This is a genomic window from Mangrovimonas sp. YM274, assembly GCF_030908385.1.
In the GTDB taxonomy this organism is placed as follows: Bacteria; Bacteroidota; Bacteroidia; order Flavobacteriales; family Flavobacteriaceae; genus Mangrovimonas_A.
The window spans coordinates 115,343-346,028 of record NZ_CP133091.1; the positions used below are offsets into that span (position 1 = coordinate 115,343).

At 38.9% G+C, this 230,686-nt stretch carries 202 protein-coding genes and 2 tRNA genes (2 of these 204 cut by a window edge); 60 read left to right on the forward strand and 144 right to left on the reverse strand.

Features of this window, described 5'->3' with window-relative positions; translation table 11 throughout:
* From RBH95_RS00540 to RBH95_RS00570, 7 genes are all read right to left on the reverse strand, one after another.
* On the reverse strand, window positions 1-2,158 hold the 5' portion of the coding sequence (locus RBH95_RS00540) for a penicillin-binding protein 1A (protein WP_307900791.1). It extends 176 nt beyond the left edge of the window; the window shows 2,158 of its 2,334 coding nt (coding positions 1-2,158); its start codon is at window positions 2,156-2,158; its stop codon lies off the left edge, out of view.
* Between the two features lie 2 nt (window positions 2,159-2,160).
* Window positions 2,161-2,661 (reverse strand): gliding motility lipoprotein GldH, encoded by a 501-nt coding sequence (locus RBH95_RS00545; protein WP_307900792.1) that lies wholly within the window; start codon window positions 2,659-2,661, stop codon window positions 2,161-2,163.
* Entirely contained in the window at window positions 2,648-3,820 is a 1,173-nt protein-coding gene (locus RBH95_RS00550) for a regulatory iron-sulfur-containing complex subunit RicT (protein WP_307900793.1), read from the reverse strand. Before RBH95_RS00550 ends, RBH95_RS00545 begins: the two co-directional genes overlap by 14 nt.
* 122 nt (window positions 3,821-3,942) lie before the next feature.
* Entirely contained in the window at window positions 3,943-4,944 is a 1,002-nt protein-coding gene (locus tag RBH95_RS00555) for a radical SAM protein (protein ID WP_307900794.1), read from the reverse strand.
* 29 nt (window positions 4,945-4,973) lie between these two features.
* Window positions 4,974-5,204 (reverse strand): ferredoxin, encoded by a 231-nt coding sequence (locus RBH95_RS00560; protein WP_307900795.1) that lies wholly within the window; start codon window positions 5,202-5,204, stop codon window positions 4,974-4,976.
* The gene (locus tag RBH95_RS00565) at window positions 5,204-6,448 is read right to left on the reverse strand and encodes a peptidase U32 family protein (protein WP_307900796.1); all 1,245 of its coding nucleotides are present in this window, start codon (window positions 6,446-6,448) and stop codon (window positions 5,204-5,206) included. The genes RBH95_RS00560 and RBH95_RS00565 overlap by 1 nt, the downstream gene beginning before the upstream one ends.
* Window positions 6,449-6,454: 6 nt before the next feature.
* Complete coding sequence (locus tag RBH95_RS00570; protein ID WP_307900797.1) at window positions 6,455-7,528, reverse strand: rhodanese-related sulfurtransferase; 1,074 nt, start codon at window positions 7,526-7,528, stop codon at window positions 6,455-6,457.
* Between the two features lie 392 nt (window positions 7,529-7,920).
* Here RBH95_RS00570 and recA point away from each other — a divergent pair, with 392 nt between their 5' ends.
* The 4 genes from recA (at window position 7,921) to RBH95_RS00590 (ending at window position 11,568) form a co-directional block, all read left to right on the forward strand.
* Entirely contained in the window at window positions 7,921-8,931 is a 1,011-nt protein-coding gene (gene recA, locus RBH95_RS00575; RefSeq protein WP_307900798.1) for a recombinase RecA, read from the forward strand.
* Window positions 8,932-9,045: 114 nt separating this feature from the next.
* Complete coding sequence (locus tag RBH95_RS00580; RefSeq protein ID WP_307900799.1) at window positions 9,046-9,459, forward strand: hypothetical protein; 414 nt, start codon at window positions 9,046-9,048, stop codon at window positions 9,457-9,459.
* Between the two features lie 31 nt (window positions 9,460-9,490).
* Entirely contained in the window at window positions 9,491-10,033 is a 543-nt protein-coding gene (locus RBH95_RS00585; protein ID WP_307900800.1) for an RNA polymerase sigma factor, read from the forward strand.
* Window positions 10,033-11,568, forward strand: coding sequence for a hypothetical protein (locus tag RBH95_RS00590; protein WP_307900801.1), 1,536 nt, complete (start codon window positions 10,033-10,035; stop codon window positions 11,566-11,568). Before RBH95_RS00585 ends, RBH95_RS00590 begins: the two co-directional genes overlap by 1 nt.
* Window positions 11,569-11,645: 77 nt before the next feature.
* Here RBH95_RS00590 and RBH95_RS00595 read toward each other — a convergent pair whose 3' ends face one another.
* Complete coding sequence (locus RBH95_RS00595; RefSeq protein ID WP_307900802.1) at window positions 11,646-12,386, reverse strand: 1-acyl-sn-glycerol-3-phosphate acyltransferase; 741 nt, start codon at window positions 12,384-12,386, stop codon at window positions 11,646-11,648.
* 112 nt (window positions 12,387-12,498) lie between these two features.
* On the opposite strand from RBH95_RS00595, the gene trpS reads away from it, so the two are divergent.
* Together trpS and RBH95_RS00605 are read left to right on the forward strand one after the other, a co-directional pair.
* Complete coding sequence (gene trpS, locus RBH95_RS00600) at window positions 12,499-13,467, forward strand: tryptophan--tRNA ligase (protein WP_307900803.1); 969 nt, start codon at window positions 12,499-12,501, stop codon at window positions 13,465-13,467.
* A gap of 7 nt (window positions 13,468-13,474) precedes the next feature.
* Complete coding sequence (locus RBH95_RS00605; protein ID WP_307900804.1) at window positions 13,475-13,642, forward strand: hypothetical protein; 168 nt, start codon at window positions 13,475-13,477, stop codon at window positions 13,640-13,642.
* Window positions 13,643-13,743: 101 nt separating this feature from the next.
* Here the strand turns inward: RBH95_RS00605 and dprA are convergent, their stop codons facing one another.
* Window positions 13,744-14,844: a DNA-processing protein DprA gene (dprA, locus tag RBH95_RS00610; protein ID WP_307900805.1), complete on the reverse strand. Its 1,101-nt coding sequence runs from the start codon at window positions 14,842-14,844 to the stop codon at window positions 13,744-13,746.
* 105 nt (window positions 14,845-14,949) lie between these two features.
* Here dprA and RBH95_RS00615 point away from each other — a divergent pair, with 105 nt between their 5' ends.
* Together RBH95_RS00615 and RBH95_RS00620 are read left to right on the forward strand one after the other, a co-directional pair.
* Entirely contained in the window at window positions 14,950-15,888 is a 939-nt protein-coding gene (locus RBH95_RS00615) for an SPOR domain-containing protein (RefSeq protein ID WP_307900806.1), read from the forward strand.
* Between the two features lie 149 nt (window positions 15,889-16,037).
* Window positions 16,038-16,550 (forward strand): acyl-CoA thioesterase, encoded by a 513-nt coding sequence (locus RBH95_RS00620; protein ID WP_307900807.1) that lies wholly within the window; start codon window positions 16,038-16,040, stop codon window positions 16,548-16,550.
* Between the two features lie 44 nt (window positions 16,551-16,594).
* Here the strand turns inward: RBH95_RS00620 and RBH95_RS00625 are convergent, their stop codons facing one another.
* The 23 genes from RBH95_RS00625 to RBH95_RS00735 all read right to left on the reverse strand — a co-directional run bounded on the left by RBH95_RS00625 (window position 16,595) and on the right by RBH95_RS00735 (window position 37,007).
* Window positions 16,595-17,821, reverse strand: coding sequence for a murein hydrolase activator EnvC (locus RBH95_RS00625; RefSeq protein ID WP_307900808.1), 1,227 nt, complete (start codon window positions 17,819-17,821; stop codon window positions 16,595-16,597).
* The gene (locus RBH95_RS00630) at window positions 17,808-18,593 is read right to left on the reverse strand and encodes a DUF4292 domain-containing protein (RefSeq protein WP_307900809.1); all 786 of its coding nucleotides are present in this window, start codon (window positions 18,591-18,593) and stop codon (window positions 17,808-17,810) included. The genes RBH95_RS00625 and RBH95_RS00630 overlap by 14 nt, the downstream gene beginning before the upstream one ends.
* 20 nt (window positions 18,594-18,613) lie before the next feature.
* Window positions 18,614-19,981, reverse strand: coding sequence for a lipopolysaccharide assembly protein LapB (locus tag RBH95_RS00635; RefSeq protein WP_307900810.1), 1,368 nt, complete (start codon window positions 19,979-19,981; stop codon window positions 18,614-18,616).
* A gap of 37 nt (window positions 19,982-20,018) precedes the next feature.
* Window positions 20,019-21,038, reverse strand: coding sequence for a sugar phosphate nucleotidyltransferase (locus tag RBH95_RS00640; RefSeq protein ID WP_307900811.1), 1,020 nt, complete (start codon window positions 21,036-21,038; stop codon window positions 20,019-20,021).
* Window positions 21,039-21,077: 39 nt separating this feature from the next.
* Window positions 21,078-21,512 carry a dUTP diphosphatase gene (dut, locus tag RBH95_RS00645; RefSeq protein ID WP_307900812.1) on the reverse strand — a complete coding sequence of 145 codons (435 nt, stop codon included), beginning with the start codon at window positions 21,510-21,512 and terminating at the stop codon, window positions 21,078-21,080.
* Window positions 21,513-21,559: 47 nt separating this feature from the next.
* A complete protein-coding gene (locus RBH95_RS00650) occupies window positions 21,560-23,020 on the reverse strand; it encodes a polysaccharide biosynthesis C-terminal domain-containing protein (protein WP_307900813.1) in 1,461 nt (486 codons plus the stop codon).
* Window positions 23,021-23,145: 125 nt separating this feature from the next.
* On the reverse strand, window positions 23,146-23,604 hold the full coding sequence (locus RBH95_RS00655) for a hypothetical protein (protein WP_307900814.1): 459 nt from the start codon (window positions 23,602-23,604) through the stop codon (window positions 23,146-23,148).
* A gap of 78 nt (window positions 23,605-23,682) precedes the next feature.
* Window positions 23,683-24,546, reverse strand: coding sequence for an ATP synthase F1 subunit gamma (gene atpG, locus RBH95_RS00660; protein WP_307900815.1), 864 nt, complete (start codon window positions 24,544-24,546; stop codon window positions 23,683-23,685).
* Window positions 24,547-24,614: 68 nt separating this feature from the next.
* The gene (atpA, locus tag RBH95_RS00665; protein WP_307900816.1) at window positions 24,615-26,195 is read right to left on the reverse strand and encodes a F0F1 ATP synthase subunit alpha; all 1,581 of its coding nucleotides are present in this window, start codon (window positions 26,193-26,195) and stop codon (window positions 24,615-24,617) included.
* A 32-nt stretch (window positions 26,196-26,227) separates the two neighbouring features.
* A complete protein-coding gene (atpH, locus tag RBH95_RS00670; protein ID WP_053976479.1) occupies window positions 26,228-26,767 on the reverse strand; it encodes an ATP synthase F1 subunit delta in 540 nt (179 codons plus the stop codon).
* A gap of 7 nt (window positions 26,768-26,774) precedes the next feature.
* The gene (locus RBH95_RS00675) at window positions 26,775-27,275 is read right to left on the reverse strand and encodes a F0F1 ATP synthase subunit B (RefSeq protein WP_053976480.1); all 501 of its coding nucleotides are present in this window, start codon (window positions 27,273-27,275) and stop codon (window positions 26,775-26,777) included.
* Between the two features lie 79 nt (window positions 27,276-27,354).
* Window positions 27,355-27,546: an ATP synthase F0 subunit C gene (atpE, locus tag RBH95_RS00680; protein WP_053976481.1), complete on the reverse strand. Its 192-nt coding sequence runs from the start codon at window positions 27,544-27,546 to the stop codon at window positions 27,355-27,357.
* 33 nt (window positions 27,547-27,579) lie between these two features.
* The gene (gene atpB, locus RBH95_RS00685) at window positions 27,580-28,653 is read right to left on the reverse strand and encodes a F0F1 ATP synthase subunit A (protein WP_307900817.1); all 1,074 of its coding nucleotides are present in this window, start codon (window positions 28,651-28,653) and stop codon (window positions 27,580-27,582) included.
* A gap of 114 nt (window positions 28,654-28,767) precedes the next feature.
* Window positions 28,768-29,157, reverse strand: a complete 390-nt coding sequence (locus tag RBH95_RS00690) for a DUF6168 family protein (RefSeq protein WP_307900818.1) — start codon at window positions 29,155-29,157, stop codon at window positions 28,768-28,770.
* Window positions 29,150-29,386, reverse strand: a complete 237-nt coding sequence (locus RBH95_RS00695; protein ID WP_307900819.1) for an AtpZ/AtpI family protein — start codon at window positions 29,384-29,386, stop codon at window positions 29,150-29,152. The genes RBH95_RS00690 and RBH95_RS00695 overlap by 8 nt, the downstream gene beginning before the upstream one ends.
* Complete coding sequence (locus tag RBH95_RS00700) at window positions 29,340-29,723, reverse strand: polymer-forming cytoskeletal protein (protein ID WP_307900820.1); 384 nt, start codon at window positions 29,721-29,723, stop codon at window positions 29,340-29,342. Before RBH95_RS00700 ends, RBH95_RS00695 begins: the two co-directional genes overlap by 47 nt.
* A 39-nt stretch (window positions 29,724-29,762) precedes the next feature.
* Window positions 29,763-32,222 (reverse strand): hypothetical protein, encoded by a 2,460-nt coding sequence (locus tag RBH95_RS00705; protein ID WP_307900821.1) that lies wholly within the window; start codon window positions 32,220-32,222, stop codon window positions 29,763-29,765.
* A gap of 245 nt (window positions 32,223-32,467) precedes the next feature.
* Window positions 32,468-33,175, reverse strand: a complete 708-nt coding sequence (locus tag RBH95_RS00710) for an ABC transporter ATP-binding protein (RefSeq protein WP_307900822.1) — start codon at window positions 33,173-33,175, stop codon at window positions 32,468-32,470.
* 11 nt (window positions 33,176-33,186) lie between these two features.
* Window positions 33,187-34,665 carry a DUF5687 family protein gene (locus tag RBH95_RS00715; RefSeq protein ID WP_307900823.1) on the reverse strand — a complete coding sequence of 493 codons (1,479 nt, stop codon included), beginning with the start codon at window positions 34,663-34,665 and terminating at the stop codon, window positions 33,187-33,189.
* 47 nt (window positions 34,666-34,712) lie between these two features.
* Window positions 34,713-35,420: a hypothetical protein gene (locus RBH95_RS00720; RefSeq protein WP_307900824.1), complete on the reverse strand. Its 708-nt coding sequence runs from the start codon at window positions 35,418-35,420 to the stop codon at window positions 34,713-34,715.
* The gene (locus tag RBH95_RS00725; protein ID WP_307900825.1) at window positions 35,417-36,049 is read right to left on the reverse strand and encodes a hypothetical protein; all 633 of its coding nucleotides are present in this window, start codon (window positions 36,047-36,049) and stop codon (window positions 35,417-35,419) included. The genes RBH95_RS00720 and RBH95_RS00725 overlap by 4 nt, the downstream gene beginning before the upstream one ends.
* Complete coding sequence (locus RBH95_RS00730; RefSeq protein ID WP_307900826.1) at window positions 36,046-36,669, reverse strand: hypothetical protein; 624 nt, start codon at window positions 36,667-36,669, stop codon at window positions 36,046-36,048. Before RBH95_RS00730 ends, RBH95_RS00725 begins: the two co-directional genes overlap by 4 nt.
* Window positions 36,669-37,007, reverse strand: coding sequence for a PadR family transcriptional regulator (locus tag RBH95_RS00735; protein ID WP_307900827.1), 339 nt, complete (start codon window positions 37,005-37,007; stop codon window positions 36,669-36,671). Before RBH95_RS00735 ends, RBH95_RS00730 begins: the two co-directional genes overlap by 1 nt.
* 115 nt (window positions 37,008-37,122) lie before the next feature.
* On the opposite strand from RBH95_RS00735, the gene RBH95_RS00740 reads away from it, so the two are divergent.
* Window positions 37,123-38,178 carry a ferredoxin--NADP reductase gene (locus RBH95_RS00740; RefSeq protein WP_307900828.1) on the forward strand — a complete coding sequence of 352 codons (1,056 nt, stop codon included), beginning with the start codon at window positions 37,123-37,125 and terminating at the stop codon, window positions 38,176-38,178.
* A 16-nt stretch (window positions 38,179-38,194) separates the two neighbouring features.
* Here RBH95_RS00740 and RBH95_RS00745 read toward each other — a convergent pair whose 3' ends face one another.
* From RBH95_RS00745 to RBH95_RS00765, 5 genes are all read right to left on the reverse strand, one after another.
* Window positions 38,195-39,220 carry a glycosyltransferase family 9 protein gene (locus tag RBH95_RS00745; protein ID WP_307900829.1) on the reverse strand — a complete coding sequence of 342 codons (1,026 nt, stop codon included), beginning with the start codon at window positions 39,218-39,220 and terminating at the stop codon, window positions 38,195-38,197.
* A gap of 30 nt (window positions 39,221-39,250) precedes the next feature.
* Entirely contained in the window at window positions 39,251-39,859 is a 609-nt protein-coding gene (locus RBH95_RS00750) for a DUF4254 domain-containing protein (protein ID WP_307900830.1), read from the reverse strand.
* Between the two features lie 159 nt (window positions 39,860-40,018).
* Complete coding sequence (locus tag RBH95_RS00755) at window positions 40,019-41,215, reverse strand: PepSY domain-containing protein (RefSeq protein WP_307900831.1); 1,197 nt, start codon at window positions 41,213-41,215, stop codon at window positions 40,019-40,021.
* A 62-nt stretch (window positions 41,216-41,277) separates the two neighbouring features.
* Window positions 41,278-42,504 (reverse strand): DUF4374 domain-containing protein, encoded by a 1,227-nt coding sequence (locus tag RBH95_RS00760; protein WP_307900832.1) that lies wholly within the window; start codon window positions 42,502-42,504, stop codon window positions 41,278-41,280.
* Window positions 42,505-42,534: 30 nt separating this feature from the next.
* A complete protein-coding gene (locus RBH95_RS00765; RefSeq protein WP_307900833.1) occupies window positions 42,535-44,919 on the reverse strand; it encodes a TonB-dependent receptor in 2,385 nt (794 codons plus the stop codon).
* Window positions 44,920-45,150: 231 nt separating this feature from the next.
* Between RBH95_RS00765 and upp the strand changes: the two genes are divergently transcribed.
* The gene (gene upp, locus RBH95_RS00770) at window positions 45,151-45,810 is read left to right on the forward strand and encodes a uracil phosphoribosyltransferase (protein WP_307900834.1); all 660 of its coding nucleotides are present in this window, start codon (window positions 45,151-45,153) and stop codon (window positions 45,808-45,810) included.
* Here the strand turns inward: upp and RBH95_RS00775 are convergent.
* On the reverse strand, window positions 45,799-46,725 hold the full coding sequence (locus tag RBH95_RS00775; RefSeq protein WP_307900835.1) for a DUF6427 family protein: 927 nt from the start codon (window positions 46,723-46,725) through the stop codon (window positions 45,799-45,801). The genes upp and RBH95_RS00775 overlap by 12 nt on opposite strands.
* Window positions 46,726-46,883: 158 nt before the next feature.
* On the opposite strand from RBH95_RS00775, the gene RBH95_RS00780 reads away from it, so the two are divergent.
* Window positions 46,884-47,111, forward strand: coding sequence for a hypothetical protein (locus RBH95_RS00780; protein ID WP_053989935.1), 228 nt, complete (start codon window positions 46,884-46,886; stop codon window positions 47,109-47,111).
* Here the strand turns inward: RBH95_RS00780 and purD are convergent.
* Window positions 47,106-48,377, reverse strand: coding sequence for a phosphoribosylamine--glycine ligase (gene purD / locus RBH95_RS00785; protein WP_307900836.1), 1,272 nt, complete (start codon window positions 48,375-48,377; stop codon window positions 47,106-47,108). The genes RBH95_RS00780 and purD overlap by 6 nt on opposite strands.
* A gap of 140 nt (window positions 48,378-48,517) precedes the next feature.
* On the opposite strand from purD, the gene RBH95_RS00790 reads away from it, so the two are divergent.
* From RBH95_RS00790 to RBH95_RS00800, 3 genes are read left to right on the forward strand one after another with little or no spacing between them, the layout of a single operon-like run.
* Window positions 48,518-49,780, forward strand: coding sequence for a phenylacetate--CoA ligase family protein (locus RBH95_RS00790; RefSeq protein ID WP_307900837.1), 1,263 nt, complete (start codon window positions 48,518-48,520; stop codon window positions 49,778-49,780).
* Window positions 49,777-50,871: a non-hydrolyzing UDP-N-acetylglucosamine 2-epimerase gene (gene wecB, locus RBH95_RS00795; RefSeq protein WP_307900838.1), complete on the forward strand. Its 1,095-nt coding sequence runs from the start codon at window positions 49,777-49,779 to the stop codon at window positions 50,869-50,871. Before RBH95_RS00790 ends, wecB begins: the two co-directional genes overlap by 4 nt.
* The gene (locus RBH95_RS00800) at window positions 50,868-52,034 is read left to right on the forward strand and encodes a glycosyltransferase family 4 protein (RefSeq protein ID WP_307900839.1); all 1,167 of its coding nucleotides are present in this window, start codon (window positions 50,868-50,870) and stop codon (window positions 52,032-52,034) included. The genes wecB and RBH95_RS00800 overlap by 4 nt, the downstream gene beginning before the upstream one ends.
* Here RBH95_RS00800 and RBH95_RS00805 read toward each other — a convergent pair.
* The 21 genes from RBH95_RS00805 to RBH95_RS00905 all read right to left on the reverse strand — a co-directional run bounded on the left by RBH95_RS00805 (window position 52,031) and on the right by RBH95_RS00905 (window position 74,596).
* Window positions 52,031-53,389, reverse strand: coding sequence for an undecaprenyl-phosphate glucose phosphotransferase (locus RBH95_RS00805; RefSeq protein WP_307900840.1), 1,359 nt, complete (start codon window positions 53,387-53,389; stop codon window positions 52,031-52,033). The two genes, RBH95_RS00800 and RBH95_RS00805, sit on opposite strands and share 4 nt — an antisense overlap.
* 232 nt (window positions 53,390-53,621) lie before the next feature.
* Window positions 53,622-54,836 (reverse strand): WcaI family glycosyltransferase, encoded by a 1,215-nt coding sequence (locus RBH95_RS00810; RefSeq protein ID WP_307900841.1) that lies wholly within the window; start codon window positions 54,834-54,836, stop codon window positions 53,622-53,624.
* A 17-nt stretch (window positions 54,837-54,853) separates the two neighbouring features.
* On the reverse strand, window positions 54,854-55,948 hold the full coding sequence (locus RBH95_RS00815) for a glycosyltransferase family 4 protein (RefSeq protein WP_307900842.1): 1,095 nt from the start codon (window positions 55,946-55,948) through the stop codon (window positions 54,854-54,856).
* Between the two features lie 10 nt (window positions 55,949-55,958).
* Complete coding sequence (locus RBH95_RS00820) at window positions 55,959-57,035, reverse strand: glycosyltransferase family 4 protein (RefSeq protein ID WP_307900843.1); 1,077 nt, start codon at window positions 57,033-57,035, stop codon at window positions 55,959-55,961.
* Complete coding sequence (locus RBH95_RS00825; RefSeq protein ID WP_307900844.1) at window positions 57,035-58,249, reverse strand: O-antigen ligase; 1,215 nt, start codon at window positions 58,247-58,249, stop codon at window positions 57,035-57,037. Before RBH95_RS00825 ends, RBH95_RS00820 begins: the two co-directional genes overlap by 1 nt.
* Window positions 58,246-59,553, reverse strand: coding sequence for an O-antigen polymerase (locus tag RBH95_RS00830; RefSeq protein WP_307900845.1), 1,308 nt, complete (start codon window positions 59,551-59,553; stop codon window positions 58,246-58,248). Before RBH95_RS00830 ends, RBH95_RS00825 begins: the two co-directional genes overlap by 4 nt.
* 3 nt (window positions 59,554-59,556) lie before the next feature.
* On the reverse strand, window positions 59,557-60,837 hold the full coding sequence (locus RBH95_RS00835; protein ID WP_307900846.1) for an oligosaccharide flippase family protein: 1,281 nt from the start codon (window positions 60,835-60,837) through the stop codon (window positions 59,557-59,559).
* Between the two features lie 198 nt (window positions 60,838-61,035).
* Window positions 61,036-61,692, reverse strand: a complete 657-nt coding sequence (locus RBH95_RS00840) for a hypothetical protein (RefSeq protein WP_307900847.1) — start codon at window positions 61,690-61,692, stop codon at window positions 61,036-61,038.
* Between the two features lie 381 nt (window positions 61,693-62,073).
* Window positions 62,074-63,330 (reverse strand): sulfate adenylyltransferase subunit CysN, encoded by a 1,257-nt coding sequence (gene cysN, locus RBH95_RS00845; protein ID WP_307900848.1) that lies wholly within the window; start codon window positions 63,328-63,330, stop codon window positions 62,074-62,076.
* 57 nt (window positions 63,331-63,387) lie between these two features.
* Window positions 63,388-64,293: a sulfate adenylyltransferase subunit CysD gene (gene cysD, locus RBH95_RS00850; protein ID WP_307900849.1), complete on the reverse strand. Its 906-nt coding sequence runs from the start codon at window positions 64,291-64,293 to the stop codon at window positions 63,388-63,390.
* Window positions 64,286-64,888, reverse strand: a complete 603-nt coding sequence (gene cysC, locus RBH95_RS00855) for an adenylyl-sulfate kinase (protein ID WP_307900850.1) — start codon at window positions 64,886-64,888, stop codon at window positions 64,286-64,288. Before cysC ends, cysD begins: the two co-directional genes overlap by 8 nt.
* Before the next feature lie 3 nt (window positions 64,889-64,891).
* Window positions 64,892-65,320 carry a DUF2061 domain-containing protein gene (locus RBH95_RS00860; protein WP_307900851.1) on the reverse strand — a complete coding sequence of 143 codons (429 nt, stop codon included), beginning with the start codon at window positions 65,318-65,320 and terminating at the stop codon, window positions 64,892-64,894.
* Window positions 65,321-66,115, reverse strand: a complete 795-nt coding sequence (gene cysQ, locus RBH95_RS00865; RefSeq protein ID WP_307900852.1) for a 3'(2'),5'-bisphosphate nucleotidase CysQ — start codon at window positions 66,113-66,115, stop codon at window positions 65,321-65,323.
* Window positions 66,115-66,969 carry a dTDP-4-dehydrorhamnose reductase gene (gene rfbD / locus RBH95_RS00870; protein ID WP_307900853.1) on the reverse strand — a complete coding sequence of 285 codons (855 nt, stop codon included), beginning with the start codon at window positions 66,967-66,969 and terminating at the stop codon, window positions 66,115-66,117. The genes cysQ and rfbD overlap by 1 nt, the downstream gene beginning before the upstream one ends.
* Entirely contained in the window at window positions 66,966-67,511 is a 546-nt protein-coding gene (gene rfbC / locus RBH95_RS00875) for a dTDP-4-dehydrorhamnose 3,5-epimerase (RefSeq protein ID WP_307900854.1), read from the reverse strand. The genes rfbD and rfbC overlap by 4 nt, the downstream gene beginning before the upstream one ends.
* Complete coding sequence (rfbA, locus tag RBH95_RS00880) at window positions 67,511-68,377, reverse strand: glucose-1-phosphate thymidylyltransferase RfbA (RefSeq protein ID WP_307900855.1); 867 nt, start codon at window positions 68,375-68,377, stop codon at window positions 67,511-67,513. The genes rfbC and rfbA overlap by 1 nt, the downstream gene beginning before the upstream one ends.
* A gap of 2 nt (window positions 68,378-68,379) precedes the next feature.
* Complete coding sequence (rfbB, locus tag RBH95_RS00885; RefSeq protein ID WP_307900856.1) at window positions 68,380-69,423, reverse strand: dTDP-glucose 4,6-dehydratase; 1,044 nt, start codon at window positions 69,421-69,423, stop codon at window positions 68,380-68,382.
* Between the two features lie 5 nt (window positions 69,424-69,428).
* On the reverse strand, window positions 69,429-70,499 hold the full coding sequence (locus RBH95_RS00890) for a hypothetical protein (protein ID WP_307900857.1): 1,071 nt from the start codon (window positions 70,497-70,499) through the stop codon (window positions 69,429-69,431).
* Between the two features lie 12 nt (window positions 70,500-70,511).
* The gene (locus RBH95_RS00895) at window positions 70,512-72,203 is read right to left on the reverse strand and encodes a hypothetical protein (RefSeq protein WP_307900858.1); all 1,692 of its coding nucleotides are present in this window, start codon (window positions 72,201-72,203) and stop codon (window positions 70,512-70,514) included.
* A 24-nt stretch (window positions 72,204-72,227) separates the two neighbouring features.
* Complete coding sequence (locus RBH95_RS00900) at window positions 72,228-73,730, reverse strand: GH3 auxin-responsive promoter family protein (RefSeq protein WP_307900859.1); 1,503 nt, start codon at window positions 73,728-73,730, stop codon at window positions 72,228-72,230.
* On the reverse strand, window positions 73,730-74,596 hold the full coding sequence (locus tag RBH95_RS00905) for a M23 family metallopeptidase (RefSeq protein WP_307900860.1): 867 nt from the start codon (window positions 74,594-74,596) through the stop codon (window positions 73,730-73,732). Before RBH95_RS00905 ends, RBH95_RS00900 begins: the two co-directional genes overlap by 1 nt.
* Before the next feature lie 115 nt (window positions 74,597-74,711).
* Here RBH95_RS00905 and RBH95_RS00910 point away from each other — a divergent pair, with 115 nt between their 5' ends.
* Window positions 74,712-74,885 carry a twin-arginine translocase TatA/TatE family subunit gene (locus RBH95_RS00910; protein ID WP_307900861.1) on the forward strand — a complete coding sequence of 58 codons (174 nt, stop codon included), beginning with the start codon at window positions 74,712-74,714 and terminating at the stop codon, window positions 74,883-74,885.
* 91 nt (window positions 74,886-74,976) lie between these two features.
* Here RBH95_RS00910 and RBH95_RS00915 read toward each other — a convergent pair whose 3' ends face one another.
* The 3 genes from RBH95_RS00915 to pgk form a co-directional block, all read right to left on the reverse strand.
* Window positions 74,977-75,954, reverse strand: a complete 978-nt coding sequence (locus RBH95_RS00915; RefSeq protein ID WP_307900862.1) for a DUF4837 family protein — start codon at window positions 75,952-75,954, stop codon at window positions 74,977-74,979.
* 18 nt (window positions 75,955-75,972) lie between these two features.
* The gene (locus RBH95_RS00920) at window positions 75,973-77,556 is read right to left on the reverse strand and encodes a lytic transglycosylase domain-containing protein (RefSeq protein WP_307900863.1); all 1,584 of its coding nucleotides are present in this window, start codon (window positions 77,554-77,556) and stop codon (window positions 75,973-75,975) included.
* Window positions 77,557-77,681: 125 nt separating this feature from the next.
* Window positions 77,682-78,869 carry a phosphoglycerate kinase gene (pgk, locus tag RBH95_RS00925; RefSeq protein ID WP_307900864.1) on the reverse strand — a complete coding sequence of 396 codons (1,188 nt, stop codon included), beginning with the start codon at window positions 78,867-78,869 and terminating at the stop codon, window positions 77,682-77,684.
* Window positions 78,870-79,026: 157 nt separating this feature from the next.
* On the opposite strand from pgk, the gene RBH95_RS00930 reads away from it, so the two are divergent.
* Entirely contained in the window at window positions 79,027-80,175 is a 1,149-nt protein-coding gene (locus tag RBH95_RS00930; protein ID WP_307900865.1) for an ATP-binding protein, read from the forward strand.
* Window positions 80,176-80,198: 23 nt separating this feature from the next.
* On the opposite strand, the gene RBH95_RS00935 is transcribed toward RBH95_RS00930, so the two are convergent.
* The 7 genes from RBH95_RS00935 to RBH95_RS00965 all read right to left on the reverse strand — a co-directional run bounded on the left by RBH95_RS00935 (window position 80,199) and on the right by RBH95_RS00965 (window position 90,917).
* Complete coding sequence (locus RBH95_RS00935; RefSeq protein ID WP_307900866.1) at window positions 80,199-81,044, reverse strand: DUF4249 domain-containing protein; 846 nt, start codon at window positions 81,042-81,044, stop codon at window positions 80,199-80,201.
* Window positions 81,045-81,048: 4 nt separating this feature from the next.
* Window positions 81,049-83,424, reverse strand: a complete 2,376-nt coding sequence (locus RBH95_RS00940; protein ID WP_307900867.1) for a TonB-dependent receptor — start codon at window positions 83,422-83,424, stop codon at window positions 81,049-81,051.
* A 97-nt stretch (window positions 83,425-83,521) separates the two neighbouring features.
* Entirely contained in the window at window positions 83,522-84,043 is a 522-nt protein-coding gene (locus RBH95_RS00945; RefSeq protein WP_307900868.1) for an OmpH family outer membrane protein, read from the reverse strand.
* A 218-nt stretch (window positions 84,044-84,261) separates the two neighbouring features.
* Entirely contained in the window at window positions 84,262-85,113 is an 852-nt protein-coding gene (locus RBH95_RS00950) for a bifunctional 2-polyprenyl-6-hydroxyphenol methylase/3-demethylubiquinol 3-O-methyltransferase UbiG (RefSeq protein ID WP_307900869.1), read from the reverse strand.
* A 68-nt stretch (window positions 85,114-85,181) separates the two neighbouring features.
* On the reverse strand, window positions 85,182-87,062 hold the full coding sequence (mnmG, locus tag RBH95_RS00955; protein WP_307900870.1) for a tRNA uridine-5-carboxymethylaminomethyl(34) synthesis enzyme MnmG: 1,881 nt from the start codon (window positions 87,060-87,062) through the stop codon (window positions 85,182-85,184).
* An 80-nt stretch (window positions 87,063-87,142) separates the two neighbouring features.
* A complete protein-coding gene (gene ybeY / locus RBH95_RS00960; protein WP_307900871.1) occupies window positions 87,143-87,553 on the reverse strand; it encodes an rRNA maturation RNase YbeY in 411 nt (136 codons plus the stop codon).
* Window positions 87,546-90,917: a DUF4175 family protein gene (locus tag RBH95_RS00965; protein WP_307900872.1), complete on the reverse strand. Its 3,372-nt coding sequence runs from the start codon at window positions 90,915-90,917 to the stop codon at window positions 87,546-87,548. Before RBH95_RS00965 ends, ybeY begins: the two co-directional genes overlap by 8 nt.
* Window positions 90,918-91,106: 189 nt before the next feature.
* On the opposite strand from RBH95_RS00965, the gene gltX reads away from it, so the two are divergent.
* Window positions 91,107-92,618, forward strand: coding sequence for a glutamate--tRNA ligase (gene gltX, locus RBH95_RS00970; protein ID WP_307900873.1), 1,512 nt, complete (start codon window positions 91,107-91,109; stop codon window positions 92,616-92,618).
* A 61-nt stretch (window positions 92,619-92,679) separates the two neighbouring features.
* On the opposite strand, the gene RBH95_RS00975 is transcribed toward gltX, so the two are convergent.
* Window positions 92,680-93,366, reverse strand: a complete 687-nt coding sequence (locus RBH95_RS00975) for a hypothetical protein (protein WP_307900874.1) — start codon at window positions 93,364-93,366, stop codon at window positions 92,680-92,682.
* Window positions 93,367-93,513: 147 nt separating this feature from the next.
* Between RBH95_RS00975 and RBH95_RS00980 the strand changes: the two genes are divergently transcribed.
* The gene (locus tag RBH95_RS00980) at window positions 93,514-94,443 is read left to right on the forward strand and encodes an SPFH domain-containing protein (protein ID WP_307900875.1); all 930 of its coding nucleotides are present in this window, start codon (window positions 93,514-93,516) and stop codon (window positions 94,441-94,443) included.
* Window positions 94,444-94,494: 51 nt separating this feature from the next.
* Here the strand turns inward: RBH95_RS00980 and RBH95_RS00985 are convergent, their stop codons facing one another.
* The 4 genes from RBH95_RS00985 to RBH95_RS01000 all read right to left on the reverse strand — a co-directional run bounded on the left by RBH95_RS00985 (window position 94,495) and on the right by RBH95_RS01000 (window position 98,597).
* Window positions 94,495-94,698 carry a hypothetical protein gene (locus RBH95_RS00985; protein ID WP_307900876.1) on the reverse strand — a complete coding sequence of 68 codons (204 nt, stop codon included), beginning with the start codon at window positions 94,696-94,698 and terminating at the stop codon, window positions 94,495-94,497.
* Window positions 94,699-94,748: 50 nt separating this feature from the next.
* A complete protein-coding gene (locus tag RBH95_RS00990; protein ID WP_307900877.1) occupies window positions 94,749-95,903 on the reverse strand; it encodes a GNAT family N-acetyltransferase in 1,155 nt (384 codons plus the stop codon).
* A gap of 60 nt (window positions 95,904-95,963) precedes the next feature.
* Window positions 95,964-96,446 carry a DUF1761 domain-containing protein gene (locus tag RBH95_RS00995; protein WP_307900878.1) on the reverse strand — a complete coding sequence of 161 codons (483 nt, stop codon included), beginning with the start codon at window positions 96,444-96,446 and terminating at the stop codon, window positions 95,964-95,966.
* A gap of 144 nt (window positions 96,447-96,590) precedes the next feature.
* Window positions 96,591-98,597: a glutamine--tRNA ligase/YqeY domain fusion protein gene (locus RBH95_RS01000; RefSeq protein WP_307900879.1), complete on the reverse strand. Its 2,007-nt coding sequence runs from the start codon at window positions 98,595-98,597 to the stop codon at window positions 96,591-96,593.
* Between the two features lie 226 nt (window positions 98,598-98,823).
* Between RBH95_RS01000 and folB the strand changes: the two genes are divergently transcribed.
* Window positions 98,824-99,192, forward strand: a complete 369-nt coding sequence (folB, locus tag RBH95_RS01005; RefSeq protein ID WP_307900880.1) for a dihydroneopterin aldolase — start codon at window positions 98,824-98,826, stop codon at window positions 99,190-99,192.
* 46 nt (window positions 99,193-99,238) lie between these two features.
* Window positions 99,239-99,309: transfer RNA gene (locus RBH95_RS01010), tRNA-Cys, on the forward strand.
* Window positions 99,310-99,356: 47 nt separating this feature from the next.
* Here the strand turns inward: RBH95_RS01010 and RBH95_RS01015 are convergent.
* The 3 genes from RBH95_RS01015 to rnr all read right to left on the reverse strand — a co-directional run bounded on the left by RBH95_RS01015 (window position 99,357) and on the right by rnr (window position 102,635).
* Entirely contained in the window at window positions 99,357-100,031 is a 675-nt protein-coding gene (locus RBH95_RS01015; RefSeq protein ID WP_307900881.1) for a LysE family translocator, read from the reverse strand.
* 93 nt (window positions 100,032-100,124) lie between these two features.
* Window positions 100,125-100,427 (reverse strand): heavy metal-binding domain-containing protein, encoded by a 303-nt coding sequence (locus RBH95_RS01020; protein WP_307900882.1) that lies wholly within the window; start codon window positions 100,425-100,427, stop codon window positions 100,125-100,127.
* Between the two features lie 15 nt (window positions 100,428-100,442).
* Window positions 100,443-102,635 (reverse strand): ribonuclease R, encoded by a 2,193-nt coding sequence (gene rnr, locus RBH95_RS01025; RefSeq protein ID WP_307900883.1) that lies wholly within the window; start codon window positions 102,633-102,635, stop codon window positions 100,443-100,445.
* A gap of 648 nt (window positions 102,636-103,283) precedes the next feature.
* Between rnr and rpiB the strand changes: the two genes are divergently transcribed.
* The 3 genes from rpiB to RBH95_RS01040 are packed head-to-tail and all read left to right on the forward strand — an operon-like array spanning window position 103,284 to window position 105,082.
* Entirely contained in the window at window positions 103,284-103,718 is a 435-nt protein-coding gene (gene rpiB / locus RBH95_RS01030) for a ribose 5-phosphate isomerase B (RefSeq protein WP_307900884.1), read from the forward strand.
* Window positions 103,719-104,630, forward strand: a complete 912-nt coding sequence (locus RBH95_RS01035; RefSeq protein ID WP_307900885.1) for a cation diffusion facilitator family transporter — start codon at window positions 103,719-103,721, stop codon at window positions 104,628-104,630.
* Window positions 104,630-105,082: a GNAT family N-acetyltransferase gene (locus tag RBH95_RS01040; RefSeq protein WP_307900886.1), complete on the forward strand. Its 453-nt coding sequence runs from the start codon at window positions 104,630-104,632 to the stop codon at window positions 105,080-105,082. The genes RBH95_RS01035 and RBH95_RS01040 overlap by 1 nt, the downstream gene beginning before the upstream one ends.
* Window positions 105,083-105,087: 5 nt before the next feature.
* Here the strand turns inward: RBH95_RS01040 and RBH95_RS01045 are convergent, their stop codons facing one another.
* The 9 genes from RBH95_RS01045 to RBH95_RS01085 form a co-directional block, all read right to left on the reverse strand.
* Entirely contained in the window at window positions 105,088-105,927 is an 840-nt protein-coding gene (locus RBH95_RS01045) for an OmpA family protein (protein WP_307900887.1), read from the reverse strand.
* Window positions 105,928-105,997: 70 nt separating this feature from the next.
* A complete protein-coding gene (locus tag RBH95_RS01050; RefSeq protein WP_307900888.1) occupies window positions 105,998-107,632 on the reverse strand; it encodes a S41 family peptidase in 1,635 nt (544 codons plus the stop codon).
* 11 nt (window positions 107,633-107,643) lie between these two features.
* Window positions 107,644-108,021 carry a ribonuclease P protein component gene (rnpA, locus tag RBH95_RS01055; RefSeq protein ID WP_053976556.1) on the reverse strand — a complete coding sequence of 126 codons (378 nt, stop codon included), beginning with the start codon at window positions 108,019-108,021 and terminating at the stop codon, window positions 107,644-107,646.
* Window position 108,022: 1 nt separating this feature from the next.
* Entirely contained in the window at window positions 108,023-108,628 is a 606-nt protein-coding gene (gene pncA, locus RBH95_RS01060; RefSeq protein ID WP_307900889.1) for a bifunctional nicotinamidase/pyrazinamidase, read from the reverse strand.
* A 3-nt stretch (window positions 108,629-108,631) separates the two neighbouring features.
* Window positions 108,632-110,038 carry a nicotinate phosphoribosyltransferase gene (locus RBH95_RS01065; RefSeq protein WP_307900890.1) on the reverse strand — a complete coding sequence of 469 codons (1,407 nt, stop codon included), beginning with the start codon at window positions 110,036-110,038 and terminating at the stop codon, window positions 108,632-108,634.
* 127 nt (window positions 110,039-110,165) lie between these two features.
* Window positions 110,166-111,764 carry a S8 family peptidase gene (locus tag RBH95_RS01070; RefSeq protein ID WP_307900891.1) on the reverse strand — a complete coding sequence of 533 codons (1,599 nt, stop codon included), beginning with the start codon at window positions 111,762-111,764 and terminating at the stop codon, window positions 110,166-110,168.
* A 3-nt stretch (window positions 111,765-111,767) separates the two neighbouring features.
* Window positions 111,768-112,625, reverse strand: coding sequence for an MBL fold metallo-hydrolase (locus tag RBH95_RS01075; RefSeq protein WP_307900892.1), 858 nt, complete (start codon window positions 112,623-112,625; stop codon window positions 111,768-111,770).
* A gap of 81 nt (window positions 112,626-112,706) precedes the next feature.
* Window positions 112,707-114,896 carry a SulP family inorganic anion transporter gene (locus tag RBH95_RS01080; RefSeq protein ID WP_307900893.1) on the reverse strand — a complete coding sequence of 730 codons (2,190 nt, stop codon included), beginning with the start codon at window positions 114,894-114,896 and terminating at the stop codon, window positions 112,707-112,709.
* Window positions 114,893-115,741: a universal stress protein gene (locus RBH95_RS01085; protein WP_307900894.1), complete on the reverse strand. Its 849-nt coding sequence runs from the start codon at window positions 115,739-115,741 to the stop codon at window positions 114,893-114,895. Before RBH95_RS01085 ends, RBH95_RS01080 begins: the two co-directional genes overlap by 4 nt.
* 113 nt (window positions 115,742-115,854) lie before the next feature.
* On the opposite strand from RBH95_RS01085, the gene RBH95_RS01090 reads away from it, so the two are divergent.
* Window positions 115,855-117,696: a sodium:proton antiporter gene (locus RBH95_RS01090; protein WP_307900895.1), complete on the forward strand. Its 1,842-nt coding sequence runs from the start codon at window positions 115,855-115,857 to the stop codon at window positions 117,694-117,696.
* Window positions 117,697-118,415: 719 nt separating this feature from the next.
* Window positions 118,416-118,775 carry a hypothetical protein gene (locus RBH95_RS01095; protein ID WP_307900896.1) on the forward strand — a complete coding sequence of 120 codons (360 nt, stop codon included), beginning with the start codon at window positions 118,416-118,418 and terminating at the stop codon, window positions 118,773-118,775.
* 186 nt (window positions 118,776-118,961) lie between these two features.
* Here the strand turns inward: RBH95_RS01095 and RBH95_RS01100 are convergent, their stop codons facing one another.
* Together RBH95_RS01100 and lepA are read right to left on the reverse strand one after the other, a co-directional pair.
* On the reverse strand, window positions 118,962-119,150 hold the full coding sequence (locus RBH95_RS01100) for a hypothetical protein (RefSeq protein WP_307900897.1): 189 nt from the start codon (window positions 119,148-119,150) through the stop codon (window positions 118,962-118,964).
* Window positions 119,151-119,325: 175 nt separating this feature from the next.
* A complete protein-coding gene (gene lepA / locus RBH95_RS01105) occupies window positions 119,326-121,122 on the reverse strand; it encodes a translation elongation factor 4 (RefSeq protein WP_307900898.1) in 1,797 nt (598 codons plus the stop codon).
* A 157-nt stretch (window positions 121,123-121,279) separates the two neighbouring features.
* Between lepA and RBH95_RS01110 the strand changes: the two genes are divergently transcribed.
* Window positions 121,280-123,697, forward strand: coding sequence for a TonB-dependent receptor domain-containing protein (locus tag RBH95_RS01110; protein ID WP_307900899.1), 2,418 nt, complete (start codon window positions 121,280-121,282; stop codon window positions 123,695-123,697).
* A 97-nt stretch (window positions 123,698-123,794) separates the two neighbouring features.
* The gene (gene dusB, locus RBH95_RS01115; protein WP_307900900.1) at window positions 123,795-124,787 is read left to right on the forward strand and encodes a tRNA dihydrouridine synthase DusB; all 993 of its coding nucleotides are present in this window, start codon (window positions 123,795-123,797) and stop codon (window positions 124,785-124,787) included.
* Here the strand turns inward: dusB and RBH95_RS01120 are convergent.
* The gene (locus RBH95_RS01120) at window positions 124,768-125,979 is read right to left on the reverse strand and encodes an ABC transporter permease (RefSeq protein ID WP_307900901.1); all 1,212 of its coding nucleotides are present in this window, start codon (window positions 125,977-125,979) and stop codon (window positions 124,768-124,770) included. The genes dusB and RBH95_RS01120 overlap by 20 nt on opposite strands.
* 81 nt (window positions 125,980-126,060) lie before the next feature.
* Window positions 126,061-126,456, reverse strand: a complete 396-nt coding sequence (rbfA, locus tag RBH95_RS01125; RefSeq protein ID WP_307900902.1) for a 30S ribosome-binding factor RbfA — start codon at window positions 126,454-126,456, stop codon at window positions 126,061-126,063.
* Window positions 126,457-126,568: 112 nt separating this feature from the next.
* On the opposite strand from rbfA, the gene mce reads away from it, so the two are divergent.
* From mce to RBH95_RS01145, 4 genes are all read left to right on the forward strand, one after another.
* Entirely contained in the window at window positions 126,569-126,970 is a 402-nt protein-coding gene (gene mce, locus RBH95_RS01130; RefSeq protein WP_307900903.1) for a methylmalonyl-CoA epimerase, read from the forward strand.
* 56 nt (window positions 126,971-127,026) lie between these two features.
* Window positions 127,027-127,100: transfer RNA gene (locus tag RBH95_RS01135), tRNA-Ile, on the forward strand.
* 438 nt (window positions 127,101-127,538) lie between these two features.
* Window positions 127,539-127,949, forward strand: coding sequence for a hypothetical protein (locus tag RBH95_RS01140; protein ID WP_307900904.1), 411 nt, complete (start codon window positions 127,539-127,541; stop codon window positions 127,947-127,949).
* On the forward strand, window positions 127,933-130,614 hold the full coding sequence (locus RBH95_RS01145) for a M4 family metallopeptidase (RefSeq protein WP_307900905.1): 2,682 nt from the start codon (window positions 127,933-127,935) through the stop codon (window positions 130,612-130,614). Before RBH95_RS01140 ends, RBH95_RS01145 begins: the two co-directional genes overlap by 17 nt.
* A 98-nt stretch (window positions 130,615-130,712) precedes the next feature.
* Here the strand turns inward: RBH95_RS01145 and RBH95_RS01150 are convergent, their stop codons facing one another.
* Complete coding sequence (locus tag RBH95_RS01150; RefSeq protein WP_307900906.1) at window positions 130,713-131,765, reverse strand: DUF3500 domain-containing protein; 1,053 nt, start codon at window positions 131,763-131,765, stop codon at window positions 130,713-130,715.
* Between the two features lie 10 nt (window positions 131,766-131,775).
* Complete coding sequence (locus tag RBH95_RS01155) at window positions 131,776-132,645, reverse strand: amidohydrolase family protein (protein ID WP_307900907.1); 870 nt, start codon at window positions 132,643-132,645, stop codon at window positions 131,776-131,778.
* 237 nt (window positions 132,646-132,882) lie between these two features.
* Between RBH95_RS01155 and RBH95_RS01160 the strand changes: the two genes are divergently transcribed.
* Window positions 132,883-133,254 carry a putative signal transducing protein gene (locus RBH95_RS01160; protein ID WP_307900908.1) on the forward strand — a complete coding sequence of 124 codons (372 nt, stop codon included), beginning with the start codon at window positions 132,883-132,885 and terminating at the stop codon, window positions 133,252-133,254.
* A 172-nt stretch (window positions 133,255-133,426) separates the two neighbouring features.
* Entirely contained in the window at window positions 133,427-134,206 is a 780-nt protein-coding gene (locus tag RBH95_RS01165; RefSeq protein WP_307900909.1) for a hypothetical protein, read from the forward strand.
* A gap of 34 nt (window positions 134,207-134,240) precedes the next feature.
* Here RBH95_RS01165 and RBH95_RS01170 read toward each other — a convergent pair whose 3' ends face one another.
* Together RBH95_RS01170 and RBH95_RS01175 are read right to left on the reverse strand one after the other, a co-directional pair.
* Window positions 134,241-134,957, reverse strand: coding sequence for a LytTR family DNA-binding domain-containing protein (locus RBH95_RS01170; protein WP_307900910.1), 717 nt, complete (start codon window positions 134,955-134,957; stop codon window positions 134,241-134,243).
* Window positions 134,958-134,960: 3 nt separating this feature from the next.
* Window positions 134,961-136,025 carry a sensor histidine kinase gene (locus RBH95_RS01175; RefSeq protein WP_307900911.1) on the reverse strand — a complete coding sequence of 355 codons (1,065 nt, stop codon included), beginning with the start codon at window positions 136,023-136,025 and terminating at the stop codon, window positions 134,961-134,963.
* 181 nt (window positions 136,026-136,206) lie between these two features.
* Between RBH95_RS01175 and RBH95_RS01180 the strand changes: the two genes are divergently transcribed.
* The 3 genes from RBH95_RS01180 (at window position 136,207) to RBH95_RS01190 (ending at window position 138,851) form a co-directional block, all read left to right on the forward strand.
* Complete coding sequence (locus RBH95_RS01180) at window positions 136,207-136,632, forward strand: MotA/TolQ/ExbB proton channel family protein (RefSeq protein WP_307900912.1); 426 nt, start codon at window positions 136,207-136,209, stop codon at window positions 136,630-136,632.
* 45 nt (window positions 136,633-136,677) lie between these two features.
* Window positions 136,678-138,144, forward strand: coding sequence for a hypothetical protein (locus RBH95_RS01185; protein ID WP_307900913.1), 1,467 nt, complete (start codon window positions 136,678-136,680; stop codon window positions 138,142-138,144).
* A 119-nt stretch (window positions 138,145-138,263) separates the two neighbouring features.
* Complete coding sequence (locus tag RBH95_RS01190) at window positions 138,264-138,851, forward strand: FecR family protein (protein ID WP_307900914.1); 588 nt, start codon at window positions 138,264-138,266, stop codon at window positions 138,849-138,851.
* 86 nt (window positions 138,852-138,937) lie between these two features.
* Here RBH95_RS01190 and RBH95_RS01195 read toward each other — a convergent pair whose 3' ends face one another.
* Window positions 138,938-140,986 (reverse strand): M13 family metallopeptidase, encoded by a 2,049-nt coding sequence (locus RBH95_RS01195; RefSeq protein WP_307900915.1) that lies wholly within the window; start codon window positions 140,984-140,986, stop codon window positions 138,938-138,940.
* A gap of 134 nt (window positions 140,987-141,120) precedes the next feature.
* Window positions 141,121-141,582 carry an Lrp/AsnC family transcriptional regulator gene (locus RBH95_RS01200; protein WP_307900916.1) on the reverse strand — a complete coding sequence of 154 codons (462 nt, stop codon included), beginning with the start codon at window positions 141,580-141,582 and terminating at the stop codon, window positions 141,121-141,123.
* Between the two features lie 149 nt (window positions 141,583-141,731).
* On the opposite strand from RBH95_RS01200, the gene RBH95_RS01205 reads away from it, so the two are divergent.
* The 3 genes from RBH95_RS01205 (at window position 141,732) to RBH95_RS01215 (ending at window position 145,311) form a co-directional block, all read left to right on the forward strand.
* Complete coding sequence (locus RBH95_RS01205; protein WP_307900917.1) at window positions 141,732-142,835, forward strand: histidine decarboxylase; 1,104 nt, start codon at window positions 141,732-141,734, stop codon at window positions 142,833-142,835.
* Between the two features lie 171 nt (window positions 142,836-143,006).
* Complete coding sequence (locus RBH95_RS01210; protein WP_307900918.1) at window positions 143,007-143,972, forward strand: DUF4421 family protein; 966 nt, start codon at window positions 143,007-143,009, stop codon at window positions 143,970-143,972.
* 175 nt (window positions 143,973-144,147) lie between these two features.
* Entirely contained in the window at window positions 144,148-145,311 is a 1,164-nt protein-coding gene (locus RBH95_RS01215) for an adenylyltransferase/cytidyltransferase family protein (RefSeq protein ID WP_307900919.1), read from the forward strand.
* 103 nt (window positions 145,312-145,414) lie between these two features.
* Here the strand turns inward: RBH95_RS01215 and RBH95_RS01220 are convergent, their stop codons facing one another.
* The 7 genes from RBH95_RS01220 to RBH95_RS01250 all read right to left on the reverse strand — a co-directional run bounded on the left by RBH95_RS01220 (window position 145,415) and on the right by RBH95_RS01250 (window position 150,752).
* The gene (locus RBH95_RS01220) at window positions 145,415-145,993 is read right to left on the reverse strand and encodes a hypothetical protein (RefSeq protein ID WP_307900920.1); all 579 of its coding nucleotides are present in this window, start codon (window positions 145,991-145,993) and stop codon (window positions 145,415-145,417) included.
* A gap of 52 nt (window positions 145,994-146,045) precedes the next feature.
* Window positions 146,046-146,399 carry a lipocalin family protein gene (locus RBH95_RS01225; protein ID WP_307900921.1) on the reverse strand — a complete coding sequence of 118 codons (354 nt, stop codon included), beginning with the start codon at window positions 146,397-146,399 and terminating at the stop codon, window positions 146,046-146,048.
* A 96-nt stretch (window positions 146,400-146,495) separates the two neighbouring features.
* Window positions 146,496-146,936 carry a lipocalin family protein gene (locus tag RBH95_RS01230; protein WP_307900922.1) on the reverse strand — a complete coding sequence of 147 codons (441 nt, stop codon included), beginning with the start codon at window positions 146,934-146,936 and terminating at the stop codon, window positions 146,496-146,498.
* 218 nt (window positions 146,937-147,154) lie between these two features.
* The gene (locus RBH95_RS01235; RefSeq protein ID WP_307900923.1) at window positions 147,155-147,985 is read right to left on the reverse strand and encodes a TraB/GumN family protein; all 831 of its coding nucleotides are present in this window, start codon (window positions 147,983-147,985) and stop codon (window positions 147,155-147,157) included.
* Window positions 147,986-148,238: 253 nt separating this feature from the next.
* Window positions 148,239-148,925, reverse strand: a complete 687-nt coding sequence (locus RBH95_RS01240; RefSeq protein ID WP_307900924.1) for a hypothetical protein — start codon at window positions 148,923-148,925, stop codon at window positions 148,239-148,241.
* Between the two features lie 217 nt (window positions 148,926-149,142).
* Window positions 149,143-150,411 (reverse strand): L-fucose:H+ symporter permease, encoded by a 1,269-nt coding sequence (gene fucP / locus RBH95_RS01245; protein WP_307900925.1) that lies wholly within the window; start codon window positions 150,409-150,411, stop codon window positions 149,143-149,145.
* Between the two features lie 5 nt (window positions 150,412-150,416).
* A complete protein-coding gene (locus tag RBH95_RS01250) occupies window positions 150,417-150,752 on the reverse strand; it encodes an L-rhamnose mutarotase (protein WP_307900926.1) in 336 nt (111 codons plus the stop codon).
* A gap of 251 nt (window positions 150,753-151,003) precedes the next feature.
* Between RBH95_RS01250 and RBH95_RS01255 the strand changes: the two genes are divergently transcribed.
* The 6 genes from RBH95_RS01255 to RBH95_RS01280 all read left to right on the forward strand — a co-directional run bounded on the left by RBH95_RS01255 (window position 151,004) and on the right by RBH95_RS01280 (window position 167,063).
* Window positions 151,004-152,581, forward strand: a complete 1,578-nt coding sequence (locus tag RBH95_RS01255) for an AraC family transcriptional regulator (protein ID WP_307900927.1) — start codon at window positions 151,004-151,006, stop codon at window positions 152,579-152,581.
* Window positions 152,582-152,584: 3 nt separating this feature from the next.
* Window positions 152,585-153,733 (forward strand): tetratricopeptide repeat protein, encoded by a 1,149-nt coding sequence (locus RBH95_RS01260; protein WP_307900928.1) that lies wholly within the window; start codon window positions 152,585-152,587, stop codon window positions 153,731-153,733.
* Window positions 153,734-153,897: 164 nt separating this feature from the next.
* Entirely contained in the window at window positions 153,898-160,680 is a 6,783-nt protein-coding gene (locus RBH95_RS01265; protein WP_307900929.1) for a choice-of-anchor J domain-containing protein, read from the forward strand.
* A 72-nt stretch (window positions 160,681-160,752) separates the two neighbouring features.
* Complete coding sequence (locus tag RBH95_RS01270) at window positions 160,753-161,685, forward strand: type IX secretion system membrane protein PorP/SprF (protein WP_307900930.1); 933 nt, start codon at window positions 160,753-160,755, stop codon at window positions 161,683-161,685.
* 19 nt (window positions 161,686-161,704) lie between these two features.
* A complete protein-coding gene (locus tag RBH95_RS01275) occupies window positions 161,705-163,573 on the forward strand; it encodes an OmpA family protein (RefSeq protein WP_307900931.1) in 1,869 nt (622 codons plus the stop codon).
* A 139-nt stretch (window positions 163,574-163,712) separates the two neighbouring features.
* The gene (locus RBH95_RS01280; RefSeq protein WP_307900932.1) at window positions 163,713-167,063 is read left to right on the forward strand and encodes a T9SS type B sorting domain-containing protein; all 3,351 of its coding nucleotides are present in this window, start codon (window positions 163,713-163,715) and stop codon (window positions 167,061-167,063) included.
* Window positions 167,064-167,201: 138 nt separating this feature from the next.
* Here RBH95_RS01280 and RBH95_RS01285 read toward each other — a convergent pair whose 3' ends face one another.
* Window positions 167,202-168,089: a LysR substrate-binding domain-containing protein gene (locus RBH95_RS01285; protein WP_307900933.1), complete on the reverse strand. Its 888-nt coding sequence runs from the start codon at window positions 168,087-168,089 to the stop codon at window positions 167,202-167,204.
* 81 nt (window positions 168,090-168,170) lie between these two features.
* Between RBH95_RS01285 and hutH the strand changes: the two genes are divergently transcribed.
* The 3 genes from hutH to RBH95_RS01300 all read left to right on the forward strand — a co-directional run bounded on the left by hutH (window position 168,171) and on the right by RBH95_RS01300 (window position 172,628).
* A complete protein-coding gene (gene hutH, locus RBH95_RS01290) occupies window positions 168,171-169,661 on the forward strand; it encodes a histidine ammonia-lyase (protein WP_307902271.1) in 1,491 nt (496 codons plus the stop codon).
* A gap of 106 nt (window positions 169,662-169,767) precedes the next feature.
* Window positions 169,768-171,765, forward strand: a complete 1,998-nt coding sequence (locus tag RBH95_RS01295; RefSeq protein ID WP_307900934.1) for a urocanate hydratase — start codon at window positions 169,768-169,770, stop codon at window positions 171,763-171,765.
* Window positions 171,766-172,067: 302 nt separating this feature from the next.
* Window positions 172,068-172,628 (forward strand): imm11 family protein, encoded by a 561-nt coding sequence (locus RBH95_RS01300; RefSeq protein ID WP_307900935.1) that lies wholly within the window; start codon window positions 172,068-172,070, stop codon window positions 172,626-172,628.
* Window positions 172,629-172,729: 101 nt separating this feature from the next.
* Here the strand turns inward: RBH95_RS01300 and RBH95_RS01305 are convergent, their stop codons facing one another.
* The 13 genes from RBH95_RS01305 to RBH95_RS01365 all read right to left on the reverse strand — a co-directional run bounded on the left by RBH95_RS01305 (window position 172,730) and on the right by RBH95_RS01365 (window position 183,994).
* Window positions 172,730-173,629, reverse strand: coding sequence for a hypothetical protein (locus RBH95_RS01305; protein ID WP_307900936.1), 900 nt, complete (start codon window positions 173,627-173,629; stop codon window positions 172,730-172,732).
* 60 nt (window positions 173,630-173,689) lie between these two features.
* Window positions 173,690-174,331, reverse strand: a complete 642-nt coding sequence (locus RBH95_RS01310) for a YiiX/YebB-like N1pC/P60 family cysteine hydrolase (RefSeq protein ID WP_307900937.1) — start codon at window positions 174,329-174,331, stop codon at window positions 173,690-173,692.
* A gap of 1 nt (window position 174,332) precedes the next feature.
* Window positions 174,333-174,752, reverse strand: a complete 420-nt coding sequence (locus RBH95_RS01315) for a hypothetical protein (RefSeq protein WP_307900938.1) — start codon at window positions 174,750-174,752, stop codon at window positions 174,333-174,335.
* 59 nt (window positions 174,753-174,811) lie between these two features.
* A complete protein-coding gene (locus RBH95_RS01320; RefSeq protein ID WP_307900939.1) occupies window positions 174,812-176,407 on the reverse strand; it encodes a glycoside hydrolase 43 family protein in 1,596 nt (531 codons plus the stop codon).
* A gap of 23 nt (window positions 176,408-176,430) precedes the next feature.
* The gene (gene mutT / locus RBH95_RS01325) at window positions 176,431-176,835 is read right to left on the reverse strand and encodes an 8-oxo-dGTP diphosphatase MutT (protein ID WP_307900940.1); all 405 of its coding nucleotides are present in this window, start codon (window positions 176,833-176,835) and stop codon (window positions 176,431-176,433) included.
* A gap of 14 nt (window positions 176,836-176,849) precedes the next feature.
* Window positions 176,850-177,635 (reverse strand): FkbM family methyltransferase, encoded by a 786-nt coding sequence (locus RBH95_RS01330; protein WP_307900941.1) that lies wholly within the window; start codon window positions 177,633-177,635, stop codon window positions 176,850-176,852.
* Between the two features lie 142 nt (window positions 177,636-177,777).
* A complete protein-coding gene (locus RBH95_RS01335) occupies window positions 177,778-178,395 on the reverse strand; it encodes a rhodanese-like domain-containing protein (RefSeq protein WP_307900942.1) in 618 nt (205 codons plus the stop codon).
* A gap of 28 nt (window positions 178,396-178,423) precedes the next feature.
* Window positions 178,424-179,086 carry a rhodanese-like domain-containing protein gene (locus RBH95_RS01340; RefSeq protein ID WP_307900943.1) on the reverse strand — a complete coding sequence of 221 codons (663 nt, stop codon included), beginning with the start codon at window positions 179,084-179,086 and terminating at the stop codon, window positions 178,424-178,426.
* A gap of 15 nt (window positions 179,087-179,101) precedes the next feature.
* Window positions 179,102-179,692, reverse strand: a complete 591-nt coding sequence (locus RBH95_RS01345) for a YeeE/YedE thiosulfate transporter family protein (RefSeq protein ID WP_307900944.1) — start codon at window positions 179,690-179,692, stop codon at window positions 179,102-179,104.
* An 18-nt stretch (window positions 179,693-179,710) separates the two neighbouring features.
* Entirely contained in the window at window positions 179,711-180,241 is a 531-nt protein-coding gene (locus tag RBH95_RS01350; RefSeq protein WP_307900945.1) for a YeeE/YedE thiosulfate transporter family protein, read from the reverse strand.
* A 10-nt stretch (window positions 180,242-180,251) separates the two neighbouring features.
* Window positions 180,252-181,208, reverse strand: a complete 957-nt coding sequence (nrfD, locus tag RBH95_RS01355; RefSeq protein ID WP_307900946.1) for an NrfD/PsrC family molybdoenzyme membrane anchor subunit — start codon at window positions 181,206-181,208, stop codon at window positions 180,252-180,254.
* Between the two features lie 12 nt (window positions 181,209-181,220).
* Complete coding sequence (locus RBH95_RS01360; RefSeq protein WP_307900947.1) at window positions 181,221-181,754, reverse strand: 4Fe-4S dicluster domain-containing protein; 534 nt, start codon at window positions 181,752-181,754, stop codon at window positions 181,221-181,223.
* Complete coding sequence (locus tag RBH95_RS01365; protein ID WP_307900948.1) at window positions 181,751-183,994, reverse strand: molybdopterin-dependent oxidoreductase; 2,244 nt, start codon at window positions 183,992-183,994, stop codon at window positions 181,751-181,753. Before RBH95_RS01365 ends, RBH95_RS01360 begins: the two co-directional genes overlap by 4 nt.
* A 165-nt stretch (window positions 183,995-184,159) precedes the next feature.
* On the opposite strand from RBH95_RS01365, the gene RBH95_RS01370 reads away from it, so the two are divergent.
* Complete coding sequence (locus RBH95_RS01370) at window positions 184,160-186,049, forward strand: hypothetical protein (RefSeq protein WP_307900949.1); 1,890 nt, start codon at window positions 184,160-184,162, stop codon at window positions 186,047-186,049.
* Window positions 186,050-186,284: 235 nt separating this feature from the next.
* Here RBH95_RS01370 and RBH95_RS01375 read toward each other — a convergent pair whose 3' ends face one another.
* From RBH95_RS01375 to RBH95_RS01500, 26 genes are all read right to left on the reverse strand, one after another.
* The gene (locus RBH95_RS01375; RefSeq protein WP_307900950.1) at window positions 186,285-188,075 is read right to left on the reverse strand and encodes a cation:proton antiporter; all 1,791 of its coding nucleotides are present in this window, start codon (window positions 188,073-188,075) and stop codon (window positions 186,285-186,287) included.
* Window positions 188,076-188,193: 118 nt separating this feature from the next.
* Window positions 188,194-189,261, reverse strand: coding sequence for a ribosome small subunit-dependent GTPase A (gene rsgA / locus RBH95_RS01380; protein ID WP_307900951.1), 1,068 nt, complete (start codon window positions 189,259-189,261; stop codon window positions 188,194-188,196).
* Between the two features lie 60 nt (window positions 189,262-189,321).
* Window positions 189,322-190,674, reverse strand: a complete 1,353-nt coding sequence (locus tag RBH95_RS01385; RefSeq protein WP_307900952.1) for a carboxypeptidase-like regulatory domain-containing protein — start codon at window positions 190,672-190,674, stop codon at window positions 189,322-189,324.
* Between the two features lie 146 nt (window positions 190,675-190,820).
* Window positions 190,821-192,413 carry a glycosyltransferase family 39 protein gene (locus RBH95_RS01390; protein ID WP_307900953.1) on the reverse strand — a complete coding sequence of 531 codons (1,593 nt, stop codon included), beginning with the start codon at window positions 192,411-192,413 and terminating at the stop codon, window positions 190,821-190,823.
* Between the two features lie 143 nt (window positions 192,414-192,556).
* A complete protein-coding gene (locus RBH95_RS01395) occupies window positions 192,557-193,150 on the reverse strand; it encodes a CHAP domain-containing protein (RefSeq protein ID WP_307900954.1) in 594 nt (197 codons plus the stop codon).
* Between the two features lie 228 nt (window positions 193,151-193,378).
* Window positions 193,379-194,443, reverse strand: a complete 1,065-nt coding sequence (locus RBH95_RS01400; RefSeq protein ID WP_307900955.1) for a HEPN domain-containing protein — start codon at window positions 194,441-194,443, stop codon at window positions 193,379-193,381.
* A gap of 231 nt (window positions 194,444-194,674) precedes the next feature.
* On the reverse strand, window positions 194,675-195,313 hold the full coding sequence (locus RBH95_RS01405) for a DUF6266 family protein (protein ID WP_307900956.1): 639 nt from the start codon (window positions 195,311-195,313) through the stop codon (window positions 194,675-194,677).
* A gap of 418 nt (window positions 195,314-195,731) precedes the next feature.
* A complete protein-coding gene (locus RBH95_RS01410; protein ID WP_307900957.1) occupies window positions 195,732-196,172 on the reverse strand; it encodes a lipocalin family protein in 441 nt (146 codons plus the stop codon).
* A 66-nt stretch (window positions 196,173-196,238) separates the two neighbouring features.
* Entirely contained in the window at window positions 196,239-197,009 is a 771-nt protein-coding gene (locus RBH95_RS01415) for a hypothetical protein (RefSeq protein ID WP_307900958.1), read from the reverse strand.
* Between the two features lie 749 nt (window positions 197,010-197,758).
* Window positions 197,759-198,751: a HupE/UreJ family protein gene (locus RBH95_RS01420; RefSeq protein WP_307900959.1), complete on the reverse strand. Its 993-nt coding sequence runs from the start codon at window positions 198,749-198,751 to the stop codon at window positions 197,759-197,761.
* Window positions 198,748-199,620, reverse strand: coding sequence for a peptidyl-prolyl cis-trans isomerase (locus RBH95_RS01425; RefSeq protein WP_307900960.1), 873 nt, complete (start codon window positions 199,618-199,620; stop codon window positions 198,748-198,750). The genes RBH95_RS01420 and RBH95_RS01425 overlap by 4 nt, the downstream gene beginning before the upstream one ends.
* Window positions 199,621-199,624: 4 nt before the next feature.
* On the reverse strand, window positions 199,625-201,520 hold the full coding sequence (locus RBH95_RS01430) for a DUF3604 domain-containing protein (protein ID WP_307900961.1): 1,896 nt from the start codon (window positions 201,518-201,520) through the stop codon (window positions 199,625-199,627).
* Window positions 201,521-201,563: 43 nt separating this feature from the next.
* Window positions 201,564-203,456: a DUF3604 domain-containing protein gene (locus RBH95_RS01435; protein WP_307900962.1), complete on the reverse strand. Its 1,893-nt coding sequence runs from the start codon at window positions 203,454-203,456 to the stop codon at window positions 201,564-201,566.
* 384 nt (window positions 203,457-203,840) lie between these two features.
* Window positions 203,841-205,397, reverse strand: coding sequence for an arylsulfatase (locus tag RBH95_RS01440; protein WP_307900963.1), 1,557 nt, complete (start codon window positions 205,395-205,397; stop codon window positions 203,841-203,843).
* Window positions 205,398-205,564: 167 nt separating this feature from the next.
* Window positions 205,565-206,461 (reverse strand): hypothetical protein, encoded by an 897-nt coding sequence (locus RBH95_RS01445; RefSeq protein WP_307900964.1) that lies wholly within the window; start codon window positions 206,459-206,461, stop codon window positions 205,565-205,567.
* Window positions 206,462-206,475: 14 nt separating this feature from the next.
* Window positions 206,476-207,075 (reverse strand): diheme cytochrome c-553, encoded by a 600-nt coding sequence (locus RBH95_RS01450; protein WP_307900965.1) that lies wholly within the window; start codon window positions 207,073-207,075, stop codon window positions 206,476-206,478.
* 130 nt (window positions 207,076-207,205) lie between these two features.
* Window positions 207,206-208,963: an amidohydrolase gene (locus tag RBH95_RS01455; RefSeq protein WP_307900966.1), complete on the reverse strand. Its 1,758-nt coding sequence runs from the start codon at window positions 208,961-208,963 to the stop codon at window positions 207,206-207,208.
* A gap of 141 nt (window positions 208,964-209,104) precedes the next feature.
* Window positions 209,105-209,863 carry a hypothetical protein gene (locus tag RBH95_RS01460; RefSeq protein ID WP_307900967.1) on the reverse strand — a complete coding sequence of 253 codons (759 nt, stop codon included), beginning with the start codon at window positions 209,861-209,863 and terminating at the stop codon, window positions 209,105-209,107.
* A 169-nt stretch (window positions 209,864-210,032) separates the two neighbouring features.
* Window positions 210,033-210,590 (reverse strand): hypothetical protein, encoded by a 558-nt coding sequence (locus RBH95_RS01465; protein WP_307900968.1) that lies wholly within the window; start codon window positions 210,588-210,590, stop codon window positions 210,033-210,035.
* Between the two features lie 301 nt (window positions 210,591-210,891).
* Window positions 210,892-211,614, reverse strand: coding sequence for a hypothetical protein (locus RBH95_RS01470; RefSeq protein ID WP_307900969.1), 723 nt, complete (start codon window positions 211,612-211,614; stop codon window positions 210,892-210,894).
* Between the two features lie 2 nt (window positions 211,615-211,616).
* Window positions 211,617-212,390, reverse strand: coding sequence for a DUF6090 family protein (locus RBH95_RS01475; RefSeq protein ID WP_307900970.1), 774 nt, complete (start codon window positions 212,388-212,390; stop codon window positions 211,617-211,619).
* A 151-nt stretch (window positions 212,391-212,541) separates the two neighbouring features.
* Window positions 212,542-212,841 (reverse strand): DUF1905 domain-containing protein, encoded by a 300-nt coding sequence (locus RBH95_RS01480; protein ID WP_307900971.1) that lies wholly within the window; start codon window positions 212,839-212,841, stop codon window positions 212,542-212,544.
* A gap of 64 nt (window positions 212,842-212,905) precedes the next feature.
* Window positions 212,906-213,469, reverse strand: a complete 564-nt coding sequence (locus RBH95_RS01485; protein WP_307900972.1) for a hypothetical protein — start codon at window positions 213,467-213,469, stop codon at window positions 212,906-212,908.
* A 200-nt stretch (window positions 213,470-213,669) separates the two neighbouring features.
* Complete coding sequence (locus tag RBH95_RS01490; protein WP_307900973.1) at window positions 213,670-215,340, reverse strand: sulfatase; 1,671 nt, start codon at window positions 215,338-215,340, stop codon at window positions 213,670-213,672.
* Window positions 215,341-215,495: 155 nt separating this feature from the next.
* Window positions 215,496-216,065 (reverse strand): hypothetical protein, encoded by a 570-nt coding sequence (locus RBH95_RS01495; RefSeq protein WP_307900974.1) that lies wholly within the window; start codon window positions 216,063-216,065, stop codon window positions 215,496-215,498.
* Window positions 216,066-216,376: 311 nt separating this feature from the next.
* On the reverse strand, window positions 216,377-218,677 hold the full coding sequence (locus RBH95_RS01500) for an FdhF/YdeP family oxidoreductase (protein WP_307900975.1): 2,301 nt from the start codon (window positions 218,675-218,677) through the stop codon (window positions 216,377-216,379).
* A 241-nt stretch (window positions 218,678-218,918) separates the two neighbouring features.
* On the opposite strand from RBH95_RS01500, the gene kduI reads away from it, so the two are divergent.
* From kduI to RBH95_RS01555, 11 genes are all read left to right on the forward strand, one after another.
* A complete protein-coding gene (gene kduI / locus RBH95_RS01505) occupies window positions 218,919-219,755 on the forward strand; it encodes a 5-dehydro-4-deoxy-D-glucuronate isomerase (RefSeq protein WP_307900976.1) in 837 nt (278 codons plus the stop codon).
* Between the two features lie 5 nt (window positions 219,756-219,760).
* Entirely contained in the window at window positions 219,761-220,546 is a 786-nt protein-coding gene (locus RBH95_RS01510) for a gluconate 5-dehydrogenase (protein ID WP_053976679.1), read from the forward strand.
* 18 nt (window positions 220,547-220,564) lie between these two features.
* Window positions 220,565-221,959, forward strand: a complete 1,395-nt coding sequence (uxaC, locus tag RBH95_RS01515; RefSeq protein ID WP_307900977.1) for a glucuronate isomerase — start codon at window positions 220,565-220,567, stop codon at window positions 221,957-221,959.
* Between the two features lie 27 nt (window positions 221,960-221,986).
* Window positions 221,987-223,033, forward strand: a complete 1,047-nt coding sequence (locus tag RBH95_RS01520) for a sugar kinase (RefSeq protein ID WP_307900978.1) — start codon at window positions 221,987-221,989, stop codon at window positions 223,031-223,033.
* Window positions 223,034-223,118: 85 nt separating this feature from the next.
* Window positions 223,119-223,790 carry a bifunctional 4-hydroxy-2-oxoglutarate aldolase/2-dehydro-3-deoxy-phosphogluconate aldolase gene (locus RBH95_RS01525; protein ID WP_307900979.1) on the forward strand — a complete coding sequence of 224 codons (672 nt, stop codon included), beginning with the start codon at window positions 223,119-223,121 and terminating at the stop codon, window positions 223,788-223,790.
* 1 nt (window position 223,791) lies between these two features.
* The gene (locus RBH95_RS01530; RefSeq protein WP_053976683.1) at window positions 223,792-224,769 is read left to right on the forward strand and encodes a TRAP transporter substrate-binding protein; all 978 of its coding nucleotides are present in this window, start codon (window positions 223,792-223,794) and stop codon (window positions 224,767-224,769) included.
* Between the two features lies 1 nt (window position 224,770).
* The gene (locus tag RBH95_RS01535; RefSeq protein WP_307900980.1) at window positions 224,771-225,232 is read left to right on the forward strand and encodes a TRAP transporter small permease; all 462 of its coding nucleotides are present in this window, start codon (window positions 224,771-224,773) and stop codon (window positions 225,230-225,232) included.
* The gene (locus RBH95_RS01540) at window positions 225,232-226,527 is read left to right on the forward strand and encodes a TRAP transporter large permease (protein ID WP_307900981.1); all 1,296 of its coding nucleotides are present in this window, start codon (window positions 225,232-225,234) and stop codon (window positions 226,525-226,527) included. The genes RBH95_RS01535 and RBH95_RS01540 overlap by 1 nt, the downstream gene beginning before the upstream one ends.
* A gap of 32 nt (window positions 226,528-226,559) precedes the next feature.
* Window positions 226,560-228,005 carry a tagaturonate reductase gene (locus RBH95_RS01545; protein WP_307900982.1) on the forward strand — a complete coding sequence of 482 codons (1,446 nt, stop codon included), beginning with the start codon at window positions 226,560-226,562 and terminating at the stop codon, window positions 228,003-228,005.
* A gap of 5 nt (window positions 228,006-228,010) precedes the next feature.
* Entirely contained in the window at window positions 228,011-229,627 is a 1,617-nt protein-coding gene (locus RBH95_RS01550) for a UxaA family hydrolase (RefSeq protein ID WP_307900983.1), read from the forward strand.
* 24 nt (window positions 229,628-229,651) lie between these two features.
* Window positions 229,652-230,686, forward strand: the 5' portion of a protein-coding gene (locus RBH95_RS01555) for an Ig-like domain-containing protein (RefSeq protein WP_307900984.1). The gene runs 435 nt beyond the window's last position; 1,035 of the gene's 1,470 nt are visible here — the first part of the coding sequence; its start codon is at window positions 229,652-229,654; its stop codon lies beyond the right edge, outside the window.

Sequence of the window (230,686 nt, forward strand, 5' to 3'; positions counted from 1 at the left end):
GTAAGGCCATAGCAGCACCCTGTCCATAAGTAATGGTTTTGAAATGCGTTGCTCTATCTTCGGCACCAACCCAAACACCTGTTACCAAGTTAGGAACCATCCCCATAAACCATCCATCACTTTGGTTTTGGGTTGTCCCAGTTTTTCCCGCAATAGGATTGGTAAACTCGTATGGATATCCCGTAATAATTTCACGGTAAGCCGCACTGTATTTGTCGGCTCCTTTAGTTCTCAAACGCGTTCCAGAACCACCCTGGGTAACCCCTTCCAATAAATTTACGGTTACATAGGCCACTTCTTCGCTCAGTACATCTCTAGACTCTGGCGTAAATTGATATAATACAGTGCCATTTTTATCTTCAATACGTGTCACCATAACAGGTTGATTATACACACCTTTGTTCGCAAAGGTTGAATAGGCCGCTACCATTTCATAAACACTTAAATCTGGCGTCCCCAAAGCAATGGCAGGAACTGGCAAAATATCTTCCTCAACTCCTAAGTTTTTAGCCATGTCAATCACAGGCTGTGGCCCAATTTTATCCATCAATCTTGCCGTAACAGTATTCGTAGATGTTGCCAACGCATGTTTTAATGTCATGAAATCTCCATATTTACCATCAGAGTTTTTTGCCGTCCATGGTTCTGGATTTCCAAATTTATTAGCCTCAATGGTTATTGGTGAGTTTGGCAAGGTATCGCAAGGCGACAAATGCAATTGGTCAATAGCAGTGGCATATACAAACGGTTTAAACGTAGACCCCACTTGACGTTTCCCTTGTTTTACGTGATCGTATTGAAAATGTCGGTAATTGATACCTCCTACCCAAGCCTTAACATGACCTGTTTGTGGATCCATTGACATCATCCCTGTATGCAAGAATGATTTATAATACCGTATAGAATCAATAGGTTTCATGATCGTGTCTATTTCGCCACCCCATGAGAAAATTTTCATTTCCCTTGGCACATCAAAAGATGCTATGATTTCATCATTGGACTTTTTAAGATCATACTTCATATGCCTCCAACGCTCACTTTGTCTCATGGAACGTTTCATCAAAGCATCAATTTCGGAATGGTTCAATTCTAGGAACGGAGCTGTTGGGTTGCGATCCGGTGTGTTTTGATGATCAAACTCAGCCTGCAAACGAGGCATGTGTTTTTGCACCGCATCCTCGGCATATTGCTGCATTCTAGAATCTATGGTTGTAAATATTTTAAGTCCATCATTATAAAGACTATATTTTTCATCATCTGCCTTAGGATTCTCAGCAATCCAATCTTTCATAAATTGTTTAAGATACTCCCTAAAATAGGTCGCAATTCCTTCTCTATGGGATTCAGGAGTATAATTAAGGCTGAGATCGGTCTTCTTCAAGGAATCGCTAGTGGTTTCATTCAAATAACCATACTTTACCATCTGATTTAGAACCACATTCCTGCGATTGGTAACCCCCTCTGGGTTTCTTCTTGGATTATAAAGCGATGAATTTTTAAACATTCCCACCAACATGGCAGACTCCTTAACATCCAATTCTAAGGGTTCTTTCCCAAAATAAATACGGGAAGCACTGCGGATACCATCGGCATTGTTACCAAAGTCATAGATATTGAAATACATGGCAATGATTTCTTCCTTGGTATATTGACGCTCCAAACGAATGGCAATCACCCATTCCTTAATTTTTTGAATTATTCTTTCATGGATATTTCTAGAACCTTCACCATGAAACAATTGCTTTGCCAATTGTTGAGAAATAGTACTTGCTCCGCCACCGCTTCCGAGTTTAGCAATAGCACGCAGGGTACCTCTTGCATCAATCCCAGAGTGTTCTCTAAATCTTGCGTCTTCTGTTGCTAAAAGGGCCTCTACCAAATATGGCGGCAATTCACTGTAATCAACAGGAGTTCTGTTGTCATTATAATAGAATTTACCTAGAGTTTTCCCATCTGATGAAATAATTTCGGTTGCCAAATTGTTCTTTGGATTTTCCAATTCGGTATGATCTGGCATCTCTCCCAGCACCCCGTAAGAGGCCAATAAGAACAATAGGACTGCAAAGATTAAACCTCCAGTAAAGACAATCCAAAACAAACGAATGTATTTGGAAAAATCAGGTGTTGCCTGTTTATTCTTTGTTCCCTTTTTTGCCATAATTATTTTGTGTTTGCTTGTTCAATTCTAAAACCGATATCAGTAATCCCTTCCAACTCTTCTACGCCGTCCACATGACCATTTTCTCTCATAGCCTGTTGGATCTTAATGGTATATTCACCCGATTCATTGAATACAAAAGGATTCTCGTACCCTTTGTACCACAATTTATTTTCCTTAATATCGGAAAATCCGGTTCCTAAAAATTCTCCATTAGGCTTGGCCATTGTATACTCCAAAGTATCCTTGGCTGTTTTGCCATTAGGATATTCCATTTCCACAATCAAAAACAAATTACTGTATTTGTAGGCACTGGTATTTCGAAGGTTTACAAACAAATTGTAATTTTTCAAGGAATCTGGCGGAGTTACCTTAAAAGCAATAACCGAATCCTTATGCCATTTGTTAGGAACGGTTTGGTATTCATCGAAAACTTGATTGGTGTCGCATGACAAATACAGCACCCCCAATAAAAGAACTAACCAATACTTATTTTTTGGCATTATTTTGAGACTTATTATTTCTTCTAGGTTTCCTCTTATTATTTTTACGTTTTCTTTTACGTTTTGGACTATCAAATCTTGTTAAACTATCTTGTCCTACAACGTTTTCAAACTCAACTTTAGTGTCTTCCGCTAGTTCTGCTGCGTATTCTTCAAGACTGGCAACCTTTTGTTTTTTCTTATTTTTTTCAATGATTTCATTGGCTTGGGCTACGGTAAGTTTATGCCAATTCATCCATTCGCCTTCATATGCATACCACATAACTCCTTTGAAAATGTCGGTTTTTTGACAAACGGCAACTCCTTTTTCGGTATACAATTTAATCTCCGTTTTTGGAAACTCCTTCAAAGCGTCCAAATAGGCATCCAATTCATAATTAAGGCAACACTTCAACTTTCCACATTGTCCAGCAAGCTTAAGAGGATTAAGCGACAACTGTTGATATCTAGCCGCAGAAGTACTTACAGATCTAAAATCCGTCAACCAAGTGGAACAACACAATTCTCGACCACAGGACCCAATACCTCCAAGCCTAGCCGCTTCCTGACGGAATCCAACCTGCTTCATTTCAATTCTGGTACGGAACTCTTTGGCGAAGACCTTAATCAACTCTCTAAAATCAACACGTTCTTCTGCAGTATAGTAAAAGGTAGCTTTGCTAGCGTCCCCTTGATATTCTATATCTGAAATCTTCATTTTCAATTTCAAGTCGATGGCAAATTGTCTTGCTTTGACCTTCATTGGCTCTTCCTTGTCCCTAGCTTTAGACCAAACATCGATATCTCTTTGATTAGCCTTTCTGTAAATTTTCAGAACCTCATCATGCTTATTGATATCAATTTTTTTACGCTTCATTTGAATCCTAACCAATTCGCCTGTAAGCGTTACCATGCCAATATCATGACCAGATTGCGCCTGAGTAGCGACTATGTCGCCAATATTTAATGATAGATTCTCTGTATTTCGATAGTATTGTTTTCTTCCGTTTTTAAAACGTACCTCAACCCCGTTAAAAGGCTCCTGTCCTTGGGGTAACGACATATTGGACAACCAATCAAAAACCGTTAGCTTGTTACAGCTATCGGTTCCGCAAGTACCATTGTTCTTGCATCCTTTTGGTTGACCATCCTTACCAGTTGAGCAACTGTTACAACCCATAAATTTTATATATAATTTGCTAACCTATGTGAGCAAATGGAGATTAATAATTTGTTTTCTAAAATGTAAAGATAAGATTATTCTAATGACATAAAAACATCCCAGTTTTTATTGGGAGTTAATTAAAATTCAATTTCGTAATTAAGCTTATTAGACAGTGATTTCAGTGTTTTCTTAGACCTAAAAACATTAGTTAACAAGGTTGAACTCCAGCCTATTTCTTTAGAAAACTCATTAAAACTAGTTTCACGCCAATTAAAACCTTCTTTCCAAAATTGTTTAGGAGAAACATAGCAAAACGTATAGTCAAAGATAAAACTTGCTTGGTTTTCACCTTTCAACACAGATAATTCCTCAGGTGCCAACACTGTAATCCCATAAGCTTTGCATGTATCCTTAATTCCTTTGACAACTTTTGGGTAATCATCCTCTAAAGCAGAGATGTCAAAATCGTTATACTCTGTATTTCCAATTTTTTGAATGGGCCGTATTTGAAGGATATCAAAACTCTTGGGATCGAAGTGTTCAAAAAAATCCCGCAACTCATAAAAATTATCCTTGTTGAAGGTATAATTGATACGCACCTTAAAATCATACATCGCTTTGAGTTCTGCAAACGCCTTAAAGGCATCATGAAACTTTTCATAACTGGCTTTTTTCATAAAGCCTTCATAAGTTTCCTTGGTAACGCCATGCAAGGAAATTGTAAACTCATGCAACCCCGCCTTCAACAACTCCTCTATTTTTTCTTTTGTCAACAAGTTAGCGTTGGTGGTCAAGGAAATATAAGGAACATTATACTTCTTTCCTAAAGACACCAGATCCGGTAAATTTTTATACAACGTAGGCTCGGTACCACAACCAATTTGTAACTTTAAGGCTCGTCCAAAAATAGCATCTGCCACAGCTTTCAACTCCTTTGGTTCAAATTGCCCTTTAAGTGTTTTCACATAATCAGCATCTGTAAAATAACACATCTTGCAGCGTAAATTACAGGCTAACACCGGATCAAGATTTACCGCCAAATAACGTTTATTGAATTTATGTAATAGGTAAAGCCCCAAAAACTTTATCCTATAATTCTTTACCCTTCGGTTCAGCTGTAATAGTCTATAAACGTTCATGTATTGCAATATAGCAATGCAAAAAACACTTAAACACTTTTTACAGAAATTATTTTAACCGGGCAGGCTTTTGCCGCTTGGTCGCAAGGATCTAAAATAGCCTCATCCGGAGATTTCAAGGTAAAAAAACCTTTTTTCTCCTGACTTCGCAGAAGCACAGATTTCCCATCCTTTTTGGACATTTGAAACTGCTCAGGAGCTAACTCCACACAATAATTACAACCGATACATTTATTCCTCTGAAGGGTTACAACAACCATTAGGCCTCAACTTTATTTTCAACAATCTTATAAAGTTTATCCGAAGGACGCACTCTAAAAGGTATTGGGATGGTAACCGAATCTCCCTTTATTCCCTTTTCTAACTGCTCATCGTTCACCAACATAGTGTCCACCGTCATTTCTTTGGCGCCTGTTGTAGGCCCGGTAATTAAAATGGTATCCCCCAAGGACAAATCATAAGCTTCAATCTTAAACTCACCAATGCTGGCTTTAGGAAAATAATGCACACCTTTACCGATATACACCTTTTTCTGAGTCGCGTGCGATCCCGATCCTTTACTCCATTCTCCCAATTTCTGCCCTAAATAGTAACCACTCCAAAAGCCTCGATTGTATACTTTTTCCAATTCCTGCATCCAACCAATAACCTTTTCTTTTGAATAAGTTCCGTTTTCAATGCTATCAATCGCCTCGCGGTAACATTTAATGACATTGGCCACGTATTCCGGCGCGCGTCCGCGACCTTCTATTTTCAACACGGTAATCCCGGCGTCAATCACTTCCTCAAGAAAATCAATAGTACACAAGTCTTTTGGAGACATGATGTACTCATTGTCCAATTCCATTTCAAAACCAGTCTCTTGATCGACCACCGTATATTTCTTTCTACAGTTTTGCTTACAAGCTCCTCTGTTTGCCGAAGAATTATGCGAATGCAAACTCATATAACACTTCCCAGAAACCGCCATACACAATGCTCCGTGACCAAAAATTTCAATCTCCACCAATTTCCCTGAAGGGCCTTTGATTTGTTCCTTTTCAATTTGTTCTGAAATCTTCTTCACCTGACGCAAACTCAACTCCCTACTCATTACCATGGTATCAGCAAACATGGCATAAAATTTCACCGTTTCAATATTGGTAATGTTAATTTGCGTGGAAATATGCACTTCCATCCCCAACTCACGAGCAACCATTATCACGGCTTGATCCATAGCAATCACGGCCGTAATGTTCGCTTCTTTAGCACATTTCACCAAGGTTTTTACGATAGATAAATCGTGATCGTAAATAATGGTATTTAAAGTCAAATAAGTTCTTACTCCTTTTTCCTGACATCTTCTAGAAATTTCCGGAAGGTCATCCAAAGTAAAATTGATAGAGGCTCTGGCCCGCATGTTAAGCTGCTCAACACCAAAATAAACAGAATCCGCACCATTATCTAGGGCTGCTTGCAGCGATTCGAAGTTTCCTGCAGGCGCCATTAATTCAATCTTTTGCATAATCAATTAGGCTTTTTCTTGTTTAAAATGCTCGAAAATATTTCTTAGATCCTTTTTATAAGGCAAGTGGTCTGCACGTCCTTTTTTGAAGATATCATTACTGTTTCCCTGTCCCTTACGCAATGCTTTTTGCTCTTCGTATGGCAATCTGTTAATCTCCATACACGTGGTAGAACAACAGTTTTCCATCTCTTCCTGACATTTCGGACATTGAATGAATAACAAATGACATGCATCATTAGCACAGTTGGTATGCACATCAAAAGGCTCGCCACATTGGTGACATTGTGCAATGACATCGTCACTAATACGTTCGGCACGACGTTCATCGAACACGAAATTCTGACCTAAAAACTTATTTTCTAAATTTTGCTCTTTCACCTGACGAGTGTATTCTATAATACCGCCTTCAAGCTGGTATACATTTTTAAACCCTTTGTGTTTAAAGTAAGCACTCGCCTTTTCACAACGAATACCACCCGTACAATACATCACCAGATTTTTATCTTCTTTATGATCTTTTAAATCGTCTTCAATAATATCTAACGATTCTCTAAAGGTATCCACATCTGGGGTAACTGCATTTTTAAAATGGCCAATTTCACTTTCGTAATGGTTACGCATATCTACCAACACAGTATTTTCGTCTTCAATGAAGCGATTGAAATCTTTTGCCTTTAAGTGAATTCCTTTGTTGGTTACGTCGAAGGTGTCGTCGTTCAATCCGTCGGCAACAATTTTATCGCGCACTTTCACTTTAAGTTTCAGGAATGATTTGTTGTCTTGCTCCACAGCAACATTCAAACGGATGTCTTTTAAAAAATCAATGGTATCCAAATGTGTCTTGAACTCATTGAAACGATCGGCTGGCAATGACAATTGGCCATTAATCCCTTCATGAGCCACATAAATTCGTCCTAAGACGTCTAATTTGTCCCAAACAATGAATAACTGATCTCTAAATTCTTGAGGATTTTGAATTTTCGCGTATTGGTAAAAAGAAAGCGTCAATCGATTTTTCCCTGCCTGATCGATTAATTCTGCTCGCTCCTTAGCACTTAATTTATTGTACAGTTGCATGCTATACTAATGTTTTAAGGTTAAAGATTATATTTTAATGCCGCAAAGGTACTATTTTTAAATTATTGCACCATAACAAACAAAAAAGCACTTTAGAGAGACTAAAGTGCTTTTTAAGGACTAACTCGATATTATACTTTTTTCATTTACTATTTAAATTAAAAAATACATACCGAAGTTAGCCTCCATCGGCTTTACAGCTGCTATTAAAAGTAATGGCAACCGAAACGCCCAATGCCTTGTTGACAATTGTTTTCTTAAAGAATTTCATAGCAAGATTTCCCTTAATTATTAAGTAGATGTAGAATGCTTAAAAAGGTTGCGTGATAAGATTGAAAAAAATCAAAAGTTATCGTATTTTAGCCTGAATTTAATTTTAGAAAAACTGAATAATGAGTACTGAAAAAGAAGCGAAATTAAAGGCCTTGAAGCTCACCTTGGACAAATTGGACAAGGCTTACGGTAAAGGAACGGTGATGAAGATGAGCGACCAGGCAATCTCTGATGTTGAAGCCATTTCCTCAGGATCTCTTGGTTTGGACATTGCACTTGGCGTTGGCGGATATCCAAGAGGAAGAATCATTGAAATTTACGGTCCAGAATCTTCAGGTAAAACCACTCTTACCTTACATGCCATAGCAGAGGCGCAAAAATCTGGTGGGATTGCCGCCTTTATAGATGCCGAGCATGCCTTTGATAGATTTTATGCAGAAAAACTAGGGGTAGACCTAGAAAACCTTATTATATCACAACCAGACAATGGAGAACAAGCTTTGGAAATTGCCGACAACCTTGTGCGTTCTGGAGCTATAGACATTATTGTAGTGGATTCTGTGGCGGCCTTGACTCCAAAAAGTGAAATTGAAGGCGAAATGGGAGATTCCAAAATGGGTCTTCATGCACGTTTGATGTCCCAAGCGCTTAGAAAATTAACAGGTTCCATCAGCAAAACTAACTGTACCATGATCTTCATTAACCAATTACGTGAAAAGATTGGTGTCATGTTTGGAAACCCTGAAACGACTACTGGTGGTAACGCTCTTAAATTCTATGCTTCGGTACGTTTGGATATTAGACGCTCTACTCAAATTAAGGAAAGTGACGGTAATGTTGCCGGAAGTAAAACTAGAGTAAAGGTTGTTAAAAACAAGGTAGCACCACCATTTAAAACAGCTGAGTTCGACATCATGTATGGAGAAGGAATCTCCAAAGTTGGTGAGGTTTTAGACATTGCCGTAGAACATGAAATTGTTAAGAAAAGTGGTTCTTGGTTTAGCTACGAAGACACCAAACTAGGCCAAGGGCGAGACGCCGTAAAAGCCTTGATAAAAGACAACCCAGAGCTCATGGACGAGCTGGAAGGAAAGGTTAGGCAAGTTGCAAAGGAAGCTGCGTTATCATAATCTTAAATTAAAATCCCGTTTAAACGGGATTTTTTTTGTTTTTAACGCAACCTTTTAAGGCTTTTGGCATCTTACCTTAAAAGGTATAATTCTTTAAACCCAATAATGTTGAAAATGAAAAAGATATTAGTCTTATGCACGTTCCTACTTACTGTTCTGTCCTGTAGTCTTGATGACGACGGTTCACCTTCCTTCTACTATGAAATACTACCGGTTGAAAGCGTTGATATGCCTGAGGAGTTTGTTTTAGGCGAAACCTATCCCATTTACCTAAGTTATTTAAAGCCATCGAGCTGCTATGTCTACAACAATCTCTATTATGACAGCGAATTAAACCAAAGAACCATTGCCATTGTAGATAAAGTTTATGTAAATGATTGCATTGAGTATGACGAAGAAGAAATAGAGGAAGTATCCTTTAACTTTAAAGTTGTAAGCAACGGAACCTATATATTCAGATTTTGGCAAGGTGAAGATGAAAACGGAAATGATTTGTACTATATTGTTGAAGTGCCTGTAGTAGAATAAACATCGAAACCTAACCAAATACCGTGATAATGTGAGTTTAGAGCAACTCATAGAAAGTTGTAAAAAAAATAATGCTAAAGCACAAAGCCAGTTATATAAACTCTACTCGAGTAAACTATTCTCGCTGTGCTTAAAGTATTCGCGAAATTATGCCGAAGCAGAAGACAACCTGCAAGACGCATTCGTTACCATTTTCGGTAAGATCTCACAATATCAAGGCAAGGGCTCCTTGGAAGGCTGGATGAAACGCATCGCAATTAATACTGCCTTACAGCGGTATCGGAGCGCAGGCGTGTTTAATATTGTTAATGAAGAGCAAATAGAGGATGTCTCCCTAGAAATTGACGAAGATGACATCACCCTTGATTTTCTCCTCAAAATCATCCAAGAGTTGCCAGATCGTTACAGACTGGTTTTTAACCTCTATGTATTGGATGATTATTCGCATAAGGAAATTGCGAAAATGTTGGACATATCCACCGGGACCTCAAAATCCAATCTTGCCAGAGCACGATTGATATTAAAAGAAAAAATTGAAATGCATAAAACGGGATCCAACTCCCAATCTTTATAATGAGCGATAAAAAACATATTGACAGGCTATTCCAAGAGCAATTCAAAGACTTTGAAGCCACTCCCAAAGAAGACGTCTGGAACAACATAGAACAGCGCTTGCATGGCAACAAACGCAAACGTAAAGTCGTGGGCATTTGGTGGCAATTAGCTGGTGTGGCAGCACTTTTAGCATTATTGCTGACTGCCGGGAAGTTTATATTTAGCCCGCCCAATAGCATTCAGGAGAACACAATACCCCTTGTTGAAGAGCAAACCAACAGTGAAACGAACGACAGCGCTTTACAACAAACAACAACCGATTCTACCATCAACTCCAATAATAGTATCAACCATACTGTAACGGAAAACAATCGAAAGAAAGATGCTATGACCCCTTCGGAAAATGGACCATTGCAACAAGGCAAAACTTCCATAAGCGTTAATCAAGCCACAACGGTTGCGATTTCTTCTGAAAAGAACTCATCACAAACAAAAAACAATAGCCTTAGAAAAGCGCCACAACAACAAAAAAATGCTCTTTACATAAATAGTAATGAGGGCTTAACCAACAACTCTCCAAATCTACCTGAACCTAGCCCTTACACTACTACTCCTTCAGAAAAGAATACAAAAACCATAGACACACTGAAAGATGAAAAGACTAGAGTGGCAGGAATTACACCTTCTGAGTCTAGTGATATACTAGATAAAAATCAGGGTGATTTAAATAAGACTTTAGACACTCCAGAAGAAATAGCACAAGTAAACGAAAAAGAAGAGAACACAATAGAAGAGGCCATTGCTGAGGCCAATGAACAAACCAATGAAAAGGAAAAAGAGGAGAAACTAAACAGGTGGAACATTTCTCCAAATGTGGCGCCTGTTTATTTCAACACATTGGGTAAAGGCTCACCTATTGACGAACAGTTTGTCAACAATTCCAAAAGTGGCGAAATCAACACCAGCTATGGCGTTAGTGGTAGTTACGCCTTTAACGACAAAATCAAGGTACGCGTTGGCGTTAATAAAGTGGACCTTGGATATAGCACTAAAAATGTTATCGCTTACAACAGCACCAACAACAATAATGCGCAACTCCAAAACTTAAGAATGAGCAATAGCGCTTCCAACAACGCTGTTATGAGCACCCAAAACCTTAATAGTAGTTCTCCTGAGGTTATGAATGTAAAAACCTTTGGCGCCTTAGAGCAGCAATTCGGTTTTATTGAAGTGCCTGTCGAGTTGGAATATGCTTTGGTGAACAAAAAATTAGGACTTAACCTAATAGGTGGATTTAGTACGCTATTTACAAACCACAACGATGTATACGCTACTGGTGACGGCTATAGAATTCATATTGGAGAAGCCACCAACATTAACGACATGAGCTATAGCGCTAATCTTGGTTTAGGAATGAATTACAATGTATCACGAAAAATAAAAGTGAATCTTGAACCTATGTTTAAGTACCAGCTCAACACCTTCAATAACACCTCTGGCGATTTTCAGCCATACTTTATTGGCGTGTATACTGGGTTGAGTTATAAATTTTAGTTTTTTAGTTGGTTAGATGAATTATTGCTTAAATCCGCAGTAATTGCTGAAAGCTGCCCTCTGCCAAAGGGCAGCTTTCATGTGTTATGGAATTCGGTTAATTGTTTCAAAATAACATCACGTGCCTGCCCATTTAACATTTTTGTATCGGCAATGGTCAACCCCTCAGTTGGGATAAACTTATGCACTTGCGCTCTCATCTTTCCTGGACTGCCACTAAAAAAAGTATAGGAAAATCGTTTTTTGTTATCGGCAAAAGTTAAGGGCACTACAGGAATTTGATGGTTAATGGCCAATCGGAAGGCTCCATCTTTAAACTCATCCAACACAATGGACTCATCAGGTACGCCTCCTTCAGGGAAAATACAAATGCTCAACCCCTGCTTCAACCGTTTTTGAGCTCTTAAAAACACCGCTTTTCTGCTCTTTTCAGAACTGCGGTCTACCAAAATACACGTGCGCTTATAGAAAAATCCAAACAATGGGATTTTTGCCAATTCCTGTTTCCCAACAAAAACAAACGGATTCTTAACACTTAACAACATTAACATAATATCCGTCATCGATGTATGGTTGGCTACAAACATATAACTATCGCATCTTTCGGGTACAGCTTCACGTTCAATTTTCACCCTAAAACCCATCCCAATTAAAATGAACCTAGCCCATATTCGCGCCAATCTAAAGAAAAAAGGATACCAACTTTCCTTAAGAATGGAAAGGATTAAAAATGGAAATAAAATTATAATAGGAACCGCAACCAAAATGTAAAACCAAATGCGGTATAACAGCCAAAATATATATTTGAATATCTTCATTGCGACCAAAACTAGTCAAATTTATTGAGCTATTGTAGTAAAAAAAGTACCTTTGTTCTTCCAAAAAAGAAAAGTCTAATTTTAATTAATTTCCATTTCAGGGAAACTACACATGGCAAGAATACTTACAGGAATACAGAGTACAGGAACCCCGCATTTAGGGAACATTTTGGGCGCCATTTTACCGGCCATAGAAATGTCTAAAAACGAAGCAAACGATTCGTTTTTGTTTATCGCCAACCTTCACACCTTAACGCAAATTAAAGATGCTGAAGAGTTACGATACAATACCTATTCTGTAGCTGCCACTTGGCTAGCCTTTGGCTTGGACATTGAAAAAACAGTGTTTTATAGACAAAGTGATATCCCGCAAACCACTGAATTGTCATGGTACCTAAGCTGCTTTTTCCCATACCAACGTCTTACTTTAGCGCATAGTTTTAAGGACAAGGCAGACCGTTTGGAAGATGTCAATGCAGGTTTATTCACCTATCCAATGTTAATGGCCGCGGACATTTTATTGTATGATGCCGAAATTATTCCGGTAGGAAAGGACCAATTACAACATATTGAAATGACTAGAGATGTGGCCTCCCGCTTTCACACTAAAATGGGAGAGGTTTTCGTATTACCCGAAGGAAAAATTCAAGAAAACACAATGCTCATCCCAGGTACAGATGGGGAGAAAATGAGCAAGTCCCGAAACAACTTTATCAATATTTTTGAAACGGATAAAAAGCTTCGTAAACAGATTATGGGCATCAAAACCGATAGCACCCCTTTGGAAGAACCAAAAGACTGGTCAACCTGCAATTGTTTCGCCATTTATAGTTTGTTGGCAAATGATACTCAAATAGAAACCATGAAAGCCAACTACGAAAATGGCAATTATGGCTACGGACATGCCAAACAAGCTCTGTTTGAACTCATCGTTGAAAGATTTGCCGAACCAAGAGAAAGATACCAGTACTATATGAACAACCTAGATGAACTCGACAAAGCATTAGCGCTTGGTGCGGAAAAGGCCAAAGCAGTAGCCAATGATGTTTTAAAACGTGTAAGAGAAAAAGTTGGGTACTAAATAAATCATGAAAAAAAGATTCCTGGGCCCTTTAGCCAGTATTTTAGCGATGCTATTGCTTATAACCTCTAGAGTTATGTCGGGAAAACCATTTGATTGGCTAACCTATGCGGCCATTTTTGTGATAATTGGAACCATTGTTGTTATTGTAATAGAATTCAAAAAAGGAAAATAATTCCGTAAACTATAATTTACACAGATCGGAAGCCTCCCCTTACAAGGAGGCTTTATCTTTTACATTAATTCATAACACCTTAAATATCCAAGATTGCTTGCTTAAACTACCTCAAACAATTTTCCAGGAAGCGGCCTTACCACACCTTTCAATTCCATATTTAATAGGATTCCGGCTATTTTGAAAATTGGAAGTTGACATGCCAAAGCTATACTATCCAACAACTGTTTATCATGCTCCTTTAAATAATTATACACCTTTTTTTCCTCACCATCCAATTCTACAAATAATTGTTTTTGAACAGCAGACGGTTTTTGATCCATAGACCAATTTAAGATATAAGGAACATCCATGGGCGTAGAAAGTAAATGTGCCTTTTGCTGTTTAACCAAATTATTGCAGCCCACGCTCTGTAGATCTGCTGGGCGACCAGGGACAGCAAAGACTTCCCTGTTATAAGAATTAGCAATATCAGCAGTTACCAAACTACCACCCTTTTCAGCCGACTCGATGACAATAGTTGCCTCACTTAGCCCTGCAATAATTCTGTTGCGCTTTAAAAAATTAGTTCTATCAAAAGCATCGGTGCTCCAAAAATCTGTGAAGAATCCACCGTTAGCTTCAACACTTGCCATATATCGCTTATGACTTTTGGGATATATTTGATTGAACCCGTGAGCCAAGCAACCTATGGTTTGAAGATTATGATCCATGGCAGCCTTTTGAGCAGTGATGTCTGTGCCATAGGCAAAACCGGAGACAATCACGGGATTAAACACGGCAAGGTCTTCAACCAAGCGCTCGCAAAAGGCAATACCACTATTTGTAATCTTTCGTGCCCCTACAATACTAATGATATGTCGACCTTTAAGATCGATATTTCCAACCTGGAACAATAGCACAGGACCATCAATACAATGTTTCAATTTATCCGGATAATCTTCATCCTTAAAATACAAACATCGAATCCCATTATCCTTGATAAATTGCAATTCTGCTTCAGCGGCCTTTAGATAGCTAGGGTTTCTAAAATCCTCTATGCTAAGTTTTCCAATACCATCAATCATGAGTAATCTTTGAGGCTTCTCATTAAGCACCATTTGGGCAGTTCCGCAGTGCTGAATCAATTTTTTCGCCTTCATATCCCCTATTTTAGGAATGTGCTGCAAGGCCAAAGTATAGAGCAATTGGTCGTCTGTCATCCTATAATTTGCTGATTGTAAACTTAAAGAACGGCATTTTTAGGCTGTTAATAAATAGTTAAGGTCATTTTTTATTCGTTTTAAAAAATTTATAACTTTGTTTTTATGCATATAGAAACCTACATAAGCGATTTACTTTACAGGTATGATTGTGTTATCATCCCTGAATTTGGAGCCTTTTTAACAAACCGTGTTTCTGCCAAGATCAATGCAGACACCAATGCGTTTTACCCTCCCAAAAAAGTACTGTCCTTCAACGAGCAATTGCAAAGCAACGATGGTTTGCTTGCCAATTACATCTCGGAGGTTGAAAAAATCCCTTATGAGGTTGCTGCCCAAAAATTAAGCAAGCACGTAAAATCCATCAAGTCGTATTTGGTACAAGGCGAAACTTTATCCTTCCATAACATTGGAGATTTGGTGTTAAACTCTGAAGGCAAAATTGTATTTGATCCTTCATTCCACGTGAACTATTTAACAGATGCCTTTGGTTTGTCGCAATTCAATTCTACTAGTATTACTAGAGAAGCGTACAAAGAAGAGGTGGAAGCCATAGAAAAGGTTGTTCCTATTGCTGTAACACCTGAGACACGTAAGGCCAGACCATATTTGCGTTATGCAGCCATAGCTCTTATTGCCTTGACCGCTGGAAGTTTTGCTATATCCAACTACTACATGAAGGATGTAGAAAACCACAATCAACTGGCTTTGGAAAAAGCCAACGAAGAATTAGATCTTAAAGTTCAAGAGGCTACGTTTGTTATAGATAACCCTCTACCTTCGGTAACCTTAAATGTCGCAAAGCAATCTGGAAATTACCATATCGTAGCTGGTGCTTTTAGAGTTGAGGCGAACTCCGACAAAAAAGTTGAGCAACTGCAAGACCTAGGCTACAATGCTCGTAAAATTGGCGTTAACAAGTATGGCCTTCACGAAGTGGTATATGCTAGCTTCAACAGCCGCTTAGAAGCCCTACAGATGTTGCAAAAAATAAAAAGCGAACACAGTAAGGACGCTTGGCTATTAGTAAAACAACTAGATTAGTTTCCTAAACATTACTCCTTTTTTATTTAGTAAACAACTCTTTTAATTAAAAAAGAGATTGCTGGCATACCCTGTATTTTGATAATTTATTTAAATATTGGGTGATTGCCCAAAATCGCTTTACCTTTGCACCACTGTAAACAAAACTCATGGAAGCAAAAACACCAAGCTCGACAAAAACCGTAATGACAGACCTCGTATTACCGAGCGAAACCAATCCTTTAAACAATCTCTTTGGAGGTGAATTATTGGCTAGAATGGACCGTGCTGCAAGTATTTCTGCAAGACGTCATTCCAGAAGAATTGTAGTTACAGCTTCTGTAAACCATGTAGCTTTTAATAGAGCCATTCCTCTAGGAAGTGTTGTAACAGTTGAAGCTAATGTATCCAGAGCCTTTAAAAGCTCCATGGAGGTATTTATAGACGTTTGGATTGAAGACCGCGAATCTGGTGAGCGCACTAAGGCCAATGAAGCGATTTACACCTTTGTGGCTGTAGACGAAACTGGAAGACCCGTAAAAGTACCTCAAGTAACCCCAGAATCTGATCTTGAAAAAGAACGCTATGCCGCCGCTCTTCGCCGAAAGCAACTTAGCCTGGTGCTAGCAGGAAAAATGAAACCAAAGGAAGCTACAGAACTGAAAGCCCTTTTTGAGGAATAATTACCTGAAGCTACTTTTTCAATTCTTAAAAGAATTAAATAAGCCTACAGTTTATTGATCCAATGTGCTGGGTTTTCTAATTTGGCATCTTTATACACTCTAAAATACAGCAGTGTTTCGCCCGTAGAATTATTTGTAAACACTTCGCCTAAATCTTGTTTTGCGGTCACCTTATCTCCTTTATTCACATATATTTTGGAAAGGTTTCTATAAACTGTCATATAATTACCATGCCTAACAATTATTACAGGGTTAGCATTTGGAATTGCGATGATTTGGGATACCTCTCCATCAAAAACAGCCCTCACTTTTGCACCCTTTTCGGTAGCAATTCTAACACCTTTACTATTAACGGTCACCGTTTTATCAATAGCTGACGGCTGCTTACCAAAGCGCATTTTAACAATACCACGTACTACAGGCCATGGAAGCTTACCTTTGTTAGCTTCAAAAGTGGCCGCCAAAGCTTTCGCTTCTGGAGTCAATGCAAATGCAGATGAGTTCTTTGATTTCCCCGCCTTTTTATTAGAAGCAGCAATGGCCTCCTTAATCAAACGGTCGATCTCTTTGTCTATTCTGTCAGACTCCTTTTGCTTCTGCTTTAATTGCGCATTGTACTTAGTCATATTGCTTCGTATGGACGCCATTAACACTTCATGTTCCTTTAATTCTGCCTCTAATTCCCTTTTGGCTATTCTATTCTCCTCTACCAACTTTTGCTTGTCCTCTTTCTGCTTTAGCAATTCGGTATTTAATTTTTGAAGTTTTGCCGTTTTAGCCTTTATTTCTTCTCCTTGCTGCTTTTGGTAATCGCTGTATTGCTTTATGTACTGTAAGCGCTTATATGCCTGTTTAAAATTGGTAGACGACATTAAAAACATGACACGGCTTAATTGCGATTTATTTTTATAGGACTTTACAATCATGGCAGCATATTGCTCCTTCAGCTCTTTCAGCTGGTCTCGTAAATCGGAAATTTGCTTTTGATTATTATTAATATCTCGCGTCAATAAATTGGCTTGGTCATTTGTAACTTTAATCAAATTTTTACGCACGCTTACCTTGTAGTTTAAATCCTCTACTAAAGTAATTACATTCTTTTCCTTCTTTTTATTGGCAAACAGTAAGCTATTAAGCTGTTCCATTTCCTTTTTAAGCTGCAGACGCCTTGCCTCCAATTGCTTTTGTTTATCACTTTGGGCCTGGGCAAATACACTGCCCATAAATACACAAATGATAAAAATTATGTAAGTTGCCTTAGTTTGCCTCATTAACAACAATCTCTTTAAATCCGGTAGGTATTTTAAATGGGAATCGGAGGTCTTCGTTAAAAGAAACCGATTTATACTCCAAGTCTATAGTTACTTCTTCATTTTCTTCCACTGCATTGATATGCACCTTTTCAGGAACTATTTGCTTACCAACCTCCTGATAGCTTTTATAATCAATTTGCAACATTCTTCTGCTTAATGGTTGATACAATTGTTGGGAGTCCATTTTGAAATGACTAGGATTAAGAAGATAGAACAATTCAAAAATGGCACTCTGCTCTTCAGGTTGTAACACATATGAATTTTCATGAGTTGACGCCACATATTTATTGGTTTTCAGACCAAAAATAGGTTCTGCCAATAAAAGGTTCTGTACTTTTTGAAAATCGAGTTCTATACCCAACAAATCGCTCAACAACCGATAATCTCCCTCAAAATACTGATTATTGATTTTATCATAATACTTCACTTCATCAGGTGTTATCATAGCTCTGGCAAGGCCCAAAGTAGCATTGATCCAGATAACTTTATCCTTCTCCATGCGTAAATTAACACCATAGGATTGAGTGGTTGTCCCTTCCATATAGTCAATTTTAACCTTAGACTGGAAGGTCTTGAACTTTAATTCCTGCTTGGAATTTTCCTTTATTAGTTGTTTCGCCGTAACCTCTTTGTTGAGTTCACCCGTACCACTCACCTTTAAGGCCGACTTACAGCCTACCGCAAGACTAATTAACGCAGTTAACACAAGAGGTTTTATAACTTTTATCATAGTTTCAATTTATTGGACTTTTAATTTTGTCCATTTTTTAGGGCATCAGCTTTTTTGGCGAAAGATTGTGCCTTTTCTGAATTTCCCTGTTGGCCATATGCAACACTCAATTGCCTGTAAAAATCAGACTCCATTTTTGGGTCTTCAATTATATAATCCAACCCTGTTTCCAACATCTCTATGGCCTGTTTGGAATACTTCAAATTGTTATTGGCAACTCCATTGATAAGATAAAAAATGGGTTGAGCCGGATACAACTCCAAAGCCTCGTTACTTTTTATAATAGCCTTTTCATTTTGGTTTAAATCCAATTGCAACAACAACACATCTTTGATAAGATTATAATCGTTAGGCGCTTCCTTTAACGCTTCTTCATAATATGTCAAAGCCTTGGTTTTATCGCCTGTTTTAAGATAATACTGCCCCAACTCCTTAAGAGTCTTGATACTTTTATCATTGTCAATTAAAGTGACCACCTCCAACAATTCCCCTTCATACTCAGGGTGTTTCCCAACAAAACCAACAAAATCATTCAGCACTTTTGCTTTGGCATCAGCATTTATCGCAGAACTGGTCAATACAATTTTCATGGAATTCACAGCTTTGTCCACATCATTTTCTTCCAAATAAAACTTATAAAGGGCCAAGTGTACCAACTGCGAATTTGGATTGACCTCCAACAATTTTTTAGCTGTTTTAAAGGCTTTTTCCTTGTCACCGCTCTCACTGTAATGATACACCAATTTTAGGTAGTTGTTTTCGTTTTCAGGATTGAGCTCCAAACGTTCTTCTAGGTTTTCGATGCGCTCCTCGTCATCTCCCGTAATGTTATAAATTTCATTACGCATATAATCCCTATCGGCGCTAACTCCATACTTTTCATCCAATTCATCCAGCAATTGCAGCGCATTTTTATACTTTTTGGCCTTTATGTAGAGCCCCACAAGATCATCACTATACGTGGGGTGGTATTTCACCAATTGCTTCACCGTTTTTATGGCTTTGTCTACTTCATTCTGCTGAATGTAGACATCGTACAATTCATCCAAATACCATTCATTGTCGGGTTCTTTGGAAATGGCCTCTTTGAGCGCATCCTCGGCAGCTCCAAAGTTTTTGAGTTTGTTGTAGTTTTTTCCAAGTTCAAAATACAACACAGCATCAGAATCGTCTATCTTAATGCATTGTTGCAAGGCTTCCACCGAGCGTTGGTAATTTTCAATGCCTTTTTGCTTCAGCGCTTCAAAAAAGTACTCTTGGTAGGCATCCTCAACATTTCCCAAATCGTCATCAGGACGCTTGTTAAAATCTACTTGGGCATACGTCTTTTGAGAAATGCATAGCGCCATTCCAAAAACAAATAAGCAACCGTAGATTTTAATTTTCATAACAAATACTGTTTACAATTTGGATATACTTTCATGACTATTCCAATACAGAATAATCACCAATGCTAATCGCCTTGAAATTACCATCGTATACCACATGGTTTCCTATCATGGCTTGGTCTAAGGTAGCATTTTTAATGATTGATGCATTCTGAATTAAACTATTTTTAACGCTTACATTATCCAGTACACAATCATTTCCAATAGAAACGTAAGGACCAACAGTTGTATTGTTAAGCACCACATTTTCCCCTATAAAACAAGGTTCGATTATGGTTGAATTTTTATTGATAACAGAATTGGATATCAGTTGTTCCTCCCCATCATTAGCCAAGAATCCCAACATTTTACCATTGGTCTCCACAGTTACGGCCTTATTTCCACAATCCATCCACTCATCTACCGTTCCTGTTTTAAACACCTTGCCTTCGGCCATCATACGCTTTATACCATCATTGATTTGGTATTCGCCACCATTCATGATGTTTTCATCCAACACTTCCTGCAGCTTCTGTTTCAACACGGCCACATCCTTAAAGTAATAAATGCCAATTACGGCTTGATCGCTTACAAAAGTTTTCGGCTTTTCAACCAACTCTATAATTTCCTCCTTCTCATTTAGGTTTACTACTCCATAGGCTTCTGGGTTCTCCACCTTTTTCGTCCAAATTACGGCATCGGCTTCTGGATCTAGATTGAAATTGGCGCGAATCAAAGTATCGGCATAGGCAATTACGGCCGGCCCCGAAAGTGAAGGTTCTGCACTCATAATGGCATGGCCAGTACCCAAAGGCTGGTCTTGTCTATAAATGGATGCTTTAGCCCCCAAGCTTTCTGCCAATTTAGTCAAGCTTTCAACAACATCATCCCCAAAAAACGCAGGGTCTCCCAATACAAAGGCAATCTCTTCAATTGGTTCTCCCAATACTTTGGCAATGTCCTTTACTAAACGGTGAACAATAGGCTGTCCCGCCACAGGAATTAAAGGTTTTGGAACGGTTAATGTATGAGGTCTTAATCGGGAGCCACGTCCCGCCATTGGTACGATAATTTTCATATGCATTGTCCGCGGAAGCGGAGATCTTTTTGTTAATTTTTATTTGGTTCCGGTACTTCCAAAACCACCTTCGCCACGAGCTGTTTCAGAAAGCGTTTCTACTGGAATCAATTCGGCACGTTCATGTTTTGCAATCACCATCTGAGCGATACGCTCACCATTTTCTATGGTAAACTCTTCATTGGAAAGATTCACCAAAATCACTCCCACTTCACCTCTATAATCGGCATCTACGGTTCCCGGTGCATTCAATACAGTAATTCCTTTTTTGGCCGCCAAACCACTTCTTGGTCTTACTTGGGCTTCATAACCAATCGGTAATTCTATAAACAAACCGGTTCCAACAATGGTACGTTCCAAAGGCTTTAAGGTTCGAGGTTCTGATAAATTGGCTCGCAAATCCATTCCTGCCGAGGCTATGGTTTCGTAGTTTGGCAAGTCATGGCTGGATTTATTGATGATTTTAATAGTCATAATTACAATATATACGTTGGGATGCCTCCACTAGCTCAGCATCTCATTTATTTTTTAAGAAATTGTTTGATTTGATTTTTTTCGGATATAACCACAATGCCCAAAAATACAATTAACAGCGCAATTCCAACAAAATAATTCCCTCTAAATCGGTAGAAAGACACAAATGCAAAAAGAATAGACACCGACATATACAGACCAATTTTTTTGAGATTGTACGGAATTGGATAGTACTTTCTTCCGAAGGCATAGGACAAAATCATCATTACGGCATAAGCGGATAAGGTCGCAATTGCAGAGCCTTTATAACTCATACTTGGGATTAGAGCAAAGTTAAGCACTAAGGTAATTACGGCCCCTATAATGGACACATAAGCACCGAATTTGGTCCTGTCGGTTATTTTGTACCAAACCGATAGGTTATGGTAAATCCCCAAACAGAAATTGGCCAACAAAATAATGGGTACAATCCACATGGCTTCCCAATAATCTTCACTTCTAATGACAATAACTTTCAATACATCGGCAAAGACCACAACTCCCAACAGAATTATTGATCCCAAGGCAACAAAAAACTCCAAAATTAAAGCGTAGTTTTTCTGTGGATTTTCGGTTTTGGCATGACTGAAAAAGAAGGGTTCAATTCCCAATCTATATGCAGTTGCAAAAAGGGTCATGAACAAGGCCAATTTATAACAGGCCGAATACATCCCAATATCGGTTTCGGCAACGTTACTTGGCAACAGTTTGTCCAATAAAATACGGTCGAAGGTTTCGTTGATGGAAAATGCAATTCCGGCAACAAGTACAGGGAAGGCATATTTCAGCATTTGCTTTAGCAAACCTTTGTTGAAATTGAACTTTACACGAAAGTAAAATGGCAGCATAAAAAACAAGGTCACACCGCTAGCGATTAAATTGGCAGTAAATATATAGTTGATTTCAAAGTTAGGCTTGTAAATGCCCTCAAATATGGAATCTTGTACAGCCAGCTCTTTCAAACCTAAGAGGAAAAACACATTCAACCCCAAATTAATGGCTACATTCAAAATTTTAATTATCGCGTAGCGCATAGGTTTTTGGTTGGCCCTTAGCCATGCAAATGGAATAATAACCAATGCATCCAAAAGCAAAATCCAAATCACCAAATTGATGTAGGTAACATCGATATCTATTAAAGTGGCTATCTGGTTTTGAAACAGCATAGCCAGAGCAAAAAACATAAAAGAAGATATCACCAAAGTAATGCTAGAGGTTCCGGTTACCGTTTCCCGGTCTTCGTCCTTGTTGAAAAACCTGAAAAAAGCGGTTTCCATACCATAGGCCAAAATAACATTGAAGAGTACAAAATAGGAAAAGATGATGTTTACTTTACCGTACTCTGCCACCGAGGATAATACCCCCTCACTTGTATATAAAGGAACTAATATGAAGCTTAACATTCTAGGCAAAACCGTCGCAATGCCATAAACAAATGTTTGTTTAAAAAGTGATTTAAGTCCGCTCAAGGGTTAGATTTTGTTCGGCTAAATATACAGTTTTCATGGTGGATATACAACGGACTAAAATTCCTATACTTCCTGAAAAAAAGGGATTCTTAAACCAACGCATTTCAAATACAAAACTGTACTTTCTACTTAATAATAAGCTCAAAAATGGAATCCTGTTTCACCTTTACAGCCCCCTCATGGAACTTCCCTTCATATGTACTATAGAATTTTAGGGAATTATCGTAAATCGAATCTTGATATTCCACAGGGAAATATAGATAATAATTGGTATCGGCAATTTCAGAATCCTTCATGGACATCCCCGCATATGGTTTTGTTGTACTGAAATAATAATGCTGCTTTACCGAATTGATAGTATCGAGTCTAACCATTTTCCCCTTAAAATAGATGCTATCCAGATGATCATATTGCTTACGAAATCGCAGCTTCATATGATACTCATTTCCCACAATATTATATCTGCCAGAAAAGAGTTTCAAGGATTCATTTTGAACAGGTTTATCAAGTTTAGAAGCTTGTCTAGAGCCAGAACAAGCCACAACAAACAAAGACAAAATGAGGAGATAGGTTGGTAGTTTCATAAAGTAAATATAGCGCAAAAAACAAAAGCCCCACGAACGTGGGGCTTTTAATACTATTTATATATAAAACTAATTTCCTTAGTTGTTCAAAGCTTCTGCTCCACCAACAATTTCCAAAATCTCGTTGGTAATCGCTGCTTGACGCGCTTTGTTATAAGTCAATTTCAATTGGTCTCTTAACTCAGTAGCGTTATCGGTAGCTTTGTGCATTGCAGTCATACGTGCACCGTGCTCACTGGCAAATGAATCTCTGATACCTTTATAAAGTTGCGTCTTTAAAGACTTAGGAATCAATTGCTCAACGATTTCAAGTTTTGAAGGCTCAAAAATATAATCCAAGTTAGCAGTTGCTTCAGTAGTTTCAATAGGTACAATTGGCAAAAATTGCTCTGTAGTCACTATTTGTGTTGCTGCATTTTTAAAACTATTGTAAACAATTTCAATCTTGTCGTATTCCCCAGCTACAAACTTATCCATTAATGTTTGTGCAATCTGCGCTACGTTTTCAAAAGTTAAATCATCAAAAATATCACTTTCATTGGCAATTACTTTATTGGTCTTTTTAAAGGCATCGTTAGCCTTTTTACCAATGGCCAAATAAGACACATCTTTTCCCGCATATTTCTCTGCTGTCAAAGTATTTACTGCCTTAATAATATTTGAATTGAATGCACCACACAAACCTCTATTGGAGGTAATCGCAACGATAAGAACTTTGTTTACCTCACGTTGTTCTGAAAATTTACTTCCTGAATCTGCATCCAAAGTTGCGCTTAAGCTTTGTAAAAGCTCGGTTAACTTGTCTGCATAAGGGCGCATAGCCGTAATTGCATCCTGAGCCTTTTTTAACTTGGCAGCAGATACCATTTTCATGGCACTGGTAATCTGCATCGTTGAAGACACCGATGATATTCTGTTACGTATTTCTTTTAAGTTTGCCATTCTATGCTAGAATAAAGTATGAGTATTGAGTAGTGAAGTCAACATCACTACTCAATACTAAAATCTAATTATGCTCTAAATTTTGCTGAAAGATCTTTAGCTACAGTAGTCAATACATCTGTAACTTCGTCTGTCAATTTACCTGCTTTCAAAGTAGCCAATACATCGCTATGCTTAGCTCTTAAGAACTCTAGGTAATCTCTTTCAAATACCTTAACTTGGTCTACAGGTACGTCTTTCAACAAGTTTTTAGATCCTGCATAGATGATCGCAACTTGATCTTCTACAGTAAATGGATCGTTTTGTGCTTGCTTCAAGATTTCTACGTTACGCTTACCTTTTTCAATTACATTTAAAGTAACAGCATCAAGGTCTGATCCAAACTTGGCGAAAGCTTCCAATTCACGGAACTGAGCTTGATCCAATTTTAGAGTACCGGATACTTTCTTCATAGACTTGATCTGAGCGTTACCACCAACACGAGATACAGAGATACCTACGTTAATTGCTGGACGTACCCCAGAGTTGAATAAATCACCATCCAAGAAGATCTGTCCGTCTGTAATAGAAATTACGTTTGTAGGAATATAAGCAGAAACGTCTCCCGCTTGAGTTTCGATAATTGGAAGGGCAGTTAAAGATCCTCCTCCTTTTACTACAGATTTCAAGCTCTCTGGAAGGTCGTTCATTTCTTTGGCAATGGCATCGTTGTTGATGATTTTTGCAGAACGCTCCAATAAACGGGAGTGTAAGTAGAATACGTCCCCTGGATACGCCTCACGTCCTGGTGGACGACGTAACAACAATGACACCTCACGGTAAGCTACCGCTTGCTTAGACAAGTCATCAAACACAATTAATGCAGGACGACCAGTGTCTCTAAAGTACTCACCAATAGCAGCACCTGCCATAGGAGCGTAAACTTGCATTGGAGCAGGATCTGATGCGTTAGCAGCTACGATAGTAGTATACGCCAAAGCTCCTTTTTCTTCCAATGTTTTAGCAATATTAGCAACAGTAGACGCCTTTTGCCCTACCGCTACGTAGATACAGTAAACTGGGTTTCCTGCATCGTAAAATTCTTTTTGATTCAAGATGGCATCAATACAAACGGTAGTTTTACCCGTTTGACGGTCACCAATTACCAACTCACGTTGTCCTCTTCCTACTGGAATCATGGCATCGATAGACTTGATACCAGTTTGCAACGGCTCGGTTACAGGCTCACGGTAAATAACTCCAGGAGCTTTACGCTCTAATGGCATTTGGTAAGTCTCCCCAGAGATAGCACCTTTACCATCGATTGGGTTACCCAATGTATCTACAACACGACCAACAATACCTTCACCTACATTGATAGATGCGATACGTCCTGTACGCTTTACAGTAGAACCTTCTTTAATTTCTTTAGAAGGGCCTAACAATACAATACCTACGTTATCTTCTTCAAGGTTCAGTACGATACCTTCCAATCCGCCTTCAAATTCTACCAACTCTCCGTATTGAGCGTTTGAAAGACCGTAAGCACGTACAATACCATCACCCACAGTTAATACTGTTCCTACTTCGTCTAACGAAGCTCCCGCTTCGAAACCTGATAGTTGCTGTTTTAAGATTGCTGATACTTCAGCTGGATTTACTTCTGCCATCTTTATTTATTTGTAAATAGATATAGTATATCTTAATTTAATGTAAATTCTCTTTTTAGTTTGTTCAAGTTATTGGCAATGCTAGCGTTGTACTGCATGTCTCCAACTCGTAAAATGAAACCACCAATGATATCTTCATCGATGATATTTTGAACCTCAACCTCTGTCCCTCCGGTAAGCTCTTTTACTTTAGCCAACACTTGGGCCTTTAAGGCATCGGTTAAAGGAACCGCGGTAGTTACCTTGGCAACTTGAATTCCTTTTAACACATCAAACAAATGTGTGTACTTATTTGCAACAACCTCTAAAAGGGCAATCCTTTTATTAGTTATCAACGTCTCTATTAAATTTGTTGTAATTGCATTGGTGTTTTTGAACACTTCAGACAATACAGCTCTTTTTACAGATGATCTTACCACAGGGCTAAGAAGCATTTCACTTAAGTCCTTGCTTCCCGCAATAGTAGTAGCAATCAATTTCATGTCGTTGTTTACGGCATCGGCATTGTTGTTATCTGATGCTAAACTTAAAGCTGCCTTGGCGTAACGTACTGCTGCTCTTTCTCCTGCCATTGTAATCTTAGTTTAATGTTGCTTCACCCAACATAGACTCTACCAATTGCAATTGGTTGTCGTTGCTGGATAATTCCTTACGCACCACCTTTTCTGCGATTTCAATAGACAAACCAGCTACTTGGTTTTTCAACTCTTCCATAGCGGCTTTCTTTTCGCTTTCAATAGCAGCCTGAGCTTGCTCGATAATTTTTGTTGCTTGCGCCTGAGCCTCGTCTTTGGCATCATTAATCATCTTCGTTTTCATGTCGCGAGCATCTTTCAACATAGCTTCACGCTCAGCACGAGCTTCGTTAAGGATACGCTCATTGTCTGCCTTAAGGTTTTCCATTTCCTTACGGGCATTGTCTGCAGCAAATAAGGCGTCTTTAATTCCAGTTTCACGCTTTTCAACCGCATCCAAAATTGGTTTCCAAGCAAACTTCTTTAATAAAAACACTAATCCAACAAACAATAACAATTGCCAGAAAAACAGACCTACTGAAAATTCACTAATTAACTTCTCCATTTATATTTATGTTATAATCTAATTCTTTAAATAATTAAACAACAGCTGCAACCAACCGTTACAGCTGTTAGTTTTGTTGTTATGCCGCGAAAAGGGCAGCAAATCCAATACCTTCAATAAGGGCAGCAGCAATAAGCATAGCTGTTTGGATTTTTCCAGAAGCTTCTGGTTGACGAGCGATAGCGTCCATAGCTTGTCCACCGATTCTACCGATACCTAAAGCAGCACCGATAACGATCAATCCAGCTCCTACAATGTTTGGAATAGTCATAGTATATATATTAAATAATTAAACATTCAAATTTTAGTGGTCATGGTGCTCTTCTACAGCAGAACCGAAATACAATGCAGATAACATTGTAAAGATGTACGCTTGTAATGCTGCTACCAACAACTCCAACAACGACAACACAAATGCCAAACCAAATGACAAGGTGCTACCAACCCAATTTTTGAAGATGAACATCAACCCGATGATACTCATCAATACAATGTGACCAGCAGTAATGTTGGCATACAAACGAATCAACAATGAAAACGGCTTGATGAAAGTTCCCAACAATTCAATTGGCGCTAAAATGATTTTCATTGGCACAGGCACTCCTGGCATCCAGAAAATGTGTTTCCAGTAATTTTTGTTTCCTGAAAAAGTTGTAATTAAATAGGTAAGTAATGCCAAAGCAAAAGTTACCGCAATGTTGTTGGTTACATTCACCCCAAGTGGCGTTAACCCTAACAAGTTGATAATCCAGATAAAGAAGAAGATGGTCAACAAGTAACTCATATAACGCTTGTAATGCTTTTTCCCAATGTTAGGAATTGCAATTTCATCTCTTACATATATAATGATAGGCTCTAAGAAACGACCTATTCCCTTTGTCATTTGACCATTTTTGTAAGTCTTTGCCATTCTGCTGAAGATGAAAAACATCAACAACCCAACAAGAAATACAGTAAACACGTTTTTAGTGATAGAAAAATCCAACGGTTTTACATTACTAACATGATGATGCTCTTCATGAATAGTTCCCTCCGCATCTGTTTTATAAATTTTACCGTGGTATAATTTGTAATACTCACCTCCTACTTCGGCAACAGATTCACCATGGTGCAACTTTGAAGATGAAAACACCTTTAAACCGTTATCAAATAAAATTACAGGAAGTGGAAACCCAATATATTTGTGCTCTCCAGCGTCATTGGTATAGGAGAACAAACTAAAATCATGAGAGTCCAACAAGTGGTGATCAATATACTCCTTGATCTCCGTTTTTAAATCTTTTCCCTCCTCATGATGTCCTTCTTCTTTAGCAAAAGAAAATGCAGTTACAAAAAAGAACAGTAAACAAATTGTTTTTAACGAAATTACGTTTTGCATATCACTTAATTAATAGTGGCCTAAAAATTGGTGCAAAGGTATGCTTTTCATTCAAAAGCAAAAAACAAAATTTCACAATATTTTTGAATTAATTTGAAGAAGTAAAAAAAGGGGTTAATCCAAATTTTTAAGAAGCTTTAACACACCAAAAGCTTCTGTAACCAAACAAGTTACATAAGGCACGAAAAAAGTGACAAATTCCACTCTGGTAATTTGTCCGTCCACGGAATATTTTGGATAGAAGACAATAAAAAACACGGCAAACTTCAATAAACTTCCCGCCATGAACAAAAACCCCATTTGGTCTTTAAGTTTTTTCCTAAAAAAATAGAGTCCATATAAAATGGTTAGAGCCAAAAGAACATTCACCACATAAGCCAAAACAATATAATTGGCAAAGACCTCATAATCCAGTTGCCGTAATAACATGGTATGTATAAAAAAAACAATTGCCGAAGCAATTGTTATTTGTATTGTAGATTTTACCAGAATATCCTTATTCATTTAATTTATTGATTTGCTTTAGCACGACATATAAAGAAATCCCTACCCCCAACAGTGTTCCAACTATTAAAAACAGTTTTCCTCCGTCGGTGTATTTTGTATCCAGCCATTTGCCCAACATGACAAACAGATAGATAGTAATTCCCATCTGAAAAGCAACCCCGCTTAAAGCTGCAAGGTTCTTAAGCTGATTTTTGGGCTTCTCTGGTATTTTTTTGTTGTCCTCCATTTTTTGAACCTTTCATTGCGCAAGTCGCATTAAACGTAGCACCAGGTTCCACAGCCAACTTACCAACTTCCGCTTCACCTTCCACAACTGCAGAGGATTTTAAAGACAAGGTATCAGTAAGTACGAGCTTTCCTGAAAAACTTCCTTCTATATCGGCGTTGGCACTTTTTAAAGTACCATTAACAACACCTGTTCTACCGATAACAATTTTTCCTGGGGTTTTGATATTACCCTCAACAGTTCCTTCAATTCTGAAATCTCCTTCACCAACAACATCACCTGTGATGGTAGTTCCTTTAGCGATGGTGTTTTGCTGCGATATTCCTTCTACTGCCATTCTTCCTTTTTTTTGTTCCGAAAACATAGGTTAAATTTTTTATTGGGATTGTAAATATTCGTTCACATTTTTATGCATTTGCACAATTCCATAATTAGGGGATGAAATGGCAAAGTGCTCACGCTTTAATTTGTATTTCTTACCTTCCAAAATTTCCGCTAACCCTAGAGCTCCGTCTGCACTCTTTAATCCATGGATTACTACAAATTTGGTCTCAAGATCATACATATCTATAGACACCTTTAAATTTAGGTAATCTACTTTAACTATAGCCTCCTCCAGTTTCTTGGCAAATTCTTCAATTTGCTCTTCATCCTTACTTTCAAATGGATAGACCAAATTAAAGTTTTTTGCCGACTCGTTAGACACAAATTGCTTGTTGGCTAACACAGGGATTACTTTATCCATCAACTCTTGCGCACGCTTACCTTCATCGGTGTTTGGATAATTAAGCGCTGTGTAATTAACACCTTCTTTATAGGCCTCAAAACCATATAGCCTACCACGTGCAGATGCCTTTAAAATCTCAAACTTAGGCACAATGGCATCGCCTTCCAACTCCCGAATGTATTCGTCACAAAGGGCAATGGTCTCCAAATAATTTTCTGCTTCAAATTCCTTGTAAGTCTTCTTATAAAGATTCTCCGGACTATTTTCATCGCTCGCCAATTCCGATTTTGGATTCAACAATATTTCAGCATAACGTGAATCTGGATGGTTGGCCACAATATCATTTTTCATAGCCTCTGCCTGAGCCGCCATTTCCAAATCCAAATAGATTTTATACAAATTATATTTGGAAGGCAAAATCAAACGTTCCTCCGGATTACTTTGCAATAAATTTTCCAATTTGTTTTTGGCTAACTCATTCTCACTGAACTTCTCTCTATAAATAACCCCCAATTGGTAATAAGCAAAATTACGTTCCTTTATCAAGCTATCAATTACCCTTTTATCTGAAGGCACCTTCTCTAGATAAAATTCAGGATCGTAAAGCTCACTCTCGGTAGTCCCTTCTGCTAAAGCCTCTCCACTAACAGCTCCAACCTTTGCCGCCTTATTAGATGACAACCTCCAATTATCCTGCAACATTCTGTCTCCCCAAATTTTTGAAAACTCATTTCTACCATAGGATACCGTAGTTGGATTGTAAAAATAAAAGGTTTGTTTTTGTCCGTTGGCATTACCTCCTGGAGGCAACAAAGAACTTCTTGAAACGGAATTATTGGCATTGTTTGCAGTGGCCAGCCCCGCATTAACTCGATTAGCTATCTCCTCCTGTTTTGCACGCTCCTCTTCAGCTTTTTTCAACTCTTCTATATAGGCACTAAATACAGCCAAGCGCTCTGCTTCGCTCATGTTCACCAATCTAAGGATACTGTCGTTGGTTTGGGCAATATCCTCATAAAGAATGACATCATCCAAGTTATCACGTTTACGCTTGATTATTCGGTACGGCCTAGTTCTTGGCTCCAAATTGATCAAGGTACTGTCATAATAGGCACCAGCGTATTTGTATTGGGCCATATCAAAATTCATATCCCCCAAAACAGTATAATCGAAAGCTCTTAATTGTTTATCCGGCGTATTGGTTCGTAAGGATTTATTGTAATTGGCAATCGCCAAACTATCTTCGCCCTTCCCGCGATGGTACTCACCTATTCGATAATATATTTTGTCCAAAAACGGACGGTTTTCACGATTCTTTTCCAAGTCGGCCAGATACTCTTCAAATTCAACTACCTTCAAAGAATCTGTCACATTTGAATTCTTGATTTTCTCTAGATGAGCGTTGATATAATAAGGCCGTGGAATTTTACGGTGCATATCGATAATTTTATCGAAAGCCATATTGGCGCTGTCTACTTCACCAAGTGAATTATAAAGCTGACCAATGATATAGTTATAACGCGCCTGTTCTGTATTCTTTTTGGTAACCGCAGCTGCAATTTGCAATTGTGTAATGGCACTGTCAGGTGATTTTGTATTGATGTATGCCTGTGCTAAACTCGACGTAGCATCAGCCAAATCCTGATCTTCCAGTTCAGCCTGTTCTAAAAGACGCTTCAGATTTTTAATAGCCAACTCATTATTCTCTAATCTAATGTTGGTCTTCTCTCTCCAAACTTTGGCTGTATTGATTTTGTCACTAGCGGCATGTTTGTAGAGAATATAGTTGAAGGCTTCCAATGCAGGAATAAAACGTTGGTCGTAATAACGTGCCTGACCAAGCAACAGGTAAGCTTCATCAATTTGAGGGTTGTATTCTTTCCCCCGAATGTTCATCCCGTGTTTTTGGATGGCCTTGATGGCTTTTTCTTCTGCTCGTTCAAAACTTGGATTTTTGGAATCCCCAGGCATGATCACCTCTTCAAACACTTCCATGCGTTCTACAGGAAGAAGGTTCCAATAATCGTCGGTATAGGCATCGTTGATAGCATCACGTCCTTGTTCCAGAGCAATATTTCCATTGTATAGAATATTGTATTTGGTACCCATTGCATGAAAGTTTCGGTTCATGAACTTATCCTTCTTACGGGAACATGAGGTTGCAATTACCGAAACACCTAGTAACGCTATTATGATTTTAGAAGTTGTTTTCAACCTTGCCGACATTTGCTTCATAACATAACAGGAATCTAGCCTGTATATTATGTGTTGGCTGTAAAAATAAGCATCTTTTTGAATTATTGAAGTCTCTTTAGATGAAATCTGACCTCAACTACTGAAAGTCCAAACTTTCCCTACAAGGTGGCCGAACCTGCAAAATATCCTTCCAATTCCTTAAGGGTTGCAGTGTTGGTGGCCATGTCCTTGATCACTTCTCCTTTTTCCAGCACCACAATACGTTCGCACACATCGGTAACATGCATAAGGTCATGACTGGAAATAAGCACCGTGACATCTCTGGTTTCGGCAAGATCTTTTATAATTCCTTTTAACCGAATTTGCGTAGTAGGATCCAAATTAGCAAAGGGCTCATCCAAAATTACCACTTTAGGGTTACCAATTAAGGCAGCCACAATCCCCACCTTCTTTTGATTTCCTTTACTTAAATCCCTGAGGTACTTCTTCTGATTTAAAATTTCGTCATGGAAAAAATCCTCAAACTGCTTGACAAAAGTATCCACATCGGCTTTGTTTTGTCCTCGCAAATCTCCCACAAAATAGAAATACTCCTCTGGTGTTAAATACCCAATCAAGAAACTTTCATCAATAAAGGCAGACGTGAAAGGCTTCCAATCTTCGCTTTGACTCACCCTAATATTGCTATTCTTAATATAACCCGTGGTTGGCTGTATTAAATCCAACAACAGACTAAAATAGGTGGTTTTACCAGCCCCATTATTTCCCACCAAACCAAAACTCTGGCCTTTGGAAATATTCAGACTATCAATATTCAATACGGTTTTGTCGCCGTAACGTTTTGTAAGTTGCGATGTTTGAATCATAATCCTTTATATTAACTGTCTTGACTAAAGGCGTCAATCATTTTATATTTCGACTCTAAATATTTTTCTGTAATCAGGCTCATTAATTTCTGGTGAAACACAATCCCCGTTAACCCCAATACTATTAACACGGCGCAGGCTATTTGAAAATTAGCCACAGCATAGAACAAGCCAAAAATTGCCAAGGGCAACAGCATAAGCGGAATACCAATAATCCACTGTACCGCTCCCGTTCCCTGATAATTAAAAGCCGCCCGCTGGTTTAAATCAATTTTCTTCCGGTTGAAAGAGCCCCCAAACAAAATAACATGTGTGTTGATTCCAATATTATACACAGCCGCTGCAAAATGCGCCAACAGAATCTTCCACCCAAAATATACGTATGGAATACTCAATACAAACAGCACAATTACGCTGGCTGTCATCAACACATACTTAGACCTCAAATATTGTTCATATTTAATATTTTGAGCCATGAGCATTTTGTAATAACCGCTATCCCATGCCGGGATGAACTGCCCAAAATTGATAAGAAAGATTCCGGTAACAAAAATTCCGATAAAGGCATAAAACCAAGGCATATTGGCGTAGGTTGGATTGGGATAGAAAAACAAACCGTATAATAAACCAATTACCAAAATGAATACCGACGAGCGTGGACGTTTATTTCTCCAAATCAATTTTAAATCCATTTGAATGAAGGGCGCGGTATCTCCAAAATGTCTGGTCCAAGCCATTGTTGAAGCCTCCACCTGCTGCACTTTGGTTTTTAAAGAATGATCTAAATACAACTGCTCCTTTAACAACCTGAAATTATAAGCATATACCAAAGCCAAAATCAACAACGGCACTACCAACCAAAGGGGATTAGAGCTCACCGCCCTTAAAAAGGAAGCTACAACTTCGTCTATAGAAACAATGTTGAAATAATTAAGCGCAAACAAGCCCCCTACCAGCACCAATATTGGGAGATAGGACAATTCCGTTTTTGAGGAAAGACTTTCTATGATGAAGTTTAAAAAATTTACGATCAGGGTCAAAAGCAATAAAGCAAAACCCCAAACAATTACCGCCCCCAAGCCATGCCCACTTCTAACCAACATAAACCCAAAAGGCACCACAATAAACAAATGCAGAAAATTGAAAAACGACAGCGCCGATTTCCCCAACACATAATTGACTACTTGACGCCGCTTAACAGGCAACAACAATAAAGGCTTAACAGCCATTACTGGCAACTTTTGAAAAAAGAACCGAATAAACAGATCCATTAAAAACCAATAAAACACAACATTGTTCACAACAACAAATGGATCCTGATCTGGAAACATTTGTTTTAAGCCAGGGTATAATGCCAAGCCTGTGACTAAAAGACCAAAAATCATCCACAATGCCAAAAGCAGCATGAATATTTTAAGCACCATTCCTTTTCCAAAACTCGCCGATCTGAAAAAAGCTTTAATTTCTAGGGAGACAAACTGTTTTAGCATCTTTTGTTTGGGTTAGCATTTCATTAGTAACCAATATATCTAAAATGTTACACTAGAGTATATTCCGGGTACATTTTTTTCATGTTTTCTTCCAAATTCTTAGGAATATAAAACGCTACCAAATAGGTTACCAAACCATAAAACACCAAAAACGAAGAGACAATCCAAAGCACCCATGGATTATCAACATTTAATTCACTGTGATTATTAAAATTAATCAAAAACTGTAAGGGTATTTGAAACATAATTCCTCCGGTTCCTAGACCAGTAATAATATCCTCCAACAAGTACTGTTTTCCACTTATTTTGGAACGCTTTTTAACCTGTAACCTAAATCGGCACATCTGAACTGCAGGCAATAAAAACATTAAACAAACCAAGCCAAAAACAATAATATTGCTAAAGGCAGAAAACCTTAACAGCATTTGGAGCATCAGCACCAAAGCAATCGTCATGATGATTTTGGGCAACCTAAAATACTGCTTAAAAAGCTGCCATACTTCTTTCCAATAATATTTCATTAGTGCCTTGGTCCGCTGTTCTACCACATCCTGAAAACCGAAGACTCCAAACTTCTTAAACTCTATGTGCAAAGCATCTTCAAATGTTCTTTGGGGATGTTCTTCCCACTGCGCCTCAATGCCATTGGCCAAATGATCTACCAACTCCGTTTGTATGTCGTAGTGCACCACAAAATGTTGCCGCGTAAATGCATAAAGCTCTTGGATTCTATCTTCTGTAATGATTGGTTTCATGAAATTGTTTCGTATTTCTTTTTATAAAACTGATAATTCTGGAAGCCCAATTGAAGCAACAAGAAAGGAACCGCAACTCCCAGGGAAATCTTAAATATTGCCATATCACCTTCACAAGCTAAACACCTAGAAAAAGAAAGAAAAAATGGATTTGCAATTTGATAGTAAATTACGATATATAAACCAATTCTTTCCAAATAAGAATAGCGACGTTTATAAACCTTATAATCTATCAAATACAATAATGGCAAAGACACTGTCAAGAAAATGGGAAAATGTCTTAGATAATTTGAACCACTGAACACCCACATTATTTTAACTAAAAAGTAACTCCCCAAAACAACCAACACCCCTTGCCAAGAACAAATGTTTTTCGCAAGTTGCTTCAACAATTTTTTATCACCACTTCGATAATATCGTTTACTCTCCTTTAGCAAACTCATTTTATTTTCGGCCATATACCATTTAAAAGCGTTGTAAAAATCAATCCCATCTTCAGACATTCTCACCTCTATTTCTGAAGCCACATGGTCCACCATTTCCATCCGGATGTCGGCAAAACGCACATCAGAATTCTTTAAATAGGTGTCTATAAATTGTATTTCTTCTATTGATAAGGCCGGTTTCATGAAATTGCCTGGTATTTGTTTTTGTAAAACTGGAAGTTCTGAAACCCTAATTGAAGTAATAAAACTGGAATCAAAACACTTAGCACAACGAATATATAAGAATAACCTCCCAAAGGCCCGTCAACAAAATGATTGAGCGCAATACCAATATATTGAGGGAAAATTATTAGGTAAAAACCTATGCGTTCCAACGAAGAGAATCGAAGACGCGTCTTTCTAGTTAAACCAAAATAGGCTGTCATAGCCAATATGCATATCGACACGGGAAACATTAGAACATACTTGGAACTCATAAATTCAAAAAGAATCCCTACCAGTCCCAAAACCAAAATTACAAGCAACAAACCTTGACCGGAATAAAGGTTCCTCAATAATTGTTTCAACAGCTTTTTCTCCGATTCCATCAAATAGTTTCGGTTCTGTTTTAACAAGCTAGCTTTATTTTCGGCCATATACCATTTAAACGTATCGTAAAAATCATTTCCCTTTTCAGCCATTCTCGACTCCACTTCAGAAGCGACATGGTCCACCATTTCCATACGAATATCTGCAAAGCGCACATCGGAGTTTTTAAGATAGGTATCTATAAACTGAATCTCTTCTTTAGATAGCACTTCCATTACTCCAAACTAAATTTAGGATTCACCAAAGCCTGCATGGTTTTGATGTAGTTTTCCAATTCCGATAATTTATTAGCTGTTTCCTTGGTGCCCGACTCCGTAAGCTTATAGTATTTCCGCATGCGGTTGTCCACTTTTGTCACCTCCACATCCAGCAAACCATCGGCTTCCAACTTATGAAGCGACGGATACAAAGCTCCTTCGGTAATTTTAAGTTCGCCATTGGTCAACTCTTTTACCTTCTGAGTGATTTCGTAACCATACATCTTATCATTTTCACTCAATAGCTTTAAAATGATAGTTGTCAAACTGCCTTTATATAATTTTGAATTGCTCATAACGTTTCAAATATATACATAAAATTCTTATGCATAAGTTTTATAGGTATATATTTTTTGTTGAATTACATTTTAAAGTGTAGCGGCTTCACTATTTTTGTAAAAAATAAATTTCATGTCTCAATTTCATAAACTCACTATAAAAGAGGTGCAGCGCGTCACAGACGCTTCTGTAGCCATCAGTTTTATTGTTCCTGAAGAACTAAAAGCCGAATACACCTTTCAAGCGGGGCAATACATCACCCTAAAAACCACCATTGACGGAAATGAAATACGACGAGACTATTCCATCTGTTCGTCTCCAAAAAGTGGCGAACTTAAAGTAGCCGTTAAAGAAGTTGAAGACGGTACGTTTTCTTCTTACGCCAATAAAGAATTAAAGGCTGGGGATGTTTTGGACGTTGCCCCTCCAAAGGGACGTTTTGTATTTGAACCAAATGACAAAAAGACCAAAAACATTGCCATGTTCGCCGCAGGAAGCGGGATTACACCAATAATGAGCATTGTAAAATGTGCTTTGGAAGAAGAAATACACAGTGAAATTATCTTGGTTTACGGTAACAAGACTACCCAAGACACCATGTTCCTTGAGGAATTATTAGCACTCCAGCATGAATACAGCAAGCGCTTGTCTGTTCAGTTTGTATTCAGTCAAGCCGATGAGGACGATGCTATTTTTGGACGTATTGAAAAGAGCACCGTAAACTACGTGATGAAAAACAAATACAAACACGTAGAAGTAGATGCTTACTATTTATGTGGGCCAGAAGGCATGATCCACACCGTAAAAGATGTACTTACAAGTCATGATATTGAGGCTGATAGAATCCACTTTGAGCTTTTCAAAGCTGCAAAACCAGCAGAAATCATTGACACCGGAGTTGCCAGTGGCAGAACACAAATTACCATTACGGTAGACGAGGAAGAAACCACTTTTGAGATGTCTCAAAAACAAACCATTTTGGAAGCTGCTTTAGATGAAGATGTCGACGCCCCTTATTCCTGCCAAGGAGGGATTTGCAGTAGCTGTTTGGCCCGTATCACCGAAGGGGAAGCCACTATGCGCCAAAATAATATTTTAACAGATAATGAGGTTGCTGAAGGCTTGATATTGACATGCCAGGCACAACCAACCTCTCCTACCATAAAAGTCGATTACGACGATATTTAAAAAATAAAAGCGGTTACTAAGTAACCGCTTTTATTTTATGTATCACTTCTTGAGGCGCAATACTTCCTGCCGCCTCTTCATAATCTTCTGGATATTTGTTCCCATAAACAGATGTTGGGATTAAAGGAAATTTCGATCGGTCTGCCAACAACAAATAGTCTTCAGGTTGGTTGAAGGGTGCAAAACCAGCATAAGGATGCGTCACTCCCCAAATGCTAATTGTTTTCACTCCCAACATAGCCGCCATATGCCCATTCCCAGAATCCATAGAAACCATTGCATCCAAATTGGAAACCACATCCAATTCTTCTTCCAACGTAAACTTTCCAGCAATACTTACCACATTTTCATGAGCATCTTCGATACGTTGCAACTGCTCTATTTCAGAAGCTCCACCTCCAAATAGTATCACCTTATAATCTTTTGACAAGGATTGAATCACCTCTTCCATCAAGTCCAATGGATACATTTTTCCTTTATGTGCCGCGAAAGGCGCAATACCAATCCATTTTTGGGTGTCTGTACCCAAGAGTTCCAAAACTTTGGAATTTAAAGGTGTTCTTGACGGAAATTGTGCACTGGAAAGCTCTAAAGGAAATCCCATGTTTCTAAACACATCAGCATAGCGTTCATGGGTGGTTTTTAATTGCTGAAATATATCCCCGTTTACCAAAGCTTTCTTTTCAGCTCGTCCTTTATCCAATTGCTTGGTTGGTGTTCCCAAAAGGAAAAATTTTAGAATTTTGGAACGGAGGACATTGTGCAAATCGGCCACAGCATCTATGTCCAATTGCTTTAATTCCCTAGACAATCTATACAGCCCAAAAATTCCCTTGTGCCTGCCTTTAACATCCACAGGAAACACCTCAACATGTTCAATATCCCTAAAAAAAGAGGCAAAAAAACCTCGTGTAAGTACGGTAAGTTTTACATCGGGATATTGCTGTACAAAGGCTCTTATCACAGGAACCGTCATCGCCACATCTCCCATGGCTGAAAGACGGATGACCAAAATATGTTTGGGTGCTTTTTTAGACTTCATCTATGCTTACAAACGAAATGTAATGAGTTCCTATTTTTGCGAACGCAACACAGGGTTTAACTCATCGTCGTTGTACATCTTCATTTGCTTGTAAACTTTCATGTACTTATCGCCTTTGGAAATATCTTCCAATAAGGTATCGATAGCGGTAGAAAGATCAACACGTTGCTCCAATAAAATGTCCAATTTCTTTTGGCAAGCCTCTCTATGTGCTTCGGTAGCATCTGTTCTGGTGGCCTCCTCGTTCATATGATAGATCTTAAGGGCCAAAATAGACAAACGGTCAACTCCCCAAGCTGGGCTTTCGGTATTAATAGTCGCATCTGCTTTAGGCGTCACATCCTTGTATTGCTCCAAAAAATAGCTATCGATGTATTCTACCATATCCGTTCTGTCTTGGTTGGAAGCATCAATTTGACGCTTCAATGTCAAAGCTGCCACCGGATCAATTTGTGGATCACGAATAATGTCCTCGTAATGCCACTGAACAGTATCAATCCAACATTTTCTGTACAACAAATGTTCAATCAAGTTAGTTTCCTGATCATAAGGATTACTAAACGGTTGATCAACTGTATTTATAACGTGATATTTTTCAATTACTTCCTGAAAAATTTTATTGGCTTTGCTTGTAAACATGATCTTAAATTTAGGGCACAAAGTTACGCAATTTTAAGAGAATTCGATTTGAAACCACCTGCAGAAATTCCTACACAAAGATATCCCTTTGCTTTCAACAAGCATTCGTCAAAGTACTATAGCAAACCTAATTTAAAAAAGAAGGCCCTTGGTTTAATTTCAAGAGCCTTTATAAATACTATTTTTTTTTGATGTTTTCTTCTTTTTATGCCACCAGACCAAAAATCCGGTCACTGGTAAACTGGCGCAAATAAAACTGATGAGGAATGCAAATACCTTTCCGGCCAATCCGAAAACAGAACCAATATGGATGTCGTAATTCATCATGAATAACTGATCTGCAAAAGACGCTTCCGAGAATTTACTTCCTTCTTGTTCTAAAGGTTCTAAAGTATATCTGTCGTAAAAATATTCGTTATGGTCGTACCAAGATCCTTCTTGGTGATAGACAGTAATTTCTATAGGGTCATCTTCATCTTCCAAAATTGGCGTCATGTACATCCCCTTTACCTGCTCATCAATTTCAAGGGTTTTATACCAAGCCTTATCCAAAGGTGAGAGACTATCGTTCCAAGCCAAGGTTTTATTTTCTAAATTGGAATGCGGATGGTGATGTCCCATTTCTTTTATGTCCCCGCCAGAAGCAATAAAATACACCGCTTTATCAAACCATTGAAAGCTCCAAACCAACCCTGTAATTCCCAAAATCAATGCAAATAACAATGCATAAAAGCCTAAAACATTATGTAAATCGTAATTAAGGCGTTTAAATTTAGCCTTCCATTTTATCTTAAAACTTTTATCACGATTACTTTTCTTCCAGTTTTTAGGCCACCACATCACCAATCCGGTTATAAGTAGCAATAAAAACACAAGGGTAGACACTCCAACGATGGGCCTTCCAACCTCGTAGGGCAACCAAAGTGCTCTATGCCCATCTATTATAAAACGAAAGAAGTCAAATTGGCCACTTCCTATAGGCTGTTGTTTCTTTAAAAATTCTCCTGTATACGGATTCATAAAAACAACTGAAAAAGTACGCTTTCCGTTTTCCATTCCTCCAAACCCAACAGCTGCTGCGCCATCTACATTAGCATAAGTTAATCCAGTGGGTTTAGCATTAGGCATATAAACGGCTGCAGTATCCAGCAATTGACTAGGGGCTACATAGGGTTTGTTTTGAACCTCCACAAAGCGCCAAGGCTCCAAGCTGTCTTTAATCTCCTGCTGAAAGGCATAAAAACATCCCGTAATACTCACAATAAACACCACAATACCAGAAATTAATCCCAACCATAGGTGAAGCCAGTTATTTAATTGTCTTAATTTACTTGGGTTTTTACGCTTTTTACTCATTAGCCTCTAAAAAAAGAAACCGGCTTTGCACATTTGGTACAAAAGCCGGTATATTTTGAAATTTAAAATTTGAAGAATCCTGCTACGAAATTAGCCTGAATTTGAGCACCTTTGGTAGATGTATAGTTGGTTGTATCCATTCTGTACACATGGATGCTACCTTCTTCAGGAATACATAAATACACATAACCATCGCTGTACAACGCCGCTAAACGACGACCATCGCCATTATGTACCGGCACACCATCTATATAATTTACCGTGAAGTTATTTAAATCAGCAACAGCCGAACGTAACGGACTATCAGACCAAGTACCTTGCTCACTTCTAGCTGCTGTATTTACTTCTACAAAAGCCCTTCCGTTACCAATATATCTTAAATGCGAAATATTTGATCCACCTGTAGCCGCGTCAACATCGAAGAAATACGCCTGGTCGAATTCAGTTTCTCCAGCGTTAATTTTTAAAATTCCAGAAGGCTTCGTTGATTGACTATACCCATTTGCAGGGTTAGAGTGAGAAATAGCATAAATATTTCCAGCTTCGTCCACTTCTAGACCAGACTTAATGTTAAATCCACCAATTGGCCCAACACGGTCGTCTGTAATTACTTTAATGAATTCCAATTCCGGATAAGAATATACTGCAACCTGTGCTTGTTCGGTATAATCTGTTACCCAAGTTGTTGGGTTACTCATATAGTAGCTCAAAAATACGTGGCTACCCACTACGCGTAATCCTGAATATGCAGGGACAGCATCTGTTGCCGAATGTAAATCGCTGGATGGCAATTCTACCGTTTCGGTAATACTCACAGTGTTCGCATCAAACAAACGGAAGGTAACCACACCTCCAACTGTAGAAGGTAGAGACACCGAAATCAACGTCTCATCATCTGCCTTCACCAAATCCAAGATGCTTTCATTTAAAGACACATTCCCTTCTGTAGAAAGCGTTTGATCTGCATTTTGGGTAATTGCTGATACATCGGTATCATCTAATCCACCAATACTGTAAATGGTATTATCTACTTTAGTAAAATCGTAATATCCTGGTTGCTCTATACCTTGCCCTGTAGCCGAAAGTGTGCCTTCCATAACATTTTCAAAAGGCACCGTGTAATAGGTAAACCCACCTTCACTTCCTTGTATGGCTAATGATAAGGCGAATGGTTTTTCGGCTACCGAACTACCTGAATCGTTACTATCATCGTCCGAGCTACAAGACATCATAGACACTGCTGCCATAAGTCCTAAACTCCATGCTGAAATTTTTCTTGATATTTTCATAGTATAACGTATTTAATTATTGTTCTGTGTTTATAAAGCGTATCTGAATTTAAAATAGAATGCCCGCCCCGGTTTTTGTAATTTATATTGGTCAAACAGCATTTGATCAGTGATATTCTTACATTCCAAGGAGACATTGTATTTGCCATCTTTGAGGCTATAGCTAACGGCCAAGTCGTGTGAAGACTGCTCAGGAATAATTTTCTTGGAATCCTCCGATCCATATTCCGCCCAACTTAAAAAGTATTCGTTGATGTAGTTGAAAAAATAATTGACACTTAAATGCGATTGCTTTACTACAACATCCTTAAAATCGACCCCAGCATTTACATTACCAAACAAATAAGGCGTGTTAGGAATACGGAAGCCTTTCTGGAAATTGGTCTGCTGGCCGGCATAATCGTTATAGACAAAATCTGCCTGATCCGTGATATCTTGATAGGTAATATTTCCCCCAAATCGCAACCAATCTTTAAATTTATAATTGAGCGTTCCGGCATAACCAAGGGTTCTCACCTCCGCTAAATTTGCAAAACTGGTTTGTGGATTCGCTACTGTAACTCTCTGATAAATTAAATCGGAAGCATTTCTATAAATAAAACTACCTTCCAACTGCACATTATGGTTTTCTGCAGGTTCAAAATCCCACTTCGCATTAAAATTAAAATTGTCACTTTGCTCAGGCCCCAACTCTGGATTAGCCGTTACAAACAGGTTGTCCCCAAATATTTCTTCTGGAGCAGGCATTCTGTAAGTGTGCTCATAAGAAGCTTTTAACTGAAGGTTCTCCAATAAAAAATAGGTTGTTGCCAAACCATATCCAAAAGCACTTTTCGAATTTTTATAAGAATCTATTCTTACGTTAGGGGTTCCAAAATCATATTGTTTACTGGTTTCAACATTTAAAAAATACCCTTTTCCAAACAGCGTGGCATTCCATTTTTTGTTTGGACTAAAAGTGTAAGAAACCCCCAGGTTATTTTTATAATAAGACTTTGGAAACTGATTTTCAGGTTTATCGGGATTTAATACATCATCTATTTCACGATGAAAATACTGGAGAGCATGGTTAAAAGCTACCGTATGAGATTCGCTTATTTGATACCCTAGATTTAACTGGGTATTGAATTCGTTATCGGTTAAAGTCTCATCGTTTCTATCTCCCTGCTCACCTTCCGTGGTTCCTGTATAAACAGGAGTGCCCAACCAATTGTAACGCACTCCAGTTAAGGTATCTAAATTATGGGTTCGGGTAGCATTATAGGCCGCATAAAAGCTAGCGTCCAAAGGCTCTGCAAACAATCCGGACTTTCTATATTTTAAAGTAGAAATTACCGATTCACTATTTTGCTCTATACCTCCGTAAACGGTTTCCATCGTTGCGCCCGTTTGCACATCATTCTCATCTTTGGCAGCCGTAATTCCAATTAACAACTGATCGGCATAACTCTTGTCTACAACTCCAACTTCCACTTTTGCGGCTCCCGATTTATAAGTATCATGAAAACGCTTTACCCAGCGCTCATCTTCTATATTCCCGTTTACATCGGTTATATCTGCTAAAACCTCATAATCATTATCGGAATAATTAAAATTGAAATTTCCACGTACCGTAAATCCGGTTTCACTATTGGTATAGGCTCCGTTTACATCGGCGCGGTGGGTATTGAAGGAACCAAAAGTATAGGCAGCATCCAAGAAATTACTATTCTGTTTGGTGATAATATTTACGGCACCACCCAAAGCATCTGTTCCCAAATACACTGGAACAACGCCATTGTACACTTCTATCCTTTCAATAGAAGTCACAGGAATGGTATTTAAACCTAAGGACGATCCATAATTATCCATAGGAATACCATCGATAAAAAATTTAATTTGATTTCCCGAAAAACCGAACAAAGAAAATTGAGAGTCCGATCCTAAACCACCTTCCTCGCGGATATTCACCCCTTCTACTCGACCTAGGATACTTTGCACATCAGTTGAAAGGTTATAATATGTTTTAGCTGAAATTGCCTTAACGCTATAAGGCTCTTGTTTTACTTTTTGAACTTTAGATAAGCCCTTAACTGTAACCTCATCGATTTGCGTCACATCTTCCGTTAATACAATCACCTTTGTCAACTCTTCACCTGACTGTAACTCTACAACTACGGTTTGTGTTGAAAACCCAACATAACTAAATTGAACTTTGTGTGTCCCCGCAGGGATATTGGGTAACTTATAAAATCCGTCCGCATCTGTATAAGTACCAATCCCGGTCTGCAATACAACCACACTTACCCCTACAAGAGGCTCTCCGTCATCAGCAGTCACTTGACCAGATAAATTTGCTGTTTGCGAAATTTGAGCCCAAGCAGTTGTTGTCAACAACATACAAACAATCGACATGACATACAGCAGATGTTTCATATCAAAAACACTTATTCTTATTTAGATTAATTTTAAATGAGGTGCAAATTAAGGCAATTTTATACACTTAATTAACCTAAATCTGTTAAAAATATCTGCATCTCAAATCCCCTAGAAAATTCTACAAGCAGAATATTTCGTAAAAACGCTTATTTTTACATTACAACGGAACATTTTGAAGTCACAGTAACCAACTGATTATAAAAAAGAAACAGCTTATAAAGACACCTTATGCAAATCCACGATTTTTCAAAAGAGAATTCCATTTTGAATAGTTTTATTGCCGAAATGAGGAATGTAGACATTCAAAAGGACCAAATGCGGTTTAGACGCAATATTGAACGTACTGGGGAAATTTTGGGATATGAATTGAGTAAGGTTCTGCACTATGAATCAAAAACCATTACAACCCCATTAGGTAATTCAAAAAACAACCTTTTGAGTAACGACATTGTTTTATGCTCTGTCCTTCGCGCTGGCGTTCCTTTGCACAATGGCCTTTTAAACTATTTCGACCAGGCAGAGAACGCTTTTATTTCTGCCTATAGGCACCACAAGGACAACCCTGAAAGCTTTGAAATTGTTGTGGAATACTTGGCCTGCCCAGACCTAAATAATAAAACCTTAATTTTGGCCGACCCCATGTTGGCAACAGGACAATCCATGGTAGCCACTTATGAAGCCCTAAAACCTTTTGGAACTCCTAAAGAAGTACATTTGGTAAGTGTTATTGGCGCCAAAGAAGGGGTCCACTATGTCTCTGAACATTTTTCTGAAAACACACATTTATGGATCGCTGCTATTGATTACCAATTAAACAGTCATGGCTATATTGTACCTGGATTAGGCGATGCTGGGGACTTAGCTTTTGGACAAAAATTACAGAATTAAACCTACTACAGGGGTCAATATTAAAACCCACACAAATACTTCCTTGAACCATTTTTCGGTTATTACATCCATATAATTGGAAAGGATAATGGACAAGGGTGCAAACAAGAAAATAAATTCAGCTCCTGTTTTCTTTGGTGCAATTACCAGAATTGTCAAAGCAATAATCGTAGCAATAAAAACCAAAATATAAGCCGATTTATAGCTTTTGGCTTTGGTAACAATATTCTTAAGATAATACACCGACCCCCAAACAAAACAAGACAACATCATGGTAGCAGCCACAATAATATGCTTCGAATTCAAACTTGAAAAATCAAAACTTATAGACATATCCATGTCTGCTACATAGCTAAGCAAATCAATGTTGAACAGTACCAAAACACTTGTGGTTATCATAGCTACTGTGATAACAGCGACCAAAGGTATGATCCAATCCCTTAAATCTGCAATGGAATACAGAAACAAAGCTGCAAAAATCAAAATGTAAAAAAGAGAAGACCAGAAATACACCAATGTAGCCAAGCTAATCCAAAAGGCGCCATCAAACAATTTCTTTTTAACATCCTTTTTGGAACGCAGACTTATAATTCGTCTCATGGCCAAAAGAATAAACAAATTTGCCAAAAGGATTTTTGAATTCAAAAAAGTTTCTGGCAACATCATGAAAAACAGGGTAAAAAACAAGATTTTAAAACTGTTCTTCTTAGTCAAATCATTTTTGCCCGATAAAAAATCGAATATAAAAATGGAGAACAAACACACTCCAAAAAGAAGCACTTGCTTGAGGACATCCCATACTCCAAAAGGCTCGTGAACCATGAACAGTTTTGTTATCACAAAAGCAATACACAAGGCTGTACTTACCACCACAAAATGTATGGGTTTTGCTTTGCTAAAAAAACTGGATACCATCAATAATCTTCGTGTTTCCTTTTCAGTTAAATGAGTATTAAATTGACCTTTCCAACATTCTTTTCTTATTTTTTAAAATTAAAATGAAAAAAATGTAATTTTGTCCCGTAAATATATTGATAATCTTTTAAGCTCTCACGAGTTTTAAACTATACCACATGAAAGACTTTTTTTACGCAATTCAGGATTTATTCGTCAATGTACTTTTCAAGCCATTAGATGCTTTAAGAGCATTAGAATTGGATAACTGGTTCGCAGCCAACGCATTTTCCTGGATTTTTATCCTTATTGGTTTTGTTGCTTTTGGTTACTGGATGAAACAATTGAAATCCTTTAACGACAACAACGAAGAAGATAAGAGCATCAGCTCTCACTCCTTCCTATAGGTCAAAACCAATATCTTTACGATAGTTCATCTTATCAAAATGTAGTTTATCTATATTTTGATAAGATTTTTTTAGTGCCTCACTGTACGTATTTCCATAGCTGGTAATAGCCATCACACGCCCTCCTGTAGTCACTACTTTTCCATCTTTATAGTCAGCTCCTGCATGAAACGCAATAGAACCTTCTATTTGATCTAAACCTGTAATTTCCTTTCCTTTTTCATAGCCTTCTGGATAACCACCGGACACCAACATTACGGTTGTCGCCGCACGTTCATCAATCTCAATAGTAATCTCATTCAAGGTTTGGTTGGCTATGGCATTGAAAATTTCAACAATATCATTTTTAAGTCTCGGCAACACCACTTCGGTTTCAGGATCTCCCATTCGCACATTGTACTCAATCACTTTAGGATCATCCCCAACCTTTATCAAACCAATAAAGATAAATCCTTTATAAGGCAAGTTATCTTTTTGAAGACCTTCTACTGTAGGCTTAACAATTCGTTCTTCTATCTTGGTTAGGAATTCTTCGGTAGCAAACGGCACTGGCGACACGGCTCCCATACCTCCGGTATTAAGTCCGGTATCCCCTTCTCCAATACGCTTATAATCTTTTGCTGTTGGAAGAATTTTGTAATTCTTTCCATCGGTCAAAACAAAACAGCTCAATTCTATACCATCCAAAAATTCCTCAATCACCACCTTAGCACTGGCATTTCCAAATTTGGCATCTACCAACATACTTTTCAATTCGGCTTTGGCTTCTTCAAGGTCATTTAAAATCAATACACCTTTTCCGGCTGCCAATCCATCAGCTTTCAATACATAAGGAGCTTGCAAGGATTCCAAGAATTTGAAACCTTCCTCAACAGTACTAGCATCAAAACTTTGGTAAGCCGCCGTTGGAATGTTGTGACGCATCATAAATTCCTTGGCAAATTCCTTGCTTCCTTCCAATTCTGCTGCCGCTTTTTCAGGACCAATTACAGGCACATTTTTAAGCTGTTCATCATTCAAAAAGAAATCATGGACACCTTGTACCAAAGGGTCTTCTGGACCAACAACTACCATTTCGATTCCTTTAGAAACCACCAATTCCTTAATGGCCGGAAAATCGGTTACACCAATGTTTACGTTTTCTGCAATATCGGCAGTTCCAGAGTTACCTGGCGCTACATAAAGTTTTGTACATAAAGGGCTTTGGGCTGTTTTCCAGGCAAAGGTATGTTCTCTCCCGCCTGAACCGAGAATTAAAATAGTCATGATCTTTGTTGTTTGCCGCAAAAATAATTGCTTTTGCGCTTAAAAAATAATTATTTTACAAAAACATCTAAGGCGCCTTTCGTTTGAATTTATTTGACCTTTCCCTGCAACTTAACGGATTTCCCATTCACCGGGCTCGTATGACCCTAAAGGAAATTCAGCAATATAGTGAAAGTGAATTTGAAGCCTATTTAGACCATAGAAAGCAAGCCATTTTTGAATATCATATTAAGCACAATACATTTTATCGCTCATTTGCCAAAAGAGCTTCTGGCAATTATTGGAACACAGTGCCAATTATGACCAAAAGAGATCTACAGCAACCCTTGGAAGACCGCTTATCAAGAGGCTTTACCACAAAAGATGTTTATGTGAACAAAACCTCAGGATCTTCAGGTGATCCCTTCATTTTTGCCAAGGACAAATTTTGTCATGCCCTAACTTGGGCGGTAATTCAAAATAGGTTTGGATGGCATGGATTGGATTTCAACTCATCGAAACAGGCTAGGTTTTATGGCATTCCATTGAACAAGAAAAATTATTACAAAGAACGCTTTAAGGATTATCTAGGAAACCGCTACCGATTTTCGGTTTTCGATATGAGTGACCAAGCTTTGGAAACTTGTCTTAGTAAATTTCAGCAAAGTAAATTTGAATACATCAATGGCTACACCAGTCCTATTGTGCAATTTGCCAAGTTCCTAGAACGAAAAAACATCAATTTGAAATCAGTTTGTCCAACCTTAAAAGCTTGTGTAGTCACTTCGGAGATGCTATTTGATTCAGACAAGAACTTGTTGGAAACGCAATTTGGTGTTCCAGTGGTCAACGAATATGGTGCTTCGGAATTGGATTTAATTGCCTTTCAAAATCCAAAAGGAGACTGGCAAGTGAATAGCGAAACCCTTTTTGTAGAAATTTTGGATGAAAACAACCAAAATGTACCTTTGGGTGAAGAAGGACGTATCGTCATCACCTCTCTTTACAACAAAGCGCACCCATTCATAAGATATGATATTGGGGATATTGGCGCACTTTCTCCTAATTCCACCATTCAGAAACCCATTTTAAAACAGTTAACAGGAAGGACTAATGATTTTGCCATTCTCCCTAGCGGCAAAGTAGCCGCAGGTTTGACCTTTTACTATATCACGAAAAGTATTATCGAGGACGATGGCAATGTCAAGGAATTTATTATCGAACAAACATGTCCAGATACTTTCAAAATAATTTATGTAAGTCAAGACCCATTGTCTACTGAAAAAACGAAAATTATCACAACAGAAATGGAACGTTATTTGGAAAAAGGACTCCATATCCAATTTGAAAGAAAGGAACGCTTGGTACGTTCCAAAAGCGGCAAACTCAAACAATTTACATCACAAGTAAAGCAACATTCATGACTATTACAATAGTGGCGGGAGCCCGCCCTAATTTTATGAAAATAGCCCCCATTATTGAGGCTATAAAAAAAAGCAACCAATCAGGAAAAAACATCCATTACCGCTTGGTTCATACGGGACAACACTACGACAAAAATTTGAGTGACACGTTTTTTGAATCCCTCAACATACCTTTTCCCGACAGCAATTTGGAAGTAAAAAGTGGTACCCAAGCTGAACAAACCGCCGCCATTATGATAGGTTTTGAAAAGGAACTTCAGCAACACCCTTGCGATTTGGTCTTGGTAGTGGGAGACGTTACCTCGACCATGGCCTGTACCATTGTCGCCAAAAAAGCACATATTAAAGTGGCCCATGTAGAAGCAGGGATACGTTCCGGAGACATTACCATGCCAGAGGAAATCAATCGTATTGTCACCGATAGTTTGACCGATTACTTTTTTACTACTTCAAACCACGCCAATAATAACTTAAAACAATTAGGAGTTACAAAGGACAAGATTTTTTTTGTGGGGAATGTGATGATTGATACCCTTCTCAAAAATGACGTTAGATTTCAAAAGCCAGAGTTATGGGATCAATTACATCTAGAAGCTAAAAAGTATTTGGTTTTAACTCTTCACAGACCGAGCAATGTTGATGAACAGGAACAACTCAGCAGCATGCTATCCCTTATTACAAATTTGGGAAAAGATTACCCTATCATTTTTCCAGTACATCCACGAACAAAACAGGTTTTGGAAGCCATGCACATTGACGCTCCCAACCTTCACTTTGTGGAACCCTTGGGATATTTGGAATTTAATTTTTTGGTGAAACATGCTTTGGCCGTTTTAACCGACTCAGGGGGCATTACAGAAGAAACCACCGTAATGAATGTCCCTTGCATCACCTTGCGAGAAAATACCGAACGTCCAGAAACCTGTGAACTTGGCACCAACGTTTTAGCGGGAAAAGATCCTGAAAAAATTGAAACTGCTTTCCAAACTCTTCTTTCTGGCAAGTGGAAAGATACAACCATTCCAAAATTATGGGATGGCAAAACCGCCGAACGCATCATCGAGCACCTCATCAATATTTACCAGCTTTGAGCAAAGACATTTTAATTATTACTAACTATTTTCCTCCAGAAACCGGAGCCGCTTCCAACAGAATTTTTCATTTGGCAGAAGGACTTCAAAAAAGAGGATTTCATATATCTGTTTTAACCCCGCTACCCAACTACCCCAAAGGGAAGATCTTTGAAGGCTATAAAGGGCATTTTAAGCACACTTCAAAGGAAAACGGAATAACAGTCCACAGACTATGGATTTACGCCAGCAATTCTAAGAATAAACTGTTGCGCTTGTTTGCCATGCTTTCCTATAGCTTTAGTTTGATATGGTTTTTCATTTGGAACAAGATTCCCAAAAAAGTCATTGTGCAATCCCCGCCGCTATTGGTAGCCTTCACTTCCATATTTTTTCTTCGTAACAAAAAAAGGGAATTGATTTTAAACGTAAGCGATTTGTGGCCCATTGCAGGCTTGAAACTTGGCGCCTTTAAAAAGAACTGGAGCTACAGAGTATTGGAATGGATTGAACGATTCAACTACAGAAATGCAAATTTAGTATTAGGACAAAGCAATGAAATTTTAACGCACATCACCTCAATATATCCGAATAAAAAAACATTTCTCTATCGAAACTACCCGGATTTTAATCCTCCTAAAATACAGAACAGTTCCCAAGAAAGTCCAAAGATAAAAATGGTCTATGCTGGTTTATTGGGAATTGCCCAAGGTATTCTTAAACTATGTAACAACTTAGATTATACCAATATTGAGTTTCATATCTACGGAGCTGGCGCTGAACAAAAAGCTATTGAAACTTTTATAAAAAACAACCCAAAATTACCTATTACATTCCATGGAGAAATTGAGCGAAATCTTTTGCATCAAGAACTTTTGAAATACGATATCACCATCATTCCGCTTCTCAATAGAATTTATGGGTCAGTACCCTCAAAAATCTTCGAATATGCGCGATTGGGACTCCCAATGCTATATTTTGGAGGTGGTGAAGGGGAAGACATAATTAGCCAACACAACCTGGGCTGGATTGCTCCAGCAGCAGACTATGATTCTTTGAACAATATGCTTTTAACAATGAAAAGAGAGAAACTCTCTACTAGTTATAGAAATAGAATTCAACAGGAAGCCTTAAATACTTTTGATTTTAATACTCAGTTATACAAACTAGGTGAATTACTTTAATAGGCCTTTTCCTCTCCCTGAATAGCGTTTAAGAAGGTTCTAAAGATGATTTTCAAATCCAAGAAAATAGACCAGTTTTCAATATAAAAGATATCGTATTTAACACGACCTATGATATCCTTGTCTGTTTCCACTTCACCCCTATATCCACTGATTTGGGCAAGTCCTGTAATCCCAGGCTTAACAAAATGACGCACCATGAATTTGTCAATTCTTTTAGCGTACATATTTGTATGGCTAACCATATGAGGCCTTGGTCCAACGACAGACATATCACCAAACAACACATTGAAAAACTGTGGCAATTCATCAATGCTCGTTTTACGGATAAATTTCCCCACTTTAGTCACCCTTTGATCCCCTTTAGTTGCTTGGTACAAATGAGCATCTGGATTTGGCATCATAGACCTAAACTTATAACAATCGAATTCCCTATAATTAAATCCATTTCTAGACTGCTTAAAGAATACAGGTCCCTTCGACTCTAATTTAATTAAAATAGCAATCAATGGTGTTAACCAAGAAAGAATAAATACAATTACTAAACTAGAGAACAGAATATCAAACCCACGTTTAATAAACATGTTTATAGACTCTTCCAAAGGTATATTCCTTAAAGACAAAATAGGAATGTAGTCATAATATTCATACTTCAATTTTTTGGAATATATTTCCTTATTGTCTGGTAAAAATTTGAGTATTTTAAGATTGTTATCAGCAAAGTCGACTACTTCATTAATTTGACTATTGCTCAACTCTGAAATGGAACAATATATTTCATCAATCCCCTCATCCAAAACATATTGAAAGCTCTCCTCTAATGCCTTTGAATTTTTCTCCTTAAAAGAAAATGTTCTCTTATGCTTATAACCGTATTCAGGATTCTTATTAAAGAAATTCTCAAGAGCCAAAGTTTTTTTATTGGCTCCAAAAATGACTGTATTTCTGAAATTTCCTCCAAAGGATGTCCGGTACTTTTGAAGAAGATAATAAACCGTAAATTTCAATACTGATATTAACAAAAATACAACCAAAACATATAAAATAATGGTTTTTGGATGCAGATTAAATTCAAAATTATAACCCGAAAAAGCAAACATCACCAAAGCAAACAACACCAATTGTTTGATGATCATAGACAAAATCGTCACTTCCCGAGTATAGCGATATACTTCATAAAAATTAGAAGCGACGGAAAGTAGAATCCAAGATAAAGAAATCACAAATACAAAAAAATAAGGGTCTATATGCCTAAAAAAGAAAAATAGAGCCAAACCATTTATAATAGTTAAGTCTATTACATATGATATCGGCCTGAGATAAGCTGAATATCTCCCTTGTTTAATGGTGTTCACACAGTAAATTTAGGTTATACGTTTTGCATATAACTAGCAGTATTGCAAAAATATTATGCAATTTTACGAAAAAATAAGGGATAGCTAGAAAAAATGTCTAAATTAAAAAGATTCTTTGACACTATCACGAAAAATGTTTGCCTTATAAAAAACCAAGGGGTTAGCCTATTAAAGCTGCCTCCTTTTTTTGATAATTAAAACTGGTTTAATTTAGGGAAGGCTACAGCTATAGTTAAAATTCATTTAGCTTCTTGATAAACATATCTAACACTTTATTCTTAGAATATTTCTCCAAAACATATTTCTTCGCCCCCATCCCTAAATTTGAACAAAGTACTTTATCTTCTTTAAGTATCTTTATTTGATCTATTATTTCGTTAACGGAATTCCCACTAAAATAAAAACCTCCTTCTGAGTCCTTAAAAACTTTAGCTACTTCGCTTGCCATATTCCCTGTTACAATAGACGGTTTCTCGCTTGCCATCATACCTAATATTTTTGAAGGCATTACCGTATCAATAACATTTGCTTTTTGAAATAAAACATGCAAATCTGCACTTTTAAGTAATTGAGGCAATTCTTTATACGGAACTAAATTAAAATGTTTCACAAAATTATAATGTTTAACTCCCTCTAGCAATTTAGCTTTCTCGGCACCTTCACCAACCACTATTACTTCAATATTTTCGACCTTCTTTAATTCTACTAAAATTCTTAAAAATAAATCCCAATCTTGCTTTGCTCCAATATTTCCTGAATATAAAATTTTAAAACAATCTGATTTTAAATATTTATGTGTTCCTATATTATTGTGACTAAACATCTCTACATCAATCCAATTAGTCAAATAATATACACTAGTATCGGTTTTTTCTTTCAACCTATTAATCATACCATAACTAATTGTTGAAACAACATCAGCTTTATCTAACACGAATCTTTCAATTCTTTGTAAAATCTTAATTACTTTTCTTCTATTGTCATCTAACAAACCTGAATCTATTGCTGCATCAAACTCAAAATCCTGTACATGAACGAGATGCCTACAATTATATCGCTTCTTTAAAAACCAACCTAACAAACCAGAGGTTGTAAATGGAATAATTGAAATCACGATATCTGGTTTACTAATTCTAAATAAATTAATAAAATTTCCAAAGGTAAAGCTTAACAAATGCATTATTCTTTTTACAAAAGTTGGATCTTTAGGCACATATTGTTTACTCCTATAAACTTTAACCCCGTTTATGGTTTCCCTTACTAAATAATTTTTTAATTTATAATCATCTCTTATCTCCCATTGAGGATAATAAGGAAAACCTGTAATAACCGACACTTCAAACCCGTTCGCTCCAAGGTACTCTGCCTTTTGAGTGGTATATAAACCTATTGCACTATCTTCTGGATAATAATTTATACCTATTATTAATACTTTTTTTTCTCTCACCTATTATTTGTCCAAATTTACTTATTGAAGATATCCATAAGTTTCCTTAGGAAAACTTCTTCTCTTCCAACTGATTTAATAAAATTGTAATTTTTAATTACCATCTCTCTTATTGCTTCCTCATCAGAAAAACAGTTTAATACCTTATTATAAATATCATCAGAAGATTTTTTATCAATATAAACCAAACTCGTTTCTTTATAAATATCATCAAGGGAACTATGTTTCGTTGTGAAAACAACATTTCCACTAGCCATATTTTCTAAAATAGATATTGGCAATCCTTCTGTTAAATATGAAGGGAAAACAAAGACATTACCCCATTTTAAGAGTTCTCTTTTCCGGTCTCCTTTAACCACTCCCAAATATTCTACATTTAATAACTTTATTTCTTTTTCAATTTGTTCTTTAATAGTATCATCAATATTACCAGCCAATTTAGCCTCAAAAGGAATCTTATTCTTTAGCATCAAATTAAATGTTTCTAACAAATAAAATATACCCTTTTGTGTCATTAAATTGCTTAAATAAACAATCTTAATTTTATCATATTTTTTAATTTTAACTTCATTTTCGGTCAATATAAACTTATCTTCGACAAAATTGAATAAAACTTCTATTTTATCTTTTGGTAAAAAATAAGATAAATTTCTAACCAAAGACTTGGATAAAACCACCCCTCTATCTGCTTTAGAAATAACAAAAGTCAATATAGACTTCTTAACTTTGTTACTTTTTAAATAAGTGTTAACTAAGGTATCACTATGTATATGTAAAACTACCTTTTTTCTTAAACACCAACCTGCTAAGATAAATGATGCATATTTAATTATTCCTAAAAAAGTATGTCCTGGTGTAATATAAATAATGTCAACATTCCAAACCTTATAGGTTAAAAAATAAAACTTCAAAAAGTAAAAAATCTTTTTAATTGAAAGAGTACCAACGTTCTCATCAAACTTATCAAATGAGGTATTTATATACTTTACATTGAATTGATTTTTATCTAGCCCTTCTAAAATTAAATCATTACAAATTGAGACTCCGGTTATAGGCTTGTCTAATGGACCTACTATTAAAACATTTACTTTAGTTTTATTTCTGATTATCATTAAATGAATATTATATTTTCTTTGGATTCAAACTTACAAAGGCTTCAGCCATGACTTCGATTGAATAATTTTCTTTACAAAAATCTAAGATTTGTTCTCTTTGTTTCAACCAATAACCTCTATTATTATAAAAATCCAATATCTTATCTGCTAATGAATCGACATTATCAGTTTCAAAATATACAGAATTATTACCCTCTTTAACAGCCTCTATTTCAGGCGAATGTTTTTCAAACTTAGAAACAATCATTGGAACCCCAAAACCAAAGCTTTGAGTAACAGACAAACCAATATATCCGGGCGAAACACTTAGTAAACTAGTATCATATAGAGATTTTAATTTTTCGTACGATCCTATATGTCCTTTAACTAAAACTCTTCCTTCCAAATTATTATCATTAATATAATTTAACAAGTTTTGCTTCTCTTCTCCTTCGCCTACAATTATAAGCTTTGCTTCTGTTGGTAAAAAACCTAATACTTTATTAAATGCCTTAACCAAAAAAAGCGGCTTTTTAGATTCGGTTAAGCGCCCAACATAAATGATATTTTGTATTAAATCGTTATCACTATTATTAACCATCTCTTTTTTATAAAACACAGCATTCGGAGCGCAAGTTATATTTTTATGAGGCATTTTTATCTGAAGTTCCCTTTTTTGACTAACGGTATAAACCAAAATTTGAGATCCCAATTGCCGCATGCCTCCTCTTATTACATCGGTCAAACTCCTTTCTCCATTTTTAGGCCAAGCATGCCCCCACAATACCGTTTTCTTTCCTAGAAGGATTCGTAGAATTAAAATTATCCAATTAGAAATTATTCTAGGATTTAACTCTAATACTACTACTCGTGCCTTTAGAATATCCCTCCACATCCCTGTTTGGAAAAGCCCCTTTCTCTTAAACAAATAAATATTCTTTACTCTATTTAAAAAATTAATCGAATTATCTGTTTTAACGGTAGATTCAAAATAATCGGCGCCTCCGTACAACGTAAAATCTTCACCGTATTTTTCGTTTAAAAATGTGAATAATTTTTTCCTGTAATCTGGGATACATGTTTGTAAAATAATTAGATCTTTCATCAGGAAATTTTATATGTTTTATTGTTCCTAAAAAAATGAATAAAAAAAACAAACAGTATTAACCCTGATTGTCTGACTAAAATATTCTCTGTCAAAAAATTAAGACAATAAAATAGAATTATCACCTTAAACAATTCATCATTAGAATTATGTGCGTATCGATAATTTGCAGCCAGGAACCCTATAAAAACAACCAAACCTAAAAAACCAAGTTTAATACAAAAATCCAAATATTGATTATGGCTATTATATTGGTTATTTAATAAAAGTTGACTTTTATAACTGTAACATTCATTCAACGCATCTTGAGCATCCCCAATACCAACGCCAAGAATTGGATTATGTTTAAAAACATTTATAGCACATTCATAGATATTAACACGAAAAGAATTTGAATAACTTGAATTTACCGAGGCATATGTATCCAATCTAATCATTTCATTTACTCTTCTGTTAAATACAAACAATACTAAAGCACCAATAAACAGCATACATAAATACATTAGCCCCTTCTTAAACCTTCCCCTCAAAAAAAATGCATGTACAAAATACAGAATCAATAAAATAATTAAACTAAAAATCACTGCCTTACTAGATAACATTAGTAACAAAATTGTATTAATAAATATTGCTATTAGTAAGAAGAATCCTTTTTTAGTTTTATAAGAAACAGAATAGAGTTGAAATAAATAAAAAGTAAATATTAATGCATTCCCAAGATAAATTGAAGCATAAATTGGGTGTTGACCAATCAAAGGTACTTTCTCAACAACCAATCTAAATTTATCGGAATAAAAATCTTTATTAGAAGTTAAATTATTGTCACTAATAATAAAAAACAAAATATAGCTAGCAAAAATCGTTGAAGAAAGGACAAATAAAAATAAAAACTTCTTACGTAACTGAGATGTGATTGCTATTTGAGGTCTTAATACAAAAAAAACAAGAGGCACAATAAAAAAAGTAAGCCCTGTTTCTAATTTTTTAAAACCATATGAGAAGTTCGTTGTATATAAAAGAGAAAATACATACAATAAAAAAGTTGAAGAATTAATTAAAAACCATTTCCAATTGACTTTCGTTTTCTCAATTAAAAAAAATGAACCCAGAACTAATAATATTACAGGTAAACCTTTTAATGTATTAGGAATAAGCGGAAAAAAAGCAAACAATAAAAATAACTCATTCGAAAGATGTTTTTTGATATTCATCATTTAATGGGATAATAGAACTTAAATTTATATTTTTTGAAAACATTAAAAAAAAGCAAAATTAATACCAAGAAGACAAAAATTAAAATATCATCCGAAAATGGCATTCTAAAAAATAAAATACCGAAAATAAATCCAACAATATTTACTATTGAATTAAAATTTCGCAAGCTCTTAGTTAAAAATCCTTCGGTAAACCATATTACTATTGGAAGTAAAATTATGCCTAGTAATGAAAAATTCATATTCATTTCACCAATTAGTGTAGTGACCAAAGAATTCCCTCCAAATGTATTAGCTGCAATTGTAGTAATACTTTCAGGTTTATTTGGCCAAACAGATCTAGGCACATAAAAAAACAATGGCTTCAAATAAGTTGCTCCATACAGAATAGTGTCGTATCTATTAAATAAATCATATATAACATTTACATTTATGGATTCAGAAATACCAATAAAAAACAATTTAGGATTTGGTGGTTCCAAAAGCATGGCTCTATCTAAAGATTTTAAGAAAATATCAAAGGTAGGAAAACCACTTTCAAAAAGAGGCCCTCTAATATGTCTAAAAATTGAAGCAAAATATCCTAACACAAAAGCTAGCGGAAATACAAAAGGCAGTGCTATAAAGGATTTCTTTGGATATTTTTTTAAAAACATTAACCCAATCAATATGGCTGTACAAAATAAGTATATTCTATTTCCAGAAAACATCATATCCAAAACTGTAAACATAACAGTCAAAAATAAAAACTTACGAAACTTCCAATCATTCTTAAGCCACTTGTAAAACAAGGAGGAAATTATTAAAATCCTCACGGAACTTGTTATAAAAGAAATCAAAACAGCGAAAGCACCAGTAGATTCAAAATAATTATGTCTATTTCTATACCAATTTCCTCCTTCCAATAAACCTGAGCCAATAAAAACAATTAGCATCCCAATAAAATAAACTATTAAATAACTTTTAATACTTGGCTTAAATTCATTATTCACTTCTAGATTGGAATACCTTGATGGAAAACATAAGTAAATAATAATTGAAAATATATATGCAATTAATAAAAATGAACTGCTAATATTATCCTTCAATACAACATCTCTTAAACTAGTATAATAAAAATCTGTTTTTGAAAGTTCTAAAGTACCAGTTATAATCATTACCCAAACGGGTATAAAAATAAAAAACAAAACCCCGAATGATATGCCTACTTTAAATGTGACCCCTCTTTTAAACAAAATATAGAACATTATCAATAAAATTGATAAAAACTCAACAATAAAGAGGGTTGAAATTAGATGTACCATACTTTAAGGCTTAATTATTTCCATTTCACTACTAATCTTTTTAAAATAAAAACTTCCAATTAAAACTAATAATAACTCGGTAATGGTTACAATTATAGCTACGCCATAAATACTAAAAAATTGTACAAAAATTAAATTCATAATCACGCTAAATAAACCACCAAAAATCAAAATATTCATCCTAACCTTATACCGCTTTACAGCTGGAAAATATAGAACATTATAAAGCATATTTAACCCTGAAAACAATGAAATGAAGCATAACACTCTAAACACAATTGAATAACTAGTTATAATTGGATCTTTATAAACTAATGCCAATATATTTTCAGCAAAACACAAAATAAATATTGCTATAACCATACCTAATAAAAAAACAAAAGGTTTGATTTTGCATATTATCATTTTAACTTTCTCATTGTTTTGTCTAGAAACCCAAGGATACAATGCCTGATAAAGTGGCACATAAATATTCTTAATCGCTAATATGAGTTTCTCAATACTAGAATATACTCCAGCTAAAGCATTTCCAGAAAACAACCCTAAAATAAAAACGTTACTCGCAGTATATAAACTTATAGCCAAATTTGAGATAAACAAACTAAAGCTATCAAAAAATAACTGCTTTATTAGTCCAAATGTAGGTAACTTAAACGTGAAAAATTTAAAGCTAAAAATAAGACCAAAAAAACCCGAAACTATAAATCCCAAAGAATTATAAATAGGTACCTTAAAATAATCTTGTTCATTATCAATAAAGAAAAATACTAATACTGTAAATATTATTTTAGCAAAAACATTTACATATGTAACTACTTTCATTTTTTCTATTCCTTGAAAAAACCATACAGGAAAACATGCTTGACCTATAACCACACCAAAACTTAAAATATAAATATTAGAATCTATACTAAACCTAGTAAAACTACCTATTAAAAGTAAAAGCACCCCAAAAGAAATGACTACCAAACAAAACTTAATAAGCATTATAGCAATAAAAATTTCTCCAACTTTTTGCTTTTGATTTCTGGCTATAGATATTTCTCTTGTTCCGCTGATATTAAACCCAAAGTCAACAAAAACATTTAAAAATGACACTAAAGACTGGGCAAACATAATAAGTCCAAATTTTTCTGCCCCCAAAATTCTAACTAAAAAAGGAAGGATTAAAAGAGGTAATATATAATTGGCTCCTTGAAGAAGGAATAAAGACACAAAATTTTGGGTTATTATTTTTTTTTCCTTTTGTTCTAAAAATTCCTGTACTTGTTTAATTATACTCATTAACTATACTCAATATTTCATTTCCAGCTAAACTTGAAAGTTTTTATACTTACAAATGCAGTAAATCATTCAAGTAATTCAAATTCCTAATTAGCAAATCATTCCTTGATGTCCAATCATAACAAGAAGGATACCAATTCCTTTTACAATATTGACGTTTAAATTCTCAAACTTTGTACTCATATTTTTTCAAAAACTTTATTTGGTGTAAGAAATCTCTTCTAACTTTAAACTTGAAGGTATAATATAAGTATTACACAAATCTGTTGTAGGAGCTTCCCATGTAATTGTTTTACCTAAACCAGAAGTGGGTCCTAAAATAATTTTAATTGTATCCGAATAAACGATTCCCTTAAAACTACATTTATACCATCCATTGCTCAAATCTTCTATATGTGCTGATTCCTTAATAAAATCACCTACTTCCTCCATACTACCTTTAACCTCACCATTTTTCAGATCAAATACAACATCTATTCTATTTGGATACTCCCCTACGATTCTTAAACCAAATAAATCTCCTATAGTCGCCTTTTTAACAATTACACTCACTAGATATTCGTTCCCAAAAGTAACTGCTATATCGCTTAAAGTAGCGTATGCTGTTTCAGTTGAAGATATTCTAGAAATCAAAAACACGTCATCTCCATTATAGTTTAAATTTTCATTAACCGCTTCCAACTTTACTCTATCTAACGACCAAATAGAGTGATGTTGAAGGTTTATTTTATTAAAACTTTCCTCTTTCTGAGTGCTATTGTTCTCTTTTGTTGATACCTCATTTTTATTTACTTCCTTCTTACAACCTATAACCGAAATAAAAAATAGCAAAAAAAGTAATCTATATATTTTCATACAAAACCAACTAAATTATTCATTATAATCAACCAAATTTATTTTCCTACCTCTACGTAATATTACTTCACTACATTATTGATATACCACTTTACTCCAACCTACTCACAACCTAAAACCAAACAAAGACAAACACTTAACGGGCAATCTACTTAATAGAAAAAAAACTCTATTTTTCACAGCTTGAATGTTCATAATTATTTTCTAATGTAAAATCCAGAACTAAACATAGAATTTACTAGTATAAAACAATCTATTTGAAAATTATTTAGGTCTGCAAAACTACCATTTTTAACAGCAAATCCATTAAAAACATACTTTAATCATATGCTATTAATGGATTTCAAATAAATACTTCTATCCAGCAACAAGAAAATGCACTTACACCACCATTCCCGCAGCTACAGTTTCATTGGTAGCATCATCCACTAAAATGATACTTCCAGTAGCTCTATTTTCACGATAGGAATCGACCATTAAAGGCTTTGTAGTGCGAATTTTAACTTTAGAAATGTCGTTCATATTTAATTCCTTGTCCTCTTCATTTCTCGCCAAGGTATTAATATCAATTTTATAAACAATTTCCTTGATCATTGCCTTTTGATCATTTGAGGTGTGTTTAATAGTATATTTCGCTCTTGGTTTAGCTGGACTATTATTCAACCAACAAAGCATCACCTCAACGTCCTGAGACGCCTCAGGCATATTATTGGAACGTACAATCATATCACCTCTACTAATGTCAATGTCATCTTCCAAAGTCATTGAGATGGACATTGGTGCAAAAGCTTCCTTTACAGAACCATCAAATGTATCCAAGGTTTTGATTTTCGAGGTAAACCCAGAAGGCATTACCGTAACCTCATCCCCTGCTCTAAAGACACCACTAGCAACGCGCCCGGCGTACCCTCTGTAGTCCCTATTGTCGTCATCACTTTGAGGTCGTAAAACGGTTTGAACTGGGAAACGAGCATCCACTTTGTTCACATCACTACTGATATGCAAGGTTTCCAAAGTATGCAACAATGGCGCACCTTGATACCAATCCATATTCTCTGATCTATTCACCACATTATCTCCCAAAAGAGCAGAGATAGGTATAAATCGAACATCTTTAACCAACATTTTTGAAGAAAATTCCTCAAACTGCTCGATAACCTTGTTATAAGCCTCTTCAGAATAATCCACCAAATCCATTTTGTTAATACAAACAATTACGTGCGGGATCTGCAGAAGCGAAGCTATGAATGAATGACGTCTCGTCTGTTCAATCACTCCATGTCTAGCATCCACCAAAATGATGGCTGCATTAGCTGTAGAAGCACCCGTAACCATATTCCTTGTATATTGAATATGTCCAGGGGTATCAGCTATAATAAACTTTCGTTTTGGCGTCGTAAAATATCTATAAGCTACATCAATAGTAATTCCTTGTTCACGCTCGTCACGTAATCCATCAGTAAACAGTGCCAAATCAACACCTTCGTGTCCCTTCTTCTTACTAGTGTTCTCAATGGCTTCCAACTGATCTTCAAAAATGGATTTTGAATCATACAAAAGGCGACCTATCAAGGTACTTTTTCCATCATCTACACTACCAGCAGTTGTAAAACGTAATAATTGATTGCTATCTAACATCTTTTATTGTTTCTTTATATGAAATGCTGAATGACATTCAGCATAATACTTTAATTTTTAAAAATATCCTTGACGTTTACGATCTTCCATTGCCGTTTCTGAACGCTTATCATCGCTACGATTTCCTCTTTCCGTTTGACGCATGGCCGAAACTTCCAAAGCAATTTTCTCAACGGTATCGGCATCACTTTCAATACCTCCTGTAATGGTTATATCCCCAAGAGTTCTAAAACGGATTTTCTTGGTTACTACTTCTTCATGTTCTTCAATTATCAAGAATTCAGAATTAGGAATCCAAGAGTTATTGCGCCAAACAACTTCTCTTTCATGAGCATAGTACAATGACGGAATCTCAATATTTTCACGCTTAATGTAATTCCAAACATCCATTTCTGTCCAGTTACTAATTGGAAACGCTCTAAAATGCTCTCCCTCGAAATACCTTCCGTTGAAAAGATTCCAAAGTTCCGGACGTTGGTTTTTAGGGTCCCATTGTCCAAAATCATCTCGATGCGAAAAGAAGCGCTCCTTGGCCCTTGCTTTTTCCTCATCACGACGACCTCCTCCAATAGCACAATCTACTTTGTGTTCCTCTATAGCATCCAACAGAGTCGTTATTTGCAGTGCATTTCTCGTCGCATTTTTACCTTTTTCCTCTGCGACGCGTCCTTGATCTATAGATTCCTGCACCGATCCAACAATAAGGTTCACTCCCAATTCCTTAATTAAATCATCACGGAATTTTATTGTTTCGGGAAAATTATGTCCCGTATCCACATGCATTAACGAAAATGGCACCTTACATGGGTGAAATGCCTTTCGGGCTAAATGGGTTACCACTATAGAATCCTTACCCCCAGAAAATAAAATAACTGGGTTTTGAAATTGCGCCCAAACTTCACGTAGCACAAAAATGGCTTCACTTTCTAATTCGTCCAGGTAGTTTAAATAGTACTTACTCATTGGTGAGTTGTAATTTAGGTGTTATGTAATCGATTATCCGTTGGGCTGCCGCTTCAACAGATTCGTTTTCTGTTAATATTTCAATATCGGGATTCTCGGGGGTTTCATAGGGAGCAGAAATTCCGGTCATATTTTTGATTTCGCCAGCCCTTGCCTTTTTATAGAGTCCCTTAACATCGCGGCGTTCACATTCTTCTACGCTCGTATTGATAAAAATCTCAACAAAGTTAACATCTTTAAGGATTCTTTTGATGTTTTCCCTATCTTTTTTGTAGGGTGATACAAAGGCCGCCAAAACCACCAAACCAGCATCTACCATTAAATTGGCTGCCTCGGCTATACGACGGATATTTTCAGTACGGTCTTCAGGTGAAAACGTAAGGTCATTATTCAAGCCTTTTCTAATGTTATCTCCATCCAATGTATAAGTTTTGATTCCACTTTTGAACAATTGCTGTTCAACGACATTAGCAATGGTAGACTTCCCAGATCCCGACAGTCCCGTGAACCACAATAAAAAAGAGTTATGCTGGTTAGAATTTCTTCTGTCTTCTACTGAAATTTGATAATCGTGGGGAATAATATTCTCTTTCATCTTCTAATCATTGTTTCTGTTTGGAAGCCCGAAATTAATCTTGTACCAGGTACGCTCGTGTAAATAATACAATAACATTTTAGTTACGACTTCAACCGATGCTATTTTGAAACCTGTAAGGGGGTTTCCAGTTACTATCCAAGCTAATGTCATAGTATCCATAGTTCCTACCATACGCCAAGTAATGGTCTTAGCGATGTGCCGCTTTCTGCTTTCCAGAATCTTCCCATCTTTGGAAAGGTTAACTTTAAACCAAACTCGTTCATGTAAAAAATACAAGACCATTTTGGTAACGACTTCATAAATGCCAATCTGCAAACCAATCCAAGGATCACCAGAAATGATCCAAGACAAGATTATGGTATCTATAGTCCCTACTAAACGCCAAGTAATGGTCTTTGCTATATGTCTTTTATATGAGGCGTCCTTCATCTATTGGCTAACCAAGAAATAGCTATTCAATAAGTTTTCCTTGTTGTACTGCAAAGGTTCATTGGTTTCCTTTGAAATCACCTGCAAACCCACCGCATTACAAATGGCCTGTCCAGCAGCTGTATCCCACTCCATTGTTGGGGCATAGCGAGGGTACACATCTGCAGCTCCCTCTGCTACCAAACAAAACTTCAAAGAACTTCCTTTGGAAACAATCTCCACATTTTTACCCTCAGCTTTCAATCCTTCCACAAAATCTAAAGTATCTTGATTCATGTGCGATCGACTTCCTACCACCTCAACAACATCCGAATCTTTAGCTTTAGGTTTTAAAGGAGTGGCCAATTCGAAAACAGTTTCAACATCGGTATTATGGGACTCCAGTTTTGCCTTAAACGCCTCTTTAGAATCTACATTGGCATAATAAATGGTTTGTTCTGCAGGAACATAAATAACTCCCAACACAGGCTTTCCTTCCTTTACCAATGCAATATTCACAGTAAACTCACCATTACGCTTTATAAACTCTTTAGTGCCATCTACTGGATCAACCACCCAACAAGTAGACCAATCCTTTCTTACTTCATAGTCAACTTGTTTATTCTCTTCACTGATAATGGGAATATTTGTAGGAATCAAAAACGAATTGATGATATTATTGGAACGTTTATCCGCTTCCGTTAAAGGAGATTCGTCCTCTTTATATTCCACTTCAATTTTGGAATCATAGATTTCCATTATTGCCTTTCCTGCTTCCAAAGATGCTTTTATTGCTGTTTCTAAAAATTCTTTCATTAATCTATTCGTTTTATCGCTTCTTTTAGACTGTCTCTCCAATGAGATATTTCTATATTGAATGTGCCCTTTACCTTGGTCTTATCCAAAACACTAAAATGGGGTCGTTCAGCAGGTGTAGGATAGGCTTCAGTTTTAATAGCAAATGTCTTGATGTTGTTTTCTGAAATTTCAAAAATAGCATGCGCAAAATCGTACCAACTAGCCACACCTTCATTGCTATAATGATACAAGCCATATGCCACACTATTTGAACTTACTACTTTCAAAAGTACCGCAGCCAAATCTTTAGCATAAGTCGGCGTTCCAATTTGATCTGCTACAATATTCAGCTCACTTTTAGTTTCTGACAACTTTAGCATTGTCTTTAAAAAATTATGACCATGTTCTGAATACAACCAAGAAGTCCTAAATATAAAATGCTCTGCTAGATGTCTTTCTATTTCCTTTTCCCCCTCAAGTTTTGTTTCCCCATAAACTCCCACTGGATTAGTTGCATCAGATTCACTATATGCTAAACAAGCATCTCCCTCAAAAACAAAATCTGTGGACACATGAATCATTTTCACATTGTACTCCTTACAAGCCGCTGCCAAATATTTTACTCCCAAAACATTGACAGCAAAAGCCTTTTCCTTTTCGCTTTCGGCCTTATCAACGGCAGTATAAGCGGCACAATTGATGCACCAATCAATATCGTTACTAGAAAAAAACGCATTAACGTCTGCTTCTTTTGTAATATCTAACTCTCCACTATCAACATAAATGAATCTAAAACCATTAATTGATTGTTCTAAATCCTTTATGCAGGTTGCCAATTGCCCATTACCTCCTGTTACCAATATGGTTTTCATATCAAGGCCTTTTCTAATATTGGTAATACAGCATCCTTTTCAGATATAATTAATTCTTCTTCCGCCAATTGCCAATCAATATTTAAACTAGGATCATTGTAAATAATTCCTCCTTCGGAAGCCTTATTGTAAAAATTATCACATTTATATGAAAAAATAGCAGTGTCGCTTAATACGACAAATCCATGCGCAAATCCTCTTGGGACAAAAAATTGAGTTTTGTTTTCCTCAGACAATTCAACAGCAACATGTTGTCCATAGGTTGAAGAATCCGGTCGAACATCAACAGCAACGTCCAATACCTTACCCTTTATAACACGTACCAATTTGGCCTGTGCATGTTCTCCTGTTTGATAATGTAAGCCTCTCAAAACACCTTTGGTAGAAAAAGATTCATTATCCTGTACAAAGTTCACATCCTTACCAATTGCTTTGTTAAAACGTTCTTGATTAAAGCTCTCCAAAAAATAGCCTCTTTTATCTTCAAATACTGTAGGATGAATGATAAAACATCCTTTTAAATTGGTTTCCTGTACCGTCATTATTTTCTATTAAGCAATCCCAATAAATTCTTTCCATAGCCACTCTTTAAAAAAGGTTCAGCCAATGCCTTGAACTGAGCCTCATCAATATAGCCCATTTCAAAAGCAGCAGCCTCTATAGACCCTATTTTTAAGCCTTGTCGTTCTTCTATCACTTCCACAAATTGGGAAGCCTGCATCAAGGATTGAAAGGTTCCCGTATCCAACCAAGCGGTACCCCTATCCAAAATACTAACATTTAAACGGCCTTGTTCCAAATACACTTTGTTGACATCTGTTATTTCCAGTTCTCCCCGATTACTAGGTTTTATACTTTTGGCAATATCTACAACATTGTTGTCATAGAAATATATCCCTGGAACAGCATAATTGGATTTTGGCTCCTTGGGCTTTTCTTCTATAGAAATAGCATGGCCTTCTTCATCAAACTCCACCACACCATATCGCTCCGGATCATGGACTCGATAGGCATAAATAATGCCTCCATCGGGATCATTATTGTTTTGTAATAATTGCGACAAACCTGTTCCATAAAATATATTATCACCTAAAATCAAGGCCACCTTATCCTCTCCAATAAATTCTGCTCCAATAATAAATGCTTCAGCCAACCCATTAGGTTCTTCCTGGACAGCATATTCAAAATGGCACCCATATTTTTTTCCATCTCCCAATAAATCCTGAAACAAAGGCAAATCTTTAGGAGTCGAGATAATCAAGACTTCATTGATTCCAGCATATATCAATGTAGATAATGGATAATATATCATTGGTTTATCATAAATAGGCATTAACTGCTTACTTACCGACAATGTTAATGGGTGGAGCCTTGTACCAGACCCTCCTGCTAGTATAATTCCTTTCATATCTAGTTATATTGCGTTTGGTAATAAGTTTGATAGGATCCACTGGTAACATGATTTAACCATTCTTCATTGCTCAAGTACCAATCAATAGTCTTACTCAATCCTTCTTCAAAAGTTACTGAAGGCTTCCACCCTAATTCTTTATTTATTTTAGAGGCATCTATGGCATAGCGCAAATCATGTCCAGGACGATCTTTAACAAAAGTGATGAGGCTCTCCGAAGTTCCCTTTGGTTTATTCAATTTCTCATCCATTTGTTGACAAAGCAATTTCACTAAATCAATATTCTTCCATTCATTAAAACCACCAATGTTATAGGTTTCTCCCAAAACACCTTTATGGAAAACCAAATCAATAGCCTTTGCGTGATCTTGCACATATAGCCAGTCCCTTGTATAGTTTCCATCTCCATAAACAGGAAGCGGCTTTCCTTCTAGAATATTATTGATAAATAAAGGAATTAGTTTTTCAGGAAATTGGTTTTGTCCATAGTTGTTAGAACAATTTGTAATAACATACGGAATGCCATAGGTTTCACCATAAGCTCTCACAAAATGATCTGAACTCGCTTTTGAAGCCGAATATGGAGAGTTAGGGTCATAGGCCGTTGTTTCAGTAAAAAGGCCTGTTTCTCCTAAAGTGCCGTAAACCTCATCAGTACTAACATGATAAAACAGTTTTCCTTCATAATTATTGTTCCATAACTTTTTAAAGGCATTCAAAAGTATCATGGTGCCAATAACGTTAGTTTTCACAAAAGCCAACGGATCCGCAATAGATCGATCTACATGCGATTCTGCCGCTAAATGAATTACCCTATCAAACTTGTAGGTGCCAAACAAACTGTTTATTTGGACTTCATCCGTTATATCCGCCTTTAGAAATGTATAATTAGAATGATGCTCTATATCTTTTAGGTTTTCAAGATTCCCCGCATAGGTTAAACTATCCAAATTAAAGACATGGTAATTGGGGTAAGTCTCAACAAATAGACGTACAACATGAGACCCAATAAAGCCAGCACCTCCGGTAATTAATACTTTCATTAATTCTATATTTTATCTTTAAATTGATCCATATATTTTATAAACCTCAATCCTAACAATGCGAAAAAAGCTAAGGCAAACAATATAATACCGTAATATGACTTATACCCTAGTTTTTTATTAAATAACGATTTAGTATTTGATATAATTCCCTCGTCCTGCTGACTTGAAATAACCTCTACAATCTTTTTAACATCATCCTTTTTCCTCTGAATGGACACCAATTCACGTCTTAATTTAATATCCTCAGAAAACAATTCATATTCTTTTGTTGAACTTTTGTCTCCCGTATTATCAATCAATATACTCGTTTGGGAATTTGGATTTTCGTTCATTCTTTCCAAAACTCTTTGATAGACCTTTTGCAAAGAATCAGATTCCTTTAAGGATTCTTTAATCACCCGTTCTTGATATTGCAACTCCGCCAAATCCTTTTGTTGCTCATTTTTAAAAAACTCTATAGATTCTATATTTTTAATAATCTCTGGAAGAACTTTTTTCAAAAGGCTCTTTTGAGTTGCGCTAACAGTAAGCCTTTGGTAAGCATAATCATAGTCATATGAATTTTCTAAAAACTTTTCAAAATCAATATTGTCTGCCAAGGTTGAATCAATTTCCTTTTTATACTCATCATATACCTTTAACTTTTGGTTCTCGTTTAATACAGATTCCATTTGAAAAGAAACCATATTTCTGGCTTCCTCCAATGTAACATTCAAAGCTGCGGATAAAGACTGAAAGTCCTGATCCATGATTAGGTCATTATAATAATTCAAGAGATTATATAAACTCTCACCGGTATCATAATTTTGTTTAATGACTGCATTCGAAGAATATACTGGAGTTGAGGTCTTCTGTTTAAACATTCCGAAACCAAAACCAAGTACTGCAGCTCCTGCTAGAATCAAAATATTCTTTTTAATAAAAAATACTATTGCAACAAACAGATAAAAAAGCTTTGTAAATATGGAGCCAATAAAATTGAAAAATTTTGTAAACAGACTCCCAATAAGAGTAAACAATTGTCCCAAATCCACTTCTTCAGAAGTGTTAGTTTCCGGTAGGTTTTTATTCATTAGTTAGATATGTTAATTTAAAATTTGTTCTAGTATTTTTCTTGTTATTAAATAAGTTGGTTTGACTCCTGAGCTTCCTAATCCTCCAGAAGCCAAAGTACTCCCTGTCTCTAAAGGATTATCACTAGCGTAGTAAGCATATCTCACTTTGACATCCTTACCAATATTCCCTCTCACTCTTGAAGCTGATTGAATTGCTTTTTGATAATGAGCTCCCTCCATTTCCAAGCCAATTACATTCCAAGTAGAATTGTAAAAGAATTTCAAAATCTCTTTATTCTGAAGTGAGGTTCCTAACACCGTAATCATGGAGCCTTCATAAACGCTAATGCCATGACCTTCCAAATCCTGTTTACACAGTTCATTGTCAAAAGGATAATTATCCGCCGTTCCTTCAAAAATATGGGCCGATGGAATCATGATATCACCTTTTCCTCCTTCCAAAATACCTGCTTTCCCCATGATTGATATCGATTCAACTTTTAAATGCTTCTTATAATCCTCAATAATAACAGGCTTCAAGAGTTCGTCCATGGTTTCGTATGCCTGCTCTCCAAAAGCATAATCCATAACCACAATCACAGGTTTATCCCGTTTCAATTTCTGCTCATCAACTTGAATATCCAATTTTGAAAAATCAATTTTGGAAGTATCAAAAATCTGAACATCAATATTGGTTCCTGAACTGTCAGGTATGTACAACATCCCATGTTGCAACGCCTCCTTATTCACTTTATTGCGTAGGGACTCATTGTCTTTCTTACTCAAGTCCTGATAGACCTCAAAAATATTCTTTTTGGCTAAACTTCCTTTTAAAACACTCGATGTAAACAAGGAATTCATCACACTGTGCATATTTGCACTTATAATGTGAATTGGACGATCCAACAATTCATTTTCTATTAAAACAGCTTTGATATCATCAGCCCAAATTTCACCATGAATATGGTGTCCCAAACGCTCTCTTAGAACTGGCGAAAACGTCACTGTTCTCTTGGTATCACTTACGGTTTCCTCAATTGCCAATTTCCCTAACCAGTAAACAATATGCAATAACCTGTCTGGCTGCTTAGATGTCGCAAATTGACTATAAATGTGAGTAATCTCATTAAAGGTTCTTCCTAGGATATTAGCTGTATGCGTAATGGCAATTTCCCGTTCATTTTGGGACAACTTTTCTTCAGATAAAACAGCCTTTTCCAGTTTTACCCAATCCCTAGTCGTAGTTCCTTGTTCATCGACAAGCACTCGATTACTAATTTTATGAGATTCAACAAACAAAAAAGTTAAGTGCGTTAGAATATCATATATTTCGGAACGTCCTCTAGTAATCTCAATGTTCATTTGCTCCTCATCGATACGATAACAATTTCTCCTCCTTTTGGCAGGAATAATTGCTTTAAAATGCGAATTTCCATAACCTTCATCACTCGTCAAATTGATAAAGGTACATTCCTCTATTCCCAAAGGCAATCTATCAATCACATAAAGCAAGCCTTCCAGCTCTGCCTTTTCATCGGCAATAGAACCATAAATTTCAGGTCTCAACAACAGCAAAGACTCCCTAAGAGTTTCTCCAGAAACCCCCATAGGTTTATAGAAGCCCCTATTGAACAAATGTCGCATCGTGATGTACATTTTTTCAATAGCGCTAGAACTCTCCTGAGCCCTAGTTCTTTCGTGTCTTTTTGCTGTGTTTGCCATACTTGTTAACCTACAAATATAGGACTATTTCGTTAATCCCTGCCCATACAAGGCATCCGCAATTTTCCTGTCGTTAGACAATCTTGGAATTTTGTTTTGCCCCCCTAACTTTCCAATGGATTTCATATATTCCGTAAATCCATTCTTTTTGATTGCCGTTATCTTAAGGGGCCTCAATACTTTACCCTCAATTAAATCGAAATAATAGGTATTTTGCTGCTGAAGGGATTGATCAATTTTAGCTTCCAGTGAAGCTAAATCCTCTGGAACAGTTTCAAATTCAATAAACCATTCATGATAAGGCAATCCACTTTCTGGATTAATTTGAGGTGCAACTGTAAATTCTGAAATTTCAATAGAACTACCTTCCATTCCTTCTTTCAATGCCTGCTCCACTTCCTTGCCAATAACATGTTCTCCAAAGGCCGAAATAAAATGCTTTATCCTCCCTGACACAATAACGCGATAGGGCTTTATCGAGGTAAACATCACTGTATCACCTACATTATAGGCCCAAAGGCCTGCATTGGTAGACACAATCATCACATAATTCACTCCCATTTCAACATCGGCAATGGAGATACGTTCTGGATTGTCATTAAAAAAATCATCCGCTTTAATGAATTCATAGAATATTCCTGAATTCAACTGAAGTAACATCCCTTTTTCCTTCTGGCTATCCTGAAAAGCAAAAAAGCCTTCGCTAGCAGGGAACAGCTCAATGCTGTCCACCTTTCTGCCTATTAAATTTTCAAACTTTGCTCTGTAAGGTTCATAGTTCACTCCGCCATAAATAAAGAGTTCAAAGTTTTGGAATACATCCCCAACCTTTTGTCCTGTTTTCTCCTGAATCTTCTCAAAATACATCTGCACCCAAGAAGGGATCCCTGAAATTACCGTCATGTTTTCGGGAAGGGTTTCTTCCACAATAGCATTGACCTTTGTTTCCCAATCTTCTATACAATTGGTTTCCCATGAAGGCATGCGGTTTTTTTGCAAATATTTTGGCACATAATGAGCAACAATCCCAGACAATCTTCCCAGCTGAATACCGTTTTGTTCCTTAAGAATTGGGCTACCCTGTAAAAAGATCATTTTGCCATCCACAAATTTGGCATTGCCCGTCTCAGCAATATACATGAGAATAGCATTTCTTGCCGCATCGATATGACTTGGCATACTTTCCTTTGTCAATGGAATATATTTTGCGCCCGAAGTGGTGCCTGAAGTTTTAGCAAAATAAAGCGGTTTCCCTTTCCAAAGTACATTTTCTTCTCCCGCAACCACTCTATCTACATAGGGCTTTAAGGCTTCATAATCCCGAATAGGCACTCTTTTCTTAAAGTCTTCATAAGAATTAATGCTCACAAAATCATGATCTTTCCCAAATTGCGTTCCTGCCGCTTCCGAAATCAATTCATTGAACACCTCTTGTTGCGCTTCAATGGGATTTTTAGCCCATTTCAATACAGATTTTTTGACTCTTTTGGCAAATGGTTTGGCTAAGGCAGATTTTATTGAAAGCATTAGTTAAAATCGATAAAGTTAGTTGGGTTTACGGGATACCCTCTGTTCCATAATTCAAAATGCAAATGGGGTCCCGTAGAGTACTCTCCCATATTTCCGGCCATAGCAATCACTTCTCCCCCTTTCACCAAATCTCCTTGTTCTTTGGTAATCGCACCGTTGTGTTTATAAACCGAAATCAATTCATGACTATGCTCCAATACAACCACATAACCAGTTTCCGCAGTCCATTCAGCAAAAATTACGGTTCCGTCGGCAGCTGCTTTAACAGGTGTATCCTTAGCGACAACAATATCTACCGCATAATGCTTCTTTTCAACATCATAACCATCTGAAATGGTTCCGTTAACAGGAGGAAACAACACAAAATTGGTTGCAGAAATGGCCGATTCAAACAAATTGTATTTATCTTCTTTTGCTACTTTTTCCCTTAAGAGCGAATCCTCTTTACTTGGCACCAGTCTTTCAGTGTTTACTTCATTTTGTACCGCATTGATAATAGAATCCTTATTGAGTTCTTCGGTTTTCACATCGCCTGTCAATACTTTTTTGATCGAACTGTAGTAACGCTCGTTCATAGTAATAACCTGTTGTAGAGAGTCGGTTTTATAATGAAGCGCTGTGGCTTTTCTCTTTAAAGCGGCCGAAGAATACCCTGGGATAAACTCTCTTAATGAGGTAAAGGCTATTAGTAACGTGGTTCCCGCTATCAATAAAATTGAAGAAATTGCAGCAATAACAAACACATTTAACCGCGTAAGCTTTATCGCAAAGCGCTCTTCAAAAGTATCCTCGTTTAATATGACCAATCGGTACTTGTGCAGTAACTTTTTGGTAAATTTCTTTTCTTTCTTTTTCGTAGTCATTATGACACAAAATTAAATAAAATAAGTGCAAGTCTTTTTGCTTAATCTTAAAGTTTAGTTTAAAACGCTTAATTTGAAGTTTAATTATTAAATTTGCAGTTCTAAATAATATATTATGAGTTTACTTATGTTACCATTGGTTGTTGGATGGCCTCAAATAGTATTAATTGCTGTGGTAGTTTTATTAATTTTTGGTGGTAAAAAAATTCCTGAGTTAATGAGAGGTTTAGGAAGTGGAATTAAGGAATTTAAGGACGCCAGTAAAGAGGAAGACGATAAAACAAGCTAACGTATTCTTAACGATAGATTAATCTTAATTATAAAAATAAAAAAAGCCAACTTTAAAAAGTTGGCTTTTTTTATGAAATATCGTTTCCTATCTATTGAATTTTGGCTGATCTAATAATCGCTTCCAATTCAAACATATAATCTCGCTTATCCACTGAAGGAGCAAATGCATAGCCTTCAATAATCACATATCTGTTTTTAGCCTTATCTTCTATGGCGTAATTGATAAACGGTCCTGCCATAAAATCATTTTTTACTTCCCAAATTCCTTTGGTTTCAATGGCCGGCTTCTTGTCTATTTCGGTATCAAAAACAAAAGGTGCATATTTGTTTTCCGTAATCATGTAAGAACCTTCCAATCGTCCTTCTATATGCGCTTTTCCAACAGAATCTCGCATTTTTACCACATCCATTGCTAAACTATCGCCTGGTCTTAATGTACTTAAAGGCACGGCATACACCATCAAGTCCATAGTACCTGTTGTGATATCCTTACGAATCCAAAAAAATCCATCTTCGTCCTTGGCCATTCTATACACCGATGGAAGCTTCATAGACACCCCCAATTCTTCCTTCAATCTAGTATCGTCAAATAGGGACAGGTTTATACGACGTTGTTTTTCCTTGATTTCTTCCTTTTTCAAGGCGTCAACAATTTCGGTTGCGTGCGACTTTAATTGTTGAATAATCTCATCATTAGTTGCTCCTGATACATAAACCACTGTTTGTGGTTTTGCATATACATCATGGCCTACCTTTATACCGGCAGTCTTACCTTTTTCAACCTTTACGATAATACGACTTTTGGTGGTAAAGCCAGAAAACACCTGTGTTGGCAATTGATTAATTGTAAACAAAGGCTCATCAATAGCAAGTCCATTAACAGGAGCCGCCAAAACATCGCGCATAGCTTCCCCAACGTTGTCCTCCCATAGTAGATTATCAACTACAACTGTTAAGTGATTAAGGTTTCCTGAGGATGCTGGTACTAAACGTTGATTTTTTGAAGAATCCTTTTTACACCCCAAAACAAGGGTAGCAAATACAAGGACAATGGCTAAGTGTTTCATTTAAATAGTTCTTTAGTGTTAGTTAGATACAATAAGCTTCATGCCTACCTTTAATTGTGTACCACTAATACCGTTCCAATCTTTAATATTTTGGACAGAAATTCCCGGAAATTTTTTAGAAATCCCCCAAAGTGTATCTCCTTGCTGCACCAAATATGTTTGTTTACCTTCAACCTCGACAGTTTTAACGGCAGCTTTCTGCGCTGGAGGATTTGTAAAAACAGGCTTTCTTGGATAAATACTTAATCGCTGCCCTATTCTTAGATTATTACTCCTTAAACCATTCCATTGCTTTATTTGACTTACCCTAACACCATATTTCCTCGCAATTTTACCTAAATAATCACCGCTTCTTACCCTGTAAGTAATCTTTACATCCGATTCAAAAAATTGTGGTAATGGTTTTTCACGCTTGTCAAACTCGGCTTGGGCGTAAGCATAAATATCTTTTTCATTGGCTACAAACCTACCAACAGCATGCCTTGGTAATCTTAAGGTATAGTTTTCATCCTTGATATATGGAATGATATCCAGTTTATAGGATGGGTTCAAAAACTGCAGCTCCTCTACGGGCAAATCCAAAACCTCGGATACTTGATCCAAGGTAATCATTTGTTTCACGTGGATTGTATCGGTTTCAATATAGTGAAATTCTGGTTTAATTCTATTGAATCCATGTTCCTCAGCATATTCAAAAATATACATGGTAGCAAAAAATGCCGGAACATAACCTGCTGTTTCACGTGGAAGAAACGGCCTGATATTCCAATAATTTTGATAGCCTCCAGAACGGCGAATCGCTTTACTCACGTTTCCAGGACCCGAATTATAGGCGGCTAAAGCCAAATCCCAATCTCCAAAAATCTCGTATAATTTAGCTAGATACTTACTGGCTGCTTCGGTAGATTTAATAGGATCACTACGTTCATCTACATAACTGCTCACATTAAGCCCGTACATTTTTCCGGTAGCAAACATAAACTGCCATAATCCCGTTGCGCCAACTCTAGATTTGGCCTTTGGTTTTAAAGCAGACTCTACAATAGCCAAGTACTTCATCTCCAAAGGCAAATTGTAACTGTCTAAAGTAGTCTCAAAAAGCGGAAAATAATACTCACTTAAAGACATCAATCTGTCCAAAGACTCCCGTCTGTTTTTCAAATAAGACTTGATAACACTCTCCAACGAAGGATTGTATTCTATATTGAAAGGGGTCCTTGCATTAAGTTCCTTCAAACGAGCCTTTAGGGTATCTGTAGGCAACTCTGGATATTCAACATCTTCATACGTCAATTCTGTAACCGACTTATAAATGGTATCAAATAAGGAATTGCTGTACAGTTCATCCAGCCATCTTTGGTCAATATCCGCAGCATGTTTATGGTCTTCGTAAACCATAAGTGCTGTAGAATCTGATACAGGAGTGATGGCTTTAACTTCAGCGCTTTTTCCATCAATCAGGGAATCAACCTGTTTTGGGACAACGGTTTCAACCTTGATGGAATCTTCTTTAATATGCGTTTCTTGCTCTTTATTTTCTTGAGCCAAAGAAACTCCACAACATAACAAAGCGCCTACAACTAAGGTAATAGGTTTGTTCATTTGTAAAAATTATCTGTACTATCAACGATAGATGGCGCTAAAATCGTATTTTTTTGAAACATATAAAAGACGAAGCACTTCTTTTAACAGAAATATAGGCTTTTAAACGATTGATTTTGTATGAATTACTCTAAAATAGCAGCAATCCCCGGTAGCGTTTTTCCTTCCAAACTTTCCAACATAGCGCCTCCCCCAGTACTTACGTAGCTCACTTTGTCTTCAAATCCAAATTGTTTCACGGCTGCAACAGAATCACCACCTCCAACTAAAGAGAAGGCTCCCTTTTCTGTCGCTTCAGCAATAGAATTTCCTAGAGCGATGGTTCCTTTTGAGAAGTTTTCCATTTCAAACACTCCAAGTGGACCATTCCAAAGAATAGTTTTACACTCCATTACCACATCATGGAAATTCGCCAACGACTTTGGTCCAGCATCCAGACCCTGCCATCCGTCAGGGATTTTGGTTACGTCTACAATTTGTGTAGCCGCATCATTACTAAAGCTATCGGCAGCCACGACATCTACAGGGATATGTACTTGAACATTTTTGGCTTTGGCATTCTTTAAAATCTCAAGCGCCATTTCCATCTTATCATCTTCACAAATAGACTCTCCAATAGAACCGCCTTGAGCTTTAATAAAGGTAAAGGTCATCCCTCCTCCAATGATCAAATGGTCTACCTTATCCAAAATGTTTTCAATAATGGTAATTTTTGAAGATACTTTAGCACCTCCCAATACTGCCAAAACAGGTTTTTCTCCCGTTTTCATAACTTTTTCGATACTCTCAATTTCTTGGGCCAATAAGTATCCAAAACATTTATGCTCTGGGAAGAATTGTGCGACGATCGTAGTTGAAGCATGAGCACGGTGTGCCGTACCAAATGCATCGTTCACATAAATATCACCTAGTTTTGAAAGTCCTTCTGCAAAGGCTTTGTCACCCGCTGTTTCTTCAGAATGAAACCTTAAATTTTCCAACAACAGCACTTCTCCTGGCTGTAGTTCTTTGGCTGCTGCTTCAGCTTCGGCTCCCACACAATTGGCAACAAATTTTACTTCAACACCAATAACCTCTGACACCTTATCTACAATATGACGTAATGAAAACGTATCATCAACACCTTTTGGCCTTCCTAAATGCGACATCAACACACAGCTACCGCCATCTTCCAAAATTTTGATAATGGTTGGCTTTGCCGATACAATTCTGGTATCATCGGTTACCTCAAATTCTTCGTTTAAAGGCACGTTGAAATCTACTCTAATTAAGGCTTTTTTATCTTTAAAATTGAAGTCGTTAATCGTTTTCATAATGTGATATTTTTTAGTGTAACACAAAAGTAGTTAAATAAACAATGCCATAAAATGGCTTTTCCAACCGAAATCGTTATAGGTTGAAAAATATTTTACTCTTTGGAATCTAGAACAGCTCGCTTCTTTATAAGAGAAATTTACATAGTTTTGCCGTATGTTATTTTCAGAAATTTTAGGACAGGAACATTTAAAAAGCCATCTCACACAAAGTGTGGACAATGGCCGTATACCTCATGCGCAATTATTTGTTGGCCCGGAAGGATCCGGTACATTGCCTTTGGCCATCGCCTATGCGCAATATATTTTATGTAAAAACCAAAATTCTGAAAACCAGGGAGGGCTTGACGCCTGTAATTTAAAATTTAAAAACCTTTCACACCCAGATTTACATTTTGCGTTTCCGGTAGCCACCAACGACAAAGTTAAAAGTCATCCGGTGTCGTCGCATTTCTTGGAAGAGTGGCGCCAATTGGTAGCCGAACAACCTTACGGCAATCTATTTGACTGGTACAAACTTTTGGGAATAGACAACAAACAAGGTCAAATTGGTGTGGACGAAGCACAAGATATTGTAAAAGCGCTTTCCCTAAAATCATACGAAGGAGGTTACAAGGTTATGTTGATTTGGATGGCAGATAAGATGAATACGGCTGCCGCCAACAAACTACTGAAATTGATTGAAGAGCCGCCCAGCAAAACCATTTTCATCTTGATAGCTGAAGACGAAGAACAGATTATCAACACCATAAAATCGCGATGCCAAATTTTACACTTTCCGCCCTTGGCAGAAGAAGTCATAAAGCAAGCTTTGATGAAACAGTACGATATTAATGAAGCTGAAGCTACTAAAATTGCCCATCAAGCCAATGGCAATTACAACAAAGCTTGTGATATAGTTTATCAGGATTCTGAAGATTTACAATTTGAAGAGTGGTTTATATTTTGGATTCGATCGGCATTTAAGGCAAAAGGCAACAAAGGTGCTATTTTGGATTTGATCAAGTGGAGCGAGGACATTGCCAAAACAGGAAGAGAAACCCAGAAACAATTTCTTCATTTCTGCATCGACTTTTTCAGACAAGCCCTATTGATGAATTACGGCGCCAACGATTTGGTATACATGGAACCCAAAACCCAAAGTTTCAAGCTTGAAAAATTTGCGCCTTTTGTTCATAATGCCAATATTTTGGAAATTAGTGAAGAGCTACAAGATGCCATTTACCACATTGAGCGCAATGGAAATTCCAAAATTATCCTGACAGATTTATCTATTAAACTCACACGATTGCTTCACAAAAAATAAGCACAAATTTTTCAGCCTTTGGTTTATTCAAAGGTGTAAGATGTTTTCTCAACCTCTGTTACCCTAAAATATCCAAAAGGATAATTTTCTGGATTGGTTTGGTTAACACAATTCCCTCGTAATTGAGCAGAATTGGAACTAAAGGGATCGCCTCCTGTGGCATATTGTTCTATCAACAAACGCATGTAATTGTAATACCTTTCAGAAATTCCAAAAAAACTGATTTCTACCGTATCTCCAACTTCAAAAGGCTCCTCGTTGTTATCTTCATCATCACGCTTTTCATAAAAATTGTACATTTCATTTCCATTGGAAAACTCATCAGATATTTCCCTTAAAACGGGAAACAAATCCCCTTCTTCATAATATCGCAACAGATAGTAGTTGTCTTCATCTGCAGGATCATTAAAATAAACATTCAATTCCAACAAATCAGGATCCAAACCGCCATCTGTGGATTGCGTGATATTGGAAATATCCGTTACTGGTACCAAAATTTCACTTCCTACATATGTTTCATTGTTATGGACTATTTCCAAGGTATAAAGATCATTCTCAATAGGCACAAAACTGGAGGTTGTATAGGTTCCATCGTTTTGATCTTCAAACAAAAATTCTTCCCCAGTATTGGTATTGGTTACTTTCACAAATGCTCCAGTTACGCCACTATCTGAAGTAACATCAAAATATGCTGTAGACATACTGAGTTTTATAAGTTGTTCATTTCCCAAAGTACCCTTTTCCCAATCCAAGGAAGCCTCAATCACCAATCTTGGAGCTGCTGTAGGCACTTCAACATCAATAACGTCCTCACAGGACACAAAAGTTGCAAAAACGACGATCAGAATTGTATATAAGTTGATTTTCATGATTTTAGAATTTAAAGTTGTACGTTACCGAAGGAATAATCCCGAAAATAGATAGGCGGGTAGCTTCATTAAGTCCAGTGACATTACTTTGGCCAAACGAAATAGAGGCCGCATTCTTCCTGCTATAGACATTATATATACCAAACACCCACTCCCCTTTCCAACGTCTCTCAGGGCGCTTATTTGGCTTGTAAACAGCCGAAATATCCAAACGGTGATATTGTGGTAATCTATCGGTATTCCTATTGGAATAACTCGCTATAGAAAGCCCTTCGTATTCATACTGACCATTTGGATAGGTTACAGGACGTCCTGTTTGAAATACAAAGTTGGAACTAAAGCTCCATTTATCATTGAGTTGGTAGGCCGCGGTAACAGATACATCATGGGTTCTATCATATGGTGTGTTATACCAATCTCCACCATTGATTCCAGGACCTCCTGCCTTTCCTCCCAAAGTACGCTGTTCCGATTTTGATAAGGTATAGCCTACCCAACCGGTAAATTTCCCCTTGGTTTTTCTAAGCAGAAGTTCCAATCCATAAGCTCTCGCTTCACCATTTAAAATTTCAGTTTCAATAGTATTGTTACCAATCAAATCCGATCCATCGATATAATCGATTCTGTTTTTAATGGTTTTATAATAGGTCTCCAATTCCAAAGTAAATCCTTTCTCTCTAAAATTCTTGTAATACCCCATTGCATATTGATTGGATCGTTGTGGCTTAATATATTGCCCACTGGGTGTCCAAACATCCAAAGGTGTTACGGAAGATGTATTGGAAAGCAAATGCAGGTATTGGGTGGATTTGGTATAGCTAGCTTTTAAGGAAGACGAACTGTTAAGCTCGTAAGAAAGCCCTAATCTAGGTTCCAAACCGTTGTAATCCTTAATCGTTTCGCCTTTGCTATAATTAATTTCATCCAAAGCCTCTCCCCTCTCGTAAATTCCCAATTCATCATTATACACCACAGGTTGGTTATTGACATAGGTAGTCATGGCCTGTCCACCAAGACGCATAAATTGGCTAAATCGCAAGCCATACTGCGCCGTTAATCTTTTACTAATTTGATGTTCTGCACTAATGTAAACGGCACCTTCAAAAGCACGTTTATCGTCCAGTTTTAGATAATTTATAGGGGATTCAATAGAGGTTGGACTAATTTCACCTGGATTTAAAAGATATGAAATACCACTAAGCCCAAAATCCAAATCCAATTTGTCACTCAAGTAATATTTCAAATCATATTTCAGGTTGTAATTAGCTATATCTGCAATCCAATCCAACTCAATAAAATCCAAAACAATTTGATAATCATATTTACTATAGATCATGGATAAATTGGAAAACAGTCGATCATTAAACACATGATTCCAACGTAAATTTCCTGAAACATTACCGTAGCCGTTTTCAATAATTTTATTTAGGTTAAAAACATCCCTCCCAAAATATCCTGAGAGATAAATCTTGTTATTACTATTAAGCTCATAATTAGCCTTTAAGTTAAGATCGTAAAATGAAATCTTATCATCCTTAAAATCTTCCATCGCTTTAAGAAACAAATGCGCATAAGAAGTCCTTCCCGAAATCAAGAAAGACCCCTTATCCTTGAAAATTGGAGATTCAGCAGTTAACCTGCTAGAAATCAATCCTATACCCCCTGTTAAATTGAAATTTTTACGGTTTCCTTCCTTTTGGCGCACATCTAAAACAGACGATACACGACCCCCAAATTTTGCAGGAATATCCCCCTTGTAAAGCTTAATATCTTTGATAGCATCACTATTAAACACCGAAAAAAAACCGAAAAAATGTGACGTATTGTAAATAATAGCCTCATCCAAAAGCACCAAATTCTGGTCTGCCGCACCACCACGTACATTAAAACCTGAAGATCCTTCCCCATTATTGGTAACTCCTGGCAACAATTGAATGGATTTAACAACATCTACCTCTCCCAAAACAGCAGGCATTTGTTTTATCGTTGCCGCATTAAGCTTAGCAACACTCATTTCTGGTTTTTTAATATTGATTTGTTCAGATTCTTCGGCCGTAATTACAATCTCATCTAGAGCAGTTGCAGATTCGCTCAATTCAAAATTGATAGTTTGATCCTTATCCAAATTAATTTGTTTGGTCTGGGTTTCGTAACCCATATAAGAAATAATCAAAGTATAATTTCCATTTGCAGCCGTTAAGGAATAGAAACCGTATTCATTGGTGACCGATCCGTTGTCTGTCCCCTGCAAAAATGCCGTAGCCCCCATAAGAGTTTCTCCATTGGCCGCATCCGTTATGGTTCCCCTAATAGTAAATTTTTCCTGAGCAAAAACAGAAAAACTTATTAAAAAGTAAGTAATAAAAAAAAGGTGTTTCATTCAGTTGTGATTTGATTTTATTGATTGATGTAATATTTCTTAAGAGTCCATAAACAAAAAGCCAGTTGTTTAACTGGCCAATCTAAATATGTATTCTCTATTCCTTTTCCTCATAAGCTTTATTCAGCGCTTCCGTAATAGTTTGGGTAAGATCATTATCTTCTTTTCCATACAACACACTTGCAGCAACCTCGCTAGTACCTAAAATATAAGTATAATCGTTCTTTTTGCCGTATTCTTTTACAAATTCTTTGACTTCAACAATTACAGAGTCAATTTCCTTTTGAAACTCCTCGGTCATTTCCTCCTGCTTCATTTTGATTTGCTGGATCAATTGCTGTTCTTTCCTCCCTAATTCTTGAGACAATTTCTGCACATCATTATCCGACATTCCCTTTGCTTGGTCTTGAGCTGTTTTATATTCCAATTGATATTTAGCTATCAAACTATCCCTCAATTTTTGAAATTGTAGATCTTTAAGTTTAAATTTTTCTTCAACATCAATTTTGGCCTGATAATCGTTAATGACTTTACCGTTATCCACGAAAGCAATTTTTTGTTGGTTTTGACAAGAAAATATTCCAAGTCCCAAACCAATAAGCAATGCAATTTTTTTCATTTTATTTTTCAAATTAAATTTTTGTAAATGTATCAACTTGGTCTGCTATTTTTTGAAATACCCTTCCATAAAATAATTTTATAATAATTATAATCTACTATCAGAAATCCCTATTAAAAACAACGCATTTTAAAGCGATTTAAGCAACTTTTTAAAAACGGCAAGGTAATCCAACATTAGAAGCGGCAAAAACAAACCCTAAGGACTTATTTAAAGTTTTACTTACTTTTTAGCACATAAATAAGCGAAGAATACTCTCCGGAGCGCTTCGCTTTGAGATTCGATTGAAATCCCACCCAAAAGGCTTTAAAAAAATTCATCTTGCCATTTTTATATTTTTCCGAAAGCATACTCACATAAAATGCATCAAATGGCATTGGCAAAATATTTTTCACAACCATATTTTGTTCCAAAAACAATTTTGAAATAGCTGTTTTAGAGAAATGCCAAAGATGTCTCGGCACATCATAAGCCGCCCAATACGATTTGTAATAACCGGCATCGTAACTCTTAAAATTGGGAACAGCAATAATTAAAGTACCGTTTGGACGCAACAAGCGTTTCAATTGTTCTATTTCCCTTTTCAAATCTGGTAAATGTTCCAAAACATGCCATAACGTAATTACATCAAAGCTTTGATCCTTTAACGAAGGCAATTTCGAAACATCAAAAACATTGTCCTTTGTTTTTTTATTAGCGATGCTCCTAGCCTCTTCATTTGGCTCAATCCCGCAAACATTCCAATTGGCATCTTGTGCGACTTTTAAAAAATCTCCTGTTCCACAACCAATATCCAAAAGTGATTTCGATTCTTTACTTACAGCATTAATTAGTTTTAATTTTCTTTGAAGTGAAATATTGCGCACAGCATGATATACCTTTTCAAACACATTTCGTTTTGCATCGGTATGCGAAATATAATCTTCGCTTTTATAATATTCAGGAAGACGTTCTAAAGACGGTTTTGGAGTTGTCTCCAATAAATCCAATTCTGGATGACGGACCAAAACAAATTCTTCACCCGATACGGAATGATCCTTAACCTTTAAAAAATTATCTGTTTTTGCCATAAAAAAATATTCCTGCAAAAGCAGGAATGTTATGTTCCACGTGAAACACTTTTAATTTATATTTTAAATTATCGCCCCATATACACCAAAAGCACAGAAACGTCACTTGGAGAAACCCCACTTATTCGTGACGCCTGGGAAATGGTAACAGGTCTAATTTTATTTAATTTTTCTCTAGCCTCAAAGCTCATATTTGTAATTCTTGAATAATCGAAATTCTCAGGAATTTTAATATTCTCCAACCTATTCAACTTATCCGCATTATTCTTTTCCTTCTCGATATATCCTGAATACTTCACTTGTATTTCGGCTTGCTCAATAACCTCAGGATCCAAATCATGTTCTTGAACATACGCTTCAACAACATCCAGTTTACGCATGTCGTCAATCGTGATATTTGGTCTAGAAAACACCTTAAACATCTTATCAGATTGTTTAACCAAAGCCGAATCTTTGCTCTCCAATATCGGATTTATATCTTCAGGCTTTACACTGGTCTCTTTAAAGAACGTCACAAAATCCTCAGCTGCCGAATGCTTTTCCTCCATACGTTTTAAACGCTTTTCAGAAGCCAAACCTAATTCATACGACTTAGGCGTTAATCTTAAATCAGCATTATCTTGACGTAACAAAGTACGGTATTCCGCTCTTGAGGTAAACATTCTATAAGGCTCTTCCGTTCCCTTCGTTATCAAATCATCAATTAAAACACCAATATAAGCCTCACTTCTATTTAAAATAAAAGCTTCCCGTTCTTGAACTTTAAGCGCCGCATTAATACCAGCCATCAAACCTTGCGAAGCTGCTTCCTCATACCCCGTAGTTCCATTAATCTGCCCAGCAAAATACAAACCATCAATCAACTTAGTTTCCAACGTATGCTTTAACTGGGTAGGTGGAAAATAATCATATTCGATAGCGTAACCAGGCCTAAAGAATTTTACATTTTCAAAACCAGCCACAGAACGCAAAGCCTTAAACTGAACATCTTCTGGCAAGGAGGTAGAAAAACCATTTACATACACTTCTACCGTATTCCACCCTTCTGGCTCAACAAATAATTGATGCCTATCCTTATCCGCAAATCGATTGATCTTATCCTCTATAGAGGGACAATATCTTGGTCCAGTACTTTTAATTCTCCCATTAAACATTGGCGACCTATCAAACCCTTCACGTAACAAATCATGTACTTCCGGACTGGTATAAGACATATGACAATCGCGTTGCTTTATTAATGGTTTTGTAACATCAGAATACGAGAATTTCTCTGGATTTTCATCTCCAGGCTGTACAATCATTTTAGAATAATCCAACGAACGACCATCAACCCTAGGAGGAGTTCCCGTCTTCATTCTTCCCGCATCAAAACCTAAATCAACCAACTGTTCGGTAATTCCCTTAGCAGCTCTTTCACCAGCTCTACCACCGCCAAAATTCTTATCTCCTATATGAATTAATCCATTCAAAAAAGTACCATTTGTCAATACCACAGTCTTTGCCTTAACTTCAATTCCCAAAGAAGTTTTCACTCCAACCACACGCTCACCTTCCACCAACAAACCAGATACCATATCCTGATAAAAATCCAAATTAGGTGTTTGTTCCAACATCATTCGCCAATCCTCGGCAAACCTCATCCTATCACTTTGCACCCGGGGACTCCACATAGCAGGACCTTTGGATTTATTCAACATCTTGAACTGGATCGCAGAAGTATCACTCACAATACCACTATAACCACCTAAGGCATCAATCTCCCGCACAATTTGCCCCTTAGCAATTCCACCCATAGCTGGATTGCAAGACATCTGTGCAATGTTCTGAAGGTTCATGGTTATCAATAAAGTTGAACATCCCATATTAGCCGCTGCTGCCGCAGCTTCACTACCGGCATGCCCAGCCCCAACTACAATTACATCATATGTTTCTTGAAATAAACTCATCATTGTTCCACGTGAAACATTTTTCCATGTTTCATTTAATCATTAAAAAATAAGTTTGCAAATATACGCTCATTTAGTGAGTATTAAACAAACTTAGAAATATAGTAATTTTCCTTACTCCTCATTTGCAAAGCGTCATCATCTGTCTTATCTTTGTACCCACAATAATGTAGGATTCCGTGAATCATCACACGCTTCAGCTCCTCCTTGAATTCTACATCAAAATCCTTAGCATTATCTTCAACCCTTTCAATAGAGATATAAACATCTCCATGTAGCTCTTTTCCTACTGAATAATCAAAACTTATAATGTCGGTTAAAGTATCGTGATCTAAAAACTCTACGTTAATTTTGTGGAGATATTCATCATCACAAAATATATAATTAAGTTCTCCTTCTTTACAACCCTCTTCGCTTATTGTTTCAGAAATCCATTTGGTGTATTCGCCCTCATTGGAAAGCTCAAACTCCGTTTCGTAATTAAAACTAATCATCTGTTTTCTTAAAATACTCTTGTACTTTTACTTTGTAAATTTGCTGCAAAGGTAAGGCTTGTCTATTTAAAATTTCTGTGGTATTAAAATATTCTCTTGCCGTTGGAATTTGATCCTGAACCGTATTATTATAATCCTTCAAATTTGTTTCCGATTGCCGCTTATTATCCTCTCCCTGCATGAATGTAGCATTCTCCATTTTGAGTAATTGATGTTCCAATTGCATCATTTTTTGCAACGTTTGATTGGTGAAACCTTTGTTCAATAAATCCAATTCCACCTCTTCCATGTCCTTCAACAACTTTTGAGCTTGCCCATTCAGTCCTTCCTTAGTCAACTTTTCTTGTAAAGCATTACGCAATTCCTGTTGTCTTTGATAAATTCCAAAAAGTTCCCCATTCATTTCTTCATTGTTCTGTTCAGACTCACCTTCCTGTTCACCATCCTGACCTTGTTGTGGTTGTTGACCCTTTTGCTCACCTTGTTGTTGGCCATCCTTAGGCTTGCCTTGTTGCTTTTCCATTTGTTCTTCCATCTCCTTATTCAACTCCCCTTGACTTTTAATTATGTCCGGTAATTGCATCTCGCTACCCTGCCCTTGCCCAGGAGAGGAATTCATTTGTGCCTCCATGTTATCCAATACATCACTTAAAAAGCTAGCCAGAGCATTGGTAGCCGTAATGGTATATTGCTGCGCAGCAATACCTTGATACAACTGATTCTCGGAAAGTTGGTCCAACGATTTATCAATGTTATAAAACACCTCAGTAATTTGACTATTCACCTGCTCCGATAACATAGGTTGTCTAAGGGATAAAGAAAACAAACTGTCATCGATATGCTCAAAATGTTCCCGTAAACTACTTTGCTTACGTAGATACTTACCATACTCATTATGGTTAATTTCAATACTCTTAAACGTGTTTAATAAAGCTTCCTGATCAAAAGAAAACACCACCAAATTATCCAAAATTTGTCGTAGCATTTCAGCGTCTTCAGCCATTTGTTGGCCACCGCCTCCCATCATTCCTTGTGCCATTTCTGAACTCATTTTTTTCATTTTTTTAGCAGCTGATTTCTGTTTCTGCTTAGCGTTCTGCTGACTTTGTTGTGCTCCTTGCTGATCGTTTTGTTGCTCTTGTTCTTCTTGCTTTTCCAAATCGTCTGATGCCCCTTGCTGCTCCTCCTTGATTTCTTCCTCGGTCATGTCATCCTTAGGTAAATCCATTGGTTTCTTTAAACCTTCATTTTCCTTTTCCAGGTCGTCCATTTCCTTTTGGAATTCTTCAAAAGCTTTATTCAGTTCGTCCTGGGCTTCTTTATTATTTTCTTCAGAATTTTTATTGGATAAGTCTTCTTGCTTTTCACTCAATTGTTCCAAATCCTGTTGCAACTTTTCGGCTTTTTTAGCCACATAATAACGCTTGGTAAGTTCCAATAACTGCTCTAAACTGCGTTGCTTATTTTTATTTTGCTTAGCCAATTGTTCCAACTTATCGGTCAATTCTTCCTTTTGAATTTTTTCTTGAAGCTTTTCCAATTCTTCCAACAACTTCTCGTCTTGTTTCAATTGCTGTTCTTGTTCTTCCAAACGTTCCTTCAACGCTTCCTTAAATTCATCCTTTTCATTACTCTCCTTTTGAAATTCCTCTAGATTCTCCTGCAACTTTTTATTGAAATTTTGCATCATTTCTTCCTGCGCTTTTTGACGCTTCAAGAACTGCTGCAATTTCTGTTTGTCATTAAAATTCAATTGATCCTTTTCCTTTTGTGTTTTGGAAAACTCTTCAAGTTGTTGGTCCTGTTCTTTCAACTTATCAAAAGAATTATTTAAGTCCTTAATGGTTTCGTTTTGCTCATCAAGTTGCCTTGTTTCTTCCTCTTCTGAGGTTAATTTACGGTATGAAAATACTTGGCTCTTTGCTTGCTTGTAATTATGCAAACGGTCATTATCAAACACCTGAAAAAACAATTCGTAAGCCTGTCCTGGTTGCACATTTAGCTGATTTGGAAACGCACTTACAAATTCATCAAAATTTGAATTATTAACAGGAATAGATACATACGCTTTATCATCTTCATTCCCTACAGGATAATACACCAATTGTAATTTACTCAATGCATAGTCATCACTTACCTGGCCATAGAAATACAAACTCTGTTGATCCAAACTATCCCTTTGCGATTCTACCCTAATTTCAGGATAATCATCCTTGATTATTTTCAATTCAAAAGTTAAATTTTCATAATCCTTTAATGCCTGATTACTTGTACTAATTTGATAATTGCTATTCTTAAATAACTGCTTGTTAGCTACGAAATTATTGTCATCAAGCTTTTCAAAATTCAAGGTGTCTTCTGCATACAATGCCACCCGTTCCGTAAATCTTGTATTCACTTTCCAAGTTACCTTGGTACCTTCTGGTATGGTAGCACTTCCCGTACTTTTTAAAACCTCATTTCCCTTTTTGGTATGCCCTGGATAATCCAAAAGCATTTCAAAATTCACTAAAGCAGGCACCTTGGTTACTTCCAAAGTGTAATCCTTGGACACTACATCATTAGCCATCATTCTAAAATCCAAAGATTCCATAGGCTGCTCAAAAACATACTCAAACTGTCCTGGGGCGGTCTGTTGTAAAAAATAAGTTTCGTTGTTAAATTGAATTTGGGCATTCTCTGGAATAACCTTACCAGCCGTTGACACCTTTAATACATAATTCTTGTTTTCAACTGCCTTTAAATTTTCATTCAAGACAAAAAACTTAAACGGTGCCGGTGGCTCATAGGCCGTTTTGTAGTTTAGAACCCTCTCATAACTATCGCTAAACAAATTGAAATGTCCTGTGAGGAAGGATAAGCCAATTATGAGCAATGGAATAGCCGCATATTTCAGATATTTGAAATTTTTTTTGAAGTTAACGGCCAATTTAAAAGGTACAGGCTGCAACTGCGCCGCCTTTTGTTCTATTCCTGCCATTAACAAATCTGAATCACTGGTTTTAAGGTTAGCAGACTGCTGCAACTGCAACACATTCAACAATTTATCACTTACCTCAGGAAAGTGCTTCCCTATAATATTTGAAGCCTGTTCATAATTGATGCCCTTTTGAAGCTTGAACAATTTAGCCAAGGGCAACAGAATAAATTTTATAAACAGCCCAAATTCAACAGCTATAAACACCCAAAACAGAATAGTTCGTGCCGTAGGATTGAGCCACAACACATATTCGATAAATAATGTAAGTAAAAAATATAAGAGACCTATGGCGAAAAAAAGAATGGCTCCCTTGAGCAATTCGTTGAAGTAATATCGCCTGATAAATTCCTCTAATTTAAGTTGTATGCTGTTAAAATGACTCACGTGCAATGGGATTGACTTACTAATCTACAATTTTATTTTTAGCTGTAATTAGACGAAAGTAATAACATTCTGTTAAACTCGATGATTTCAACTTAAAATCCGTTCTATCAAAAATCACCGCAAGTCTTTTCATCAAACTACTTTTATCTTACACGATATCAATCTATCTTTGCAACAAATTTACAAAACATGACCAAAGAAGTTCGCGTGCGATTTGCCCCTAGCCCAACGGGGCCTTTACATATTGGAGGGGTTCGCACCGCCCTATTCAACTATTTATTTGCAAAAAAACACAATGGAACCTTTGTGTTGAGAATTGAGGACACCGATCAAAACCGTTATGTGGAAGGTGCCGAACAATACATTGTAGATGCCCTTAACTGGTGTAACATTCCGTTTGATGAAGGTCCAGGTAAAAATGAAAAGTTTGGTCCTTATCGTCAAAGCGAACGCAAACATTTATACAAGGCTTACGCCGAAGAACTGATTGCTTCAGGAAATGCCTACTACGCATTTGATACGGCAGAATCTTTAGATTTCCACAGAAAAGACCACGAAGAAAAAGGAAAGACCTTTATTTATAATTGGCACAACCGATTAAAATTGAGCAACTCCCTTTCGCTTTCAGAAGACGAAGTAAAAACAAAATTGGACGCTGGTGAGCCTTATGTGATTCGTTTTAAATCGCCACAAGATGAAACTTTGCACCTTACAGATATTGTGCGTGGCAATATGACCATTGACACCAACATTTTAGATGATAAAATTTTGTTCAAAAGCGATGGGATGCCAACCTATCACTTGGCAAACATTGTGGATGATCATTTAATGGAAATCACCCATGTCATTCGTGGTGAAGAATGGTTACCTTCCTTGGCACTTCATGTGTTATTGTATAAAGCCTTTGGTTGGGAGGCACCAGAATTTGCACACCTACCATTGATTTTAAAACCTACAGGAAAAGGAAAATTGAGCAAGCGTGACGGTGACAAATTAGGTTTCCCTGTATTTCCATTACAATGGCTAGATCCAGCATCACAGGAAATCTCTAGAGGTTATAAAGAAGATGGTTACTTCCCAGAAGCTATGATCAACTTTTTGGCGTTTTTGGGATGGAACCCTGGCACGGAACAGGAAATTTTCAGTCTGGAAGAATTGACCGACGCGTTTGATCTTACACGCGTGAATAAAGCGGGTGCCCGTTTTGATCCAGACAAGATTAAATGGTTCAACCACCATTACATGCAAGACCAACACAACGATGATTTGGCAGCAACGTTTAAGGAAAGTAGACCAGAACTGGCCAATATTGACGTCAACTATATTTCTTTGGTAATAGGTTTAATTAAAGAGCGTGCCACTTTTGTTGGAGACTTTTGGCAATTGGGAAGCTATTTCTTTGTTGCACCAGAAAGTTATGACGAGAAAGCTTATAAAAAAGCCATTAAGGAGGATACTAAGGCCTTAATGGAAGAATTGTTGACAGAGATAAACAACGTGGATGATTTTACTGCAGAAACGCTTCAAAACACCATAAAAGGATGGATCACGTTCAAAGAAATTGGTTTTGGTAAAGTAATGATGCCATTGCGTATTGCCCTTGTTGGAGCATTACAAGGTCCAGATGTTTTTGAAATCATGTTCCTTATTGGCAAAAATGAATCGGTTTCCAGAATTGAGAAGCTGATAGCAACTTTATAAAAAAGTAAACCCCATAAAAAAAGCGAGCCATTGAGCTCGCTTTTTTGTTTTTAAATGTTGATTAGAATAAAATCATCGCTGTAAACACCAACATGGATTGGTGTCCTTTAAACTTCGAAGGCCCTCCAAAAGTGTCAATATCGTTGTTATTATTCAGCTTGTTTAATATGTTGGTAAATCCATAAATATACTGTCCTCGCAATTTAAAACCAGGAAAACCTGCCGATAACCCCACAGCTCCATTCACATTGAATTTAGAAATATCGGTGATTTCCTGAGCAGTTAAATTCTGATACCCCAAGATTCTATAGTTTTCCTGTGAGTCATCTTTTAATTCCAACTCACTGTTGTATTGAATCATAGGTCCAAAATCGGCAGTGATATAATCCTGAATAATTTTCGCATGGAATAAAAAGGACACCTGTGCCGTAAACATTTTATATTCAATTTCCTCCTCTTGAAACAATTGAAGCTGCGGACTTCCCAGAACATTCACATTGTTTTCGGATAAATGAATGTTATAACTTACCGAATACCATTTATGGGGCAAATCTACCGTAGCGCTCAAACCTCCAATCCAACCCGTTGAAGAGGTAGTTTCAAAATTATCTGTTAGAATGTCAAACTGGGTAATCCCACCGTGGATTCCTATGCCGTTTTGAATTCGGTACCGTTTGTGCTGTGCCAAAGAAGTTGTAACAAAACCTATACAAAAGACTACTAATAAGATAAAATTGTTGTGCTTCATAATGTAATTATCAGGGTATCAACAATCCAACCCGTTTTAAGCAAAAATAGTACTTAGATTGTCGTATTTATTGTCGAAATATAATTCTTACGGGCAAAATAAGCTTAATTTAGTAATCATTAAATAATTAACCTTAAAAATTTTATCATGGGACAATTTATCCTGGTTCCGATTCTAGTTATCGCAGCCCTAATTTTAATCTCCGCTCTCTTTATCGTTAAACAGCAAACCGCCGTAATTATTGAGCGTTTTGGTAAGTTTCAAAGTATCAGGCAATCTGGATTACAACTAAAAATTCCTGTTGTGGATAAAATTGCTGGACGCCTAAGTTTAAAAATACAGCAGTTAGATGTTATTGTGGAAACCAAAACTTTGGATGACGTATTCGTAAGGTTAAAAGTATCGGTACAATACAAAGTAATTCGCGATAAAGTATATGACGCCTTTTATAAATTGGATTATCCCCATGAGCAAATCACTTCCTACGTATTTGACGTGGTACGTGCCGAAGTTCCAAAAATGAAATTGGACGACGTCTTTGTAAAAAAGGATGATATTGCCCTAGCTGTAAAAGCTGAATTAAATGATGCCATGCTAGACTATGGTTTTGACATCATTAAAACCTTGGTAACCGATATTGACCCAGATGCTCAAGTGAAAGCGGCCATGAACCGCATCAATGCCGCAGAAAGAGAAAAAACAGCCGCGCAGTACGAAGGAGATGCACAACGCATTTTAATTGTTGAAAAAGCAAAAGCCGAAGCCGAAAGCAAGCGTTTACAAGGACAAGGTATTGCCGATCAACGTCGCGAAATTGCCAGAGGTTTGGAAGAATCTGTGGAAGTATTGAACCGTGTGGGTATCAATTCACAGGAAGCTTCTGCCTTGATTGTGGTAACCCAACACTATGATACCTTGCAATCCTTAGGAGAAGAAACCAATAGCAACTTGATTTTATTACCAAATGTTCCACAAGCAGGAAGTAACATGCTGAATGAAATGGTTGCCAGCTTTACGGCAAGTAACCAAATTGGTGAAGCTATGAAAGAAGCCAAAAATAAAGGCAATCAAGAATAGCCTTCCTATAAAACTTAATTTAAAGCCCCATAACAAATGTTTGGGGCTTTTTTAATGGTCTTTCCTATATTTCTCCAAAAGTGTCTCTAAACTGGCCAAATATTCCTTCAATTCGGTTTCGCTTATCGAAGGATGTTCCATGTTTGGGATGGTCATTGGATTTTCGTTTAAATACTTGTATACATCAGGGTAATTGGTTTCAATATCCCTCGTTATATTCGAAATTTTTGTAAGCAGTTCCTGTACTGTGTCCATACCTCATATTTTTTCCTTAAGGTACAAAATTTCAAGGCTATTTAAAATCCCTATTGTTGAAAAGGATGCCGTTCTTCCCATTCCCTTGAAGGATTCATCAATTTAAAAATTTGTTGCAGCAATGCGTTTAAAACGCAATTGGTATGTTTCATATACATACTCATAGCCACAGCCTTGGCACCAACCGAACTTTTAATTTCCATAGCAGTTCTACAATAGGCAATGTTTTTAAAAGAATTTTCAATCCCAAATTGTGCCATATCATACAACATATTCAAATACAATTGATTGTCATATTGATGTTCGCTGTCATACCCCAAAAAATAAGTTTCCAATACATCGTTATTCATGATCAACGTATAAAAACCAACTAAACCACCATCCAAATAATAACCGATTACCCTGAACTTCTCCTGCAAGTGCACTTTTAAACTGCAGAAATGTCTTTTAGGAAGTATAAAAGTGTTGATTTTGGCATTATCAGAGACATTTTTATACAGTTGATAAAGCGTTTCAGAATTAGATTCAATCTCCTCAAGAGTCAATTCTTTCGAAATAATGTCCTTGGATTTTTTTTTCGCCGTCCGATAACGTCGTCTGTACTTTTTATTTAAACTCCCTACATAATCGTCCATACTATCCCAGTTGGAACGAACTTTCATCATCATATTAGGCTGTGCAGAAACTTTGGAAATTTGATGACTCTCAAAAAAAGCGGTTTGCTTATGGATGGGATCTGTTTCAAAATAATCCTTAAAAAGCAATAACCGTATGGTTTTACCGGATTCCTCTTTGACTTTTATTTGTAGGGCTGTTAACGCCCTATAAATAGCCTCTACCTTTGCCCTTCCATTTAAAATATCTTTAAAGAAAATACCATGTTGTCCTGTATGCATTAAATTACCAACTACTAGAACATTCCCTCTTAAAACCTTAGATACTAAATTTTTAAACCGCTGTTCCAAACAATGGTCATTTGGGTTTCTAAAAATATCTTCCAAATACAACTGTACTCTTTGCATTATTGCCAGGCCAACCAATTCTTCACTTTTAAAAAAGCCGACATAATACCAAGTAATGTTATTTGGAGAAACAGTTTCTAAAGCTTTTAAATAATCCTGTTGTAAAAAAACATCGTGGTTCACCAAAGCATCCCATTGGTTTGGAAGATCATTTACGGAGCTATAAATTTTAAAATCTATCAATGTATAAAAGAAAAGACTGAACAATACTGTCAGTCTTTTAAAAATATGATTTGTTACAAACTATTCCCAAGCACAAATAATGCCTCCCATAAGCATCATGCATACAATCCAAAATCCACTATTTATAAAGATATATTTGGCACTTTTACGTTCAAATAAAGCATTGGTACCAATGATAGGCAAAGCCATAGTGACCCCTGTTATAAATCCATGTAACATGCCGTGTTTAAAGGTTCTAAAGGACGTTCCGTAGTCGTTCATAAAAGCAGCATACGATGGTAAAGCGCCTTCTACATCACCTTCTATCAAACTAAAAACTCCCGATTGATGCACCACTAAAGCACGTAAGGTAGCCGCAATAAAAAACGCAAATAACAAGGCCAAACCAAAAATCTTTGCCATGTTAGCCCCTTTCATTTTTTCTTCGGTCATTTCAGCCGCTTTCATCCAAGCAGTACCAAACACTTTTGGATTATACCAAATAGCACCAACAACCAAAGTAGAGGCAGCTGCGACCACAAGTGCCAAAATATTGAATTCCATAAATTATTGTTTTAGTTAGTAATATAAATATAATGAAATTGTAAATATTTAATATATTTTGAGTTACACCTATGAACTAACAACATAAAAAAAGCTTCAAATCTAAGTATTTGAAGCTTTTTAAAATATATTATGCTTTGAGGGCTAAATCATATTAGCCTCCATAACCAATAAGTCATTTTTATCTTCTTGGGCTTTAATTATAAAGGCTTCAATAGCCTCATTTTTCTCAAGTCCTTCATCCAAAAGTACACCCAAAGTTAACATAGCAGCAATGCGGGTTCCAACTTTTTTAACCGCCGTTTCAAATAATGGTTCCAGTTCTTCATAAGTAACTTCCTTAGCCAATTTTTGGATTTCAGCTTTCGTCTTAAGCTGTTTGGATTCAGGAAGATTGGTATATTTTTTCCCCAATTGCTTGATGACTTCAATTGCTGGACGCTTTGGTTGATTTTGCTTTGGCTGTGGTGCCTGCTTCTGTTGCGGAGCCGGTTGTTGTTTAGCCCAAGTATCACGTAAACCAACTGTTTTATTGAATACCAATACTTCAGGAGTGGTATCCTCATCCACATTAAAATATCCCAAACGTTGGAATTGGAAACGATCTCCTATCTGAGCTTCTTTCAAACTTGGTTCTACATAGGCTTCAATGATGCGCAGTGAATCCGGATTCAAAAATTCCATAAAATCAACATCCTGATCACCATCTGGAGATTCGTTTTTAAACAAACGATCGTACTCACGCACTTCTACCTTCACAGCATGTTTTACAGATACCCAATGCAAAGTTCCTTTCACCTTTTTGGAAGTATCCTCGGAATAAGTACAGTGAATCTCAGTTATATTACCTTCAGCATCCTTTACAACACTTTCTGCTTTAACGATATAAGCATTTTTCAAACGTACCTCACCACCAAGTTTCAGTCTAAAGTATTTACTATTGGCTTCTTCCTTGAAGTCGTCACGTTCTATATATAATTCTTTTGAAAACGGTACTTTTCTAAACCCTGCATTTGGATCTTCGGGGTTGTTTTCAGCTTCCAGCCATTCTTCTTTATCCTCTGGATAATTATCAATCACCAATTTAACAGGATCCAACACCGCCATGACACGAGGGGCTGTCTTGTTTAAATCTTCCCTTACACAAAACTCCAATAAGGATACATCAATCACGTTTTCACGCTTGGCTACCCCAACCTTTTCAATAAATTGTCTGATGGATGACGGTGTATACCCACGACGTCTCAATCCAGAAATCGTAGGCATTCTTGGATCGTCCCAGCCACTTACAACACCATCTTCTACCAATTTGAGCAATTTACGCTTGCTCATTACCGTATAACTCAAGTTTAAACGAGCAAACTCACGCTGTTTTGGCAACATAGGAAGCGCTTCTGGCTGATATTTGTGTACATTATGCTTGAACCAGTTATAAAGCTCTCTATGAGGCTTAAATTCCAAAGAGCATAAAGAGTGTGAAATCTGTTCTAAATAATCACTTTCACCATGGGTCCAGTCGTACATTGGATAAATACACCAACTATCTCCAGTTCTATGATGCGCTTTCTTTAAAATTCGGTACATGATAGGATCGCGCATTAACATATTTGGATGTTCCATATCGATTTTGGCACGTAACACATGAGAGCCTTCATCAAATTCACCATTTTTCATACGTTCAAACAAATCCAGGTTTTCTTCAACGGATCTGTTTCTATAAGGACTATCGGTTCCAGGTTGTGTAGGCGTTCCTTTCTGTTCAGCCATAGCTTCACTGGACTGTGAATCCACATAAGCCTTTCCTTCCTTAATCAACGCTACTGCCCAGTCATACAACTGCTGGAAATAATCTGAAGAATACAATTCGTTGGCCCATTGGTATCCCAACCAAGACACATCCTTTTTAATAGCATCTACATATTCCTGTTCTTCCTTAACAGGGTTGGTATCGTCAAAACGGAGGTTTACAGGAGCGTTGTACTTCTCCCCTAATCCAAAACTAATACCAATGGCTTTGGTATGCCCAATATGCAAATAGCCATTGGGTTCTGGAGGAAACCTAAAACGTAGTTTATCGGTTGATAAACCATTGGCCAAATCCTCTTCTATGATGTGCTCAATGAAATTGAGTGATTTCTTATCTTCAGACATAAAGTATCGGAATTATTACTCTAAATTTTTCTTTTAAATTTTTCCACAAAATTAGGCAAATTTAAAGAAACTATATCATTAATGAACAGTTATCTAAAACCCCTAAAACCATTAGTTTTCTTCTTTGTTTTCAAGGCAATATGAAATATAATTTTATGAATCATATTGGATGATAATTTAAATCCAGATTAACAATACATCCCTTTTTATCCCGTACCTTTGCAGCATGGGAATCATTAAAGTTGAAAACATCCGTGTATTTGCCAACCATGGTTGCTTAAAGGAAGAAACCAAAATAGGCAGTGATTATCGAGTAGATTTAAAGATAAAAGCCAATTTGCAGGCATCGGCACAATCTGATGACCTTGGAGATACGGTAGATTATGTCCTTTTAAACAAAATTGTAAGGGAAGAAATGCACCAACCTTCACATTTATTGGAAACCGTTGCCAAACGTATCATAGTGCGCATATTAAAGGAAGATCCACTAGTCACAAAAGCTACGGTTTGGGTGAGTAAATTGAACCCTCCTATTGGCGGTGATGTAGAAATGGTGACAATAAAAATGACTGAAAGACGAAAAAATTTGCAGTAAGTGGTGTAGAAACTATATTTTTTTTACATTTGCTGTCCTCAAACAAGGCGTCTTGGCCGAGTGGCTAGGCAAAGGTCTGCAAAACCTTGTACAGCGGTTCGAATCCGCTAGACGCCTCAAAAAAGCCTTAAGAAAATGATTCTTAAGGCTTTTTTATTTTTGGTCTACATATTAATTTCTTCCAATTTATCCTTTATCAACTCCTTTTCCTTCGGAAAGAAGCCCTGCAAGAGCAATAAAATTCCGAATCCTAAGATGACCAAAGCGACAATTTTCTTTGTTTTAAAGATTAAACGCGGTGTTAATTTATTCCGTAATGTTTTGGCCACAACAATTTTTACAAGATCTACAATGAAATAAACCGCCAAAATAGTTCCTAGGAACACGTAAAGTCCTTCCTTACCTTCGGTAAGTGAATTACCAATAATGATAAACCCAAGCCATCCCAACAACACACCAATGTTAATAAAGTTGAGCAAAAAGCCTTTTAAAAAGAGTTTTCCGTAATTTTTTTGAATTTCAACACGATGGTATTCCCTAACAATCTCTCTAAAAGACTTAGAGGTTTTTATAAATGAAATAAAACCATACACGGCCAACAGTACACCACCAAAAATTAAAAAATTAGGATCGTCCTCTACCTTTTCAATAAGGTTATTCGTACTAAAAAAAGCAACTAGGATGAAAAGAATATCCGCAAAAATAACTCCCATATCAAAGATAAGGGCACTCTTAAAACCTTTAGTGGCACTGGTTTCCAGCAGTACAAAAAAAACAGGACCTATGGTAAAAGCTAAAATAATACCAAAAGGTACAGCTGCTAAAATAGCATCGAGCATAAAAGATATTTGTTTCTACAAAGTTAGAAAAAGCAACTTATAAGGTTTGCCTTTTTCTCAATTGGAAGGACAAAAATACAATTCTGATTAATATTATGCCTTCACTAAAACTGCAGTTCCAGTTATGGAAACTACAATTATAGCAGAATTTGGAAAAGTTTCAATATCCAATCTAATACCGACCACGGCATTGGCCTTTAATTTTACGGCATTATCCCGTAAATGTTGAAAAGCTTCTTCTTTAACTTCATTTAAATTATCCTCCATGGATTGGTAGTACTTATCCATGTTAAAGGTAAAAGCAGCCTTTTGAATTCTGGTAGAAACCCCAGAAACAATCCCTAAATAATTGATTATTGGATGGCCTTCAATTTGATCGGTTGTTGTTAAAATCATGCTATGCACACTAAATTATTCCTCAGGTTTTCCCACTAAATTAAAATCTAAATGTTTTTTCACCAAATCGGTATCCTTTACCGTAACCACCACTTCATCTCCCAATTGGTACATATGTTTGGTTTCACGGCCAATAATGGCAAATTGAGTTTCGTCAAATTCGTAATAATCATCACGAATGTCACGAATTCTTACCATTCCTTCACATTTGTTGGAAATGATTTCTACATAAATTCCCCAATCGGTTACTCCAGAAATTACGCCCACAAACTGCTCATCCTTATGATCCTGCATAAATCTTATTTGCATATACTTAATGGAATCACGTTCAGCTTTAGTAGCTAAATATTCCATATCGCTGGAATGCTTGCACTTATCTTCATAAATCTCTTCATTGGCCGATTTTTCGCCATCCAAATACATCTGTAACAACCGGTGTGCCATCACATCTGGATATCGTCTAATTGGCGATGTAAAGTGACTATAATAATCAAAAGCCAATCCATAATGCCCAATATTGTGTGTAGTATACTCGGCCTTACTCATACTTCTAATGGTAAGTGTATCTACCAAATTCTGTTCTTTTTTCCCGTTTACTTCAGCTAATAAATTGTTAAGCGAATTGGAAATACTTTTACGATCCTTGAAATTCAATTTATATCCAAATTTTGATACAACGCCTTGAAGCGCTGATAATTTGCTCTCGTCAGGTTCGTCATGAACGCGATACACAAATGTCTTTGGTGGTTTTTGTTTACCTACAAACTCGGCTACTTTTTTATTAGCCAAAAGCATGAATTCCTCAATGAGTTTATTGGCATCTTGACTGGTTTTAAAAAACACTCCAATTGGGTTGTTATCTTCATCCAAATTGAATTTCACCTCTACCTTATCAAACGAAATTGCTCCTGAACGCATACGTTTACTACGCATTTTTTTGGCCAAGATATCCATGGTTAATATAGCATCAGCTATGGCCTGATCTGCTTTATAAGCCTTTTCAGTTAGAGACACCTCTTTAGGAATATCATTGGTTTTAGATTCAATAATAGCCTGTGCCTCTTCATAGGCAAATCTGGCATCACTGTAAGTCACTGTTCTCCCAAACCACTGGTCTTTTACTTCTGCTTTGTCATTTATTTGAAATACAGCCGAAAAAGTATATTTCTCTTCATGCGGTCGTAAAGAACAAGCCTTATTGGACAGTATTTCAGGAAGCATTGGTACTACGCGATCTACCAAATACACCGAAGTGGCCCGTTCGTAAGCCTCATCATCCAACACAGTGTTTGGACGGACATAATGCGATACATCGGCAATATGGATTCCAATCTCATATAAGCCGTTTTCAAGCACTTTAAAGGACAAAGCATCATCGAAGTCCTTAGCATCCTTAGGATCGATTGTAAAGGTCAATACGTCGCGCATATCGCGTCTTTTAGCTATTTCCTCTTTGGTTATGGAAGTGTCCAAATTGTTAGCATATTGCTCCACTTCATATGGAAATTCATAAGGTAAACCGTATTCGGCTAATATTGAATGGATTTCGGTATTATGTTCCCCTGGTTTCCCTAAAACCTTTAAAATTTTTCCATAAGGGGAATCGGCCTTTTCAGGCCAATCTTCCAAAGATACCAACACTTTGTCACCATCTTCGGCATTGTTTGTTTTATTGATAGGCACAAAAATATCCTTGTACATTTTACCACTGTCAGGTATAACAAAAGCATAGTTACTATGCAATTGTACCACGCCAACATACTCGGTTTTAGCACGTTTCAATATTTGGGTTACTTCTCCTTCTTGACGCCCTCGATAACGTCTTTTGTACACGTAAAACTCAACTTCATCACCATCTAAGGCTTTGTTCATGTTATTGGAAGCTATAAATACGTCATCCTCAAAGTGATCCGAAATAATATATCCAGATCCCCTGGCACTCATATCTACAATTCCGGTATAATAATCGGTAGTCACGATGGCCTTAAACTTGCCCCGTTCTACTTCTTCTATTTCCTGTTTGGCTTTAAGTTGCTGAAGTTTCTTTATGATCTGATTCCTACTACTGGCATCGTTTACACCAAGCTTGGCAGCAATCTGCTTATAGTTAAAGGTTTTGTTACGTTCCTTTTTTAAAATACTTAAGATTGTATTTGTAAGGTTGGAAATTTGGTTGTTCGATTTCCTTCTTTTTTTCTTTCTAGCCATTCTCTTTTTTCTAATAGTAACAAATCTAAGCTTTAATATACTAAATCATATTTCTTTTAGGCTAAGATTTTAAAGGAATCACTAAACAGACTTCAAATATATCTTTTCAAACAGATTTTGTTAATCCAATCGTTATTCACAATTAATACTATAATTACTTTTCTTTTTTGAAATTTTAAAAAAATGATTGTTGTTTATGATAGGGTGTTAATAAGTGGAATAACTTTTTTGATTTTTTTTTTGAAAACTCACAGTTTACGGTCTATTAAAATGTTATTAACAACCTGTTTTTATTTAAATACTTCATTTTGAGTAAAATTATGGTAGTTATTAAAACCTGTTTAAAACGAATGTTAATAGTTTTGATTTAACAACTTTTAGAAATTTTGGTGTTTATAATGAAAAAAAGGATGCTGAAAACTCCGCCAAAAAAAGTGAAGTTATATTTTGGTTATGTCATTCCGGTTTCTGTATTGGAAATTATTTTGAGTTTTAAAAAATAATCTTTTAGAATTTAATTAACAGTTATTAACAACTTATAAAAAGAAAAGTGAAAAGTAATTAACCATCACTTTAAAATGTGCATAACTATAGGCTGTAAAAGGACATTTTGTACCTTTGTACCTTTAAATCAATTTAATACATATAATGAACATTTCAATCGGTAACGATCACGCAGGAACAGAGTATAAATATGCTATTGTTAAACATTTGGAAGCAAAGGGATATACTGTTAAAAACTATGGAACAGATAGTAGTGACAGTGTAGATTACCCAGATTTTGTACATCCTGTGGCTAATGATGTGGAAAGTAAAGCTGCAAATTTTGGAATTATTATTTGCGGTAGCGGAAATGGTGCCAATATGACTGCCAACAAACATCAAGGTGTCCGTTCTGCTTTATGTTGGACTAAGGAAATTGTAACCTTGGCCAGAGAGCATAACGATGCCAATATATTGAGTATTCCAGCGCGTTTTACGGCGCTTCCACAAGCCATTGAAATGGTGGATGCGTTTTTGGAAACGCAATTTGAAGGTGGACGTCATCAAAACCGGGTTAACAAGATCCCAGTGTCTTGCTAAATGGGACATTCTCATTCACATACTCACCTACACGCTAGTACAAAAGATAGAAATCTTGTGGTTTCTATCTTTTTGAATATACTTATAACAGTAGCACAGGTCATTGGAGGGCTTATCTCTGGTAGTCTCTCGCTTTTGAGTGATGCGCTTCATAACTTTAGTGACGTATTATCATTAATTGTAAGTTATGTGGCCTCCAAACTTTCTAGGCAAAAGGCCTCCATAAACAGAACCTTTGGCTTTAAACGTGCCGAAATATTAGCAGCTTTTGTCAATGCCATCACCTTGGTTGTCGTGGCTATTTTGTTGATTATTGAGGCGGTTAAGCGTTTTAAAACTCCAGAGGAAATTCAATCCAATTTGGTAATATGGCTTTCCTTAATTGCTATTGTAGCTAACGGTTTTAGTGTGCTTTTGTTGAAAAGTGATTCTGAAAAGAATATCAATATCCGTTCGGCCTATTTACACCTGTTAACAGATATGTTGGCAAGTGTTGCTGTGTTGGTGGGGGGCTTGTTAATGAAATACTACCAATTGTATTGGGTGGATAGTGTCCTAACCTTTTTAATTGCGCTTTATCTTATTTGGGTGGGGTATGATTTGCTAAAAACGTCTACCAAAATGTTGATGTTGTTCACACCAGATCACATTAACATAAAGGATGTGGTAAGAGCTGTGAACAAATTGCCAAAAGTGAGTAAACTTCACCATGTCCATATTTGGAATTTGAGTGACCATGAGCTGCATTTGGAAGCACATTTAGATTTAAATGAAGATATTTCTACAACCGAGTTCAATGAACTTTTACATGAGATAGAAAAATTGTTGCACCATAAGTTTGAAATTAACCATGTTACCATACAGCCCGAATTCAATAAAATAGATCCTAAAGAAGTTATCGTTCAAGATTAATGTTATCCATATCTACTAAATATTTTTCAGAATTATCAGTTTTAGAATTGTATGACCTCTTAAGGTTACGTTCTGAAGTGTTTGTAGTAGAACAGGATTGTGTTTATCAAGATGTTGATAATAAAGACCAAAAAGCACTACATGTTTTAGGGTATGAAGGCGATACTTTGGTTGCCTATACCCGACTTTTTAAACCCGGTGATTATTTTAATGAAGCCAGTATTGGAAGGGTGGTTGTGGCTGCCAATTGGCGTAAACATAAATACGGTTATCAAATAATGGAAAGTTCAATTGCTGCCGTTTCCAAATACTTTAATGAGGAAACCATCAAAATTTCGGCGCAGTGTTATTTGCAACAATTTTATAACAATTTAGGTTTTAAAGAAGTTGGAAATTCCTATTTAGAAGATGGAATCCCGCACATTGCCATGCTTAAGACAACAAATAATTAACTTAATTAATTACTGTTTTCTCCTCCTACGTAAGTCACCAAAATTTCAACACGCCTATCAAATTTAGGCTCGCCACCCAGAGGAAACAAACGACGCATACCAACATATTTCATACGTTTTTTATCAACCCCTTTTTTGGCCAAATAGTCGTAGATGTACTTGGCTCTAGCTACAGATAGATTGCGTTTTTTGGTTTTTCTATCAATGGCATCCCTACTGTTTTGTGTACAGCATACATGGCCCTGAATGGTAAAGTAAATATCGTCACGCTCCACTAATACTTCCGCAAGTTCTTCCAAAGTCTTCACGGACTCCGGAAGTAGATAGCTATAACCCGTTTTAAACAAAATATTTTCAAGAGTAAATTTATCACCTGCTTTAAGATCACCTCTTAGCTGGTCTTTTACTTCCATTTTCACAGGTTCTTCAACTACTCTGGGCGGATTGTAAGGATGTACAATAATTTCAACTTTACGGTTTAGTCCCCTAATTTTATGGACATCTTCTTCTTTAATAACTTTTAATAACACCTCCCCTTTACCATCAACATTGGTGATAATGGATTCATCAAATTCATTGTTAGAGAAAATAGTCTTGATGGAATTGGCTCTTTGTTGGGAGAGTTTCAAATTATAGGTATCACTTCCACGGTCGTCAGTAAACCCATAAATGGACACTTTTTCAATGTCTAAACCTTCAATTTCCGATAGAAATAAAAGTAATCTATTGTGCTCTGTTGAAGGAACTTCAAACTTGTCAGTTTCAAAATAAACCTCGTGTGTTAGATCTTCTTGTGCACATAGAAATTGTGTAATTAAAACAAAAAATGCTATTAATTTTTTCATTATTATTACAATAAGGGGAAATAAATATACTTTATTTTTCTACTTTTTAAAAATGTACCTAAGAAATTTTTTACTTTAAGTAACCTTGGTACGTGGATAAATTTCCTAATATTTCCGTAGCTTTTTGAATTTCAGTGTTAGTAGCAATGTAATACGTATACAATCCTTCTCTGTAAAAATAACGTTTAACAATTTCATCGGACAAGAGAGATTTCAACTGTGTTTTATTACTATCTACAGCTTGGTCTTTATAAGAATTTAAAGCCTTTACAAGCGCGTCATATTCGGGGTTTATAACAGGTTTTAACTGCTCTTCCTTGGCAACTGTAATAGCTTCATCAAAAGCTTTTTCTGTTTTGGTTTCAAAGTTAAAATTGTTGGTTTTTAGGAAGCTTTTGAAATCCTTAAAGTCGGTATCTGAAAATTTAAAAGCATTTAAATCTGCTACTTGATGGGTGTAATAATATTTAGTGGCGTAATCAAAAATAAGGTTGTCGTTTAGGATTGCTGTGGTAATGGGGCTGTAAACAGATTCTACCATCTCTACATCTGGTTGTATACCTCCACCATCGTAAACGGTTCTTCCTTTTTTGGTTTTAAATGCATTGTAATTTTCTTGTTTTACCCTAGTAGCTTTGCCATCTTCATCTCTGTTCCAATAGTCTAAAGCCTGAATACAACGTCCAGAAGGCGTATAATATCTAGAGATGGTAATTTTCATGTGGGTTCCGTAAACCAATGGTTTTGGACGTTGTACCAAACCTTTTCCAAAGCTTCGAGCTCCTACCACTACGGCACGATCCAAATCCTGTAAAGCTCCCGATACAATTTCACTGGCGGAAGCACTACGGCCATCAATTAAAACTACCAAGGGGATTTCTGTATCCAAAGGTTCTTTAGAGGTGTAATAAGTTTTGTTGTATTTCTTTACTTTAGATTTTGTAGTAACGACCAATTGGTTTTGTGGTACAAAAATATTTACCACATTTACGGCTTCACTCAATAAGCCTCCTGGATTGCCCCTTAGGTCTAAAATCAATTTTTTGGCACCTTCCTTTTTAAGACTTCTAATGGCATTAATAGTTTCAGAAGATGCTTTTTCATTGAATTTTCGCAACACTACATAACCGGTTTGGTTATTCACCATAGAATAATGAGGTACGGCATGAATCTCTACAGCTTCGCGTTTAATAGTGGCCGAATGAGTTTTTCCTTGACGTAAATAAGTCACATTTACATTGGTACCAGCGGCCCCTTGTAACAAGTTTCCTGCATCGTCCTTGAAATCGGCAACCACAACATTTTCAACTTTAATGATTTCATCACCGGCTTTTAGGCCAGCTTTATCGGCGGGATAATCTTTATAAGGCTCAATGACTACCAATTTATCTTTAAGTGTCAAAATACTGGCGCCTATGCCTGTATAGTCCCCTGTATTGTTAATTCTAGAGGCTTCCACATCCTGTTCGTTCATGAAATTGGTATAGGGATCCAAATCTTCCAGCATACTTTTAATGGCCGTGTCCATTAATTCACCAGGATTGGTCTCGTCAACATAATTCATGTTGAGTTCTTTGAAAAGAGTGGTGAAGATTTCTATCTGTTTGGCAATTTCAAAAAAATCACTCTTAAAAGCAGTTCCCGTTAAAAAAATAGAGACAATAAGAACAGGAACAAGGATATGTTTACGGAATCGATGTTTCATAGCAGTAACGTTTAATCTAGCGTAATTGTTTGGGTAAATTTGGTTAGCAGTTGCTTCATTTTTTTATCAACTTGCTCAAAAGATGTACCATCTTTACCAATGTACAAAATCATTAACGCATAAGGCTCACTTATGTTGTTAAAAAAAGTTGGTTTGTTCAATCTATAGGCCTCTCGCATAAGTCGTTTTATACGGTTACGATCGGTGGCATTTTTGAATCGTCGCTTGCTTACGGACACCCCAGCCTTGATTAAAGTGCCATCGGCATGGGGAGTTGGCAAATAAATCATTTTTAATGGGTAGGCCGATACCGATTTGCCTTCTTCAAACAAATGGGAAATGACAATCTTGCTTTTAAGTTTTTCTGAAGCGTTAAACGTATATTTCATACTAAAGATTTGAGGTCTCTACAAGATGAACTTTATGCGCCTTTAAATCGGTTAATGCAGCCTCATAGCTGGTCTGATCTATATAGCGCATAGCATCTGTAAGGTAGTAGGTATTAAAACCGGCTAATTTAGCATCTTTTGCGGTATAATACACACAATAATCGGCTGCCAATCCACACACATAGACTTCGTTTATTCCCTTCCCTTTTAAATAGGGCTCTAAGCCTGTAGCATTACTATGGTTGTTATCATAAAAAGCACTGTAACTATCAACTTCTATATCCATACCTTTCCTAAAAATAGCAGACACTTTATTCATGTGAAGTGCCTCCGAAAATTGGGCGCCTTCACTGCCCTGTACACAATGGTCAGGCCATAATACCTGCGAATTTCCATTTAAGTCAATCACATCAAGTACCTGTGCTTTGTCATGATTGGAAGCAAAGCTTTTATGGGTTTGTGGATGCCAATCCTGTGAGGCTACAACCAAATCAAATTTAGATTGAATGGGATTGATGATAGGAATGATAGCATCGCCATCGGGAACTGCCAAAGCACCACCAGGTAGAAAATCATTTTGGATGTCAACTAAAATTAGCGCTTTCATGCCTTAAGGTTTCAGTTTTTCCTTTTTTAATTGATTTCTCAAAGCCTCCAACTCGGGACTCAATCCTACTTTATAGATATGTGGATAGGCAAAACGTTTGTGCTCAATAGGGAGTTTCTTTAGATTTTCTTTTGCAATTTTAGCCAATTCTACAGGTAATTGTTCGGGGTGTAAACGTTTACCATCTTTAAGTACAACCTGAAGTAAGGGAACTGCTTTATAAGGAGATAGTGCCATTTGTTTATGGGGTTCAAAAGGATGTGCCATGGTATTGGGGGCTTCCAAAGATTCTAAAGTAATAGCATCGGCAATATGCTGATCGTCTTCGTTGTAATAGCGGTAAACCTGCTTTTCTCCTGGAAAATTCATTTTCTTTAAATTCTCTGAAATCTTGATCCGGGGCGTATTGTTAAAACTGCATAGTTTGTAAACTCCGTCCAAGGCAGCACTCTCCTTCCCTACTACCAAATTAGTACCTACACCATACAAATCTATTTGCGCCTGTTGTTCTTTTAAACTTCGTATCACATGTTCGTCCAATTGGTTGGAAGCAGCAATTTGCACATAGGGCAATCCAGCATCATCCAACTGTTTTCGGGCGGCTTTTGATAAATAGGCCAAATCGCCACTATCTAAACGAATTCCTAATAGCTTTTCGCCCCTGGCTTCCATTTCTTTGGCTACGGTAATAGCATTGGGAACCCCTTGTTTTAAGGTATTATAGGTATCTACCAGAAGTACGCAGTTGTGTGGTCTGGTTTCGGCAAAATCACGGAAGGCCGTAAGCTCATCGTCATAGCTTTGAATAAAGGCGTGGGCCATGGTTCCTGAAATAGGAATGTTGTAAGCTTTTCCCGCCAGTACATTGGAGGTATGATCGAACCCTCCAATAAAGGCTGCTCTACTGGCCTGCATTCCCGCTAAGCCTTGGGCACGCCGCAAACCAAATTCGGCCAAACTTTTGGAATCACCTGCAATATGCCTTATTCTACTGGCTTTGGTAGCAATTAAGGATTGAAAGTTCAAGGTATTGAGCAGATAGGTCTCTATAAGTTGACACTCCAAAATAGTACCGCTCACCGTTAAAATGGGAATGAACGGAAACACAATGGTACCCTCGGGCATGCTCTTGATAGTGCCTTTAAATTTGAATGTTTTTAAGTATTCTAAAAAGCCCTTATCAAATCCTTCCGAAGTCAAATACGCAATATCCTCTTCAGAAAAGGTAAAGGTTTCTAAATGTGTTAAGACTTCTTCCAAACCACAAAACAATACATAGCCGCCTTCAAAAGGCGTCTTTCTAAAGAAATAATCAAAGGTGGCAGTCACCTCGTGTTTCTGTTTTAAGAAGTAGGATTGCCCCATGGCCAGTTGGTACAAATCGGTATATAGAGCAGATTGCAAGTTCATGCTATTTAAGTTTCTTATAAAAATACGGAAGGTTTTCTAAAAATCCTTCCTGTGAGTTTTAAATTAGTTGAATAACAATAAATTATATTAGATATTCTCCTTAATCCCAAGCCTCATAAAGCTCTTGTTATTTTATTTTTGATGCCATTAAAAGAGCATTGTAGGCGTTTACAATTTTACCTGATTTGGACAATTTTTGAAAGGCTTTAATATGCGTTGGATCATCCCCTACCTGTACTTCGGTGGGGAGGGATACCCCCGATTTCATTATGATATTTTTAACCTCTGAAGCACTTAAATGAGGGTATTGTGAACGTATTATTGCTGCTACTCCAGTTACAGCGGGAGCGGCCATAGAGGTCCCATTTTCACTTTTGTAAGTGTTGTTTGGGTAGGTAGAATAGATATCGCTACCTGGAGCAAAGACATCTACATTGTGTTGTCCATAGTTAGAATAATCGGCGACGACTTTGGTACCATACGTTGGGGTTAGGGCACCTACAACCAAAAAATTATCCGAAATCTCTTTACCGTTTACCATATCATTGGGATAAGAAGGTGTGTCGTCCAAATTATAGGCATCATTACCTGCGCTAATTACCAAAAGAACATCATGCTGGGCAGCATATCGAATGGCATCGCTTACCCATTCGCTGTGTGTAGCATAGTATTTACCAAAACTTCCGTTGATAATCTTGGCACCATTATCCACAGCGTAACGAATGGCCAATGCTACATCTTTATCGTATTCATCGCCATTGGGTGTACTGCGAATAGCCATAAGTTTTACATTATTGGCTACCCCATCCACTCCAATATGGTTATTGCGTTGCGCAGCTATGATCCCTGCCACATGAGTGCCGTGGGTTTCTTCCGGATCGTGTGGTTTTACATTGTTGTCGCCATAACCTACATCCGAAAGGTCATCGGGGTTATCGCCGGTAGTTCTTCCATGGAAGTCCTTGTTTAAATGGTAGTTCAAGTGGTCATTGATGAGTATCATATCTTTTTCTACGGCCTCCTTGAATTCAGAAATAGAGTCATAATCGGCAGTGTAAATTTTCATAAATTCAATAGCATTTAACACTGACGGATTGTTGGTACTGATAGTATCAATATCTGCTTTGGAATAGGTACTTTTCTTTAAATGGGTAGACAGAATATAATCTACCATTACTACTTGAGCAGTAACTCTATCGTAAATATTTTTATACTCACTGTATTTTTTAAATTCCTTTTGGTATTGCTGCTCGGCTTCGGTATACTGCGGATGGCTAGTATCTCCTTTGGCCAAAATACGGGTATATTCAAATTGCTCGTTGTAGGCATCACCTAAAAAGTTCCAACCGTGGATATCATCTACATAGCCATTGTTATCGTCATCTATTCCATTGTTGGGTATTTCATTGGGATTGGTCCAAATGACAGCACTTAAATCCTCATGGTCAATATCCATACCCGAATCTATAACAGCCACTAGAGTTGTGTTCCCTTGTTTTGTTTTAAGAATCTCCCCATAAGCTCTGTCCACACTCATTCCAGGTATGGTGTCCGTCAAGAGGTCTAAATGAGCCCAATGGTGTTCTTGCTTTTTTGTTAATGGAGTTGTTTTATAGTGGGGTTGGGTAATTTTTTCCATGGAAATACCGCTTACCCGAGCGCTCCCACATCCAACCAAAAAAGGGCCAATAAGGGCTGTTGCCAAAACAAATTTTAAGGATTTCATAGGCTAAAAGATATCGTTGCAATGTATGACATCCTTTAAGCGAACGCCTTTTTCGGTGTGTTGAACAGTAATAATTTCATTGTGGGCATCATGTTCCAAAAACAAATAATAATTATTATCGGCTGCCATGTTCAAGAACTGTTCCTTTTCATCAAGGGTCAACAATGGTCTGGTGTCGTAACCCATTACAAATGGTAATGGAAGATGGCCTACGGTAGGTAATAAATCGGCCATAAAACAAATGGTATTCCCTTTGTACTGGATCATCGGGATCATTTGTTTATCCGTGTGCCCATCGGCAAAAAAGATATCGAAACCTAAGGGAGAATCTTTTAAAATAGAGTCTTTTGGAAGCCCTGTAAATTTTAATTGTCCGCTTTCTTCCATTGGAAGGATGTTCTCTTTCAAAAAGGATGCCTGTTCCCTCCTATTGGGTTTGGTAGCCCATTGCCAATGATCGGCATTGCTCCAAAATGTTGCGTTTTTAAAAGCCGGCTCATACCCTGTTCTATCGGCATTCCATTGAATACTTCCTCCACAGTGGTCAAAGTGCAAATGGGTCATAAACACATCGGTAATATCATCTCTATGGAAGCCATATTTAGCTAAAGATTTGTCTATAGTATCATCACCCCACATGTAGTAGTAGCCAAAAAACTTATCACTTTGCTTGTCGCCCATTCCCGTGTCAATCAATATAAGCCTATTGCCATCTTCAATCAACATACAGCGTGCTGCAATGTCTATCATGTTGTTGGCATCGGCAGGATTGGTACGTTGCCATAGAGATTTAGGGACTACGCCAAACATGGCGCCCCCGTCAAGCTTAAAATTTCCTGATTCTATAGGGTAGAGTTTCATATCAAAATATTTTTATGCAAATTATGAAAAGCCGAAGGATTATTGGGTATTGTTTAGAGAATATTAAGAATGCCCAAAAGACTAGTCAATCGTATTTTGAAGGCGTTTGCCAAAGTCCAACAATGCCTTTAGCTCCTTGATACTTGCCAAGCGTTCCTTACTGAAAATAAGCAAACTTGTACCATTAGACTCAATGTGATAATAGGGATTGCTTTCAAAAAAGAGCACCAATTCATCATTAAAGAACGACGTAATGCCTTCTACATCTTCACCCAACAAATAAAAGCGTTTTGAAAAGTCGTCATGATCTTGAATGGGGATGTCCTTAAAACCTGCAAGGGCATATACCTTTTCCAAAAAGCCTTCGCGATCCAAGGTAAATACAGGCACTTCGTTTTCAAGATCAATGTGTAACATGGTGGTACGCACTACTTCCTTGGCAATAAATTCACCTTCTGAGAACTCTATATCAAAGAGATTGATGGCGTGGATATCGTTAAAAAGACGGTTGTAAATATGGTTAATCTGTTTGGTTTTAAAGAATAAAAAGTCCTTAAGGAATAAAGTGTCCTTACACTTGGTGGGGTTGTAACCCAATGAAAAATCCTCGGCAATGGTTTGGAGCTGCGATTGGCGTTTGGTTAAATGGCGGCCAAACAATCGCGTACCGGAAAGGTTTCTTCGTAAAGCTAAAGGATGTTCAGAATCGGCTTTGTAGGTGTCTAGACCAACAATTTCAAAATGCCCGTCATTTTTAGTAAACATATCTTGGTAACCGTTGAGGTTTTCCATGACCGTATGGTCTACAAAATTGCAGAGGGAAAAGTCCACAACAACATCGTATTGAGGTGGAATAGCGTCTAGTTTTTCCTTCAGCTTATAGTAGTTTAAAAAACTGCAGAAATGTTTCACACTTACATAATAATTGCCATTATCCTCTTTGTACATTAGTACGTTTGGTTTCATTAGGTTTCTCACAAAAAGCATGAAACTTTTGTTAATGACAATGTGAATAATCAAAGTGGTGATTACTCCCGAAATAATCCCAGTAATTAAGCCAATTTTAAGGGTCACAAACAAGGTTACAAAGAAAATGATCAGCTGTTCTTTTCCTATAAAAACAATATTTCTGATCACGGTTGGAGAGGCCAACTTATACCCTGTAAATACCAAAATAGCCATAAGGGCCGGTAATGGCACACGGGTAAGTTGGGTACTGAACAAAACGATAAAAATCACCAAAAAGAAGGCATGAAAGAAGTTGGATGAGGTATTGCTGCCGCCATTGTTGACGTTTACTGAACTTCTGGCAATTACCGTAACAACATTAAGGCCTCCCAAAAAACCACTGCCTATACTGGCAACCCCTAGTGCTTTTAAATCTTTATTGACGTTGGAACGTCTGTTTTCGGGATCCAATTTATCCACAGCTTTAATACTCAATAAAGATTCAATGCTCGCAATTAATGTTAGGGCCAAAACACTGGACCAAAAAGGGATACTTCCCATTTGGCTAAAATCTACTGTTGGTATTTGGGTAATGATTTCGTTAAAATGAGGAATGCCCGAAACCATATAGCTTTTACTGATTGGGTTGTCTTCATGCAGCACCAATTCAAAATAGTAACTGAAGCCAATGGAGAGCAAAACAATCCACATTGGGGCGGGAATCAATTGCAGGTATTTGTTGCGCAGTTTGGGGTAAATAACCATAATAACTAAACTCACTACACCAATAATGGCGGCAAAAATCAAACCTTTCCTTTCATAATGAAGGGCGTCATTGATGGTTACCGGAATTTCTATCAGGTAATCCATGGCATCGGTTCGTTGTATTTTGTGAGCCAGCATAATGTGGAATTGCTTGCCTAAAATAATAAGTCCAATGGCAGCCAACATCCCCTGAATGGCAGAGGAAGGAAAAAAGTCCGACAGTTTGCCTAATTTAAAAAAGCCAAGAGCAATCATCACCAAACCAGAACAGATTACGGCCGCATAGGCACCATTAAGTCCTAAAGCCGTAATGGCCACCAGTGTAACGCCCACCATACCGTTACCAGGCCCAGTAATGGTAACATGACTGCCTCCAAGGATAGATACCACAAGACCACTTACTATGGCAGTAATTACGCCTGCTATGGGCGGTGCTTCACTGGCCATGGCCAGTCCCAATCCCAAAGGAAGCGAAATAAGGCTAACCACAAATCCTGAAAAAATGTTCCGTGGGAGTTGGCTAAAAAAGGTTTTTATGTTGTTTTTCCTTGGGCTCACTGGACAATCAATACATCGGTTGGTAATTCGGTTAAAATGTATTCAATGTCGTGCGGAAATAGGCGGTCCCAAAACGACATTTTTAAAGGAGCATTCATTACCAATAAATCAGCACGGACCACTTCGGCATAATGTCCAATGGAATAGCCGCGTTTTCCAAAGATTGGTTGTGTTTTTACAAACACCGAATCTTGGTATTCCTGAGGAATTTCAGCAATTAATTTTTTCACCCTAGAGTCTTCCCTTAGTGCCAAACGTTCCTTAACAATATTGGCTTTTCTAAGGGATCTATGGTCTTCAACACTTACCGCTACCTGTTGTTTGGTAATTTCTTCTACGACCGTAATCTTGTTGGAACCTAATTTGTTGGCCACAAAAAAGGCTGCCGAAATGGCTTCTTGGGTTCTAGGGTCTTTCAATCCGTTGACTACAATATGTTGACATGGCACACGCTGTACTGAGGGCTTTGTGAGCAATAAAATGGAACACTTGGCTTTACGGGTGATTTTTCTGGCAATGGAACCCACATAGTACTTTAAAAGGTTTTCACGTTTTAATGCACCAATAATCAAAAGATCAATATTATAGGTCTTTGTTGCGGATAATATCACTTCCACAGGATCTCCACTTTTAAAAACCATTTGGTAAGAGAGTTGCTGTGCTATAAAGGGCTGCAGGACTTCTTCAATTTCTTTTTCTTTTTTTTCTGAAGCTTCCCCAACATGTATCAAGAGCAATTTGCAGTCAAAAAACAAAGCAAGGCGAGACGCTTCATAAATATTGGAAACGAGGTTAGGAGAAAAGGCAACGCCAATGCCAATGGTATGAAAAGGCTTTAAAGTCAAGCTATGGTTTTGTATTGAAAGGGCAAGATAGTATTTTTTTAAAAAATTGAATATTTTCTATTTCGCGATGAAAGTTGGAGCTTTTATTGTTATTTTAACAAAAATTTGAATATATGATTGAACTTTCGGGCATTGTAATTTTAGGAATTTTGGCGCAGTGGGTAGCATGGCGTTTTAAAATTCCAGCTATTTTACCCTTAATTTTAATTGGGTTGTTCGTTGGGCCTTTTTCTACCTTAATTTCTGCCGACGGTTCCAAGTGGATACAGCCGGTTTGGAATGGCGAAAAAGGACTCTTCCCTGGCGATAGTCTTTATAGTTTTGTATCCCTGGCCATTGGTGTCATTCTTTTTGAAGGAGGCTTGACCTTGAAGCGCAATGAAATATCTAAAGTGGGCCCTGTAATTATGAAACTTATCAGTTTGGGGGCTGCTGTGACCTTTATAGGGGGAGGTATTGCTACGCATTTTATATTCAATCTTAGTTGGAAGATGTCTTTTCTGTTTTCGGCCTTGATTATTGTAACCGGACCAACGGTAATAGCACCAATTTTAAGGAATATTCCACTTAAAAAGGATGTCTCGGCGGTGTTGAAGTGGGAAGGTATTTTAATAGATCCTATTGGTGCTTTGGTAGCCGTATTGGTATTTGAGTTTATTAGTATTGGTGATGATACGGGGTATACTTCTCAGGCATTTATAGAATTTGGAAAGATTGTCATCATTGGGTTTTCCTTCGGAACCACGGCAGCTTTGGCCTTGTATTTTGCAATTAATAAGAAGTTAATTCCTCATTATTTATTGAATGTAGCCGCTTTGTCTGTTGTGTTATTGGTGTTTGTGGAGTCTGATATATTTGCCCATGAATCGGGGCTTTTGGCCGTTGTGGTAATGGGGATGGTATTGGGAAACAGTAAGCTTCAAAATTTAAAGGAACTGCTGTACTTTAAGGAGTCCTTGAGTGTCCTGCTCATTTCTATACTCTTTATATTGTTGTCAGCCAATGTAAACATTGAAGACTTGCTCACTGTTTACAATTGGAAAACAGCTATTCTTATGGGGGTAATCATATTTGTTTTACGACCTATAGGAGTCTTTTTAAGTACTACCAATTCTAGATTAAAAACCAATGAAAAGCTTTTTATAAGTTGGGTGGGACCTCGAGGTATTGTTGCTGCGGGGATTGCTTCGTTGTTTGGTACTAAATTGGTATTGAAAGGGGAGCCCGGTGCCGAGTACATTACGCCTTTGGTGTTTACCACCGTATTGGTAACTGTACTGCTGAATGCTACAACAGCGAGGTCCTTTGCCAAATGGGTAGGAGTATACCTTAAAACCAGTGATGGTATTTTAATTGTGGGAGCCTCTGAAGCCTCAAGAATTATTGCGCGTTATTTAATTGATAATGGACGTCATGTGGTGTTGATTGATAGCAACAAGGAAAACATTGATAAAGCACGCGCTAAGGATTTGGATGCCATGGAAGCCAATGTGTATTCCGAAGATCTGTCCAATGATGTCGAATTGAGCGATATTGGCTATCTGTTGGCCTTTACGGGGAGTGATGAGGTGAACCGTCATTCCATCAATAAATTTAAGGCCTATTTAGGCGAATCTGGAGCCTATAGATTGATTTCTTCCGAGGAAATCAAACATCCAGATACCATTGATAAGGACATGATTTTCTCCATCAAGGATGATTACATCAATTTTAGTGAGGTAGCAAGGGATTATCCAGTTATCAATGAAATAGAACTGAAATCCAAAAAGGAATACTTAGAAAAGATTGATTATCTCAATTCCGAACAGAAGATGATTCCACTTTTCATCAAAGACCTCACTGGAGAATTGCATATTATTTGTAGCCTAGATAAGGAATTTAAGGTTGAGAAAGGCCATAAATTGGTGTATTTGGGTAGGCCAGAAGGGGTAGTTGCAGAGAAAAGAAAAGCGTAAATATTGAGCGTGAAGAGTTTTTGTTTTAGAAACAGCTTGATTCAAATTAATTGATAGTGTTTTGTAATTAAATCGATAACGTTAGAAAGCATAGAATATGAATTTTAAATAAAATGCATACATACGCTCATTGTAATCTATGTTTAAATGCAAATAGGAATTTGGATATTGGTATCACCTGTGGTTTGACTAATGAAAAACCAACTTTTGAAAATACGTGCCCTAAGATTAAGTTCAACAATATATCAAAAGAATATACGGCTCAAATATTAAATGACATTGACGTACTGAAGGGCACTAAAAAATCAGTTCATTTCAAATTCTATGTTTTTATTGCAATTGGATTTTTAGTAATGTTTGGGGGAAATTCACTATTAAACATACTATAGAAATTGAGAGTTTCTATCACTTTAAACTTACTCTTTTAATTTATGCATTGGGAGTTTTGATTTTAAAGGAGGGCTATGGGAATCTTTCCAATTATAGACGCAAATTAAAAAAGATGGAGTTTGAAATAGCGGAAATAAAGGAGGTTATTCAAAAATATAAGATAGACCTAGAAACCTTTATTAGAAAAGAATGAAGGTAGGAAATGATTGAATTAATTTCCATGGAACAGCGGTGAGGCTTTGGGAAGAGCATATTTTTTAGGTCAATTTAATTAACAAAATAAAAGATAAGGTTGTAACGTTACCTATTACAAACCAACCTTATAGAAAATGAATCAATTAAAACTTTTACTTCAAGAATTTCCTGAGTACTACTTGACCATTTTGGTACTTCTTGCTGGGTTTACACCCCCAATATCAATTCATCCTTTTTCCGCACTACTGGCCGTTCTTTTAATCTTGCAGATAGTATTTAAAAATAAATTATCAGGCCTGCTAATTACAACGGTTTTTGCAATATTGAGCATGTTTATGTTCTTGTCATTACTATCCGAGTTAAGTGAATTTACAATACCATCAACAAACGCAGCTAAATTATTGTTGGTAGGCCTACCTCTTTCCGTGTTAAACATACTAGTCGTTGTAATAATGGTTAAAAAGTATGCTTTTGATTGGAGTTTAAAGCATTAGTTTTTAACTAGCTTTTTTATTTAAGAAAGTAAATATCTCCCTCAACTCCTTTAAAAAGGGGAATTTAATTGGCTTCTAGGAAGACTGTTTGGGTATTAACTAGGAAAATCTTTTAATAAATGTTGCAGTTAGGAGTCTAGTTGAAATTAAAAGAATACTTCATAAACTATAAGAACAATGATCGAACTAAAAAAACTTTTTGTATAACTGAAATTTGTCTATTTCTTTTTGTTCTTCTGCTGAAGGAAATGACTCTGAACCTTTTATAAAATAATTATCAAATAGAGTATTATTTTCGTTCCAAAGAATCATCATTTTTATTCCTGAGAATACTGAAAAGAGAATAATGATGGTTTTTAAAATTAAAACTACCATGTTAAATATACTTTTTGGAAATAAGAAGATTTATTTGATTTCTAAATTTTATAAAAATAATATAATTATGATTTGGGTTACTACCTATATTACAAAGTGTCTAGGCCCAAATTCATCAAAAACAAAAAGCCCTGTAAACATTACAGGGCTTTTGATATCTGAGTAAGGTACAAGCTTAATCGTTAAGTTTTAAAACGGCCATAAAGGCTTGCTGAGGGATTTCTACGTTCCCTACTTGGCGCATACGTTTCTTACCTTTTTTCTGTTTTTCCAATAATTTACGTTTACGGGAAATATCCCCACCGTAACATTTGGCGGTAACGTCCTTTCTAAGGGCTTTAATGGTTTCACGTGCAATGATCTTGGCACCAATGGCTGCCTGGATAGGAATGTCGAACTGTTGTCTTGGAATCAATTCCTTAAGCTTCTCACACATCTTTTTACCAATATGGTAGGCGTTATCAGCATGTATAAGAGCTGATAAGGCATCTACGGTCTGTGCGTTCAAGAGAATGTCCACACGCACCAGTTTAGAGGCGCGCATACCTATAGGCGAGTAGTCGAAAGAGGCATAGCCCTTGGACACGGTTTTTAAACGATCGTAAAAGTCGAATACAATTTCGGCCAATGGCATATCAAAACTTAATTCTACGCGTTCCGGTGTTAAATAAGTTTGATTAGTAATCTGTCCTCGTTTTTCAATACAAAGGGACATTACGTTACCAACAAAGTCAGCCTTGGTAATGATGGTAGCTTTTATATACGGTTCTTCCACACGGTTCAAGGTGGAAGGTTCCGGTAAGTCCGACGGGTTGTTTACAATGACAACCTCATCTGGATTTTTATTGGTAAAGGCGTGGTAGGACACGTTAGGAACCGTAGTAATTACGGTCATGTCGAACTCTCGTTCCAAACGTTCTTGGATAATTTCCAGATGGAGCATGCCCAAGAATCCACATCTAAACCCAAAACCTAGTGCTGCCGAACTTTCTGGTTGAAATACCAAGGAGGCATCGTTAAGCTGGAGCTTTTCCATAGAGGCTCTCAACTCTTCATAATCTTCAGTGTCTACAGGATAAATCCCCGCAAATACCATAGGCTTCACATCCTCAAAACCGCCAATGGCGTTTTTGGTAGGTTCCTTGGCATCTGTAATGGTATCACCTACTTTGACTTCTTTAGCTTCCTTGATACCAGTAATTAAATAACCAACATCTCCTGCCTTAATTTCTTTTTGCGGGTGTTGTTTCAATTTTAGGGTTCCTACTTCATCGGCAAAATAGGTTTTGCCAGTAGCAATAAACTTAATTTGCTGTCCTTTTTTAATCGATCCGTTAATTACTCTAAAGTAGGTTTCCACGCCTCTAAACGGATTGTAAACAGAATCAAAAATCAAGGCTTGTAAAGGTTCGTCTGCATTTCCTTTCGGGGAAGGGATACGCTCAATAATGGCTGTTAAAATATCTTGGATTCCCAAACCAGTTTTAGCACTGGCAGGAATTACTTCCGAAGGATCACAACCCAAAAGGTCTACAATATCATCGGTTACTTCTTCTGGATTGGCGCTAGGCAAATCTACTTTGTTCAATACCGGGATGATTTCCAAATCATTTTCCAAAGCCAAATAGAGGTTGGAGATGGTTTGTGCCTGAATGCTTTGAGCCGCATCTACAATCAACAAAGCCCCTTCACAAGCGGCAATGGAGCGGGAAACCTCGTAGGAGAAATCCACGTGACCAGGGGTGTCAATTAAATTCAGGATATAGGTTTCGCCATCATGGATGTATTCCATTTGAATGGCATGCGATTTAATAGTGATACCACGCTCACGCTCCAAATCCATGTTGTCCAATAACTGATCCTGTTTTTCACGCTCTGTTACCGAGCCTGTAAAATCCAACAAACGATCCGCTAAGGTACTCTTACCGTGGTCTATATGTGCAATAATGCAAAAATTTCTAATGTGCTTCATAATTGGTACTTACATACATAAGATTCTGCAAATATAATTGATTTATTATGCTTTGTGATGAATTATTTATAACAAAAGAATCATTAAAAATAACGGAAATCCATAAATGTAATCTCAAAACAAATAGTATATTGCAATATCCTAAAGCTAATTTAACTTGAAATTAACACCCTTAATCAACCTACTTTTTCTGGTTACATCATTAAGTTTTGGGCAAGGAGTCTTCATAAAGGGCAAAGTTGTGGATGCTAACAACGCCCCTATTTCCTATGCCAACGTCATGATTGAAACCAATGGGTCTGGTGAGTTTGTAAAAGGAAGTGCTACCAATGATAGTGGTGACTTTGAGATTACAAATTTGGATATGGGTGCATATATACTTTCCGTTTCGTTTATTGGATATAAAGAAATAGTCAAGGAGATAAACTTGAGCAGCAATTTGGATTTGGGAGTAATGGTGATGCAGGAAGATTTACAAAGCCTGGAGGAAATCAATCTTACCTATAAAAAACCTACCGTAAAAAAGGAAGCCGATCGATTGGTGTTTGAGGTTGAGAGTACGGCCCTTACCGAAGGAAACATGCTTCAGGTTATCCAAAGTACTCCGGGGGTGCTAGTGGTAGATAACAGTATTATGGTTAAAAGTATGACACCTACGGTATATATCAACAACCGTAAGGTGAACCTATCATCATCTGAGCTTACCCAGTTGTTGGAAGGCGCTTCAGCGACCTCTATAAAATCTGTTGAGGTTATTACCAATCCATCCGCTAAGTACGATGCCGAAAGCGGAGTGGTAATTAACATTATTATGGGAAAAAACTTGGTGACGGGGTATAAAGGCAATGTGTTTGGTAATTTTACGCAAGGGGTATTTCCCAGATATAACGGGGGAATGGGGCATTATTTTAAGACTGAAAAGTTGAATGTATCTGCCAATTACAGTTATACCCAAAACAAAATCAACAGAGATTCTGATGAGGAAATCAATTACTTTGATAACAATCAGAATGTAAACCAGATTTGGGAATCTTCGGTGAATAGAAATACTTGGTCCAAAACGCATAACTTGGATGTGTATTTGGATTATATGTTGAGCAAGCAAAGTACTTTAAGCCTTTCGGCCAATACTCTTTGGATGCCAGATTTTGAATATAACATCAAAAATACCAGTGAGGTGTTCGACACTAATGAATCCTTGATGTATTATTTTGATGCTAATAATTTATCCTTTGATGAAAAGCATAATCTAGGGTTTAATTTGGATTATTTGCATTTGTTTAATGAGGAAGGAGAACAGCTTTCGGGGAATGCGCATTACACAACTTATGGTTATGCTCGTGACCAAAGTGTGAACAGCAATTATTATGATACTAACGATCAATTTTTGCAAGCCACCAGCTATAACACTTATAGTAATCAAAATACCAATATTTTCACTTCGCAATTGGATTATGCTAAAGGCGCTCCGGAAGTGTCAAGTTTTGAGACGGGACTTAAGTTTTCTAGCATTTCTACCAATAGTGATATTACGCAATTTGACGTTTTTGAGGGTGAGGAAACCTTGAATCCCGATAATTCCGATGCTTTTGATTACAGAGAATACATTTATGCCGGCTATGTCGATTTTTCAAATGATTGGGAGCTGTGGAGTTTGAATTTTGGTTTGAGAGTGGAGAAAACTAATTTAAAGGGAATCTCTATCACTAATAATGAAACGAATAAACAGGACTATCTAAGCTGGTTTCCAACCACAAGTATCAATTTCAAGGCTTCAGACAATTTAAGCCTTTATACCAATTACAAGCGTAGTATTGACAGACCTGACTACCAGAGTTTGAATCCTTTTAAACTTTATTTGAACGATAATACGGTAGTTGTGGGCAACCCCAAGTTACAGCCTGTTTTTATAGACCATGCCGTTATTGGCGCCTCTTTTTTGGATAACTATACGGTGGAGGCTTATTACAAGGTGAACAAGAACAATATTTACGAATTACCTACTCAGGATAACACTAATAACATTCTTACCTATGCTCCGGTTAATTTTGATAAAACCGTTGAGTTTGGTTTCGACTTTGTAGTGAATTTTTACCTTTCGGAACGCTGGTATCTTTATGCGGTGACCTCATTTTATAATGTTCAAGACGAAGCCACTTTTGGAAGTAATACCGTGATTTTAGATCAGTGGTCCAATTATAGTGAGTTGAGTAATAACTGGCAGTTTTTAAAGGATAAAAGTTTGAATGCCAACCTCAATTTAATTTGGGTGGGTAAGAATTTGCAGGGTTTTAGAATTGTAGAAGATAGATTGGTATCTAGTTTATCCATTTCAAAAACACTTTGCAAAAAGAAATTAGTACTGTCACTAACAGCTGAAGACTTATTCAATATGCAGGATATGGAAGATGCCACAAGATTTTTGAATCAGTACAATTCACGTTATAATGATGTGGACAGTCGCACTATAAAGGTAGGGCTGCGCTACAATTTTGGAAATACCACACTGACTTCTGAATCTGATACCGGTAAAGATCTTCAGGAACTCGACCGTTTGGGCACGCAGGAAAATTAAAATTTTCAGCAACACGTATTCATTGCTACAGTACTATTTTATTGGAATAGAAGCGGATTAGTCAAAAAGATGTAATTTTGCACCAAAATAGGCTATTATGGTAAAAATTGGCAATATAGAACTTCCTGATTTTCCGTTGCTTTTGGCACCTATGGAAGATGTAAGTGATCCACCGTTCCGTGCACTGTGCAAGGAGCAGGGGGCAGATGTGGTATTTACGGAATTTATCTCGAGTGAAGGGCTTATTCGCGATGCGGCTAAAAGTACCATGAAACTGGATATTTATGAGAAGGAGCGTCCTGTTGGGATTCAGATTTTTGGTGCCAATTTAGACAGTATGCTCAAAACCATTGATATTGTTGAAAAGTCCAATCCGGATATGATTGACATCAATTTTGGTTGTCCTGTAAAGAAGGTGGTGAGTAAAGGTGCCGGGGCAGGAATATTGAAAGATGTATGCTTGATGGAAACCTTAACTGCCGAAATGGTGAAACGTACCAATTTGCCCATTACCGTAAAGACTAGATTAGGTTGGGACCATGATTCCATTAGGATTGTAGAAGTAGCAGAACGTCTTCAGGATGTAGGTTGTAAGGCTATTTCAATCCACGGACGAACAAGAGCTCAAATGTACAAGGGTAATGCCGACTGGCGTCCAATTGCCGAGGTTAAAAACAACCCGAGAATGCACATTCCAGTTTTTGGAAATGGCGATGTAGATACCCCTGAGCGCGCTATGGAAATGCGTGATAGCTACGGTTTGGATGGCTGTATGATTGGTCGTGCAACCATTGGGAATCCATGGTTTTTTAAACAGGTAAAGTACTTTTTCAACACGGGGGAGCACTTAGCGCCTATTTCTTTGGAAGAGCGTGTGGAAGCGGCTAGACGTCACCTGCAAATGGCCATCGATTGGAAAGGTGAAAAGTTAGGCGTTTTTGAAACCAGACGTCACTATACCAATTACTTCAAAGGAATTCCAAACTTCAAGGAATACCGAACTAAAATGGTAACCAGTGATGATGCCAAGGATGTATTCGAGGCGTTTGATGAGGTGTTGGATCAGTTTTCTAATTACCAGTTTGTCTAACTAAAGCTTTCGATATTCTTCTAGAAGCAATTTTGGAAGCGACTACTCCTAGAAGTCCTACCGTTACAAATACCACAACAAAGTTGATAGGTTGTATAACTACGGGGTAGGGTAATGAAGGGGTAATCATGACCAAACTGAATTGCTGTTGCAATACCACTAGAATAAATCCAATCACAATTCCAGTGATACCTGCCAAAACCGTCATTAAACTTCCCTGAAGGAAGAAAATACGCTTTATGGCATTGGTAGGCGTCCCTAAATTAAAAAGGGTGTGTAAGGACTCCTTTTTGTCCAAAATCATCATGATAAGTGATCCTATAACGTTGAACAGGGCAATAGCAATTACCAAAGTAAAGACAAGGTATACAAACAAGTTTTCAGAGTTGAGCATTTTGTTGAGTGAGTCGTTAAGCTCTGTTCTATTTTTTATTATAAAACGGTCTCCAAACGTGTCGTTCAGAACTTGTCTTATCTGCGCTTCGTTGGCATTTGGATGTAGTTTTACCTCAATGCTGCTTACTTGGTTATCGTTGTAGTTCAGTAGAAATTTGGCGGTTTCCAAGTTGGAGTAGACATAGGTATTGTCTAAATCTTCATTGATTTGAAAAACTCCTGTATTCACAGCATTTATAGAATTGAAAGCGCCTTTTACAGAAGTAATTTGACCTGTTCCTGGTTTGGGCACATAAATTTTAAGTTGTTTAGCATAATCCAAAACACCCAAAGACAAACTGCTGGAAATACCCCATCCACAAACCACTTGGTCCGTTCCTTTTTCAAACCAAAATCCATATGCTACCATAGAATCCATATGGGTCACTTGAGTATAATGTTCGTCAACACCTTTTAGGGTGGCCAATTTTCGTTTGTTATCGAATTCCAGAATGACATGTTCTTCTATGATTTCGGAAAAAAGTGCTACACCTTCAATGGTGGAAAGTTCCAAAGAATCCTGTTCAGTAAATTGAAAGGATTTCCCTTTTGCAGGAAGCAATTTAAGGTCTGGATCTACATAGGAAGTAAACTGAAGACTAAAATCTTTCAAACCTGCAAATCCCGAAAGGACAATAAACAGGGCGGCTGATGCAATCACAATACCAGAGGCCGCAATAAGGGTCATGATATTGATGGCATTATTACTGCTTTTGGAAAACAGGTAGCGTTTGGCAATGTAAAGGGATACATTCATGGCCGTAATTTAAGGCGAAAAAAGAACATAACCGAAAAGTGGGTATTAAAGAAAAAACCACTCCGAGTGGAGTGGTCATGATTATGATTTTTTGCGTTTGTCCAAAAGGTCTGGATTTTCAATCGGGTTGTCTTCGCCTTTTAGGGACTGTTCAATACGGTCTATATATTCCAAAGAATCATCGATAAAGAATTCCAAATTAGGCATACGGCGTAATTGGTTTTTGGTGCGCTGTGCCAATTCGTGACGAATCAATGGTGTGTTGGAACGAATACCTTCCAAAAGTGCCTGACCTTTGTCGTTAGGGAAAATGCTTAAATATACCTTGGCAACGGATAAATCTGTTGTGACCTTGACCTTGCTTACCGAAATAATAATGCCTCTAAGGCCGCCTTTTGTGGCAGCGCCTTGTAATACGTCTACAAGATCTTCCTGTAAAACACCTCCAATTTTTTTCTGTCTTTGACTCTCTTCCAACGTGTTTAGGTTTTATAAATTAGGAAATACACTGCAAAAATAGAGCATATTTGAGGAATATCTTATTTTTAGTCCCATTAAATTTGACCTACAGATAGAAAACAAACTTAAAATGAATAAAATAGAACACATTGGTATTGCCGTTAAGGATTTGGAAGTGTCCAATCCTTTGTTTGAAGCCTTATTGGGTGTACCAAAGTATAAAGAGGAAACTGTTGAAAGCGAAGGGGTGAAGACCTCCTTTTTCCAATCAGGTCCCAACAAGATAGAACTGTTGGAAGCGAGTAACCCAGACAGCCCCATTGCCAAGTTTATTGAAAAAAAGGGGGAGGGGATTCACCATATCGCTTTTGCGGTGGATGATATTGAACAGGAAATTGCGCGACTAACTAAAGAAGGCTTTACAATTTTAAATCCAATACCTAAAAAAGGGGCAGACAACAAGTTAGTGGCATTTTTACATCCCAAATCCACAAATGGTGTATTGGTGGAGCTTTGTCAAGACATCAAGTAATTAAAAAAAGGTTTGCAGTATAATAAAATTAGTAGTAATATTGCACTCCAATTTCAGGTCCTATAACTCAGTTGGTTAGAGTATCTGACTCATAATCAGAAAGTCCCTGGTTCGAGCCCAGGTGGGACCACATAAATACTTTATGGAAGCGCTGTTGAATTATAAGATTTGCAGCGCTTTTTTTCTGCCCTGTATTGACCCTTGTTATTTTTTTAATTTTTTTGTGTGGTAGTTTGGGTTTTAGACTAGAGTGCCTGAACTTGACCTTAGGATGACCTTAGGATGACCTTAGGATGACCTTAGGATGACCTTAGGATGACCTTAGGATGACCTTAGGATGGTTCCTTGTTACGTTGGAATGATTTGTTTGGGTGAATTTGGTTTTGAATTCGTTGCTGTGTTTCCGTTTGGTTTTTTAATTGTAGACTTTTTTGGTTGGGCCTAAAATTAAATTAGATTTGTAGGATATTCTTTGCGGTAAAAGCAGGAATTTCTGTTAGAGTTTAGAAATGACGATACATTTTATGGTATTTATTGCTAATATATTGTTGGATTCTTTAAAATATTAATGAGGGGTCTGGCAGTATTTTTATGTCTTCTGTTATGTCATTGTGCTTCATCTGTTGATAGGATTGCAAACACTGGTGTTGAGGTTATTCATTTTGGAAGTGGGGGTGGTTTTACTGGTGAAACAGTTGGCTACACTTTAAATGCCAACGGTGCCCTTAGTAAAAATGGTGAGCCCATAGGTCGGTTGTGTGCAGAGAGAACATTGGCGTATTTTAAACAAGCAAAGGACTTCTCCCAATACCAATTCAAGCATCCAGGAAATATTTACAATTTTATAGAAATCACCTCTTCAGGTACTAGCAATCGGATTGTTTGGAGCGCAAATTCCGAAGGCATCCATAAGGATATTATTAACCTACATAAACAACTATTATTAGAAACTAACCTAATTTATGAAGAAGACCAATAAGTCTCGTTTGGCGGTTGCTGCAGCTTTACTTGCAACAGTTTCCTACGGGCAGTTACCACAAACGGGATTGCCAAATGTTGTCAATCCTTTTAAAACCCAAGTGGTTTCCAAATCATCCCCAAATACTAGCTTATCAAGTGGTTCATCCATTTCTAAAGGACATGGCTTGCTGAAGGTGTATAAGGGGTCGGTGCTTTCAAACTTTAAAGAGGTGCACATGAGCAGCGAGGAACTGAGCATGAACTTGGCATCTTATATAGGATTGAACGATGCTGTTTCCTTTCAGAAAATTGCTGAAAAAACGGATGCTTTAGGGGCTACCCATGCCAATTACCAACAATATTACAAAGGCGTCCCTGTGGAAGGGAAGGTTGTCATGGTGCATACCAAAGGTGGCAGGGTGTACTTGGTGAATGGACAAGTAGCGACCGATTTGGAATTGGATGTTGCCACTTCTATTTCAAAAGATGCTGCCGTTACTACAGCGAAGGCGTACTTGCAGGTCACTGAGGTTATCAACACCTATCCGGTGGAAACTGTAGTGACACAAGTGATTTCTGAAGAAGGACATATTTCCAAAGTCTCCTATAAGGTGCGCGTAGATTCGTTTTCGCCTCTTGTGATGTGCCACGTGTTTATAGATGGTGTCTCGGGCGAGGTTTTGTATAAGGAAGATTTAATTGCCCATGCAGATACCCCAGGTACGGGCCAAACCTATTACAGCGGTCTGCAGGACATTACCTGTGATAGTGATGCGGATACCTACCGCTTAAGGGAAGCGGGTAGACAGATTGAAACGTATGATGCCTCGACTGCTACTGGAATGAGCATTAATGGGCTAACGGGAACGACTGATTTTACCAGCAGTACTACAAGTTTTGAAGGTGTGCCTGAGCTTAAGGATTTTTCAATTATAACGGCCGGTAACGATTGGTGGACTGATGGCGGGGTAGACCTTTCGCAAGATTTCTACCTTATTGTTAAGGATGCTGATGGAGAGGTCGTTTATGAATCGGATTATTTTGTTGACAGTGGTTCTTCGCTACTCCTTGAAAATTTGAATGTTCCTTTAACAAGTGCTTCTTATACGGTGGAACTTTGGGATTATGATGCGGGCAATGCGGATGACCTTGGTGGCACCTATGCGCTCTCTATTTCTGCAGGAACCCATTCTTGGGCTGATAGTGTCAATAATGGTGATTACCTAATAGAAACTTCTGGGCTTCCAGAGGTTGATGCACACTGGGGAATGGAACAAACCTATGATTTTTATTATAACGTATTTGATAGACAGAGTTTTGACGGTTTAGGAAGTACCATAAAGCAATATGTTGGTCCGCAGGCAAGTCTTTTAGATGATATTTTTGGCACTTCGGCAGGTATGCCCAATAATGCCTTTGCGCTTGGACAGCCTTATAATATTATGGTTTATGGCTTGGGTGACGGGCAATACATGAACCCTGTTGTAGGGTTGGACGTTTTAGGGCATGAATTTACCCATATTGTGGTAGACCATAATGGCAATGGCGGCTTGATGTATCTGGGAGAGGCTGGTGCCCTTAACGAATCTTTTGCAGATATTTTTGGTGCTTGTACAGAGTTTTATTCTGATGTAAATGCCGATTGGTTAATTGGTGAAGAGGTTAGGGTTGGCGCTCCGTTTTTGCGCTCGATGTCTAATCCCAATGCGGGGATGCAGCCCGATACTTATAATGGAACGTATTGGGTAGATCCGGCTTCTGGACAGGATAACGGTGGAGTTCATACCAATAGTGGTGTTCAAAATTATTGGTTCTATTTATTGGCCGAAGGCGGTACGGGAACCAACGATCTTAACGATGCTTATGACGTAAGTGCCATAGGACTGGACAAAGCCAGGCAGATAGCCTACAGAAACTTAACTACCTATTTAACCGAGGGGGCTACCCATTTTGATGCTTATCTAGGATCTTTGCAGGCGGCCGAAGATTTGTATGGCAATCCTTCGTTGGAATATACCGCTGTTGAGGACGCTTGGTACGCTGTTGGTGTTGGGCCTGATATTGGACCTAGTTGTTATGGTACTATTACTTTAACGGAGCCTAGTGGTACTTTTAGTGACGGAAGCGGCACGGATGACTATGGCAATAATGCCAATTGCGTGTGGGTGATTGCGCCTCCGGGAGCCGAACAGATTAGCTTAAATTTTACTGCTTTTCATACAGAATTTGATTATGATTTTGTGTATGTATATGATGGGCCAGATGATAGTTATCCGCTTTTAGAAGTGTTTTCTGGAAGTACGCTTCCAGAAGAAGCTATTGTGACCTCTGAGGGCAATGGTACCATGACCGTGAAGTTTGCATCGGATATATATATTACCGCCGGTGGCTGGGAGGCCAGCTATACCAGTACCGGGGAGGCTTTGGGTGTGGACGACAACAGTATTGCCCATCATTTAAAAGTATATCCTAATCCGTCGACTGGAGCGTTTACGGTAGCCTCTAACCTAGAGGAAGAAGGACGCTTGGATATTTTAAATATTTTGGGTCAAAAGGTGTTGACTTCTATTCCGCTTAGGAGAGGGGTGACTACTGTTGGTGGCAGTGCTTTGTCATCGGGGACTTATTTCTTGAGCTATAGGTTTGGGGATCGGGTATCTGTTGGAAAATTGATTATCAAATAATTTTAACACCTATTCTTTTATATGAGAAAACAGGGCTTTGAGGCCCTGTTTTTTGTTTTTACATCCCCCCCTTAGTCCCCCTTCAAAGGGGGAGGGATTTAGTGTTTATGGTTTAAATGATGGGTTTTTAATAGGTCTTCTCCAAAGTCGTTGGCCTTATCTCTCCAAATGGTATGGATGTGGTTCCCTTTGTTTTGGTTATCGTATTCGATGATGAAATCTGGGCCATTGATAATGTAATAATGAGAAGATTTGCTTTGGTAGCTGCCAATCCAGGCAAAGTAAATATTGTCGATTCCGGATGTTTCTATTGTTGATAGAAATTCAGAGGCCTTTTGGGTTTCAAGGTTGTTAATGTATTCTTTAATTAATTGGATTAGGATTTCTTTTTGATTGGAATTTAAGTCTATGCCCTGAATGCCGTAGTAGGTTGTAATCCTGTGAGGATTGTTGGGATTTGTAATAATATCTTTTGGGACGTCTTGACTTAAGGTAGCTCTTTGCTGTTGTGATTCATTAAGGCTGTTAATAAGTTTTATGCCGTAATCCTCTTCTTTGCTCAGTACTCTTAGACCAACGTGTTTGGTGTAGGGTATCAAAGCTGGGTCTGCCCCAATAAACATGGGAGTAAAGGAAACATTTTTACTAGCTATTGTCATATTGATTGACAAATGATGGCCTTCAAATTTTAAGCTCCAAGGTGTTTCTGTACTTGGGGTTCCCCAGATGGAAATATAATAGTTGTTATAATCCCATTGCAGATCCCTAATTTTAGGTGCCATTTCGGGTTTTATCAGTTTACGCTTTACGGCTTCATCTATACTTGTGTTAAGCATGTCGTCCAGTTGCATGACGCTGGTAGTTTTTAAATAGCCTTGGGAACTGAAAATAGTAATTAGGAGTTCATGGAATTTGATTTTTGCATTATCAGAGAGCTCGCCATATTTTAATCCGGGCCGTTTGGCCAATCCCACAGGCAAGTTGGTCCATTTGGTGCGCAATGAGTCGTTAAATTGAAGTAGAATTTCTGCTTTGTTTTCTGTGCTTAAGGTTTCGATGAATTCGTTAGTGGCGACTGTTATTTCTTGAGACGTTTGAGAATAGCCTATTGCCACACATAGTGCCACCATCATGTTTAAAACGGTTTTCATTTTAGGTTGTTTAGTTGTTAACAGGATCCAGTTCGAAAAAGGTAAGCGCATTTTCATAGAATATTTTACGTTTATCCTCTTCATTCAAAAACTCAAAGCTGTCCAGTTTTTTGACACTTTTTTCAATGTTTTGAGGCCAATACATGGCATCGGAACCGAACATTACCCTATCCACGAGCCCTCCTTTTTTTGCTTTTCGAAGGAATTCTTCGGCATAGAGACCTGAGGGGTGGTTTTCAATCCAGAGTAAAGCTCCAAGACCACAATAGAGTTGGGGGTACATTTCCATTAAGGCTAGTGCTTTGTCATAAAATACGCCGCCAGAATGCATTAAATAGAGTTTTAGTTTTGGGTAATTGATCAAAACCTCTTCCGCGAGAAAGGGGTCGCATAGACTCAGTCTGAATTTTTTATATCTGTTGGAAATCCCAGGTGGGCCTGCTCCGGTATGCAGTGCTATGGGGATGCCCTCGCGTTCGCAGATTTTTAGATAGGGTGCAAATTTTGGGTCTGTAATTTTTAGTCCGTTGAACATTGGTAGAAACTCACCCCACACCTGAATTTTGCCTTCGTCGATTTGTTTTTTGAATTGTATGGTGTCAAACTTTGGGTAATTGTTGGATTCGTAGCCATTCAACATTTTTTCTTCCATGTCGGTATCGTACTGACCGCCACTTTTGATGGCATATACAATATTGAATTTTTTGAACTGTTCTCTAATTCCAGTTTTGAAATCCTCGTAGGAGGTTGGTGCTCCCGGTATTGGCCGGTAGCTGCTTTCTGTGTAGCCGTGGAGGTGTACATCAATGATGGGGTTGGTTCCGTCTTGGGCAAATAGTAGGGAGGGGATTGCAAATAGGAGGAGTAACCGTTTTTTCATGACTAAGACATTTGATTTTAGAATGCTGGCCTATTTAAAGTTAGTTATTTTTTAATTAAGCGATTGTTTGTTAGGTGTTTGTGTGGGTTTGTGTTACCCTTGGTCCCCCTTCGAAGTGGGGGTGGTTTGTGGCCGTTTTTGGGATGTCTAAGGGTTTCTATATATTTTATTTGCATATTAGGATGTAAGTGTTTTACTTATAAAAGAAATTACAATCAACCATACCGGCACTATTTTATGACCAACTATACCCTTATTGCCACTTTTGCCTATCCTTCGGAGTTGACTGTGGCCAAGACATTGCTAGAGGCCAACAATATTCCCTATCTTGTTAAGGATGAACTTACCGTACAGGTGCACAATTTCTATTCCAATGCCATTGGAGGCATAAAATTGGAGGTGCCTGATGCTCGGGCTCAAGAGGCGATTGATATCCTCATAGATTCGGGTTATGAGAATTTTGTGACCCAAAATGAGGAGCTGAGTAACGAGCAGCGTTTAAAACGGCAACAATATGCTAGGCTTTTAAAAATTATCATTTCGGTAATGTTTAGTTTGGGACTTGCTGTTGTGGTATGGCTGTTGTACTACTTAATCAGCCAACAATAGATGGTTGAGGTTGTTTGTCCGTATTGCAAGGGTAAGGATGTTTCAAAACCTTACTTCTCAAGAAAAGCCTTTGCCATTTCATTTCTTTTGTTGGGCTTTCCTTTACTATTAAAAAAGAAGGACCGTTGGTGCTTTGATTGCTCCAAAGAGTTTCGGTTGAAATAGGAAGTATATGATAGGATTGTTGTTAATTTCGGTCGTTACCCTGTTGTTTTGGATTATTGCAATTTTAAAGCCTAACGAAACGCAGAGTAAAGAAAAGGCGACTAAGAGAGATACTAAGTCTACAGTAGGGGCAGGGAATGCTTCCGAAAGTACTGTCGTATTATCTAGTGAGAAAACAAAAGAGGGAGGTCTTGTTTCTGCTGAAGAAGCCGAGGCGCAACTGGCGGCCATTGCAATTGCAGCCCGAAACGTTACACCAACAGTTATAAGTCCTAAAACGGAATCAACCCCTAAGGAAGAAGTGTCCCCTAAAGAAAAACTAGGCTCTAAAGCAGTGGTAACATCCGGTTTTGAGAATGGGAGGTATCGTGTGTTTCAGGAGTATGTTATTGATGGCAAGCACTACACTTATGGGTTTCCAAAATCCAATTGCCCAGATAAAAGGGTTTGGGTAGGTCTTGGAAAGCGGGAATTGGAGCGTATATCTATTAAGGAGACTAAAAGACGACTTAAGGGAAGGCCCATCCCTGTACTGGTTTATTACCGCAATGGTTTCGATAGGGATTTTAGCCTGCCGGATGATACCTATGACGAAGTTGATGATTTCGAGTTTGATTTTGACGATTACGATGATGACTTTGAATTTGATTTTGGGTATGATGACTATGATTCCGATGATGTTGGAGGCTATGATGACTTTGGAGGCGGGGATAGTTATGGCGGTGGCTACAGTGACTACGGTGGCGGCTATACTGATTCCGGAGGTTTTGATGGTGTGGCTGACTAGTTGCTTTCAGTCTAAAGGCATTCAAATAATTATTCTAAAACCGCTCCAACACACTCAATACCTCTTTTTTATAGCTACGGCTGATAGACAGGGCCTTGTTTTGAACGATGATTTCGTCGTTGGTAAAGGAGGCAATGTGCTTGATGGCGATGATGTAGGAACGGTGGATACGCAAAAACTTCTCTGAGGGCAGTTTGGCTTCAATAGCACTAATGGTTTCGCGGGTGACGATGGTTTGGTTGCCCAGATGTATTTTAAGGTAGTCGCTATAGCTTTCAATATAGGTAATGGCTTCAAAATCTATTTTTATCATGCGTCTGTCGGCCCTAACAAACATAAAGTTGGGTGCTTCTGTTGGTGCTGATGGGCTAGGGGTGTTTTGGGTATGGGTTTCAAAATAGTTGTTGACGGCCTTTAACAATCTATCAAAGGAAATGGGCTTTAGGAGGTAATCTACAGCTTGGAGCTCGAAGCCTTCTACGGCATAGTCTCTATAGGCGGTGGTAAAGATGATCTTGATGTTTTTGTTGATGGACTTGGCAAAGGCAATCCCAGATATTTCTGGCATGTTGATGTCCAGAAACACCACATCTACTTCCTGTTCACGAATGCACTGAAAGGCCTCGATGGCGCTGCTGCAACTGGCCACCACGTTTATATTGGGGATTTTGGACAGGTGGGTCTGGATGACTTCCCTGGCAATGGCTTCGTCATCTACAATGATGCAGGATATGGTGTTTTGGTTGTGCACGTGCTAGTGTAACTGTAGTTGTAACTGCACCTTAAAAATATCACTTTCATTTTGGATATGCAGGGTGTAGTTGTCTTTATACAATAAATTAAGTCGTTTTTTGATGTTTTCCAGTCCGATGCCTTTTTTGGAGGAGGTATGCCCTTTTTTATGGGTGTTGTCTATGTTAAAATACAGGGTTTGGCCCTGGCACTCCAAGTGGATGTTGATATGGAGCTTGCCTTGGTGGAGGGCCCCGTGCTTAAAACTGTTTTCAACAAAGGGCACCAATACCATGGGGGCCATGGTGAGGGTTTCGGGGATGTTGTTGCTGGTGAACTGCAGCTTCAGGGTTTCGTTGAAGCGCATTTCCTCTAAAGCGATATAGTCTTTAATGTGCTCTATTTCTTCTGTTAGAAGTACGAAGGGTTTGTCGGCTTGATATAACAAATAATCCAAGAGGTTGGAGAGCTTTAGGATCATTTCTGGCGTTTCGTCAGCCTTTCTAAGGGCAAAGCCGTACAGGGTGTTGAGGGTGTTGAACAGAAAGTGGGGATGGATTTGCATTTTAAGGTACTGCAGTTCCTGTTCCTTGAGCTTTAGTTGGGTTTCCAGAATTTGGGTTTGGAGCTTTTTGGTTCTTTCGGCATGTTCCAAATTAAGCTGCAAGAGTTTGTAGGCGCTTACCAAAATGACAATTAAATATACGCCAGAGGTTACCAGGATGATGTTTTTGGTAACGGGGTTCATCTCGTTGTAATTGAAGTGGGCCAGATAGATCAGGCTAAAGAAAATGGAGAGCATGATGAGGTAGCCCGAAATGATGAGCGTGTAGCAGCTATACAATGCAAATTTGCCGTATCGTTTGGGGATTAAATACTCTGGAATGAGTTTGTAAATGGACACGTAGGTGGTGGCGATGGTAATGGGCATTAAAAAAGCCGAAAACAGTAGGGCGTTGTGGAAATCTTTGCTTTGTGAGCCAAAGAAATAGGTAAAGAACAGCAGGACCAAGCACCAAAATAGGAGGTGCTTAAGGCTGCGCGCCAAGGCTTTTAAAAGGATTTGTTTTGAAAGGAGGCTGCTCATTACCCTACAATGATACAACACTTTTTGGCAGGATGGTTGCTTTTGTAGACGGATGACCAATTTAGCGGGGGATTCGACCAGCGGTTATATTGGGAGCTAATTTGGTTGTTCGTCGCATTTTGGATTATCTTGTGCCTGTATGGCGTAAGTTTGGGGTGTATTCATTCAAAAAACGAACGTTATGAACCCTTTAGCAATGTATGTTTTCAGTCGCTTTTTAATCTTTGGCTCTATTGTAGATCGCTTTAATGAAGGTGGACCGCTTATGATGTCGCTTATTTTAGTCTGTTTTGTGATGTCGCTGTTCTTTTTAGCGAAAGGCTTTATGGGCTTGAAAGGCCATTTGGAGCAGTCACAAAAAATGCTGCGTTTGGCTATTGATAGCAGCCTGTTGGGCTTGGTGATTGGCTTTTTGGGCTCCATTATTGGTTTGATTATGGCCTTTGATTCCATAGAAGCCATGGGCGATGCCGAACCTGCTATTTTTGCTGGTGGCTTAAAGGTGTCCTTGCTTACGGCTACTTTTGGCCTGTTTACCTTTGTGGTTTGCCGCTTGGGCATTTTGGTGTTGAGAGGTTTGATAGCCAACCAAGAGCCTAAGGCTTAAACTGCTTGTCTTCGCTTTGTTTTAATTAGAGCTTCTTTATTGTTTATGAGAATTTTTGAAATCCTCCTGTTGGCGGCAGTCACCCTATTGCCCTTTGTGAAGCGTCCTTTGCTGCGCCGAATCCATGCCGATTATCTCTTATTGTTTTTATGTGTGTTGTTGGCCTTGCACTTGATTGTAGAAGGGTGGCGCTGGCAAATGGTCCCGGCCTATGTGTTGTTGGTTCTTGTAGCGTGGCGGCTGAAGGCGGTGGATGGTTTTGCCTCTGTAAAGTTCTCTTGGTTTCGAGGGCTTGGATATGTTTTGTTGTGTTTGTTGTTGGTAATAGGATGGGTGTTGCCTATGGTATTGCCGGTGTTTTCGTTACCGGAACCGAGAGGCTCCTATCAAGTGGGGATGGCCTTGATTTATGAGCAGACCGATAGGGACGAAGAAATTACCGAAGACCCCAATGATAAAAGGGAACTGCTGTATAAGATTTGGTACCCCAGTGAGGCGGATATCACGAATATGAAATCAGAACCTTATGTGGACCAGGCAAGCCGGGCGGGGTTTGCTACCAAATACGGTTTGCCGCCAGTGGCCTTGGATTATTTGGATAAGGTGCAGACGTATGTATATCCGGGGATTTCGGTGGCTCATGGACGCTTTCCTGTGGTGTTGTTTTCGCACGGGTATGGTTCGAAGGCCACGGGGTATTATGCCTTGTTATCGGAGCTGGCCAGTCAAGGATATATTGTTGTGAATATGAACCATACTTATGAAAGTTTGGGTGTGAGCTTTCCGGATGGGCACTCTGCTTCTTTTGATTATGACTACCAAAGAAGGATTTCGGCCAATGCCATGGCGACTATAGAACCGATTGCCAACGCCTTTAAACAAGGATTGAATTATGAGGAGCGGCATCCTATTGTTAGGGAGGCTATCAAGGATTATTTTGAAGGCGCTATTCAAGAACGCTGGGCTCAGGATATGATAGGCACCATAGATTTATTGGAGGAATGGAATGCCAAAGGACCACTAAAAGGAGCCTTGGATTTGGAGCGGCTTGGGGTTTTTGGGCATTCGGTAGGAGGTGGTGCGGCAGGGAAAGTGGCCATGAACGACAAGCGCATAAAGGCAGCGGCCAATTTGGATGGGATTCAGTGGGGGACTATGATTGACAGCAGTTACCATGTGCCGTATCTTTATCTTTCTGCCGATTGGCCTGCAGAGCATGAAGATATCAATGCCCATGTGTATGCGCATAAGAGTCAAGATTTGTTTTATGAGTGCAAACTCCTACAGTCTGGGCATCCCAATTTTATGGATATTCCCTTTATGGTGCCGGTGCCCTCGTTGGCTGGCACTGGAACTATCAATCCTTATGAAGGCATGGAAATTACCAGTGCACTCGTCACGTCTTTTTTTGATACGCATTTAAAGCAGTTGCCCAATACTGAGCCTGAAAAGCTTAGTGCTATTTATGACTTGTTGGAACTGCGGGTTTATGAGGGAGGGGAAGCACGATAAGTTGTTTTTAGACTGAAAAGTTATTTGGGTTTGTTTATTTTTAGGTCGAAATGAAAGGGTAGGATTAGTTTTTGCCCTTTTGAAGATAACTCCTGTCATCTGTTAAATTTACTTAGCTTATGGAAACTTATTTCTCCACCAAACGAATTTTTTTATCCTTATGTGTGTTGGCTTTTTTATTGCAGTCTTGCAACACAGCCATCAAAACCAATGCAGGTGAATTGGAGCTAGTGAGTCTGCCCGATGGGTCCATTGCCTTGTTGAACAGTGATAGCTCTATTAGTTATGATGAGGGATTTGAGGAGCGAGCCATTACCCAAACAGGAGAAGTGTTTTATATTGTGGAGAAGGGCGCGGTGCCGTTTACGGTAACTACTGAATATGGTATGGTTGAGGTATTGGGAACGGAGTTTAATGTAAAAGCCACAGTAGAAGCTTTGGAAGTGGAGGTGGAAAAAGGCCTTGTGCAATTAAAAACAAGTCAAGCAGTAAAAGATGTAAAGCGTGGTCAAAAGGCTTTTCTGAAGGATGTTAAAAAGGGCGTTGAAATGGGCAAGGCAGAATTTAAACACCAACACTGGACCAAGCAACTTTCTAAAGATTTGAGGGCCTTAAAAAAAGAATTGAAAAAGGGCGGTAAGCAACTGCAAAAGGAGTCTCGCAAGTTTGGTAAACAGCTCAAGAAGGAGCTTAAGAAGATTGGGTAAACACCATACATTCCAGCTCCTGTTCTTTGAGAACAGAAGCTTGAACGTATCTTCTAGTATTTAAAATCAAAAAAGCTTAAAACGGTCTACCAAATTTTAACGCGCTCTTCAGGTGAGAGATATAAAGAGTCTGTAGGCTGTACGTTGAAGGCGGTGTAAAACTCTGGAACATTTCTCACGATTCCATTTACACGATAGTTGGCAGGTGAGTGTTCATCGGTGTTTATTAGCATGCGTAAGGCTTCATCTCTCATTTTGTTTCTCCACGACTGTGCATAACCTATAAAGACACGTTGATTTCCTGTGAAGCCATCCAATACAGGGGCTTCTTTACCATCTAAAGAGATATGATATGCTTTTAAAGCAATGGATAGGCCACCCAAATCTCCTATGTTTTCGCCTAGGGTGAATTCACCATTAACAAATACATCCGGTAGGGCTTCAAAGGCATTGTATTGGGCCACCAAATTTGCGGTTCGCTTTTTAAATTCTTCCTTGTCCTGATCGGTCCACCAATTGCGCATGAGCCCATCCCCGTCGAAGGTGCTTCCCATATCGTCAAAACCATGTCCTATTTCGTGGCCAATAACCGCACCGATAGCACCATAGTTGACGGCATCTTCAGCCTCCAAATCAAAAAATGGCGGTTGTAAGATGGCGGCAGGAAAGACAATTTCATTCAAGGTTGGGTTGTAATAGGCGTTCACCGTTTGTGGGGTCATGTTCCATTCGGTTTTGTCTATGGGTTGGCCTAGTTTGGCCAATTCCCTGTTGTATTCCATAAGGGCGGCACGATGTAAATTACCAAAAAGATCATCGGCTTTGATCTCTATATCGTAGGTTTTCCATTTGTCTGGGTAACCAATTTTTGGGGTGAATTTGCTTAATTTATCTAAGGCTTCTTTTTTAGTGTCGGCACTCATCCAGTCCAATTCCTTGATGCTTTCTTCATAAGCTTTAAGTAGATTGTCCACTAAGGTTTCCATTTTGGCTTTGGCTTCGGGCGAAAAATGCTTTTTCACATACACCTTACCTACCACTTCCCCAATGGTATTGTTTACGGTTGATACGCCTCTTCTCCATAGCGGGCGTTGTTTGGGAGTGCCGCGTAATTCGGTACTGTAAAAGGCGAAGTTTTGTTTGTCCATGGCTTCGTTTAAACGGGAGGCATTACGATTGATAATGCCCCATTTTAAATAGGTTTTCCAAGTGTCGAGACTGGTTGAAGTAATAATCTTGTCTAAGGCTTTGGTGTAATCCAACATGAGCACTCCTAAGTTTTTTTCATTTTGGACGCCAGCTTCTTCCAAATACCCAAACCAATTAAAATTGGGCATGATGTTGGCTAAAGTGTCCATAGGGAACATGTTGTATAAACTCTCCAAGTCCCGGGTTTTTTCCTTTTCCATCTGTTTGCTGGCCAGTTTGGTTTCTAGGTCCATGATGGTCTCGGAGGCTTCTTTTCCGTTGGTTAGCCCTGCTAGTTCAAACATTTTGGCAATATGGGCTACATATTTGGTTCTAATTTCTTTGGAGCGGGTATCGTTGCTAAGGTAATACTCACGATCAGGGAGGCCTAAACCCGATTGCCCAGTGTAAACCGTGTAAATGGTAGGGTTTTTTAAATCCTGATATACGAAAAGGCCTATGGGAACACTAATGCCGTATTTGTTGGCATAGGCAAAATAGGTGGCCAATTCGTCATAGTTGGTGATGGCGTCTACTTTATCAAATTCGCTTTGCAGTGGAGCGATGCCCAAATTGTTTCGGTTGTCCATATCCATATAGGATTTGTAAAGGTCGCCTACTTTTTGCTCGTCCGATCCCAAGGTAAAGCCATTGTTGGCCGATTCTTCAATGATAGTTTTCACGTTTTCCTCGGCTTCCTCATGAACAATATAGCCAATGCCATAGGAGGATTTATCGGCGGGAATTTCGGTGTTTTTAATCCAATTGCCGTTGACATAGTTCATGAAGTCATCTCCCGGTTTTACGGAAGTATCCATGTATTCTTTTAAAACTCCTGATTTTAGTGGCTCTGACGTTGTTGCCGTTTCTTTGACTTCGGTTTTGCAGCTGGTTATCAATAGGAAGGAGGCAAGGATTGTAAATGAGTGGATGATTTTTGATTTCATACGTCACATTTTAGGTTGGACAATTTTTTTAGAAACCAAACAATGTAGTGTTTTGTAGTTCAGGGGTTTAAATATAGGGTTTTTTGTGGATGTTTGAATGGAGAGTAGCTGTAAATGTTATGGTTATATACAAGTTACAGCTTTATGCGGGTTTCATTTTTAATTTGTCTGATTACAAAAGAACTTTGAACATGTGAAATGATATCCAAACGCGACATGTTGCGTAGGATGAGATCCTCGTAGGCCTTCATGTCTTTTAATAGAATTTTTAATAATAGGTCGTAATTACCGGCAATATAGGACACTTCCAATACATCGTCCAATGAATCTATATAAGCCTCAAATTTTTCAAAATCGGCTTCTTGATGTTTGGCCAAGGTAACTTGACAATACACAATAAGGTTTTTTTCGGCTAGTTCAGGATCAATTATGGCAACATATTTTTGGATCAATCCGCTGGCTTCAATCTTTTTCAATCGCTCATGAACCGGTGTAATCGATAGATTTACCTTTTCAGCGAGTTGTTTTATGGACTGTTTACTGTCGTTTTGTAATTCGTTTATAAGCATTCGGTCAATGTCATCAAGGCGTATCATGGAATATATTTTTATAGAGGGCTTCGATTTAAATAAAATTAGGCAGTAAATTCTTTTTGTGAGCCCATTTGTAGTATAATATACTGATTTTTTGGATTATAGTGTAAATAATTGCTTTATAATTATCTTTGTATCAGAAAATTATGGTTATGAATAGAATAGATGATGAGTTGCAAAGAATATCCAATAATACCAACAAATTTTTGGGGTATCCCTTGGCGAAGGACTTTTCCTTTCAGGAGTTTGCGCCTTTTTTGGATGTGTGTTTAAACAATGTTGGGGACCCTGAGTCGCCTTCTACTTTAGCAATTGATACCAAGGATATTGAAAAGGAATGTATTGCCTTTTTTGCAGACATCCTTTCCTCCAACATGGAAGATGTTTGGGGGTATATTACCAATGGTGGAACCGAAGGAAATTTATACGGTTTGTATTTGGCTAGAGAGCGTTTTCCCAGTGCCGTGGTATATTATAGTGAGTCTACGCATTATAGTGTTAAAAAGAATTTGCACTTGCTGAACCTTAAAAATATTGTGATACGCAGTCAGGAGAATGGAGAGATTGATTATCAGGATTTAGAACAATCTGTTATGTTGCGTCGGGACTTGCCTGCTATTTTCTTTTTAAATATTGGGACCACTATGACCGAAGCTGTAGATCAATTGGATGAAATAAAACGCATTATTCGTCAATATGCCATTAAGGACTATTACATTCATTGTGATGCCGCATTTTTAGGTAGTATTGCTCCTTTTGTGGACCCCAAACCAAAATTTGATTTTTCTGAAGGTATTGATAGTATTGCTATTTCTGGCCATAAGTTTTTGGGAGGTCCTATACCTTGTGGTGTAGTCATTGTGAAGCGCCAGCACCGTAACCGAATTGCCAATTCCATTTCGTACGTAGGTACTATGGATACTACGATTACGGGATCTAGAAATGGGTTAACGCCCCTCTTTATGTGGCATGTTATTAATAAGTTTGGAAAGGATGGCTTGGCCAAACGTGTACGACAATGTCAAGAATTGGCCGCTTATACCGAATCGCGGTTAAAAGCCATAGGAATAAAGGCTTGGAGGAATAACGATGCTTTAACAGTCGTATTGGAAAAACCTTCAGAGGTGCTGTGTAAGCATTATCAATTAGCTTCAGAAGGCGCTATAGCCCATGTTATATGTGTTCCTGGTCTTCAAAAATCTCAAATAGATGCCTTTGTAAAGGATCTTCAGCTTGAGAGATTAAAGGCTAGTTAGTATTGGCTGTACGATTTTAGTAAAGAATCTTTTTATACACACCTCTTCTTGATTCATCTGTAATCTGGAAGAGGTTTTGTTATTGTTGCGTTTTGGATGTCATTCAGCTCTTGTATGCGTGCTTGCGTTATGCTACCTTTGGAAACACACCTAATAATTGATCCTATACCCTTGAGAAGACGCTTTTTTCTACTTGTTGTTGTATTGTTGTCCTTTGCCATTCATGCGCAAGGACAAAGGACTAAATTCCGAAAAGCGATAGACTCCCTGTTTATAGACCACAATCCTGAGAATTATTCCCTTAGGCTGTTTTCAAACTATAAGGTGAAGCGCTTTAAGATTTCCAATGAAGATTTTAAGACCAGATATGTCCCGAAGAACCGATTTGGCGTAGGGGTAGGTGTCGCCAATAGCAAGGTGTTGTTGGATTTGGCTATTAATATTAAAAATGGTCAGGAAGAAGTTACCAAACGCTTTGATGCACAGGGGACCATTATATTTAAAAAACGCAATTATCTGAACGCCTATTTGCAGATTTATAATGGTTTTAATGTGAAAAACGACTTTGGTGAGCCCAATGAGTTCCGGTTTGATATTAAGTCCAGGACACTTGGCTTCAATCACCTATACACCTTCTCGGATGTGGAATTTTCATATTCTCTGTTGAAGGCAGGATTGCCAACCAAAAACAAGGATGTTTATATTACTGGAGGTATTGGTTCCTTTGTGATGTTTGATTATTTTGATTCGGACACTTCCATTTTTCCTGAGAATGTAGCCTTATACTACGACGATGTCTACAATATTAAACGGTATAGTGGACGTGCTTTGGGATTATTGACCGGTGTAATGAGTGCCTTTGTACTTCCTAAGAATATTATAGCTACCTGTAACCTGATGCCGGGTATTGCCATCATTGATAATAGGGTGACCTTGGAAGACGGTAGCCGTCGTGGTTCTACACCAATGTTGTATAAATTGGATGCCAGTTTTGCTTTGAGCTATAGTGTGAAACGCTATTATATCAACTTGATGTATGAAACGGGCATGTATGCCAATTCCCTGAACTTTGGGCACAATTATCGTTTCAACCTTTCTATGGCGAAATTGTCTTTTGGGTATAAGTTGAATATGTAGCGCTTTTTTAGGTGCTTTGGCTTGAGGGGATTAAGGGTTTCAGTAAAGTATGGAAGTCTCAAAAGTAGAAAAAAGCATCTTAAACCCCTACTCGTGTGGCTTGCCAGACTGCCGCAAATAAAATAACTTGCCGACTCTTAACACCAAAATCCAAACCCTATTAGGGATTAAATCTATGAGCACAACCAATAATAAAAAGGTATTTGTATCAGGATGTTTCGATATGCTGCATAGTGGGCATATTGCATTTTTTAAGGAAGCCGCTTCTTTTGGCGATTTGTATGTTGGTATTGGTTCCGATAGTACCATAAGGGAACTAAAGGGACGTCATACGATCAATTCGGAGCAGGAGCGCCTGTATATGATCAATGCCGTGAAATATGTGAAGGAAGCCTTTGTAAACTCAGGGTCTGGGATGATGGATTTTGAAACCGACCTAAGGCAGTTGCAACCTGATTTTTTTGTGGTGAATGAAGATGGGTATTCCCCAGCCAAGGAAGAACTGTGCAATGAGCTCAATATCGAGCTTCACGTATTGCGCCGTACACCAGATGCTGGTTTGCCGGAACGTTCTACTACAGCAATTCGCACCAATGGGCACTGTTCCCTTCCGTACCGAATCGATTTGGCGGGTACTTGGATAGATCAGCCTTATGTGTCCAAATATCATCCAGGTTGGGCCTTGACCGTGTCTTTGGAACCTATTGTGGAATATAATGAGCGTTGCGGAATGTCTACCTCCACACGTAATGCTGCCAAAAAGATATGGCCTTACTATTTGCCCTTGGAGAAACCCGAAAAGTTGGCGGAAATTCTGTTTAAGTTTGAAAATACACCGGGATCTACCCTTATTTCAGGAGCCCAAGATGCCATAGGAATCTGTATGCCCGGTTTGGTAAGACATTATTATGATAACGCTTATTGGCCCCTAAAGTTTGAATCCATTCATGATGAAGCAACCTTGTCTTGGTTGGAGGCTCATATTAGTATGGTATTGCTTTGGCCGCGGGAAAAGGACTTGGATTTACTAAATGAGACCTACATAGACGAAACCCATGTAAAGGCTCTTGCCCAGGCTGCCGATGAAGTTTGGGAGGCTATCAAACAACGCGACCTGAAGGCCTTTGCCGAAGGCTTCTTAAAATCATTTAATGCGCAAACCACCATGTTCCCAGCCATGGTAAACGAACGAGTGAACAAAGAAATTGCCAAATACAAAGACAAAGCCCTTGCTTGGAAGCTTGCCGGTGCTGGCGGTGGTGGTTACCTGATTTTGGTGTCTGAAACTCCTATAGAAGATACCATGCGTATTAATATTAGAAGAAAGGCGTCGTTGTAATACGGATTGTTAATTATGCTCCTTTGTTGGTTAAAATCCCCCTTATTCCCACTCCAAAGGGGGAATTCTAGAGGTAGGTAGGATATATTCTTGAATTGTATGATTACCTTTCGTATACTAGGGTTGTGTTACCTGTTACTGTATAGTTTTCGGAACTTGAAGGTGAATCATCGGTTTTAAGAACAAGTTTGTTGGTCGTTAACTCAAGGATTTCAGTTGTTTGTTCATAAGAACCAGGCCCAAAAGGATCATTGTCGTATACTCTAGTAATTAAATTTCCATCAACAATACTCCATTCACCAATGTGAAATCCTTCTTGTTGTGTTTCGTTGGAATTCACCATATACGTATAGTTGCTACTCTCGTTGTCACTAGTTGTTTCCGTCATGTTTACAGTATAGTTTCCATTTGTATTAATGTATTTTGGATTATCAGTAAATTCAATGGTGTAGTTATAGTCACTGCCTGCTGAGGTAATGGTAGTGCCCGTTTGGGCAATACTATTTGATGAGCTATGCTGTATTAGGTACCAAGTGCCAAGTATGTCTACTTCAATGTTGTTGGAAATTGGGATAGAATCTTCAGCGCTATCTGAACTACATGATGTGAAAAGAATAATTGTACATATTAAGTAAAATGATTTTGAGATAGTTTGGTTAAGTCCTGATTTTGGAATATTCATGCTTTCTTGGTTTTATGTGACTAATGAAAATGTTAAAAAGGAAAGTAAGCAGTTATTCCTTTAGTAAAGTGATTACTTCTTTTTGGCCACTTCTGTTCATAGTGAATCTTAAGGTGTCTGTAGTAAGGGTATTTATTTCAACACCTATATCCATCTTGCCTTCAGGAGTGCAGATTAATTTGTCTCCAGATAATATGAAATGTCCCTTTTCTTCCAGGTTACCAATTTTGGAGCTGTAGGTCTTGTTTGGCGAAAACATAAAATAGACATTGTTGCTGCATTGGTTGTCTTCACTGGATTCTATGGTCCAACTGAGGCAATTCCATTTACCGTTGAGTAATTCATATTTTTCAGAGTTGCAGTTGAATAAGCTAAGCGCTAAAGGGAGCACAAGTAGTTTTTTCATAGGGAAGGTTTTGGTTTGGTTAAGGGTTGCTTTATGTTGTTTATTTGAATTTATAGACAATGACCTAATGGCGAGTGTCGAAAAGAGGCTCAATACCTATTCAGTTCTTGTGTATATAAAACTATAGGTAATTACATTGCCATTTCCATCCTCATCCGTGTCTTCTAACGTTAAGGTATTATTGTTTTCAGAAAACAATACTGTTTCAGAAAAAGAGTAGCCATTTTGGGTGAACTGATATGTACCATCATTTAATTGTTGCCAAGTCATGTTTACCGTGTCAACTACAACGCAGTCTCCGGTATTGTTTGTGTCATAATAGGCATCTGTTCTATTTCCAGATTGGGTAAAAACTATGGTTGAAGGGCTGCAGTCGTTCGCTGTATATTGAACATCATTTTCAAACTGTGTTACATATTGCCATGTTCCGATAAGTGGGTCTACAGAGGAGTTGCTGTCTTGGCTGTCATCGCTGCTACAGGCGGTTATTAATACTAAATTTAGGATTATGGTTAAGTTTTTAAATAGGTTGGTCATTTTGTGAATAGTTAAGTTAGGTAGAGGTATTGATTATATTTAATTCGATAATATTGATTTCTGAAATTATAGGGGTAAACTTACAAAAATTATAATAAGTTATGGGCCTAAATTGCAATTTCCAAAGAGTTTATGAAGTATGTAAAAGCTGCTCTAAGGGATTTTTAGACTAAGAATGCTTTTTCAGAAAAAACGGGGTGCAAGTGCAGGCGGAGAGCTTACTTTAGCAAAATAGGAGTTATGGAATAGCCAAGGTTTTGCAGTTGTACAATAAGGCTGCATTGGTACATTAAGTGGCTTAGTCCAACGGCAATAAAACAATTGTTGGTTTCCAAAAGTGGGGTAATGCTTGCAAGCCATGCCTCGTTTCTGTTTGTAAGGATTAAACTGTTTTGGCAGGGTATATCATAGTGGTAATCTATGTCCATTTGGCGATACCAATCGGTTTCTTGGCAGTTGTTAGGGTTTTGGGTTTTTAGCATGTTAATAATGTTGGCCAATCGTTTTTTATGTACTTTTTTAGGCATGCCTTCTACATCTTTGTTGATGAGGGCAATTTGTGCCTCGGTAGTTTCCAATCCTATCAGTTTTAGCTGGAGGTCTTCTGCTATAGAGCCTATATAATCGTCTAAGGACAGGTGCGTGTCTGTACCGTCCTTGTTTAGGCATACTTGTTCTTTAAAATGCCTGTTCAGGAATACATATAGTTCTGTAGGCGTCATTTTGTGGTAGTTCGTGGGGCTGTTGGCAAAAAGGGTATTTACAAAGTCTAGGTGGTCTTTGTTTAAATAGGATTTCCATGAGGTTGTGCTGCTGCGTGCATTAATGATGTCCTGTGCTTCGTGTCCTGGGAGGTTAAGGTTTTCCTTTATTAATACATTGCAGGAAGCTAAGGCTTTATTAGCTGGAGTTAAGGTGTCAAAAAATGATTTTCCGAAGGCATGGTGGGTACCAAACAGATAGGATATCTGTTGACTCTTGGGATGGGTGACTTTAAAAAGGATGGTGCCGGTAGTCATGTCTGCTCCCTTAGGGCTTGCTTGCCCCATAATACTCCAAGGTAATAGGATTATGCAAATAAAAAGCTGAATGAAGAAGGAGTGTTTCATGCAGTAAACCAAGTTGTTTTTAAGAAATGTGTTGTGTTGATTGCTGTGACTGACTTCTAAGATAGATAAATATATGTTAGGAACCGGTATTTTGAATGGAGTCTATGGTAGTAATGTAGGTTCATTTGTTTTTAAAAGGACACCCCCTTAGTTCCCCTTTAAAGGGGAATGTGTTTGCTCACAGGATATTCCCTTAGCTTTTGCTTTCTGTTGGTTTATTTTTATAAGGTAGTTCAGAAATTTTAAGCTTCATGGAGTTGTCCTTTTGCTTGATTTTGAGTCTTACCTTTTCGCCTGCTTTCAAGCCCCAGCTTTCCTGTAAATCGGTGTTGATTTTAATGAAGGTTACACTGGTGTCGGTAGTGTTTTTGGCCAGTTCCTCTTCCATCCACAAAACGGCATCCTCGTAGCCACGTTTGCCTCCCATAAATTTGGCCCAATAGCTCACGATATAGTAATCGGTATTTTCAAATTGTTCCCTTTGTACGGGTTGGTTGTTTATATCATAGGTTTGTGCCAATACCGCATCAAGGGTGAGGTTTTTATCCTCGCAGGGGGTGAAAGTTGTGGAATTTGTATTTAAAAATTCCATGAATTGTTGGCCCCCACAAGTGGATTGTCCGTTGTAACACAATAGCTCGCCTTTGGAATTGAAAATTTGATAACCAGAGGAGAGCCCTTTGAACATACTTTTAAGAATGGCTGTAGTATCTGCCACAAGGATTAAAGAGTTGGTAGTTGGGTACTCGTGTTTCTGCTGAAAGGCTTTTATGGTTTCGGTATTTTCAACCTTTGGGTTCTTAATAAGGAGGTTTACCAAAGCAGTTTTACAGGAGAACAAACAAGTGCAAAGGGCAATAAGTACAAACGATTTTTTCATTGAGGTTGGTGTTTTAAGTGATGGACACTAATATATGTAATTTTCTTACAAATAAAATGATCTTGGAAATGAGGGTGTTGCCGTGTTTAGGCTTTCTGCCGCTTTGTGATTTTATAGCTTGTGTTGAAATCCCCCTTGGTCCCCCTTCAAAGGGGGGATTTTAATGTGCCCTATAGTGCCTATAGGGTTGTCTATTCCATTGAGGTATAAATAGATGTTATAGGTTGCTTGTCTTCTCCAGTCCTCTATAATACCAAGCATACGCCCCAATCACGATAAAGCAAATTAAAGGGAGAAGGTAGGAATAGGCGGTTCCAAACACATCTAGAAGTCCACCTTGTACGGGAGTCAGCACTGCGCCACCCAAAATGGCCATGATAAGGCCAGAGGAGCCTACCTTGGTTTCGTTCTCGTCCAATCCTTCGCAACCCATCCCGAAAATAGTAGGGAACATTAAGCTCATAAAGGCCGATATGCCAATAAGCGAGGCCACACCCACAAGGCCACCAATAACGATGACGTTCAAGGTAAGGATGGTCGCGATAATTGCCGATACCAATAAGAGGCTTTCCGGACGGAAACGTTGCATAAGAGCGGTAAAGATCCAACGGAACACCCCAAAGAGGATGAGGGCCAAAGTATGGTACTGCAATGCCATTTCCTGTGTGGTGGCCAGTTCTTCAGGAATGTAAAAGTTGGTATAGGTCCACACCGAAATTTGTGCACCCACATAGAAAAATTGTGCAATCACGGCAAAACGATAGTTCTTTTGTTTAAAGAGTTTTATAAAAGTCTGCCTCATGCGCACTTTTTGGTTGGGGCTGGCCTCTTTCGGCATCTTGGTAGCGGCAATTAAAATCCATACCAATACCAATACGCCTGCCACCGAGAGGTAGGGGAAAATAACAATGTTAAGTGTTTCCTGAATTTGTGAGGCTTCTATGGAAATATTGCCTTCGGCATCCAAAGGCATTTTAGCCATAATCATGATTTGGCACATCAGAACTCCAATTACCGAGCCCACAGGGTTGAAGGATTGGGCAAGGTTCAAGCGCTTGGTGGCGGTGTCTTTTGGTCCTAGGCTAAGCATGTAGGGGTTAGCATTGGTCTCCAAAATACCAAGGCCACAGGCTAAAATGTAATAGGACAGGCAAAAGAACACAAACTCCTGAAACAGAGTTGAGGGGTACAATAAAAAGCAGCCCACTACATATAGCCCCAAACCTACCAATACACCAGTTTTATAGGAATATTTGCGAGAGATAAGTGCACCTGGTATGGCCATGCAGAAATACCCAAAGTAGAAGGTAAACTGAATGAGGGAGGCTTGGAAGGTGCTGAGGTTTCCAAACACCGCCTTAAAAACTTTAACTAGGGGATCCGTTAAATTGTTGGCAATACCCCAGCCCATAAAGCAAAGGGATAATAAAATAAAGGGTAATACATATTTAGGCGCAACAACAGTTGCTTTGGTGGTATTATTCATGTGAGTTAACAATCGGTAAGTTTAAAAATTGGGGTCATTTCAAGCCATTTCTCTTCGCCGTCGGTGAGGCGCTGTTGGTAGGCGTCCATAAGGAGTTCCCATTCGCGTTGTTCTGGCATTTGGGCAAGTTTCGCCATTTGAGCGTCCCAATTGAAGTCGTCGGGCACCGTTACGACCATGCACATACGGGTGTTCCATCGGAAAATTTGCATGTTCTCTATGCCAATACTGCGTAGGCCAGCAACAATTTCGGGTTTGATGTTTTCTGGGGTATGCCAACGTTCGTATTCGGCAATGAGCTTTGGATCAGGTTTTAAATCCAAGGTAAAACAATAGGTCATGGATGGCGTTACTATTTTGGTCCGTAGTGCTTGTGTGGATAAAGATAGTATAAATTCAATGTTTCCGTAAAAAAAAGGGCATGGCAACGACTATATATGGACTGCAAAAAAGGAAAGCTTTTTTATAAGAATTTCTTTAGTAGGCGGGAGATAGGGGTAAGTCGTAAAAACAGATGTGAGAAATTATCTATTTAAACCTATATTTGTAGCGCACCATAACTAAATAATAACAGATCAGACTACGCAAGCCAATGAAATTGTGTTTTAAACGCCTTTATACCATCACCTTTGCCCTAGGGCTTTTGTGGAGTGTTATTGGGGCGACTGCTCTGTATGCTCAACAGGATGACCTACAGCTTAAGGCTAATGAGTTGGTGTATTCCAATCCGGAAGAAGCTATTAAAATAGCAGAAGTTATTATAAAAGGTCATGAGGATGAGGATGGGATCCAGGCAGAGATGGGATTGCTGTTGGCTAAATGTTATTGGGTAAAGGGCGATTATAAACAAGCTGCAGAATGGTTGTTTAAGGCCAGTGAACAAGTGCCGGAACAAGACTTTAGCAATAGGGCGGCCATTGGTGTTTTTAAAATTAAATTACTACGCGAACTACAGTTGAATGGTGCGGTAGCGACCTATGGAAAGGATATTCCAAACTGGATAAATAGAGTAAGCTCGAAAACTACAAGGGATTCTCTGCAATTTAGACTGGAATTGGATAAAGTGGCCACAACCTTGAAAGAGGATAAAGCCAAAGCTGTTGTACTCTTAAATCAAATTGCTCAGGATTATCAAACCGTATTAAATACTTCCTCAGAAGATAAAATCGCTTATCACTTAGTAAGATCCCAAGTACTAAAAGTAACTGCTAACTATAGTGAAGCTTTTCTGGAAGCTAAGCGTGCCTTGGATTTGATAGATACGTCGGGAAGTAATAATTTGTTCAATAAAGCCATGGCCTTTGAAGCGATGGGAAGTTTGTATCATTTACAGGGGGCTTACGCCAAAAGTGAGGAAACTTTATTTATTGCTCAAAAGTTTGCGGAAGTTTTGGACAATAGTTCTGTGTTGAAGGATATCAGCAAGGAATTGGCTTTAAACTATCTGTCCTGGGGACAAAACAGTCAGCATAAAGTTTATAATTATGAGTTTTTGTTGCTCAATAAGGAGGTAGAGAATAAAGAGCGCGATGCAGTAAATGCCTTATATAACCTTATAGGGAAAGAGAACCAAGCTGCAATTTTGGCGGCTCAGGAAAGGTATACTGAATATATCTATATGGCCGTGGGCGTATTTTTGTTGGTGGTAGGGATAGGTGTGTTGGTACTGCTAAGGAGCTTTTATAAAAGAAGGCGCTTAGGGGAAATTATTCGGTATTTGGAGATTAACCGCACCAATTTGGCAAAGATTAAACCAGCAAAACGCAAAACAGCTAAAAAGTTGGTGATTCCGGAGGAAACGGAAAAGGCACTGTTGTCCAAATTAAAGAAATTTCAGAATACTCGTAAATTTTTGAGTAAAGATATGTCTATTGCAGTATTGGCTGGGCAATTTGAAACCAATACCAAGTACTTGTCCGAAATTATCAATAAACATTATAACGATAACTTCAATACGTTTATCAATAAGCTTCGAATCAATTATATCATAGAAAAGTTGAAAGACGATCCTAACTATATCAACTATAAGATCAGTGTCTTGGCAGATGAGTGTGGATTTTCGTCGCATAGCAGTTTTGCTACGGTATTCAAAAGTATTGTAGGCATGCCGCCGGCAACCTATATTAATTTGTTGCGGGAAGAGCGAAGCGAAGAATTAAGCAACAGTTAGCATATGGATTTCAGGAAATGGCTTTTTGGTTTTTGTGTGGTGGTGCTCTTTTGGGGCTTGCAGGGATATGCGCAAAATTCTTTAAGTGATAAGGACCTGGAAGATTTGATTAAGATAAAAACCAATCAAATTTATGAGGATCCGGAGAGCTGTATCCAGTTTGGTATTGAGGTATATGAGGATGAGAGCGTGGAGATGGACATTCGAGTGAAGGCTTTGTCACTGGTATCGCTGGCATATTCTTCCAAACGTGACTACCAAAAGGCACTTGAGTATATTTCCTTGGCAAACGAGCTTGTGGAACAGGTTGATAATCCATTGTTGGCCATAGAGATTTTGTCAAAAACGGGCATCCTTTATCAGCAAATGAATATTTATGACAAGTCTATAGAATTTTTGGATAAAACCGAAAAGGCTTGTTTGGCCTATCCGGTTCGGGATTCTGTGCGGACCTTTTTGGCCAATACCTATATCGTAAAAGGCTTTATATATCGAGGTAACCTTAGTTGTGATATAGCCTTGAACTTTTTTGATAAGGGGATAAAGGAGTATGAAGCGAAAGGCTTGTTTTATGAAACCAATGTAAGCATAGCCTATTACAATAAAGGGAGTTGTTATTTGGAACTTTCCAGAAATGAAGAGGCTAAAGAGAGTTACCGTAGGTCTATCTATTTGGCAGAGAAAAAGGGGGCCAAAAGTTTGGTGTCCTTTGCTCAAAAGGGATTGGCAGAAGTATATACCAGTGAAGGGCGGCACCAAGAAGCTATCAATTTATTGGAGAATGCCTTAAACCAATCCAAGGATGTTGGGGACTTAGTCTTGAATCAAGGAATTTATCAGGGGCTTTTCGAAAATTATTTGGCCTTGGATGACTGGGAGCAATATCAGATTTATTACAATCATTTTTTGGAAATCAAAAATGAGATCCAACAATCCGAGAGAAATTCCATAAGTGATTCCATAGAAGAAAATGACGTGCTCAAGGAGCAGCAAATTGCAAATTTGCAAGAGCGTTTTTCTTTCAATGTAAAAGTTATTTTCGTTGCGGCTATAATTCTAATTGTAGTTATTGTCTTACTTCAAATCAAAGCGCAAAAGCATATTAGAGACCTCAAAAAGCAGGTTGAGAAACTTCAAAAGCGTAAATCTTAACAATCCCTTAAAATCAAAGGGTTTTTAGTGTAATCTCTTGTTTTACAGGTGTTTTAAATAGGGTTTTGTCTTTCGAATTTCGGTAATTATTAAAGCCTATACCTATATATATGTTATCTTTATGTATAGTTTTAGAGCTGAAATACTAACTGAAATTGCAAACGATGAAAAACAAGTTACAAGCAACTGTAGCAAAAACTGCCCTCTTTTTGCGAAGAGATTTTCATGTGGATGTTAACTCATTCACTGGAATGGACCTCTTAAAAGGGAAGTTAAAACTTCTATTGACGATAGGAGTCTTTTTCCTTTTATCAACCAAAGGATTTTCACAATTGGCTAACGAATCATTCGACAGTGGTGTGCCGGCAACATGGACACTTCTTGACAATGAGGTAGGAGCTGCTCAATGGGGAGCAACTACCGATGGGTATTTAGGTACCAACGCCGTATCTGTAAATCCTAGTGCGGATAATATTGGTGATACTAACACCGCCGAATATTTCTTGGTAACGCCTCAGTTTACTGTTCCTGCGAACGGTGAATTACATTTCTATACGAAACAGGCAACTGATGTAGATAATGGAGCTACTTACGAAATTAGAGTGTCTACGGCAGCACAGCCTGATATTTTTGGGTTCAACGTAACCTTGGAAACCTATTCAGAGAGTGATTTAGGGACAGAGTATGAGCAACAGATTGTAGACTTGTCTAGTATAGCAGGTGTTGATGTATATGTAGCTTTTGTGGCTGTGAATACACAAAACGGTGCTGCGCCAACAGGTGATGAGTGGTTTATTGATGATGCCGAAGTGTTGGAAGGTTGTGCTGATATTGCTACAGCCGATATTGATATCTCCGATTTGACTACTGAAGGAGGTCTAGTGACCTGGACACATCCATCGGCTACCAATTTCAATTTAGATGTAGTACCTGCAGGGGCTTTACCTGATGATATTACCACTGCTGTAGATGGTACTTCTTATACCATTACAGGTTTGGAAGGAGGTATGTCTTACGATGTATATGTACAAGCAGTGTGTGATAATGGTACGGTAAGTGCTTGGACAGGTCCTGTAAACTTTACTACTAACGAGTTGGGATTATCTTGTGATGAGGCTATTGTAATTTCAGATTTGTCAGAGCCTTTTATACTTGAAGACAACTTGAGCAACTACAGTAACCCTGATATTGTTTACGATACAGCGGGGGCGAACTGTATTTCAGGCGTGCCTTCTACATGGAATATGTTGAATGGAGATAAAATATTTTTATCCTATACACCAGAAGAAGATGGTTTGGTAAACTTTTATCAAAGTACAGCAACGGGCGCCAGTGCTGGTGAAAACTGTTGGAATGCGTATTCAACAGTATTAATATATGAGAGTTGTGAGGATGTTGGAGTGACTTGCTTGGACGGAATCAATACTACAACCAGTAATATGAACGCATCTTTGGAAGGCTTTTTGGCAGAAGCAGGTAATACCTATATCATTGTCATTTCTTCTAACCTTACAATGAATGCCGGAATCTGTTTTACTTTTGAAATGCAAGGCTCTTCTTGTGCGCCTCCAACCGGAATTGATTATAGTGATTTAACGGCTACTAGTGTGTCCATGTCTTGGGAAAACGTTGGTGGTTTTGCCGATTCTTGGGAGTATGCAGTGGTGCCAACTGGAGATCCAGCACCTACAACAGGTATCGTGGCGACGTCTTCTTTAACAGACAACCTTATCGATACAGGTCTGGTAGCAGGAACTACTTATGATTTTTATGTAAGATCTATTTGTGGTGGTACTACAGGTGCGTGGGCTAATCCTTACACCTTTACTACACAATGTGAAACGTTTCCTGTTCCATTTTATGAGGACTTTACCGGAGTTAACTCAAGTACTCCAGAGCCATGTTGGTATAGTATTAATGTAAATGAAGATCAGTTTCAATGGGGGTACCTTACAGGATATCCTACCCTTCCAACTTTGGATACTCCTGGAAATAATAACGATATTTATTCATCTCCAAGATTGAATTTTACCGATCAACCAAAACGTTTGGTTTATAAGCATAGAGCTACCAATGGAACTTCTACGTACTCTATTAAATTATCGACTACAGGTATTGGAGCAGAGAATTTTACAACGGAAGTGTTACCAGAAACCGTGATTACCAATGGTGCATGGGAAGAGGTTACCGTAGAACTTCCAATAGTATCAGGCGAAGTAAATATTGCTTGGGTAGTAACGCCTAACCCAGAAGAAAATGCAACGCGTTTATCGATTGATGATATTTTAATAGAAAATATACCTACGTGTCCACAGCCTTCAGATTTGGCCACAGGAACTATTCAAACAACGACTGCGGAATTGACTTGGACTGCAGGTAGTGACGAAACAGAATGGGAAGTAATGGTACAAGCACCAGGAGCTGGTGTACCAACAGAGCCGGGAGATTTTTCTCAGCCAGGCGTGGTGACAGACCAAAACCCATATACCGCAGAAGGCTTAAACCATGCTACGCATTACGAATACTACATAAGAGCTATTTGTGGAGAAGGTGACTATAGCGAGTGGGTAGGGCCTTTTGAATTTACAACCCTATGTGAAAGTTTTGATGTACCATACTTCGAATCCTTTAATGATGAGGATCCTGAAAGCTACAAGTTCTGTTGGTCAGTAAACAATGCCAATGGTGATAATGTACAGTGGACTACTTTGCCAGATATGGCAGCTGTGCAAACATCTATATTTGCACCTCCAACAGGTTTTGACGATTGGTTTATTTCTCCAGCTATTAACGTGAATGGAGGATTGAATAAATTAGAATTTGACTATAAAGTATTGTTCAGTGCTTTATTCCCTGCCAATAGATTTGGAATGGAAGTTTTGATTTCTACAACAGATACCGATCCTTCAAGTTTTACCGTATTGGATCCGTTGTTTGAAATTACCAATTCTAATTTTGAAACCAAAACATTGTATTTTGAAGCGGACGCAGGAACTATTTATGTAGCCTTTAGAGTACCGCCAGAATTTGATGTTGAGGATGGGTTCTCTCATTTACATTTGGATAATGTAAGCATTGAAGGTGCTGATGACTGTCAAACACCAACGGGTCTTTTTGTGTCTGGTGTAACTGGAAGTTCTGCAAACATTAACTGGAGTGCAGGATACGACGAAACGGCTTGGAATGTTGCCGTGCAGCCTGCAGGTGTTGGATTGCCAACAAATACTACTGCTACTGTTGACGAAACTACCTTTACTGCTTCTGGATTAGAACCAGGAACAGAATATGAAGTATATGTACAAGCCTCTTGTGGCGATTCAAGTAGTGGATGGGTTGGACCTGTAAGTTTTGTTACTGCTTGTAATGCTTTCGATACACCGTTTATAGAAACTTTTGATTCCGATTCCGAAACTGAGGTATGCTGGAGCATTCCAACAGGGGGATGGGAATTGGATAACGTTAATTCCACTTACGAAGGAGATCAATCTGCAGCTGTTTTTACACCGCAAAGTATTAACGACTTTTTGATTACGCCAACTATTAATGTGCAGCCAAACCAAAGATTGCGTTTCTTCTACAGAGCAGCGTACAATGCTGGCTACCCTGATCATTTTAAAGTGTTCATGTCTACTTCAGGGAATGATCCGGCTTCAATGAATATAGAATTGTATGATTCTGCAACAGATGGTCCAGTAAACAATACCAGTTACATTGAAAAAATTATCAATATTCCTTTATCAGGAGAATTGAATTTTGGATTCCAAATAGCGAGTTCAGGACAGATCTTGATTATTGATAATGTGATTGTTGAAGATATTCCTAGTTGTCCTGAACCAACAAATGTGGTTTTAAGTTCGATTACCGATGAAGGTTTTACAGCAATCTGGGATAGTAATGGAAGTGAGGATTCTTGGGAAATCGCTGTCATTCCTTTTGAAGAGGATGCGCCTGTAGGGGATGTAGACCCTGCGTATTCTTACATCGCAGATACTAACCCGTTTACTGTGACAGGCTTAACAGAGGCCAGTAAATATAATGTGTACGTTCGCGCCATTTGTAGTGATACAGAGAAGAGTGAATGGTCAGGGCCGACCGAGTTAAACACGAGATGTGATTTTGATAATTTGTGTGAATACACCATTACCTTAATTGATGAAAACTACCCTACGTTCCCTGCCGTGGATGTATATCAAAATGGATATTTGGTACAAACCTTGGTTTTCTACAATGGAGATGACACGTTCCCTGAGTATACTTTATTTTTATGTACAGGCGTAGAATTTGAATTGTATATGAATACGGGAGGATGGAATCCTGATCAATATGCCAACTGGGAAGTGATTTTGGAAGATTATCAAGGAGAAGAAGTGGCGCATATTACAGGGCTTCCACCACAGCAAACTTTCTATACGGGAATTGCTCAGTGTGGCGAGGTAAGCTGTCCACAGCCAACAGATCTAACAGCCAATGGTGCTGCAGGCTTCTCTTGGACTCCAGGGGGTGACGAAACCCAATGGGAAGTGGCGGTACAGCCTTTAGAGAATGGAACGCTTCCGCAATCTGGAACGGTTGTGGATACACCATCTTACGTGCCAACAGCTGATGATTTTGTATTTGACAATGCAGGTACTTACGAGTACTTTGTAAGAGCCATTTGTAGCGATGGGGAGACTAGTTATTGGTCAGGTCCGTATGATTTTGCGGTAGGAGACGATATCTCTACTGCTGTGAATCTTCCTATTAATGAAGGAGAGGATTGTGAAGAAGCTATTGTGGATGTAACCTTTAGAAATGCAACTTTATCACCTGAAGCTTTATCTTGTGGAGATGAAGTGGAATCTGATATCTGGTTTGAGTTTACAGCGACTTCTAGAGTACAGATGTTTATGATCGATGGGTTTGAAAATCCATTGCATGCTGGAACAGCAAACACGGTGGAGCCTTTCCCTCACATTACGATGACCTTGTACAAGGAATTAACAGATGGTTCCTTGGAAGAAATGGGTTGTACTTTTGATAATTTGTTTGTAGCTAGTTACTCTACCGAATTGGTAGTGGGTGATAACTATAAATTACGATTAAGTTTAACAACTCCTGAAGTAAGTACGAGAACGTTCAAATTATGTGCGACTACACCAAATGATTTATGTTCTATAAATGCACCTAATGGTGGTTTTGAAAATCCATCTGGTGTTGCGTTTTCAGGTTCTTATCAGAATAGTGTGGATCAAGCTGTGATTCCGGGATGGACACAGTCTGTGGTAATAGCCGAATCAAATTCTTCGTATTTGTTCTTCTGGGAAACGGTGAATAACTCATTTTTCCCAATATATGAAGGTGGACAGTCTGTAACATTAATTGGTCCAGATGGTTCTCAGCCAGATGATACTATTAAAGGGATCTATAGAGATTTTGATACGTCAGAGATTACGCAGATGTTCTACACCTTTGCACATTTACCACGTTCTACAGGAAATACCATTCAGTTATTTGCTGGGCCACCTGAAGGCCCGTATGTAAATATTCGTGAAGAAGCTGGAAATGTGGGGTCTTGGGCAAATTATTCAGGAGCTTATAATGTTCCGGAAGGTCAAACAACCACACGATTTATTTTTAGAAATAAATACTCAGGGTATGGAGTGATTTTGGATGCAACTAATTTCGTAGCAAACAATTCTATTAATACGTTTACTAATGACCAGTTGGATTGTACAAACAACAGTATCCAAATGAGTGCAGAGGGTACAGGGACATGGATTTCTGCAGAAGATAACCCTGGACCAGTATTGATCTCCGATGCCTCTTCAAGAGAAGTTACTGTTAGTGGATTTACAGTGCCTGGAACGTATACCTTTATTTGGCAAACACGTTACTGTGACGATATGGTAACTGTTGAATATGATGGTATCGAAGAGAGTCCAGTGGTTGAGTCGCCAATCATGTATTGTGTGGATGAAGTAGCTGAGCAATTAACAGCAACGATTGAGGGTGAATACACATTGTTGTGGTACACTGAGGCCGTTGGAGGCACAGGTTCTGAAATAGCGCCAACACCAGATACGTCGGTAGCAGGAACAACTTCCTATTATGTTGGGTATGTAGATGCCAATGGATGTGAAGGACCACGTTCCGAAATTGTAGTGGAAGTGAATGATGTTACAACGCCAACGACAGACTTTACTTATGAAGATGTATACTGTCCGGATAGTGGAACTGCTATGCCAGTATTGTCTGAAGAATTTACTTTAGGCGGATCGTTCAGTTCGCAAACAGGATTAGACATCAATACGGATACTGGTGAAATCAATGTAGCCACTAGTACACCTGGTGAGTACACCATTACATATGAAATTGTTGAAGATGCCGATATCTGTTTGTTAGGAGGAATGAGTACTTATACTGTTACCATCCTAGATAACTTGACTTCTGAAATTTCAGAGGACTGTGTTGATGCTAGCATTGTATTGACAGCAGCTCCAGTAGGTGATGCTTATAACCCAGACGAAGTAGAGTATGTTTGGACTGATGCTAGTGGAGAAGTGGTAGGAGAAAACTCCAGCACTTTCAATGTAACTGAATACGCAATGAACAATATCAATGCTACGGTACCAACACAGTTTATGGTAACGGTAACACTTGGAGGATGTAGTACCTCGGCGAGTTATACTGTTGAGAAATTCTCTTGTGGAGAGATTCCTAAAGGAATTTCACCTGATGGCAATGGTAAAAACGATACGTTTGATTTAACAGGTTTCCAAGTAGTGAAATTAAGCATCTTTAACCGTTACGGTACAGAAGTGTTTAACTTCAGCGGAAGCTATACCAACCAATGGGGTGGTCAAACCAATGATGGAGAAGAGTTGCCAACAGGAACTTATTTCTACAGTATCGAAACCCAAAATGGTACGAACGAAACAGGATGGGTTTATATAAACAGAGCAAAGTAATCCTAAATTAATATTAGCTGTCTGCCTAAAATTATGGCAGACAGCTTCCAATTATTAGCATAAACTACACAGATGAAAAAATTATATGTGACCTTGGTCTTTGCACTTCTCATGATGGTTAGTGGTAAAGCCCAGCAAGACCCGCAGTACACACAGTATATGTACAACATGAATGTGATTAACCCAGCTTATGCTGGTTCTAAGGACAATTTATCCATAGGCTTGTTGTACAGATCGCAATGGGTAGATATTGAAGGAGCGCCTAAAACAGCTACCTTCTCTATCCATAGTCCAGTAGGAGAGAAAGTAGGAATGGGATTGTCTGTTATCTCTGATAACATTGGACCGGTTGAGGAAAATAATGTCTATGCCGACTTCTCTTATACCTTGAATTTAGGAGGTGAGCACCGCTTAGCCTTTGGTATGAAAGCGGGAGCTACTTTTCAAAATATTGGATTGTTCAGCGATATCAACTCTTCTTTGGTTATTGGTGATGATGAAGCCTTTAATCAAAATACAAGTAATACCTATTTGAACATTGGTTCAGGATTCTTTTACTATACAGACAAGTATTATGTAGCGTTTTCTGTGCCAAACATGTTGAAAAGTACGCATTTGGATGTTACTAACAACGGGCAGGAATACACCTTTGGATCGGAAGAATTACACTATTTCTTAACAGGGGGATACGTATTTGACCTTTCAGAAAACACAAAGTTCAAACCGTCCTTTATGTTGAAATCGGCTTTCAATGCACCAACATCTTTGGATGTATCGGCCAATGTATTGTTCTTTGAGCGTTTCGAATTGGGAGCGTCCTACCGTTTGGATGATTCCTTTTCAGGATTGGCAAACTTTGCCATTACACCTAACCTAAGAGTAGGATATGCCTACGATGCCATCACTTCTGATTTAAGTGGGGGTACTTCAGGATCGCACGAGATTATGGTGTTATTCGACTTGAACTTTGCCAAAAAAGTATCTGTGTCACCAAGATTTTTCTAACCACAAAAAGCCAATAAAAATGAAAAAAATATACAGTCTTTTATGTTTGCTGATGTGTGTTGCAGCAAGCTACGGACAAAATGCCCACACCGAAAAGGCAGACGAACTATTTGAGAGCTACCAATATGTAGACGCCATTGATGCCTATTTAAAATTGGTAGACAACAATAAGGCCGATACCTATGTGTACAAGCAATTGGGAGATTGCTACTACAATGTCTTCAATACCGAAGAAGCGGCAAAATGGTATGCTAAGGCTACGCAAACCACGCAGGATGCAGAAACCTATTACCGTTATGCGCAAACTCTAAAGTCGCAAGGAAAATATGAGGAGGCCAACAAGCAAATGGATGTGTTCGCTAAAATGATGCCGGAAGACCAACGCGCTATTACCCACATGAAGAATCCAAATTATGTACCTAGCTTGGCAGATCAATCTAAGTTATTTGAAGTTGGTAATGTTGGTATTAACAACCAAGAGCAAGCTGATTTTGGGAGTGTGCTTTCTAATGATAACACCTTGTATTTTGTGAGTTCTAGAGGAACTAACAGAAAAGATAACTGGACTAACAGTCCTTATTTAGATATTTACCAATCTGTAAGAAATGATGATGGTACGTTATCTGAACCAGAGGAGTTAAAAAGTTTAAATACGCCTTTTCACGATGGTCCAATTACGTTAAGTACCGATGGGAATACCATGATTTTTGCTCGTGATGGACACAGTACCGGGAACTATAAAAAGATAAAGAAGCACAAGGTTAAAGTTGGACAACAAGGGCTTTATAGTGCCACCAAAGAAGATGGGAAATGGGGTAATATCCAAGCATTGCCATTTAACAGTACGGAGTATTCTGTGAGTCACCCAAGTTTAAGTGCCGATGGTAAAACATTGTATTTTGCCTCCAACATGCCTGGTGGTTTTGGAGATACCGATATCTGGAAAGTAAGTGTTAATGGAAATTCTTATGGGACTCCTGAAAACTTAGGAGCCAATGTTAATACGGCCGGAAAAGAAGGATTCCCTTTTATTAGTGAAGACCACATTTTGTATTTTGCTTCTACTGGAAAGCAAGGTTTGGGAGGTTTCGATATTTTTAAAGTGGACTTGAGCAAAAATGAAGATGCTATTAACCTGGGAAAGCCTGTAAATACTAAAAGCGATGATTTCTCTTTTAGTGTAAATACAAAATATAATATTGGGTATTTTTCATCCAATAGAAGCGGTGTAGACAATATTTATACAGCAATCCCTGTTTGTATTGCAGAGGCTGTAGCTTTGGTGAAAGACGCTAATTCTGGTTCTGTTTTGGCAAATGCCTCAGTATCAATTTTGGACAATCAAAGTAATGTCATTGCCACCAAAACTAATGAGGCAAATGGTACTGCCGCATTTGGTGTAGAGTGTGAAACAGCTTATTATTTTACGGTAGCAAGACAAGGGTACAAAACAGCAACTGTTGAAGTGGCTCCTAGCAAAGGAGGTACCACTAATGTAACAGTGGTATTGGAACCTGAGCATGAATTGATTACCGAAACAGAGGTGAAGTTGAACAATATCTATTTTGAATTTGATAAGAGCAATATCACCCAACAAGGCGCCTTTGAATTGGATAAGTTAGTGGCCATTATGAACGATTATCCAGAAATGGAAATCTTAGTGCGTTCACATACCGATACTAAAGGTAACCAGGAATATAACCAAAAACTATCAGAAAGACGTGCACAGGCCACTATGCAGTACTTGATTTCAAAGGGTATTGCCAAAGAGCGCCTTTCTGCTAAAGGAATGGGAAGTTCAGAACCTAAAATAGATTGTAAATCTAACTGTACTAAAGAAGAGGATGCACAAAATAGACGCTCAGAATTCTTGATCGTTAAAAAGTAACTCCAACCTATTTGGTATAATTTTGCCAGCCAGCCAAAAGCTTAAAAATAAACTGTAAATTTCTAATAGTCAATTTGTAATTTTTTCTGATTACAGGTTGACTATTGGAGTTTTGAATTATGTTATGAAGAAAGTTAGAATGAAGAAATTTTTAATGTTTGGCATTTTTGTAATGTTCTTGCTAAAAGTTCAAGGGCAGCAGTACCCTAGTGATTGTGCTAATGCTGTTATAGTATGTGGAAATGGAAACTTCAGTAGTAATGCAGAGGGAGCTGGTGAAATTGATGAGGTAGCCGCTTGCGGAAGTATTGAGCATAATACCATTTGGCTTAAAATTGATATCGTACAAGCCGGTAATCTGGGCTTTGATTTAATACCAGATGATGCCGATTTGGCGGTTGATTATGACTTTTGGGTCTATGATGCCAGCACGGGAAGCTGTGGAGACCTTTGGGGGAATGCGCTGCGTTGCAATACCATTAATCCTCTTGAAGCCGGGTTGCCTAGTAATAATACTGGAATTAACGGTAGTACTACAGCAGTGGCTCAAGGTCCTGGAGCAATGGGAGATTCTGCCTACGTGTATTGGTTGAATGTAAGTGTTGGTGATAGTTATTATATTGTTATTGATAGGCCATATGATGGCGGTGGTTTTGAAATTCAATGGACAGGATCAGCCATGGAGGGCGATGGTGCGTTTCCTGAAGCACCAGTGGCAAACGAAATTGACGATTTGATGACATGTAGTTCTAATGGGGCTACGGGGATCTTCAATTTAAATGCCGTAAAATCGGATATCAATGCCGACTTAACAAACAATACCATTGAGTTTTATGCCTCTTTGGCGGATGCTACAGACGGAATAGATCCGCTTCCCGGTATTTATACCAATACATCCAATCCTCAGCAAATTTATGCTAAAGTAGAAAATGTAGCCGGTTGTTATGATTTAGTGGAATTCAATTTACTTGTTAGCGAAATTCCTGAAGTGACCGTAGTAGCTGATAATACAGAAGTTTGTAATGGTGAAGACGTTACCTTTACCTTTACGGGTACCCCTGGAGCTACTGTTGGATATAGTATCAATGATGGGACTACCCAACAAATTTTATTGGATGATACTGGGGCCGCTACGTTAACACAAAGCTTTACAGAAGATACCGTTTTCGAAGTCAAGTATGCGAGAATTATTGACAGTGCTGGCGATGTCATTTGTTCGCAAACCTTAAGTGATATAATTGATATTACGGTAAATGGCAGTACAGCGCCTACGGTATCAAACAATTCCCCAATTTGTGAAGGGGACATAGGGGTGATTACGTTCAGTGGGGAGCCAAACGCTACCATAGACTATCATATTAACTCAGGAAGTACCATGACACTTACCTTGGATGCTTCAGGAAATTATACCTTGCAGTTTCCGGATTTATTGACAACTACAGAGGTTACCATAGAATCAGCTACAAGCGCTGTAGCGCCATTTTGTTCTTTAGATATTAATGCCGTGGAAACCTTAGTGGTTGAAACCATTTTGACTTTGGAAGAAGAATATGTTGTTGCTGAATGTGATACTGATGGCGACGGGCAATATACCTTTAATTTATTGGATTATGAATCGCAGTTCTTAGCAAATGCTACAGATCCTTCCAATTATCAGGTGGCTTACTACCCTTCTCAACAGGACGCTGTCGATGATACAAACGAAATAACAAATCCTAGTGCCTATACAACGTCTCCAAACCCACAAACAGTTTTGGGGATAAGAGTATCCACGGGAGGATCAAATTGTTCTAATACAGCCGTTTTGGTTTTGGAACTTACCGTATTGCCAGACCCTAGTACAACAGCATTGGATCCGATAGTGCTCTGTGATTTGCAGACGCCTAATGATAGTCAAGAGCCTTTTGATTTAACGCAATATGAAGCTACCATTGCCAATGGTATAGCGAATCTTAATTTTACTTATCATACCAGTCAAGCAGAAGCGGAGTCTGGAGCAAATCCAATTCCAGATCCAAGTAATTATGTGTCGGGAACAAGCACGGTGTATGTAAATGTCACCAGTGCCAATGCGGGTACCACAACTTGTTATGCCGTATTTAACTTCGATTTGGAAGTTCAGCCTGTTCCAACCGTTGCAAAGGATAGTATGACAGTATGTAGTGCAGATGGCAGTGGTTTTTATGCTTTTGATTTGCTTGCCGAAACGGACAATATTTTAGGAACTGGACAAAGTTCTTCAGACTATACAGTATCTTTCTTTGAAGATGCTGCTGCGACAAATGAAATTACAAGTAATCCTTATACCAATACAACTGCTTTTGATCAAACGATCTATGTGGTAATTGCTAGCAGTGCTTCCGGGTGTTCAGAGACCTTTCCATTTGAATTGAATGTAGAAGCAGCAGCTATTGCCAACATGCCGGAACCGATGACGGTTTGTGATTATGATGGTGAGAATGATGGCTATGCAGCTTTGGATTTGACAAGTTTGAATGCAGAAGTGTTGAATGGGCAAAGTCCTACCGATTTTTCGGTAAGCTATTACCTATCTCAATCAGATGCAGCTAATGGAACCAATGCCATTGCAGATCCTGCAGCCTATATAAATGGAACTGCTTACGGAGAAACCATTTATATTAGAGTGGTTAACAATAACATTCCAGATGAGTGTTTTGATACCACCTCTTTTGAATATACAGTGGCTCCGTTGTTGAATCCTGAAATTTATTCCCAAGATGGAGGTGATACTATTTGTGTGGATTATCAAACAGGAGAGGTGTTGAATGCTGTGACTTTGGTTAGTGATTTGCAAGATCCTAATTATGCGTACACGTGGTACTTGAATGGTGTGGCAATTGCTGGGGCCACTCAAGGAACCTATACCGTAAATACAGCATCTCCAGGATTGTATACGGTTTCTATAGAAGAAATTCAATCGGAGACCAATTGTACCTCTGAAATCAGTCAAGCTTTTGAAGTGTTCCAATCCAGTCAGGCAGTATTGGTAAGTGTGAACCAATCTGGAGCCTTTTCTGCAAATCCTAGCATTATTGTTGAAGTTGAGGGATACGGAGAGTATTGGTATCAGTTGGATGACGGGCCCATCGTAGATAACGGAGGTGTGTTTACCAATGTGAGTGGTGGCTTGCATACCGTATATGTGTATGACATGAAGACAGAGACTTCTTGTGGTGAGTTGGTAATTGAGAATATTAGAATTATCGATTATCCAAAAGTATTTACGCCTAATGGGGATGGACACAACGATTTCTGGAACATTTTTGCACTTCAGGATCACCGAGAGGCGGAAATATTGATTTTTGATCGTTACGGGAAAATATTGACTAAAATTAGACCTGCAGGAATGCCTTGGGATGGAAGTTTCAACGGGAAACCATTACCATCTACAGACTATTGGTTTGTGTTGACTTATGAGGAGCTTGGTGTTCCTAAGAAATTCCAAGCGCACTTCTCAATCAAGAGATAGATGAAATGGAGTATTGTCATTCAGAATGGAGTGATAACGAAATGAAGAATCTTCAGATTGTTTAATTTTTCTTAAAGAAATTAGAAGAATTGTATCGAAATCTATTCAAAGCACTTATACTTAGTATAGGTGCTTTTTTTATTTGATCAGTTGGATAAAGTGCTCCAAGCTAGGATTCATGTTGCTTGGGTCCCAAATCATGGACAAAACAGTGCGTTGTGGAATCTTTGAAAGTTCAATAAACTTCACGCCGGGGTCATGGCCTACTTGTAGAGATTTGGGAACGATAGAGATTCCGAAATTATTTTTGATAAGCGAATAAATAGAATCGGCGTGTATGGTATTATGGGACACGATGGGACTAAAACCACTGTCATCAAAAATTTGCATCACCTTTTCGTAATAGGACGTGCTGTACTTGGGATCGAAAAGAATAAAGGATTCATTCTTTAATTGGGTCAAACTTTTAAAATTGCTGTTGTCCAATGGGTGATCCTTGGGAAGTACCAAACAAAAGGGTTCCTTTAAAATCTGTTTGATAGAAAGTCCTCTAGGTACGCGTTCCAATCTTACAAAGCCGATGTCAATATCATGGGCAATAAGACTGTCTATTTGACTTTGGTTGTCCATTTCCTTAAGACTAAAGATGACATTAGGATGTTCTTCTTCAAAAGCCAAAAGTAATTTCGGAATAAGCTCCTGCATGGCGGAGCCTACATAACCAAAATTCAGGCGGCCTTGCTTGCCGTCCTGCAAGAGTTTGGCATGTTCAAAAATGCCATCTAGTCGGGATAAGTTTCTGCTGATTTCAGCATGAAGATAGGTGCCAGCCTTGGTAAGTTTTACATCGCGGTTATGACGCTCAAAAAGCGTGATGCCCAACAATTCTTCCAACTGTTTAATTTGCCTGCTTAAGCCTGGTTGGGAAATAAACAGCTTATCGGCTGCTTTTCTAAAGTGCAATTCTTCGGCGACAGCCAAAAAATAGTGCAGGTGACGCAATTCTATTTGATTACTTACAGGCATCAATGAGTGATGTAAATGATATTATTTGCTATCAAAAATAGCGATAACTTTGTAAAAACTAATAGAAAACGAGAGAGAATGATGTTTAAATATGGTATAGATAAGCTTACGGTTGATACCGTAATGTCGCTTGCAGAAGGAACTTTGAAAGGGATTGTGACGGAAGAGGCCAAAGCGAAAGTAGATGCTTGCAGACAGAAAGTGGAAATCATGGCCAATTCCGATAAGGCCGTGTACGGCATCAATACAGGATTTGGGCCCTTGTGCGATGTACAGATTACCCCAGAGGAAACCAGTAAATTACAGGAGAACTTGGTAATTACCCATGCCGTTGGTGTAGGAAACCCGATAGATAAGGAATTATCCAAAATCATGATGATCTGTAAGGTGCAGGCCTTATGTCAAGGATTTTCCGGTGTGAGAATGGAAGTGATCGACCGATTGCTGTACTGTATCGAAAATGATTTGTTGCCAGTGGTGCCTGAACAAGGTTCGGTAGGAGCATCAGGTGATTTGGCGCCTTTATCGCATTTATTTTTGCCGTTGTTGGGGGAAGGTGAGTTTTGGGTAGGCGATGTCATTAAACCTGCCGCAGAGGTCTTAAAAGCACATAATTTGGAGCCTATCCAATTACAGGCCAAAGAAGGTTTGGGATTGATCAACGGAACCCAGTTCATTTTGGCCCATTCCATCAAAGGGCTTAAAAAAATGGCATATCTTTTGGATTTGGCCGATGTGGCCGGAGCCATGAGTATTGAGGGCTACCAAGGAAGTGCCTCGCCATTTAAGGAAGCCTTGCATACCATCAGGCCGTTTCAAGGAAATCTAAAAGTAGCCGAGCGCATGCGTCGACTGTTTAAGGATTCCCAAAATATCAAATCGCATTTGGATTGTGCCCGCGTGCAGGATCCTTATTCCATGCGTTGTATTCCGCAGGTGCACGGGGCTTCAAGAAATGCTTTCTATCACTTAAATGAATTGGCAGAAATTGAAATGAACTCCGTAACCGATAACCCAATTGTGCTGAGTGAAACCGAAGCGATTTCTGGTGGAAATTTCCACGGACAACCCTTGGCAATGGCCTTGGATTATGCCTCGATAGCAGCTTCAGAATTAGGAAATATCGCCGATAGAAGATGTTATTTGTTGTTGGAAGGGAAGTTTGGATTACCTCGTTTGTTGACGGAATCTGGAGGTTTGAATTCTGGATTTATGATTCCTCAATACACCACAGCAGCTTTGGTAACCGAAAATAAATCTTTGTGTTTCCCTCCTTCCGCAGACAGTGTGCCAACCTCTTTAGGACAGGAAGACCACGTGTCTATGGGAAGTATCTCTGGGCGTAAGTTCAACCAAATTTTGGGCAATATTGAAAAGATTTTAGCCATCGAATTGATGTATGCAGCCCAAGCTTTGGAATTTAGACGTCCAAATACCTTTTCCGATATTGTGGAAGAAAACTTTAAATTGATCAGAAGTAAAGTGGCGAAGTTGGAAGATGACCGCGTGTTGAAGGACGATATTTATGCCATCATTCAATTTGTAAAAGAACAAGCCTTTAGGGTGCAGTAAATTGCCTTGGGGCAAACCCGTAATGCATTAAAAGGTACAATTTTTTAATTTCGAGGTAGGTCTCGGAATATTCAAATCTCGATTATCGAGTAAAATAGAGAACGATATGACATTTCAAGAACAGATATTACAAGGAATCCCAACAGAGTTACCGGCCAAAAAAGCCTATCCTGAAGGCATTAATAGAGCCCCAAAACGAAAGGATATTCTATCAAAAGAAGATAAGCAATTAGCCGTTAGAAATGCTTTAAGATATTTCCCAGAAGCTTGGCATGCTACCTTGGCGCCTGAATTTGCCGAGGAATTGAAAGAATACGGACGCATTTATATGTACCGCTTCAAACCCGATTACGACTTGTATGCACGACCTATTTCGGAGTATCCGGCACAATGTTCACAGGCGGCAGCGATTATGTTGATGATTCAAAATAATTTGGATCCTGCCGTAGCGCAGCACCCTGAGGAATTGATTACCTACGGAGGAAACGGGGCCGTGTTTCAAAACTGGGCGCAGTACTTGTTGACCATGAAATATTTGGCCGCGATGACAGAGGAGCAGACCTTGCACATGTATTCTGGCCACCCTATGGGATTGTTCCCGTCGTCTAAAGCTGCACCACGAGTGGTGGTAACTAATGGGATGATGATTCCTAACTATTCCCAACCTGATGATTGGGAAAAGTTCAACGCTTTGGGAGTTACCCAATATGGACAAATGACTGCAGGCTCTTTTATGTATATCGGCCCACAGGGAATTGTACACGGAACCACGATTACCGTGATGAACGCCTTTAGAAAAATATTGAAGAAAGAGGAGTCTTCCGCTGGAAAAATATTTTTAACTGCCGGTTTGGGAGGTATGAGTGGTGCGCAACCTAAGGCGGGAAATATTGCCGGTTGTATCACGGTGTGTGCCGAAGTGAATCCAAAAGCGGCCACCAAACGTCACCAACAGGGTTGGGTAGATGAGTTGATAGACTCAATGGAGGCTTTGATTACTCGTGTGAAAAAAGCGCAAGAGGCCAACGAAGTGGTTTCCATTGCCTATATTGGAAATATCGTGGAGGTATGGGAGCGTTTTGATGAAGAAAATATCTTTATCCATGTAGGGTCAGATCAAACCTCTTTACACATTCCGTGGACGGGTGGTTACTATCCTGTGGATGTGAGTTATGAGGAATCCAATCGCTTGATTCGCGAGGAGCCGGAAGTATTTAAGGAAAAGGTTCAGGAAAGTTTACGTCGTCATGCCGCGGCTATCAACAAACATACAGTCAAAGGCACATATTTCTTCGATTATGGAAATGCCTTTTTGCTGGAAGCCTCTCGTGCAGGCGCCGATGTGATGGCTGAAAATAAAATTGATTTTAGATATCCTTCCTATGTTCAGGATATTTTGGGACCTATGTGTTTCGACTATGGTTTTGGACCCTTCCGTTGGGTGTGTACGTCTGGAAAGCCCGAGGATTTAGATGCTACGGACCAAATTGCTATGGAAGTATTGCAGCAAATTATGGAAGTGTCCCCAGAGGAAATTCAATTGCAAATGCAGGACAACATCACTTGGATCAAAAATGCAAAGCAGAACAAAATGGTGGTGGGCTCACAAGCCAGAATTCTATATGCCGATGCCGAAGGGCGTGCCAAAATAGCCGAAGCCTTCAATAATGCTATTGCTAAAGGAAAAATTGGCCCTGTGGTATTGGGACGCGATCACCACGATGTGAGTGGTACCGATTCTCCATATCGCGAAACTTCCAACATTTATGACGGTAGTAAGTTCACGGCTGATATGGCCATTCAAAACGTGATTGGCGACAGTTTTAGAGGCGCTACCTGGGTGTCTATCCACAATGGTGGTGGCGTTGGCTGGGGAGAAGTGATCAACGGTGGTTTTGGAATGCTGTTGGACGGCACCAAAGAAGCCGAAGCACGCCTCAAAAGCATGTTGTTTTACGATGTCAATAACGGTATTGCCAGACGTAGTTGGGCCAGAAACAAAGAAGCCAGATTTGCCATTGAACGCGAAATGCAGCGTACACCAAGCCTAAAGGTGACCTTGCCTTATTTGGTGGCGGAGAATGTGTTGACGGATTTGTTTTAAGTGAGACGTTAGTAGTTTGAAGCACGAAGCTTGGAGTTGGAAGTTTAAAGGAATAGAGTAGAGATGGGTTTTGTCATTCCGACGAAGAAGGAATCTCTTCTTGTTCTCTTCCGTTAATCTAACTTGTGAAGAGCAATAATATATAAAAGTCCTGTTTTACGACAGGACTTTTTTGTTTCTTTAAGAATGTTATTACAAATGAACATTTCCATAATCTTTGTTCGTAGGTTTCTAATAAGAGAGTAACTCTTTTGAAAATATGGGGATGTTGTATAATTAATTAGAATTGTATAAATAAAGAAATGGAAACATATTATAGAGTCCTATTAGGTGAAGAATACGCCAAGACAAAGGGAAAGTACGGTATAGTAGATACAGAAAATATTGAAATGTCAGACCTACTAGAGACACTTGAAGATGGTGTTGAAATTTACAAAGGTATGTTAGATGGAATTAAATTCAATTTTGAAGGAGGAGTAGGAAAACAACTTGCAGATTACCAAATGCCATATCAGCCTATAAGGTTGATTTCGACAAAAATGCAGAGATTAATCCAAGATTATGTAGATGAAAGTCAAATTCAGTTTGTGAAAACTAGTGTTTTAAAGGGCTCCGAAAGTCATGAATATTATATAATGCATTTCAAAATCAAAATAGATGTGCTTGATAGAAATAAAATGAGAGATAATCTAATCAATCCAATTATTGATAGAAATAAAATGCCTAAAAATGTCAATGTATTTTGTTACGAGGAATTTGACCCTTCGTCATTTTGTATTTCTGAAAAAGTAAAAGATTTGCTGATAAAAAATAAAGTTACAGGTTGTTATTTTCAAAAGATAACATCCGATAATCGGAGCTAGCACTCGTCTGTGACAAGAGCTAAAATTGTCCTAAATCTTAAAGCAAAGAGGTTTTGTGGATTTATGGTTGAGCAAAAAAAAGCCCCCGTTGCAAACGTAGATTATTTGGATATTGTAAAACCAATAGATAAATATCTGTGTTCATTCTCTCCATAAAAACCTCCCATTTTCAATACTTTATCTATGTGTACAAAATTATCATTTTCATTGAATACATATTTATGGTATGTTTCAACCTGACAAAATTTGGACTCTTTTTGTGTTAGGCGGGGTCTTACAAAAGGAATTCCATCAATAGTTACTTCGTTATTGTTGCTGTAGTATCCAAGCATTTCTAGGGTAAACCAATAACCGTCAGGAGTAGCTTTCAGCATTAAGGATGAAATGTCATGTTGAATTTCGTCTTTTTCTATGTTATTAATTTTTATAGGTGTACTGCTGTATATTTGTTCGCCAAGTTTACCCTTGTTGTTGTGATAAATATTTATTCTTATTAAGGCATCAATTTCCTCATGTAGTTTTTTTATGTCGTTTTTACCGATGTCGTTGTAAAAGGAAAAGGAGACCATATCTAAATAATAATCCCAATATTCTGTCTTGGGGTATACCAAAGCGCACAACTCTAATTTAGGTGTTAAAATGCAGCTTTTCCAAAGCGATGACTTTTTTAAAGGTTTAAATGTAATTTGTTCATCCGTTTTGGCCTTTACAGTTACACTCTCCAATTGTGTTGCATGAGGAGTCATGTAAATAGTGTCTATAACTTGAAGTTTTGGTATCTTGACCGTATTATAACCCAAATGTGAAATTTCTAAAGTATCAAATGATACTTGGGTTAAATCTATGATCCCTTTTGGGTTGCTGTAATCGCCATCTGTTTTGTTGTACTTTATGGTTGCAAATGGAATTGGAGATTTATTTATGGTGTCAGCTATAACTATATTTTGCGAAAAAATAAACTGAGTAATAAGTAGAGTTGGTAGGAGGAGTGGTCTTTTCATATTTAAATTTAGGATAGCAATATTATTCTATTATAGCAAAACTGTCTTTACTATTATCTTTTACAAACGCACTCTCCCGATTACCATTAACTTTTCAGAAGCCGCCATGCCGTTAGGGTTGCAGCCTAGTTGGCCTTCGGGAACATCCATGCCTAATTCTTTGTAAAACGCAATCCAAGAAGGATTGAATTTGCCGGTGTCCGGATCTTTAAAGGTCATGGGGTTCAATTTAAAAATGCTGTCTTTTGAAAAAGCTCTGTATACAAATCCAGAACAATAATAACTGCTGTCATTCATGACATAGCTGAAGTTATAGGGCTTCCCCAACATGGTTTTGGCTTTGGTGATAGCGTCAGGAATGGCTTTTTGATAGTTTGGTTTTAAGCGGTAGGCGATCACTGTTCTTTCTTGCGGTATACTGTCTGAGGGAGGGTAGATAAATTCTCGCAAACTAATCTTGCAGGAACCACCATCGGTATCGGCATGCAATACAAAAATGCTATCGCCTACTATTTCAACCAATCCCATATGGGAGAAATGGGTGGCTTTATCGGTTTGGGTCACCGCATCTATAGCTTTGGATAAGCTGCTTTCGGCAGATTCCCTAAACAGCAAATCGCCTGTTTGCAAGGTAAATTCTTGGGCATGTATGGTTACTGCCAACAACCCTAGCAATAGAAAAAGGAAATGAGTTTTGTTCATTTTAAATAGATGCCTTTGCTTTTTTTAGGGCTATTGTGCCACCTAGCCAAGCCATAGGAATATAGGCTACAACAAGGTCTAAAATTGTAAACCACATAGGGCCTGGGAGCATATAATTCACCATGATACCTCCAATTAAAAATAGCACTCCAATAGCCATGGCAAAAATCATCTTATGACTCGCAGCTACGCGAACGGCTATAATGGCACCTACAAAAGTTCCTATGGCATGGGCCAAAAATGGAAACAGAAAATGTTTAGGCTCCATAGTAGACATGGCTTCCGCTAGAGCATTCATGTCGTTTGGGTCTATGCCTTCCATTGGAAACAAAGAGTGTCCCAGCTGCACCAACCCCATGTTGATGGCGCTACCACCAAGCCATCCTAAAATGACGGCTAAAATATTTTTTACGATACGCATTGCAAGGTGTGTTGTTAGTTAGATAGTTGCCAAAATAGATAAAATTTTTGGAAGAAGACTCAATCAAGCGTAGGGCCTTCCAATCGAAACCAATCAATATCCACAAAACCGCCCGTAGTTTGGGTGGCATAGCTGAATATTGCAAAGCGATAGCCCATAAAGTGGGGCAGGGTATAGGCCATTTGTAGAGAGTTGCCAATAGGCTTCCAGTCCGTTCCGTTTAAACTGAAATAAAAATAGGCCTTATCCGTCTTGTTTCTAAAATCCATAGACACTTTTAAGTATACTTCCTTTTGGTTGAGAGGTATGGATGCTTCCTCTATAGGGTCATCAGCACTGCCATTTACCATGATAAGGCTATGCTTGCCATTGGTTTTTTTAACACCAACATAGGCATATTGTTTCTGAAGCGCAGCCAAGCCCGCATAGTCCCCATTGTTAAGGTGGCTTATATCCAATTTAATACTTGCCGAACATTCGGGACCAAAAGTGCGTTGTGTAAGGGTGTTTCGTGTATCTAAAAAGCTGTTGTCCAAACGGCCATTGGTTAGTCGTAAATGGCCGGGGCGTTCTGTTAACGACCAGTAGTTGTTGTCGGGGTTATGGTTCCATTGCCATTCTAAAGGAAGTTTCTTGTTGGGAGTGTTTTCATTGAATTCATCAGAAGTTACAATACCTTCCATAGTTTGTGGGGCTGCCTTGATGGCCAGTGTGTCGGGCACTTTCCCTTCATGTCCAATGACGGGCCAACCCTCTTTCCAAGTCACCGGGGCTAAATAGGGAATGCGACCAACGGCTCCATAATCTCGAAAAAGGTAAGCGTGCCAATCGCCATTTGGAGTGTCTATAAGCCCTCCTTGGGCAATGCCTCTGTCTTGTAGGACTACCTTGCCTTCATAGGGCCCTTTGATGTTGTTGGACCGGTGCACAATCACAGTACGCATCCCATTCCGTGGCCATGAAATATTGAATAGGTAGTACATGTTATTTACTTTGAACAATTGTGAACCTTCTGCTTTTAGCATGATGTTATCTCCAGATGGAGCACTAGCATTTTCTATTAACACGTGTTTGCTGCCTTCTTTTATACCACTAAGGTCTTTCTTCACTTCAGCAATATATAATTTGCCAGCGCCCCAAATGATGTAGAGGCTACCGTCCTCATCAAAAAATAAACTGTGGTCGTGATAGGAAGGTTCAAAGCTGTGTTCAGTCCAAGGCCCTTTTTCAATATTGGTTGTGGTGTAAATATGTGTTTTTCCAGAGGTGCTGGAAAAGGTGCTCACATAATATGTCCCGTTATGGTATCTCAGGCAGCTAGCCCAAGAACCTTTACCATACGCTTGTGTTCCGTTTTGTAGCTGTAAAGCATCATTAATGGCAAGCGTATCGTAGGCATAATTGATAAGTTGCCAATTGATAAGATTTTTGGATGCCATAATAGGTACACCAGGGTTCATATGCATGGTGGTGCTACTCATATAGTAGGTGTCTCCAACTCGAATCATGGACAGATCGGGAACATCCGCCCAAATAATGGGGTTGTGGGCTGGTTTTACAGTTGTTTGCCCTTGAAACCCTAAAGGCATTGCCAAAATAACGGTAAGAAGGAGTTTTAAGAGCGTTGGGTTTTGGAAGGCTTTAAGCATGAACATATGAAAGGTATTTGATTTTTGTGTTAGGTTAGAAATCCTTTAGTGTTTTGTAAGGTACGAAGCTTTTCTACAATAGGCTTATCGGCGGGTGATATTTGGTAGTTGTCTAGTTCAGGAATGGACACCCAAGCCAATTGATCATGGTCCCTTAGTTGAAATTCACCAGAGACATGCTCTGCTAAATAGGAGTCCAGTAGTATGGTCTTGGAGGCATAGGAATGTTGGTTTTGGTGAAAGGGGCTAAGCACCTTGATCTCTACCTGAAATTCTTCCCTAAACTCACGAATCAAGGCTGCTTCTGGAGTTTCGTTGGCTTCTATCTTGCCGCCCGGAAATTCCCAATAGCCTGCTAGGTCTTTACCAGGTGAACGCCTTGCGATAAGGATGTTTTGTTGGTCTATGAGAATGCCAGCGGCTACTTTGATCATAGAGGATCTGGTTATTATTTCTGTTGGTTAGTTGAACTTCTTTTAAAAATGAGATTGGCATATCCAGGAATATCTTCGGCATTGTTAATAGGGCGATCTTTATGGTCTATCCAAATACAGTCATATCCTTTTTTAGTGAAGTAGTCAAAGATAACGTGTTTGGTGTCTTCCCTAACCTCCACTGCAAAAACACAGTTTTTCAAATCGATGGTTAGACCTGAAATGATATCATCTTCACAGCCTTCGGCATCTATTTTTATCAGGTTGGGTTGTCCAAATTCAGTAACTAGGGCATCCAAACTTTTTATAGTGACGTTTTCTGTAAATCCCTTGAAGCTGTCTTCCACAAATTTCCTTTTAAAAGAGCCCTTCCGTCCGCCCGTTTCGGTATCCCTAAAAAATTCTTGTTGCGCATTTTCTTTGCTTATCCCGTAGTTGAAACACTTAACGTTGGTGCATTTATTTATGTTGACATTGAATTGCAAAAACGCATAGTTTTTAAAGTCGGGCTCAAAGGAATAGACCGTTCCTGAGGGGCCAACCACCTCGCTAAAAGGCAATGCATATTGACCAATGTTGGCGCCTATATCAAAAACAACATCCCCAGGTTTTATATAGGCTTTAATTTTATTCTGAATCTGTTCTTCATATTGAATCTGCTTCTGAAATAGAAATGTAAGATGCTGCGATCTTTCGTAATAGAGTTGTTTGTTGTGGTTGTTGATTTTCTTTGCAACAATATCACTTTTTGAAAAAGTTTTAACGGCTTTGGATACAAGATCGTAAACGGTTTTTTTCATACGGTTCCTATTTGCTAAGTAACTGTAAACTACAGTTTAAAAATACCAAATATTTGGCCGTTTTTAGAACCTTATTTTTTTTCTCTAGAAATAAGGTGGGTGCGAGCTTTAAAGCAAAGGAAGTATAGTATGTATTTGTTTTTTAACAGCCACCCTCTGCTTTGCGTTTCTTTTTCTTTTCAACTGTAATCACTTTTTTAGGGACATCCGCTGTTGGAGGGACTATCGTATTAGAGCTGTCCAGATGCTTTTGGGAGTCCATGATAAACCCATTGATATCGTAAGGTAGGGTTTCTATTTTGGATTCTTTCGTGATGAGTTTGTTCTGTGAGTAGCTGAGTTCTACAGGTAGGATTTTAAGATTATCGAATCCCAATTGGTATAGGATAAGAAAAGGAATGTTGGCTTCTTCTGGGGTGTATCCGTATAACGCGGTGGTAGTGTTGGATTTTTTTAGGTCCTGAAGCAGTTTTTGGGAGGCTTCACTCATAATATCCACGGAAGGCATGTTTATGGCATTTTGTAAATGACCTTTGTTGTACTCATAAGGGTTTCTAATGTCTATAAATGCCACATCTTCATTTTCAATAAGGGAATAGGGTAGGAAATAATCTGTTGAGGTGATTTTTTCCAAAGTGCTTTTAGTGTTGAAAGCATAAGTGTTTTTGGGGCGTTTATAGGTTAAAAAACCTATCAATACGGCTAGGATAAATAGCGTGGCAGCAATGGATATTCGTTTGGTTTTCTCTAATTCTTTCATGGTATTAGGTATAAGATCAATTATAGACTTAACAGCCGCCTTCTGCTTTGCGCTTCTTTTTCTTTTCTACGGTTATTACTTTTTTAGGCGTTGAAGGAGCAGAGGGCAACTCGGTACCTAAATTTTGATCTGGGTATGCTACGCCAAAATACATACTGGCCGCTTTTCTGGTGGCATACAGTTTAAAGTCCGCTTCAGGCATGGCTTCACTTGGTTTGGTAGGATTGATAATGGTGCTGTACCAAGTATTAAGTCCTCCTTGTAAAACATGTAGGTTTTTAAAGCCTAGGCGGTCGCACAACATCCAAGCTTGGTCGGCATGAAAGGTATCGTTGGAATAGAACACCACGTCAAACTGGTCTTGGTTGAGGTAGGTAAGAGAGTCTTCGTCCAACAATTTTGACAGCGGGATATTAATGGCATTAGGCAGACTATACTTATTATAGCTTTCTTCGTCCCTCACGTCTACCAAAATAAAAGAAGGATCTTGGCTAATGAGTTTATGGGAAATATCATCGGTAGAAATATAACGCTCCGGACTGATGGCATGGCTTAATAGTTGTTTGGAGCGAATGCCTTCCTGTTTTTCATATTTAGGCAATAATACCAATCCGGCAGCAAGAATGATCAAGGTTGCAGCCAATATTTGATAGCGATACGAGAGGAATTTTACGGTTTTCTTTTTGTCCATGAGGATCAAGTTTAATTAGTAAAACACACTTTTTACTCTTTTTCTAACCATATCGGCAATGCCAAAGGCAACTACGGCAATAATGGCAAACACAAAAATGACCCAGTAAGGATTCCAACCAAAGGAATCTATCAAAGTAATATTGCCAAAGTTGTAGCCGTCATAGATGGGTTCAAAAAGATTGAAGAGTTCTGAAAATATAAAGACGCCAATCATGATGCCAATTACATACACCCAAGCATCCAATTTACCAATGGCTACCGCACATAAACTGGTGCCCGGGCAGAACCCGCCGGTTACGAAACCAGCTCCCATAATTACACCACCTATGATGGCCCCCCATAAATAAGTAGGGTGCACATAGAGTTGTGAGATATCCAGATATCCCAAGTAATCCATATAGTAAATGCCAATCACCGATACGGCTGCTGCGGTAAAGAATACTTTCAATACGGCGAAATCATAGCCGTAAAACACACCGGCCAATTTTCGCGAGGATGAAAAGCCTGAAGCTTCCAAGACAAAGCCAAAGGCAATGCCAATGAATATGGCTATGATACTATCCCATTCCATTGGAATATAACCGCCAGGAATTAAAGGTCCCATAATTCTATCTTTTAAATTTTAAATCCAGTTCTTTCTAAAAAAATACGCGAAGGCATAGGCCGATCCAAAAATGGCCAGCATAGTAAGAAACCCTCCTGTTGACAATACGGCCATGCCGCTTAAAGCGGCACCACTAGTACATCCTCTTGCAATTTGAGCGCCGAGTCCGAATAAAACACCTCCTATAAGCGCAAAAATCAAACGGCGTTTAGTCGTTATTTTAGGGGAATGCTGAACGCGCCACTTGATGCGTCCGCTGATACTCCCCGAAATAAAGGCGCCTATCAAAATCCCTAAGGCTTCAAATACCAGCCAAGTATTCATAGGGGAGTCCCCCTCCTTGATAAACTGGCTGTAATAGCTGTTACTTTCGGCGTGTTTGGGAGCGACATTTTCAACGACTGTTACCACACTGCTTTTCATGGCGCCACTGGCTCCCAAACCTCTACCGGTAAGGTAAAAGGTAAAAATAATGATGATGCCCAATAGGAAACCTCCAAAATAGGGGTTCCAGTATAGGTGTGGGTTTGCTTTGTGTTTTGTATTCATAACAAATAATTTAATACAGGTATCGGGTAAGTTGTCCTGCTTCTACCATAATAAACCTAAAAATAAGCCCGCCAATGATGACTAAAATAGCCGGAACTGCTACGGGGACTTTATAACCTAATAATTCAATGACTTCCAAAATAGCAGGAACGAGTAAGCCCAAAAGGATCACGAAGCCAAAAAACATCAGGGTAAATTCACCGCCAACCAAAAGGTCCATGGCCTCCAATTGTACTTGCGAACCTGCATAATAGCCCATAATCATATGGGTGATCAGGGCAATTTCTATGACAATTAGGGCTAAATCTATTTTACTGAACAGATGGCGTTCTTCTCTATTTCTAGACAGTAAAATAATGGCTGCGGCTCCTGTAGATAAACCAGAGGTTAAGAACAGTGGCCCCAGAATAGCATTGTTCCACAGAGGACGTGCATTAAAGGCCGATAATAAAATACCTGTATACACCCCCAAAATTATCGATAAGGGAACAAGGGCATAAGCCATATAGGTTCTGTTGGCAATAAGGAATTTTTCGAATTTCTCTAAAAACTTAAATTTTTTAAAGAGTTTGAGTTTCAATTCCATGTTAGGGAAAGCACTTCGGTAAAAGCTGAATAACCATAAAAAGGATAGCGGTGTGGTAATGAGTAATACCCAAGCGCCCCAGGACATAGGGGATTCTATCCTAAAAGTGGTGTATAATCGCCAGGTGTATAGTGGATGGGTTAAATCGTAAACCAATGCCAAGAGACCAATGGATAGGGCGATTGGCGGTATAACAGCGGCTGCTTTCAGAGCAGGATACTGTTTTTCTTTTCCCATAAGGTAGAATAAAGCTGCAAAGAATAGAATGCCTGCAGCAAGTCCTCCCAAAAATAGATACAGGGAGATGGGCCAATGCCAAATTTGTAATGAAGGATCAATGTTTGGAATGTTTCGGCCGCTTGTAAATAGTTCTTCTTCCATGGTACTTTAGCGTTAAATGAGATAAAACACGTGAGGATCGGTTCCTGCCTCTGGGGATAGGGTTTTATGTTTTCTGTTTTTCAACAATTGGGATATTTCGCTATTCGGGTCGTCCAAATCGCCAAAATACATGCATTTTGTTGGGCATACAGAGACACATGCGGGCTGTTGCCCTTTTTCCAAGCGGTGGTGGCAAAACGTACATTTGTCTACATAGCCATCGGGGTGTTGGTATCTGGCATCGTAAGGACAGGATTCTATACAGGCGCCACAGCCGATACATTGGTCTGCAGTCACCAAAACAATGCCGCCTACCACCACATGACTAGCCCCAGTTGGACAGCATCTTACGCATGGCGGATTGGCGCAATGGTTACAACGTTCCGAGCGCAATTCCAATTCTAGGTTAGGGTAGGAGCCGCTAACAGCTTCAGTAATCCAATCCCTGCAATAGCCATGGGGCACATTGTTTTCTGTTTGGCAAGCGACCACACAGTCACTGCAGCCAACACATTTTAAGGTGTCTATCACCATTGCATATCTCATACCATTGTATTTTTATGTGGGTCTTCGGTTAAAATAGAAACAAAGTTTCCTCTTAAACCGGTACCACCCATTAGTGGATCTACGACGATTTGGGAAATAAGTTCGGCGTCACTGGCACCTTTTCCAAAGGCACGGGTCAATTTTTTATTGTTATGGCCAAAGCCATGGTACATATACACAGAATCCCAACGAATACGCTCTGTAACCCTCACTTTGATAGGGAAAGCAGATAGAATGCCATCTTGGTTTTTAAGCCAAACGGGCTGGTCTTTTTTTAGATCTAGGATTCGGGCTACCCTTGGGTTGACCCAAAGGGTGTTTTCACTTTTTAAATCGCTTAAATAAGGGTTGTTAATCGTTCTACTGAACGTGTGCATTGGAGATCTTCCGTAATTCAACCTGTAAAACCCTTGTGGTGGTTGCGGATGGTGGGTGTAGACAGGCATAGGATCGAATCCTAAATCTGCCAATTCCTGAGAATAAAATTCTATTTTTCCACTTGGAGTACCAAACACATAATCCTGTCCTTCTTCGAGGAACAATGGTCCAGAGGTTCTTTCGAAGTTCTTAACGCCTATCTTTTTCATTTCATCCAAAGAAGTCCCCAATTTGTTGAGTTGCCATTCAATGACCTCTTCAAAATCGTTGTAATTGAAATAATCGCCCAAACCAATACGGTCGCCAATTTGTTTACTGATCCACCAGGCAGGTTTGGAATTGTATTTAGGCTTTACAGCTGGAATACGAACAGCAATGGACGGATGTCTGTTGGTGGCAGAGCGAATACCGTCATAACGTTCTAAATAGGTGCATTCCGGAAGCACCACATCGGCATAGCCTGTGATTTCCATTGGCATGGTATCTACCACGACCAAAAATTCAACCGCATTAATCGCTTCAAGGGTTTGTTCTCGCTGTGGTAGGGTGTTTATTAAATTGGTTCCTGCAATCATCCATGCTTTGATAGGATATGGATTATCTTCATTAGGAATGGTCGCCTTGACTACTTCCGAAGTATTGCCCATTTCAGCAAATGGATATTGCTGACCTATTTCATGCCAACCCCATTTAGGCTCTGGATAGGCTGGATGCGGATATTTTGGAATACTGATTTTCTCTTTAAAGTAGAACCCACCTCGGTTACCCCAAGAGCCCAAAAGACCATTTAAAATGGCAATGGCACGTTCGCGTTGCGAGTCGTCTCCATACCAAGTCACATGGCGTCCAGGGTGTACAATGGTAGCTGGGGCGGCCGCAGCCATAAGGCGAGCCGTTTCCCTAATGCTATCCGGTTTTATGGTGGTGATGCCGTAGGCCCATTCCGGAGTATACGGTTTTACGTGGGCTTTTAGTTCCTCGAAACCAATGGCATATTTTTCAACGTATTTTTTATTGTAAAGCTCTTCCTCAATCAACACATGCATCCAAGAAAGTAGTAAGGCAATGTCAGTCGCGGGTTTGATAGGTAACCAATGCGACGATTTACTGGCCGCCGTAGAAAATCTAGGATCTACGGTAATAATCGTGGCGCCATTATCGATGGCGTCAGACATTTCCTGAACTTGCGTATTGTGCATGTTCTCTCCAATGTGGGAGCCAATAAGCACTAAACATTTGGTGTCCCTGATATCGGTAGGTTCTGGAGAGCCTACCCATGAGCCGAAGGTGAGTCCAAAGCCCGTTTCTCTTGGGCCTCTACATTGTGCGTAGGCAGGTTCAGCAATGGTGTCGGAACCATAGGCTTTAAAGAGGTGTTCCAAATGACTTCCTGGAGACCCGTGTTTTAAAAGCGCGAACGATTCAGGGCCGTACTTCTGTTTAATTTCTGTGAATTTCTCGGCAATCAGGTCCAAGGCCTCCTCCCAACTGGCTTCCCTATAAGTTTCTTCACCGTTTATGGTGGTTCTTATTAAAGGTGTTTTAAGGCGATCTTCATCGCTGTACATGCCAATTCCTCCCGTACCTCTTGGACAGAGTCTTCCGTTACAGTGCGGGTCATCATCATTTCCAATCACTTTTTTGATGTCGCCAGTTTCGTCTGTATAGGCCCAGGCGGCACATTTCCAAAAGCATACCTCACAATAGGTAGCAGTTCTGGAAAGTTTTTTGGCAAGGTTCTCTTTTACGGCAGCATCCAAGAGTGGATTGGGCGCTAATAAATTGACTGCTGAAGAGGAAAGTGCTAAGCCCCCTAACCCTAAAGCTGAAATTTTGATGAATTTTCTTCTGGATGTCACCATAGCTATTTGGATTGGTTCTTAAAGTTAAGGAATTTTTTAATCTTTTTAGACAGTTTAAAAGTATCATTTCTACACTTGGTTTCTTGTAACAATTGTTACAGTTGAAGCCCTTTTTTGATAGTGTTTTGGGGGAAGATTTATTGTAAATTTGAACAAGCGCTCACTATGAAAGAAAAGACCTATTTTAGATGGATTTTTGCACTGGCCATTTTGTTATTTGGCTTGCTTTATGTTGTGAGGCATACGGATGTTTTTAGGTCTCAGGAATTTTCAGGGGAGCAATATGAAGGTAAGGTTGTTTCTGAAGGTGAATCCTGTATGCAGTGCCATCAGCAAACCAAGGGTTTTTCAGAATACCACAATCCAAAACTCATAGGCTGCGCCAATTGCCATTTGGGAAATACAAGTTCCTTTAATAAAGAGGAAGCGCATAAAGGCATGGTTTTGATACCGGGTAATTTAGCCGATGCCCAAAAGACCTGTGGAAAATGCCATGCCAACGAATTACACAATGTAGAGCACTCCCTTATGACTACCAATAGTGGGTTGGTGGCGGTCGATAAATTTGTGTTTGGTGAAGCCGATAGCTTGAATGCCTATTACCACATTAAAGACTTGCAGTATTCGGCTGCCGATAAACACTTGCGGGATTTGTGTGCCAATTGCCATTTGGGTGCCCAAAAAACCGATTATGGTCCTATTACCCAATTAAGTCGGGGGGGAGGTTGCAATGCTTGTCATTTAAATTATTCCCAACAAGCCAAAGCCGACCTTTCTAGTTATATGGCATCCAACAAAACCCAGATGCCACAGGTGCATCCTTCTAGTGATGTGTTTATGGATGATACCCATTGTTTTGGCTGTCATAGTCGTTCCAGCAGGATTTCCACCAATTATATAGGGCTTCAGGAAACTTTATTGGATGAAGCTGAGGTGGTCCATGCCAAGGGGCATATGGTGTTGGAAGACAAAAGGGTCTATAAACAGTTGCAGGAAGATGTGCACCATACTAAGGGTCTATTGTGTATCGATTGTCATTCCTCTCACGAGGTGATGGGCGATGGTAAGACCTATTCCCACGCCGAAGATGCCGTTACCCTGAAATGCAATGATTGCCATTTCAAATCCAAGCCTCGTACGGTTCCTTTCGATTCGATTGATAGGGAAAGTAGATTTGTTTATTTACACAGGGGTTATGAGCACCGTGATAAAGAAATTTTAGTTAAGGAAGAAGATGGGCGACCTCTTATAAATACCTATGTGGACTCTTTGGGGAATGCCTTTTTAATCGGAAAAAAGGATCAGAAATTACATCCTCTAGCACCGCAATCGGCTGTTTGTTCTCGTGACAATGCCCATAAAAATGTGAGCTGTAGTGCCTGTCATTCCTCATGGACACCACGCTGTATTGGTTGTCACAATAAGTTTGATGGCAATGAAGCCCAGGCTTTCGATTTGTTGGATAAGAAATTGGCGAAAGGCCAATGGAAGGAATACGTCGCTGAATTTTCGGCCTCGCAACCGGCTTTAGGGGTTAGAGAGCATAACGACGGTATTATGGTTGAACCCGCCATACCGGGGATGGTCATGACCATAGATAAAGGGAGCTACAGCGGTCACCCCGATACTGATGTATCCTTCCATAGACTCTTTGCGCCCAATGCACCACATACCACTACTAAAGCGGTGCGAGATTGTAAATCCTGCCATGCCAATCCCTATACTTTGGGCTATGGCAACGGAACTTTGGTATATCAAACAAATAAAGAAATAGGGGAATGGGTCTTTACCCCAGAATATGCCTTAAATCCTAACGATGGTTTGCCGGAAGATGCATGGATACCTTTTATGAAAGAAGAAACTGCCCAAGAACCAACATCAACAAGAACCAATTTTAGACCTTTTTCTGTTGAGGAACAAAAGCGTTTGTTATTAGTTGGGGCCTGTTTACAGTGCCATGATGATACGTCCAAGGTCATGCAGCAAACTTTGGAACAGGGATTGGAAATGAGTCTGAAACAATTGAGCAAGGCTTGTATTTTGCCTGTACAATAAACGGATAACTGTTAGGTTTGAGAAGTTTTTATAAGCCACAAATTCACGAATGTATTTCCCTAAAAAGACATGGCTATTTGGGTATTCGTGGCAAAATTATACTTGTGAATGGACTTTCATTCAGAAACCAAACCTATGAACTTTAAGATTATAGTGGTTTAGTTTATGGGAATGCATATTGAACTGGTCACTTTTCCTTATGAGAAAAGGACAGCCTATTTTTTAATGTGATTCCTTATATGATATAATGTACTTTATCTGAGGGTTGTAGTTGATATCCAAAATGGAACAGGAGTTTTTCCCCAGAGGCATCCTCTATAATCAAAGGAAGCGTCTCTTTTTTAGATGCTATTTGTTGTTTTATCCAGGTTCTAGCCGGAGTAGGTTCGGTTATCGTATCAATTTTTTTGATGATGTCCTTTGAGGAGATTTTATTGAACCAATAACTCACATCAATACCGGATGCAAATAAGCTGGTGGTGTTTGACAGTTCTAAAATATCGATGCCTGCCATATAGTTGCTCTTGGAAAGCAGCACATGGGTATGGGGAATCTGAAAGCTGCCACTGGCCAATTGTGTAGCCAGTATATTCACTTCGGTATTGGCTGTAGCTGCTATAAACGTATGAATGGTGTCAGCGCCAGTTTCGGCCAGTACGTCTTCCTGGAGGGCGTTTCCATGGTAGCAAACAAAGCCTTGTTCCTGGGTTTGTGTTACAATGTCTTGGTTGGCGTCTATAAAGGTAATTTTGGTTTGGTCTTTTAAATATTGAGCAATCAAAAGGCTTAACGGATTAGCCCCTAATATTAGCAAGCCTTCGCGCTTGTTCATCACTACCAATTCGCCACGTCGTTTCAGCCAATCGGTGGTCCATTTCAATAAAAAAGGAACGGTCATGGTGGTTAAAATGGCCATAAATACCAGAATGGAAAAAATATCCTGATTTATAATTCCCATTTCAAGACCAATACCGGCAATGATGATTTCTACAGCTCCACGCCCATTCATTCCTGCCCCAACAGCGACCCCTTCTCGCCACCCCAAACCTGTAGGCAGGTAAAAAAGGGCTGCTCCCAATATCTTTCCAATAATGGCTAGGGCTATAATAGTTAGCAACATGGAAAGGTTGGTTTGAAAGACGTTTAGGTTTACCATAAACCCTGCCGACACAAAAAATACCGGAGCCAAAAAACCGATGGAAACATCATAAAAGGCTTTGTGGAGTTCTTTTGAAATGTTTTTTGGGAATAGATTATCCTTGATGAATAGACCGGCCATAAAAGCGCCTAAAATACTGTGCATACCTGCTAGCTCTGCCAGTTCGGCGTAGGCTAGGGCTACAATGATAATACTGGTAAAGAAAAAGGTGCTGCTGGCCGATTTAAACTTGGAGAGATACTTTCCTAATCGTGGTAGGAGATGTAAACCAATAAGAATAGTCACGGCAAAGAAGGCAATAGCTTTAAGGGCAACAATCAAAAGTTCGGAACCATCAAAAGTGCCCATGGCGGCAACACTCAGAATGCCGGCAAAAATCAATAAAGCCAAGGTGTCCGATATTAGGGCACTGGCCATGAGAACATAGGCAATCCTCGTGTTAAGGAGTTTTAAATCAACCAGAATCCTACTTTTGGTGGCCAATGAGGTTACCCCTACGGCCATACCAACAAACATACCGGCCATGGCATCACCACCAAACCAAATAGTGGCATAATAGCCTAAAACAAAGGGTACGGCAAAGCCTCCTATGGAGGCCAGAAGTCCAGGCCATGATGCCTTTTTAAGGTCTTTAAAATCAATTTCAATACCAATGTAAACCATCAGTAACATGATTCCTATTTCCGAGAGGACTCTAATGGTTTCGGTATATTCCAGCCAGCCCAAAAGTCCGGGGCCTAAAAGGATCCCTATGACCAGTTCGCCTAAAATAGAAGGGTAGCCAATGCGTCTTGCGGCAGCACCCGCAAGCCATGCGGCTATCAGTAATGCCAAAAGATTGATGATATTTAGGTCGAAAGCTTCCAATGTCTTCTAAATTTAACTTTTTTTCAACACTAAATCAAGAACTGTAGATAGATTTAGTGTGTTGGTAAACGGACTTATAGTACTTGTTTTTTGTTAAGGGATTCACGAGGCCTTTGGCTTAATATTTATCCCGTTTTCTTGTCTTTTTAAACTGCTTGATCATTTTGCCAAAATCCTTGTCCTTTTTACGCTTTTCCGCAACGGTTGCTTCATAATGGTCTTTTTCCCGTTCCATTTTAAGGTAGTTGTCATGGGACATGTGGTCTATATCGCCGCGCTCAACGGCTGCTATAACCGCACAGCCCTGTTCGGTGGTGTGGGTACAGTCTTTAAATTTGCATTGCTGCGATAGTTCTACAATGTTTTCAAAGGTGCGTTCCAATCCTTCAGAGACATCGGTAATACCGACTTCGCGCATACCGGGGTTGTCTATTATAATGCCTCCATTGTCTAAAACCTGCAGCGCCCTATGCGTAGTTATATGACGCCCTCGGCCGGTGTGCTCGCTAATAGCACTTGTCTTCATGAACGCATGGCCTGAGAGCGTGTTTAAAAGGGTCGATTTTCCAACGCCGGAGGATCCCAAAAGACAATAGGTTTTTCCTTTTTCAATTAACGAGGTCACTACCTCAATCCCTTGTTGTGTGGCGTTGCTGATAGCAAATACGGGTATGCTGGGGATTCTTTTTTTTATGCTGTCCAATAGTTCCATTAGAGCGACCTCTGTAATCAAATCAATTTTATTTAAAATAATTACCGGATTTACTTTTGAGGCATTACAAATAGTCAAGTATCTCTCAATGCGATTGATGCTGAAATCCCTGTCGACGGCCTGTACAATAAAGGCGGTGTCTATATTGGTGGCAATGATTTGTGCGTCCCCTTTTTTGCCTACTGCCTGCCGTTGTAAAATGGAGATCCTTGGCAGTACGGCATGGATAAGCACTTTATCGGTATCATAATCGGATATGGCCACCCAATCTCCTACAGCGGGGAAATCGGCTCTACTTTGGGCCGAGTATCTTAAATTGCCCAATATTTCGCCTTCATAATCTTTTTCTGCAGTTTTTACTATGTAGCGCTCCTTGTGTTCGGCAATTACGCGCCCTAACTTAAGACCATCAAGTGCATGCTGTATGCGATAGGTTTCTATGTTGCTATTGTATCCTAAATCTTCAAGTGTCATTTTTCAATGGTTGTGTATATTCTATTTTGTTGGATAGCTTTTTAAGTTGGTCTCAACGGCTTAATCCAAGGTTTTAGACTTGTTACTTCGGGTTCTTTTAAAATCATTCAGGCTCACAGCACTGACCCTTGAAGAAGGGGTAATACTATAGTTATCTTCTTTAAAGCCGCCTAAAATGTATAAATAGCCCTGATGGTAATACATTTCAGCGTATTTTACATAGAGCTCTATAGTGTATTCGTTGATAACTTTATTCTCAATGTTATAGGTTAGCATTTTACCGTTGCTAAATATATAGATAGTGTTGTCGTGATGGGCAAGTGCGGGGTTTTCCATCCCCAAAAACAAATTACCTTCTGTGGTCCAAGTGCCGTTGGTCAAGTTGTAACATTCAATTTTGTTTAAAGGTTCCTCATTAAAACCACCAATAAGAAAGACCTTGTCTTTAATTAGGATGCCATTGGCTTCTTTAGGTTTGGTCATGTTTGGAAGCTCATACCAATACCCCGAAGTGGTATTGTACATATGGGCTTTATTGCTATAGACTTTCTCTCCATGCTTATTCATTTTAGTAGAGCCGCCCATTACAATAATGTTGTCCTTGTAGGTCATAGCGGCAAAGTTGATGGCTTGATGTGGATTGGTGTCGTCAACAATACGTTGTTTTGTTGTTAGGTTGAAGACTTCTATGGTGTTATCTAGATATTCATATTTCTTGTTAACGGAGAGTGTTTTTCCTCCTAAAACATAAAGCTTATCGTCAAGGTGGAGTAGTTTATGGTAGGCTCTTTTTGTAAACTTGATATCGGCCGTTGACCAGCTGTCGTTTGTTATGTCATACGTTTGCAGTTGGTCGCTATAATGTTCCCAAGTAAAATTGCTTTCGGACTTTTCTATGAAATCTACAATAGTGGCGCCTGGTATACTGCTTATTTCGTTAAGCACTCGTTCTTCGCTATCTTCAAGATAGCTGGCGTTACCCCCTACCACATAAATATGATTATTGTGTAATAGACTTCCAAATCCATAAACAGCTTGTTTTAAATGGGCTAGTCTAGAAAAGGGTAGGCTGGTTTTTAGTGCCGCTTGGGAGTTTACGGTAACGGCTTCAAGGTTTTCGGCCTTTCTTGATAAATGCACGGTAAAGTCTAACTTTTTTAGCTGAGAAAGTGTGTAATGTTTGGTGGTGTAGCCAATAATGGAAAACCGAATGGTATCAGTAGGAGTCATGTTTTTGCCAAGTTCTAAATGGTATTCGCCATTGATATTGGTTATGGTACCCACACGGCCTTTTTCCCAATATACATTAACATATTCTATGGGGGTATTGCTGCCCAGTTCCAAAACGTTACCACTAATGTTTTGCGCAGCTACGGTACAAACCGAAAAAAATAAAAGTAGCGTTAGTTTCATGTCGCAGAATCCAAAGATTAAAAATGTGCCGTTTTAGGTTGCTATGTGGTTTGTAATTAGGGTGTTGCTGTGGATTATTAAAGATAGTGATTTTTTAGGGGTTTGAATTGGAGGTTCTATTTTGAAAGGTTTTTTAAAAGCATCCTTTATAGTTTTTCCCAAGAGTCATTAATTTCAATAGCTTCGATTTTTTTCCAGTTCCCTTCAAATTGAGTTTGCATATTTTCTTTTAACTTATCAGACATCATGGTGAAAAGAACCTTTTTATAGGATTTATTGGTCTTCTGAATTATGTTTTGCACTCCTTGAATAGAGTCGTCTACGTATAACACATCGATATTATTCGTTTCAATTTTGTTGACAATAGATAAAAAATCACCCCAAAAGTGATGAGGATTGGTTCCGTCGGTAATAATAAGTATGTTGTCTTGGCGGTTCAAGTATTTAGCAGTCGCGGCATGCTTATATTTTGGGGTTACGGTATAACTGCGCCAATCAAGCCTAATAATGTTAAGTGAGGCTATTCCCAAACCAATAAATACAAAAAATATCAGGGTGGTTGGAAGCTTTTTAGTTTTTATGCCATTTGAGAAGAAAAAGGACATTAACAATAACACCCCTAGGTAAGTGCCCAATTGATATCTGGCTACCACAGAAGCCATGGCTCCTCTTATGATATCTTGGGTGTAGAAGAAGGCAGTTAATGGAAACGTAATGAAGATAATGAACCAAAATGTGTCTCGTGTTACTTTTTTGTATAGCAGGAAAAATGCCCATGCTATTATAATTAAAACTAAAATGTTAACAATAAGTTGTACTAGGTTAATGCCCTCGAAACTATGGGTAAAATAGTTGGTAATCCATTCGCCTGTCAATGAAAATATAGCAAATGTTCTGCTAAAATTCATAAGTTGATTGGCTAATAGAGAAAAGGGAGAAAGTTCAAAAAAATGGGTCTGCCAAGAGAGTGCATTGGTAATTCCAGAGCTATGGTTGTAGATTTTTATGGCCCATGGAGCGAAACCAGCTAATATGCATACGCCCGTGGTAACATAGGGTTTTAAGGTGTTGCGTTTAAACAAAAGCACGTATAAAAAATGTCCAAATAAGATGACTCCTGCAGTTAGGGATGCATACAAGGTGCATATTCCAAAAAGTCCATAACCGATCCAAAATTTTAGTTTATTGGTTTTTAGAGCCAATAGAAGGAAACTGTGCAGACATAGTATTATAAAGCAAAGCAACATATTGTAACGGGCTTCATGTGCATAAATATGAAAATAGGGAGACATCGAAAATAGACTTATGGCCATCCAACCGGCAAGGTTGGATTTAAAGAGTTGCTTTGCCAATAGGAAAAGTACGGGAAGACATAGTACAAAGAGCAGCAGACTAAAATAACGGTAGTGCACATAGTTGTGACCCACTATGCGTTGCCAAACCCCCAAAACATAATAGTGCAAGGGGTTAAGGTTTACCATTTGCCACATTTGTGCATATTGATTGCCCAAACTAAGCGTTTCAGGATCCTTGATTAGAAATTTTTTGAAATAGGCAATATTATGGATCTCATTTTTGGCGATTTTTGCATCCAAGCTTAGCTCGGTATCTCCGGAGGTATGGTAGATGGTGTAGATTTCATCTCGCCAATAGTGTCTATTATCTATAGTGAGACATTTCATGGCAAAACTGGCAAGGACGATGATTAGGTAAAGCCAAGGTTTGGTTAGCAATTGCATGGTGGTTTTACATTTGGTTAGGTGACAAGAGTTCTCGGTTTTGTTCGTGCTTTCTTAAAGATAATGATTTTTTCGAGGTTTGTTTTGGAGGTTCTATATTGAAAGAGGTAGAATAGTAATAGAACAGTGGAGCTCTGCTATTTTTATTGTTTTCTTAACCATCCTAGGATATGGCTGTCTTGTATTTGCCATTTATTGTTTTGGTGGCTAAGTTGAAAGGTCTCCCTAGAGGAGCCCAATGGCCCCGGATTCTGTTGGATGATTTCTATGCTGTCCTCTGTGACCCCTGAAACAATGGCCACGTGACCATAGGGATTATACAGGGTGGAGTCAAATACTAAAAGGTCATTCGTTTTAGGTTTTGCAGCGCTAGAATTGCTGTACTGTATTAGGTTGCGGCGTTTATTTTTTTGTCCGTCTTGAAGCGTTTTGTCAAAGAAGTCCTTGGCATGCCCATAACTGTCGGGCATTTTATGGTGGAGATATTGGTAGTAATACCGTTTTACAAATTCAACACATTGGTATTTTAAGCCTAGGTTGTAGCCGTCCTTTGTAACATTTCTGCCATTCACATTGCCTACCTTGCCGTTATAAAACACCACCACATGGTTAAGGCTGTCTATGGCTTGGCCTACCTCATGCCGCGTGTTGAACACAACCTTATTGAAGGACCATGTACCCAAAATTACAGTCACTACCAATACTGTTATTGAATAGAATCTTTTTTTTGAAATCAATGCTTCGGGTTTTGTTCGGTTTGGGTTTTAGGTTTTTTATGGCAGTTAAAGTCTTTCAGTGACTATCTAAATTTAGCAAATCTTTTTTTTTTGATTGTGAAGGACCCTTACAACGTTAATGGAAGTGGTGTGGAACAAGAATTTTAACGGTTGATTTATAGGGATTTATATCAATCGAGGTTTTTAGGTACGATGAATCCTACACTATGGCTGAGGCAAAGAAATATTTTAAATGTTTTTACATTCTTCTTCAGAGTATTTTTTTGTCATTAATTGAAACTTTCCAAATTGATATTTTGATTTTATATTTAAAACTTTTTCCGCTTCATACTTCTCACTGTAGTTCAGGATGTCCTTAAAGTCAAGGAATTTACTTTTGCATCTGATGATATTGTTTAATAAGTTAAATATTAAATCATCAGTAAATATCAAATCTTTTGTTTCAATAAGTTTTGTGTCACCCTTATGTACAAATTCGCATCGTTTTGAATAAATTTCTTTAATTCTTTCTGCATATTTTTCATTAACCCAAGCTTCATGCCATCCCAAGAAATACTCACATCGAGAAATTAATTTTGAAGAAATTTTATCCTCGTCATTAATTAAAAGCATTTCAAGTGCTATTACATTCCAAATTAGACAGAAAGTTAGATCGTTAGAATTTTGGCTTTGTCCAACCATGGCTGAGGTACGATGTATCTTTGTTCTCCATTTCTTACTTACACTTGTTTCTCCCCTTATTACTTTTAGTAGTTCAAAAAAGAAAAAACTCTTATGGAAGTTAACCCATTTGTTGTCTAATATTAAAGGGACGATATTAGTTTTGTTTTGATATCTATTGTTGAATGTTTTCTTGTGCTTATTTATATGAATAGTTTGGTAGATTAACGTGTTGTCAGATGTTTTTATTTCAAGCTTTTTATTAAACTGCCTATTCGACCACCCAATTTGGGATAAGGAGAGAATGTTTAGTTCCTCTAATATTAATCGTATGCATTCATTTTGTTTTTCTTTCGGATTTCCTTTATAAGGCAAAACTGCGAATGTTTTTTCTGTTTTGAAGAAGTTATCAATCCGTTCTTTAAACTTGATATGATTTTCAGGAATTATATTGGTCAAATCAGAAAATGTGGTGGGTAGACCTAATCTTTTTCTAATCCGAGGAAGTTTACTTTTTGCTACAAAAGTAACGCGGTTGACTGTGAATTCTTGCTTAACATCTTTAGTTAATTCAAGACCGTGTATGGGAGTAATAAATATCCAATCTTGAAATTCTTCAGTTAATTTAGTCATCGTTTTGTTTGTCGGAAATATTAAAATATTTAATAAGACCTTTAAGGTGTTATTTTACTTCGTCTAATATAGTTATAATTCCTACAAAGTAATCCCTAAACTTTAATGGCCATGCGATACTATAGCAGGATAGCGTAGTTATCAACTGAAATAGTGATTCCTCCGGGTCCTTACAAGATTCTATCGCATGGCTATTAATGTTCTGTCCTTCTAGATATATGTAGCAGTATTTTACACTTCCACCACCCCAAAATAATCACTCAATGACGCTGTTTGGGTATAGGTATCCATAAAGGCGGCCCATACGTGCCATTGCATCCCCTCGCTAACATCGGGGAGGGCCATACTGAATTGTTGTGAGTTTCTAGGGGTATCAGTAAGCTGCCAAAAGTAATTGTGTGTTTGTGGGCTATACAATACGATAACTAGTTTGTCTGTGGGGTGGGCCATAGCTTTTGTGCTGTTGTCCAACCATTGCAATTGCAATTGGCCCGAAGTGGGCTGCTGCATGTGGGTTACTTCTAGTCCTCGTAAGGGCCCCATGGCAACGAGTGCCTTGGCGTATTGAATTTTAAAGCTGTCACCTTGAGGAAGTAGCGCCTCGCGCAAATGGTAGGACATGGCCAGGTTATAGCCGGTTTTTGAAAGTCCCGAGGCGTTAAAGGTGTGGTTAATGAGTTGTTTCAGCGGATTTAAAAACGCAGAAACAGTTTTAAACTTGTCGTGTTGTTGCTGTTGCGCTGGGGTGGGTTGGTGGTTGGTGTTCGCAGGTATGGAGCGAAACACATTGATGCCTTTCCAGGAAGTTCCTGCCAGAGGACCTAATTTTCCCGAAATGCCTCCCATAATCCCGTTGGGAAGTTGTGCCATGATGCAAAGTCAATTAAAGGGTTAGTTTTATGGCTTTAATTTATTGTAATTCTGTTAGTTATGCAAAAAAAATGTGAGAATTTATTTTATTGTGTCCAACTTTTGTCTAACTATATTAGGATTTTGTTCGTGAATTCTTTGTGTTTTCCTTGAACACATGGGGCCTTTCTCAAAGTATTCTTGAAGGAAATACGAAGGGACTAGATGGAAGGTAGTCGAAGGGATGTCTATGGAGGTTTTACAATTTTTTGATGACAAATCATTCTCATACAAACCATATATGCTTCAAACAAAAAAATGTGCCTATTTTAGACACTTTTTACAAGAAGGCTTTAATTAACAAAGCAGCAATAGACCCTTTAAGTGTTTATAGAATCTTGCTGCTTTGTAAGTTAAGTTTATGCGCCGTTACTTTGGTTTATAATCTGTTATAGGTTTCTATATCCGTAAACGTTTCTCCTCCGTCGGTATAGACATCTTTTAGTTTCATAGTAGTTTCACTAAGTTCCAAAATTTCATAAAGGAGAGCTTCTCCCTCATCAGTTACTGAAAGTGTGGTGCCGCTTAGTACATAGGCTTCTGGGGTTGCTTCGCCGCTCACAAGCGTACAGCCATTACCATCTTCAAAATCGAAATATTCTGAATAGTCATAAGTGCTTTCGGAAAAGATAACTCTGTCCAGGCAATCTGGATTTTCAACAAGCTCTTCGCCGTTTGAAGTGATAGAGGTTAATTCCCATTCTCCAATAATGCTGGCAGTTGCAGGGGTATTGTCGTTGCTGTCATCACTGCTACAGGATGCTAATAGTCCAATAGCAAGTGCGGCAATAATTTTTGGGGTTTTCATAAGTTGTTTCATTCTTTTGTTTTAATGATTGTTGTTTATAGTGATTTGGCACATAAGTTTTTTGAAGGTTTTTAGGCCTTATTCATAAATATACTCGATGGTGGCGTCAAGCTCTCCTTCCCAATAATAGTTGGCTGTTGCAGGGTAGTTGTTTGAGTTATAGCTATATTCATAAACTTCTCTATCATATCCCTCTCCACCATAATTAGCCGTTATTTTGGTTAAATTGTTTAGACCAGATTCAAAATATCCTTGAAAAGATCTATCCATTAAGTTAAGAATCTCAATGTGAGAGATGTTTTTGTAGATGCCATTATTGCTGTCATACTCGTAATTAAAGTTATAACCGTCCGCATAGTATCCTGTTATCTGTCCATTATCTAGGACAATGGTACTTTCTTGTTCTCCAAGCATTGATCCGTTAAAGCTTTTTTCGTAGCTTGATTCGGATACCGTTCCATCTTCGTTATAGGTAAGGTCCCAGCCCCATTCTTCACTGATGGATGAGATGTAGGCTGTATAGGAAGACAATCTATTCTCAACGTCATATTCTAATAACGTATATGTGGTTACTATGCCAGAGTCATTCAGTTCATTTATTCTGATAAGCATATCGTTTTCATAGATGTATTTGAATTTCCAACCATCAGAATCTTCAATGGAAATTAATTTGTCTCCATCATAAGAAAGGGTCTCGGAGTAAATTTCACCGTCAGTAAAAGTCCAGGTTATTTGCTTAAGGTGTCCTGTTTCTTGGGGGATTTGTGAATCGCTGTCTGAAGAGTCAGAGCTACATGAAAAAAGGGTTGCTGCCAAGGTTAGGGCAAGAAGTGATTTTTTTAAAATCATAATTTAGGGTTAATTGTTAAATGAAAGTTTTTTGGGGTGTCCCTTGCTATGGGCAAGGAACTATCAAGCTTTTGATGTCCTCAAAAGGACTTGAGATATAGAGGGCACCTACCGTACCTTTTGAAGGTATTGCGCATGTGCCGTCTATGGCTCGTATAGCCCCAACAGGAACGCTGTTATAGCGTAAATGGCTGGGAGTTGTTAATATGTACAAAGGGAACTGTTCTAGAAACTAAAGGAAAGGGTGTGGTTGGTAGGTTATGTGTCATGTTTTGATTGGTTGGTTAAACTGTTAAAACAGTATCGTTATTCATTATAAATTTTCATACTAATTACTGAAAAACGATCTAATATGGAAAAATATTATAAAGTTTTTAAAATTGAAAAGTGTCTTAAAAATCACCGCGAGGTAGGAAGGTTTTATAAGTGTCTCAAAACCAAGGAATGACTTTATTGAAACAATAGCGGACTTAAGGTAAAAAAAGATCTAAGGCCATCGTTTGGTTTGACATTTAAAAAGAGGGGTATCAAAAGAGAAGAAAGTATGCAGAGAGGTTTGTAAATAATGGAGATCGAGTTCTTTTAGGATGGATTATTTCTTGTCACTCCCCAAACAGGTATTCCTATCTTTAAAAGGGCCTATTTAAAACCTATAACTGAGGTACCTTTGGTAAAAAAAAGGGATACCTGGGCTTCATGATTTCTTAATCTATTGGCAACAATGGCTTATTCTTTGAGGGTTTTAGGTCTTAACCAAAGAATCCTACCACTCGCTCTATGGTCCAAAAGGCGGCAATGCTACCAATGGCATAGGCTGGAATGTTTTTCACAACCAAAGGCCAGTCTTTTTTGAGCGCCAATAGCCTTAAAATACCCAATACGGCAACTACAAATGCCAACTGCCCCAATTCTACACCCACATTAAAAAAGGCCAATGCCAAAGGAATTTCAGATTGCGGTAAACCGACTTCCGTTAGGGCACCTGCAAAGCCAAACCCATGGAGCAAACCAAAACTGAAGGCGACTAACCATGGCTTTTGGGCTGTTAAGGTGGGTTTTCCTTCGTGGATTTTGGTCATTTCAAACGCTAAAAACACGATGCTCAAAGCGATGATGGCTTCCACTGGTGGGCCGGGAAGATTGGCTAGGCCCAATACGGCCATACTTAGGGTAATACTGTGTGCCAGGGTAAAGGCGGTGATGGTGGTCACTAATTTTTTAAAGCCTTTGGTAATGATGATGAGGGCCAAGACAAACAATAGGTGGTCGATACCAAACCAAATGTGTTCCACACCCAACACCGTGTAGGTTTGTACGACTTGCCATTTGCTACTGCTGCCGGGTAAAAGGGCCATGGGTGCGTCTGGGTGCAGCATCAGGGAGACCTTTTCGCCGTTGAGGTAGGTAATGTTAACCAAAACGTCGACCATGGTTTTGTTGAGGTTGACAATTTCAATATGGCTACCCTCCAAAGCACGGTTTCCAACTAAGGTATAGTTGTGTATCATAGCACCGCTTACGGGTCTTGGGATTCCGGCTTCACTCAGCTGAAAACCATCCTCGAAGCGTGGGTATATTTTTAATGATAGGTCCCCCATGGCAGGAACTTTCCATAGTATTTGGTACTGGGTGTTGCTTTGTTGCACTATCTGCAAATAGGCAGGCCTGATCTCGTGGGCTCCTGTTGGAAGGGCGAACAATAACGCAAGTACCAATAAGATATAACGTAGGAAGCGTTTCATGGTTGTTGGTTTTGGGCCAGTTCATCTATGGTAGCTTTTTCAAGGTTGTCTGCTGTAATGCGCACCTTGTAATTGTCTCTAAGCGCTTTTAAGATGGCTGCTTGGCTTTCCTGCTCCATTTGGTATTCGTAGTCGCGCTGTACCTTGTCCTTCACGTCTGCAAAGTTTGGAATGCTTGGCGGTGTTCTGGATTCAATAAAAACCAAATGTACCCCATAGCCAGATACTATTGGCCCAGCCCATTCCCCAGTAGGCAAGGTTTCCAATTGTTGGGAAAACTGTTCGCCAAATTCACGGTTTAAGTAAAAGGCATCGGTGTCTTGAAGGGCGTAATCCAAAAGAAATGGATCGCCCTTTTCGCGCATGCCCTGAGTGTCTAAAGAGTTATATTCTTTTAATACGGCTTTGGCCTTGTCATACGGATTGACATGATTGTCTGCCGTGAACAGGATTTGGTACAGGTTATACCTGTAAGGTGTGGCAAAGTCTTTTTTATGCTCTTCAAAATAGGCTTTCAGGTTGTCTTCGGAAGCTGGTGCCACCAAACCGGAAAGGTCCTGCCCAAGGAATTCCATCTTTTGGGCGAGCCTGCGTTTTACAATCTCGTCGTTATGGTCTAGGTTCATCCTGAGGGCTTCCCGGTACAAGACTTCTTGGTTCACATATTTGTCGATAAGGCCCTGTAACTCTTCTGAGGTTGGAGGTCGTTGCCATTGCATGCGCCAAAGTTCGGCCATGTGTTCAACATCGGCATTGTCTACAACAATGTCCTGTTCAGTATCGCTTTTGTTTACTTGACTATACAATACAAATAGTAGGGCGCCTAGCAGGAAAAAGTGGATCAGGGGTTCTTTAATAAGTTGTTTCATATAATTAGTTTGGGTTATACCAAATTGGTGAACTATAGATGCGTTCTTGAATGGTTGCAGGGTGATTGGTTTCTTTTACATCAATACCCAATTCAATAGCATCGTATAAAGAATATCTTGGTGTTGGAATTTCCAAAACCCGCACATAATAAAAGGCACTTTGGCTAGGGTTGAAATCCGGATCTTTCCAAAATACTTTTAGCTCGGTAGCTCCAATGGAATTGGTGTATTTTCCTGTTTTTAGGTCTACAGTGTTGCCTACTTTTTGCTTACCGTCTGTTCTACCGTCGGATAAGGCGACATCATATATTTTTTCTTCAGCAGTGCCATCGGCTTTTAACCAGCCTTTAACCACTTGAATCCTATCCAAATTGGCGCCGTCAGGGTCTTTTAATGCGGATATCAAAAATCCAGGAGCCGCACCATTGGCAGTTTTATTTAAATCGCCTCCCATAGGAACCCCTTTGTCATAGCCTGTTTTTACCATATCTGCATTCAGGTCGTTTTCAGCAAAATTATAGCCGCCAAACACACGTAAGGTGATGCGTGGCCCTGTGGTAGCATAGACTTCTTTACGTTGAAAGGCATCCACAATGCTCTGGCGCGTATTGCTTTCGGCCCAAACGCCTACCCATCCAGCAGCGCCCATATCCCAGCCTTTGGAAGACCCAATGCCTGTAGGGTGAGCACGTTTTTTGGGTTCGGAATCATGTTGGCCTTTACCAGCAAAGTTGGTTTCTTCAATGGCAGACATTCCTGTATGGGAATCGGAGCTACCAACAAATCCAATTTTATAAGGATTGGCTCCAATTTTCTTTTCAAGTTCCAATCCGGTCATTAAGCCAGAGCGTACATAATCTGCTTTGGTTGGAGCTGGTCGTGTACCATCTGGGGTTAAGGCAAAATCATAGGTTTCAAAATCGGCAAATTCATCATTGGGTGACAGCGCTGGGTGTGTTTCAGAGTCTCCTTTAATTTGTGTAATCTCCACAGAACGCTCCCACTTCATTCGAGCATCGGCGTAGGCTTTATCAATAGGCTTCCCATTCAAGCGAGTTTCGGGAAACATGAGTCCCAAACTAATATTGGGGTTATGGGGGATGGCTATAAATTCGGCACCTGTTTTTTGACTCGTGGTCTCCAACCAGGCCCAAAGATCTTCAGGGTTGTCACTATCTAGAGCACTATATGGAATAAACTGTTTGGCCACATCGCCACCTTGAGGCATAAAAACCACTCTGTGCAGGTTGGCGCCACTGTTATTGGAAGACCATTCCCAACCTATGAGTGTGGTGAATTTTCCTGGATTGTTGTACTTTTCGGCTGTTTCTACGTATCGTGTCCAAGCTTCTTTTACTTTGTTGCCTCCAATGTCGTTGACTAAATCTTTAGCGCCAAGATTGGCATCGTTGGGTTGGTCGAACGCAGCATAATTTAGGATGTCGTATATTTTTTGCATGTTCTCTTCCGATTTGTTTGGTGCGATTCCCAAAAAGGCCTTTCCTGTTTTTGTGTCGGAAATTCCCGGTGTGTTTTCATACATTAAAGCGATAGATCCCAATAACTCGGCATGATCTGCAACCACAAGAAAATCTAAAGGTTTCGATAGTTTCCATGGTTTGCCTGTGGTAGGGCTTGTCACTTTTTCCCCTTTGGCAAACCGATAGGCAATTTCTGGGGTTGAATTTGGGGTTCCGAATAGGAACACATCAAAAGAGTTGCCGGTGTGGTTGTGGGTATCTCCCCAATACACATTTTTTAAAGCATTGGAAGGTACCTTAGTGGTCATGGTGGTTTCCTCAGGGGAAGAATTAAGAGCAATGCTTGTTTCTTTAGGAGTATCCTTGCAGCCTACCACAATGATAACCGAGAACATGAGGCTTGAAATAATAGCTTTCATAATAATCTATACTTTGTTTTAAAAATGCAGGTGTCTCAATAGATTAGGGGTTATACCAAATAGGCGAGGTATAGGCCCGTTCCTGAATGGTTCGCGGTACATCGTCTGTCATGGTAAGGTTGTAGTTCTTCATGTCGAAGGTGGTCCAACGGGGGGTTGGAATTTCAATAACCCTTACATAATAGAAGGCTTTTAAGGTTGGGTCGAAATCGGGATCTTGCCAAAAGGTCTTCAATTCGGTGGCGCCAATAGTATTTTCCCAAGACGCATTTTTCACGTCTACGGTATTGCCTACAGGAGGTAAGTTGCCTTTGGCATCCAAGCTGCGTTTGTCGGCATCGCCCCAAACAACATTATATACTTTTTCGTGAGTGTTACCACTGGCATCTAGCCAGCCTTTCACTACTTGAATGCGGTCTAGATTTCCGCTAGTTGGATCTTTAACAGCATGGATCAAGAAGGTAGGTGCCTTGCCTTCTGGGGCGGTTTTTAGGTCGCCTCCCATAGGCACGCCTTTGTCATAACCAATTTGTACGCTGTTGGTATCGGTTATGTCGGCGTCTGTATAGTTGAACCCGCCAAAAAAGCGCACGGTCATTCTAGGACCGGTAGAGGCATAAGTCTCCTTGCGTTTCATGGCATCCCAAAGGGCTTCTCTGGTGTTGGATGTAGCCCAAACACCGGTATATCCAGAAGCACCCAACTGCCATCCACGAACAAACCCGGAAGGGAAATCCAAAGCTTTTTCAGACCAACGTTCGGCACTGGGTTCAGAGGAAGCGTATTTTCCCCAATAATTGTCTTCTTCGGCAGTGGTAAGCGCCGTATGGGAGTCGGTACCTCCAGCAAAACCGTATTTAAAGGGATTCACCCCCAGTTCACTTTCCAGTTTTAAACCATCTTTTAAGGCCTTTCTGGCATATTCGGTTTGTAGCATGTCCTTGGTTTTAGGCACCATCACAAGATTCCCTTTGTCCCAAAGTTCAAAATTGGCAAACTCGTCGTTTGGCGATAAAATGGGATGGGTTTCGCTGGTGCCTTTTCCTTGAGTGATTTCGTAGAGAACTTCATATTTGTTTCGAAGCGTGGCCAATTCCTTGGTCAATGGAGACCCGTCGAAAGCCGTAGTTTTAAACATGAGTCCGTTTGATAGGTTTCCGTTATGCGGAATGGCCAATAGGGAGCCGCCAGTTTTGGCTTCAAAGTTCGCCATCCATTTCCACAGGTCTTCTGGGTTCTCCGAATCGAAGGTGGTCATTGGGCTCATCTGCTTAGCGATATCTCCACCGTCGCGGTAAATCACGTTGCGGTGCAGGTTGTTACCGCCCCCAAAATTGGAAGTCCATTCGTAGGCAATAAATGCGGTGAACTTTCCTGGGTCATTAAACTTCTCAACAATGTCGATATTTTTTAGCCAAACAGACTTGGCAAATTCCGGATCTGTAAAAACGGGAGGAAGGTTGTTGTTGGATTGGCGGTTGATGAGGTCCATCATTACCGCAGCAGCTTTTTCGCCTCCGGCTTCCATGTCGGTATGGTATTGGGCTACAATAGGGTCGCCCATAACGGCTTCATCTCCGTCGATAACAGCAGTAATTACCCCAGCGCCATCGGAGTGGTCTGTAATGGCCAACCAATCTAAAGGGCGGTTCAATTTGGCTTTTTGCTTGGTGGCACTGATGACTTCTTCCCCTCGGGCAAAACGTAAGGCCCCTTCTGGTCCTAAGCGGGTCCCTACGGCTCCTGCATCGGCAGACCAAGCAGTGTGCAAGTGCTGGTCTCCCCAATATACATTTTTTAAAGGATTGGTTGGTATGCTTGGTGTCATTACTTCTTTTTCGGCAGGGGTATTGTCGGTTGTGGTGTCTTCTTTTGGAGTGTCTTTGCAGCTCAGTATGAGGAAAAGACTAAGAAACGGTAATAGCAGTAGTCTCATAATACCTGTGTATTTACATTGTTTAAAGATGACATGTAGGTAGCTTAAGATTTACAGAGGGAACTACTAAGGTAACATTTTTCTATTGAAATGAATGAGGTAACTATTTAAAAAATAGAGGCTTACCTGTTTGTTGGTTTCGTGGGCCGTATTTGCCCAAGTGGTAAAAGGAAGTGTTGTTTTCTTTGGTCCTCGCTAAAACGGAAGAGACCTTTCCAACCGCCTAGCCAAAATCTGCCTTAATTATCTAATATACTTAAGTTGGTAGTTGGAAATTTTTGTGAATAGTTATGTTTTGAAGATGAGAAAACACAAAGCGTTATGTAGAAACAGGTTAGGTCCTGTGCTACATAACGCTTGCATCATGGTAGATACATCTTGTGTTTATTGCCTTGCGTCTGCTTTTAAAATTTTATCGATGGCTTTGTTAATGTCTAAAGAAGCTGCGGCTTGTCTTGGAGGATAATCCTTAAAGGTCATAAGGTGGGCATTTAAATAACCGATTGCCGGTTGGAACACCCAGGACTTATGCATGATAAGGTGAAAGGCCGTGACGTCATCATATTTTTCAAAAGGATCTTTTCTCAAATTAAACAGTCGTGGCATGGTGTGGGTAATCATGTCGTCAAAATAGCGTTCTTTGGTTGCAAAGTGCATTTTCCAAGGGCCCACACGCATGGCAGTAAGGCTGCTTTCGTAATAGTAGAAAAAGTAGTTTCGGGCTGAGGTATCGGTTCTTCCTGCCCAATAATCCCAATTATTGAAACCGTCGATATAAACTTTATAGTTCATGTCGCCTATTTTGTAGCCACTTCTCAGTTTGGTACTGATATCTGGAGACCCTACAGCGGCCATTATTGTTGGCAATACATCTTCATGGGCAGAAATACCATTGCGAATCAAGCCGGCAGGAATGTGTCCTGGCCAACGTACCATAAATGGTGCTCTTAATCCGCCTTCCCAAGTGGTCATTTTTTCACCCCTAAACATGGTGACCCCGGCATCTGGCCAAGTACTTTGTTCTGGACCATTATCGGTAGTGTAGATGACGATGGTATTGTTGTCTACGCCCAATTCTTTTAGATAATCCAATAATTGTCCCACATGACCATCATGTTCAATAAGACCATGGCCAAAAAGATCCATGTCTGTACTAATACCCGTGGCCAAATTTTTAGATTCCTCTTTTAGGTGAGTGTACACGTGCATTCTACTGGTGGCATGCCAAATGAAGAAGGGTTTACCGGCATCTTTGGCACGGCGCATAAAGTCTTTACTTTTGCTTACTAGGACCTCGTCAAAGGTTTTCATTTTCTCTGAAGTTAACTGGCCAACATCTTTTACGGTTTGCTTGCCAATCACGCCAAAGCGTGGGTCTTCGGTTTTGTCGAATTTGTCGCTGGCATAGGATTCTATTACGCCTCGAGGACCATATTTATTGGCAAATTCAGCTGTTTTAGGATAATCGGCTTGTTCTGGTTCTTCGGATACGTTGAGGTGGTATAGGTTGCCGTAAAACTCATCGAAGCCGTGGACGGTAGGCAGATGTTCGTTACGATCGCCTAAATGGTTTTTACCAAATTGCCCAGTCATATAACCTAGAGGTTTTAGGAGTTCGGCAAGGGTAGGGTCTTCTGGTTTGATGCCTAGTGGGTTTCCTGGTTGTCCTACGGTGGTAAGACCGGTTCTTACGGGTTTTTGTCCTGTAATAAAGGCGGCTCGACCAGCAGTACAACTAGGTTGGGAGTAATGGTCTGTAAATAATACGCCTTCCTTGGCAATCCTGTCGATGTTAGGCGTGGGGTATTGTAATCCCAAAGAGTAACAGCTTAGGGAATTGGGAGCTACGTCATCTACCATGATGACCAAAATATTAGGCCGTTCTTGGGAGAAACTCTGTAAACTCAAGATCAAGAGTAATGCAGTAACAACATGTTTCATAATAGTATCTATTGGTTATTATTAAGAGATTGCACAAATGTTAAGATTAGGGCTTGAGGAAGTTTAGTTGTAGGGGGTATCTAATTTAATAAAAAAAAACTTTCATTTTACTGTAAGTTTCTAATTTATAATGTTTTTAGGTTGGTTTGGAAGGGTTTTAGGCGTGTTTACCAAACTTTTTTAGGGGTGCCTTTGGGGCTAAGTTTGATGAGCGCTGGTTTGGGAGCACTGCCGTCAAAGATGAGTTCTGAAGCGAACAATAGTTGGTCCCTATCCATAAAGGCTACCCAATGTGGGGTGAAAGGCGCTGCGTGCTGATATAATGTATGTCTATTGCCTTGGGCATCGATCATTTCAAAACTTCGTTTTCCCCAATAGGCCATGAGAAGTCGCCCTTCCTGAAAGTCAACATCAAACACTTTGTTGCGGTCCAGGGGGGCATTGGTAATTTTAGGTTCTATAATATTATTCCACTCTTGAATTGTGTTTCCTGTTTGGGTTACCAAGAAACAGGAGGTGTCTCCTAACAAAAGAATGGTGCCGTCAGGTATAGCCCTAATGCGATTGATGGGGGTTTCAAATTCAAAATATAAAGAAGGTTGTTTGCCTTTTTGTAACGTGTAAACACTTGGGTAATTACCGAAGACCATTTGGGTGTCCGAAAGCATGAAGAATCCAGCTTCTCCAATGTGCCATCGGTCCTCAAACCAATCCCAGAGCACTTTCGGCTTTTGGTTTATAGTTGTTTTTAAAAGACGGATTTCAAAGGAGTCGGTAGTTTGTAAATAGCGACGTTCCAAAATATAAATGTCCTTACCCTTGGTGCTTAGCATAAAATCGCTTGCCGGATGTTCAGATTTTAGGAATACTTTAGGAGTGCTACCGTCTTTCCAAATCATAATGCAGGCGTGGTGCTGCGCATCATCAATAGGGTTGATGTACGACCAAAACACATAATTGTCTACTACAATCATATTGCCTGTAGGGTGAGCCCAAGTGATTGAATAACTCAAAAACACTGCGGCCCACATCCAATAGACTTTTATGTTTGATGCGATAAGCATATTTCTACATGAGCTTACATTTGGTCTGGAGCTATGGGGGCTGGTACTACGTTTTCAACAGGTTGAATGCTTTTTAAATACATGAACATGGCATGGAGGTCTTCGTCTTTTAAATCGGCATAATTGGTCCATGGCATAGGAGGCAGCAGCATGCGTCCATTGTCCATACCTTTAAATTTCCCTTCTTTCAAAGCTTTTTTAAATTGGGTTTCGCTCCAGCTGCCAATACCGGTGTCGTCAGGTGTAAGGTTGGCGGCGAAAGAAATTCCCCAAGGACCCGCACCCGCTGTTAGGTCTGGATAAAACATAGCAAACCCTTCTTTGATCATAGGACTTTCAAACTTGGCAACTGGACGGTCTGAAGGATAGCCGGAGAGCAGCAATTCAGGAATGATTTCTGGACCTTTTGGTCCCATTCGTTTTGGAGAGTGGCAGTCGTTACAGCCCATAATGCCCACAAGATATTTTCCCTTTTCAATGACGCTTTCAGGGGATGGTGTGGCAATGGCTGTTGCTACATCGGCTGTTTGGTAGTTTTCTTCTTTACAGGATACAATACTTAATGAGGCTGTTAGGGCAAGGGCCCAAAGTGTTGATTGGTGTTTAAATTTCATTTGGTTGATGTTTAAATAAGCAAGGGGTGCCTTGCCTAATATTGGTTAAAGCTTCTAAGATAGTAAAAGAGAAGGAGATTTGCTAAAGTCTTTGATTTTGAGGTTTATGGCTTGGGAGTTCTCTCTGTTCTTACGATTTGATTGCAACTGTTGAAACGAGTCTTCCCTTGTGAACTACACCAAGGATGGGAATGTCCTTAATGGTTTCTGGGGCCACTTTAAAAGGGTTCTTTTTTAGGATAGTGAAATTTGCCGCCTTTCCTTCCTTAATGGAGCCAATAGTGTTTTCTTGGTTCAGGGTGCGTGCAGCGTTTATGGTAATGCCTTGCATGGCTGTAAAAACATCTACTTTTTGATCTTGTGAAAAGTGGCTTTCTTCGGCGGTTTTCCTGTTAATGGCAGTCCAAGCCAATAGCAATGGGTTTGCGGGAGCCATGGCAAAATCGGAATGGTAGGATACAGGAACGCCACGTTGGCTGAGTTCTTTGATTCTTACTAGGTTTTCGGCGCGGTCTGGTCCAAGTCCAAATTCAGAATATTTGTCTGACAGGGCCCATAAATAGTAGGGGTTTACGGAGGCTTCCATGTTAAGTGCTTGCATTTGTTGGGCTATACTTGAGTCAAAATATCCCATGTGATGAAGGGTAAAGCGATGGTCTTTTCTGGGGTGTTTTTTTTGATCCTTTTTGTTGTAGTCCAATACTTGTTGTATGCCCAAATCGCCGTTGGCATGGACATGGATTTTGTAATCGTTGTTCCAATAAAAACTCAATTGTTCCTTAAATAGTGGCAGGGGAGTCATCCATTCTCCTTTAAACTCTTCACTTAAATAGGGTTCCTTCATTTGCATGGCCAAGGAATAAATGGCGCCATCGGAAAACAGTTTTACCTGCTTTGGCAAGAAGGTGATATTGTCTGTATTGTATTTGGTGGGCATGGCCTCCATAGCTTCCATAGCCTTGGCATTGTCGTTTCCGTTCATGCTATAGAGCTGTGTGCCATTGGGAATTAAAAACACATCATAGGGTGGGTTTTTGTCCATTTCACCTTTTAATAGGTTGTATTCCATATCAAAATCGGAACTGGGAAATCCGGGTTCTGCTATAGTAGTGATGCCGTTTTTAAGCATGAGTTGGCTCATCATGGCCAATCCTTTTTTATAGGAATCTGGGTTGATGAGGTAGGGAGCAATAACTGGTACAAGGGCCAACCAGCCACCTTCAAAGAAATGACCGTTTTTCCAATCTACCTGCGGATTGCCTTCAAAATCGGCTTCTTTGATGTTGAAGAGTTCTACGGCTTTGTCATTCAAATAGATTTCGTGAAAAGATCTGTGGATGATGCCAATGGGTGCATCGGGACACAATAGGTTTAAGGTATCCTTGGACATGGGGCCGTGCCATAATTGATGGTAGCCCCAAACAAAGAGCATTTTGTCTGCTTGTGCTTTGGTTTTTATTACTTTTTTGAGACGGGTTTTGTATTCTTCAGGGGTTTTGGCTGCTTCCGTAGCTCCCGTGGGTTTGTCCCAGCCATGAGGTGCAATGGTTTCATTTGGAAGCATGATGGCGGCGATAGAAGGGTGTAGATGGGGTTCTATAAAACCAGGCATGAGGGTGTTCCCTTCTAAATTGTATTGGGAAGCCTGGGGGTACTTACTAAGAGCTTCCTCCTTTGTGCCAACATAAGCTATGTTGTCGTTTTCCCTCACTACAGCTTCGACATATTGTGCTTGGTCACCTTCCATGGTAATGATGTCTCCACCAAAATAAAGGGTCTGTTCGCTGTTGGTTTTTACTGGTGTTTCGGGGGTGTTAGCTTCCTTTTGTTTGCAGCTCATAAACACAATCAGTACAAGCAAGACTACTATTGGTTTGTTGATTTTCATGATGACACAGTTGTTGGATGTTAAATAATAGTCATTGTAAAAGAGGAGTTATCGAATGATAAACTTTTAATGACTAATTTACGAAAATCTTGTAACTTAACTTTCTGGTAGTCAAATGAATGTTATTTTTTTTATGGAGTGCTATTCCCAATAAACCTCAATATGTTTATTGTTGAACATAGGGTCTTCAAAGTCGCCTTGAGGTTCGCACCACATGGTTTTGGGTAATCCTTCTATCTCAATTGTATAGTTTTCGTCAACAATACCACCTTGTGCCTGAAATTCTATAAGAGTGTTAAGAAGCGCTATGGCGGCTTGCTCTTTGTCTTCGGGAACGGCCTGAATGCTGATGTCTGGTCTACCATATTTTCGCATGCCTCTGGTGTGTAGCCATTTGGTGTCGTCTTCGTCTTCGTCATAACAAAGAATCATGACATGCTCCTTGGGTTGCGGTGCATTTGGAGAAAAGATATCGTTTATCCAATCTTTTTTGTCCCAAAATGTTACGGTTTGTAAGTCGTAAACCGCGACGCCACCGTGGTCCAGTAGGTAAGCAATCAAGCCAATGATGTCGCGATAATAATTTAGAGTATTGGTGTCGGCAACGTTACCAACAAAAATATAGCATTCCTTGGCGTTTTCAATTTGTTCGGCAAGCGTTGGGTTGTCTGTTTTTAGGGCTTCCCAAAAGTAGCCTTCCAGATAGCTTTTTGGCACTTCGGGGTGGGCATTGGGACCGTACTGCATTAAGTCGATGCCGCTGGGGAGTCCCTTGGTTTGGTATTGGGTTCCCGATAGTTTAAAATCCACATCAAAATCGCCATATACAACATAGAACAAATAAGGGGTGTCAAGTGGTTTGCAAAAGTATTGTCTGTTCCAGTCTTTAAGCTCTGCCATATATGATTGGTTTAAGTTTGGATAATCACAATTTGCAAACGGTTGTACTGGTAAGTACAACCATGTTTGCATTCCATAAATATAAATTATTTTGGAGCAAGTACAACAGTTTGCTGTTGTAATATGTTGATATAATGCGGAATGTATTGGATGGGTGAGAGGTCCGCTATTACCAGCAATGTTCGTTGTAGTAGGCGATAATGCCTTGAACATTTCTTCTTTCCAATTCTTTGTCTTCAATTTTTTTCATTAGCGAAGGACAAGAACTGAAGATTTTTAGATGTTTTTTTTTGATTCGGGTACCTATGCGGATCGTGTTGTCATTAACCTTTATAAAATAGTAATGCGAATCGTTGTCTCCTCCTGTTGACATGCTTGCCATTACCGTAGCGGCGTTGGGGAAGTTGTTGTTTTGGTTATATCTTTCGTCGCAATACAAAGTGATAGAGCCTTTTAATTTTTCGTATAAAAGCCTCGGTGCTTTGTCGTCATGTATTAAGACATATTTGTAATGTTTTCCCTCTGTGTCAAAGCCATCAATGCTGTGATAGTCGTATTCGGCAACTTCGGCATCCTGGTCAATTTTGAATTTAATGCCGCCTTCTGTTTTTATTTTAATGAGACCTCTAGAGGTAGACCCGTCCTTGAAAAATACGGTCCCGTTATTGTATTCGGCATAGGACAAAAAACAAACAAATAGGAAACACAGGGTAAGAATACGTTTCATAGTTGGTAGGTTTAGGGGTTTCTAATTATAAATACGGTTTGTATCCCGTTTTGGACTTCTTAACCTTACATTTAAGGTTTATTTTCTTACATATTGTGTTGTTTTGAAATTGAAATTAATACCTATGTAAGTGCTCGTTTATTGATTGATAGCAGTCATTAGAAAATGAGTTTTTTTGCATGTGCCAAATGGTGTTGGCGGTGCCACGAATAGATGCTTATGGTTTGTATAAATATACCCTTTTTGTACCTTAGGGTTGTGGGTTAATTGGGGTCTTGTAAAGGAACTTAATGGCCATCTGTTACGGCAATAGTCTAGGGCCTAAGACGTACATCCATAGTGTAAACCCCGAAACACCGCCTATCAAGCCTCCCAAAATAAAGTGGACTCTTAATTTAGCGGGGACTACTTTAAACATCACAAAAAGAGAAACGATCAAGCCAATAGTGCCTAGAAGTAATGCAATAGTCCCAGGCCATATGTCCAACATTACAGCAATAGTCATTTCGTCACCACCAAAAAAGCTTCCTTTTGAAGTAAAGAGTCGGCCTACAATGGAAGTTACCAAATTGAATACTTCTCTTAGCCAAAACAGCGCCAAAAAAACACCAAGCCAATCCACTAACTGAAAGCCTTGTTGGTGAATCCTCTTTTTTCTGTAGAATAGAAGTAGCAGGCCAATCGTTCCTGTAAGTGCGGTTTGTAAGGGGCCGCCAAGTGTTATTAAAAGACTGTCTTTTTGGTACTTGTTTACAGCGGTTTCGTAGGCTATTTTTCCTTCAAAGTCTTCGTTGTTTTTTATGGCGGCTTCATGGTTGGTGTACACTTCAGCGACATAGTCCCTCATGTCATTATCGTAGTAATTCATGCTGGCATAGTGAAGCTTGGTCTCATACCCTTTGTATTTGGCAACCAAGATATGGCCGCATTCATGGGATAGGGTGCCAATAACCGTAAACATCATGAATACGCCTATGAATAGTGCTAGTGGTTTTAGGGCGTTTAAAAACTCTTGTCTGTTCATGTTTAAAGTTCTTGTTCTATCTCCGCATCAATCAACTCCAAAATGGCATTTAAATCGTCCATAAGGGGGCTGTAATGTGTGGCTTCCATAGCACTACTGGATAGGGCGAACATTAAAAGGTTGTTTTCAAATTCCTGCGACTGTAACAATTCCAGATTGCTTGTAGGTTGTGCTGTAGGCTGTAAACCTATCTCTTGACTGGCCCCTGTAAGGTCGAATATGGTTTTTAAACTGTAGGCATCGCTCCTAAAAAGATCCAGTACTTTTTCTCTTTGAATGCCTAAGTCGGTTTCCTGTTTGCTAATGTCTTCAATAGTGGCAATCCAATTGGTCAATAAAATCCGTAATTGGTCATTGGACAGATCCTTTAAGCTTCCGGAGTTGATGATTTCATTCAACAGAGAGTTGTTGGGGTTAAAGGAAATATCCGATGCTAAGGTGTTGAACAGCAATTCTGAAAATACTCTTTCGGTAGGCGGTGTCTCTGGATGGCTTGTATATTGCAACAGTGTTTTGGCACCTTCAAAATTGCGCTTATTTACCGCAATGAGTTCCTTAAGTTTCAACTGGCTGGTAGTAAACTCGTCGTGTAGTCCATGTAAATAGGTTTGTTCCTTTTTTTTGAGTGCCCTGTTTTGATTGCTATTGTTCACCGCCAAGGCAATTAAAATACCAATGACCACCAAAACAATTTCCCCAATGGCATAGAGGAGGTATCGTCCGAATTTATTCTTGTTGAGCAGTTGCTGCCTGAGTTTTTTAAAGAATAGAATCATGCTTTAGGCTGGATGTCAAGAATCTGTGTTGGGAATAAAGATACTTTTTTTTAAGGTATGTTAACAGTTCATTTTTATATCCTTCTTATTCCATCTTCCAATGGGAGTTCTTGATTTAAGCATCAACCAAAATAAAGATGATTACTTCTCTTTAAACCTTAATCGAAATAACAATCTCCTCATCAAGGGCTATATGAGTGTTCTTTCTTGCTTCAGCTTTTATAGGAAGGAGATAAGTATCCCGTTTGGTGTCAAACCAAATGGCTGTTTGCCATTCATAGGTGCCTATTTTTGCAATCGCAGTCATTCGTCCCCAACCCTGTTCCTGCCATTTCAGCTGTGTCCTGATTTCTTTGGAGATGTCCTTAGGTAGCGAGGTAAAATACCAACCTCCCGGGGCATCATGTTTCCAGATGCGGCTAGTGAATTGATATGTAATTTTGCCGTCCATTGGTAACGGTATATTCGTTTTAAGTTGTCGTTAACCTTAAGAGGACACGAATAGTTGCTTTTCTCTAGAAACGGTAACCTATGCGTAAGTGTAAATTTCCAGCCAACTCGCTTTCGTCTCTAGAATAGCCTGCTGAGGAAGCAAAAATATAACGATAGCCAAGACCTATGCCTGTTTCAAAATTAAAATGTCTACCTAGGTTGCGTCTAATACCCCAAGTAGGGATAATAGAAACGTCACTAATAACCCTAACATTGTCATAGTTGGAAATTACAAACCAATCTGGGTGGTAGCTTCCTCTAAGAGATATAAAGTTACCGCTATTGCCATCAATATTTTTAGATTTATTGGATCTGCTATTGAGGTTGTAATACCACTTGGGTTCGATGGTAATTACAGGAGTCATTAAAAAGCCGGTTTTCTCATAATAGGTACCTCCCCAAATGCCGCTGTCAAATCCTAGTTCCGAACGAAAAACCAGACTGTTGGTAAGTTTGGCCTCATTATGTGCCCATACCCCAAAAAGTCCAATTTGAATGCCGTAAGTAGATTGTTCTACGCTTGTGTTTTGGGCGGTTGCCATAAAGCTCATGCCGCAAAGCATAGCGGCTAAAAAGAGGTGTTTCATGTTGGTTAAGTTCCTATTTTGGTTGAAATACTTGGCAACCAACACCAGGCCTCACAAACAATTCTTAAGTCGCCTAGGCAGGTTTGCTGTCTCAAAGATAGCTTTTTTTGCCAATTTCATCTTTTCTTAATTGCTTTTAAATGAGGAATCCACCTGCGTCAAAAAGGAACTTTCAAAAACTCCCAATAGAAATCGCCACCTTACTCTACATCCCTTTCACCAATGGGTTGTAGGTGTTTGGTATCGTAACCCGTAAAAAAGTAGGGGTAGTTGTCCCATGGCGATAGACCTTCCATTCTAGGGTCCTTGGTGTCTTTCAAATAGGCAAACAGCTCAGTTTGCAGTTCCTTGCATAGGTTGGCATACTCTGGTTGAGCGGCTAGGTTGTGCAATTGATAAGGGTCGTCTTTCACATTGTACAGCTCGGTGCCAGGGCGTTTCCCGGCAGCTAACTCATAAAATTGTTTCAAGGAATCTACCTCTTTGTTGGCAAGGATGTAATCACGGGATGGTCCAGCGTCGATATCGCCAACGTATCCTTGGTGCGGCGATAGAAAGTCTGGGTCGCCTGCAGGATATCTGTCTGGTTCAAAGTTTACCAGGTACAGCCAATCCCCTTTGCGGATGGTCCTTACAGGGTAAGGCATTCCGTCTGGGCGGCAGTAGGTGTGGCGTTCAAAAGCCGTAAACACGCGGTCTCTTTTAGCATCTATCTGTCCGCTTTTATTGGCAAGCATCACGTTTTTAAAACTGTTGCCGCTCATGCCTTCTGGGATTTCTATCCCGGCTACTTCCAATAGGGTTGGTGCAAAATCCGTAAAGCTGATGAAGTCTTCAATCTTTAGGCCCGACTTAATTTTATTGCCCCAAAAAATAGCCAAGGGCATATGTGTGCCATATTCATAGTTGGTGGCCTTGGCGCGAGGGAAAGGCATCCCGTTATCGGCGGTGGTAATAATGATGGTATTGTCCAGTTCGCCTGTTGCTTCCAGCATCTTGATCATTTTTCCTAAGTGGGAATCGAACCATTCAATCTCATAGTAATAATCGGCAATGTCACTACGCACGGCCTCACTATCTGGTAAAAATCCCGGTACCTGAATATTGGAAATGTCCTTACCGTTCTCGGCACCAATGCCCTGCTTGTAACCGCGGTGGGGCTCATTCCCGCCATACCAGAAAAAGAAAGGTTGTTCACTGTCCTTTTGAGCAAGGAAGGCTTTAAAATTCTCGGCATAGTCAATATCCGAAATGCCCTCTGGGGCCTTCATTTTAATAGCGTTATAGCCTTGGGCTATTGGTTGGGTTTGATAAGGCTCTTCAAGTTTGGAAGGGCCATAACCTTTACCGGTATAGCCGGTAGCATAGCCGTGTTGCTGCAATACCTGTGGAAAGGTCACGAACTTTTTCTGTAGGGCTCCAAACAGCAAGCCGCCTTCTTCAAGTTCCCAAATGTTCTTCCCTGTTAAAATAGAAGCTCTCGATGGCGAGCAGGAAGCCACATTGCAATAGGCATTTTGAAACATGATTCCGCTTTGGGCAATCCTATCCAAATTGGGCGTTTTAATTTCATTGGTGCCCTGTAACGAGGTGTGTACGTACGATTGGTCGTCCGAAATACAAAACAGGATGTTTGGTCTTTTCTCTTCTTTGGTCTGGCAGCTTGTTGCTAATGCTAGTACACCGAACAGTGACAAAAGGAATCCTAAATTACGGGAAGCTAAAAGTGTTTTGGGGAGATAGGTCATGCTTGTTAATTGAAAATCTTTAAAATAGACCCTATAATAGGGTGTTTGAAGCGCATTAACGCCTTGGTTGTTTGATCCCTCAAAGATACCCTTTTTTAGGTAAATGAAGCGGGTTAATGCCATAGCTCTAATTTACATGTGCCTTTAATAGGGGATTAAGGTGCTTAACGTCGATGATGGGAGGTGCCTGCTGTCTCTGTTCGTTCGTTTTGTGTCAAGCCAAAAGAGTGTTATCAACTATTTAGCTCCAAACTCACTTAACTAAAGGGCGTATGCTTTTATCCGCAATGTTCATTGTAATATGAAATGATGTCATAGACATGTTTCCTTTTGAGTTCTTTTGTTTCGATTTTTTGGATTAGGGAAGGACAGGAGTTGAAAAATTCTAAATGCTTTTTCTTGATTCTAATACCAATAGGAATAATTTCTTCGTCCATTTTTATAAAATGGTAAAATGCCGTTTGTGCTCTAGTATTAAAGAACGGCCCTCCAATAGTAGAGCTATTTGAGGTTGCAGGAATTGAATAAAAGGAATTATATCCTGTGTCGTCGTTATATAGGGTTATTTTTCCCTTGATTTTTTCATTTAAAAGTCTTGGCGGTTCATCACTATATACTTTTACATATTTTAGTCGTTTTCCTTTATAATCAAGGCCTTCAATGTCGCTATGGTCATAATAAATAACTGTAGAATCTTTAGCTTTCTTAAATTTTATACCTCCTTCATCGGTCATTGTTATTAACCCTTTGGAAAAAGTTCCATCGTTAAAGAATACGTTACCAGGAGCATATTGTGCATATGTAATTGTAAAGGATAAAATTGCGAATATGAAGAGAAGTTTTTTCATGGGATTGGAGGAAGGTGTCAATACAATATTTGGTTGGTTAAGTTTTGTGTTGCTACAAATCTAAAATATTTTCTTACAATTGAAAGTTATGCTAGAAACTGAAAGGGGGGCAAAAGGTTAAAGGTATTTTTTCGTCCTCATGTGAGACTTCGGGACCCAACCACTGAAACGGCCGTAAAATAAAAAGCTGTTTGAGGTTTTACGAGAGTAAAACCGAGTTCTTTTTATTTAGGGCTTAAAGTGTTGTTGGGTGAATAAGCACATGCAGACTTGATTTTTTGGCTCTTTTGTGTCAAGACAAAAGAGTGTTTTCAACTACGAAGCTCCAAACTCACCTTAATCGACTTACTAATTGGTGTATGACTCTTATCCGCAAACTGATCTATAGGAATCAAGGCATTGGTTTCTGGGAAATAAGCCGCTAAGTTTCCCTGTGGAATGTTATAGGCCACTACAATAAACCCATACACCTTGCGCTCCACACCGTTGTAATGGCTCATGATGTTCACCACATCGCGTTGGGCAAAGCCTGCTTGGTCCATATCCTTGGGGTTCATCAAGATCACACGGCGCTCGTTATGGATGCCACGGTAACGGTCGTCCAGCCCATAGATGGTCGTGTTGAACTGATCGTGTGAGCGAATGGTCATCAATAAGTATTCACCCTCGTCCAGCTCGTGTTTAGGCGCTTGTGTAATACTGAACTGGGCCCGTTGGTTGGGCAGTCTGCTAAAGTCTAAACGGCGTACATTGTTGGGTAGGTAATAGCCGCCATCTTTAGATTTGGTGTTCACATCTTTAAAGCCTTGGACCACTTGCCCTAATTTCTCACGTACCAAATCATAGTTAGACCCCAAAGAAAGCCAATCTACAGGATGGTTGCCTTGAAAATAAGCATGGGCAATACCTGAGACAATTTCAGGTTCGCTCTTTAAATGCGAGGAGGCAGGTGGCAACATACCTTTGGTTTGGTGTACCACACCCATACTGTTTTCCACGGTTAAATGACGACGTGAGTTGCCTTTCATGTCAATTTCCGAACGTCCCAAAGTAGGTAATATCAAGGCGGTTTGCCCTGTTATAAGATGGCTACGGTTCAACTTGGTACTGATCTGCACGGTGAGTTCACAGTGTTGCAGGGCTTCTGCTGTAAATTCGGTATCCGACGCTGCTGAAACAAAGTTACCGCCTAAGCCTATAAATACCTTGGCGTCTTTATTGTGCATGGCCTGAATGGCGTGTACTACATCATAACCCGACTTGGTGGGTGGGTCAAAATTGAAGGTGTCCTTTACGGCTTGGTTGTAGTTTTTGGATACATAGTGCATGATCCCTACGGTACGGTCACCTTGTACATTGCTGTGTCCACGTACGGGACAGGTGCCAGCACCGGGCTTGCCAAGACAGCCTTTCAACAGGAGCAGGTTGACGCATTCCTTAATGTTATCGACACCGTTTTTATGTTGTGTAAGGCCCATGGCCCAACAGATGATGATTTTGTTTGATTTGGCGAGGATGTTGACCACCTCGTCAATGAGGTGCGAAGGCACGCCACAGGCGTTCAGCAGGGCTGCTTCCGAATCGTTACCGAGGTTTTTGATAAAGGCATCATAACCGTGGGTGTAGGTCTTGATGAATTCATGATCAAATACCTGTTGCCCTTGTTGGTCCAAGGCGGCCAAACGTTTTTGGATGAGTTTTAGTAGGGCAATATCCTGGTTGATTTTCACTTGGAGGTGAATGTCGGTAAGGGCTACGCCACTTCCTAAAAGGCCATTCACTTCCTGTGGGTTTTTAAATCGGATCAGGCCGGCTTCTTCCAATGGGTTGACACTTATCACTGTGCCGCCATTGCTCTTGCATTTTTCAAGCGCCGACAACATACGTGGATGGTTGGTACCGGGATTCTGGCCAATAACCATCACCACTTCGGCTTTGTTAAAGTCTTCCAACGTCACCGAACCTTTGCCAATCCCTAAAGTTTCCGAAAGCCCAATCCCACTGGATTCGTGGCACATGTTGGAACAGTCGGGCATGTTGTTGGTGCCAAAAGCACGGGCAAACAGACCGTATAAAAAGGCCGCTTCGTTACTGGAGCGTCCGGAGGTGTAAAAAATGGCCTCGTCTGGATGTTGAAGGCTGTGTAATTGCTCGGCAATAAGGCTAAAGGCCTCGGCCCAAGAGATGGGTTCATAATGAATGCTATTGGGACGCAGTACCATAGGCTCCATTAAGCGGCCGCTGCGACCTATTTCATAGTCGGACCAACGTGAAAGTTCCTCCACCGAATATTTGCTGAAAAAGTCCCGGTCTACCTTTTTGGTGGTGGCCTCTTCGGCAAGGGCTTTGGCGCCATTTTCGCAGTATTCCCCAAGGCTGGAACGCTTTTCTGGATCGGGCCATGCGCAACCAGGGCAATCAAAACCACCTTTTTGGTTCATATGAGACAGGGTGCGCAAGCCGCGTACAATACCCATTTCCTTATAAACATGCTCAAAGGCAACCTTAATGGCAGGTGGGCCGGCGGCATATTGACCAGGCGTCGTGAGTTCTAGGCCTGTGAATTCTGGATTGCTATGTATGCTGATATCGCGCTTGCGTGATTTGCTCATGGGGTACAGTAATTAACCTCTTAAAAGGACTTGATTTGTAACAAAGGGATAAAATTACAATTTTTAAGGGGATGTGTTTTAATTTATCGCAAATTAACCGTATTTTTTATGTGAAATTCATAATGCCGTAACAACCATGAATATAGGGCGTTCGTGGTTTTTTTGTTGGGGCAGGGGTAAAATGATAGGATATATCATAATTTATATTATATTTGTGTAATCGATTACATAAAACAGAGATATGACACATTCAGAATTTAGGTATGCATCCCACCCAGTAGATGCTAGAACGTATGGAACAGAAGAATTACGCCAACATTTTTTAATCCCTAACTTATTCGTTAAGGATCAGATTAATTTGACGTATTCTATGTATGATAGGTACGTGGTTGGGGGAGCTATGCCTGTTGGTAAAGAATTGAAGTTGGAAACCATTCCTTACTTAAAGTCTGAAAACTTTTTGGACCGTAGGGAAATGGGGATTGTAAATGTGGGCGGTCGAGGAACCGTTACCGTAGATGGCGAAGTGTTTGAATTGGCTAAGAAGGAGGCGCTATACATTGGAAGAGAAACCAAGGATGTGGTGTTTGCTAGTGCCGAAGGAGAACGGGCCTTGTTCTATATCAATTCTGCACCGGCCCATACAAAATACCCAACCATGAAAGTTGGGAAGGAAAATGCCGAAGTTATTGAGTTGGGAGACGAGAAGTATGCTAACAAGCGCATCTTGAACAAATTGATCGTGAACAGCATTGTAAAAACTTGTCAATTGCAAATGGGATTGACCGAGTTATTGCCTGGGAATGTATGGAACACGATGCCTGCCCATACCCATACCAGACGTATGGAAGCTTATTTCTATTTCGATTTGGAAGAAGGGCAAACCATTAGTCACTTTATGGGAGAGCCAGAACATACACGCCACATTTTTATGGAAAGCAATCAGGCGGTATTGTCGCCAGAGTGGTCTATCCACTCCGGATCGGGAACGTCCAACTACTCCTTTATTTGGGGAATGGCTGGGGAGAACCTAGACTATGGCGATATGGATACCCGTACTCCTAACGAATTAAGATAGGCGCTATGACACTATTTGATTTAACGGGAAAAATTGCCTTGGTCACAGGAGGTACCCATGGTCTTGGAATGGCTATGGCAGAAGGACTGGCAGACGCAGGCGCGCAATTGATCATAACCAGTACTACACCAGCCAAATTGGAAGCAGCTCTTGAGCACTACCGAGGCAAGGGCTATCAAGCATCGGGCTATCTCTTTGATGTAACCGATGAAACCTTGGCGGCACAGATGGTGGAGCAAATGGTACAGGAACAGGGCGAGATAGACATCTTGGTGAACAACGCCGGGATCATTAAAAGAGAACCTGCGCTTACTATGAAAATAGATGAGTTCAGACGTGTGGTGGATGTAGACTTGGTTGGTGCCTTTATCATGGCGCAACTGGTGGGTAACCGCATGGTGAAGAACGGTGGTGGAAAGATCATCAATATCTGCTCCATGATGAGTGAATTGGGACGCAATACCGTAAGTGCCTATGCTGCCGCCAAAGGTGGTTTGAAGATGCTGACACGTAACCTTGCTACCGAATGGGCCAAATACAACATTCAAGTGAATGGGATTGGTCCTGGGTATTTTGCGACCTCGCAAACGGCACCTATCCGTGTGGATGGACACCCTTTCAATGAATTTATCATCAATAGGACCCCTTCTGCACGTTGGGGAAATCCTGAAGATTTAGCCGGAACCGCTGTGTTCTTGGCCTCTAGAGCTAGTGACTTTGTCAATGGCCAAATTGTATATGTGGATGGGGGAATCCTTGCAACCATTGGGAAACCGTCCAACGAAGATTAACAACAAACAAAAAAGGATATGTCATTTATACATGATAATTTTCTGTTAGAAACAAAGCAGGCCCAAGAGTTGTACCACAACTACGCGGCCAAAATGCCTATTATAGATTACCATTGCCATTTGCCACCGGCAGATATTGCCAATGATACCGTGTTTGAAAACATTACCAAGATTTGGATCAATGGCGACCATTATAAATGGCGCGCCATGCGTACCTTGGGTGTAGATGAAACCTACATTACAGGAAATGCTTCCGATAAGGAGAAGTTTGCGCATTGGGCCAAAACGGTGCCTTATACCATGCGAAACCCTTTGTACCATTGGACGCATTTGGAGTTGGCACGTTATTACGACGTATACGACCTGTTGAGTGAGAAGACTGCCGATGCTGTGTATGCAAAAACAGCAGAGTTGTTGAATTCGCCAGGCTATAGCTGCCAAAACTTGTTGAAGAAAATGAACGTGGAGGTGGTCTGTACTACTGAAGATCCAATAGATTCTTTGGATCACCACGCGAGATTGGCACAAAGCGATGCTACAGTGAAAATGAGCACCGCTTTTAGACCAGATAAGGCCATCATGATTGGCAGCGATGCCTTCAATGCCTATTTGGACAGTCTTGAAAATGTGGCCGAAATGGACATTCGTACTTATGACGATTTGAAAACGGCTTTGCGCAAACGTATCGACTATTTCCATGAACATGGTTGTCGTTTGTCAGACCATGGATTGAACCAAATTTCATTTGAACCTGCTACCGAAAGTGAGGTGAAAGCTATTTTCTCTAAAAAACGAGAAGGGAAAGCTTTGAGCCGCATCGAGGTACTTCAATTTGAAACAGCGATGTTGCTTTACTTGGCCGAAACCTATCACGAGTTAGGTTGGGTGCAACAGTACCACTTAGGAGCTTTAAGAAATAACAATACCCGTATGTTGGCACAATTGGGGCCAGACACCGGATGGGATTCTATTGGGGATTATTCCCAAGCAGAAACCTTGTCGAAGTTCTTAAATGCCTTGGATACTAAAGACAAATTGACCAAGACTATTTTGTACAACCTAAACCCTGCCGATAACGAGGTAATGGCTACCATGATTGGAAACTTCAATGATGGTACTATCAAAGGAAAAGTACAACTGGGCTCTGGTTGGTGGTTCTTGGACCAAAAGGACGGGATGGAAAAACAAATGAACGCCCTGTCCAATATGGGATTGATCAGTTGCTTTATTGGAATGTTAACCGATTCCAGAAGCTTTATGTCTTTCCCGCGCCATGAATACTTCCGTAGAGTGTTGTGCAACCTGTTTGGAAACGAAATGCACAGAGGCGAATTGCCAAACGATATGGAATGGATTGGCAAACTGGTGTCAGACATCAGTTATAACAATGCAAACGAATATTTTAAATTTTAATAAACTAATAAAAAACAATACATACCAATGAAAAAAGTAGTCACTTTTGGAGAGATTATGTTGCGCTTGGCGCCTCCAGGATTTTTGAGATTTTCACAAACCAATTCGTTTGATGTAGTGTACGGAGGAGGAGAATCCAATGTTGCTGTGTCGTTGGCAAATTATGGGGTTCCTGTAGATTTTGTGACCAGATTACCTAAAAACGATATTGGAGAATGTGCCCTTATGGAAATGCGTAAAAGAGGGGTGAATACACAAAACATCATCTTTGGTGGTGACCGTTTGGGAATCTACTTTTTGGAAACTGGAGCTGTATCCCGTGGTTCTAAAGTAGTGTATGACAGAGCGCATTCTGCCATTAGTGAAATCCAACCGGGAATGATCGATTGGGATGAGGTATTTGAAGGTGCAGGATGGTTCCATTGGACTGGGATTACACCAGCTATTTCCCAAAGTGCTGCCGATGTGTGCTTGGAAGCAGTAAAAGCAGCAAGTGCTAAGGGGATCACCATTTCAACCGATTTGAACTACCGTGCTAAATTATGGAAGTATTGTGATGCGGCCCATAGAGAAAAAATCATGACCGAATTGACGGCTTACTGTGATATCGTTCTAGGAAATGAAGAAGATGCAGAAATGCACTTTGGAATCAAGCCAGAAGGGATTTCAGTACAAACAGAAGGGCACAATGTGAAAGCAGAAGCCTTCTTGTCTGTATGTCAACAAATGATGGAGAAATTCCCTAAAGCCAAAAAAGTAATCACCACATTGAGAGGGTCTATTTCGGCATCCCACAACACATGGGCTGGGGTTTTATACGATGGTAAAACAATGTTTGAAACCCGTCAGTACCAAATCACTGATATTGTGGATCGCGTAGGTGGTGGAGATTCCTTTATGGGAGGTTTGATCTATGGATTGTTGGAATATCCAGAAGATGATCAAAACGCATTGGATTTTGCGGTAGCAGCGTCCTGCTTGAAGCACACTATTAAAGGTGATGCTAACTTGGTAACCATCGATGAGGTGAAAAAATTGATGGGAGGAGATGCTTCCGGAAGAGTAGCGAGATAATTCAATAGACAATTAATATTGGGTACATACATGTTGGGTTAGTCAAATTCCCAACATGTATTCCCATCTTCAATAGTAAACTAAAATGGCACAATATTCAAGACTAGAAGTGGCTAGTGTGATGAAAGAAACAGGGATGGTTCCTTTGTTTTTTCACAGAGATATAGAATTAAGCAAAAATGTATTAAAGGCTTGTTATGACGGGGGTGCCCGCTTAATGGAATTTACCTCAAGAGGGGATTTTGCCCACGAGGTGTTTGGGGAGTTGGTAAAATATGCCAATGCGAACCTACCGGGAATGATTTTGGGTGTAGGTTCTGTAACCGATGCTGCAGCAGCCTCATTGTATATGCAATTGGGAGCCAATTTTGTGGTAACTCCAGTATTGCGTGAAGATATCGCGGTGGTATGTAACCGTAGAAAAGTATTATGGTCTCCTGGATGTGGAACCTTGACTGAAATTGCACGTGCCGAAGAATTGGGCTGTGAAATTGTAAAATTGTTCCCAGGAGATATTTATGGACCTCAATTTGTGAAAGGTGTAAAGGGCCCTCAGCCTTGGACTTCCATCATGCCAACAGGAGGTGTGTCACCAACCGAAGAAAATTTAAAAGCTTGGTTTGATGCCGGTGTAACCTGTGTAGGAATGGGGTCGAAACTTATTTCTAAAGACATCTTAGCCAATAAAGATTTTAAAGGTTTGGAAGCTAAAGTTAAAGAGGCTTTGGACATTATTAAAAAAGTACAAAACAAATAGCATGCATCATAAACTAATTGTAGCCTTTTCCTTTTTGGGACTACTGCTTATGGGCTGTAGTGATCTTCAGGAACATCGCGTTATTAAATTGGGTCATGGTTTGGACGTGAACCATTCGGTACACAAGGCCATGGAAAAAATGGGTGAGGACCTGGCCCAAATTTCAGGAGGAAAAATGCAATTGGAAATATACCCCAGCCAACAATTGGGGACTGAAAGGGAATGTTTGGAACTGTTGCAAATTGGTAGTTTGGACATGACTAAAGTATCTTCTGGGGTGATGGAAAACTTCTCCCCAAATATGAAGGTGTTTGGAATTCCTTTCCTGTTCAGGGATCGTGCCCACTCATTTGAAGTATTGGACGGCCCTATTGGTAAACAATTGTTGGATGGGGGTACTAAATACTGGCTGAAAGGTTTGGCGTACTACGATGCAGGTAGCCGAAGCTTTTACACAAAGGATAAGCCTATTCACACGCCAGAGGATTTAAAGGGATTGAAGATTCGAGTTATGGAAAGTGTGACCGCCATTGATATGGTAAAAAGCCTTGGAGGTTCGCCGACGCCTATTTCTTGGGGGGAATTGTACACGTCATTGCAACAAGGGGTTGTAGATGGTGCAGAGAACAATCCGCCTAGTTTTTATCTCTCACGTCACTACGAAGTTTGTAAGTATTACAGTTTGGACGAGCATACGGCCCTACCAGACGTTTTGTTGATTGGAACGCACCTATGGGAGCGCCTTTCTGATCAAGAAAAGGAGTGGTTGCAGGAAGCTGTGGACAAATCGGTGGTATACCAACGTGAATTGTGGGCAGAAGCGGAAGCGGAAGCCTTGAGAGAGGTGCAAAAAGCAGGTGTGGAAATTATTAGACCGGACAAAACACTCTTTTCTGATAAGGTGCAAGGCATTTACGAGCAATACAAAAGCAATCCTGAAATGTATCGTTTAATCCAACAAATTAAGGAAACCGAATAATATGGTGCTTCGAGAAAAAATAGACAATGTGTTAAGCAAAGCGCTCATCATTATCATGAGCGTTATGGTGGTAAATGTACTGTGGCAGGTCTTTACCCGTTTTGTGGTGGGAACGCCCAGTTCCTTCACCGATGAGTTGGCCCGTTACTTAATGATTTGGTTAGGGGTTTTAGGGGCAGCTTATGTGTCCGGAAGAAATATGCACGTAGCCATTGATGTACTTCCTTCGCGAAGTAGTAGGCCTGTTCAAAGAAGGTTGCACTTATTGGTGTATGGCCTCATTATCTTGTTTGCTTTTGCAGCCATGGTTGTGGGCGGTATACGACTGGTGTATATCACCTTTTTGTTGGGCCAACATTCTCCAGCATTGCAAATTCCGTTGGCCTTCGTGTATATGGTGATTCCTTTAAGTGGCCTGCTCATTATTTATTACAAAGTTTCAGATATTAAAAAGACCTTATAATGGATATTATCCCAATATTAGTTTTAGTACTCAGTTTTGTTTGTTTTTTAGCTATTGGAGTACCGGTGGCTTGGAGTATTGCCATTTCGGCTTTATTGACCATGTTGGTAAGTATCCCTGCCATGCCTGCTTTTACGACTATTTCACAGCGTATAGGAACAGGTTTGGATAGTTTTGCCCTGTTGGCAATTCCCTTTTTTGTCCTCTCGGGGCAGCTCATGAATAAGGGAGGCATCGCCCATAGGCTCATTGCCTTTGCCAAAACGTTGGTAGGGGCATTACCTGGAGGCTTGGCCTTGATCAATGTTATTGGTGCCATGTTGATGGGAGCTATCGCAGGATCGGCGATGGCATCGGCTTCGGCTATGGGGAGCATCTTAGGGCCAGAAATGGAAAAGGAAGGCTATTCCAAAGAATTTGGTGCAGCGGTAAACATTACCTCTGCTACCACGGGATTGGTAATTCCACCAAGTAATGTATTGATTGTTTACTCACTTGCCAGTGGCGGTGTGTCTATTGCAGCCTTGTTTTTGGCGGGGTATATTCCTGGAATTTTAACAGGGTTGTTCTTGATGATTGTCGCCTCCTTTTGGGCCAAAAAGAAAAAATATAAGCTTGGAAAACGCAGTTCTTTAAGAGAAGTATTTAAAACCTTTATCGTAGCGGTGCCTAGTCTGTTTTTATTGGTAGTGGTTATTGGGGGGATTGTTTCTGGGATATTCACAGCAACGGAGGCTTCGGCAATCGCGGTGCTGTACACCTTACTTCTAGGGTTCTATTACAAGGAAATTTCCTTTAAAAGCTTACCGAGCATTTTATTGGATTCTTCCGCAACTACAGCAATTGTAATGTTGCTTATCGGAACTTCCATGAGTATGTCTTGGGTACTTTCCTATGAAAGTATTCCGCAGAACATAAGTTCGGTATTGCTTGGTATTAGCGATAACCCAATCATCATTTTATTGATCATTAACCTCCTCCTATTGTTTGTGGGAGTGTTTATGGATATGACGCCAGCGGTATTGATTTTTACCCCCATCTTTTTACCGGTTGTAATCAAGTTGGGAATGGATCCTGTGCATTTTGGAATTATCATGGTATTGAACCTTTGTGTGGGGCTTTGTACGCCTCCAGTAGGATCGGTGCTGTTTGTGGGGGTTGGTGTTGCTAAAACTACAATCGAAAAAGTAATCAAGCCTTTAGTGCCTTTGTTTTTGGCAATGATATTGGCCTTGTTCTTGGTAACCTATTTCCCACAATTATCATTGTGGTTACCAAGTTTATTTGACCTTTAATTATTAGAATTACGAACGAAGAATTTCATAGAATGAAAACATTAAATAGAGAAAACCTAGGCATAAACGAGCAACTGCCAATCAAGGTGGTGCAATTTGGAGAAGGAAACTTTTTGAGGGCTTTTGTGGATTATGCCATTCAGGAGCTGAACAAAAACTCAGGTTTCAATGGAGGTGTTGCCGTGGTGCAGCCTATTGAACACGGGATGGTGAATATGCTTAATGATCAAGATGGCCTGTACAACTTGTTTATGAATGGGGTTAAGAAAGGAGAGGAAATTCGCGATAGGGAATTGGTAACCTCTATTGTAAAAGGCATTAATCCTTATACCGATTTTGATCAGTATTTGGCCTTGGCCAAGGAAGACAGTTTGGAATTTGTTATTTCCAATACTACCGAAGCCGGTATCGCGTATGATGCCAATGATACTTTAGAGATGCAACCGCAAAAGTCTTTCCCAGGAAAACTGACGGCTTTATTATACCACAGATTCCAACATTTCAATGGCGATGCTGGAAAAGGATTGACGATTATTCCATGTGAGTTGATCAATTATAATTCGGATACGCTTAAAGAGATTATTTTAAGATATGTTGAGGAATGGGAATTGGGAGATGCCTTTAAGCAGTGGATTGAAGAGCATAATAGTTTCCATAATACCTTGGTAGATAGAATTGTCCCTGGGTATCCAAAAGATGAAATCGAGAGTTATAATGCCCTATTGGATTATAAAGATAATTTGATTGTAACGGCAGAAACCTTTTTCCTTTGGGTTATTGAAGGAGGGGAAGAGCTGAAGAAGAAATTGCCATTTGAAAAGACAGGTTTGGATGTGAAGATTGTAGACAACATGCAACCGTACAGAACACGAAAAGTACGCATCCTGAATGGGGCGCATACCGCTTTGGTGCCGTTGTCTATTCTCTATGGAAACGAGACTGTAAAACAGTCGGTAGACGATGCCTTTACGGGATCATTTTTGAATGCAGCGGTGTTTGAAGAGATCATTCCAACCTTGGATATGGACAAAGCAGAATTGGAGACTTTTGCCGATGAAGTGTTCGATAGGTTTAGAAATCCGTTTATCAAGCATTTGTTGTCCAGTATCGCTTTGAATTCGGTATCGAAATTTAAAGTGCGCGTATTGCCAAGCCTTTTAGAATATGTGACGGAAAAGCAAACGTTGCCAAAGCATTTAACTTATGCTATGGCCTGTTTGATTCAATTTTACAAAGGACAATGGAAAGAAATGACATTGCCTGTGAATGATAGTGAGGACGTGGTAGCAGAGTTCAACCGCATATGGGCGTTGCCAAATCTTGATGAGGTAGGCAAGGAAACCTTGGGGAATGTTGCGTTTTGGGGAGAAGATTTAAATAAGGTAGAAGGCCTGACGGCGGCCATTACGTTAGCTTTACAGGAAATAGAGACTAAAGGTATTGAACAGGGACTTAAAGAGTTTAAAGACAAAATTTAAGCATTATGCAAGAGAAATTAATTAAGGTTCATCCGTCGGATAATGTGGCCGTAGCATTGATAGATTTGAATGCAGGTGAGGAGGTGACCTTTGAGGGAAACACTATCAAAGTGATTTCTAATGTAAAGGCAAAGCATAAAATAGCGCTTTCCAATTTTGATACGAATGACCGTATCATTATGTATGGTGTATTGGTTGGAAAAAGCAATCAGCCTATAGCGTTGGGCGAAGTGCTTACCACTGAAAATGTAACGCACCAAAGTGAAAAAGTATATAAGAAAACGGGTGATATTGGTTGGTCGGTTCCTGAAGTTGATAAGTGGAAAGACAGAACATTTATGGGCTACCACAGGGAAGATGGGCAAGTAGGAACCGAAAACGTATGGTTGTTTTTCCCTTTGGTATTCTGTGAAAACAGAAATATCGAAAAGCTTAAGGAGGTTTTTGAAAAGGAACTTTTACAACAGCAAGTAAGTCAACAGCAGTTGCTATTAAGGGCTTTAGTGAATGGAGAAGAAGGGGAGGAAAGTCAACTAAAAAATGCGACTTCCAACCGCGTATTTGACAATATTGAAGTGAAATTTATCACCCATGCCGGTGGTTGTGGAGGTATTCGTCAGGATTCTGAAAGTTTGGCGAGACTGTTGGCAGGCTATGTGAACAATCCTAATGTTGCCGGTGCTACGGTGTTGAGTTTGGGCTGTCAAAATCTCCAGATTCAGATATTTAAGGATGCGTTGGAAGCCATCAATCCGAATAATAAAAAGCCGGTTCAAATATTTGAACAACAGCAAATGGGTACGGTAGATGACATGTTATCCACAATTATCAAAGAATCTTTTGCGGGCATAAAAGAAGCTAATAACATTAAAAGACAACCAGCACCGCTTTCTAAATTGAAAGTTGGTTTGGAATGTGGTGGCTCCGATGGGTTTTCAGGTATTTCTGCCAACCCAACACTAGGATATACCTCTGATATGTTGGTGGCTTTGGGAGGTACTGCTATTCTTGCCGAATTCCCGGAATTATGTGGGGTAGAGCAGGAATTGGTAAATAGATGTGTTGAAGAAGAATCAGCGAATAAGTTTCTGGAGTTGATGCAAGCTTTTGAAAAGTCGGTGGTAGATGCAGGCTCAGGATTTGATATGAACCCTTCACCGGGGAACATTAAGGACGGCTTGATTACCGATGCGATGAAATCGGCTGGGGCGGCTAAAAAAGGAGGAACTTCACCTATTGTGGATGTTCTGGATTATGGTGAATACATTCATAAAGCAGGATTGAATTTGTTGTGTACACCAGGAAATGATGTAGAGAGTACGACTGCTTTGGTCGGTTCTGGGGCTAATTTGGTATTGTTTACCACAGGTTTGGGAACACCCACAGGAAATCCTATCGCGCCAATTGTAAAAGTGTCTTCCAACACAGAATTGGCAACCAAAATGCCGGACATTATTGATGTGGATACAGGTGCTGTAATACGTGGAGAAAAGTCCATTGCCGAAATGGCCGATGAGATGCTGGAATACATTGTAGCAGTAGCCAGTGGAGAGGTGAAAACCAAAGCGCAGTTGCTCAATCAAAACGATTTTATACCCTGGAAAAGAGGGGTGTCTCTATAATATTAATTTAATTATTTACCTGATATGAGGAAGTTTAGTTTTCAATTACTTGTATTGTCTTTAGTTTTGATTGCCGTTGGGTGTAGTAGTGATTCCTCGGATGATGAGGAGATTCAAGTTACTTCAATAACTATTCTTGGCGAAACGATAACAGATGGATTAAGTAGTCAATTATCTGTACAAATTGTGCCTTCAAATGCTACAGAAACCTCGGTGGCTTGGTCTGTTTCAGATCCTTCAATAGCTACGATTTCCAATAATGGTTTATTGTCGGCTGTGTCTAATGGATCTGTTACTGTTAAGGCAACTGCTCAAGATGGTTCAGGTGTTTTTGGAGAACGTTCATTTAGCATATCAGGAGTAGGCGCTGGTCCAGTGATTATGGTTGAAACCAGTCAGGAGATTATCGAAGCTATTTTAACTGCTTCTGCAGGAGATATTATTTACATTAAGGGAGGTGAGTATGAATTTGCATCTACTATTAATATGTCGGCAGATGGAAGCTCAGGGAATACCATTGTTTTCATGGGGGATCCTGAAGATGCTACACGTCCACAATTTAATTTCTCTGCAATGTCTGAAAACTCAAGTAACAGGGGGATACAACTTTCTGGTGATTTTTGGGATATTAAAGGGATAGATGTTTTTGGAGCAGGGGACAATGGCATGTATATTTCAGGGGATAATAACTTGATAGAGTTCTGTACCTTCAGTGAGAATGCCGACTCGGGGTTACAAATTTCAGGAGGCGGAAGTAATAACACCATACTAAATTGCGATTCCTTTTACAATGCTGATTCTACACTTGAAAATGCCGATGGTTTTGCATGTAAGCTAACAGCTGGAACAGGCAATAAATTCATAGGATGTAGAGCTTGGCAGAATTTGGATGATGGTTGGGACGGTTATTTGCGGGATAATGATAATATTACCACCTATTATGAAAATTGTTGGGCCTTTAAAAATGGTTACTTAATGGATGGTAGTGCTGGAGTTGGCGATGGTAACGGTTTTAAAACAGGAGGTAGCGATGACAAAACCTTAAAGCATCATGGCGTT

Bases quoted from the DNA above. Each gene is read 5' to 3' on its own strand.
- RBH95_RS00710 (WP_307900822.1), bottom strand. From the start codon at position 33,175: ATGATTCAAACATCGCAACTTACAAAACGTTACGGCGACAAAACCGTA.
- rfbB (WP_307900856.1), bottom strand. From the start codon at position 69,423: ATGAAAGTATTAATTACCGGAGGTGCTGGCTTTATTGGGTCTCATGTT.
- RBH95_RS01525 (WP_307900979.1), top strand. From the start codon at position 223,119: ATGGCACAATATTCAAGACTAGAAGTGGCTAGTGTGATGAAAGAAACA.
- RBH95_RS01240 (WP_307900924.1), bottom strand. From the start codon at position 148,925: ATGAAAAAATCGTTTGTACTTATTGCCCTTTGCACTTGTTTGTTCTCC.
- RBH95_RS00590 (WP_307900801.1), top strand. From the start codon at position 10,033: ATGAGCGATAAAAAACATATTGACAGGCTATTCCAAGAGCAATTCAAA.
- recA (WP_307900798.1), top strand. From the start codon at position 7,921: ATGAGTACTGAAAAAGAAGCGAAATTAAAGGCCTTGAAGCTCACCTTG.
- RBH95_RS01070 (WP_307900891.1), bottom strand. From the start codon at position 111,764: ATGAAATCCTTAAAATTTGTTTTGGCAACAGCCCTTATTGGCCCTTTT.
- RBH95_RS01100 (WP_307900897.1), bottom strand. From the start codon at position 119,150: ATGGTAGTTTTAATTTTAAAAACCATCATTATTCTCTTTTCAGTATTC.
- RBH95_RS00595 (WP_307900802.1), bottom strand. From the start codon at position 12,386: ATGAAGATATTCAAATATATATTTTGGCTGTTATACCGCATTTGGTTT.
- RBH95_RS01530 (WP_053976683.1), top strand. From the start codon at position 223,792: ATGCATCATAAACTAATTGTAGCCTTTTCCTTTTTGGGACTACTGCTT.
- rnr (WP_307900883.1), bottom strand. From the start codon at position 102,635: ATGGCTAGAAAGAAAAAAAGAAGGAAATCGAACAACCAAATTTCCAAC.
- folB (WP_307900880.1), top strand. From the start codon at position 98,824: ATGGGAATCATTAAAGTTGAAAACATCCGTGTATTTGCCAACCATGGT.
- RBH95_RS00545 (WP_307900792.1), bottom strand. From the start codon at position 2,661: ATGCCAAAAAATAAGTATTGGTTAGTTCTTTTATTGGGGGTGCTGTAT.
- RBH95_RS01425 (WP_307900960.1), bottom strand. From the start codon at position 199,620: ATGAAACAACTTATTAAAGAACCCCTGATCCACTTTTTCCTGCTAGGC.
- RBH95_RS01465 (WP_307900968.1), bottom strand. From the start codon at position 210,590: ATGAAACGTATTCTTACCCTGTGTTTCCTATTTGTTTGTTTTTTGTCC.
- rnpA (WP_053976556.1), bottom strand. From the start codon at position 108,021: ATGAAATATACGTTTAACGCTTCAGAAAAACTTAAAAGCAAGATTGTC.
- RBH95_RS00895 (WP_307900858.1), bottom strand. From the start codon at position 72,203: ATGGCAAACACAGCAAAAAGACACGAAAGAACTAGGGCTCAGGAGAGT.
- RBH95_RS01350 (WP_307900945.1), bottom strand. From the start codon at position 180,241: ATGAATACAAAACACAAAGCAAACCCACACCTATACTGGAACCCCTAT.
- rsgA (WP_307900951.1), bottom strand. From the start codon at position 189,261: ATGACACTTGAAGATTTAGGATACAATAGCAACATAGAAACCTATCGC.
- RBH95_RS01180 (WP_307900912.1), top strand. From the start codon at position 136,207: ATGAACCCTTTAGCAATGTATGTTTTCAGTCGCTTTTTAATCTTTGGC.
- RBH95_RS00715 (WP_307900823.1), bottom strand. From the start codon at position 34,665: ATGCTAAAACAGTTTGTCTCCCTAGAAATTAAAGCTTTTTTCAGATCG.
- RBH95_RS01365 (WP_307900948.1), bottom strand. From the start codon at position 183,994: ATGGTGACATCCAGAAGAAAATTCATCAAAATTTCAGCTTTAGGGTTA.
- RBH95_RS00765 (WP_307900833.1), bottom strand. From the start codon at position 44,919: ATGAAACATCTGCTGTATGTCATGTCGATTGTTTGTATGTTGTTGACA.
- RBH95_RS01000 (WP_307900879.1), bottom strand. From the start codon at position 98,597: ATGTCTGAAGATAAGAAATCACTCAATTTCATTGAGCACATCATAGAA.
- atpE (WP_053976481.1), bottom strand. From the start codon at position 27,546: ATGACTATTCCAAACATTGTAGGAGCTGGATTGATCGTTATCGGTGCT.
- RBH95_RS01225 (WP_307900921.1), bottom strand. From the start codon at position 146,399: ATGAAAAAACTACTTGTGCTCCCTTTAGCGCTTAGCTTATTCAACTGC.
- RBH95_RS01200 (WP_307900916.1), bottom strand. From the start codon at position 141,582: ATGATACGCCTTGATGACATTGACCGAATGCTTATAAACGAATTACAA.
- RBH95_RS01310 (WP_307900937.1), bottom strand. From the start codon at position 174,331: ATGAACAAAACTCATTTCCTTTTTCTATTGCTAGGGTTGTTGGCAGTA.
- RBH95_RS01410 (WP_307900957.1), bottom strand. From the start codon at position 196,172: ATGAAACAACTTATGAAAACCCCAAAAATTATTGCCGCACTTGCTATT.
- RBH95_RS00825 (WP_307900844.1), bottom strand. From the start codon at position 58,249: ATGATGAATATCAAAAAACATCTTTCGAATGAGTTATTTTTATTGTTT.
- RBH95_RS01250 (WP_307900926.1), bottom strand. From the start codon at position 150,752: ATGACCTATTGTTTTACCTTGGATTTAAAACCTGATCCAAAGCTCATT.
- RBH95_RS01335 (WP_307900942.1), bottom strand. From the start codon at position 178,395: ATGAAAGAATTAGAGAAAACCAAACGAATATCCATTGCTGCCACGCTA.
- RBH95_RS00740 (WP_307900828.1), top strand. From the start codon at position 37,123: ATGTCTCAATTTCATAAACTCACTATAAAAGAGGTGCAGCGCGTCACA.
- RBH95_RS01475 (WP_307900970.1), bottom strand. From the start codon at position 212,390: ATGATTCTATTCTTTAAAAAACTCAGGCAGCAACTGCTCAACAAGAAT.
- RBH95_RS00780 (WP_053989935.1), top strand. From the start codon at position 46,884: ATGAAAGACTTTTTTTACGCAATTCAGGATTTATTCGTCAATGTACTT.
- RBH95_RS00630 (WP_307900809.1), bottom strand. From the start codon at position 18,593: ATGATAAAAGTTATAAAACCTCTTGTGTTAACTGCGTTAATTAGTCTT.
- RBH95_RS01320 (WP_307900939.1), bottom strand. From the start codon at position 176,407: ATGTTCATGCTTAAAGCCTTCCAAAACCCAACGCTCTTAAAACTCCTT.
- kduI (WP_307900976.1), top strand. From the start codon at position 218,919: ATGACACATTCAGAATTTAGGTATGCATCCCACCCAGTAGATGCTAGA.
- rfbD (WP_307900853.1), bottom strand. From the start codon at position 66,969: ATGAAAACCATATTGGTAACAGGAGGTAATGGGCAATTGGCAACCTGC.
- RBH95_RS00930 (WP_307900865.1), top strand. From the start codon at position 79,027: ATGTTATTTTCAGAAATTTTAGGACAGGAACATTTAAAAAGCCATCTC.
- RBH95_RS00550 (WP_307900793.1), bottom strand. From the start codon at position 3,820: ATGGGTTGTAACAGTTGCTCAACTGGTAAGGATGGTCAACCAAAAGGA.
- trpS (WP_307900803.1), top strand. From the start codon at position 12,499: ATGGCAAGAATACTTACAGGAATACAGAGTACAGGAACCCCGCATTTA.
- RBH95_RS00615 (WP_307900806.1), top strand. From the start codon at position 14,950: ATGCATATAGAAACCTACATAAGCGATTTACTTTACAGGTATGATTGT.
- RBH95_RS00580 (WP_307900799.1), top strand. From the start codon at position 9,046: ATGAAAAAGATATTAGTCTTATGCACGTTCCTACTTACTGTTCTGTCC.
- dprA (WP_307900805.1), bottom strand. From the start codon at position 14,844: ATGACAGACGACCAATTGCTCTATACTTTGGCCTTGCAGCACATTCCT.
- RBH95_RS01430 (WP_307900961.1), bottom strand. From the start codon at position 201,520: ATGAAAGCTATTATTTCAAGCCTCATGTTCTCGGTTATCATTGTGGTA.
- RBH95_RS01435 (WP_307900962.1), bottom strand. From the start codon at position 203,456: ATGAGACTACTGCTATTACCGTTTCTTAGTCTTTTCCTCATACTGAGC.
- RBH95_RS01065 (WP_307900890.1), bottom strand. From the start codon at position 110,038: ATGAACTTGCAATCTGCTCTATATACCGATTTGTACCAACTGGCCATG.
- RBH95_RS00910 (WP_307900861.1), top strand. From the start codon at position 74,712: ATGAGTTTACTTATGTTACCATTGGTTGTTGGATGGCCTCAAATAGTA.
- RBH95_RS01040 (WP_307900886.1), top strand. From the start codon at position 104,630: ATGTTATCCATATCTACTAAATATTTTTCAGAATTATCAGTTTTAGAA.
- hutH (WP_307902271.1), top strand. From the start codon at position 168,171: ATGTTTAAATATGGTATAGATAAGCTTACGGTTGATACCGTAATGTCG.
- RBH95_RS00890 (WP_307900857.1), bottom strand. From the start codon at position 70,499: ATGAATAAAAACCTACCGGAAACTAACACTTCTGAAGAAGTGGATTTG.
- RBH95_RS00815 (WP_307900842.1), bottom strand. From the start codon at position 55,948: ATGATAATCAGAAATAAAACTAAAGTAAATGTTTTAATAGTAGGTCCA.
- RBH95_RS00975 (WP_307900874.1), bottom strand. From the start codon at position 93,366: ATGAAGCACAACAATTTTATCTTATTAGTAGTCTTTTGTATAGGTTTT.
- atpH (WP_053976479.1), bottom strand. From the start codon at position 26,767: ATGGCAGGAGAAAGAGCAGCAGTACGTTACGCCAAGGCAGCTTTAAGT.
- RBH95_RS00755 (WP_307900831.1), bottom strand. From the start codon at position 41,215: ATGAGTAAAAAGCGTAAAAACCCAAGTAAATTAAGACAATTAAATAAC.
- RBH95_RS01295 (WP_307900934.1), top strand. From the start codon at position 169,768: ATGACATTTCAAGAACAGATATTACAAGGAATCCCAACAGAGTTACCG.
- cysC (WP_307900850.1), bottom strand. From the start codon at position 64,888: ATGAAAGAGAATATTATTCCCCACGATTATCAAATTTCAGTAGAAGAC.
- RBH95_RS01185 (WP_307900913.1), top strand. From the start codon at position 136,678: ATGAGAATTTTTGAAATCCTCCTGTTGGCGGCAGTCACCCTATTGCCC.
- RBH95_RS00705 (WP_307900821.1), bottom strand. From the start codon at position 32,222: ATGGGTACCAAATACAATATTCTATACAATGGAAATATTGCTCTGGAA.
- upp (WP_307900834.1), top strand. From the start codon at position 45,151: ATGCAAATCCACGATTTTTCAAAAGAGAATTCCATTTTGAATAGTTTT.
- RBH95_RS00835 (WP_307900846.1), bottom strand. From the start codon at position 60,837: ATGAGTATAATTAAACAAGTACAGGAATTTTTAGAACAAAAGGAAAAA.
- RBH95_RS00655 (WP_307900814.1), bottom strand. From the start codon at position 23,604: ATGAAACTACCAACCTATCTCCTCATTTTGTCTTTGTTTGTTGTGGCT.
- RBH95_RS01300 (WP_307900935.1), top strand. From the start codon at position 172,068: ATGGAAACATATTATAGAGTCCTATTAGGTGAAGAATACGCCAAGACA.
- RBH95_RS00620 (WP_307900807.1), top strand. From the start codon at position 16,038: ATGGAAGCAAAAACACCAAGCTCGACAAAAACCGTAATGACAGACCTC.
- RBH95_RS01035 (WP_307900885.1), top strand. From the start codon at position 103,719: ATGGGACATTCTCATTCACATACTCACCTACACGCTAGTACAAAAGAT.
- cysD (WP_307900849.1), bottom strand. From the start codon at position 64,293: ATGAGTAAGTACTATTTAAACTACCTGGACGAATTAGAAAGTGAAGCC.
- RBH95_RS00555 (WP_307900794.1), bottom strand. From the start codon at position 4,944: ATGAACGTTTATAGACTATTACAGCTGAACCGAAGGGTAAAGAATTAT.
- RBH95_RS01280 (WP_307900932.1), top strand. From the start codon at position 163,713: ATGAAGAAATTTTTAATGTTTGGCATTTTTGTAATGTTCTTGCTAAAA.
- RBH95_RS00945 (WP_307900868.1), bottom strand. From the start codon at position 84,043: ATGAAAAAAATTGCATTGCTTATTGGTTTGGGACTTGGAATATTTTCT.
- RBH95_RS00840 (WP_307900847.1), bottom strand. From the start codon at position 61,692: ATGAAAATATATAGATTACTTTTTTTGCTATTTTTTATTTCGGTTATA.
- RBH95_RS00560 (WP_307900795.1), bottom strand. From the start codon at position 5,204: ATGGTTGTTGTAACCCTTCAGAGGAATAAATGTATCGGTTGTAATTAT.
- mnmG (WP_307900870.1), bottom strand. From the start codon at position 87,062: ATGATGAGTTTATTTCAAGAAACATATGATGTAATTGTAGTTGGGGCT.
- RBH95_RS01450 (WP_307900965.1), bottom strand. From the start codon at position 207,075: ATGAAATTTAAACACCAATCAACACTTTGGGCCCTTGCCCTAACAGCC.
- RBH95_RS00570 (WP_307900797.1), bottom strand. From the start codon at position 7,528: ATGCAACTGTACAATAAATTAAGTGCTAAGGAGCGAGCAGAATTAATC.
- RBH95_RS00760 (WP_307900832.1), bottom strand. From the start codon at position 42,504: ATGAAAATATCAAGAAAAATTTCAGCATGGAGTTTAGGACTTATGGCA.
- RBH95_RS01440 (WP_307900963.1), bottom strand. From the start codon at position 205,397: ATGAAACATGTTGTTACTGCATTACTCTTGATCTTGAGTTTACAGAGT.
- atpB (WP_307900817.1), bottom strand. From the start codon at position 28,653: ATGCAAAACGTAATTTCGTTAAAAACAATTTGTTTACTGTTCTTTTTT.
- RBH95_RS01445 (WP_307900964.1), bottom strand. From the start codon at position 206,461: ATGCTTATCGCATCAAACATAAAAGTCTATTGGATGTGGGCCGCAGTG.
- RBH95_RS00775 (WP_307900835.1), bottom strand. From the start codon at position 46,725: ATGGTATCCAGTTTTTTTAGCAAAGCAAAACCCATACATTTTGTGGTG.
- RBH95_RS01545 (WP_307900982.1), top strand. From the start codon at position 226,560: ATGAAAACATTAAATAGAGAAAACCTAGGCATAAACGAGCAACTGCCA.
- cysQ (WP_307900852.1), bottom strand. From the start codon at position 66,115: ATGAAAGAATTTTTAGAAACAGCAATAAAAGCATCTTTGGAAGCAGGA.
- RBH95_RS01455 (WP_307900966.1), bottom strand. From the start codon at position 208,963: ATGAAAATCAACAAACCAATAGTAGTCTTGCTTGTACTGATTGTGTTT.
- RBH95_RS01540 (WP_307900981.1), top strand. From the start codon at position 225,232: ATGGATATTATCCCAATATTAGTTTTAGTACTCAGTTTTGTTTGTTTT.
- mce (WP_307900903.1), top strand. From the start codon at position 126,569: ATGAATAAAATAGAACACATTGGTATTGCCGTTAAGGATTTGGAAGTG.
- pgk (WP_307900864.1), bottom strand. From the start codon at position 78,869: ATGAAAACGATTAACGACTTCAATTTTAAAGATAAAAAAGCCTTAATT.
- RBH95_RS01490 (WP_307900973.1), bottom strand. From the start codon at position 215,340: ATGGCATTAACCCGCTTCATTTACCTAAAAAAGGGTATCTTTGAGGGA.
- RBH95_RS01150 (WP_307900906.1), bottom strand. From the start codon at position 131,765: ATGAAAACCGTTTTAAACATGATGGTGGCACTATGTGTGGCAATAGGC.
- RBH95_RS00675 (WP_053976480.1), bottom strand. From the start codon at position 27,275: ATGGAGAAGTTAATTAGTGAATTTTCAGTAGGTCTGTTTTTCTGGCAA.
- RBH95_RS01230 (WP_307900922.1), bottom strand. From the start codon at position 146,936: ATGACCAACCTATTTAAAAACTTAACCATAATCCTAAATTTAGTATTA.
- RBH95_RS01215 (WP_307900919.1), top strand. From the start codon at position 144,148: ATGAGCACAACCAATAATAAAAAGGTATTTGTATCAGGATGTTTCGAT.
- atpG (WP_307900815.1), bottom strand. From the start codon at position 24,546: ATGGCAAACTTAAAAGAAATACGTAACAGAATATCATCGGTGTCTTCA.
- RBH95_RS01305 (WP_307900936.1), bottom strand. From the start codon at position 173,629: ATGAAAAGACCACTCCTCCTACCAACTCTACTTATTACTCAGTTTATT.
- gltX (WP_307900873.1), top strand. From the start codon at position 91,107: ATGACCAAAGAAGTTCGCGTGCGATTTGCCCCTAGCCCAACGGGGCCT.
- RBH95_RS00905 (WP_307900860.1), bottom strand. From the start codon at position 74,596: ATGACTACGAAAAAGAAAGAAAAGAAATTTACCAAAAAGTTACTGCAC.
- RBH95_RS01415 (WP_307900958.1), bottom strand. From the start codon at position 197,009: ATGATTTTAAAAAAATCACTTCTTGCCCTAACCTTGGCAGCAACCCTT.
- fucP (WP_307900925.1), bottom strand. From the start codon at position 150,411: ATGAATAATACCACCAAAGCAACTGTTGTTGCGCCTAAATATGTATTA.
- RBH95_RS00605 (WP_307900804.1), top strand. From the start codon at position 13,475: ATGAAAAAAAGATTCCTGGGCCCTTTAGCCAGTATTTTAGCGATGCTA.
- RBH95_RS01390 (WP_307900953.1), bottom strand. From the start codon at position 192,413: ATGCAATTGCTAACCAAACCTTGGCTTTACCTAATCATCGTCCTTGCC.
- rfbA (WP_307900855.1), bottom strand. From the start codon at position 68,377: ATGAAAGGAATTATACTAGCAGGAGGGTCTGGTACAAGGCTCCACCCA.
- RBH95_RS00640 (WP_307900811.1), bottom strand. From the start codon at position 21,038: ATGAAAATTATCGTACCAATGGCGGGACGTGGCTCCCGATTAAGACCT.
- RBH95_RS00985 (WP_307900876.1), bottom strand. From the start codon at position 94,698: ATGGACACAGTACAGGAACTGCTTACAAAAATTTCGAATATAACGAGG.
- lepA (WP_307900898.1), bottom strand. From the start codon at position 121,122: ATGAAGCACATTAGAAATTTTTGCATTATTGCACATATAGACCACGGT.
- RBH95_RS01460 (WP_307900967.1), bottom strand. From the start codon at position 209,863: ATGGCAGAGCTTAAAGACTGGAACAGACAATACTTTTGCAAACCACTT.
- nrfD (WP_307900946.1), bottom strand. From the start codon at position 181,208: ATGGAAGAAGAACTATTTACAAGCGGCCGAAACATTCCAAACATTGAT.
- RBH95_RS01145 (WP_307900905.1), top strand. From the start codon at position 127,933: ATGAAGAAGACCAATAAGTCTCGTTTGGCGGTTGCTGCAGCTTTACTT.
- RBH95_RS00745 (WP_307900829.1), bottom strand. From the start codon at position 39,220: ATGAAGTCTAAAAAAGCACCCAAACATATTTTGGTCATCCGTCTTTCA.
- pncA (WP_307900889.1), bottom strand. From the start codon at position 108,628: ATGAAAGCGCTAATTTTAGTTGACATCCAAAATGATTTTCTACCTGGT.
- RBH95_RS01485 (WP_307900972.1), bottom strand. From the start codon at position 213,469: ATGAAACACCTCTTTTTAGCCGCTATGCTTTGCGGCATGAGCTTTATG.
- purD (WP_307900836.1), bottom strand. From the start codon at position 48,377: ATGACTATTTTAATTCTCGGTTCAGGCGGGAGAGAACATACCTTTGCC.
- RBH95_RS01405 (WP_307900956.1), bottom strand. From the start codon at position 195,313: ATGGCACAACTTCCCAACGGGATTATGGGAGGCATTTCGGGAAAATTA.
- RBH95_RS01510 (WP_053976679.1), top strand. From the start codon at position 219,761: ATGACACTATTTGATTTAACGGGAAAAATTGCCTTGGTCACAGGAGGT.
- RBH95_RS00565 (WP_307900796.1), bottom strand. From the start codon at position 6,448: ATGCAAAAGATTGAATTAATGGCGCCTGCAGGAAACTTCGAATCGCTG.
- wecB (WP_307900838.1), top strand. From the start codon at position 49,777: ATGACTATTACAATAGTGGCGGGAGCCCGCCCTAATTTTATGAAAATA.
- RBH95_RS01020 (WP_307900882.1), bottom strand. From the start codon at position 100,427: ATGATTTTAACAACAACCGATCAAATTGAAGGCCATCCAATAATCAAT.
- dut (WP_307900812.1), bottom strand. From the start codon at position 21,512: ATGACTATTAAAATCATCAATAAATCCAGCCATGACTTGCCAAACTAC.
- RBH95_RS00730 (WP_307900826.1), bottom strand. From the start codon at position 36,669: ATGGAAGTGCTATCTAAAGAAGAGATTCAGTTTATAGATACCTATCTT.
- RBH95_RS01235 (WP_307900923.1), bottom strand. From the start codon at position 147,985: ATGGGGCAAGCAAGCCCTAAGGGAGCAGACATGACTACCGGCACCATC.
- RBH95_RS00750 (WP_307900830.1), bottom strand. From the start codon at position 39,859: ATGTTTACAAGCAAAGCCAATAAAATTTTTCAGGAAGTAATTGAAAAA.
- RBH95_RS01255 (WP_307900927.1), top strand. From the start codon at position 151,004: ATGAAATTGTGTTTTAAACGCCTTTATACCATCACCTTTGCCCTAGGG.
- RBH95_RS01385 (WP_307900952.1), bottom strand. From the start codon at position 190,674: ATGAAACTAACGCTACTTTTATTTTTTTCGGTTTGTACCGTAGCTGCG.
- RBH95_RS00980 (WP_307900875.1), top strand. From the start codon at position 93,514: ATGGGACAATTTATCCTGGTTCCGATTCTAGTTATCGCAGCCCTAATT.
- RBH95_RS01175 (WP_307900911.1), bottom strand. From the start codon at position 136,025: ATGAGCAGCCTCCTTTCAAAACAAATCCTTTTAAAAGCCTTGGCGCGC.
- cysN (WP_307900848.1), bottom strand. From the start codon at position 63,330: ATGTTAGATAGCAATCAATTATTACGTTTTACAACTGCTGGTAGTGTA.
- RBH95_RS01195 (WP_307900915.1), bottom strand. From the start codon at position 140,986: ATGAAATCAAAAATCATCCACTCATTTACAATCCTTGCCTCCTTCCTA.
- RBH95_RS01015 (WP_307900881.1), bottom strand. From the start codon at position 100,031: ATGCTCGATGCTATTTTAGCAGCTGTACCTTTTGGTATTATTTTAGCT.
- RBH95_RS01260 (WP_307900928.1), top strand. From the start codon at position 152,585: ATGGATTTCAGGAAATGGCTTTTTGGTTTTTGTGTGGTGGTGCTCTTT.
- RBH95_RS01500 (WP_307900975.1), bottom strand. From the start codon at position 218,677: ATGAGCAAATCACGCAAGCGCGATATCAGCATACATAGCAATCCAGAA.
- atpA (WP_307900816.1), bottom strand. From the start codon at position 26,195: ATGGCAGAAGTAAATCCAGCTGAAGTATCAGCAATCTTAAAACAGCAA.
- RBH95_RS01345 (WP_307900944.1), bottom strand. From the start codon at position 179,692: ATGGGACCTTTAATTCCTGGCGGTTATATTCCAATGGAATGGGATAGT.
- RBH95_RS01075 (WP_307900892.1), bottom strand. From the start codon at position 112,625: ATGAAACTCTACCCTATAGAATCAGGAAATTTTAAGCTTGACGGGGGC.
- RBH95_RS00995 (WP_307900878.1), bottom strand. From the start codon at position 96,446: ATGGAATTCAATATTTTGGCACTTGTGGTCGCAGCTGCCTCTACTTTG.
- RBH95_RS01420 (WP_307900959.1), bottom strand. From the start codon at position 198,751: ATGAAACGCTTCCTACGTTATATCTTATTGGTACTTGCGTTATTGTTC.
- uxaC (WP_307900977.1), top strand. From the start codon at position 220,565: ATGTCATTTATACATGATAATTTTCTGTTAGAAACAAAGCAGGCCCAA.
- RBH95_RS01470 (WP_307900969.1), bottom strand. From the start codon at position 211,614: ATGAACAGACAAGAGTTTTTAAACGCCCTAAAACCACTAGCACTATTC.
- RBH95_RS00820 (WP_307900843.1), bottom strand. From the start codon at position 57,035: ATGAAAGATCTAATTATTTTACAAACATGTATCCCAGATTACAGGAAA.
- RBH95_RS00935 (WP_307900866.1), bottom strand. From the start codon at position 81,044: ATGAAAATCAACTTATATACAATTCTGATCGTCGTTTTTGCAACTTTT.
- RBH95_RS01480 (WP_307900971.1), bottom strand. From the start codon at position 212,841: ATGGACGGCAAAATTACATATCAATTCACTAGCCGCATCTGGAAACAT.
- RBH95_RS01340 (WP_307900943.1), bottom strand. From the start codon at position 179,086: ATGGACAAAAAGAAAACCGTAAAATTCCTCTCGTATCGCTATCAAATA.
- RBH95_RS00950 (WP_307900869.1), bottom strand. From the start codon at position 85,113: ATGGCAAAAACAGATAATTTTTTAAAGGTTAAGGATCATTCCGTATCG.
- RBH95_RS01160 (WP_307900908.1), top strand. From the start codon at position 132,883: ATGACCAACTATACCCTTATTGCCACTTTTGCCTATCCTTCGGAGTTG.
- RBH95_RS00790 (WP_307900837.1), top strand. From the start codon at position 48,518: ATGACCCTAAAGGAAATTCAGCAATATAGTGAAAGTGAATTTGAAGCC.
- RBH95_RS01520 (WP_307900978.1), top strand. From the start codon at position 221,987: ATGAAAAAAGTAGTCACTTTTGGAGAGATTATGTTGCGCTTGGCGCCT.
- RBH95_RS01205 (WP_307900917.1), top strand. From the start codon at position 141,732: ATGAATAGAATAGATGATGAGTTGCAAAGAATATCCAATAATACCAAC.
- RBH95_RS01315 (WP_307900938.1), bottom strand. From the start codon at position 174,752: ATGCGTATCGTAAAAAATATTTTAGCCGTCATTTTAGGATGGCTTGGT.
- RBH95_RS00915 (WP_307900862.1), bottom strand. From the start codon at position 75,954: ATGAAACACTTAGCCATTGTCCTTGTATTTGCTACCCTTGTTTTGGGG.
- rfbC (WP_307900854.1), bottom strand. From the start codon at position 67,511: ATGACGGTACAGGAAACCAATTTAAAAGGATGTTTTATCATTCATCCT.
- RBH95_RS01220 (WP_307900920.1), bottom strand. From the start codon at position 145,993: ATGAATATTCCAAAATCAGGACTTAACCAAACTATCTCAAAATCATTT.
- RBH95_RS01360 (WP_307900947.1), bottom strand. From the start codon at position 181,754: ATGAGATATGCAATGGTGATAGACACCTTAAAATGTGTTGGCTGCAGT.
- RBH95_RS01370 (WP_307900949.1), top strand. From the start codon at position 184,160: ATGAAAGAAAAGACCTATTTTAGATGGATTTTTGCACTGGCCATTTTG.
- RBH95_RS01400 (WP_307900955.1), bottom strand. From the start codon at position 194,443: ATGACTAAATTAACTGAAGAATTTCAAGATTGGATATTTATTACTCCC.
- RBH95_RS01535 (WP_307900980.1), top strand. From the start codon at position 224,771: ATGGTGCTTCGAGAAAAAATAGACAATGTGTTAAGCAAAGCGCTCATC.
- RBH95_RS01550 (WP_307900983.1), top strand. From the start codon at position 228,011: ATGCAAGAGAAATTAATTAAGGTTCATCCGTCGGATAATGTGGCCGTA.
- RBH95_RS01275 (WP_307900931.1), top strand. From the start codon at position 161,705: ATGAAAAAAATATACAGTCTTTTATGTTTGCTGATGTGTGTTGCAGCA.
- RBH95_RS01265 (WP_307900929.1), top strand. From the start codon at position 153,898: ATGAAAAACAAGTTACAAGCAACTGTAGCAAAAACTGCCCTCTTTTTG.
- RBH95_RS00920 (WP_307900863.1), bottom strand. From the start codon at position 77,556: ATGAACAAACCTATTACCTTAGTTGTAGGCGCTTTGTTATGTTGTGGA.
- RBH95_RS00695 (WP_307900819.1), bottom strand. From the start codon at position 29,386: ATGGAGGACAACAAAAAAATACCAGAGAAGCCCAAAAATCAGCTTAAG.
- RBH95_RS01285 (WP_307900933.1), bottom strand. From the start codon at position 168,089: ATGCCTGTAAGTAATCAAATAGAATTGCGTCACCTGCACTATTTTTTG.
- mutT (WP_307900940.1), bottom strand. From the start codon at position 176,835: ATGATCAAAGTAGCCGCTGGCATTCTCATAGACCAACAAAACATCCTT.
- RBH95_RS00720 (WP_307900824.1), bottom strand. From the start codon at position 35,420: ATGAAACCAATCATTACAGAAGATAGAATCCAAGAGCTTTATGCATTT.
- RBH95_RS00700 (WP_307900820.1), bottom strand. From the start codon at position 29,723: ATGGCAGTAGAAGGAATATCGCAGCAAAACACCATCGCTAAAGGAACT.
- dusB (WP_307900900.1), top strand. From the start codon at position 123,795: ATGGTAAAAATTGGCAATATAGAACTTCCTGATTTTCCGTTGCTTTTG.
- RBH95_RS01120 (WP_307900901.1), bottom strand. From the start codon at position 125,979: ATGAATGTATCCCTTTACATTGCCAAACGCTACCTGTTTTCCAAAAGC.
- RBH95_RS00900 (WP_307900859.1), bottom strand. From the start codon at position 73,730: ATGCTTTCAATAAAATCTGCCTTAGCCAAACCATTTGCCAAAAGAGTC.
- RBH95_RS01495 (WP_307900974.1), bottom strand. From the start codon at position 216,065: ATGAAAAAACTTCTCTTCATATTCGCAATTTTATCCTTTACAATTACA.
- RBH95_RS01050 (WP_307900888.1), bottom strand. From the start codon at position 107,632: ATGAAACATCGATTCCGTAAACATATCCTTGTTCCTGTTCTTATTGTC.
- RBH95_RS01090 (WP_307900895.1), top strand. From the start codon at position 115,855: ATGATTGAACTTTCGGGCATTGTAATTTTAGGAATTTTGGCGCAGTGG.
- RBH95_RS00625 (WP_307900808.1), bottom strand. From the start codon at position 17,821: ATGAGGCAAACTAAGGCAACTTACATAATTTTTATCATTTGTGTATTT.
- RBH95_RS01270 (WP_307900930.1), top strand. From the start codon at position 160,753: ATGAAAAAATTATATGTGACCTTGGTCTTTGCACTTCTCATGATGGTT.
- RBH95_RS00735 (WP_307900827.1), bottom strand. From the start codon at position 37,007: ATGAGCAATTCAAAATTATATAAAGGCAGTTTGACAACTATCATTTTA.
- RBH95_RS01330 (WP_307900941.1), bottom strand. From the start codon at position 177,635: ATGAAAAAAACCGTTTACGATCTTGTATCCAAAGCCGTTAAAACTTTT.
- rpiB (WP_307900884.1), top strand. From the start codon at position 103,284: ATGAACATTTCAATCGGTAACGATCACGCAGGAACAGAGTATAAATAT.
- RBH95_RS00635 (WP_307900810.1), bottom strand. From the start codon at position 19,981: ATGAAAATTAAAATCTACGGTTGCTTATTTGTTTTTGGAATGGCGCTA.
- ybeY (WP_307900871.1), bottom strand. From the start codon at position 87,553: ATGATTAGTTTTAATTACGAAACGGAGTTTGAGCTTTCCAATGAGGGC.
- RBH95_RS01190 (WP_307900914.1), top strand. From the start codon at position 138,264: ATGGAAACTTATTTCTCCACCAAACGAATTTTTTTATCCTTATGTGTG.
- RBH95_RS00940 (WP_307900867.1), bottom strand. From the start codon at position 83,424: ATGAAACACCTTTTTTTTATTACTTACTTTTTAATAAGTTTTTCTGTT.
- RBH95_RS01165 (WP_307900909.1), top strand. From the start codon at position 133,427: ATGATAGGATTGTTGTTAATTTCGGTCGTTACCCTGTTGTTTTGGATT.
- RBH95_RS00830 (WP_307900845.1), bottom strand. From the start codon at position 59,553: ATGGTACATCTAATTTCAACCCTCTTTATTGTTGAGTTTTTATCAATT.
- RBH95_RS01045 (WP_307900887.1), bottom strand. From the start codon at position 105,927: ATGAAAAAATTAATAGCATTTTTTGTTTTAATTACACAATTTCTATGT.
- RBH95_RS01140 (WP_307900904.1), top strand. From the start codon at position 127,539: ATGAGGGGTCTGGCAGTATTTTTATGTCTTCTGTTATGTCATTGTGCT.
- RBH95_RS01095 (WP_307900896.1), top strand. From the start codon at position 118,416: ATGAATCAATTAAAACTTTTACTTCAAGAATTTCCTGAGTACTACTTG.
- RBH95_RS00860 (WP_307900851.1), bottom strand. From the start codon at position 65,320: ATGAAGGACGCCTCATATAAAAGACATATAGCAAAGACCATTACTTGG.
- RBH95_RS00725 (WP_307900825.1), bottom strand. From the start codon at position 36,049: ATGAAACCGGCCTTATCAATAGAAGAAATACAATTTATAGACACCTAT.
- RBH95_RS00690 (WP_307900818.1), bottom strand. From the start codon at position 29,157: ATGAATAAGGATATTCTGGTAAAATCTACAATACAAATAACAATTGCT.
- RBH95_RS01155 (WP_307900907.1), bottom strand. From the start codon at position 132,645: ATGAAAAAACGGTTACTCCTCCTATTTGCAATCCCCTCCCTACTATTT.